The organism is Rhodoplanes sp. P11 (assembly GCF_964266735.1).
In the GTDB taxonomy this organism is placed as follows: domain Bacteria; phylum Pseudomonadota; class Alphaproteobacteria; order Rhizobiales; family Xanthobacteraceae; genus Rhodoplanes; species Rhodoplanes serenus.
Genome location: NZ_CAXWGY010000001.1, coordinates 506914 through 733935 on the forward strand (window position 1 = coordinate 506914; position 227022 = coordinate 733935).

Annotated in this window: 194 protein-coding genes, 2 tRNA genes, 1 pseudogene and 1 riboswitch (2 of these 198 cut by a window edge); of the genes and pseudogenes, 96 read left to right on the forward strand and 101 right to left on the reverse strand. The window is 70.9% G+C overall.

Going from position 1 to position 227022, the window contains the following annotated elements:
• The 3 genes from ACFQUV_RS02320 to ACFQUV_RS02330 all read left to right on the forward strand — a co-directional run.
• Nucleotides 1-246 carry the end of a tripartite tricarboxylate transporter substrate binding protein gene (locus ACFQUV_RS02320; protein WP_129609410.1) on the forward strand. It extends 756 nt beyond the left edge of the window, so only the last 246 of its 1002 coding nucleotides appear in the window; the start codon falls outside the window, past its left edge; the stop codon is at nt 244-246.
• 255 nt (nt 247-501) lie between these two features.
• A complete protein-coding gene (locus ACFQUV_RS02325; protein WP_158859653.1) occupies nt 502-948 on the forward strand; it encodes a tripartite tricarboxylate transporter TctB family protein in 447 nt (148 codons plus the stop codon).
• A gap of 7 nt (nt 949-955) precedes the next feature.
• The gene (locus ACFQUV_RS02330; RefSeq protein WP_129609411.1) at nt 956-2464 is read left to right on the forward strand and encodes a tripartite tricarboxylate transporter permease; all 1509 of its coding nucleotides are present in this window, start codon (nt 956-958) and stop codon (nt 2462-2464) included.
• Nucleotides 2465-2533: 69 nt separating this feature from the next.
• Here the strand turns inward: ACFQUV_RS02330 and ACFQUV_RS02335 are convergent, their stop codons facing one another.
• Nucleotides 2534-3838, reverse strand: coding sequence for a glycosyltransferase family 4 protein (locus tag ACFQUV_RS02335; RefSeq protein ID WP_129609412.1), 1305 nt, complete (start codon nt 3836-3838; stop codon nt 2534-2536).
• Between the two features lie 229 nt (nt 3839-4067).
• On the opposite strand from ACFQUV_RS02335, the gene ACFQUV_RS02340 reads away from it, so the two are divergent.
• The gene (locus ACFQUV_RS02340) at nt 4068-5168 is read left to right on the forward strand and encodes a glycosyltransferase family 2 protein (RefSeq protein ID WP_165363926.1); all 1101 of its coding nucleotides are present in this window, start codon (nt 4068-4070) and stop codon (nt 5166-5168) included.
• A 23-nt stretch (nt 5169-5191) separates the two neighbouring features.
• Here ACFQUV_RS02340 and tldD read toward each other — a convergent pair whose 3' ends face one another.
• From tldD to ACFQUV_RS02390, 10 genes are all read right to left on the reverse strand, one after another.
• Nucleotides 5192-6610: a metalloprotease TldD gene (gene tldD, locus ACFQUV_RS02345; protein WP_129609414.1), complete on the reverse strand. Its 1419-nt coding sequence runs from the start codon at nt 6608-6610 to the stop codon at nt 5192-5194.
• Nucleotides 6607-7803 (reverse strand): acyltransferase, encoded by a 1197-nt coding sequence (locus ACFQUV_RS02350; protein ID WP_129609415.1) that lies wholly within the window; start codon nt 7801-7803, stop codon nt 6607-6609. The genes tldD and ACFQUV_RS02350 overlap by 4 nt, the downstream gene beginning before the upstream one ends.
• Nucleotides 7800-8924 (reverse strand): ABC transporter ATP-binding protein, encoded by a 1125-nt coding sequence (locus tag ACFQUV_RS02355; RefSeq protein ID WP_129609416.1) that lies wholly within the window; start codon nt 8922-8924, stop codon nt 7800-7802. The genes ACFQUV_RS02350 and ACFQUV_RS02355 overlap by 4 nt, the downstream gene beginning before the upstream one ends.
• The gene (locus tag ACFQUV_RS02360) at nt 8921-10675 is read right to left on the reverse strand and encodes an iron ABC transporter permease (RefSeq protein WP_129609417.1); all 1755 of its coding nucleotides are present in this window, start codon (nt 10673-10675) and stop codon (nt 8921-8923) included. Before ACFQUV_RS02360 ends, ACFQUV_RS02355 begins: the two co-directional genes overlap by 4 nt.
• Nucleotides 10676-11039: 364 nt before the next feature.
• A complete protein-coding gene (locus ACFQUV_RS02365) occupies nt 11040-12371 on the reverse strand; it encodes an ABC transporter substrate-binding protein (RefSeq protein ID WP_129609418.1) in 1332 nt (443 codons plus the stop codon).
• A gap of 187 nt (nt 12372-12558) precedes the next feature.
• The gene (locus tag ACFQUV_RS02370; RefSeq protein ID WP_129609419.1) at nt 12559-12771 is read right to left on the reverse strand and encodes a YbdD/YjiX family protein; all 213 of its coding nucleotides are present in this window, start codon (nt 12769-12771) and stop codon (nt 12559-12561) included.
• Nucleotides 12764-14935, reverse strand: a complete 2172-nt coding sequence (locus tag ACFQUV_RS02375) for a carbon starvation CstA family protein (RefSeq protein ID WP_129609420.1) — start codon at nt 14933-14935, stop codon at nt 12764-12766. The genes ACFQUV_RS02370 and ACFQUV_RS02375 overlap by 8 nt, the downstream gene beginning before the upstream one ends.
• Nucleotides 14936-15327: 392 nt before the next feature.
• A complete protein-coding gene (locus tag ACFQUV_RS02380; protein WP_165363928.1) occupies nt 15328-16056 on the reverse strand; it encodes a fumarylacetoacetate hydrolase family protein in 729 nt (242 codons plus the stop codon).
• A gap of 13 nt (nt 16057-16069) precedes the next feature.
• Nucleotides 16070-16474, reverse strand: coding sequence for a cupin domain-containing protein (locus ACFQUV_RS02385; RefSeq protein WP_111387227.1), 405 nt, complete (start codon nt 16472-16474; stop codon nt 16070-16072).
• A gap of 5 nt (nt 16475-16479) precedes the next feature.
• A complete protein-coding gene (locus ACFQUV_RS02390) occupies nt 16480-17361 on the reverse strand; it encodes an NAD(P)-dependent oxidoreductase (protein ID WP_129609423.1) in 882 nt (293 codons plus the stop codon).
• A gap of 445 nt (nt 17362-17806) precedes the next feature.
• Between ACFQUV_RS02390 and ACFQUV_RS02395 the strand changes: the two genes are divergently transcribed.
• From ACFQUV_RS02395 to ACFQUV_RS02425, 7 genes are all read left to right on the forward strand, one after another.
• Nucleotides 17807-18259 carry a cupin domain-containing protein gene (locus ACFQUV_RS02395; protein ID WP_129609424.1) on the forward strand — a complete coding sequence of 151 codons (453 nt, stop codon included), beginning with the start codon at nt 17807-17809 and terminating at the stop codon, nt 18257-18259.
• 143 nt (nt 18260-18402) lie between these two features.
• A complete protein-coding gene (locus ACFQUV_RS02400; RefSeq protein WP_129609425.1) occupies nt 18403-19401 on the forward strand; it encodes a tripartite tricarboxylate transporter substrate binding protein in 999 nt (332 codons plus the stop codon).
• 258 nt (nt 19402-19659) lie between these two features.
• A complete protein-coding gene (locus ACFQUV_RS02405) occupies nt 19660-21357 on the forward strand; it encodes a CocE/NonD family hydrolase (RefSeq protein ID WP_165363929.1) in 1698 nt (565 codons plus the stop codon).
• A 7-nt stretch (nt 21358-21364) separates the two neighbouring features.
• Nucleotides 21365-21859: a tripartite tricarboxylate transporter TctB family protein gene (locus ACFQUV_RS02410; RefSeq protein ID WP_129609427.1), complete on the forward strand. Its 495-nt coding sequence runs from the start codon at nt 21365-21367 to the stop codon at nt 21857-21859.
• A gap of 7 nt (nt 21860-21866) precedes the next feature.
• On the forward strand, nt 21867-23369 hold the full coding sequence (locus tag ACFQUV_RS02415) for a tripartite tricarboxylate transporter permease (RefSeq protein ID WP_129609428.1): 1503 nt from the start codon (nt 21867-21869) through the stop codon (nt 23367-23369).
• A gap of 51 nt (nt 23370-23420) precedes the next feature.
• Entirely contained in the window at nt 23421-24254 is an 834-nt protein-coding gene (locus ACFQUV_RS02420; RefSeq protein ID WP_129609429.1) for a cupin domain-containing protein, read from the forward strand.
• Between the two features lie 241 nt (nt 24255-24495).
• The gene (locus tag ACFQUV_RS02425) at nt 24496-25305 is read left to right on the forward strand and encodes an IS110 family transposase (RefSeq protein WP_378394083.1); all 810 of its coding nucleotides are present in this window, start codon (nt 24496-24498) and stop codon (nt 25303-25305) included.
• A 498-nt stretch (nt 25306-25803) separates the two neighbouring features.
• On the opposite strand, the gene ACFQUV_RS02430 is transcribed toward ACFQUV_RS02425, so the two are convergent.
• Nucleotides 25804-26949, reverse strand: coding sequence for an asparaginase (locus tag ACFQUV_RS02430; RefSeq protein ID WP_244601644.1), 1146 nt, complete (start codon nt 26947-26949; stop codon nt 25804-25806).
• 292 nt (nt 26950-27241) lie between these two features.
• On the opposite strand from ACFQUV_RS02430, the gene ACFQUV_RS02435 reads away from it, so the two are divergent.
• Entirely contained in the window at nt 27242-28105 is an 864-nt protein-coding gene (locus tag ACFQUV_RS02435; protein ID WP_129610145.1) for an aminoglycoside phosphotransferase family protein, read from the forward strand.
• Between the two features lie 128 nt (nt 28106-28233).
• On the opposite strand, the gene ACFQUV_RS02440 is transcribed toward ACFQUV_RS02435, so the two are convergent.
• The 6 genes from ACFQUV_RS02440 to ACFQUV_RS02465 form a co-directional block, all read right to left on the reverse strand.
• Nucleotides 28234-28719 (reverse strand): response regulator, encoded by a 486-nt coding sequence (locus ACFQUV_RS02440; protein WP_129610144.1) that lies wholly within the window; start codon nt 28717-28719, stop codon nt 28234-28236.
• Complete coding sequence (locus tag ACFQUV_RS02445) at nt 28700-29764, reverse strand: sensor histidine kinase (RefSeq protein ID WP_129610142.1); 1065 nt, start codon at nt 29762-29764, stop codon at nt 28700-28702. The genes ACFQUV_RS02440 and ACFQUV_RS02445 overlap by 20 nt, the downstream gene beginning before the upstream one ends.
• Nucleotides 29748-30278, reverse strand: coding sequence for a methanogen output domain 1-containing protein (locus ACFQUV_RS02450; protein WP_111385688.1), 531 nt, complete (start codon nt 30276-30278; stop codon nt 29748-29750). The genes ACFQUV_RS02445 and ACFQUV_RS02450 overlap by 17 nt, the downstream gene beginning before the upstream one ends.
• 237 nt (nt 30279-30515) lie before the next feature.
• Complete coding sequence (locus tag ACFQUV_RS02455) at nt 30516-33680, reverse strand: ATP-binding protein (RefSeq protein ID WP_129610140.1); 3165 nt, start codon at nt 33678-33680, stop codon at nt 30516-30518.
• The gene (locus ACFQUV_RS02460) at nt 33677-34357 is read right to left on the reverse strand and encodes a hypothetical protein (RefSeq protein WP_129610138.1); all 681 of its coding nucleotides are present in this window, start codon (nt 34355-34357) and stop codon (nt 33677-33679) included. Before ACFQUV_RS02460 ends, ACFQUV_RS02455 begins: the two co-directional genes overlap by 4 nt.
• Nucleotides 34354-35481, reverse strand: coding sequence for an endonuclease domain-containing protein (locus tag ACFQUV_RS02465; RefSeq protein WP_129610136.1), 1128 nt, complete (start codon nt 35479-35481; stop codon nt 34354-34356). Before ACFQUV_RS02465 ends, ACFQUV_RS02460 begins: the two co-directional genes overlap by 4 nt.
• A gap of 183 nt (nt 35482-35664) precedes the next feature.
• On the opposite strand from ACFQUV_RS02465, the gene ACFQUV_RS02470 reads away from it, so the two are divergent.
• Entirely contained in the window at nt 35665-38004 is a 2340-nt protein-coding gene (locus tag ACFQUV_RS02470) for a transglycosylase domain-containing protein (RefSeq protein ID WP_129610134.1), read from the forward strand.
• Nucleotides 38005-38038: 34 nt separating this feature from the next.
• Here the strand turns inward: ACFQUV_RS02470 and ACFQUV_RS02475 are convergent, their stop codons facing one another.
• Together ACFQUV_RS02475 and ACFQUV_RS02480 are read right to left on the reverse strand one after the other, a co-directional pair.
• Nucleotides 38039-39238 carry a multidrug effflux MFS transporter gene (locus ACFQUV_RS02475; RefSeq protein ID WP_165364040.1) on the reverse strand — a complete coding sequence of 400 codons (1200 nt, stop codon included), beginning with the start codon at nt 39236-39238 and terminating at the stop codon, nt 38039-38041.
• A 318-nt stretch (nt 39239-39556) separates the two neighbouring features.
• Complete coding sequence (locus tag ACFQUV_RS02480; RefSeq protein WP_111386957.1) at nt 39557-40348, reverse strand: M48 family metallopeptidase; 792 nt, start codon at nt 40346-40348, stop codon at nt 39557-39559.
• 631 nt (nt 40349-40979) lie between these two features.
• On the opposite strand from ACFQUV_RS02480, the gene ACFQUV_RS02485 reads away from it, so the two are divergent.
• Both ACFQUV_RS02485 and ACFQUV_RS02490 read left to right on the forward strand, forming a co-directional pair.
• Nucleotides 40980-41330 (forward strand): PilZ domain-containing protein, encoded by a 351-nt coding sequence (locus ACFQUV_RS02485; RefSeq protein WP_129610130.1) that lies wholly within the window; start codon nt 40980-40982, stop codon nt 41328-41330.
• A 100-nt stretch (nt 41331-41430) separates the two neighbouring features.
• The gene (locus ACFQUV_RS02490) at nt 41431-41832 is read left to right on the forward strand and encodes a hypothetical protein (protein ID WP_111386962.1); all 402 of its coding nucleotides are present in this window, start codon (nt 41431-41433) and stop codon (nt 41830-41832) included.
• Between the two features lie 38 nt (nt 41833-41870).
• On the opposite strand, the gene ACFQUV_RS02495 is transcribed toward ACFQUV_RS02490, so the two are convergent.
• From ACFQUV_RS02495 to ACFQUV_RS02510, 4 genes are all read right to left on the reverse strand, one after another.
• The gene (locus ACFQUV_RS02495) at nt 41871-43169 is read right to left on the reverse strand and encodes a RuBisCO large subunit C-terminal-like domain-containing protein (RefSeq protein WP_129610128.1); all 1299 of its coding nucleotides are present in this window, start codon (nt 43167-43169) and stop codon (nt 41871-41873) included.
• A 4-nt stretch (nt 43170-43173) separates the two neighbouring features.
• Nucleotides 43174-43602: a secondary thiamine-phosphate synthase enzyme YjbQ gene (locus ACFQUV_RS02500; RefSeq protein WP_129610126.1), complete on the reverse strand. Its 429-nt coding sequence runs from the start codon at nt 43600-43602 to the stop codon at nt 43174-43176.
• Nucleotides 43603-43707: 105 nt separating this feature from the next.
• Nucleotides 43708-44622: a LysR substrate-binding domain-containing protein gene (locus ACFQUV_RS02505; protein ID WP_129610124.1), complete on the reverse strand. Its 915-nt coding sequence runs from the start codon at nt 44620-44622 to the stop codon at nt 43708-43710.
• Between the two features lie 168 nt (nt 44623-44790).
• On the reverse strand, nt 44791-44985 hold the full coding sequence (locus tag ACFQUV_RS02510; protein WP_129610123.1) for a hypothetical protein: 195 nt from the start codon (nt 44983-44985) through the stop codon (nt 44791-44793).
• 266 nt (nt 44986-45251) lie between these two features.
• Between ACFQUV_RS02510 and ACFQUV_RS02515 the strand changes: the two genes are divergently transcribed.
• Together ACFQUV_RS02515 and ACFQUV_RS02520 are read left to right on the forward strand one after the other, a co-directional pair.
• The gene (locus tag ACFQUV_RS02515) at nt 45252-46511 is read left to right on the forward strand and encodes a putative DNA modification/repair radical SAM protein (RefSeq protein ID WP_129610121.1); all 1260 of its coding nucleotides are present in this window, start codon (nt 45252-45254) and stop codon (nt 46509-46511) included.
• A 2-nt stretch (nt 46512-46513) separates the two neighbouring features.
• Entirely contained in the window at nt 46514-47947 is a 1434-nt protein-coding gene (locus ACFQUV_RS02520; RefSeq protein ID WP_129610119.1) for a UdgX family uracil-DNA binding protein, read from the forward strand.
• 45 nt (nt 47948-47992) lie between these two features.
• On the opposite strand, the gene ACFQUV_RS02525 is transcribed toward ACFQUV_RS02520, so the two are convergent.
• The 3 genes from ACFQUV_RS02525 to acnA are packed head-to-tail and all read right to left on the reverse strand — an operon-like array spanning nt 47993 to nt 52916.
• On the reverse strand, nt 47993-48724 hold the full coding sequence (locus ACFQUV_RS02525; RefSeq protein ID WP_129610116.1) for an isochorismatase family protein: 732 nt from the start codon (nt 48722-48724) through the stop codon (nt 47993-47995).
• 47 nt (nt 48725-48771) lie between these two features.
• Nucleotides 48772-50130 (reverse strand): dihydroorotase family protein, encoded by a 1359-nt coding sequence (locus tag ACFQUV_RS02530; RefSeq protein WP_129610114.1) that lies wholly within the window; start codon nt 50128-50130, stop codon nt 48772-48774.
• A gap of 5 nt (nt 50131-50135) precedes the next feature.
• On the reverse strand, nt 50136-52916 hold the full coding sequence (gene acnA / locus ACFQUV_RS02535) for an aconitate hydratase AcnA (protein WP_129610112.1): 2781 nt from the start codon (nt 52914-52916) through the stop codon (nt 50136-50138).
• 264 nt (nt 52917-53180) lie between these two features.
• Here acnA and ACFQUV_RS02540 point away from each other — a divergent pair, with 264 nt between their 5' ends.
• Genes ACFQUV_RS02540 through ACFQUV_RS02570 form a run of 7 tightly spaced genes read left to right on the forward strand, consistent with a single transcriptional unit; the run spans nt 53181 to nt 59810 of the window.
• Nucleotides 53181-53906: a GntR family transcriptional regulator gene (locus ACFQUV_RS02540; protein ID WP_111385499.1), complete on the forward strand. Its 726-nt coding sequence runs from the start codon at nt 53181-53183 to the stop codon at nt 53904-53906.
• A gap of 19 nt (nt 53907-53925) precedes the next feature.
• A complete protein-coding gene (locus ACFQUV_RS02545) occupies nt 53926-54858 on the forward strand; it encodes an oxaloacetate decarboxylase (RefSeq protein WP_111385500.1) in 933 nt (310 codons plus the stop codon).
• Nucleotides 54859-54877: 19 nt separating this feature from the next.
• On the forward strand, nt 54878-56335 hold the full coding sequence (locus ACFQUV_RS02550) for an FAD-binding protein (protein ID WP_129610110.1): 1458 nt from the start codon (nt 54878-54880) through the stop codon (nt 56333-56335).
• Between the two features lie 23 nt (nt 56336-56358).
• Entirely contained in the window at nt 56359-57324 is a 966-nt protein-coding gene (locus ACFQUV_RS02555) for a tripartite tricarboxylate transporter substrate binding protein (protein ID WP_165364038.1), read from the forward strand.
• Nucleotides 57321-57797: a tripartite tricarboxylate transporter TctB family protein gene (locus tag ACFQUV_RS02560; RefSeq protein WP_129610106.1), complete on the forward strand. Its 477-nt coding sequence runs from the start codon at nt 57321-57323 to the stop codon at nt 57795-57797. Before ACFQUV_RS02555 ends, ACFQUV_RS02560 begins: the two co-directional genes overlap by 4 nt.
• A 5-nt stretch (nt 57798-57802) precedes the next feature.
• A complete protein-coding gene (locus tag ACFQUV_RS02565) occupies nt 57803-59302 on the forward strand; it encodes a tripartite tricarboxylate transporter permease (protein ID WP_111385504.1) in 1500 nt (499 codons plus the stop codon).
• A gap of 1 nt (nt 59303) precedes the next feature.
• A complete protein-coding gene (locus ACFQUV_RS02570; protein ID WP_129610104.1) occupies nt 59304-59810 on the forward strand; it encodes a nuclear transport factor 2 family protein in 507 nt (168 codons plus the stop codon).
• Nucleotides 59811-59955: 145 nt separating this feature from the next.
• Here ACFQUV_RS02570 and ACFQUV_RS02575 read toward each other — a convergent pair whose 3' ends face one another.
• The 4 genes from ACFQUV_RS02575 to ACFQUV_RS02590 form a co-directional block, all read right to left on the reverse strand.
• Complete coding sequence (locus tag ACFQUV_RS02575; RefSeq protein WP_129610102.1) at nt 59956-60426, reverse strand: hypothetical protein; 471 nt, start codon at nt 60424-60426, stop codon at nt 59956-59958.
• 284 nt (nt 60427-60710) lie between these two features.
• Nucleotides 60711-62063: a TRAP transporter large permease gene (locus ACFQUV_RS02580; protein ID WP_207211529.1), complete on the reverse strand. Its 1353-nt coding sequence runs from the start codon at nt 62061-62063 to the stop codon at nt 60711-60713.
• Nucleotides 62064-62135: 72 nt separating this feature from the next.
• A complete protein-coding gene (locus ACFQUV_RS02585) occupies nt 62136-62633 on the reverse strand; it encodes a TRAP transporter small permease subunit (protein ID WP_165364036.1) in 498 nt (165 codons plus the stop codon).
• 83 nt (nt 62634-62716) lie between these two features.
• Nucleotides 62717-63784, reverse strand: a complete 1068-nt coding sequence (locus tag ACFQUV_RS02590; RefSeq protein ID WP_129610097.1) for a C4-dicarboxylate TRAP transporter substrate-binding protein — start codon at nt 63782-63784, stop codon at nt 62717-62719.
• 385 nt (nt 63785-64169) lie between these two features.
• Between ACFQUV_RS02590 and ACFQUV_RS02595 the strand changes: the two genes are divergently transcribed.
• The gene (locus ACFQUV_RS02595; RefSeq protein ID WP_129610095.1) at nt 64170-64625 is read left to right on the forward strand and encodes a hypothetical protein; all 456 of its coding nucleotides are present in this window, start codon (nt 64170-64172) and stop codon (nt 64623-64625) included.
• 21 nt (nt 64626-64646) lie between these two features.
• Here ACFQUV_RS02595 and ACFQUV_RS02600 read toward each other — a convergent pair whose 3' ends face one another.
• Nucleotides 64647-65273, reverse strand: a complete 627-nt coding sequence (locus ACFQUV_RS02600; RefSeq protein ID WP_111388018.1) for a sigma-70 family RNA polymerase sigma factor — start codon at nt 65271-65273, stop codon at nt 64647-64649.
• 96 nt (nt 65274-65369) lie between these two features.
• Nucleotides 65370-66287 (reverse strand): MBL fold metallo-hydrolase, encoded by a 918-nt coding sequence (locus tag ACFQUV_RS02605; RefSeq protein ID WP_378394097.1) that lies wholly within the window; start codon nt 66285-66287, stop codon nt 65370-65372.
• A gap of 352 nt (nt 66288-66639) precedes the next feature.
• Between ACFQUV_RS02605 and ACFQUV_RS02610 the strand changes: the two genes are divergently transcribed.
• The 3 genes from ACFQUV_RS02610 (at nt 66640) to ACFQUV_RS02620 (ending at nt 69621) form a co-directional block, all read left to right on the forward strand.
• Nucleotides 66640-67431, forward strand: coding sequence for an ABC transporter ATP-binding protein (locus ACFQUV_RS02610; RefSeq protein ID WP_371851739.1), 792 nt, complete (start codon nt 66640-66642; stop codon nt 67429-67431).
• A gap of 139 nt (nt 67432-67570) precedes the next feature.
• Entirely contained in the window at nt 67571-68359 is a 789-nt protein-coding gene (locus ACFQUV_RS02615; RefSeq protein WP_111388016.1) for an ABC transporter permease, read from the forward strand.
• 50 nt (nt 68360-68409) lie between these two features.
• Nucleotides 68410-69621 carry an extensin family protein gene (locus ACFQUV_RS02620; RefSeq protein ID WP_165364153.1) on the forward strand — a complete coding sequence of 404 codons (1212 nt, stop codon included), beginning with the start codon at nt 68410-68412 and terminating at the stop codon, nt 69619-69621.
• A 111-nt stretch (nt 69622-69732) separates the two neighbouring features.
• Here ACFQUV_RS02620 and ACFQUV_RS02625 read toward each other — a convergent pair whose 3' ends face one another.
• On the reverse strand, nt 69733-70761 hold the full coding sequence (locus tag ACFQUV_RS02625; RefSeq protein ID WP_129611081.1) for a zinc-dependent alcohol dehydrogenase: 1029 nt from the start codon (nt 70759-70761) through the stop codon (nt 69733-69735).
• 169 nt (nt 70762-70930) lie between these two features.
• On the reverse strand, nt 70931-72442 hold the full coding sequence (adh, locus tag ACFQUV_RS02630) for an aldehyde dehydrogenase (protein WP_371851738.1): 1512 nt from the start codon (nt 72440-72442) through the stop codon (nt 70931-70933).
• A gap of 376 nt (nt 72443-72818) precedes the next feature.
• Between adh and ACFQUV_RS02635 the strand changes: the two genes are divergently transcribed.
• Complete coding sequence (locus ACFQUV_RS02635) at nt 72819-74927, forward strand: sigma-54-dependent Fis family transcriptional regulator (RefSeq protein ID WP_244601726.1); 2109 nt, start codon at nt 72819-72821, stop codon at nt 74925-74927.
• A 34-nt stretch (nt 74928-74961) separates the two neighbouring features.
• On the opposite strand, the gene ACFQUV_RS02640 is transcribed toward ACFQUV_RS02635, so the two are convergent.
• The 5 genes from ACFQUV_RS02640 to ACFQUV_RS02660 form a co-directional block, all read right to left on the reverse strand.
• Entirely contained in the window at nt 74962-75339 is a 378-nt protein-coding gene (locus ACFQUV_RS02640; RefSeq protein ID WP_129611078.1) for a VOC family protein, read from the reverse strand.
• Between the two features lie 362 nt (nt 75340-75701).
• Nucleotides 75702-76190, reverse strand: a complete 489-nt coding sequence (gene cynS, locus ACFQUV_RS02645) for a cyanase (protein ID WP_111384243.1) — start codon at nt 76188-76190, stop codon at nt 75702-75704.
• 72 nt (nt 76191-76262) lie between these two features.
• Nucleotides 76263-77192 carry an ABC transporter ATP-binding protein gene (locus ACFQUV_RS02650; protein ID WP_129611077.1) on the reverse strand — a complete coding sequence of 310 codons (930 nt, stop codon included), beginning with the start codon at nt 77190-77192 and terminating at the stop codon, nt 76263-76265.
• 142 nt (nt 77193-77334) lie between these two features.
• Nucleotides 77335-78174 (reverse strand): nitrate ABC transporter permease, encoded by an 840-nt coding sequence (gene ntrB, locus ACFQUV_RS02655; RefSeq protein ID WP_129611076.1) that lies wholly within the window; start codon nt 78172-78174, stop codon nt 77335-77337.
• 119 nt (nt 78175-78293) lie between these two features.
• Nucleotides 78294-79709, reverse strand: a complete 1416-nt coding sequence (locus ACFQUV_RS02660; RefSeq protein ID WP_129611075.1) for a CmpA/NrtA family ABC transporter substrate-binding protein — start codon at nt 79707-79709, stop codon at nt 78294-78296.
• Nucleotides 79710-80293: 584 nt separating this feature from the next.
• Here ACFQUV_RS02660 and ACFQUV_RS02665 point away from each other — a divergent pair.
• From ACFQUV_RS02665 to ACFQUV_RS02680, 4 genes are all read left to right on the forward strand, one after another.
• The gene (locus ACFQUV_RS02665; RefSeq protein WP_111384247.1) at nt 80294-82024 is read left to right on the forward strand and encodes a cation:proton antiporter; all 1731 of its coding nucleotides are present in this window, start codon (nt 80294-80296) and stop codon (nt 82022-82024) included.
• A gap of 191 nt (nt 82025-82215) precedes the next feature.
• Nucleotides 82216-82509: a FeoA family protein gene (locus ACFQUV_RS02670; RefSeq protein WP_111384258.1), complete on the forward strand. Its 294-nt coding sequence runs from the start codon at nt 82216-82218 to the stop codon at nt 82507-82509.
• A 12-nt stretch (nt 82510-82521) separates the two neighbouring features.
• The gene (locus ACFQUV_RS02675; protein ID WP_129611074.1) at nt 82522-84423 is read left to right on the forward strand and encodes a ferrous iron transporter B; all 1902 of its coding nucleotides are present in this window, start codon (nt 82522-82524) and stop codon (nt 84421-84423) included.
• A gap of 82 nt (nt 84424-84505) precedes the next feature.
• Nucleotides 84506-86314: a glucan ABC transporter ATP-binding protein/ permease gene (locus ACFQUV_RS02680; protein WP_129611073.1), complete on the forward strand. Its 1809-nt coding sequence runs from the start codon at nt 84506-84508 to the stop codon at nt 86312-86314.
• Nucleotides 86315-86383: 69 nt separating this feature from the next.
• Here the strand turns inward: ACFQUV_RS02680 and ACFQUV_RS02685 are convergent, their stop codons facing one another.
• Nucleotides 86384-87394, reverse strand: coding sequence for a TRAP transporter substrate-binding protein (locus ACFQUV_RS02685; protein ID WP_129611072.1), 1011 nt, complete (start codon nt 87392-87394; stop codon nt 86384-86386).
• A gap of 204 nt (nt 87395-87598) precedes the next feature.
• Between ACFQUV_RS02685 and ureE the strand changes: the two genes are divergently transcribed.
• From ureE to ureG, 3 genes are read left to right on the forward strand one after another with little or no spacing between them, the layout of a single operon-like run.
• Entirely contained in the window at nt 87599-88141 is a 543-nt protein-coding gene (ureE, locus tag ACFQUV_RS02690) for an urease accessory protein UreE (protein ID WP_244601724.1), read from the forward strand.
• Entirely contained in the window at nt 88122-88868 is a 747-nt protein-coding gene (locus tag ACFQUV_RS02695) for an urease accessory protein UreF (protein WP_371851737.1), read from the forward strand. Before ureE ends, ACFQUV_RS02695 begins: the two co-directional genes overlap by 20 nt.
• A 26-nt stretch (nt 88869-88894) precedes the next feature.
• Nucleotides 88895-89509 (forward strand): urease accessory protein UreG, encoded by a 615-nt coding sequence (gene ureG / locus ACFQUV_RS02700; RefSeq protein ID WP_129611071.1) that lies wholly within the window; start codon nt 88895-88897, stop codon nt 89507-89509.
• 189 nt (nt 89510-89698) lie between these two features.
• On the opposite strand, the gene hydA is transcribed toward ureG, so the two are convergent.
• From hydA to ACFQUV_RS02715, 3 genes are all read right to left on the reverse strand, one after another.
• Nucleotides 89699-91111, reverse strand: coding sequence for a dihydropyrimidinase (gene hydA / locus ACFQUV_RS02705; RefSeq protein WP_129611070.1), 1413 nt, complete (start codon nt 91109-91111; stop codon nt 89699-89701).
• Between the two features lie 187 nt (nt 91112-91298).
• Complete coding sequence (locus ACFQUV_RS02710) at nt 91299-92369, reverse strand: Gfo/Idh/MocA family protein (protein WP_111384253.1); 1071 nt, start codon at nt 92367-92369, stop codon at nt 91299-91301.
• Nucleotides 92370-92570: 201 nt separating this feature from the next.
• Nucleotides 92571-94010 carry an AmpG family muropeptide MFS transporter gene (locus ACFQUV_RS02715; RefSeq protein WP_378394106.1) on the reverse strand — a complete coding sequence of 480 codons (1440 nt, stop codon included), beginning with the start codon at nt 94008-94010 and terminating at the stop codon, nt 92571-92573.
• A gap of 236 nt (nt 94011-94246) precedes the next feature.
• Here ACFQUV_RS02715 and ACFQUV_RS02720 point away from each other — a divergent pair, with 236 nt between their 5' ends.
• The 4 genes from ACFQUV_RS02720 to ACFQUV_RS02735 all read left to right on the forward strand — a co-directional run bounded on the left by ACFQUV_RS02720 (nt 94247) and on the right by ACFQUV_RS02735 (nt 98421).
• The gene (locus ACFQUV_RS02720; protein WP_129607934.1) at nt 94247-94762 is read left to right on the forward strand and encodes a TIGR02281 family clan AA aspartic protease; all 516 of its coding nucleotides are present in this window, start codon (nt 94247-94249) and stop codon (nt 94760-94762) included.
• A 116-nt stretch (nt 94763-94878) separates the two neighbouring features.
• Nucleotides 94879-96543, forward strand: coding sequence for a phosphoglucomutase (alpha-D-glucose-1,6-bisphosphate-dependent) (pgm, locus tag ACFQUV_RS02725; RefSeq protein WP_129607935.1), 1665 nt, complete (start codon nt 94879-94881; stop codon nt 96541-96543).
• A gap of 92 nt (nt 96544-96635) precedes the next feature.
• Complete coding sequence (locus ACFQUV_RS02730) at nt 96636-98135, forward strand: phosphomannomutase/phosphoglucomutase (RefSeq protein WP_129607936.1); 1500 nt, start codon at nt 96636-96638, stop codon at nt 98133-98135.
• A 151-nt stretch (nt 98136-98286) separates the two neighbouring features.
• Nucleotides 98287-98421 (forward strand): DUF559 domain-containing protein, encoded by a 135-nt coding sequence (locus ACFQUV_RS02735; RefSeq protein WP_129607937.1) that lies wholly within the window; start codon nt 98287-98289, stop codon nt 98419-98421.
• A 53-nt stretch (nt 98422-98474) separates the two neighbouring features.
• Here ACFQUV_RS02735 and ACFQUV_RS02740 read toward each other — a convergent pair whose 3' ends face one another.
• Together ACFQUV_RS02740 and ACFQUV_RS02745 are read right to left on the reverse strand one after the other, a co-directional pair.
• A complete protein-coding gene (locus ACFQUV_RS02740) occupies nt 98475-99695 on the reverse strand; it encodes an IS4 family transposase (protein ID WP_378394109.1) in 1221 nt (406 codons plus the stop codon).
• Between the two features lie 304 nt (nt 99696-99999).
• Entirely contained in the window at nt 100000-100737 is a 738-nt protein-coding gene (locus ACFQUV_RS02745; protein WP_378394111.1) for a DUF429 domain-containing protein, read from the reverse strand.
• Nucleotides 100738-100989: 252 nt separating this feature from the next.
• On the opposite strand from ACFQUV_RS02745, the gene ACFQUV_RS02750 reads away from it, so the two are divergent.
• Nucleotides 100990-101865, forward strand: coding sequence for a CoA ester lyase (locus tag ACFQUV_RS02750; protein WP_129611523.1), 876 nt, complete (start codon nt 100990-100992; stop codon nt 101863-101865).
• A 52-nt stretch (nt 101866-101917) separates the two neighbouring features.
• Here ACFQUV_RS02750 and ACFQUV_RS02755 read toward each other — a convergent pair whose 3' ends face one another.
• The 4 genes from ACFQUV_RS02755 to ACFQUV_RS02770 all read right to left on the reverse strand — a co-directional run bounded on the left by ACFQUV_RS02755 (nt 101918) and on the right by ACFQUV_RS02770 (nt 106003).
• Nucleotides 101918-102898 carry an NADPH:quinone oxidoreductase family protein gene (locus ACFQUV_RS02755; protein ID WP_165364176.1) on the reverse strand — a complete coding sequence of 327 codons (981 nt, stop codon included), beginning with the start codon at nt 102896-102898 and terminating at the stop codon, nt 101918-101920.
• 232 nt (nt 102899-103130) lie between these two features.
• Nucleotides 103131-103556 carry a response regulator transcription factor gene (locus ACFQUV_RS02760; protein ID WP_111388768.1) on the reverse strand — a complete coding sequence of 142 codons (426 nt, stop codon included), beginning with the start codon at nt 103554-103556 and terminating at the stop codon, nt 103131-103133.
• A gap of 169 nt (nt 103557-103725) precedes the next feature.
• The gene (fixJ, locus tag ACFQUV_RS02765) at nt 103726-104361 is read right to left on the reverse strand and encodes a response regulator FixJ (protein WP_111386136.1); all 636 of its coding nucleotides are present in this window, start codon (nt 104359-104361) and stop codon (nt 103726-103728) included.
• The gene (locus ACFQUV_RS02770) at nt 104351-106003 is read right to left on the reverse strand and encodes a sensor histidine kinase (RefSeq protein WP_129611525.1); all 1653 of its coding nucleotides are present in this window, start codon (nt 106001-106003) and stop codon (nt 104351-104353) included. Before ACFQUV_RS02770 ends, fixJ begins: the two co-directional genes overlap by 11 nt.
• Before the next feature lie 125 nt (nt 106004-106128).
• Between ACFQUV_RS02770 and ACFQUV_RS02775 the strand changes: the two genes are divergently transcribed.
• The 5 genes from ACFQUV_RS02775 (at nt 106129) to ACFQUV_RS02795 (ending at nt 109600) form a co-directional block, all read left to right on the forward strand.
• Nucleotides 106129-106815, forward strand: a complete 687-nt coding sequence (locus ACFQUV_RS02775; RefSeq protein WP_129611526.1) for a helix-turn-helix domain-containing protein — start codon at nt 106129-106131, stop codon at nt 106813-106815.
• A 47-nt stretch (nt 106816-106862) separates the two neighbouring features.
• Nucleotides 106863-107321, forward strand: a complete 459-nt coding sequence (locus tag ACFQUV_RS02780) for a phasin family protein (protein ID WP_129611527.1) — start codon at nt 106863-106865, stop codon at nt 107319-107321.
• A gap of 69 nt (nt 107322-107390) precedes the next feature.
• Nucleotides 107391-108215: a universal stress protein gene (locus tag ACFQUV_RS02785; RefSeq protein WP_129611528.1), complete on the forward strand. Its 825-nt coding sequence runs from the start codon at nt 107391-107393 to the stop codon at nt 108213-108215.
• A gap of 54 nt (nt 108216-108269) precedes the next feature.
• Entirely contained in the window at nt 108270-108899 is a 630-nt protein-coding gene (gene pncA, locus ACFQUV_RS02790; RefSeq protein WP_129611529.1) for a bifunctional nicotinamidase/pyrazinamidase, read from the forward strand.
• A gap of 59 nt (nt 108900-108958) precedes the next feature.
• Nucleotides 108959-109600, forward strand: coding sequence for a phosphoribosyltransferase (locus tag ACFQUV_RS02795; RefSeq protein WP_129611530.1), 642 nt, complete (start codon nt 108959-108961; stop codon nt 109598-109600).
• Between the two features lie 15 nt (nt 109601-109615).
• On the opposite strand, the gene ACFQUV_RS02800 is transcribed toward ACFQUV_RS02795, so the two are convergent.
• The 7 genes from ACFQUV_RS02800 to ACFQUV_RS02830 form a co-directional block, all read right to left on the reverse strand.
• On the reverse strand, nt 109616-110593 hold the full coding sequence (locus ACFQUV_RS02800) for a S1C family serine protease (RefSeq protein WP_129611531.1): 978 nt from the start codon (nt 110591-110593) through the stop codon (nt 109616-109618).
• Nucleotides 110594-110806: 213 nt separating this feature from the next.
• The gene (locus ACFQUV_RS02805) at nt 110807-111847 is read right to left on the reverse strand and encodes a hypothetical protein (protein ID WP_129611532.1); all 1041 of its coding nucleotides are present in this window, start codon (nt 111845-111847) and stop codon (nt 110807-110809) included.
• 5 nt (nt 111848-111852) lie between these two features.
• Nucleotides 111853-114972: a penicillin-binding protein 1A gene (locus tag ACFQUV_RS02810; protein ID WP_129611533.1), complete on the reverse strand. Its 3120-nt coding sequence runs from the start codon at nt 114970-114972 to the stop codon at nt 111853-111855.
• A 268-nt stretch (nt 114973-115240) separates the two neighbouring features.
• A complete protein-coding gene (locus ACFQUV_RS02815; RefSeq protein WP_207211615.1) occupies nt 115241-116602 on the reverse strand; it encodes a nicotinate phosphoribosyltransferase in 1362 nt (453 codons plus the stop codon).
• A gap of 103 nt (nt 116603-116705) precedes the next feature.
• Nucleotides 116706-118418, reverse strand: a complete 1713-nt coding sequence (locus ACFQUV_RS02820; RefSeq protein ID WP_129611534.1) for a serpin family protein — start codon at nt 118416-118418, stop codon at nt 116706-116708.
• Between the two features lie 295 nt (nt 118419-118713).
• Nucleotides 118714-119979, reverse strand: a complete 1266-nt coding sequence (locus ACFQUV_RS02825) for a Zn-dependent hydrolase (RefSeq protein ID WP_129611535.1) — start codon at nt 119977-119979, stop codon at nt 118714-118716.
• Nucleotides 119980-120181: 202 nt separating this feature from the next.
• Complete coding sequence (locus ACFQUV_RS02830) at nt 120182-120313, reverse strand: hypothetical protein (RefSeq protein WP_280176773.1); 132 nt, start codon at nt 120311-120313, stop codon at nt 120182-120184.
• 289 nt (nt 120314-120602) lie between these two features.
• On the opposite strand from ACFQUV_RS02830, the gene ACFQUV_RS02835 reads away from it, so the two are divergent.
• Nucleotides 120603-121082, forward strand: a complete 480-nt coding sequence (locus ACFQUV_RS02835; RefSeq protein WP_244601765.1) for a DUF123 domain-containing protein — start codon at nt 120603-120605, stop codon at nt 121080-121082.
• 41 nt (nt 121083-121123) lie between these two features.
• On the opposite strand, the gene ACFQUV_RS02840 is transcribed toward ACFQUV_RS02835, so the two are convergent.
• Nucleotides 121124-123073, reverse strand: a complete 1950-nt coding sequence (locus tag ACFQUV_RS02840) for a multicopper oxidase family protein (RefSeq protein ID WP_129611537.1) — start codon at nt 123071-123073, stop codon at nt 121124-121126.
• A gap of 240 nt (nt 123074-123313) precedes the next feature.
• On the opposite strand from ACFQUV_RS02840, the pseudogene ACFQUV_RS02845 reads away from it, so the two are divergent.
• Nucleotides 123314-124287: pseudogene (locus ACFQUV_RS02845) on the forward strand (IS110 family transposase).
• Between the two features lie 685 nt (nt 124288-124972).
• Here the strand turns inward: ACFQUV_RS02845 and ctrA are convergent.
• Entirely contained in the window at nt 124973-125674 is a 702-nt protein-coding gene (ctrA, locus tag ACFQUV_RS02850; protein WP_111385888.1) for a response regulator transcription factor CtrA, read from the reverse strand.
• Nucleotides 125675-126158: 484 nt separating this feature from the next.
• On the opposite strand from ctrA, the gene fliI reads away from it, so the two are divergent.
• From fliI to ACFQUV_RS02870, 4 genes are all read left to right on the forward strand, one after another.
• A complete protein-coding gene (fliI, locus tag ACFQUV_RS02855) occupies nt 126159-127481 on the forward strand; it encodes a flagellar protein export ATPase FliI (protein ID WP_129607709.1) in 1323 nt (440 codons plus the stop codon).
• Between the two features lie 90 nt (nt 127482-127571).
• Nucleotides 127572-127988, forward strand: a complete 417-nt coding sequence (gene fliJ, locus ACFQUV_RS02860) for a flagellar export protein FliJ (RefSeq protein ID WP_111385890.1) — start codon at nt 127572-127574, stop codon at nt 127986-127988.
• Between the two features lie 235 nt (nt 127989-128223).
• Nucleotides 128224-128865: an RNA polymerase sigma factor gene (locus ACFQUV_RS02865; RefSeq protein WP_129607708.1), complete on the forward strand. Its 642-nt coding sequence runs from the start codon at nt 128224-128226 to the stop codon at nt 128863-128865.
• Nucleotides 128862-129989 (forward strand): anti-sigma factor domain-containing protein, encoded by a 1128-nt coding sequence (locus ACFQUV_RS02870; protein ID WP_129607707.1) that lies wholly within the window; start codon nt 128862-128864, stop codon nt 129987-129989. The genes ACFQUV_RS02865 and ACFQUV_RS02870 overlap by 4 nt, the downstream gene beginning before the upstream one ends.
• Before the next feature lie 149 nt (nt 129990-130138).
• Here ACFQUV_RS02870 and ACFQUV_RS02875 read toward each other — a convergent pair whose 3' ends face one another.
• Nucleotides 130139-130348, reverse strand: a complete 210-nt coding sequence (locus tag ACFQUV_RS02875) for a hypothetical protein (RefSeq protein ID WP_129607706.1) — start codon at nt 130346-130348, stop codon at nt 130139-130141.
• A gap of 328 nt (nt 130349-130676) precedes the next feature.
• Nucleotides 130677-132797, reverse strand: a complete 2121-nt coding sequence (flhA, locus tag ACFQUV_RS02880) for a flagellar biosynthesis protein FlhA (protein WP_129607705.1) — start codon at nt 132795-132797, stop codon at nt 130677-130679.
• A gap of 349 nt (nt 132798-133146) precedes the next feature.
• On the opposite strand from flhA, the gene ACFQUV_RS02885 reads away from it, so the two are divergent.
• The 4 genes from ACFQUV_RS02885 to ACFQUV_RS02900 all read left to right on the forward strand — a co-directional run bounded on the left by ACFQUV_RS02885 (nt 133147) and on the right by ACFQUV_RS02900 (nt 134972).
• A complete protein-coding gene (locus tag ACFQUV_RS02885; RefSeq protein ID WP_129607704.1) occupies nt 133147-133989 on the forward strand; it encodes a Spy/CpxP family protein refolding chaperone in 843 nt (280 codons plus the stop codon).
• A 382-nt stretch (nt 133990-134371) separates the two neighbouring features.
• Nucleotides 134372-134447, forward strand: a tRNA-Lys gene (locus ACFQUV_RS02890).
• A gap of 76 nt (nt 134448-134523) precedes the next feature.
• The gene (locus ACFQUV_RS02895) at nt 134524-134751 is read left to right on the forward strand and encodes a hypothetical protein (RefSeq protein WP_129607703.1); all 228 of its coding nucleotides are present in this window, start codon (nt 134524-134526) and stop codon (nt 134749-134751) included.
• A complete protein-coding gene (locus ACFQUV_RS02900) occupies nt 134748-134972 on the forward strand; it encodes a type II toxin-antitoxin system RelE/ParE family toxin (protein ID WP_129607702.1) in 225 nt (74 codons plus the stop codon). The genes ACFQUV_RS02895 and ACFQUV_RS02900 overlap by 4 nt, the downstream gene beginning before the upstream one ends.
• Before the next feature lie 139 nt (nt 134973-135111).
• Here ACFQUV_RS02900 and ACFQUV_RS02905 read toward each other — a convergent pair whose 3' ends face one another.
• Nucleotides 135112-135375, reverse strand: coding sequence for a hypothetical protein (locus ACFQUV_RS02905; protein ID WP_129607701.1), 264 nt, complete (start codon nt 135373-135375; stop codon nt 135112-135114).
• Nucleotides 135376-136003: 628 nt separating this feature from the next.
• Here ACFQUV_RS02905 and ACFQUV_RS02910 point away from each other — a divergent pair.
• The 6 genes from ACFQUV_RS02910 (at nt 136004) to ACFQUV_RS02935 (ending at nt 142357) form a co-directional block, all read left to right on the forward strand.
• On the forward strand, nt 136004-137209 hold the full coding sequence (locus tag ACFQUV_RS02910) for an NAD(P)/FAD-dependent oxidoreductase (protein ID WP_129607700.1): 1206 nt from the start codon (nt 136004-136006) through the stop codon (nt 137207-137209).
• A 96-nt stretch (nt 137210-137305) separates the two neighbouring features.
• Nucleotides 137306-138094 (forward strand): hypothetical protein, encoded by a 789-nt coding sequence (locus tag ACFQUV_RS02915; protein ID WP_129607699.1) that lies wholly within the window; start codon nt 137306-137308, stop codon nt 138092-138094.
• Between the two features lie 33 nt (nt 138095-138127).
• A complete protein-coding gene (locus ACFQUV_RS02920; protein ID WP_129607698.1) occupies nt 138128-138916 on the forward strand; it encodes a GntR family transcriptional regulator in 789 nt (262 codons plus the stop codon).
• A gap of 96 nt (nt 138917-139012) precedes the next feature.
• A complete protein-coding gene (locus tag ACFQUV_RS02925) occupies nt 139013-139981 on the forward strand; it encodes a tripartite tricarboxylate transporter substrate binding protein (protein WP_129607697.1) in 969 nt (322 codons plus the stop codon).
• Nucleotides 139982-140266: 285 nt separating this feature from the next.
• Entirely contained in the window at nt 140267-141298 is a 1032-nt protein-coding gene (locus ACFQUV_RS02930) for a tripartite tricarboxylate transporter substrate binding protein (RefSeq protein WP_129607696.1), read from the forward strand.
• A 15-nt stretch (nt 141299-141313) separates the two neighbouring features.
• Nucleotides 141314-142357: a tRNA-dihydrouridine synthase gene (locus ACFQUV_RS02935; RefSeq protein ID WP_129607695.1), complete on the forward strand. Its 1044-nt coding sequence runs from the start codon at nt 141314-141316 to the stop codon at nt 142355-142357.
• 14 nt (nt 142358-142371) lie between these two features.
• Here ACFQUV_RS02935 and ACFQUV_RS02940 read toward each other — a convergent pair whose 3' ends face one another.
• Both ACFQUV_RS02940 and ACFQUV_RS02945 read right to left on the reverse strand, forming a co-directional pair.
• Nucleotides 142372-143274 (reverse strand): IclR family transcriptional regulator, encoded by a 903-nt coding sequence (locus ACFQUV_RS02940; protein WP_165363765.1) that lies wholly within the window; start codon nt 143272-143274, stop codon nt 142372-142374.
• Nucleotides 143275-143398: 124 nt separating this feature from the next.
• A complete protein-coding gene (locus ACFQUV_RS02945) occupies nt 143399-144775 on the reverse strand; it encodes an MFS transporter (protein WP_129607693.1) in 1377 nt (458 codons plus the stop codon).
• Between the two features lie 598 nt (nt 144776-145373).
• On the opposite strand from ACFQUV_RS02945, the gene ACFQUV_RS02950 reads away from it, so the two are divergent.
• The 3 genes from ACFQUV_RS02950 (at nt 145374) to ACFQUV_RS02960 (ending at nt 148051) form a co-directional block, all read left to right on the forward strand.
• Nucleotides 145374-146117: an HpcH/HpaI aldolase/citrate lyase family protein gene (locus ACFQUV_RS02950; protein WP_207211358.1), complete on the forward strand. Its 744-nt coding sequence runs from the start codon at nt 145374-145376 to the stop codon at nt 146115-146117.
• A 57-nt stretch (nt 146118-146174) separates the two neighbouring features.
• Nucleotides 146175-147011, forward strand: coding sequence for a hypothetical protein (locus ACFQUV_RS02955; RefSeq protein WP_129607692.1), 837 nt, complete (start codon nt 146175-146177; stop codon nt 147009-147011).
• A 65-nt stretch (nt 147012-147076) separates the two neighbouring features.
• On the forward strand, nt 147077-148051 hold the full coding sequence (locus tag ACFQUV_RS02960; RefSeq protein ID WP_129607691.1) for a DUF6282 family protein: 975 nt from the start codon (nt 147077-147079) through the stop codon (nt 148049-148051).
• A gap of 159 nt (nt 148052-148210) precedes the next feature.
• Here ACFQUV_RS02960 and cbiB read toward each other — a convergent pair whose 3' ends face one another.
• The gene (gene cbiB / locus ACFQUV_RS02965; RefSeq protein ID WP_129607690.1) at nt 148211-149191 is read right to left on the reverse strand and encodes an adenosylcobinamide-phosphate synthase CbiB; all 981 of its coding nucleotides are present in this window, start codon (nt 149189-149191) and stop codon (nt 148211-148213) included.
• Nucleotides 149192-149334: 143 nt separating this feature from the next.
• Nucleotides 149335-149547, forward strand: a riboswitch (cobalamin riboswitch).
• 110 nt (nt 149548-149657) lie between these two features.
• Here cbiB and ACFQUV_RS02970 point away from each other — a divergent pair.
• From ACFQUV_RS02970 to ACFQUV_RS02980, 3 genes are read left to right on the forward strand one after another with little or no spacing between them, the layout of a single operon-like run.
• Nucleotides 149658-150671: an iron ABC transporter permease gene (locus tag ACFQUV_RS02970; protein ID WP_129607714.1), complete on the forward strand. Its 1014-nt coding sequence runs from the start codon at nt 149658-149660 to the stop codon at nt 150669-150671.
• On the forward strand, nt 150668-151450 hold the full coding sequence (locus ACFQUV_RS02975; protein WP_129607689.1) for an ABC transporter ATP-binding protein: 783 nt from the start codon (nt 150668-150670) through the stop codon (nt 151448-151450). The genes ACFQUV_RS02970 and ACFQUV_RS02975 overlap by 4 nt, the downstream gene beginning before the upstream one ends.
• Entirely contained in the window at nt 151435-152319 is an 885-nt protein-coding gene (locus ACFQUV_RS02980) for an ABC transporter substrate-binding protein (RefSeq protein WP_371851659.1), read from the forward strand. The genes ACFQUV_RS02975 and ACFQUV_RS02980 overlap by 16 nt, the downstream gene beginning before the upstream one ends.
• A gap of 33 nt (nt 152320-152352) precedes the next feature.
• Here the strand turns inward: ACFQUV_RS02980 and ACFQUV_RS02985 are convergent, their stop codons facing one another.
• The 6 genes from ACFQUV_RS02985 to ACFQUV_RS03010 are packed head-to-tail and all read right to left on the reverse strand — an operon-like array spanning nt 152353 to nt 158295.
• Nucleotides 152353-152754: a Na+/H+ antiporter subunit G gene (locus tag ACFQUV_RS02985; protein ID WP_129607688.1), complete on the reverse strand. Its 402-nt coding sequence runs from the start codon at nt 152752-152754 to the stop codon at nt 152353-152355.
• 7 nt (nt 152755-152761) lie between these two features.
• The gene (locus ACFQUV_RS02990) at nt 152762-153031 is read right to left on the reverse strand and encodes a K+/H+ antiporter subunit F (RefSeq protein WP_111384921.1); all 270 of its coding nucleotides are present in this window, start codon (nt 153029-153031) and stop codon (nt 152762-152764) included.
• The gene (locus tag ACFQUV_RS02995) at nt 153028-153516 is read right to left on the reverse strand and encodes a Na+/H+ antiporter subunit E (protein WP_129607687.1); all 489 of its coding nucleotides are present in this window, start codon (nt 153514-153516) and stop codon (nt 153028-153030) included. Before ACFQUV_RS02995 ends, ACFQUV_RS02990 begins: the two co-directional genes overlap by 4 nt.
• Nucleotides 153513-155069, reverse strand: a complete 1557-nt coding sequence (locus ACFQUV_RS03000) for a monovalent cation/H+ antiporter subunit D (RefSeq protein WP_378394130.1) — start codon at nt 155067-155069, stop codon at nt 153513-153515. Before ACFQUV_RS03000 ends, ACFQUV_RS02995 begins: the two co-directional genes overlap by 4 nt.
• On the reverse strand, nt 155066-155437 hold the full coding sequence (locus ACFQUV_RS03005; protein WP_111384924.1) for a Na+/H+ antiporter subunit C: 372 nt from the start codon (nt 155435-155437) through the stop codon (nt 155066-155068). The genes ACFQUV_RS03000 and ACFQUV_RS03005 overlap by 4 nt, the downstream gene beginning before the upstream one ends.
• A gap of 2 nt (nt 155438-155439) precedes the next feature.
• Nucleotides 155440-158295, reverse strand: coding sequence for a monovalent cation/H+ antiporter subunit A (locus ACFQUV_RS03010; protein ID WP_129607685.1), 2856 nt, complete (start codon nt 158293-158295; stop codon nt 155440-155442).
• Nucleotides 158296-158904: 609 nt separating this feature from the next.
• Here ACFQUV_RS03010 and ACFQUV_RS03015 point away from each other — a divergent pair.
• The 3 genes from ACFQUV_RS03015 to ACFQUV_RS03025 all read left to right on the forward strand — a co-directional run bounded on the left by ACFQUV_RS03015 (nt 158905) and on the right by ACFQUV_RS03025 (nt 162321).
• On the forward strand, nt 158905-161100 hold the full coding sequence (locus ACFQUV_RS03015; RefSeq protein WP_129607684.1) for a hypothetical protein: 2196 nt from the start codon (nt 158905-158907) through the stop codon (nt 161098-161100).
• A 250-nt stretch (nt 161101-161350) separates the two neighbouring features.
• Nucleotides 161351-162061 (forward strand): ParA family protein, encoded by a 711-nt coding sequence (locus ACFQUV_RS03020; RefSeq protein ID WP_129607683.1) that lies wholly within the window; start codon nt 161351-161353, stop codon nt 162059-162061.
• A gap of 183 nt (nt 162062-162244) precedes the next feature.
• Nucleotides 162245-162321 (forward strand) — tRNA-His (locus ACFQUV_RS03025).
• Nucleotides 162322-162396: 75 nt separating this feature from the next.
• On the opposite strand, the gene ACFQUV_RS03030 is transcribed toward ACFQUV_RS03025, so the two are convergent.
• The 8 genes from ACFQUV_RS03030 to ACFQUV_RS03065 all read right to left on the reverse strand — a co-directional run bounded on the left by ACFQUV_RS03030 (nt 162397) and on the right by ACFQUV_RS03065 (nt 172040).
• Nucleotides 162397-163038 (reverse strand): NrsF family protein, encoded by a 642-nt coding sequence (locus ACFQUV_RS03030; protein ID WP_129607682.1) that lies wholly within the window; start codon nt 163036-163038, stop codon nt 162397-162399.
• Nucleotides 163035-163592: a sigma-70 family RNA polymerase sigma factor gene (locus ACFQUV_RS03035; protein ID WP_129607681.1), complete on the reverse strand. Its 558-nt coding sequence runs from the start codon at nt 163590-163592 to the stop codon at nt 163035-163037. Before ACFQUV_RS03035 ends, ACFQUV_RS03030 begins: the two co-directional genes overlap by 4 nt.
• A gap of 14 nt (nt 163593-163606) precedes the next feature.
• Nucleotides 163607-166795, reverse strand: coding sequence for an efflux RND transporter permease subunit (locus ACFQUV_RS03040; protein WP_207211357.1), 3189 nt, complete (start codon nt 166793-166795; stop codon nt 163607-163609).
• Entirely contained in the window at nt 166792-168210 is a 1419-nt protein-coding gene (locus ACFQUV_RS03045; RefSeq protein WP_129607680.1) for an efflux RND transporter periplasmic adaptor subunit, read from the reverse strand. Before ACFQUV_RS03045 ends, ACFQUV_RS03040 begins: the two co-directional genes overlap by 4 nt.
• 73 nt (nt 168211-168283) lie before the next feature.
• Nucleotides 168284-168691 (reverse strand): FixH family protein, encoded by a 408-nt coding sequence (locus ACFQUV_RS03050; RefSeq protein WP_129607712.1) that lies wholly within the window; start codon nt 168689-168691, stop codon nt 168284-168286.
• Between the two features lie 498 nt (nt 168692-169189).
• Nucleotides 169190-169792, reverse strand: coding sequence for a HupE/UreJ family protein (locus ACFQUV_RS03055; RefSeq protein ID WP_244601441.1), 603 nt, complete (start codon nt 169790-169792; stop codon nt 169190-169192).
• 124 nt (nt 169793-169916) lie between these two features.
• The gene (locus ACFQUV_RS03060; RefSeq protein ID WP_129607679.1) at nt 169917-170444 is read right to left on the reverse strand and encodes a CoxG family protein; all 528 of its coding nucleotides are present in this window, start codon (nt 170442-170444) and stop codon (nt 169917-169919) included.
• Between the two features lie 93 nt (nt 170445-170537).
• A complete protein-coding gene (locus ACFQUV_RS03065; RefSeq protein ID WP_129607678.1) occupies nt 170538-172040 on the reverse strand; it encodes an aldehyde dehydrogenase family protein in 1503 nt (500 codons plus the stop codon).
• A 142-nt stretch (nt 172041-172182) separates the two neighbouring features.
• Between ACFQUV_RS03065 and ACFQUV_RS03070 the strand changes: the two genes are divergently transcribed.
• The 4 genes from ACFQUV_RS03070 to ACFQUV_RS03085 all read left to right on the forward strand — a co-directional run bounded on the left by ACFQUV_RS03070 (nt 172183) and on the right by ACFQUV_RS03085 (nt 176311).
• On the forward strand, nt 172183-172971 hold the full coding sequence (locus ACFQUV_RS03070; protein ID WP_111385240.1) for an SDR family oxidoreductase: 789 nt from the start codon (nt 172183-172185) through the stop codon (nt 172969-172971).
• Nucleotides 172961-174628, forward strand: coding sequence for a thiamine pyrophosphate-binding protein (locus ACFQUV_RS03075; protein WP_129607677.1), 1668 nt, complete (start codon nt 172961-172963; stop codon nt 174626-174628). The genes ACFQUV_RS03070 and ACFQUV_RS03075 overlap by 11 nt, the downstream gene beginning before the upstream one ends.
• Nucleotides 174629-174662: 34 nt before the next feature.
• The gene (locus tag ACFQUV_RS03080) at nt 174663-174995 is read left to right on the forward strand and encodes a cupin domain-containing protein (protein WP_111385242.1); all 333 of its coding nucleotides are present in this window, start codon (nt 174663-174665) and stop codon (nt 174993-174995) included.
• Between the two features lie 128 nt (nt 174996-175123).
• A complete protein-coding gene (locus ACFQUV_RS03085) occupies nt 175124-176311 on the forward strand; it encodes a diaminopropionate ammonia-lyase (RefSeq protein ID WP_129607676.1) in 1188 nt (395 codons plus the stop codon).
• A 245-nt stretch (nt 176312-176556) separates the two neighbouring features.
• Here the strand turns inward: ACFQUV_RS03085 and ACFQUV_RS03090 are convergent, their stop codons facing one another.
• The 3 genes from ACFQUV_RS03090 to ACFQUV_RS03100 are packed head-to-tail and all read right to left on the reverse strand — an operon-like array spanning nt 176557 to nt 180349.
• Complete coding sequence (locus ACFQUV_RS03090) at nt 176557-178989, reverse strand: xanthine dehydrogenase family protein molybdopterin-binding subunit (protein WP_129607675.1); 2433 nt, start codon at nt 178987-178989, stop codon at nt 176557-176559.
• Complete coding sequence (locus ACFQUV_RS03095; RefSeq protein ID WP_207211356.1) at nt 178986-179486, reverse strand: (2Fe-2S)-binding protein; 501 nt, start codon at nt 179484-179486, stop codon at nt 178986-178988. The genes ACFQUV_RS03090 and ACFQUV_RS03095 overlap by 4 nt, the downstream gene beginning before the upstream one ends.
• Nucleotides 179483-180349 (reverse strand): xanthine dehydrogenase family protein subunit M, encoded by an 867-nt coding sequence (locus tag ACFQUV_RS03100; RefSeq protein WP_129607674.1) that lies wholly within the window; start codon nt 180347-180349, stop codon nt 179483-179485. The genes ACFQUV_RS03095 and ACFQUV_RS03100 overlap by 4 nt, the downstream gene beginning before the upstream one ends.
• Before the next feature lie 254 nt (nt 180350-180603).
• Between ACFQUV_RS03100 and ACFQUV_RS03105 the strand changes: the two genes are divergently transcribed.
• From ACFQUV_RS03105 to ACFQUV_RS03130, 6 genes are all read left to right on the forward strand, one after another.
• Nucleotides 180604-181623 carry a TRAP transporter substrate-binding protein gene (locus ACFQUV_RS03105; protein WP_165363764.1) on the forward strand — a complete coding sequence of 340 codons (1020 nt, stop codon included), beginning with the start codon at nt 180604-180606 and terminating at the stop codon, nt 181621-181623.
• 83 nt (nt 181624-181706) lie between these two features.
• Nucleotides 181707-182708, forward strand: a complete 1002-nt coding sequence (locus ACFQUV_RS03110; protein WP_129607672.1) for a TRAP transporter substrate-binding protein — start codon at nt 181707-181709, stop codon at nt 182706-182708.
• Between the two features lie 2 nt (nt 182709-182710).
• Nucleotides 182711-183292, forward strand: coding sequence for a TRAP transporter small permease (locus tag ACFQUV_RS03115; protein WP_129607671.1), 582 nt, complete (start codon nt 182711-182713; stop codon nt 183290-183292).
• A gap of 5 nt (nt 183293-183297) precedes the next feature.
• On the forward strand, nt 183298-184611 hold the full coding sequence (locus ACFQUV_RS03120) for a TRAP transporter large permease subunit (protein ID WP_111385249.1): 1314 nt from the start codon (nt 183298-183300) through the stop codon (nt 184609-184611).
• Nucleotides 184612-184691: 80 nt separating this feature from the next.
• Nucleotides 184692-185963, forward strand: coding sequence for an ArgE/DapE family deacylase (locus tag ACFQUV_RS03125; protein WP_129607670.1), 1272 nt, complete (start codon nt 184692-184694; stop codon nt 185961-185963).
• A gap of 87 nt (nt 185964-186050) precedes the next feature.
• Entirely contained in the window at nt 186051-186947 is an 897-nt protein-coding gene (locus ACFQUV_RS03130; RefSeq protein WP_129607669.1) for a GntR family transcriptional regulator, read from the forward strand.
• 61 nt (nt 186948-187008) lie between these two features.
• On the opposite strand, the gene ACFQUV_RS03135 is transcribed toward ACFQUV_RS03130, so the two are convergent.
• The 3 genes from ACFQUV_RS03135 to ACFQUV_RS03145 all read right to left on the reverse strand — a co-directional run bounded on the left by ACFQUV_RS03135 (nt 187009) and on the right by ACFQUV_RS03145 (nt 190853).
• Entirely contained in the window at nt 187009-188439 is a 1431-nt protein-coding gene (locus ACFQUV_RS03135) for an amidohydrolase family protein (RefSeq protein WP_129607668.1), read from the reverse strand.
• A gap of 153 nt (nt 188440-188592) precedes the next feature.
• A complete protein-coding gene (locus ACFQUV_RS03140) occupies nt 188593-189819 on the reverse strand; it encodes an NRAMP family divalent metal transporter (protein ID WP_129607667.1) in 1227 nt (408 codons plus the stop codon).
• A gap of 536 nt (nt 189820-190355) precedes the next feature.
• The gene (locus tag ACFQUV_RS03145) at nt 190356-190853 is read right to left on the reverse strand and encodes a hypothetical protein (RefSeq protein ID WP_129607666.1); all 498 of its coding nucleotides are present in this window, start codon (nt 190851-190853) and stop codon (nt 190356-190358) included.
• A gap of 269 nt (nt 190854-191122) precedes the next feature.
• Here ACFQUV_RS03145 and ACFQUV_RS03150 point away from each other — a divergent pair, with 269 nt between their 5' ends.
• On the forward strand, nt 191123-191875 hold the full coding sequence (locus tag ACFQUV_RS03150) for an SDR family NAD(P)-dependent oxidoreductase (RefSeq protein ID WP_129607665.1): 753 nt from the start codon (nt 191123-191125) through the stop codon (nt 191873-191875).
• A gap of 264 nt (nt 191876-192139) precedes the next feature.
• Nucleotides 192140-194614 (forward strand): Tex family protein, encoded by a 2475-nt coding sequence (locus ACFQUV_RS03155; protein ID WP_129607664.1) that lies wholly within the window; start codon nt 192140-192142, stop codon nt 194612-194614.
• Between the two features lie 69 nt (nt 194615-194683).
• On the opposite strand, the gene ACFQUV_RS03160 is transcribed toward ACFQUV_RS03155, so the two are convergent.
• Both ACFQUV_RS03160 and ACFQUV_RS03165 read right to left on the reverse strand, forming a co-directional pair.
• The gene (locus tag ACFQUV_RS03160) at nt 194684-195232 is read right to left on the reverse strand and encodes a hypothetical protein (protein WP_129607663.1); all 549 of its coding nucleotides are present in this window, start codon (nt 195230-195232) and stop codon (nt 194684-194686) included.
• Between the two features lie 11 nt (nt 195233-195243).
• On the reverse strand, nt 195244-196413 hold the full coding sequence (locus ACFQUV_RS03165; RefSeq protein WP_129607662.1) for a zinc-dependent alcohol dehydrogenase: 1170 nt from the start codon (nt 196411-196413) through the stop codon (nt 195244-195246).
• A gap of 238 nt (nt 196414-196651) precedes the next feature.
• Here ACFQUV_RS03165 and ACFQUV_RS03170 point away from each other — a divergent pair, with 238 nt between their 5' ends.
• Nucleotides 196652-196930 (forward strand): DUF6894 family protein, encoded by a 279-nt coding sequence (locus tag ACFQUV_RS03170; RefSeq protein ID WP_129607661.1) that lies wholly within the window; start codon nt 196652-196654, stop codon nt 196928-196930.
• Between the two features lie 211 nt (nt 196931-197141).
• Here the strand turns inward: ACFQUV_RS03170 and ACFQUV_RS03175 are convergent, their stop codons facing one another.
• Entirely contained in the window at nt 197142-197552 is a 411-nt protein-coding gene (locus ACFQUV_RS03175) for a hypothetical protein (RefSeq protein WP_129607660.1), read from the reverse strand.
• 746 nt (nt 197553-198298) lie between these two features.
• On the opposite strand from ACFQUV_RS03175, the gene ACFQUV_RS03180 reads away from it, so the two are divergent.
• Complete coding sequence (locus ACFQUV_RS03180) at nt 198299-198829, forward strand: Lrp/AsnC family transcriptional regulator (RefSeq protein WP_207211355.1); 531 nt, start codon at nt 198299-198301, stop codon at nt 198827-198829.
• Here the strand turns inward: ACFQUV_RS03180 and ACFQUV_RS03185 are convergent, their stop codons facing one another.
• From ACFQUV_RS03185 to ACFQUV_RS03225, 9 genes are all read right to left on the reverse strand, one after another.
• Nucleotides 198830-199873, reverse strand: coding sequence for a sulfate/molybdate ABC transporter ATP-binding protein (locus ACFQUV_RS03185; protein ID WP_129607659.1), 1044 nt, complete (start codon nt 199871-199873; stop codon nt 198830-198832).
• 4 nt (nt 199874-199877) lie between these two features.
• Nucleotides 199878-200780 carry a sulfate ABC transporter permease subunit CysW gene (gene cysW, locus ACFQUV_RS03190; protein WP_129607658.1) on the reverse strand — a complete coding sequence of 301 codons (903 nt, stop codon included), beginning with the start codon at nt 200778-200780 and terminating at the stop codon, nt 199878-199880.
• Nucleotides 200773-201651 (reverse strand): sulfate ABC transporter permease subunit CysT, encoded by an 879-nt coding sequence (gene cysT / locus ACFQUV_RS03195; RefSeq protein ID WP_129607657.1) that lies wholly within the window; start codon nt 201649-201651, stop codon nt 200773-200775. Before cysT ends, cysW begins: the two co-directional genes overlap by 8 nt.
• Nucleotides 201648-202724 (reverse strand): sulfate ABC transporter substrate-binding protein, encoded by a 1077-nt coding sequence (locus ACFQUV_RS03200; protein WP_371851660.1) that lies wholly within the window; start codon nt 202722-202724, stop codon nt 201648-201650. The genes cysT and ACFQUV_RS03200 overlap by 4 nt, the downstream gene beginning before the upstream one ends.
• Nucleotides 202725-203113: 389 nt before the next feature.
• A complete protein-coding gene (locus tag ACFQUV_RS03205; RefSeq protein ID WP_129607655.1) occupies nt 203114-204094 on the reverse strand; it encodes a hypothetical protein in 981 nt (326 codons plus the stop codon).
• Between the two features lie 119 nt (nt 204095-204213).
• Nucleotides 204214-205377: a chromate efflux transporter gene (gene chrA / locus ACFQUV_RS03210; protein WP_244601442.1), complete on the reverse strand. Its 1164-nt coding sequence runs from the start codon at nt 205375-205377 to the stop codon at nt 204214-204216.
• 67 nt (nt 205378-205444) lie between these two features.
• Entirely contained in the window at nt 205445-206383 is a 939-nt protein-coding gene (locus ACFQUV_RS03215) for a fumarylacetoacetate hydrolase family protein (protein ID WP_111388364.1), read from the reverse strand.
• 168 nt (nt 206384-206551) lie between these two features.
• Entirely contained in the window at nt 206552-208681 is a 2130-nt protein-coding gene (locus ACFQUV_RS03220) for a molybdopterin cofactor-binding domain-containing protein (RefSeq protein ID WP_129607653.1), read from the reverse strand.
• A complete protein-coding gene (locus tag ACFQUV_RS03225) occupies nt 208678-209187 on the reverse strand; it encodes a (2Fe-2S)-binding protein (protein ID WP_378394147.1) in 510 nt (169 codons plus the stop codon). The genes ACFQUV_RS03220 and ACFQUV_RS03225 overlap by 4 nt, the downstream gene beginning before the upstream one ends.
• 237 nt (nt 209188-209424) lie before the next feature.
• On the opposite strand from ACFQUV_RS03225, the gene ACFQUV_RS03230 reads away from it, so the two are divergent.
• On the forward strand, nt 209425-209784 hold the full coding sequence (locus tag ACFQUV_RS03230) for a hypothetical protein (protein ID WP_207211367.1): 360 nt from the start codon (nt 209425-209427) through the stop codon (nt 209782-209784).
• 266 nt (nt 209785-210050) lie between these two features.
• Here the strand turns inward: ACFQUV_RS03230 and ACFQUV_RS03235 are convergent, their stop codons facing one another.
• On the reverse strand, nt 210051-211094 hold the full coding sequence (locus ACFQUV_RS03235; protein ID WP_129607773.1) for a GntR family transcriptional regulator: 1044 nt from the start codon (nt 211092-211094) through the stop codon (nt 210051-210053).
• A gap of 155 nt (nt 211095-211249) precedes the next feature.
• Entirely contained in the window at nt 211250-212101 is an 852-nt protein-coding gene (locus ACFQUV_RS03240) for an EamA family transporter (protein ID WP_129607774.1), read from the reverse strand.
• Between the two features lie 279 nt (nt 212102-212380).
• Between ACFQUV_RS03240 and ACFQUV_RS03245 the strand changes: the two genes are divergently transcribed.
• The 6 genes from ACFQUV_RS03245 to ACFQUV_RS03270 all read left to right on the forward strand — a co-directional run bounded on the left by ACFQUV_RS03245 (nt 212381) and on the right by ACFQUV_RS03270 (nt 218776).
• On the forward strand, nt 212381-213622 hold the full coding sequence (locus ACFQUV_RS03245) for an ABC transporter substrate-binding protein (RefSeq protein WP_244601456.1): 1242 nt from the start codon (nt 212381-212383) through the stop codon (nt 213620-213622).
• Nucleotides 213623-213845: 223 nt separating this feature from the next.
• A complete protein-coding gene (locus ACFQUV_RS03250; protein WP_111386981.1) occupies nt 213846-214706 on the forward strand; it encodes a branched-chain amino acid ABC transporter permease in 861 nt (286 codons plus the stop codon).
• Nucleotides 214703-215725: a branched-chain amino acid ABC transporter permease gene (locus tag ACFQUV_RS03255; RefSeq protein ID WP_244601457.1), complete on the forward strand. Its 1023-nt coding sequence runs from the start codon at nt 214703-214705 to the stop codon at nt 215723-215725. Before ACFQUV_RS03250 ends, ACFQUV_RS03255 begins: the two co-directional genes overlap by 4 nt.
• Nucleotides 215722-216459: an ABC transporter ATP-binding protein gene (locus ACFQUV_RS03260; RefSeq protein ID WP_111386986.1), complete on the forward strand. Its 738-nt coding sequence runs from the start codon at nt 215722-215724 to the stop codon at nt 216457-216459. The genes ACFQUV_RS03255 and ACFQUV_RS03260 overlap by 4 nt, the downstream gene beginning before the upstream one ends.
• Nucleotides 216449-217168 (forward strand): ABC transporter ATP-binding protein, encoded by a 720-nt coding sequence (locus ACFQUV_RS03265; RefSeq protein WP_155481020.1) that lies wholly within the window; start codon nt 216449-216451, stop codon nt 217166-217168. The genes ACFQUV_RS03260 and ACFQUV_RS03265 overlap by 11 nt, the downstream gene beginning before the upstream one ends.
• A gap of 585 nt (nt 217169-217753) precedes the next feature.
• The gene (locus ACFQUV_RS03270) at nt 217754-218776 is read left to right on the forward strand and encodes an ABC transporter substrate-binding protein (protein WP_165363773.1); all 1023 of its coding nucleotides are present in this window, start codon (nt 217754-217756) and stop codon (nt 218774-218776) included.
• A 148-nt stretch (nt 218777-218924) separates the two neighbouring features.
• On the opposite strand, the gene ACFQUV_RS03275 is transcribed toward ACFQUV_RS03270, so the two are convergent.
• Nucleotides 218925-219842 (reverse strand): LysR family transcriptional regulator, encoded by a 918-nt coding sequence (locus ACFQUV_RS03275; protein WP_129607777.1) that lies wholly within the window; start codon nt 219840-219842, stop codon nt 218925-218927.
• A 386-nt stretch (nt 219843-220228) separates the two neighbouring features.
• On the opposite strand from ACFQUV_RS03275, the gene ACFQUV_RS03280 reads away from it, so the two are divergent.
• The 4 genes from ACFQUV_RS03280 (at nt 220229) to ACFQUV_RS03295 (ending at nt 224518) form a co-directional block, all read left to right on the forward strand.
• Complete coding sequence (locus ACFQUV_RS03280; RefSeq protein ID WP_129607778.1) at nt 220229-221851, forward strand: D-alanyl-D-alanine carboxypeptidase family protein; 1623 nt, start codon at nt 220229-220231, stop codon at nt 221849-221851.
• Nucleotides 221848-223050, forward strand: a complete 1203-nt coding sequence (locus ACFQUV_RS03285) for a GTP-binding protein (RefSeq protein WP_129607779.1) — start codon at nt 221848-221850, stop codon at nt 223048-223050. The genes ACFQUV_RS03280 and ACFQUV_RS03285 overlap by 4 nt, the downstream gene beginning before the upstream one ends.
• Nucleotides 223051-223058: 8 nt before the next feature.
• The gene (locus tag ACFQUV_RS03290; protein ID WP_129607780.1) at nt 223059-223631 is read left to right on the forward strand and encodes a DUF924 family protein; all 573 of its coding nucleotides are present in this window, start codon (nt 223059-223061) and stop codon (nt 223629-223631) included.
• A 179-nt stretch (nt 223632-223810) separates the two neighbouring features.
• The gene (locus tag ACFQUV_RS03295) at nt 223811-224518 is read left to right on the forward strand and encodes a DUF2147 domain-containing protein (RefSeq protein ID WP_244601458.1); all 708 of its coding nucleotides are present in this window, start codon (nt 223811-223813) and stop codon (nt 224516-224518) included.
• Nucleotides 224519-224653: 135 nt separating this feature from the next.
• Here the strand turns inward: ACFQUV_RS03295 and ACFQUV_RS03300 are convergent, their stop codons facing one another.
• On the reverse strand, nt 224654-227022 hold the 3' portion of the coding sequence (locus ACFQUV_RS03300) for an MMPL family transporter (protein ID WP_129607781.1). It continues 289 nt past the right edge of the window; 2369 of the gene's 2658 nt are visible here — the last part of the coding sequence; its start codon lies beyond the right edge, outside the window; it ends in the stop codon at nt 224654-224656.

The following is a 227022-nucleotide window of genomic DNA, read 5'->3' on the forward strand; positions in this document are numbered from 1 at the left end:
CCGGACATCGTCGCCACCTCCTGGCAGGGCTTCCTGGTGCCGGCCGGCACGCCGCGGCCGATCGTCGACAAGCTGTTCCAGGCGATCGTCAAGGCGACCGCCGCCCCGAAGGTGAAGGAGCGGATGCTGGAGGGCGGCGTCACCGCGGTGGCGAGCGACTCGCCCGAGCAGTTCAAGACCTTCATCGACAAGGAGACGGCGCGCTGGGCGGTGGTCATCAAGGAGTCCGGCGCGATCGCGGACTGAGGACAACCGAGCGCCGGCCGCCCGGGCCTCGCGGCCCGCAGCCGAGGCGATCCCGATGCCGACGAAGCACGCCCCGAATCCGCTCGTCCCCGCGCCGGCGGGGACCCAGGACCACACGGCAAGCGCCGCCTGGAGTCCCGCTTTCGCGGGACTGAGCGGAGCGTGGGGCGAGGCGTCATGTGACCACCCGCCGGTGTCATCCGCCACGCGGGGCGCGCACCACCGACGCCACCATTCCAAGCGATGGAGATCCCCGTGCGCCTTCGCGTCTCGACCGACCTGGTCACCGGCCTCCTGTTCCTCGCGCTCGGCCTGTTCGCCATCGCGTATGGCTGGACGTATCCGCTCGGCACGCCGGCCCGCATCGGCCCCGGCTACTTCCCGCTGCTGATCGCCTCCGGGCTGGCGCTGCTCGGCCTCGTCCTCGTGGTGCGTGGCCTGGTGGCTCCCGGCGAGCGCATCGGCGCCATCGCGGCACGGCCGCTGGTGTTCGTGCTGGCCGGCACGTTTCTGTTCGGGCTGCTGGTCGAGCGCGCCGGCTTCATCCTCGCGGCCGTGTTGGTGGTGGTGCTCGCGCGCCTCGCCGACCGCGACTTCCGGCCCGTCGAGGTGGCGATCCTCGCCGTCGTGCTGGTGTCGTTCATCGGCGCCCTGTTCTGGCTCGGGCTGAGCCTGCCGCTGCATCCGCTGCCGACGTGGTGAGGTTCCCATGGACGTCCTGAGCAATCTCGGCCTCGGCTTCGCGGTCGCGCTCGATCCGCTCAACCTGCTCTATGGATTTCTCGGCGTGCTGCTCGGCACCGCCATCGGGGTGCTGCCGGGCCTCGGCCCGGTCGCCACCATCTCGATCCTGCTGCCGGTCACCTTCACGCTGCAACCGCAGTCGGCCATCATCATGCTGGCCGGCATCTATTACGGCGCCGCCTATGGCGGCTCGACGACCGCCATCCTGGTCAACCTGCCGGGCGAATCCTCCTCGGTGGTGACGACGCTCGACGGCTACCAGATGGCGCGCCAGGGCAAGGCCGGGCTGGCGCTCGCCACGGCAGCGCTGTCGTCGTTCATGGCCGGCACCATCGCGACCTTCATCATCGCCTTCGCGGCCCCGACCGTCGCCGAGTTCGCCCTCGACTTCGGGCCCGCCGACTACTGCTCGCTGATGGTGTTCGGCCTGGTCGCCGCCGTCATCCTGGCGCACGGCTCGGTGATCAAGGCGATCGGCATGATCCTCACCGGCATCCTGCTCGGCACCATGGGCATCGACGTCAACTCCAGCCTGCCGCGCTTCACCTTCGGGGTGCCGCAGTTCGGCGACGGCATCGATTTCGCGGTCATCGCCATGGGCATCTTCGGCATCGGCGAGACCATCACGAACCTGGCCCGCGGCACCGAGGCGCGCGAATACGTCAAGAACTATCGCGGCCTGTGGCCCTCGCCGCACGACCTGAAGGCGATCGTCCGGCCGGCGCTGCGCGGCACCGGGCTCGGCGCCGCCCTCGGCATCCTGCCGGGCGGCGGCCCGGTGCTCGCCTCGTTCTCGGCCTATGCGCTGGAGAAGAAGATCGCGGCTGAACCCGACCGTTTCGGCCGTGGGGCCATCGAGGGCGTCGCCGCCCCGGAGGCCGCCAACAATGCCGCCTCGCAGACCGCGTTCATCCCGCTGCTGACGCTGGGCCTGCCGGCGAGCCCCGTGATGGCGCTGATGATCGGCGCCCTGATGATGCACGGTCTCTATGCCGGCCCGCAGCTCATCGCCCAGAAGCCCGAGCTGTTCTGGGGGCTGGTCGCCAGCATGTGGATCGGCAACCTGATGTTGGTGGTGCTCAACCTGCCGCTGGTCGGCATGTGGGCGAAGCTGCTCACCGTGCCGTACCGGCTGCTCTATCCGTCGATCCTGCTGATCTGCTGCATCGGCGTCTACTCGATCCGCAACGACGCCCTAGATGTGATCGTGGCGAGCGTGTTCGGCCTCGTCGGCTACGTGATGACCCGCCTGCAATGCGAGCCGGCGCCGCTGCTGCTCGGCTTCATCCTGGGGCCGCTGATCGAGGAGAATCTCCGCCGCGCGCTGCTGATCTCGCACGGCAGCCCGAGCGTGTTCTTCACCCGGCCGATCAGCCTGACCTTCCTGATCCTGACCGCCATCGTGGTGGCGATCCTGGTGCTGCCGGTGATCCGCTCGGGCCGCGCGCGGGTGTTCGCCGAGGAGACGAACTGACGGCGTGGCCCGCCGCGAAGCCGACCGTTGCGCTTGTCGGGCCAAGTTCGTCTGCGTGTCGGACGGAGGTCAGCCCGGCGTCCCCGCCGAGGCCGGCGTCGGGGATGAGATGGCGAGATCGGCCAGCACCGCATCCCAACGGGCGAAATAGCGCGCGTTCGAGAACAGCTCGCCATACAGTGCCCGCGCCGACCCGGCGCGTGTCGACCGCTGCCGCCGCACCTCCTCCATGGCATCGGCGAAGCCCGCGGCGTCGTCGACCACGGCGACACCGCCACGCCCGGGCTCGATCGGCAGGCCGCGCAGCGCCAACGACGTGGCGATCACCGGGCGGTCCGCCGCCAGGGCCTCGATGGTCTTGATCGAGATGCCGGTGCCGAAGCGGGTCGGGAGGATCACCGCAGCCGAGCGACGATACACATCGGCGATGTCGTCGACATCGCCGAGACACCACGGCCACCAGCGGGCGTGGAGGTCCGGCCGGATCGTCCGCAGCCGGCTGGCGATCGGGCCCACGATGGCGACCCGGATGTCCGGCGCGAGGCGCGGCGCCACCTCGTCGAGAAACCAGGTCAGGCTGATCTCGTTGCCGGGATTGACGTTACCGACATAGAGAAAGTCGAACAGCGGCGGCTCTTCGGGCAGTGTCAGCAACCTGTGCTCGGTGGTGGGCGCGAGGGTTGCAAGGGTCAGGTGATGGCGCCCCGGCGCGTGAGCCCGAAAGTAGTCGAGATCGTGCGCCGTGACATGGGTCAGCGCATCGGCGCCGGCGACCAGGCGCAGCTCGTCGCGGGCGAGCACCTCGCGGGCATCGGGTCCACCGCGAAAGCTGTTGTGGATCTTGCCGACCGCATACAGCTCCGCCTGCACGTCCTGGGTCTCCAGCACGACGCGCGGGCGCGGCCGGCCGCGACGGGCGAGATGGTGCAGCACGGTCTCGACTGTGCCCATCTGAAAGCAGTGGCTGGCGATGATGAGCCGCAAGTCATGCGCATCGAGGACTGCGACCAGCTCCGGCGGCAGGGTGGCGGCGCGGGCGTAGCGCGCCATCACGGCGAGCTGCGAGTCGCGGCCATGGGCGAGCCAGCGATAAAATCCGGCGGAGCGCCACCGCCGCAGCCCCTGATCGGTGAGGCCGGCAGCGATCAGATCCGGTCCCACGTCGTCGGGATGGCTGCGGCAGTCGCGCTCGACGGCGGCGAGCGTGTCGCGCCAGAACGCAGCGTTTCGGCTCCGGTGAATCGGAAGATGCGGTGCCAGCAGCATCGCGGTGCGGAAGCCGCGCGCCGCCAGATAGCGGGCCTGGGCGGCGAACAGATTGGTGCTGCCGGTCCGCGGCCATGGCGATGCGACGACGAGGGCGGAATCGGACATGCGATGGACGCGGGCGGTGGACGCCGGGATGCCGTGATCGGCTCGACAGGCCTCGTACCATGCGCTCGAGCTGACGGAAACCCTCAACTTGCGATGATGACATTATCGCCTCTCGCGCGGATGTCGGCGCGGGAGTCTCGACCCCTGATGGACTGGCGGCAGACAGGTCACCATGCGACAAGACTGGTCCATCGCCACGGACCGAGCAGGCAGCGAGGAACCGAAACGCATGATGGCACTGCCGCGGGTGAGCGTGGTCGTCACCAGCTACAATTATGCCAGCTATCTGCGGGAGGCGGTCGCCTCGGTCCGGGCCCAGACCTACGAGCCGATCGAGTGCATCGTGGTGGACGACGCCTCGACCGACGGCAGCGACGCCGTGCTCGACACCATCGCGGCCGAATGGCCGGACATTCGTGCGATCCGGCACGCCGAGAATCGCGGCCAGACCGCCGCATGCATGACCGGCTTGGCGGCTAGCAGCGGCCACTATGTCGTGTTTCTCGACTCCGACGATGCACTGTGCCCGGACTTCGTCGCCACCCATGTCTATGTGCATCTGTCGTCGCGGATGCACCCGGGCCTGACGTCGAGCGACATCTTCCAGGTGGTCGAGAACGAGGTCGTGCTATCGACGTTCCAGCCCTTCAACGATCGCGTCACGGATCGTCAGCCGACCGGCAAGTCAGTCTTCCGGCCGATCGCACCGGCGCCCGACGGACCGTGGGCTCTCGCGGCTCCGGCCCCCGACCTGCTCGAGTCCGCCGTGTACGTGCCGCCCGGGCAGGTCGCCTGGTGCTGGTCGCCCGGCAGCGCCAACATGTACCGACGAGACGCGATCGCGCTGTTCGCCGATGCGCCCGAACTCACCACGATGCGGCTGAACACCGACGCGATGCTGTGCATGGCGATCGGCCATCGTTGCGGCAGCGTGCTGATCGACCGGCCTCTCTCCCTGTATCGCCTGCACGGCGGCAACGGAGCATCACGGCAGGCGCAGCTCGCCAATGTGCGGGTCATTTCTCCCGAGAAGGAGCCGTCGCTCCAGGCGGTCGTCGATCTGATCGAAATCTACACCCGCGAGGCGGTCGCGATGGTGGCGAGCTTCTGGTCCGCCGAGACCTATCTGCATCTGCTCGAGCGACTGGACGCGCATCTCGCGACCGGCGGCCGCGCCGGCGTGCTCGACGCGGCGATCGCCCGCCATCACGCGGCGCTGGTGGCGGCGATCGGCCCGGCGCGCCTCGCTGCCTGGACGGCGGCGCGAGCACGGCGCAGCCGCCGGCAGCGCTGGCGGGCACTCCGGCGGCGCTGGCTGCGCCGACGCTGATCGACGCCCGGAGGACGCCGCTCTCAGGCGGTGCCGCCGACCGTGATGCGATCCATCCGCAGGGTCGGCTGGCCGACCCCGACCGGCACGCCTTGGCCGTTCTTGCCGCAGGTGCCGATGCCGTGATCGAGGGCGAGATCGTTGCCCACCATGGTGATGCGGTGCAGGTCGGTCGGCCCGTTGCCGATCAGCATGGCGCCCTTCACCGGCGCCCCCACCCGGCCATCCTCGATGCGATACGCCTCGGTGCATTGGAACACGTACTTGCCCGAGGTGATGTCGACCTGGCCGCCGCCGAAACTCACGGCGTAGAGCCCATTCTTGACCGAGGCGAGGATCTCGGCCGGGTCGCGGTCGCCGGCCAGCATCATGGTGTTGGTCATGCGCGGCATCGGCACATGGGCGAAGCTCTCGCGCCGGCCGTTGCCGGTCGGGGCCATGCCCATCAGGCGGGCGTTCTGGCGGTCCTGCATGTAGCCGACCAGGATGCCATCCTCGATCAGCACGGTGCGGTTGGTCGGCGTGCCCTCGTCGTCGATCGACAGTGAGCCGCGACGCGACGCGATCGTGCCATCGTCCACCACGGTGACGCCCCTGGCCGCCACCTGCTGGCCCATCAGGCCGGCGAAAGCCGATGTCTTCTTGCGGTTGAAGTCGCCTTCGAGCCCGTGGCCCACCGCCTCGTGCAGCATCACCCCGGGCCAGCCGGGGCCGAGCACCACGTCCATCTCGCCGGCCGGCGCCGGCACCGAGTCGAGATTGACGAGAGCCTGCCGCACGGCATCGTCGGCCGCCCCGCGCCACGCCGCCTCGGCGACGAACTGATCGATGGTGGCGCGGCCGCCATAGCCGTGGCTGCCGGTCTCCTGGCGGTCGCCGTCGCCGACCACCACCGAGACATTGAGCCGCACCATCGGGCGCACGTCGCGATAGGTCTCGCCGTCCGAGCGAACGATCTCGACCATCTGCCAGGACGCCGCGATGCTGGCCGTCACCTGGCGCACCCGCGGGTCCTTGGCCCGCGTATAGGCGTCGATCGCCTCCAGCAGCTTCACCTTCTCGGCGAAGGCGACGCCGGCGAGCGGGTTGGCGTCGGTGTAGAGCTTGGCATTGGTACGTGGGGGCGGCGCGGCGAGAACTCCCGAATAGCCGCCCTTGACGGCCCGCACCGCATCGGCGGCGCGGCCGATCGCCGCCTCGGACAGGTCGGACGCATGGGCGTAGCCGACCGCCTCGTCCTTCACGGCGCGCAGCCCGAAGCCCTGAGTGGTGTCGTAGGTCGCCTGCTTCAGCCGGCCGTTGTCGAACAGCAGCATCTCGGACTGGCGGTACTCGAGAAACAGCTCGCCGTCGTCGGCGCCGTCGAGCCCGCAGGCCAGCAGGCTGGTGACCTTCGGCCGGTCGAGGCCGGCGCGGTCGATCAGGGAGGTGGTGGCGGTCATGGGGGCTCCGTGGTCTGCCTGGTCCCGACCAGATAATGCCTCGACCGGGCCGGCGCGAGGGGAAAGGCCGTGGCCGCCGCGGTCGGCCGGCTGCCGCCGCGCCCGCGCCAGCGGCGCGACAGGGCGACCGCCGGCAGCTCGACGAAGCGCCAGCTCAGCCACGCGAGCGGCGTGACGGCGAGCGCCGAGGCGACGCCGAGGACGAGCGCGAGCACCGGACCCGGCACCCCGGCGGCAAGCGCCGCCGACAGCGGTCCGGGGATCGACCACACCACCAGCAGGGTCAGCGGATGCAGCAGATAGAAGCTGTAGGAGATGCGGCCGTAGAAGCGGGCCACCGGGCTGTTGAGCACGCGATCGAAGCCCGGGCACGCTCCGCCGGCAATCGCCCCGATCAGGCCGGCTGCCGCCAGTGCCTCGACCACCACGGACCAGTGTGACGCGAAGCCCAGCAGCGGCCGGGCGGCGCAGAAGGCGGCCACGGAGACGAGCGCGAGGCCGAAGCGGCCGCGATCGCCGCCGCGGCCGGCGGCGGTGCGGACCACAACCTGCACCAGCACGCCGACCAGAAAGCAGAACACCAGCCCGAAGCCGTCGACCCCGGGCAGCCGCCAGCCCTTGGCGAAGGACAGCCCGAGCAACAGCAGCGTCAGGGCCGCGAGCGCCGCCACGCCGAACCGCCGCAGGACCGCGACGGCGAGGAGGATGAACGGGCCGGCGAGCAGCTCGACCTGGAGACTCCACATCACACCGTTGAGATCGACGGCGACGAGCAGCATGTTGCGGACGATCTGCCCGAACCCGACATCGCGACCCGCCAACCACAAGGCCAGCGCGAACAACGGCACGGCCGCGAACACCGCCGGATAGAGCCGCAGCACGCGACCGAGCAGGAAGCCCGCCGCCGAGCGGACGGTCAGCGCCCCCTCGCGCGACAGCGACAGGGCCAGCACGAAACCGCTCAGCACGAAGAACACGATGACGGCGCCGTGGCCGTTGCAGAACACCGCGACATAGAGGCGCCACACCGCCCCCCATCCGGCCGCATCCCAGTCCGGCGCACCACCGAGCAGCGGACGCCCCGGCGCATAGCCGGCCTGTGCGGCATGGAACAGCGCCACCAGCCAGGCGGCGATCCCGCGGATGGACTCCAGCCGCGGAATGAACGTCGGGTTCGGCGCCGCAGCCGTCATGCCCCCAGCACCAGGACGCGGTCGAGCGCGACATCGACGCCGACCGCGGCGCCGGGCGTGAGGCCCTCCGGAGCGCTGCCCTGGGGGACGTCGACCAGCACCTCGGTGCCCGCCTCGGCGCCGGCGACCTCGACCCCGAAGCGCTCGACGGCGCCCAGGAACTCCCGGTAGCGGAGCGTGCCGGGCAGGCGCACACGACCGGGCGCCGGGGCCGCGCCGGGTGCCGCCAGGACCGCGTGATGAGGACGGAACACCAGCCGGGCGCCGGGGGCCGGCTCGCCGTCGGGAAGCGCCGCCGGCGGCAGCGGCACGGTGCCGGCCGCGGTCACGAAGGCAGGCGCGGCGCCATCCCGATGGATGTCGCCGGCGAGCAGATTGGTGCGGCCGAGAAAGCCGGCGACGAACAGGTTCGCGGGCCGGTCGTAGAGCTCGGCCGGGGCGCCGACCTGCTGCACGGTGCCGTCCTTCAGCACGGCGATGCGGTCGCAGATGGTGTTGGCCTCCTCTTGGTCGTGGGTGACGAAGATGGCGGTGAGGCCGAGCCGCTGCTGAAGCTCGCGTAGCTCGCGCCGCACTTCTCCGCGCAACTTCGCATCGAGGTTGGACAGCGGCTCGTCGAGCAGCAGCACCTTGGGCTCGACCACGATGGTGCGGGCGAGCGCGACGCGCTGCTGCTGGCCGCCGGAGAGCTGGGCCGGGCGCCTGGCGGCGAACGGCCCGAGGCCGACGAGATCGAGCGCCGCCGCCACCCTGCGGGTGATCTCGGCACGCGGCAGCCGCCGCTCCTCCAGCCCGAAGGCGACGTTCTGGGCGACCGTCATGTGGGGCCACAGGGCGTAGGACTGGAACACCATGCCGACGTCGCGCTTCCACGGCGGCAGATCGGAGACGTCGCGGCCGCCGATCAGCACCCGCCCGTGATCGGCCTGGTTGAACCCGGCGATCAGCCGCAGCAGCGTGGTCTTGCCGCAGCCCGACGGCCCTAGGAAGGCGAAGAACTCGCCCGGCCGGATCGCCAGGTCGACGTCGCGCAGCACATGGTTGTCGCCGTACCACAGGTCGACATGCTCGATGGCGACGTCGACCGAGGGAGTGGTGCGGGCCTCGTTCACGAGGGTCATCCGGTCGCTCCGGGGATCGTCGGGGCGGCGACGTCGCGGCTCTGCCGCCGGTGCTGACGCTCGACCACGAGGTGGGACAGGAAGGTGCAGACCGCCACCAGCACCACCGCGATGACGCCCAAGGCGGCGCCCGGGCCGCGGCCGGCCGGCGACTGCATGAACACATAGAGCCCGTAGGCGAGCGGCGCATCGGAATTCGACTGCACCAGCATCAGGGTGGCGGCGAGCTCGACCGACGCGGTGGCAAACGAGGAGATGAAGCCCGCCAGCATGCCGCCCGAGATCAGCGGCACCACCACGCGGCGCAGCGTGCGCGCCTTGGTGGCGCCGAGATTCTCGGCCGCCTCCTCGAGCGACACCGAGATCTGCTGGAGCGCCGCGTAGCAGGCGCGCAGCGCATAGGGCAGCCGACGCACCGCAAGCGCCAGCACGATGACGATCCACAGCGTGGCGAGCGGCACGCCGCCGACATCGATGCCGTAGAAGGCGCGCAGATAACCGATGCCGATCACCACGCCCGGCACCGCGACCGCCGCCATGGCGGTCCAGTCGAGCCACTGGCGACCCGGCAGCTTGGCGCGCAGCACCAGATACGCGATGGCGGTGCCGAGCACGACGTCGATCAGTCCGGCCAGCGAGGCGTAGAGCAGCGTGTTGGTGATGTAGAGCGACGAGTCGCCGAACACGCGCGCGTAATGGGCGAGCGTGAAGCCGTCCGGCAGCGGGCTGTAGGACCACACGGTGGCGAGCGAGAGGAGCAGCAGTGCCGCATGCGGCGCCAGCACCAGCGCCAGGATGGCCAGCACCACCGCCCAGGCGATCAGCCGCTCGCCGCGTCGCAGCGGCCGCGTGTCGAGCCCGCCGCCGCCACGCTGCACGGTGGCGTAGTCACGCCCCCGCATCGCCAGCATCGACAGCACCACGGCACCGACCGACAGGAGAACCAGCACGACCGCGATCACGTAACCCATCGGGTCGGCGATGCCGATCGAGGTGATGCGCAGATAGGCCTGCGGCGCCAGCATGTCCTTGACGTTGAGGAGCAGCGGCGTGGCGAGATCGTCGAACACCTTGACGAACACCAGCGAGGCCCCTGCCACATAGCCCGGCATGGCGAGTGGAAAGACGATGCGGCGGAACAGCCGCAGCCCCGAGCTGCCGAGATTCTGGGCCGCCTCCTCCATGCTGCGGTCGATAGTCCGCAGCGCCGTCGAGAGATTGAGCAGGATGAACGGGAAGTAGTGGACCCCCTCGACGAAGATGACGCCGTTCAGCCCCTCCATGAACGGGATCGAGATGTCGAACCACTCGCCGAGCAGCAGGTTGATGGTGCCGTTGCGGCCGAAGAAGAGCTGCATGGCGACGGCGCCGACGAAGGGCGGCATGATCAGCGGCAGGAAGCCGAGCGTCTGCACCAGCGCGGCGCCACGGAACCGATAGCGCGTCGTCACCACGGCGAGCGGCAGCGCCAGCACGGTCGCCAGCACCACCGTCATGGCGGCGGCCCAGACCGAGTTCCAGGTGGCGCGGACGAACAGGTCGGTGCGGGCGAAGTCGACGAAGTTGACCAGCGTGAAGGCGCCGGTGCCCTTCTCGGTGAACGCCACGTAGACGACGGTCGACACCGGGATGACCAGGGCGACCAGCAGGAACGCCATGATGGCGAGCGCCACCACCCATTGGCCGGGCGTCGCGGCCGCGGCTCCGGCGCGCTTCTCGCGGGGCGCTGTCGTCGGCAAAGCGAGAGTCATTCACCTCTCCGCGACGGGAGCCCCAGGATCGGTGGACGATCGTCGTGTCGCGTGTGGAGCCGGCGACGGTCCCGTTTCACTGACCCGACGCAGAGCGTCGGCTGGCCTTCTCCCCGCTCGCGGGGAGAAGGTGGCTCGCCGCGAAGCGGCGGGCCGGATGAGGGGCTCCACCATGAGGCGGACACTCGCGGCAGATCCCCCTCACCCGGATCGCTGCGCGATCCGACCTCTCCCCGCGAGCGGGGAGAGGTGAACCGAGCGGCCAGGACAATGTTCCGGGGCTGGCGATACCCCAGGACGCCGGTGCTCCCTCTCCCGCGACCGGAGAAAGGTGAAGGCCGCGCCGGGACGACGTCGCTCCGCATCACTTCGCCAGCCGCACCGCGTCGTCCGCCTTGGCCTTCGCCTGGGCGTAGTGATCACGCGCAAAAGCGGCCCAGCGGTTCTCCAGCTCGGCCTGCCGCGCCCCCTTCTCCTTGGCGCCCGTGAAGGCGCCCGCGATCTCGGGCGAGGCCGCCTCGGCGGCCGTCACCGGCATCGTGGCGACGAGGTCGCGCGCCTCCTTCACCAGCGCCCGCGCCGGCGCGCTGTCCTTGCGGGCGAGCGCCGCCTCGGCCTCATGGATCGCCTTGGTGGCCGCCTTCAGGCCGTCGAGCTGGAAGGTGATCAGTTGGTCGAACAGTGCATCCACCACGGCGGTGCGCTTCTCGGACACCTCGGGGTCGAACTTCACCTTGGCGCCGAGGGACGGGTCCTTGAACGGGTTCGGGTAGTCGGCCGGTGCCTTGGCGTAGGTCGCCGGGTTCACCGGCAGGCGACGGATGGTCGGCTCCAGCAGCACCTCCTGGCCCTTGTCGGAGAGCAGGAAGTCGATGAAGGCCGCGGCGCCGGCGCGATTCGGCGCGTCGGTCACGATGCCCACATTGGCCGGCACGATGGTGGTGACGCTCGGATAGACGAACTTGACCGGGAAGCCGGCCGCCTGAGCCGAGAAGCCGAAGAAATCGATGACGACGCCGACGCCGATCTGGCCCGAGTTCACCGCCTCCGGCACCCCGAAGGAGCGCTCGGTGACCTGGCGGAAGTTGCCGGCCATCGCCTTGATGGTGCGCCAGCCGTTGTCCCAACCCTCGCCCTGAAGGATGGTCTCGATGGTGAGATGGGTGGTGCCGGAGCGCGACGGCGCCGCGATGGCGACGTGATCGAAGAACACCGGCGCCGCGAGGTCGCTCCATTCCTTCGGATCGGGTAGCTTGTTGGCCCGCGCGTAGCGGGTGTTCCACATGATGCCGTAGCCCGAGGCGGCGAAGCCGAAATAGAAGCCGTCCGGATCGTTGATCGGGAAGGCGCCGATCCGGTCCGGGATGCCGGTCGCCTTCGGCTGGTGGCGAGCCAGCAGGCCCTTGCTCTTGAGCACCTCGAAGGCATCCGGCGCCGAAGCCCAGAACAGATCGACCAGGTTCTTGGCCCGGGTCTCCTCGAGATACTTCACGCCGGCATTGGTGTTGCGGTTCTGCACCTCCAGCGTGAAGCCGGGCGCCGCCTGCTCAAACGCCTTCTTGATCGGGTCGGTGACGTCCTTGGAGAAGGAGGTGACGACGGTGACGCGGGCGGGCGTCTGCGCGGCGGCGGGGTCGGCGGCTTGGCCGAGGACGCCCGCGGCGGCGAGGCCGAGAACGGCGAGCAATCGGAGCATGGCGGATGGCACCCTGAATGGTCCGGCGGAGCTGGCCGCAGCATACCGATCCACGGCCGCGCGGTCACGCGGCGCCGATCCCCTTCCACCACTGGCCCCGCAGACCGGCGGCCCGCAGACGGCGGCCCGACGACAAAGGGGCGGCCTGTGGGCCGCCCCTCCTCTCCTCGTCTCCGGAAGCGCGGGCTCAGCAGCAGCGGAAGCGGCCGCCTTTGCCGAACGCATAGCGCGCGTCCTGGCGCTCCCGGAAGAACTCCGCATAAGTCATCACCGGCTCGCCCGGATGGGTCACCTTGCGGTGCTCCACATAGGTCTCGTAGTCGGGCACCCCGACCATCAGGCGGGCCGTGCGGACGGCCCACCCGGCGAGGCCGAGCGTGCTGGTGCCCGGCTCAGGCATGGGCCGCCCGTGCGCTGCCGACGCTGCCGCCGACCTCCGCCGTGGTGACGCGCGAGGTCGCCAGCGCCTTGCGGATGCTGACGATGCCGAACACCAGCATGGCGAGGACCACGGCCACGAACGCCGCCGAGAGCGCCGTGTTGATGTAGTCGTTGAAGACGATCCGGCTCATCTCGTCAAATGACTTGGCCGGCGCCATGACCTGTTTCTGGGCAAGCTCAAACTTTGCCTGAGCAAGAGCCATTTCACCTTGGGCGATCAGGCTCTGTCCTTCAGCAAGCAATGCTCGGCCACGGGCCAGCGCATCGCCGAACACCTGGGCGTGCGCCAGGAAGCCGATCCGCGGGCTGGGGTGGAAGATCTTCTGCATGCCGGCCGTCAGCGTGCAGGCGAGCAGCCAGGTGGTCGGCAGGAGCGTGACCCAGGCGTACCGCTCGTGCTTCATCTTGAACAGCACGGTCGTGCACAGGATCAGCGCGATGCCGGCCAGCATCTGGTTGGAGATGCCGAACAGCGGCCACAGCGTGTTGATGCCGCCGAGCGGGTCGACGACGCCCTGGTACAGGAAGTAGCCCCAGCACGTCACCGAGAGGGCCGAGCCGATCAGGTTGTTGACCCACGACTCGGTGTTCTTGAACGGCGGAATCACGCTGCCGATCAGGTCCTGGATCATGAAGCGGGCGACCCGGGTTCCGGCGTCGACCGTCGTCAGGATGAACAGGGCCTCGAACAGGATGGCGAAGTGGTACCACAGGCCCATCATCGCCTTGCCGCCGATCAGGCCGGACAGGATGTGGGCCATGCCGACCGCGAGGGTGGGCGCGCCGCCGGCCCGTGACAGGATCGTGTGCTCGCCCACGTCGGAGGCCATCTGGCTGAGCATCTCGGGCGTCACCAGGAAGCCCCAGGTGGAGATGACCTGCGAGGCCTTGTCGACCGTGGTGCCGATCACGCCGGCCGGGCTGTTCATGGCGAAGTAGACGCCGGGCTCGATCACGGTCGCGGCGATCAGCGCCATGATGGCGACGAACGACTCCATCAGCATGCCGCCGTAGCCGATCAGGCGGATCTGATCCTCGTTCTCGATCATCTTGGGCGTGGTGCCGGACGAGATCAGCGAGTGGAAGCCCGAGACCGCGCCGCACGCGATGGTGATGAACAGGAACGGGAACAGGCTGCCGGCCCACACCGGCCCGGTGCCGTCGACGAACTTGGTGATGGCCGGCATCTTCAGCTCGGGCTGAACCACGATGATGCCGATCGCCAGCAGGCAGATGGTACCGATCTTGAGGAAGGTCGACAGATAGTCGCGCGGCGCCAGCAGCAGCCAAACGGGCAGCACCGACGCGACGAAGCCGTAGCCGATGATGGCCAGCGCCAGCGTCTCGCCTTTCCAGTCGAACAGGACGGCGAGCGACGGGGTCTCGGAGACGGTGCGGCCGAACAGCAGGGCGGTCATCAGCAGGACGAAGCCGATGATCGACATCTCCATGATGCGGCCGACCCGGATGAAGCGGGTGTAGATGCCCATCAGCATGGCGATCGGGATGGTCGCGACCACCGCGAAGGTGCCCCATGGGCTGCCGACCAGCGCCTTGACGACGACCAGCGCCAGCACGGCGAGCAGGATGATCATGATCAGCAGCACGCCGACCAGCGCGATGCCGCCCGCCACCGGACCCATCTCGGCGCGGATCATGTCGCCGAGCGAGCGGCCGTCGCGCCGCGTCGACATGAAGAGGACGATCATGTCCTGCACGGCGCCGGCGAACACCACGCCCGCGAGAATCCACAGCGTGCCGGGCAGATAGCCCATCTGGGCGGCGAGCACCGGGCCGACCAGCGGGCCGGCGCCCGCGATGGCGGCGAAGTGGTGACCGAACAGCACGTACTTGTTGGTCGGGACGTAGTCGAGACCATCGTTGTGCCGTTGCGCCGGGGTGGGGCGCGCAGGATCGACGCGCAGCACCTTCTCGGCGATGAACAGAGCATAGAAGCGGTAGGCGATCAGGTAGGTGCAGACCGCGGCGACGACGAGCCACGCCGCGTTGATGCTCTCACCACGATTGAGCGCCACGACACCGAGCGATACGGTGCCCAGTATCACCACCAGAACCCAAAGGGCCCAGTGCCCTTTCGGGTTGCTTCGGACTAGAGCCGTCATGAGATTCTCCTAACCGGCCGGGTCCGCGAGGCACACGGACCACCTGCTCGCGGCGGGCGCCGCGACACGCGCGAATTACGGTCGACGTCGCCGAAGTATCAAGAAAGGTGAAAAACACCTAGTCGGAGGAGTCCTTACGAAGGTAGCGCAATCTGTCTTTCACAACGTTACTCACGCAACTTTGTGAGAGGCACCCGGAGCGAAGGACAGCAAAGAACCGGACGTGTCGAGCGTGCGGTTTCATGACACCTCTGTCCGCAGCATCGACCCGCAGCACCGACGGGCAGCACCGACCGGCAACGCAAGCGCGCCGTCCGCCGATGCGCCACGCCAGGTTGCCGTCGGCGAGCCCGCGCCGTTCGACGGGCTCGCCGACGGCGGGTGCCCGACGCTCAGGCGAACCGCACCGAGACCTCGCCGATCGGATCGAGGGCATGGACGAGCATGCGGTCCTCGGCCGTGAGAGCGAGCGGTGCCGTGATCGATCCCGCGATGATGAGGTCGCCGGCCCGCAGCGTCAGACCGAGCGCCGCCACCGTGTCGGCGACGTGACGCACCAGCATGGCGAGGCCGCCCGTGTTGGCGGTGACGTCGGCCGGTGTCGCCACCGTCGTGGCGTTGCGCAGCACGCGGGAGACGAGATCCGCGGTGACGCCGCCGGGCCGCGATGCCCGCGGGCCGAGCACGACGTGGCGGTGATAGATGTCGCCCGCCAGGATCGCCTCCGGATCATCGCTCGGCGTGACGTCGACCAGCTCGATCGCCGGACCGAGCGCCACGATGGCGGCGCGCGCCGCCGCCTCGTCGCCGCCGCCCGGCAGATCGGTGCCGATCTCGACGACGATCTCCGGCTCCGCCACCGGCGCACCGCTGAAGCGCGACAACGCCACCGTGGCGCCCGCGGCGAGCACCTTGCGGTCGAGCATGAAGCCCACCAGCGGCGCCTTGGTGCCGAGCTTGGCGAGAGCGGCCGGGGTGGAGAAGCCGACCTTCCAGCCGATCGGCCGGGCGCCCTCGGCGATGGCGCGATCGCGCAGCGTCATCTGAGCCGCCATGCCGCGGGCGAGGCGCGGATCGGCGAGTGGCGAGGTCGCCGGGCTGGTAGTGCTCGTCATGGTCATCGTCGTGGTTCCTTCATGGCCCGCCCTCCTCGGAGCGTCCGGGTGTTTCATAACCCGAGTCGGCGATGGAGCCCGCGCCCATCCAGCCCCAGACCAGAACCACGTCGCGATCCGACGTGTTGTCGAAGCCGTGCCAGCAACCGCGCGGCGAATAGACGACATCGCCCTTGCGGGAGGGCTCCAGGCCCGTGTCGGTGATGATGTGACCCTCGCCTTCCAGCACGATGAAGAACTCGTCGCAGTTGCGGTGCCGGTGGCACTCGTGGCTGGCGCCGGGCCTGAGCACCGTCCAGCCGACCACATGGTCGGCACCCGCGGTCTTCTTGTCGATCAGGAACTGGACCTGCATGTCGACCCAGCCGTCGGCACGCTTCAGCCCCTGGACGTGCGGCACGTCGGCCAAGGTGGTGCGGTACATCCGGCTCACGCTTGTCCTCCCAGCCGCCGATAGACCTGGTGAGCGGCGACAAAATCGCGGTGGTCGATGCCGAGCCCCCGGCAGGCGTTCATCATCTCGTTGGCGGCGGCGGCGAGCGGCACCGGGCTTCCCAGCCGGCGGCCGAGATCGAGGGCGAGCAGCATGTCCTTCTGCTGGAGCGTCACGTCGGCCAGCGGCTTCGCCGGCATCTTGCCTTCGAGGATGAAGGGACCGCGATAACCGAGCACCGGCGAGGCGGCGACGCTCCGAAGGATCGCGTCGACCGCGGTCTCGCGCGCAACCCCGCCCTTCTCGGCGAGCGCCACCGCCTCGCCGAAGCAGATCACCTCGACCATCAGCAGCAAATTCACGGCGATCTTCATCTGGCAGGCGAGGCCGTTGCCGCCGACGCGCATCACCTTAGGGCCGATCGCTTGCAGCACCGGCACGATGTGCTCATAGGCCCCCTCGTCGCCGCCCACCATCACGGAGGCTTGTCCGGCCTGCACGGTCACCGGGCTGCCGGAGATCGGCGCATCCAGCATGAACCGGCCGCCGGCGGCGAACCGCTCGGCGACGCCGCGGCTGACATGCGGTGCGATGGTGCTCATGTCGGCGTAGATGCCGCCCTCGCGCAGCCCGGCCAGGATGCCGTCGGGCGCCAGCGCCACCTGCTCCACGGCGGCCCCGTCGGTGACGATCGAGAAGACGAGCTCGGCATTCGCTGCCGCGGCACGCGGGCTGTCCGCGAACATCATGCCGGCCGCAATCAGCGGCTCGGCCTTCCCTCGGGTGCGGTTCCAGCCGGTGACCCGGTGCCCGGCCGCCATCAGGCGCGGCACGATCAGCGATCCCATGTCGCCGAGGCCGACGAATCCGATCTTCACCTGTGTGCTCTCCTGATTCTGGGGGGCCGACGCGGAATAGGTCCGCTCGCCCGCGACGGACACGACGCGGTCTGAAGCCGGCGGACGCAAGGCGAGAAGGACGACGAAGGAAGGCGACAGGCGACGAGGACGACGGACGGCATGCTGCCTCGTCGCCACGGCCGGCGCAAGCCGGCCGGGTCACCCGCCGCCCGAGGCGCCGCTACGCCGGCGCGGCCTGCCGCACCGCGAAGAGCGCGTGGCGATCTCGGTTTCGACGTTCCCCGCCTTCTATACAAGGTGTGCATGGCCGACCTTGCAGCCATGCGTATGGCGCAGATGCTCGGTGCGGGCGCTTCGCCCGGTCGCATCACTCGGCGATTGACAAACGGGCCACCCACCGCCGAACCTCGCGGTGCCGCATGACGGCAGACAAGAACAAGCAACAAGGGAACGGGAGACGCCCATGAGCGAGCCTGCATCCAGCGGGTCGAGTGGCGCCGCGTCGCGCAGAGCCCCGTCGAGCAGCCCCGCAGCGGCCCGCACGCCCGGCGCCAAGCGGGCGGGACCAGGCGAGTACCTGTTCGAGCTCGCGAAGGTGAATCACATTCTCGGTGGCCCCGACTACTCCACCGCCGCCGGAGCCTGCGTCGAGGGCGACCGGATGATCGTCGGCCTGATGCGGATGGCAGCGGGTACCGGCGCCGCGCCGCACTCGCACCCGAACGAGCAGTGGATCTACATCCTCGAAGGCACCTTCCGGGCGACGATCGGCGGCGTGCCGGTCGAGGCCGGGCCGGGTTCGCTGGTCTACATCCCGGCCGGAACACTGCATTCGGGCGGCGCGACGGCGGACGGCGACGTGCTGTTCTTCACCGTCAAGGACGCCTCGCACTCGCTGCACGGCATCAAGGCGTGAGACGCCACGGCCCGGCTGTGCCGGATCGATGCGGGTGCGATGCACACGGGTGACGACGAGCTTCGGACAACAGAGCTTCGGACCACAACGGCGATCCGCCCCCGCACTCCGTGGCCAAAGGCGGACCACACCAGGAGGAAACCATGCGACGATCCCTGACGGCCCTGCTGGCGGCCGCCTGCCTGGCGGTGACGAGCCTCGGCACCGCGGCGCTGGCGCAGGACAAGTACCCGTCCAAGCCGGTGAAGATCATCGTGCCCTACGCGCCCGGCGGCGCCACCGACATCGTCGCCCGTCTGGTCGGCGAGCACATGCGCCAGGACCTCGGACAGTCCTTCGTGGTCGAGAACAAGCCGGGCGCCTTCGGCATCATCGCCATCGAGGAGATGGCCCGCGCCAAGCCGGACGGCTACACCGTGATGATCGGCAACGTGTCGACCAACGCCATCACGCCGGTGCTGTTTCCGCAGAAGTTCAAGATCGCCTACGACAAGGACGTCGTCCCGGTCACGCGCCTCGTCGACATCCCCGAGTTCATGGTGGCCACCACCAAGGACTTTCCGCCGAAGACCGTCAAGGAGCTGATCGACCACGCCAAGAAGAACCCCGGCAAGGTGCGCTACGGCTCGGTCGGCGTCGGCAGCTATCCGCACTACGACGCGGCGCTGTTCGCCAAGCGCGCCGGCGATCTCGACATGGTGGCGATCCACAACAAGGCCGGCGCCTCCGGCGTCATCAACGATCTCGTCAGCGGCGACAGCCAGTTCGCCTTCCTCAACGTCGCCAGCACCGCCGCGATGATCAAGGCCGGCAACCTGCGGCCGCTGGCGCTGGTCAACCATGCCCGTCTGCCCGACTATCCCGACGTCGCCACCATGCAGGAGCTCGGCTATCCGGGTGTCGGCACCATCGCCTGGCAGGGCCTGTTCGCGCCGGCCGGCACGCCCCCCGAGGTGCTCCAGATCCTGTTCGACGCCGCCGGCAAGGCCATGCAGGCACCGGCCGTGCAGGAGGCGTTCAAGAAGCAGAATTTCAACATCGTGCCGAGCAAGTCGCTCGCCGAGGCGAAGACCTGGCTCGCCGACGAGATGGCGACCTGGAAGAAGATCACGTCCGAGGTGAAGATCGAGCTGAGCGAATGAGGATGGCGCTTCGCGGCGTCATGGTCGGCATGCATGCAGAGTGGGCTCGCATTCGGCGTCTGCTCTCCCTCTCCCCGCGTGCGGGGAGAGGGTCGGGGTGAGGGGCGCCTCCGTAGCCACGCGAAGCCCCCTCACCCGGATTTCGCTCCTGCGGCGCGAAATCCGACCTCTCCCCGCTCGCGGGGAGAGGTGAAAGCGCCGGCTTCTCTCGAATCCGATCCGCCTTTCTCCATATCAACACGACACGGAGCTTCCTCGGTGCTGGACGTGAAGAGCGAAATGCCCGGCGGTGCCGGTGGGGCGAGCAACGGCATCGTGGTCGAGCGCGACGTCGACGTGCCGGTGCGCGACGGCTGCCGGCTCAAGGCCGACGTGCTGCGTCCCGATGGTGGCGAGCCGGTGCCGGCGCTGCTCAATCTCGGGCCGTACCAGAAGGACAAGGTGTGGATTCCGCCCGAAAACCTCGAGGAGAAGCCGAATCCGCTGATGAACTGGGAGACGGTCAATCCCGAATGGTGGGTGCCGCGCGGCTATGCCTGCGTGCGCATCGACGCGCGCGGCACCGGCAAGTCGCCCGGCCGCACCGAGCCGTGGTCGCTCCAGGAATCGCTCGACTACTGCGACGCCATCGCGTGGGCGGCGGCACAGCCCTGGTGCAACGGCAAGGTCGGCCTGATCGGCATCTCCTACTTCGCCATCAACCAGTGGTTCGTCGCCAATCATCAGCCGCCGGCGCTCGCCGCCATCGTGCCGTGGGAAGGCTTCGCGGATCTCTATCGCGATGCACTGTTCCACGGCGGCATCCTCAACCAGTTCATGACCAACTGGTTCGTCACCCACCTGTGCCATCACCTGATCGGCCGCGCCTATCGCGACAATCCCGATACCTTCACGGCCGACACGCTGTGGCGCTGGGTGCGCCACAACCTCGATACCGGCGCCTTCGCGGGCGAGCAGGCGCAATGGGACAAGATCACGGTGCCGCTGTTCTCGGTCGGCAACTGGTCCGGCATGGGGCTGCATCTGCGCGGCAACACCGAAGGCTTCATGCGCGCCGCCTCCAAGCACAAGAAGCTGCGCATGCATTCGGGCACCCATGTGCATCCGTTCTATACCGAGGAGGCGCGGCAGCAGCAGCTTCGCTTTCTCGATCACTGGCTCAAGGGCGTCGACAACGGTGTCATGGACGAGCCGCCGGTGCGGCTGTTCATCCGCCACGGCAACGGCCGAGGCGAATGGCGCGACGAGCACGAATGGCCGCTCGCCCGCACGCGCTGGACCAAGCTGCATCTCGACCTGTCGCCGCCACCGCAAGGCGCCGCGGCGAACAGCGGCCGCCTGGTCGACGGCAATCCGGCCGAGACCGCGTCGCGCACCTATTTCGCCAGCGGCCTGTCGAAGGGCGGCTCGTCGTCGGCGTCGTCGACGTTCCTCGCCTCGGGCGCCATGCAGGCCGGCATGGGGGTCTCGCTCGACACTGCGCCGTTCGCGCACGACACCGAGATCACCGGGCCGGTCGCCGCCACCCTGTGGGTGTCGAGCAGCAGCGAGGACATGGACCTGTTCCTCACGATCCGTGACATCGATGCGGACGGCAACGACGTGTGGGAGATCGGCCAGCAGGGCCAGCCGGTGCCGATCGCCAAGGGCTGGCTGCGCGTCTCGCATCGCGAGCTCGATCCGGAGCTGACGCGGCCGTGGCGGCCCTATCACCGCCACGCCCGGCGGCTCTATCTCACGCCCGGCGAGGTCGTGAAGGTCGAGGTGGAGATCTGGCCGACCTCCATGGTATTCCGCAAAGGCCACCGGCTGCGGCTCGACATCCAGCCGCGCGACGGCATCGGCAGCGTCCACTACACGCACTATCACGCCGACTACAACACCGGCACCAACACCATCTGGGCGGGCGGCGAGCGCGAGTCGTTCCTGCTCGTCCCGGTCATCCCACCGCGATGAGGCCGCCATGACCGATCGATCCGGCGTCCTGGTGCCGCGCCCGTGGCGTCGCCTTCTCCACCGCGATGTGCTCGCCGGGCTGATGTTCATCCTGGTCGCCGGGCTCGGCCTGTGGGTGTCGCGCGACTATCCGGTCGGCACCGCGTTGCGCATGGGCACCGGCTACATGCCGCGGCTGCTGTGCTGGTTGCTGCTCGGTCTCGGCGCCGTCATCGCGCTGCGCGGCCTGCGCGATCCGCACGGCGTCGGCGACGGCCCGATCCAAGGGACGGCATGGCGGCCCGCGATCCTCGTCGCCACGGCGCTCATGGTGTTCGGCCTCGCCCTGGAGCGGCTCGGGCTGATCGTCGCGATCCTGCTGCTGATCGGCCTCGGCGCCCTCGCCGGCCGCAACCTACGGCCGGCCGAGACCGTGGTGGCGGCCGCCGTGCTGGTCGCGCTCGCATGGGCCGTGTTCATCGCCGGGCTGGGGCTGACGATCCCGGTCTGGCCGGAGTGGTAGCGCCGCGATGGATCTGCTCGCCAATCTGGGGCTGGGCTTTTCGGTAGCGCTGACACCGTGGAACCTGCTGTTCGCCTTCATCGGCGCGATGATCGGCACCCTGATCGGCGTGCTGCCCGGCATCGGGCCGATCGCCACCATCGCGATGCTGCTGCCGCTCACCTTTCATCTGGAGCCGACCGCCGGGCTGATCATGCTGGCCGGCATCTTCTACGGCGCCCAGTACGGCGGCTCCACCAGCGCCATCCTGATCAACCTGCCGGGCGAGACCTCCTCGGTGGTGACCACCCTCGATGGACATCAGATGGCCGTGCAGGGCCGCGCCGGCGCGGCCCTGGCGGTGGCGGCGCTCGCCTCGTTCTTCGCCGGCTGTGTCGCCACCGCGCTGATCGCCGGCTTCGCGCCGCCGCTCGCCCGGCTCGGCCAGTCGTTCGGGTCGCCCGAGTACTTCTCGCTGATGCTGCTCGGGCTGATCGCCGCCGTGGTGCTGGCGCACGGCTCGGTGATCAAGGCCGTCGCCATGATCGTGCTCGGGCTGCTGCTCGGTCTCGTCGGCACCGACGGCAATACCGGCGGCCAGCGCTTCACCTTCGGGCTCAACGAGCTCGCCGACGGCCTCGATGTCGCGACCCTCGCCATCGGCCTGTTCGGCATCAGCGAGATCATCGCCAACCTGGCGAACCGCGAGGCCCATCGCGACGTGGTGACCAAGCGCATCACCCGCCTGTGGCCGACGCCGGACGATTTCCGCCGTGCCTGGCCGGCGGTGCTGCGCGGCACCTCGCTCGGCGCCGTGCTCGGCGTGCTGCCGGGCGGCGGTGCGACGCTCTCGGCCTTCGCGGCCTATGCGCTGGAGAAGCGAGTCTCCGACCGCCCGGCGATGTTCGGGCGCGGTGCCGTCGAGGGCGTGGCGGCACCCGAGGCCGCCAACAATGCCGGCGCGCAAAGCTCCTTCATCCCGATGCTGACCCTGGGCATCCCCGGCAATCCGGTGATGGCGCTGATGATCGGCGCCCTGATGATCCACGGCATCCAGCCCGGGCCGCAGATCATGACCGACCGGCCGCAGATGTTCTGGGGCATGGTGGCCTCGATGTGGATCGGCAACCTGATGCTGGTCGTCATCAACCTGCCGCTGATCGGCTTCTGGGTGCAGCTCCTCAAGGTGCCCTACCGCTTCCTCTATCTCGCCATCCTGATGTTCTGTGCGATCGGCGTCTACTCGGTGAACAACAGCACCGCCGCGGTGCTGATCGCCGCGCTGTTCGGGGTCGCCGGCTTCGTGTTCCAGCGCCTCGCCTGCGAGCCGGCCCCGCTCATCCTCGGCTTCGTGCTGGGGCCGCTGATGGAGGAGAACCTGCGCCGGGCGCTGCGGGTATCGGGCGGCGACCCGACCATCTTCCTCACCCGGCCGATCTCGCTCGGCCTCCTGATCGCCGCCGCAATTCTCCTCTTGATTGTCGCGCTTCCGGCGATCCGCTCCACCCGCGAGCAGGCGTTCCAGGAGTAGCGATCATCGTTGTGCGCCGCCGAGCCGCGGCGCCGTCACGGAGTGTGCAGCATGGCAATCCATTTCAACGCGCGCGATGTCCCGGCGGTGTCGCTCGGCGACGGCGTCACCCGGCAGACGCTGCTCGACCCGACGCGGGTGCCGGACGTGCGCTTCACCCTCGACCGGCTGACGCTGGCGCCGGGCACCAGCGTTCGTCTCGCGGTCGACGACGATGCCCTGGCCTGGTTTCAGATGCTGGACGGCCGCGCGACGCTGAGCTTCGGCGACGACACCGCCGCGGTGGAGACCACCCATATCGGGCTGCTGCCACCCGGATTCGACGGCATGCTGGCGAGCGAGGGCGGCGCGACGCTGCTGCGCGCCGTGGTGCCGGATGCCGCGACCCTCGATCCCGCGGTGGTCGCCAACCCGCCCCCGTTCCGTCTCGTCGACTGGCGCGAGGAGCCGCTGCTCAAGTCCGAGCACGACGCCCGTCAGCGCATCTACATCGTCACGCCGAAGATGTTCGGGGTGCGGGCGATCCGCGGCGAGATGATCATCTATCCGCCGGGCACCGAATGCCCCGTGCATCACCACGAGGGCGGCGCCCATTTCATGTACTTCCTCACCGGCAACGGCACCTGCTGGGCGGGCGCCGACCAGGTGATGGCGGTGGAGCCCGGCGATCTCGTCTACTACCACGACCGCGAGCCGCATTGGGTGAAGGGTGGCGACGCCGGCGACATGATCTTCTCGGAGTTCTTCGTGCCGAGCGCGGTCGCCACCGTATGGGCCGATCCGTCGAAGATCTGCACCTGGGTGCCGCTCGGCGTGAACCACCGCGGCGGCGCTCCGTCACGCACCATCGAGCGCCACGCCCACGGCCCGACCGCCGAGGTGTGAACTGCCGCGGTATGATACGAGATCCGGCTGGTCCATTCGTAGTCATTCCGGAAGCCGCGAAGCGGCTGTCCGAATCCAGCCGAGAGTTCCGAGCTCGCCGCTGCATTCCGGGCTCGCGGCGGAGCCTGCGCCCGGACAGCCGCTTCGCGGCTTCCGGAATGATGGGGTGGACGGCCCCTGGCGGCATCTCTGTGCCAATCTGGCCGGTGATGAACTCGTTCCGGAAGCGGAGCCGTCCACGATGAGCATTCCCATGATTGGGTTGGACCTTGCGAAGACGATCTTCCACGTGCACGGGATCGATGCATCCGGGACGGTGGTGCTCCGGCGGTCGTTGAGGCGGGGCCAGGTGGAGCGCTTCTTCGCCGCGCTGTCGCCGTGCGTGGTCGAGATGGAAGGCGTGTGGCGGATCGCACCATTGGGGCGGCTGTTGCAGCGGCTCGGGCACGCGGTGCGGATGATGCCGGCGCACTACGTGAAGCCCTCCGTCAAGCGCAACAAGACCGACGGGCGCGACGCCGAGGCGATCTGCGAGGCGGCGAGCCGGCCGACCATGCGGTTCGTAGCGATCAAGAGCGAGGACGCGCAGACGGTTTTGGCGCTGCATCGCAACCGGGCGCTGCTGGTGCGCCAGCGGACCATGACGGCGAACGCGATGCGGGCCGGGCTGGCCGAGTTCGGCATCGTCGCCGCCCAGGGCAAAGCCGGACTGGATGCGCTGCTGAAGGAACTCGCGGCCGGCCCGCAGGGCCTCCCGGAGGCGGCGCGTGCGGCGCTGTCGCTGCTGGCTGTTCAATGGGAGACCGTGGATGCGCTGGTGCGCAAGCTCGAGGCGCAGATTGCGCGGCTCGCCCGGGCGGACGCGGCGGCGCGTCGACTGATGGAGATACCAGGCGTCGGGCCGATCACGGCCAGCATGGTGGTCGCCAAGGTGCCCGATGCGGGCCTGTTCGACAGTGCCCCCGCGACTTCGCCGCCTGGATCGGCCTCACGCCGCGCCAGGACAGCACCGGCGCAAGCAGCGCTCGGTCGGCATCTCCAAGCAGGGTGACCGCACCCTGCGGCAGTTGCTTGTGCTGGGCGCCACCTCGCAACTTCGCCAGGCGCGTGCCAAGGGCATCCGCGACCCCTGGCTGCGCGATCTTCTGGCACGGCGCCCCGCCAAGGTGGTGGCCGTCGCGCTCGCCGCCAAGACGGCGCGCANGCCTTCCCGCGGCCGCCTGAACCAGACGTCGAAGGATCGCTGTCCGGCCCCGAACAGGCCGGTCGGCGGAGCAAGGGAGCCGAAGGCACGACGGTAAACGGTCAGGAACCGGGATCGGGACACTCCTCGTCGTCATCGCACCGCGAATGCGTCGGAATGTTCGGAGCCCGATCCGCGAAGTCCCTCAGGGCCAGCGGTCATCGACCGCATCCAAAGGCCGGATACATGACCGCTCCCGATCCGCCCCGCCAAGCCCACAAAGCACCCTTGCCAACCAGGGGCCGTCCATACATGACCACCCATGGATCAGCCGGATTCTCGTTTTGAGACCCGCCGCATGGCGGCTCAGCGGCTGAATGCCGCCTGCACCGCCTTGGCCTCGCTGACGCCGTTCTGAAGCAGCAGCATCAGCAGGATGCGGGCCTTCTGGGGCGACAGGTCGTCGGCCATGATGGCGCCGGCATCCGCCAGCGTCTTGCCGCCGCCCTCGAAGCCGTAGACCGGCATCACCCGGCCGGTGGGCACGCGGGTGGAGATCACCACCGGCACGCCCTTGCCGATCGCCTCCTTGATGGCCGCGAACATCGGCGGATTGACGTTGCCCCAGCCGAGCGCCTCGATCACGATGCCCTTGGCGCCCTGGTCGACCGCCGCCTTGACCAGCCGGCCGTCGGCGCCGCCATACATCGAGACGATCTCGACCAGCGGCATGGTGTCGGCCTTCAGCGGCACGTGCTGGCGGCGTGCCGGTGAGCGCGCGAAGATCACGCGGTCGGGATCGACGACGCCGAGGAAGCCGAAGTCACCGGAGCGGAACGTCTCCACCGCCGAGGTGTGCACCTTGGTGACGTCGCGCGCCGCGTTGATCTGGTCGTTGAGGGCGATCATGGCACCCTTGCCCTTGGCCTGCGCGTCGACGCAGATGCGCACCGCGTTGGTGAGATTGCGCGGCCCGTCGAAGTCCTTTTCGGAGGCGTTGCGCTGCGCCCCGATGAGGATGATCGGCTTGTCGGACTGGACCGTGAGGTCGAGCCACCAGGCCGTCTCCTCCAGCGTGTCGGTGCCGTGCGAGACGATGACGCCCGACACCTCCGGGCGCTCCAGCGCCGCCGTCACCTCCTTGGTGAGCGCCACCCAGCGCGGCGGGTCCATATAGCCGGACGGAACGTTGGAGATGTTCTTCACCTCCATGCGGGCGTACTTGCCGACCTCTGGCACGGTGGCGAGGAGATCGTCGCCGGAGATCGCCGGCACCGGCGCCTGCTTCACCGGATCGATCTTCATGGCGATGGTGCCGCCGGTGGCGACCAGAGTGCAGACCGGCTGGTTGCTGCCCGGCGCACTTGCTGGCGCGCTCTGCGCGCCGGCGCGATCGACCGGCAGCGCGGTCATGAGCGTCGCGGCCGCGAGCGCGGCGCCGAGCGGCAGGGTGCCGAGGCGCGTGGTGGGACGTCGGGCGGGGCGCGGCGGGAGCGATCTGATCGCTGTCATGGGCATGCGTCTCTCCGAGGGTTGAGTCGTCCGGTGGGTCGTGCCGGGCGCGGCGCTGGATCGCAGGCAGAAGGCCGTAGAGTGCGGATCTCTGGGGTGCGTGCGTCGACGACGCCGGGGGCACGTCCCCGAAAGGGCTGGACGAAGGACCGCGATTGTGCGGTGGTCGCGGCGTCACCGCAAGAGTACGCGGCACGGTGCCGCGCCACCGTCGGATGCGGCCGAGCTCGATGAGCGCCGTCGTCGTGGCATTCGTCTTCCTGCTGCCGAATTCAGGCGCCACGCCGGGACCATGCGTGATGACGACGATGCTCGCTTCGAGCCCTGGCTCGGCCGCTGGTCGCTGGTGCCCGACGGTGCCGCGATCATCACCCCGACGAGCCGGCTGTTGCCGGTGCGGTGGAGCGGCGCCCCCGCCATGCTGAAGGTGACGCACGATCCGGAGGAGCGCATCGGCGCCGCCGTGATGGCGTGGTGGGACGGCGACGGCGCCGCCCGCGTGCTCGCCCGCGACGAGGAGGCGGTGCTGATGGAGCGGGCGGCCGATCCGGACGCCCTCGTCACCCTGTCGCGATCCGGCGACGACGATGCGGCCTGCCGTATTCTCTGCGATGTCGTGGCTCGCCTGCATGTCCCGCGGCCGCATCCGCCGAGCGGCCTGACGCCGCTGTCGCGCCTGTTCGTCGATCTGGAGCAGGCGGTGGCGCCCGGCGGCCTCGCCGACGCCCTGCCGGATGCCGATTGCCGCGATCTTCTGAGGCATGGCGCCGCCACGGCGCGCCGGCTCCTCGCGGCGCCGCGCGACATCGTGGTGCTGCACGGCGACCTGCACCACGGCAACGTGCTCGATTTCGGGCCGCGGGGCATCCTCGCCATCGACCCCAAGAGCCGGATCGGCGAGCGCGGCTTCGACTACGCCAACATCTTCACCAACCCGGATCTCGATTATCCGGAGCCGCCAGTGGCGGTGGTGCCGGAGCGGTTCCGCCGGCGCCTGGCGATCGTCACGGCGGCGGCCGGCCTCGATCGCGTGCGATTGCTGGAATGGATTCTGACCTGGACCGGGCTTTCGGCGGTTTGGTATCTCGCCGACGGCGATCCCGCCCGGGTCGATCTCACGGTTGCGGCCCTCGCCGCCGCCGAGCTGGAGAGCTGACGCCTGCGAAAGAACCTGCGGCGAGACTAGAGCATTGTCCGGCGAAGTGGACGCCGGTTCGCCGTCGAAAATGCGATCGTGCAAGGACTTCTGGAGCGGAATACGATCCAGTCGGATCGGACTGCGCTCTAGGTCACGTCCTCGCCGCCGTCGTCGGCGGCCAGCGCGGCTTTCACGATCCCCACCAGCGTCGCCGGCGTGAACGGCTTGGTGACCCAGCCGAGCGGTTGCGCCGGGTCGGCCCGGGCGCGTGTGCCCGCGTCCGCATGGGCGGTGACGAAGACGCAGCGCAGGCCGTAGCGTCGCCGCAGCTCGATCGCCGTCTCGACGCCGTCGCTGCCGCGGGCGAGCCGGATGTCCATCAGTACCAGGTCCGGGGTCGTGCGGCCGGCGAGCGCGATCGCCTCGCGGCGGTCCGGCGCGATGCCGACGATCTCGTAACCGGCCGCCGCGAGGGCGTCCTCGATCTGCATGCCGATGAAGTAGTCGTCCTCGACGATCTGGATGCGATGCGGCCGGCCGGTGCCCATGGCGCCGCCGCCGTGGTCGGGAGCGAGCAGGCGCGCACTCGCCCGGGCCGGATACGCGAGGCGGTCAGGCGCGAGACGGATCATCCGGGGCGTCCTCGTCCGGGTAGGTTCTCAGATGGATCGTGCAGGTGGCGCCGTCACGGTTCGCCACCTCGATCCGTCCGCCGATCTGTCGCAACAGCCCGCGCACCAACCCGAGGCCGGAGGCGCGCTTGCGGGTGTGGGTGAGGTCGAAGCCCGGCCCGTCGTCAGCGATGGACAGGATCGTCTCGCCGTCGGTCTTCGCCAAGCCGATATGGATCGCGACCGGCGCGCCGTCGCGGCGGCCGTGCTTGGCGGCGTTGGTGACGAGCTCGTTGAGGATGAGAGCGAGCGGCGCCGCCGCCTCGATGGGCAGCGCCACCTCGGCGAGCGACAGCGTCGGCCGGCACCCCTCCAGGGTGCCGCCGGCGCGCAGCGACTCGATCAGTCGCTCGACGATCTTGTCGGCCCGCACCGTGTCGGCCTGCTCGTGGGCATAGAGCACATGCTGCACGGTGGCGATCGCACCGACCCGGGCGGCGGCGTCGCGCAGCGCCACCCGCGCATCCTCGGAGCTGGTCTCGGCGCAGGCCGCCGCCAGCAGCCCGGAAACGACCTGGAGGTTGTTCTTCACCCGGTGATGCAGCTCGCGCATCAGAAGATCGCGCTCGCGCAGCGACTCTTCCAGCACCGCCTGAATGTGCCGCCGTCGGCGCACCTCGGCATTGAGCTCGCGGACGCGGTCGGCGAGTGCCGCGAAACGCTCCTCGATGGCGACGCACTGGATCAGGACGTTGCGCGCGTCGTCCGTCGCGGCCGATGCGAGACGCTGGCCGTGGCAGCGCAGGACCCGCACGGACCCGTCCGGTGCCTTCGGCCGCAGGCGACCCAGGATGGGCTGCGTGGAGCCCGAGGCGCGCCACACGAAGGTGCGCACCCCGGCAGGATCGTCGGGGTCGAGCACCGCCACGTCGTCGCCGGCCGGGTCGCGGCCGAGCAGCGCCACGGCGGCGCGATTGGCGGCCGCGATGCGGCCTCGCGCGGAGACCAGGAAGGCCGGACCCGAGATCGCGTCGAACAGCGATCGGACGTCAGCCGAGCATGTCATCGCGTTGGAAGTATTCGCGCAGGGCCGGGGAAGGGTGAGGGGCCGGCTTGAGCGACACCACCACCCGGCAGGTCGGATGCCCGGCCGCGATGGTCTGCTGCAAGTCGACCGCCGCATAGCCGAGATTCTGGGCCGCGATGAAGCCGAACACGTTGGAGGTCATCATGCAGAGGGACGGACGATCGCGCACCGCGTCGCCGAACGGGCAACGGCGGTTGCCGAGCACGATGCGGTCCTCGCTCTCTTCGATGACGAAGAAGTCGCCGTCGATGCGGCGCTTGAGATCGACGAGAACCGCGGTGACCTGCTCGCGGCTGAGGCGGTCGACGGCGAGCGCCAGCCGGTATTGCTGGTCGATGTGCTCGCCCATCACGGCGCCGACCGTGCTGATGTAGCCGGACGCCTCCTCGAGACCAACGACGTCCTGCAACGTCCCGGTCAGCTCGCGGATCAGCCGCCGCAGGAAGGCGTCATGGGTCAGAGGTTCGTGCGGAGCGACGTCGGGGGTGGGCATCGCGGTCTCGGGACAAGGACAAGCCTCCGAACTTAAGCGGCGGTGGATCGGCCGGCAACTCCCGCCGCGCGAACGTCCGCGGCGCGATTGTCGCATGCGGAGCACCGCCGCGCGATCGCGCCGGGCACCGCCTGTGTTCGACAGCGAGGCGTGAGGCTACCTCCGTCGCCTGCGCGGTCGATCGATCACCGCGCCGCGGAGCCTTCGCCGATCACGGCGCCTGCTCACGGCGCGTGCTCACGGGGCGTGCGTGCGCGCCATCGTCAGGATGTCCTCCGCAGTGGGTGGGTTCGCCGGGTGATGACTGAGACAGAGCGGCGTGCGGACCTTGACGGGCCGTCGCAGCCCCTCGGTCGAGAACCAGAACTCGCCGCGCCCGAGCCGCCCGATGTCGTCGGCGTCGCCGCCCTTGGCGGCCATCAGCTCGCGCGTCGCCTCGATGGTCGCCGGCGACGCCATGCGGCCGTAGAAGTGCGTCGTGCAGTTCGACACGATGCGGTTGTCGATGCCCTTCGGGGTCTGGGTCGCCAGCACCATGCCGAGGCCGTACTTGCGGGCCTGGGCGGCGAGCGACAGGGCGCTCGCCTTGCAGGCGGTGCCGGCCTGCGAGGGCACGAAGTTCTGCGCCTCGTCGAGCACGTAGAGGCGGCCGCTCGCGCTCGGGTGGCGCTTGATCCAGGTGAACAGCGCCATCTGGAGCTGGTTGACGAAGGCGTCGCGGGCGTCGTCGCTGGCCAGGCCCGCCAGGTTGACGATCGAGATGCGGGTGCGGCCGCGCGGGCTGGCGAACAGCAGCGCCGGATCGAGGCTGGTGGCGCCGGCGCGCAGCAGCGGGTTGCTCTCGGTGGCGGCGTGAAGCTGGTCGGCCATGTCGGCCGCGAGCTTGCCGGCCTTGCTGACCTGGCTGATGCCGTCGGGCAGATCTTCCAGCAGCCGCACCAGATCCGCGAGGGAGCCGCCGCCCCGCTCGGCGAAGCGGCGCAGCGCGGCGCTGAGCACGCCCGTCTTGAGGCGGGCGCTCGTGCCGGTCGCGGCGACGAACGGCTCCAGCGTCGCCCGCGCCATCTCGACCGCCTGGTCGATCTCGTCGCGGTCGTCGCCGATGGCGGCGAAGTCGGGCAGCAGGGCGAGCGAGACCGGATTGCCGGCGCTGCGCCCCGGCGTCCAGATCACCACCTCGGTGGTCCCGATGTAGCGCGCCGCCTTCGCCTCGTCGTCCGCCGTGAAGCCGTCGGGCGTCACTGGCCACGGCTCGCCGAGACGCGACAGGTCGTTGTTGGGATCGAGCACGATCGCCGGAATGCCGAGCAGGGCCGCCTCCTCCACCAGCCGGCGCAGCAGGACCGTCTTGCCGGAGCCGGAGCCGGCCAGGATGGCGACGTGGCGCGGCAAGAGATCGGCTTCGAGCGACACGGCCTCGCCGTCGACGCCGCGCTCGTGACGGCGGCCGATCGGGATCGTCCGCGCCTCCGTCCCGGCGGGCTGCGGGGCCGGCTTCGGCGGGACTGCGGCGCGGGTATCCTCGGGTGAGACTGCGGCCGGCGTCGGTGGCGCCGGTCGGGCGGGCGGCGGTTGGTCCAGGAACGGCGGCGGACACAGGCCGGCCGCCTTGAAGAACGTGGTGTCGAACAGCGGCCGGCGCTGGCGCAGCCACGCCTCGAAGCCGGGCGGCATGCGCTGCGCCATGTCGCGCAGCGCCAGGAAGGCGCACAGGTCGTCGTCGGTCGGCGCGATGAACGTGCCGCCGGCGGCCGCGAACTGGTCGAGCAGCGTCCGGGTGCGGGCGCCGCTCGGCGGCGGGTCGCGGCGCAGCACGAACAGGTGGCGGAACCGCAACGCGGTGTCGATGCCCGAGGCGGTGATGGCCGAGCGCAGGCGAGTCTGGAACGCGATGGCGTTGCTGTGGCCGATGACGCGGAAGCAATAGTGCTGCTCGCGGTCGGCCTCGGCCCTGAAGGTGAACGACAGGCGCCCGTGCAGCGAAGGCCGCCGCTGGTCGGGATCGCGCTGCACCGTCACGTCGATGTCGGCGGGCAGGTCGAGATGTTTGGCATAGAGGCCCAGGATGGTGTCGAGAAGATCGCGCAGATGGTCCTCGCCGTCGGGGCCGAGCAGCCCGTCCGCCGAGGCGAGCGCCAGGGCGAGCCCGAACTCGGCATCGAGGCCGTTCGATCGGCCGTTGCCCGGCTTCACTGGCGCCGGCCCGTCGAACGACGCGCAGACACTCACGGTGCCGTCGGCGAGGCAGCGGGTGCGGTGCTCGTCGCACAGCTTCAGCAGCTCGCGCGGCGTCAGGTTGCGGGCGCTCTCGAACGCCTCCGACGCGAACGGCCAGGTCTCGTGCGGCGGCGTGAAGCTGCTGCGCGCATAGCCGTCGGCCAGCCGTGCGGCGATCAGGGCGCGCGCCGCCTCGGCGCTGGTGATCGGCTTGAGCACCAGCGGCGCCGTGTAGCGGTCGGTGACGGCGCTGGTGGCTCGCGCCCGCAGCACCTCCCAGGTGGCTTCGAGGCAGGAGATCACCGTCACGGCCCGCACCTTCTGCTCGTGCAGATCCATCAGGCCGCCGGCGAGCGCCTCGATGATCGACTGGGCCTTCTGCTGCTCCTCGTCGAGCGTCGTGGTGGGGATCAGCGCCCGCAGATTGTTCTCGCTGACGATGGCGTCGATCTGGTCGATGGCGATCATGGTCGGCCCGGTCAGGCTCAGAATCCAGGAGAGGCCACGGACGATCTCGATGGCGGGCTTGCGCGCGGTGCGGAAGCCGAACTCGCGGGCGGCCTCCGTATCGATCTCCATGCCCTGGAGCCAGCCGTGCGCCACGCTGGCGCAGTCCAGCTCGTCGGAGATCAGCAGCACCAGGGCGCGGATGACGTCGGCGTGCTGCATCGTCTCCTCCCGGAAGCGCTTGCCGAGCGCCCCGACGAAGGCGCGCACCAGCTCGCCGATGATCTCGCGCGGGCGGCCGTGATAGCGCTTGGCGATCGCCGAGAGCTGGGCGTGCAGCTCCAGCGTCGAGGCGAGCTTGAGCACCAGGCGGTAGTATTGCGTCTGCCCGTCGCCGCGCTTGACCTGGAGCGAGTTGAGGAAGCCGAGCGCCACCGACGACCAGAAGTCGCGGATGCCGATGAAGTTCAGAAGGACGAACCAGGCGTCGTCCGCCCAGGCGCGGCGGCGCAGCTCGCCGATCAGGTGGGTCTTGCCGCGGCCGGCGGGGCCGACCACGATGCGGCCGCTGCGGTTCGCGGCCGGGTCACGGGTCGCGGCGAGGAAGTAGGCCATCACGTCGTCGGCGGCGCCGGCGTTGAGGGTGGCCACGTGGAAGGGTGGATCGCGCCACACGCTGTCGAGCGATCGCACCCAGTCGAAGTCGACGGCACGCAGGGCAGTAAGCGCGTCGGTCATCGCACCACCCACACGATGTGGCGCGGCTCGCGGCCGACATGGAGCGCCGCCGCGCGGTCCGCCTCGCCGATCTCGATGCGGTTGTCGAGCGGCATCAGCGACACCTCGTCGTCCTGCTCCATCCGCTTGAGTGCCGCGTCGAGCGTGGCGCGGTCGATGTCGGGCAGCTTGGCCCGCAGGTCGCGCAGCAGCACGCGGGTGTTGAGCGCGCCGCCGGCGAGGTCGAGGCAGGCGGCCCGGATTCGGGCGCGCGACCCCTGATCGGCGGGATCGGCGGACGGCGGCGCAACCGCGGGCGTCTCGGCGGGCGTCTCGTCGTCGCTGCGACGGGGCCGCTGCGGCCCGAGAATGTCGGCGAGCGCCACGTTCTGGGCCCGCATGTAGGCGTCGAGCCGGGTGAGCCATCCCTGGAGAATCGCGGTGCCGGCGTTGGTGTTGATCGTCAGCGCCTTGCCGAGGTTGTCGGCGGCCCAGCTCCAGGCGTGATCGGTCAGCGCGATCGGGATTCCCTGCCGGGTCCGCTTGCCGACCGTGATCAGGCGGGCGGCCTCCAGCGCCCTGCGGTCGGCCGGTGACGGCTCGGGGCGGATGTCCTTCTGGAACTGCACGCCACCGTCACGGACCAGGAGGCCCCACACGATCAGCGTCTGTCTCGGGCTGAGCGTCGTCTTCGTCACGTCGTCCCCTCCGTTCCCCGGCGCGACCGGCACAAGCCCACCAGATCGCGGATCTTCTCGATGGCGCGGCCGAAATCCTGCTCGATCTCGGCATTGGCGAGCCGCAGCACCGTGAAGCCGCTGAGCATCAGCTCGTAGTCGCGGTGGCGGTCGTCGATGAACTTGCGCCGCAGCGCGTGGTCGTCGCCGTCGAGCTCGACGGCGAGCCGTCCCTCGATCCAGACGAGATCGACCCGATAGGTCGAGCCGCGCACCGTCCGGATCGGCTGGTTGAAGCGGAACAGCGACGACAGCTCGCGGTCGGCGGCCAGTAGCGCGGCGATGCGCTGCTCGATCTCGCTCAGCGGGTGCGGCATGCCGCAGACCGGCGCCAGCCAGGATGCTGGGGCGTCCCGGGCGGGCTCGCGGGTGGACAGCACGGTGTCGGCGCCGCCGGCTCCCGCAGCGGTCTCGGAGGCCAGCGTCCGGGCGTCGTGCAGCAGGCGGTCGAGCGGCGGGCGGCTGGCGGGAAGCTCCGGGAACAGGGTCAGCACGGCCAGGTCGGCCGTCTCGGCGATCCATTCGAGCGCCCGCACCAGGCGGTCATCGGCCAGCCCGGGGGACGCCGCATCCACCACCAGCACCAGCCCGTCGGGGCCACTCACGCGGGCGAGCTGCGCGATCTCGGTCGCTTTCGGGGTGCCGTCGACCCGGGGAGGATGGCCGCTGAGGGCGAGCCGCACCGCCCGCTCGGCCCACGGTCGCAGCAGTCCCGGCGTCCGGCCGGCGGCGGCGCCGATGCGGGCGGCTGCCGCCGCTCGACCGAGCCCGTCCCGGCCGCAATCGGCGAAGTCGATGGTGCCGAACCAGACGGGCCACAGGCGCTGCGCCATCGCGGCGAGATGATCGGCGATCTGCTCGACCAGGGCGGTGGCGGGACCAGGCCGCATCAGCGGCACGAACAGGGCCCGGCGGCCGGTCGGCGGCGCGGTGTCGTCGAGCAGAACCCGCAGGGAGCCCGGATCGAGCCCGCCCAGCGCACGAACCGAGCCGGCCGGAATCCCATGGACGAAGGCGGCGACGTCGGCCGCCCGCAGGGCGGGTGGCGGCAGCGATGCGGTCGTGCCCCGAGCCTCCGAATCCATGGCGGGCTAACCATCGCGACTCGCGCGATGATGTTCAAGTCCTGACATTAATCATCCCCGGGTTGTGGCCGACTTAACCCCGGCTTAAACGCCGCGCCGCTACGCTCGCGCCGGGACAGGCCGGCGCCGCGGGGGCGACGCCGGCGAGACGGGATCGCGCCTGCGGTCCGGCCGGGGAGGGACATGGCGCCGCCGAAACGACCGCGCGATTCCGGCCCGGCCGCCCAGAAGGGCGGTGACAGCCGTGGCGGCGATGGCCGCGCCGGCGAGCGCCGCGCCCCCGAGGTGCGGCCGCCGGAGCGTGGCGAACCGCGCCGCGGCAAGCCCCCCGTCATCATCGTCGACGAGGACGCCCAGGTCGGGATTCCGCGGCCGGCGAAGCGACGGCGCGACGACGACATCGACGGGGGCACGCCGATGCCGCAGGCATCCGAGACCAAGCGGGGCGGCGGCGGTGGGGGCCGGAGCACGGCCGCCCGCAAGGGCGGCGCGGCGCGCCCGCGGAAGGGCGGCAAGGCCAAGGCCCGCAAGGGCTCGCTGCTCGGCCGCGGCGTCTACTGGATGGCGGTCGCCGGCCTGTGGGCCGTGGTGGCGGCTGGCGGCCTGTTCGCCTGGGTGGCGCTGCATCTGCCGCCGGTCCACACCCTGGAGGTGCCGAAGCGGCCGCCGACCGTGCAGATCGTCGGCATGGACGGCACCCTCATGGCCAGCCGCGGCGACATGGGTGGCTCCGCCATCGCCCTCAAGGAGATGCCGGCGCATCTGCCGAACGCCTTCATCGCCATCGAGGACCGGCGCTTCTACACGCATTTCGGGCTCGACGTGATCGGCCTCGCCCGCGCCGCCTGGGCCAATGTCACCCGCCGCGGCATCGCCCAGGGCGGCTCGTCGATCACCCAGCAGCTCGCCAAGAACCTGTTCCTGCGCCCCGAGCGCACGCTGATGCGCAAGCTCGAGGAGGCGATGCTGGCGGTGTGGCTGGAGCAGAAGTTCTCCAAGCGCGAGATCCTCGAGCTCTACCTGAACCGCGTCTATTTCGGCTCGGGGGCCTACGGGGTCGAGGCGGCGGCGCAGCGCTACTTCGGCAAGTCGGCCCGCGAGGTCTCGGTCGGCGAGGCGGCGCTGCTCGCCGGCCTGGTCAAGTCGCCGTCGCGGCTGGCGCCGACCCGCAACTACGGCGGCGCCGAGCGCCGCGCCCAGCTCGTGCTCGCCGCCATGGCCGAGGAGGGCATGGTGCCGGACGCGACCATCAAGGCCGCGATGGCGGACCCGCCGCGGGTGGTGAAGCCGGGCGGCGGCTCGGCCGGCTATGTCGCCGACTGGGTGATGGACGTGGTCAACGACATCGTCGGCCAGGTCGAGGACGATCTGGTGGTGGAGACGACCGTCGACCCGGCCCTCCAGATTCTCGCCGAGCGCGCCCTGATCGACACCCTGGCGCAGCGCGGCGAGCGCTTCGGGGTCCAGCAGGGGGCGCTCGTCGCCATGACGCCCGAGGGCGCCGTGCGGGCGCTGGTCGGTGGCCGGAACTATCAGGAGAGTCAGTTCAACCGCGCGGTGGCGGCCAAGCGGCAGCCCGGCTCGGCGTTCAAGCCGTTCATCTATCTCACCGCCATCGAGCGCGGCCTGCGGCCCGACACGCTGCGCGACGACAAGCCGATCGCCGTCAAGGGCTGGAAGCCGGAGAACTACACGCGCGAGTACCACGGCCCGGTGACGCTGACCCAGGCGCTCGCCCATTCGCTCAACACGGTCTCGGTGCGGCTGACCCTGGAGTTCGGGCCGACCGCGGTGATGAAGACCGCCTATCGGCTCGGCATCGCCTCCAAGCTGGAGCCCAACGCCTCGCTGGCGCTCGGCACCTCGGAGACCTCGCTGCTGGAGCTGGTCGACGCCTACACGCCGTTCGCCAATGGCGGCCTCGCCACGGTGCCGCACGTCGTCGAGCGGGTGCGCAGCCCCAAGGGCAAAGTGATCTATGCACGGCCCTCGTCGACGCTCGGCCGGGTGATCGAGCCGGCCTCTGTGGCGATGATGAACCAAATGATGCGCGAGACCATCCGGGTCGGCACGGCCCGCAACGCCGCCCTGCCGGGCTGGCCGGTGGCGGGCAAGACCGGCACCAGCCAGGATTTCCGCGACGGCTGGTTCGTCGGCTACACCGGCTATCTGGTCACCGGCGTGTGGCTCGGCAACGACGACTCCTCCCCCACCCGCAAGATGACCGGCGGCGGCCCGCCCGTGGAGGCATGGAGCCGGTTCATGCGCAGCGCCCATTCGGGCGTCCCGGTCGTGGACCTGCCCGGGCTGTCCGGGCCGATCCCGAGTCCGCCGGTGCCTGCCGGGACGCCGCTCGCCGGTGCGCCCGGCGGCGCCACGATGCCGGCGTCGAGCGCCGGTCCGCCGCCCGCGATGGCACCGCCGCCGAGCGGTCCGGTCGGATCGATCGGCGGCGCGCCGGTGCGCCCGGCCGCGGCGGCCGGGCTCGACGGCTGGTTCCTCGATCGGCTCGGCGGGCGCTGATGCGCCTGCGTCGCGGCGGCGCGCTGCTGCTGGTTCAGCGCCGCGCCGCGCCGGCGCGGACGCGCCGGGTGGTCGCCCAGATCACGAAGCTCGCCACGCCGGTCGCCGCGATGGCGATGACCATCGGCCAGGCGGTCCGGCCGATCGCCAGGCCGACCACGGCGCCCACCGCGGCGCCGCCGGACTGCTGCACGGCGCCGACCAGCGAGGAGGCGGCGCCGGCGCGCTCCGGAAAGGGCTGGAGGGTGCCGGCGAGCGCCTGCGGCATCGCGGCCCCGAACCCGGCCAGGAATATCGTGAGGGCCACCGCGAGCGCGAGCAGCGACGTCGGCGCGACCGCCACCGCCACGATCGTGCCGAGGCCGCCGGCCAAAAGCCCGACGGCCCCGAGCGCGACGACGCGCTCCTGGCCGATCCGCATGACGAGATGGGCCGCCATCAGGGTGCCGCCGATGAAGCCGAGGCTGGTGACGCCGTAGAACACGCCGAAGCCGGTCGGTGTCAGCCCATAGACGTCCTGCATCACGAAGGGCGAGCCGGAGATGTAGGCGAACAGGCCCGCGAAGCTCGCGGTCGCGATGCCGAGATTGGCCAGGAACGCCCGGTTGCGGCCGATCACCGCGAAGGAGGCGAGCGACTCGCGCAGCAGGTTCCGGCCGGGGGCCGAGGGGCGCACCGTCTCCGGCAGCAGCCGGCGCACCACCCCCATGGCGGCGACCCCGGCCGCGAGGATCAGCACGAAGCCGGCGCGCCAGCCGAGCCACTCCTCCAGCACGCCGCCGACCAACGGCGCCAGGATCGGCACGATACCCATGATGGCCGCCATCAGCGACATCTCGCGGGCGGCGCGCGTCCCGTCGTAGAGATCGCGCACCACGGCGCGGGCCAGCACGATGACGCCGGACGCGCCGGCCCCTTGCAGGGTGCGGGCCGCGATCAGCGTGCCGATCGACGGGGCGACCGCGCAGGCGAGGGTGCCGAGGCAGAACACCACGAGCGCGAAGGAGAGCACCGGCTTGCGGCCGTGGCGATCCGACACCGGACCGAAGAACAGCTGCCCGACCGCGAAGCCGATCATGTAGCAGGAGATGGTGAGCTGCACCTGCGACGGCGTCGTCCCGAAGGTCGTGGCGATCGCTGGGAAGGACGGCAGGTAGAGATCCATGGCGAGCGGGCCGAGCGCAGTCAGCACGGCCAGCAGGGTGGTGAGGGCGAACGTGTAGGGGCGAAGCATAGGTATAGCCGTTCGTCTTTTCGGGACGACGGGCGCGCGAGCCCGACCGGAGCGGCGGCGGCGTGCGATGCGCTTTGCGGGGCGCGCAGCGAAGGTCGTCCGGCGCCGTGGGCGCGAACGACGCGACGGGCGGCCCCGACTCGCGTTGGTGGGGCCGCAGACCGGGCGGGTCGCCGAAGGCGCCGGCTTCACCCGCAGCATCGTGCCGAGCGGGGATGTAGCCTGCGTGACGTGGTCTGTCGAGGCCGCGGCGGAGCCGAGACGGCGTCCGGCGTCGTCACGCTTCGGGAGCGGACCGTGACGCTTCTGGCGGGGGTGTCACGCTTCCGGCGGACGGCGGCGCGTGGCGGGCTCGTCCTTGCGGGCGCCGTAGCGGTGCAGGTCGGCGCCATGGACGTCGAGCCACACCTTGGCACGCCGCATGTCGGGGCACAGCCTGAGCAGCAGCCGCCAGAATCGCGACGAGTGGTTCATCTCGACCAGATGCGCCACCTCGTGGGCGGCCAGATAGTCGAGCACGTAGCGCGGCGCCAGCACCAGCCGCCACGAGAACGACAGCGCTCCGGTGGTCGAGCACGAGCCCCAGCGGCTGGTCTGGTCGCGGATGGCGATGCGCTTGATCTTGACGCCGATCTGCTCGGCGTAGTGGCGGGCCGCCACCTCGACGTCGCGCTTGGCCTCGCGGCGCAGGAAGTCGGTGACGCGGCGCTCCAGATGCTCCGGCTCGCCGGCGACGCAGAGAAGCTTGTCGCCATGGCCGTCGGTCTCGGTCCACACGGTGCCGCGGACGCCGCGGCGATGGACGATTCTGTGCGGCGTGCCGCGCAGCGGCAGCACGGTGCCGGGTGCGAACGGAGCCGGCTTCGGCAGCCGCCCCATGCGGGCGGCGATCCAGCCGCTGTGCCGCTCGGCGAAGTCGCGCGCCTCCTTGACGGTGCCGCGCGGCGGCATCGTCAGCACCACGTCCCGGGTGGCGGCCTGGACCCGCAGGGTGTAGCGGCGCGCCTGCCGATGCCGCCGCAGGCGGATCAGGTAGATCGAGCGATCGACCACCACCTCGATGGCGTGGGGCTCGCTGGGGCGACGATAGAGCATGGCGCGCAGGGTCATCGTGGTCCGTTCCGCCCCCCTCTCTGGAGGCGAAGTGTGCCATATTCGTGGTCCCGTGAAGCCCCTCCGGAATGGCGCCGGTGGAGGGGCCAGATGTTGTGATCCCCGAAATCGAAACACCGAAATCCGGGGTGCGAAGAAATGAATTGTGGTTCGGAGATTGGCCGGCTGCCACGACTCGAACGCATGGCCAAAGGGCGAGGATGATCAACGGTTTGCCGGAGCGGTCCGTGACCATCCCAAAATCGTTGCAAAAGCCGAAGCGTCGTGTCTAGGCGGTGCTGCCGCCGGCCCTCTCCTGCGCCCCGGGAGGCGCCCCGCGGAAGACGTTATGATATTGAATCGATGAGGCATTCAGCGGCACCCCCGCGGACCTGCGCGGCGGGGGTGATCTGCGGGCCGTTTCGGCGGCGACGGAGCCGGCCGTCTGGACCGGGACGCCCGGCCGTCAGCCCCGGGACCTTCGTCGTGGCCGGTGGCCGCAGGCCCCGACCCGGCCCTTCCATCCCAGGAACAAGATGGACGCGCGGCCCTGTGCCCGACATTAACCATTCGATTACCATGGACTTGCAACCACGCCGTGCGGGTCTAGGTTCGTCCGGTATTAGAGTCGAGATCTGGGGGGATCACGATGGAGCGTCGGAGAGAGCCGCGGTGGCCCTCGTATTACAGGGGCCGCATCAGCTTCGCGAACCGCTTCTCGACGGTCGACTGCATCGTCCGCAATGCCTCGGCGGGCGGTTTCCGGCTTGCCGTCCATAACGGCGCCTTCCTGCCCGACGAGTTCGATCTCGCGATCCCGCGAAAGTCGATCGAGATGCGGGTGCGGTCGCGCTGGCGCAGCCCCGTGGCCATGGGGGTCGAGGTGGTGCGGGCGGCCGCGGTTCCCGAGCCGCCGATCTCGCTTGCCATGGCGCGTCGCATCCGTGAGCTGGAGCAAGCCAACGTTTCGCTGCGCCGCCGCCTGGACGAGCGCGACTGAGTTCGTCCCGGCCGCGCCAGCGGCATTAAGGTTCATGACAAGCTTCGATTGCAGGACACCGGACGCACGCCCACACTGGCCCTTCCTCGGGAGGTGCGCCATGACGGAGCAGGATGCGGGTCAGCGACCGGAGCAAGCACCGGAGCAGGGGGCCGACCGCCGGAAGACGACCCGGGAGCCCTCCTATCTGGGCGGCCGGCTCACCTTCTCGCAACAGCGGCTCAGCGCCGACTGCATCGTGCGCGACCGCTCCGACACCGGCGCGCTGCTGTTCGTCGATGGCGCCGCGCGCGTGCCGGACAGCTTCGATCTCGCCATCGCCAAGACCGGCGAAACCTGCCGGGTGCGCACCCGCTGGCGCCGCGACACCGCGCTCGGGGTCGAGATCGTCATGCGCCATGCGCCGCCGCCGGCTCGCTCGGAGTTTCCGGAGGAGCGCCTGCGCCGCCTGAAGGCCGAGAACGAGCGCCTGAAGCGCCGCCTCCAAGATCTTGAAGGCTGACGCCCGCGACGGCCGACGGCGCAACGCGCGCGGTCGCCTCAGCGGCGCGGCCCGAACGCCGCGAGCGCGGCGGCCAGCTCGGCATGGTGCGTCGCGTGCTCCGCCACCGGAATGCCACCGGCGATCGCCTCCCACGCCTGGCGCAGGCTGCGCGCCCCGGCGGCCGGGCCGCCCGGATGGCCGAACACGCCGCGGCCCGGCACGAAGCCGAAATCGGTGCTACCGATCTTGCGATGCACGGTCTCCAGCGTGGCGGCCGAGTCGCTGCCGCCCGGCACCGGCAGGCACGGCTTGATCGGGCCCATCGGCTCCAGGCAGGCGCGCACGCAGTCCAGCACCTCGGCTTCCGGCGTCATCATCCGCGGCCCGAAGCCCGGCATGATGACGACGTCGTAGCCGGCGAGGCGTTGCAGGCGGGTGATCACCCGCGAGTGGACACCATAAGCCGCCAGGCGGCCGAACGCCGCGATGAACGGGAAGTGCGCCACCAGCGGGACGCGGGCGTGCCGGCGCAGCATCCGCACGGCGCTCAGCCCGGTCGGCATGGTGTTGACCATCACGGCGCCGGCGCCCGCTGCCACCGCGGTGTCGTGCAGCGCGACGAGGCGGTCGACCTCGTCGGTGATGTTGGCGAGATAGATCTTCGGCTCGCCGGTCTCCTCGGCGGCGCGTCGACAGGCGGCGCCGAGCAGCGCGGCGCGCTCGGCGAGCGGGCACCACGGCGCGTCCGCCAGCATCTCGTCGTCCTTGGCGATGTCGAGCCCGCCGCGCCAGCCCTGATAGCCGAGCTCCGCGAAGGGCTCCGCCGGCAGCCCGATATTGGGCTTGATGACGCCGAAGAAGATCGGCCGGTCGTAGGCCCGCAGCCGCTCGCGCAGGCCGGCGACGCCGAAGCGCGGCCCCTCGAAGGCGGCCAGGAACGAGGAGGGAAAGCGGATGTCCTGGAGCCGGATGAGCGGGATGCCGGGCGCGAAGAACACGCCCTCGCCGCACACCGCCGACAGGAGGTTCGGGATGCGCGGGCCGAAATTGCCGTGCGGATGGGCGATCACGGCGCGGCAGGCGTGGACGTTCGTCTCCGGCACGCCGTCGACCGGGATGCTGAAGCGCGGCCGCGGCGTCGCGTCGAGCTCCAGCACCTTGGCGGCGAAGCGCGGCCGGAAGTCCTCGTCGATGCCGACGCGCGACCACTGGGCGGTCGACTGCTCGCTGCACAGATGCGCGGCGGCGGCGCGCGGATCGCCGCTGCATTCGAAGTCGAAGACGAGCTCGAGATAGGCTTCGGGATCGAGGTCCCGGCGCGTGGCGAAGAAGCCCGCGATGTCGTCCGGCGTCACGGCGTCAGTCGCTTCCGATGAGCTGGAGCTCGAGGGCGCGCGTGTCGCGCGGGCCGTCGAGCTCGACGAAGAAGATGGATTGCCACTCGCCCATCACCAGGGCGCCGTCGGCGACCGGGATGGTCTCGGCGGCGTTGACGAACAGGCCGAGCAGGTGGGAATGGGCGTTGTCGCGCCCGTCGACGGTCGATAGATTGTGCAGCCAGTCGCCGTCGCGCGGCACCAGGCGCTTCAGGAACGTCACCATGTCGCGCTGGAGCTGCGGCTCCCGCTCGTTGACGTTGACGCGCGCCGTGGTGTGCAGCGACGTCACCGTCAGGAGGCCGTCGCGGACGCCGCTCGCCGTCACGAAGGCGCGCACCGACTCGGTCACGTCGACGATCTCGATGGGGGCCGTGGTCGCGAGCACGATCCGGTGGCGAAGGACTCTCATGCGGCACCTGCGGGCCGGGCGCGACGCCCGGCGAACGGCAGGACGTTACCGTGCGCCTCGGTGGCGTGCAAATCGGCACGCGGCCGACGCGCCGTTCGTCCGCGATCAGCGGCGGCCGGGCAGGGCGCTCGCGGCTGCCCGCGCCTCGGCGACGAGCCAGATGCGGAAGCTGCGCGCCGCGGGCCGCTCGGCGGCGGCGCCGCCGTCCACCAGCCAATAGGCGGTGGGAGCCGGCACGCGCGGAGCCGGCAGCGCCATCAGGCGTCCTTCCGCCAGATGATGATCGACCAGCGGATGACGGCCGAGCGCGATGCCGAGACCGCGCGCCGCAGCCTCGAACGCCATCTGGATCGAATCGACCCGCAGGCCGGCCCCGAGCCGCCCGCGCGGTGTTCCGGTCGCCGCCAGGTAGGCGTCCCAATCGGCCGAGGTGGTGGTGACGTGCAGCAGCGGTGCCCGCCGCAGCAGGTCGGGCCACCCGGTCTCGCCGAGCGACGTCGCGAGCGCCGGCGCGCAGACCGGCACCAGCGTCTCGCCCATCAGCCGGGTCCAGCGTCCCCGCGTCGTCCGCGCCTCGCTCAGCCGGATGGCGAGATCGATGCCTTCACGCGCCAGGTCGACCACCTGCCGCGAGGTGTCGAGCGCGATCGCGATGTCGGGGCGGCGCGCCGCGAAGCGGGCGAGCCGCGGCACCAGCCAGTGCGACGCGAAGGTCGGCGCGACGGTGATCGACACCGCGCCGCCGGGCCGGCGGCCGGTCGCCTGGTCGGTGGCCTGCGCGAGCGCCGCCAGCGCCGCGCTGACCTGCGGCAGGTAGGCGCCACCGGCTGCCGACAGCCGCAGGCCGTGCTGGTCGCGGTGGAACAGCCGCAGACCGAGCCGGACCTCCAGGCCCTGCACCGCATGACTGACGGCGCTCGGCGTCACGCCGAGATCCTCGGCGGCGCGCTTGAAGCTCAGCCGCCGCGCGGCGGCCTCGAACATCTCCAGCGCGCTGAGTGGCGGCAGGTTGCGAACCATGGACCCGAGTCGCCGCGGCGGAGGCCGAGGCCGTCGCGCCGCACCGGACTCGCCGAGGGCGCGCGGCCCCGACTCTGCCGTCGGGGCCGAACCGCGTCCATTCACTGATCAGTATACCAAGGCGTCCGCCTCGTCCCCGCTTCGGCCGCAGTGGACGGCGGGCGGTCATCACGGCGGCGGCCCGTGCCAGCATCGTGGAGCTGTGGCCAGCACGTCGCGCTCGATCTCGCGCTCGAAAGCGTCGTCGAAGCGGAAGCCGCGCCGCTCCAGCAGGACGCCGATGCGTCGATCGACGGCCTCGCTGCTCGGGCGGGCCAGCCAGGCCAGCCAGGCCAGGAGAAGGCGACTCCATCGACGGAGCATCTCGCATCCCTCGCGGGCCGGCGCAGGCCGACCGGGGGTGCATCCGACACCGCCCGAAGCCCGCCGGCAAACGCGGGACATTCGTCTCCGGATGAGCGGCGCTCATCGGGAAACAGACGCGCCATCAAGCCGATACGAGGTGGTTGACAGCGTTCCGCCCGGGCCGCTGGCCTGGCGCGCCAACCGGCCGGAGAGCTGCACCCCGGGCTTGCGCGCCCGGCCTGCTCGCCATACAAAGAACATAACAAGAACACACGGTGCCGGTGATGCCGCGGACACTCCTGCAAAAGCTCGAAATCCTGGCCGATGCGGCCAAGTACGATGCCTCTTGCGCCTCCTCGGGCGGGACGCGGCGGACGTCGCGGAGCGGCGGGCTGGGCTCCACCGACGGAATGGGCCTCTGCCACGCCTACACGCCGGACGGCCGCTGCGTGTCGCTGCTGAAGATCCTGCTCACCAATTTCTGCCGCTACGATTGCGCCTATTGCGTCAGCCGCCGCTCCAGCACGGTCGAGCGCGCCCGCTTCTCGGTCGACGAGGTGGTGCGGCTCACCCTCGATCTCTACCGCCGCAACTGCATCGAGGGGCTGTTCCTGTCGTCCGGCATCGCCCGCAGCGAGGACGACACCATGGCGGACATGGTGCGGGTGGCGAAGACGCTGCGCACCGCGCACGGCTTTCGCGGCTACATCCATCTCAAGACCATCCCGGGGGCGAGCGCGACGCTGCTGACCGAGGCCGGCCGCTGGGCCGACCGGCTGTCGCTCAATGTCGAGCTGCCGAGCGATGCGTCGCTCGCCGCCTATGCGCCCGAGAAGAGCGCCGGCCGCATCAAGGCGGGGCTCGCCACCACCCGCACGCTGATCGAGGATGCCGCGACGGCGCGCCGCCGCGGGCCAGGCGTGATCGGCAAGGCGCCGCCGCCGCGCTTCGCGCCGGCCGGCCAGTCGACCCAGATCATCGTCGGGGCCGACCGCGCCGACGATCTCACGATCCTCGGCACCGCCACGTCGCTCTACGCCTCCTATGCGCTCAAGCGCGTGTACTACGCGGCGTTCAGCCCCACCGGCCATCCCTCGGCCGGGCTGCCGCAGGCGGCGACGCCGCTCGTGCGCGAGCACCGGCTCTACCAGGCCGACTGGCTGCTGCGCTTCTACGGCTTCGCGCTGCCGGAGCTCGCCGCCGCCGCGCCTGCCGGCATGCTGGACACCGCCATCGATCCGAAGCTCGCCTGGGCGCTGGCGGAGCGCGGCCGCTTCCCGGTCGACGTCAACCGGGCGCCGCGCGAGCTGCTGCTGCGGGTGCCGGGGCTCGGTGTCCGCGCGGTCGAGCGCATCCTGGCGGCGCGGCGCAGCGGTGGGCTGCGGCTCGCCGACGTGGCGCGGCTGTCGGGCGGCGGCGTGACGCGGGCGCGGCCCTTCATCGTCACCGCCGACTGGCGGCCGACCGCGCTGCTCGACGAGGCGCATCTGCGCCGCCGGCTCGTCCCGGCGGCGCGGCCGGTGCAGCTCGACCTGTTCGGCTGACCATGTACGCCGTGCGGCTCGCGCCCGATGCCGACGAGGCCGCCTTTCGCGAGGCGGCCCGTGGCTGCCTCGCCGCGGTGCTGGCGCCGCGCGACGTCGCCTTCGTGCCGCCCGACGCACCCTCGCTGTTCCCGCCGCCGCCCGCCGCGGAAGCGCTCCCCGAGATCGCGGTGCCGCGCGCCTATGCGGAGCTTCTGCACGACGCGATCTGCCACCGCGCCGCCGATCGCTTCGCGCTCCTCTACGACGTGCTGTGGCGGATCGTGCAGGGCGCCCGCGGCCTCGCCGCCAATCCGGCCGACCCGGTGGTGGCGCGCCTCGCCGGCTATGCCCACGCGGTCCGCCGCGACATCCACAAGATGCATGCCTTCCTGCGCTTCCGGCCCTGCGAGAGGGACGGGCGCAGCGTCTCGGTCGCCTGGTTCGAGCCGCAGCATTACGTTCTGCGGCGCGCGGCGCCGTTCTTCGTCGATCGCTTCGCCGGCATGGACTGGCTGATCGCGACGCCGATCGGCACCGCCGCCTGGCACGACGGCGTGCTGCGCTTCGGTCCGCCGGTCGAGAAGCCGCCGCAGACCGCCGACGCGGTGCTCGACGAGCTGTGGCTTGCCTATTACCGCGCGACCTTCAACCCGGCCCGCCTCCGCCTCGCCGCCATGCGGAGCGAGATGCCGCGGCACTTCTGGGTCACCATGCCGGAGACGACGCAGATCCCCGCCATGGTGGCGGAGGCCGGCCGGCGCGTCGCCGCCATGCGGGCCGCGGCGCCCGATCCGCCGCCGCGCTTCGCGCAGGCCGTGGCGGCCAGGCACGACGCGATGGCGTCGCCGCCGGCCACCGCGGTGCCGCCCGGCCCATCGCTCGACGTCCTGCGGGCCGAGATCGCGGCGTGCCGGCGCTGCCCGCTGCACGGGCCGGCCACGCAGGCGGTGTGCGGGACGGGGCCGGAGCATGCGGCGGTGGTGCTGGTCGGCGAGCAGCCGGGCGACCAGGAAGACCTCGCCGGCCTGCCCTTCGTCGGCCCGGCCGGCCAGCTTCTCGATCGCGCGCTCGCGGAAGCGGGGCTCGATCGGGGCGCCCTCTATCTCACCAACGCGGTGAAGCACTTCAAGTACGAGCCGCGGGGCAAGCGCCGCCTCCACAAGACGCCGAACACGGCCGAGGTGACGGCGTGCCGCTGGTGGCTCGATCGCGAGCTGGCGGCGCTGGCGCCCCGTCTCGTGGTGGCGCTCGGGGCGACGGCCGCGACGGCGCTCGCCGGCCGGCCAGTGTCGGTGCTGCGCGAGCGCGGTCCGGTGCGGTTCGGCACCCGGCCCGGCTACGTCACGGTGCATCCGTCCTATCTGCTGCGTCTGCCGGAGGCGGCGCGCCAGGCCGAGGCTTATGCGGCCTTCGTCGCCGATCTGCGCCGCATCCGTGATCTCGCCGCCGCGTAACCGCACGAGGCGGTGACGCGGCGTCCGCGCCGTGATCGGGCGAGATCAGCCCGCCGCCACCGTGAACGGGGCGCGGACCGGCAGCGTGCCGAGATAGTCGGCGACCTCGGCGCTTGGGATCACGTCGGCGTACTTGCAGTTCAGGTCGAACAGGTTGACGGCGTGGCTCGCCTCGAAGCGATCGAACGCGCACTCCTCCGGGATGACGACCTTGAAGTTGTACGAGTAGGCGTCGACCGCGGTGGCGCGCAGGCAGCCCGACGTCGTGCAGCCCGTCAGGATGAGCGTGTCGATGTCGAGGAAGTTCAGGTGGCTCATGAAGATCGTGCCGAAGAAGCTGGACGGCTTGCGCTTGCCGATCAGGATGTCCTGCGGCTGCGGCGCCAGCGGCTCGACCGTGCGGGTCGCGTGGGTGCCTTCGGTGGACGTCTTCTCGGTGCCGCGGTGGTTCTTGCCGACCTGCACGCCGGAATCGAGCATGTCCTTGCGGCGGGCGCTCTCGGTGTAGAACACCGGCAGGTTCTTCTCGCGGGCGAGATGCAGCAGCGGCTCGATATGGGCGACCGCATCCCACGCCTCGCGGCCGCAATGGGTGCGGTACTGCTTCAAGCCCTCGAGGATGTCCTCGGGCTTGTCGCCGCAGAAATTGTACTGCACGTCGATGATGAACAGCGCCGGCCGGGTGCCGAAGCCGCCGCGCTTGCCGTAGCCGGCCGCCGCCAGCACTTTCTTGTCGCGCTCGGTGAGGAACTTGTCCCAAATCCGGGTCTGGCTCATGTCGGACCTTTCGTGTCGCCTCGTGTCGCGGGGGTGTCGTCGAAGCGTCAGCCGCGCCGCAGGTAGCGGCCGGCGGGCGCGGTCAGGGCCGCCTCGGTGAGATGGCCGTCGGCCAGCAGGTGCCGGCCGCGCGAGAGCGTGTGGACCGGCCAGCCACGCAGCATGCGCCCCTGCACGGGCGTGTAGTCCGAATGCGAGGCCAGCTCGGCGTGGTCGACCATGCGGATGGTGTGCGGATCGACGACGACCAGGTCGGCGTCGTTGCCGACCGCGATCGCGCCCTTGCCGCGCAGCCCGTAGAGCTTCGCCACGTTGAGGCTGGTCACCGCCGCGATGCGCTCCAGCGGAATGCCGCGGTCGTAATAGCCATCCTCGATCAAGAGCGGCAGCAGGGTGGCGAGACCGGGGAAGCCGGCGCTGGCGCCCCACAGGTCGGGACCCTTGGTGGCGCGCTTGCGTGGCACATGGTCGGAGCCGACCGTGACGATCGCGCCGTCGCGCACACCCTCCCACAGCGCGTCGCAATCGGCCTTGCGGCGCAGCGGCGGGTTGACCTTGGCGACGATGCCGGCAGGATCGTCGCGGGTCATGCAGAGATAGTGCGCGCAGGTCTCGATGGTGACCGGGTTGCGGTGGAACAGCCGGTGGCGGCGGACGATCTCCAGCCCCTCGGCGCTCGACAGATGCACGATGTTGACCGGGCACTCCGCCTTGGCGCCGAAATAGATCACCCGGCTGACGTTCTCGGCCTCCAGGAAGTCGGGGCTCTGCTCGTCCCACGCCGCGAGGTCGTCGCGGCCGGCCTCCTTCAGCGGGCCGCGGAAGACCGGGATCACCTCGACGTTCTCGCAGTGGACGCCGACCACGCCGCCGGGCACCTGCCGGGCTTGCAGCAGCGTGCGATAGAGCAGGCCGTCGTCGATCTCGGTGAAGCCCTTGGCGGCGCCGGCGGCGCCCTTGTACATCAGATAGACCTTGAACGAGGTGACGCCGAAGCGTTGCGCCGTCTCGACCAGGGTGTCGATGTGCAGCTTGCTGGTCAGGCCGAAATGCAGGCCGAAATCGATGCAGCTTCGCGTCTCGCCCTCGGCGATCCACTCGGGCGTCGATTGGCGCAGGTCGGGCGAGCGGTGGAAGGTGAGCAGCGACGTGACGCCGCCGATCGCCGCCGATCGCGCCTCGGTCTCGAAGTCGAGCTCCTTGGCGCCGAAGCCGATATGGGTGTGCGGGTCGATCAGGCCCGGCATCACCCACTTGTCGCGGCAGTCGATGGTCTCGGCCGCGGTCAGCGTCTCGCCGGCCTCGGCGATGGCGGCGATGCGGCCGTCCTTGATGCCGACGGAGCCGCGCACCACCCCGGTATCGGGCAGAACCAGCTCGCCGCCGGCGAGCACCAGATCGAGCATGGCGGTCACTCCTGAGGCTGGGACGCCGGGGCGTCGTGCGGCGCTGCGGCGTCGCCCGTCGCGCGGGTCGAGAAGTCGCGAACCATCTGGGCGAGCAGACCACCGGCTTCGAGCTGGCGGCGCTCGCTCTCGGTGGAGACCTGCGCCGTCACCGTGAAGACGATCCGGCGGCCGTCGGCGGCCTCGGCCGTCACCCGGATCGGCGCGCCGCTGCGCACGCCATCGCGCAGGTTCTCGATGGTGTAGGTCTCGCGGCCGTCGAGGCCGAGGCTCGCCCACCCCTCGCCGGGCGCGAAGGCGAGCGGCACCACGCCCATGCCGACCAGGTTGGCGCGATGGATGCGCTCGTAGGATTCGGCGATGACGGCGCGCAGGCCGAGCAGCGCCGAGCCCTTGGCGGCCCAGTCGCGGCTCGATCCGGTGCCGTACTCGCGGCCGGCCAGCACGATCACCGGGGTGCCCGCCGCCGCGTAGCAGGCCGCCGCCTCGTGGAAGCTCGTCGGCTCGCCGCTGTCGTGGTGGATGGTGTGCCAGCCCTCGCGGTCGGGCAGCAGCAGGTTCTTGATGCGCAAGTTGGCGAAGGTGGCCCGCACCATGACATGGTGGTTGCAGCGGCGCGCCACATAGGTGTTGAAGTCGCGCGGCGCGATGCCCTTGGCCTGGAGATACTGTCCGGCCGGGCTGTCGGGCGGGATCTCGCCGCCCGGCGAGATGTGGTCGGTGGTGAGGCTGTCGCCGAACAGGCCGAGCACGCGGGCGCCGCTGATGCGGTCGGCGAGCGGCTTCGGCGGCGCGTCGAAGAAAGGCGGCTTCACCAGGTAGGTCGACGCCGGGTCCCAGGCGTAGCGCTCGCCCGTCGGCGCGGCAAGCTCGTCCCACAGGGCGCCGGCGGATTCGCCGCCGCCATAGACCTCGGCGAACAGCGCCGGGTCGAGGGCGCGCGGCATCACGGCGTCGATCTCCGCGGCAGCCGGCCACAGGTCGGCGAGCATCACCGGGGTGCCGTCGGGGCGCCGCGTCAGCGGCTCGCGGGTGGGGTCGATGTCGATCCGCCCGGCGAGCGCATAGGCGACCACCAGCGGCGGCGACATGATGTAGTTGGCGCGCACCTGGCGATGGATGCGGCCCTCGAAGTTGCGATTGCCGGACAGCACCGCGGCCGCCACCACGCCGTCGCGCTCGATCGCGGCGGCGACCGGCGCCGGCAGCGGCCCGGACTTGCCGCCGCAGGTGGTGCAGCCGTAGCCGATCAGGCCGAAGCCGAGCGCGTCGAGCTCGGCCAGCAGGCCGGCCCGTTCAAGGTACTTGGTGACGACGCGCGAGCCGGGCGCGAGCGACGTCTTGACGTGAGCCGGCACCGTGAGGCCGAGGGCCCGCGCCTTGCGCGCGAGGAGGCCGGCCGCGATCATCACGGCGGGGTTCGAGGTGTTGGTGCAGGACGTGATGGCGGCGATGACGACCGCGCCGTGATCGAGGCGCAGCTCCGCCGCGGCATCACCCGCGGGCGTCGTCGCCGCTGGTGGTGCATTCGGCACCGGCTGCGTCGCGAAGCCGCCGTCCTTGAGCGGCCGGGCGAGCCGCGCCCGGAAGTCGGCCGCCACGGCGTCGATCTCCAGCCGGTCCTGCGGGCGGCGCGGTCCGGCGACCGAGACGCCGACGGCGCCGAGGTCGATCTCGACCGTGCGGGCGTAGCGCGGCTCCGGCGCGCGGGGCTCGCGATAGAGGCCGGTTCGGCGGGCGTAGTCCTCGACCAGCGCGGCGTGCTGCGGGTCGGCGCGGGTGAGGCGCAGATACTCGATGGTGCGGGCATCGATCGGGAAGAAGCCTGCCGTCGCCCCATACTCGGGGGCCATGTTGGCGATGGTGGCGCGCTCCGGAATGGTCATCGCGGCGACCGCCTCGCCACCGTACTCGACCACGCAGTTCACCACGCCCTCACGGCGCAGCCGCTGTGTCACCGCGAGCGCGATGTCGGTGGTGGTCACACCGGCGCGCCGCCGGCCCGTGAGTCGCACGTTCACGACCTCGGGGCAGGGGAACACGTAGGTGGCGCCGAGCATCGCGGATTCCGCATCGATGCCGCCGACGCCCCAGCCCAGCACACCGAGGCCGTTGACCATCGGGGTGTGCGAGTCGCCGCCGATGACGAAGTCCGGCACCGCGAACCAGCGGTCGCCATGCCGCCGGCGGCGCACCACCGTGGCGATGAACTCCAGGTTCACCTGGTGGATGATGCCGGTGCCGGGCGGGAACACCCGCAGCGACTTGAAGGCGCCGGCCGCCCATTTGAGGAAGCGGTAGCGCTCGCCGTTGCGCTCGTACTCGCGGCGCATGTTGGCGATCATCGCGTCGGGCGTGCCGAAGCGATCGACCTGGAGCGAATGGTCGACGATCAGGTCGACCGGCACCACCGGCTCGACCGCATGTGGATCGCCGCCGCGGGCCGCGACCGCGTCGCGCAGCGCCGCGAGATCGACCAGCACCGGCAGGCCGCTCGAATCCGGCAGGATGACGCGCTCGACATGCAGCGGGAGGCCGGTGCCGCGATGGCGTTCCCAATGCACGGCGGTCGCCACGTCGTCGTTCCCGACGAGTCCGAGCGGACCGACCAGGCGGTGGCGTTCGAGGTTCTCGACGAGCACGCGGATCGCGAAGGGCAGCTCGGCGAGCGCCCGGCCGTGGCGCGCGGCCGCCGCGGCGATGTCGACGACGGCAAGGGGCTCGGCCCCGCTCGCCAGGCTGCCGATCCCGTCTGCGGACGCGCGGCGTCGCTCGTCAGGGGCCATGAGGGTCGCTCCGGTCGCTCGCGGTGGTGCCTGCCAGGAAAAGCCATCGGGCTATAATTGTCAACACTTCAGCCCCCTGCGGCGGAGAACCGGCGGGTCAGAGCGCGGGCTTCCAGTCCGCTGTCCTCGCGCCACTACGCTGATTATCGGAAAAATAAGCTCTGGACGTGGGGGCGGCCAGCCGATCGGCGAAGTCCGACGCTTGACACCGGGGCAAACGTCGGCAAAAGTGTCGACACTATCAGCCGTCCCGGAGCGCGCCCGATGCACAAGGCCACCCTTGGCGACGACGTCTTCGGGCGCCTGCTCGATCTCATCTACAGCGGCGAGCTGCCGCCCGGCGCCGAGCTGAACGAGGTGGCGCTGGCCGAGCGCTTCGCGGTCAGCCGTGGCCCGGTCCGCGAGGCGGTCCGCCGTCTCCAGGGTGTCCAGCTCGTGTCGCGAGCGCCGTTCCTGCGGGCGCGGGTCATCACCCTCGAGCCCACCGCGGTGCGCGAGCTGTTCGAGGTGCGCGAGGCGCTGGAGGGCTATGCCTGCCGGCTCGCCGCCGAGCTGATGACCGACGACGAGATCGCCGCCCTGATGGAGGGCCTGGAGGCGAACAATGTCGCGGCCGGCTCGCAGGCTCGCATCTCGGTCGCCGCCGCCTTCGACTTCCACGAGCGGGTCGTCCGCGCCAGCCGCAACCGCCGCATCATCGATGCGCTGTGCGGCGATCTCTACCACCTGCTCCGTCTCTATCGCCGCTGGTCGGGCGCCGCCGGCGAGCGCAAGGCGATCGCCTACACGGAGCATCGGCAGATCCTACTGGCGATCCGCGCCCGCGACGCCGATCTCGCCGAATCGCTGATGCGCTCGCATATCAGCCGCGCCGCCGAGAACCTCGTCGACCATCTTCCGCCCCCCGCGGCCCCGGCCGCGGACGACCGTTCGGCCGCGAGTGGGCGCCGAAGGCGTGCCGCCCGCCCCGATCTCCACGAGTGCCACTGACCCCATGCCAGCAGGACCCATGACCAAAGCCGAGCAATACCGCGCCTATCTCGCGTCGGACGAGCTCATCGTCGCGCCCGGCGTCTACGACGGCTACAGCGCGCGCCTGGTCGAGAAGGCGGGCTTCAAGTCGGCCGCCACCAGCGGTGCCGCGATCTCCAACGCGATCCTCGGCATCGACGACATCGGCGTCATGGGGCTGCGTGAGAACGTCGAGCACTGCCGCCACATCGCTCGCTCGGTGTCGATCCCGATCACCGCCGATGCCGATACCGGCTACGGCAATCCGATGAACGTGCACTACACGGTGCAGATGTTCGAGGAGGCGGGCGTCGCCGGCGTCAACATCGAGGACCAGGTGGCGCCCAAGCGCTGCGGCCACATGCCCGGCAAGGAGGTGGTGCCGCTCGCCGAGATGGTGAAGAAGATCGAGGCCGCCTGCCTGGCGCGCCGCAACGATGCCTTCGTCATCGTGGCCCGCACCGATGCGATCGCGCGCGAAGGCATCGAGGGCGCGGCCCGCCGCGTCCGCGCCTATGCGGAGGCCGGCGCCGACATGATCTTCCCCGACGCCGTCAAGGGCGAGGACGACATCGCCCGCATCGTCGAGGCGGCGCGCGTGCCGGTGAGCATCAACATGGGCTTCGGCATCCGCCAGCGGCCGACCACGCCGATCGTGCCGCTGCCGCGTCTCAAGCAGCTCGGCGTCCGCCGCGTCAGCCTGCCGCGCATGCTGGCCGGTGCCGCCATCCGCGGCATGAGCAACGCGCTCGCGGTGATGAAGGAGGTGATGGAGACTGGCGTGCCGGTCGACCGTCCCGACCTGGTCGCCGGCATCGACGAGATCATGGCCCTCATGGACTACGACGCCATGCGGGCGCTGGAAGCCAAGCTCCTCGTCACCGAGGTGCTGGAAAGCAAGTACGGCGCCGGCAAGCCGGCCGCCGAGTGATCGGGAGCGAACTGTCGTCATGGTGACCACCCCCGCCCGCGACGACTTCGATATCACGGTCGACGTGCTGGTGATCGGCGCGGGCGCCTGCGGCTTCACGGCCGCGCTGGCCGCCAAGGCCGCGGGTGCCGACGTCGCCGTGGTCGAGAAGCTCGACCGGCTCGCCGGCAACACCATGCTGTCGTCGGGCTCGATCCCGGCGGCCGGCACACGGCTTCAGGCGGCGGCCGGAATCGCCGACGATCCGGCCCGCTTCGCGGCGGATCTGCGGCGGGTGGCCGGCCCCCACGACGCCGACCATCTGGTCGACCGCCTCGCCGCGGTGTCGGCCGAGATGGTGCACTTCCTGATCGACGAGGCGGCGGTCGATCTCACTCTCGTGACCGCCTATCGCCATGTCGGCCACACCGTTCATCGTCTGCATGCGCCGCCCTCGCGCAAGGGCGCCGACCTGATGCGCGATCTCGAGCGGGCCGTGGCGGCGCGCGATATCCCGGTCGCCTTCGGCAATCCGGCCACCCGCCTGATCGTCATCGATGGAGCCGTGGTCGGAGCCGAGACGCGGGCCGCGACCGGCGAGACGGCGCGCATCGGCGCCGCCGCCACGGTGCTGGCCTGCAACGGCTTCGGGCACAGCCCGGCGCTGCGCGCGCGCTTCTGCCCGGAGCTCGCGGCGCTGTCGCATTTCGGCGCGGTCGGCAGCGAGGGCGAGGCGGTGATCTGGGGCGAGGCGCTCGGCGCCCGCCTCGGCAACATGGGGTCGTTCCAGGCGCATGCCGCCATCGCCCAACCGCACGGCGCGCTCGTCACCTGGACGGTGATCGAAAAGGGCGGCGTGATCGTCGACGACGGCGGCCGTCGCTTTGCCGACGAGACCCTCGGCTACTCGGCCTTCGCCGAGCGGGTGGCGGCCCATGGTCGCCCGACGGTTGCGATCTACGACAAGCAGGTTCGCGACGTCACCGCGGCCGGCCAGCCGGAGTTCGGCGAGCTGGTCGAGCATGGTGGAGCGCGCGAGTTCCACGACGTCGACGCGCTCGCGGCGTTCGTCGGCTGCGATCCGGCGGTTCTCGCCGAAACGCTCGCGGCGGCTGCCGCCGCTGGTACCGGCGCGGCGACCGACCCGCTCGGCCGCACCGCCTGGGGTCTCGGTCCGCTGACGTCGCCCTATGTGGCGACCCGGATCGCGCCGGCGCTGTTCCACACCCAGGGTGGCCCGGTGGTCGATGCCGACGCCCGCGTGCTGCGGGCCGACGGCACGCCCATTCCGGGCCTCTATGCCGGTGGCGGCGCCGCCTGTGGGGTCAGCGGCCGGCGCGGCAGCACCGGCTATGTCTCCGGTAATGGCCTCCTCGCCGCGGTCGGCCTCGGCTATGTGGCCGGCCGCGCCGCGGCTGGCCGCGCGGCGGCGCATCGCGCCGCACATCCCGATGATTCCTTCCACTCCGACCTTCAACCCGAAAGACTTCGATCATGAGTGAGATCGTGACGACAGGTGGGATGACGAGACGCAAGCTGCTCGGCGTGGCGGCCGGTGCCGCCGCGGCGAGCGTGCTCGCTCCGCACGTCGCGCGCGCGGCGTTCCCGAGCGAGCCGATCACGGTGATCGTGCCCTACGCGCCCGGCACCACCGATCAGCTGGTTCGCATCCTCGGCCAGCAGATGGAGAAGATCCTCGGCAAGCCGGTGGTGGTAGAGACCAAGCCGGGCGCCGGCGGCACCGTCGGTGCCACGTTGGTGGCCAAGAACGCCAAGCCGGACGGCCATACGCTGCTGTTCGCCGTCACCTCGGTGCTCTCCGTGGCGCCGCACGAGAACAAGCTGCCCTACGGCTTCGCCGATCTGCGCGGCGTGGCGCAGATCACCTCCGGCCCCAACATGGTGGGGGCCAACCCGAACGCGCCGTTCAAGGACCTCCGCAGCCTCGTCGCCTACGCCAAGGCCAATCCCGAGAAGGTGGTCTATGGCAGCGCCGGCACCGGCAGCTCGACCCATCTGGCCGGCGAGGCGTTCGCCCGCGCGGCCGGCATCAAGATGACCCACATCCCGTTCCAGGGCGTCACCCCGTCGGTGACGGCGGCGGTCGGCGGCACCGTGCAATTGGTCTTCGGCTTCGCTCAGGCGATCTGGCCGCAGGTGGAGGGCAAGCGCCTGCTCGCCATCGCCCAGTTCGGCGAGAAGCGCGCCAAGGTGATCCCCGACGTGCCGACCTTCCGCGAGGGCGGCGTGAACTTCGCGATGCCGCCGCGCGTCGGCTTCCTGGCGCCGGCCAAGACGCCGGACGACGTGGTCGAGAAGATCGCGGCGGCCGCCAAGGAGGCGATCGGCGCTCCGGACTTCGTCGCATTCGCCGAGCGCGCCCTGGCCGAGGTCGACTATGTCGGCCCGGCCGCGTTCCAGCGCGGCCTCGTCGAAGAGGACAAGACCTTCTCGACGCTTCTGCGCGAGATCGGGCTGGCGAAATGAGCGCGCGCCCGGTCCTCTCTCGCGCGCTCGTCGGCGGCGTGATGTTCCTCGCCGTCGGCGTGCTGGCCCTGGTGCTGTCTTCGGATCTGAGCCCGGGCACGCTGCGCGTGGTCGGGCCGGGTGCGCTCCCCATGGCGGTCGGGCTCGGCCTCGTGCTGCTCTCGGTGGTGCTGATCGTGAAGGCGATCCGCGAGCCGGACGCCTGGGTGACGAGCGAGGACGACGCGCCCGAGCCTTGGGGCCGGCTGCGCGTCGCCGCCGTCGTGGCGCTGATCGTCGCCTACATCGCGGCCCTGCCGCATGCAGGCTTCCTGCTGGCGAGCTTCGTGCTGATGTCGGCGCTGTTCGCCATCGGGGCCAAGAAGCCGCTCAGCCCGATGCCGCTCGTCGCCGGCGCGCTGGCGTCCGGCACCGCCTGGGCGCTCTTCGTGCTCATCCTCGATGTTCGCCTTCCGAAGGGACTGTTGGGATAACGCGCATGGACGGTCTCATCGGTGGTTTCATCACGGTCTTGCAACCGTACAACGTGCTGTTCTGCTTCGTCGGCGTGCTGATCGGCACGCTGATCGGCGTGCTGCCGGGCCTCGGCCCGAGCGCCTCGATCGCGATGCTGCTGCCGTTGACGATCGGGCTCGATCCGGTCACCGCGATCATCATGATCGCCGGCATCTATTACGGGGCGAGCTACGGCGGCTCGACGACCGCGATCCTGGTCAACATACCGGGCGAGGCGCAGAGCGTCGTATCGTGTTTCGACGGCTATCGGATGGCGCAGCAGGGCCGCGCCGGGCCGGCGATCGGCATCGCGGCGATCGGCTCGTTCATCGCCGGCACGCTCGGTGCGCTCGCCATCGCACTGATCTCGATGCCGCTGGTCGAGTTCGCCATCCGGTTCGGGCCGCCCGAGTACTTCGCCCTCATGCTGCTGGGCTTCGTGGTGCTGCTGGTGCTCGCCAAGGGATCGGTGGTGAAGTCGACCATCATGATCCTGGCCGGGCTTCTGCTCAGCATGATCGGCCAGGACGTCGTCACCGGCGAGCCGCGCTTCACCTTCGGGATACCGGAGCTCAACGACGGCATCGGCGTCGTCGTCATCGCCATGGGGATCTACGGGCTCGGCGAGATTCTGGTCAATCTCGAACGGCTGTCCCAGCGCAGCGTCACCACGGTGCCGATCAAGCACCTGATGCCGTCGCGCGACGACTGGAAGCGCAGTGCCGGCCCGATCGCCCGCGGCTCGGTGCTCGGCTTCCTCATCGGCCTTCTGCCGGGCGGCGGCGCGACGCTCGCCTCCTTCGTCTCCTACTCGCTGGAGAAGCGCATCTCGTCGACCCCCGAGCGGTTCGGCAAGGGCGCCATCGAGGGCGTGGCCGGCCCCGAATCGGCCAACAATGCCGGCGCCGCGGGCTCGTTCATCCCGCTCCTCACGCTCGGCCTGCCCGGCAATCCGGTGACCGCGATCCTGCTCGGCGCGTTCGTCATGTACGGGGTGGCGCCGGGGCCGCTGATGATCCAGAGCAAGCCCGAGGTGTTCTGGGGCGTGGTGGCGTCGATGTATGTCGGCAACGTCATGCTGCTGCTGCTCAACCTGCCGCTGATCGGCCTCTGGGTCCAGCTCCTGCGGGTGCCGTATCGCATCCTCTATGCGCCGCTCATCCTGTTCATCCTGGTCGGAGCCTACTCGCTCAACAACAGCGTCTTCGACCTCGGGCTGCTGCTCGCCTTCGGGCTGCTCGGCTACGTGCTGCGCAAGCTCGACTTCGACACCGCGCCGCTGATCCTCGCCTTCGTGCTGGGTGGCGCCATCGAGCTGAACCTGCGGCAGTCGCTGATGCTCGGGCGCGGCTCGTGGGAGATCCTGATCGAGCGGCCGATCGCCCTCACCATTCTCGTGGTCACGCTTCTGGTCGCGGTCGCCCCGATGCTGTCGGTGGTGCGCCGCGTCCTCGGCCAGGCCCGCGCCGTCAACGAGCTCTGAGATGATCATTCGCGACGCCACCAACCCGGGAACCGCCACCCTGTCCATCGACACCGCCGAGGATGCGTTGCGGCTGGCCCGGATCTATCTCGCCGCCATCGAGCGCCGCGACGTCGAGGCGGCGACGCGCTGCTTGGCGTCCGACGCGGTGCTGACCTTCCCGGGCGGCATCCGCCGCAAGGGCGCGGCCGGCATCGCCTCGGGCTCGGCCTCGCGCTACCGGCGCATCGGCAAGGTGGTGGAGGCCTGGGAGGTGTACGGCGAGCCGGGCGCGTTCGTGGTCTACTGCCGCGGCACGCTGCACGGCGAGTGGCTGGACGGTGCGCCGTTCACCGGCATCCGGTTCGTCGATCGCTTCGAGATCGATGCGCGGGCGATCCGCCGGCAGGACGTGTGGAACGATGCCGGCGAGCATCGTCTGGCGCGCCGCGCCGTTCAGGACGCCATGTCTGAGGTCGTGAGCGAGGTCGGTCATCACGTCGGCGGCGCTCCGCGGTCGCTCGACTGAGCCGCTGGAGAAGGGGGAGCGCGCCGTGCCCGGGAGGGGACGCGACGCGCTCCGGTGTTCGGCCGTCCATGCGAAGGAACGGCCGTCGTGTGTCGCCGCTCCGGGCCGGGGGGCTCGGGGGGCCCGGACGCGGCGGCACCCGCGGTCACCACACGTTACGTTCGGACCGCAGCTTCGCCCGGATGCGCGGGTCCGGATCGGTGCTGTACTCGGCCGTCACGCCGGCCCGATAGGCCGGGCCCGCCGACAGGGAGCGGGGCGTCGCCGCGGCGCGCGCCGAATAGGCCTCGACGGCGTCGCTGTGCGACAGCGCGAGATGCTCCTGATCGAGCCGGTTGTAGATGAACGGGTCCGGATCGGTGGCGTAGCGCGGCGATCCGATCACGCGCGGAGCCGGTTGGCGAACCTTGGCGGCGCTGCGGTTCACACTACTGCGCGGCGTGACGGCGTCGTTGTGCGAGAGAGCGAGATGCTCCTGATTGAGCCGGTTGTAGACGAACGGGTCAGGATCGGTGGCATAACGCGGCGACCCGATGACACCCTGCGCGAAGGCGGACGTGGTGCCGAAGAGGGCGAGGGCGGCGCCGAGGGCGAGGCCGGTGGTCAGGCGGGGCATGACAAATCTCCTGTTCGTCTCGTGCGATCTGTAGAAAGCGCTTCGTCTCTTGCTTTCGAAGGAGATTACGAACCCCCGCCGCGGTCGGTTACAGGGCGGCGCATATGTTTCCGGTGCGGCGAGGTGCCGCGATCGCGATCATGGCGGCAATCGGGCGTCGAGCCCGCAACAGCGGGCTTTTTCACGCGACGGTCGTCGCGCGCGTCGAAACGGTTACAGGCGGACCAAAGAATTTTAGGGGAAGACGACGCGACCCAAAGCGATATCGCGCTACGCCTGCGGGTTCAGAGATTGGGCAGGAAGGTGGCGAGCTGGGGAAACAGCGCGACCGCCACAACCACGGTCAGCAGAACGATCCAGTAGGAAATTGCACCGCGAAAGATTTCCGCAAGCTCGACGGAACGATCCGGCACCGCCGCCTTGACGGTGAACACCAGGATGCCGAACGGCGGGGTGAGCAGGCCGGTCTCGATCGCCAGGATGCCGATGATCGCGAAGGCGAGCGGATCGAAGCCGAGATGCGCCGCGATCGGCGCGAAGATCGGCACGGTGAGCAGGATGATCGAGATCGAGTCGATCAGGCAGCCGAGCACGAACCAGATCGCCACCATCACGACCAGGATGCCCCAGGCGTCGAGCCCGGTGGCGAGCAGGAACGACTTCGCCACCTCGGTGAACCCGGTCATCGACAGGACGCGCGAGTAGAGCTGCGCACAAAACAGCAGCAGCAGCAGCGGCCCGGAGGTGCGGCCGACATCGAGCACCACCTCGCGGATCTCGCGCGGCCGGATGCCCTTGATCAACGCCAGCACCAGGGCGCCGACGGCACCGACCCCGGCGCCCTCGGTCGGCGTGCACAGGCCGAGCCAGATGGCGGCGAGCACGCCCATGACGAGGAGCACGACCAGCCCGGTCGAGCGCAGCAGCGGCCCGATCGGCGCTTCGGTTGGCAGGCCGGTGGGCGGATCAGCGATCGTCACGGCGGCCGAGGTCGCGGCCGGCCGCGCGACGCCGCCCGCGAGGGCCGGGTTCAGCGTGGCGGCGACGACGACGTAGACGATCATGCCGCCGGCGGCGAGGAAGCCGGGGATCACGCCGGCGAGGAACAGCTTGCCGATCGACACCTCGGTGAGCACCGCCCACACGATCATCAGCACAGAAGGCGGGATCAGCATGCCCAGGCAGGCGCTGCCGGCGACGCAGCCGAGCGCGAACGGCCGGCGGTAGCCGTACCGCATCATCTCCGGATAGGCGATGCGCGAGAACGCCGCCGCGGCCGCGATGCTGACCCCGGTGACGAAGCCGAACAGCGCGTTGCTGACGATGGTGGCGGCGGCGAGCTGGGCGGGCAGCCATTTGCTGAAGCGGTGGCCGAGCGCGTAGAGATCGCGCGCCGCGCCGCACTTGGCGAGCAGGTCGCCCATCAGCATGAACAGCGGGATCACCGCGAACACGTAGTCGCGCAGGGCCTCGTAAGCCGTGTTGGCCACGAAGGTGCGGACCACGTCGAGGTCGCCGACCATCAGCCAGATGCCGAACGCCGCGGTGATGCCGAGCGCCACCGCGATGTGGACGCCGGCGAACACCAGCGCCAGCACCACGCCGATGACGATGATCATGTCGCTGTGGCCGAACACGGACGGACCTCTCGGGAAACGAGCCGGCCGGCGCGGCGGCCGTGGGCGGCGGGAACGGTGAGGGCGGGCGGCTCAAACGCCGGCGCGGCCGAGCAGGGTGCGGGCGGCACGGATCGCCCGGCCGAGATAGATGACGACCACGAGGGCGGCGCCGAACACCACGACGGCGCGGGCTGGCCACGCCGGCACCCGCAAGGCACCCTCGCCCTCGAACTCGCCCGTGGTCCAGGCGGTCAGGGCCGGCATCGCGCCGCCCCATACGATCAGGCCGAAGAACAGCACGCCGAGCAGGCCGGAGACGAGTTCCGAGAACGCCTGTCCACGCGCCCCGAAGGCGCCGACCAGCACGTCCGCCTTCAGCATGCCGCCGCTCTGCACCGCATGCCCGGCGAGCAGGAAGCAGATCACCACGATCGACATCGAGACCAGCTCGGGCGTGCCTTTGACCGGGCTGTTGAAGAGCGCGCGGCCGAGCACGTCGGCGACCACCAGGAAGCCGAGCAGGAAGATCAGCAGCGCCGCGAGCGCGAGCAGCAGATGAACCACGGGGGTGATCAGGCGGTCGGGCACGGCGACGTCTCCGGGCGGCACGCGACGGGTGGCGACGGACGAGCGCGACGGACGAGCGGCGGCCCGTCCGGCGCGCGGTGGCGCTACTTCACCACGTAGCGGACCGGCCACTTGTGGCCGTGCTTCTCGGCGGCGGCGAGCGTCAGCTCCAGCACCTGGGTGGCCGGCAGCCCCTGGGCATCGAGCTCCTTGGCCTTCTGGCGCGGCCAGTCGGCGAGTGACTTCGCCCACTCCTCGCGCACCTGCTCCGGCACCTTGCGGACATCGACGCCGAGCCGGCGCAGCTCGTCGAGCTGCTTCGGATAGTTCTCCTCGTTGACGGTGCCGGTCTTCGCCTCGTACTCGCGGCCGACCTCGATCAGGATGTCCTGGACCTCCTTGGGCAGCTTGGCGAAGGTCGCGGTGTTGATGGTGAGGCCGTGCCAGGTGATGGCGCCGAAGCCGGTCTCGGCATAGTGCTTGCCGATCTCGTAGAGCTTGAACTGAATCCAGCCCGACGCGAACATGATCCAGCCGTTGTAGACGCCGGTCTGCATCGCCGTGTAGGCTTCCGGCAGCGACGACTGCACCGGCGTCGCGCCCGCATATTCGAGCCACTTCAGGTTCAGGCCGGCACCGGCGATCTTCTGGCCCTTGAGATCCGCGACCGTGCTCCACGGAAAGGTGGTGCCGAGATTGTAGCCGTTGTCGGCGATCAGCCCGAGCAGCTTCTGCTTGTACTTGTCCTCCAGCACCTTGGAGAGATACGGCACCTGATCGTAGACCTCGCGGGCGAGCTTGACGCTGGCGACCGGGCTCATGGTGCCGAACGGCAGCATCACCTGGAAGGCGTGCAGCGGCAGATTCGAGGGCTCGAAGCAGAAGCAATAGCCGCCGATGTCGATGATGCCCGACTGCACGCCCTCCAGCGTATCGGCGACCTTCACCATCGAGCCGCCGTAGCCTTCGACGAACTGCACCTTGTGCTTGGTGCGCTCGGCTACCCGCTTGGTCACCTCGGGCACGAAGAAGGTGGTGATCAGGTTGACATAGGTCTGCACCGGCGGATGCCCGGAGGCGATCCGCAGCCGGAACGTCTCCTGCGCCGCCGCAGATGTCACGGCACAGCCGAGCAGGCCGGCCGCGAGGGCGGCCGTCATCACACGTCGCATGGCGATGTCCTCCCGGTGCCCGCGGGGGATGCGGGCGTTCTTGTCGTTACTTTGTATAGAGAGCTTGAAATTATACCGCCCCGGCTGTCAACACCTGCGCAGGGTGACGTCGCCGCAGGGTGACTCGCCGCAGAAGGCGGAGCCCCGACGGAGAGGGGCGCGGCTGCGAGCACCGGCGATGCGGCATCAAATTGCCGCGAGGTTGCGCAGGGTCGACGACAGCATCGGCGGGCTGTGGTCGGGTTTTGGCGCGTGGTCCAAGGGCGCACTGCCGCCGCGCACTGCCGCCCGCCTCGTTCACGTTCGAATCGCAGAATCCGTTGTCCCCGTCCCGCCGCAGCGTGGCCGCGCCGGCCTGCGGTGTGGGCTTGCAGGAGCCGTCGCCATGAAGACCCCGTTCGCCACCCTTCTGGCCGTCACCCTCGTGGGTCTGGCGGCCGCCGAAGCCGCCCCGCTGCGGAGTGGGGCCGAGGCCCTCGAGGCGCTTGCGGATGGTGTCGAGGCGAGCGTGCTGGTCCGGCGCGGCGGCGGCGCGGTCGTGGTCCGCGGCGGTGCCGTCGGCTATCGGGGCGGCGTCGCAGTGCGGCGCACCACGGTGGTGCGGCCGGTCGGTCCGGTGGTTCGCCCCGGTCCGGTGGTTCGCCCCGGCGCCGTGGTGGTGCGGCCGGTGCGGCCCTGGGTGGCGCGTCCCTACTATGGGCGGATCATTGGCGGGGTGGCGCTCGGCGCCGTGATCACGGCCGCCGCCATCGGGGTGGCGCCCGCCGCGCCGGCCCCCGGCCTGTGCTGGTACTGGAGCGATCCAGACCAGACGCGCGGCTATTGGGATTACTGCCGCTGAGGCTGCTCACGGCCGGTCGCGTCACAGCCAGTCGCGATCGACCCCGGCCTCGCGCAGCAGCGTGGCGAGCTTCTTGCGGGCGTAGAACAGCCGCGTCTTGACGGTATTCTCCGGGATGCCGAACACCACCGCGACCTCGGCCACTGACTTCTCGTGGTAATAGACGAGGTCGACGATCTCGCGATGGGTGGACGGCAGCGCGGCCAGGCAGCGCCGGACGATCTGGGCGCGGTCGGTCCGCTCCAGGCTGGCGTCGGGGCGCTCGGCCGTGTCCTCGATGCGGCCCGCATGGTCGTCATCGATCGGCTCGGTCGGCCGGCGGCGCAGCACCGCATAGGCCTTGTGGCGCGCGATGGCGAGCAGCCAGGTCGACACCGCGGAGCGGCCTTCGAACTGGGCGGCCTGCCGCCAGGCGTCGATGAACACCTCGCTGATCACGTCCTCGGCCTGGGTGCGGTCGCCGAGGATGCGCAGCACGAAGCGGAACACCCGGACGTGATGGCGCGTGTAGAACGCCTGGAGGGCGGCGCGGTCGCCCTCCGCCATGCGGGCCAGGAGGCCGGCGTCGGTGGGGGCCTTGGCGCTCGTCGTGGCCGGCCGGCGATCGGTCCCGCTCACCCGCGGCAGTGCTAGAACGGTGGTGGACATCGGCACCTCCACGAACTGTGTGCCGAATCCATAGGCCCGCCCGACGGGCTTTCATGTGAGGCGGATCACACAAGCGCCGGGGAGCTGCCGCGGGCCTCACACCAGGCGGGGCGGGTCGGCCGGGGGCGTCTCGGCCGGGCGGGCCGCCGGGGCGGCCGGCAGCCGCAGCGTCAGGCCCTCGGCGGCCACCAGGGTGCCGGGCCGCATCGCCTCGGCGTCGCGGGCGATGCGATCGAGCATCGGATCGTCGTGCGAGGGATCGTGGTGGAAGATCGCCAGCCGTTTCGCCCCGGCCGCCTCGGCCAGTCGGACGCCGTGCTGCCAGGTCGAGTGGCCGCGGCCCGCGTGAGCCGGATACTCGGCGTCCGTGTAGGTGCAATCGTAGATCAGGAGATCGGCGCCGGCCGCGAGGTCGAGCACCACGGGATCGAAGCCGCCCGGCCGGTGCTCGGTGTCGGTCACATAGGCGAGGGCGACGCCGTCATGCTCGAGTCGATATCCGGTGCCGCCGCCCGGATGCTGGAGCGGGCCGGTGCGCAGCGTCATCCCGGCATGGGGGGTGAGCGTGTCGCCGCAGCGGAAATCCCGGAACGCGATGTCGGCGCGAAAGAAGTCGCCACCGCCGGGGAACAGCGGATGGCCGATCAGGCGGGCGATCGCCTCGGCCAGCGTGTGGTCGGGCATGAGGTGGCCGGCCCACAGCCGCAGCCGCGTTCCGGGCGCATAGGCGGGCTGGAAGAACGGCAGCCCCCAGACATGATCGAGATGGCAGTGGCTCAGGAAGATGTCGGCGTCCACCGGCGCGGCAGACGGCGCCGTGCCGTCGGCCTTCGACGCAGGGGCCGCGAGGGCGAGACCGAGCGGGCGCAGGCCGGACCCGGCGTCGAAGATCAGCAGGCGGCCGCCGCATCGCACCTCGACGCAGGCGGTGTTACCGCCGTAGCGGACGGTCGCCGGCCCCGGGGTGGTGACGCTGCCCCGGACGCCCCAGAAACGCACCAGCATGTCGGCCATCGCGGTCGTCCGATTGTGTCGACGGCGTTCCGCGTCCGCGGCGCTCGCGCCGGGTGTCCGCCGCTTGCGCCGGGCGGCCGCCGCTCGCGTGGCGCGTGGAAGCAACGCGATACGCCTGCCGCCAGTAAGCCACGGCCGGCCGCGGTCGCCAAGTCGCACCGCGGTGCGGGGGCGATCGTCGTTCGATCTATGGACCTTTGTGCCGGCGCGCGTTATTCGCGACCGGGAGCCCGACCGGGCTTTCGGGCACGCGACGCCAGGGATGGCCGCGCGGCCCGGTGTAGATTCGCGTGCGGGAGGGCGGGACGTCGTGGAAGAGGCCGTAGCCAACGGGCCGGCGCCGCCCTGCGCCGTGCATCTCGCCGACCTCGACATCGCCTTCCGGCTCGCCGACCGTTCGGTCTTCACCGCCGTGCGGGGCGCCACGCTGCGGGTGGCCGATGGCGAGTTCGTCGCCATCGTGGGCCCCACCGGGTGCGGCAAGTCGACCCTGCTCAACGCCGCCGCCGGCCTGCTGACCCCGAGCCGCGGCACCGTCGAGATCTTCGGCACGCCGCTCGCCGGCCTCAACCGCATGGCCGGCTACCTGTTCCAGGCCGATGCCCTGTTCCCGTGGAAGACCGCCATCGAGAACGTCGCCATCGGGCTGGAGATCGCCGGCACCCCGCGGGGGGAGGCGCGCGATGAGGCGGCGCAGTGGCTCGCCCGCGTCGGCCTCGGCAGCTTCGGCGATCGCTACCCGCACATGCTGTCCGGCGGCCAGCGCAAGCGCGTCGGCCTCGCCCAGGTGCTGATCCGCCACCCTAAGATCCTGCTGATGGACGAGCCGTTCGGGCCGCTCGACGCGCAGACCCGGCAGATCATGGGCAATCTGCTGCTGGAGCTGTGGAGCGCCGACCGCAAGGGGGTGATGTTCGTCACCCACGATCTCGAGGAGGCGATCGCGCTCGCCGATCGCGTCGTCATCATGTCGGCGGGGCCGGCGGCCCGCATCATCGGCGACTTCACCATTCCGCTCGCTCGTCCGCGCGACATCGCCGAGATCAAGCTCGACAAGGCGTTCCACGATGTCCACCGCGAGATCTGGTCGATGCTGCGCGACGAGGTGATGAAGGGCTACGTCCAGGCGGAGGCGGTGGGATGACCATGCGGCCCATGCACTCGGAGTTGCCGCGCGTACTGTGCCCTCTTCAGAGGGGAGAGGTGAAACACAGCAGCGGAGGCGTGGAGGGCCGGGCCGCGCCCGGCCATGACGACGTCGTGCCGTCGCACGGAGCTTGAGAATGTCCCGCCTGACCCTGCTGGCCCTCCAGATCCTCGTCGCCGTCGCGGTGATCGGCCTGTGGCATGGGCTCACCACCGTGCCGGTGTTCGGCACCGTGCTGCTGCCGCCGTTCTTCTTCTCGCGGCCCGCCGATGTCGGGGCCCGCATCGTCCAGTGGTTCGCCGACGGCTCGATCTGGATGCATCTCGGCATCACGCTGACCGAGTCGGTGCTGGCCTTCGTGATCGGCTCGCTCGGGGGCGCGCTGGTCGGCTTCTGGTTCGCCAGGAAGCCGGTGGTCGCCGCCGTGTTCGACCCCTATGTCAAGATGGCGAACGCGCTGCCGCGGGTGGTGCTGGCGCCGATCTTCGCGCTGTGGCTGGGGCTCGGCATCTGGTCCAAGGTGGCGCTCGGCATCACGCTCGTCTTCTTCGTGGTGTTCTTCAACGTCTATCAGGGCGTCAAGGAGGTGAGCCCGACGGTGCTCGCCAACGCCCGCATGCTGGGCATGAGCGAGCGCCAGCTGATGCGGCACGTCTACTGGCCCTCCGCTCTGTCCTGGATGTTCTCGTCGCTGCACACCTCGGTCGGCTTCGCGGTGGTGGGCGCCGTCGTCGGCGAGTATCTCGGCTCGGCAGCCGGGCTCGGCTATCTGATCCAGCAGGCCGAGGGCGTGTTCGACGTCGCCGGCGTGTTCGCCGGCATGACGGTGCTGGCCGCCTTCGTGATCCTGATCGACATGCTGGTCAGCGTGGTCGAGCGCCGCCTGCTGGTGTGGCGCCCGGTCTCTCACGACACCCGCGGGTGAGACGGCTCGCGCGCCGCCCGTCGATGCTCGCACCACGAGGCCGAGACCTGATGGAATCGTGGGTCGCGCCGCCGCTGCTGCTGATCGCCGCGCTCGCCTGGCTGGGGCCGGCACCCGCCAGCGCGCGTGAGGCGACGCCGGGAGCGGCGCGCGCCGCCCGCATCGAGCCGGTGCCGCTGCCACGACCACGACCCGCCTCGGCGCCGGTGCTGGCGCGGCCGCTCGGGCCGGGCATCGCCGCCGAGCCGCCGGTGCTCGCCGACGTGCCGCTGCCGCGCCCGCGGCCGGGCACCGAGCCGGCGGCCCCCGATCCCGCCGTGATGGAACGATACGCCGCCTGCCTCGATCGTCTCGCCGCCGTCGCCGAGCTGACCCCGGAGGCTCCGGCGGTCGGCAATCCGGCCTGCGAGGCGCACGATCTCGTGCGCTTCACGGCGCTGCGCCTCGCCGGCGGCGAGCGGGTGGCGCTTCAGCCCGCCGCCACCATCCGCTGCGCGCTCGCCGAGGCGATCGTCGGCTGGGTGCGGGAGGACGTGGCGGCCGCCGCCCGGGTGCGGGGCACGCGCCCGGCCAGCCTCACCGTCGACACCTCCTACGAGTGCCGCCCGCGCAATCGGATCGCCGGCGCCAAGATGAGCGAGCATGGCCGCGGCAATGCCGTCGACCTGCGTGCCGTAACGCTCGCCGACGGTCGCGTCGTCGGCCTCACCGATCCGGCCGCCGACAAGGCGTTCCGCACCGCGGTGGCGCAGGCGTCCTGCGCCCGCTTCACCACGGTGCTCGGCCCCGGCTCGGACGGCTATCACGAGAGCCACATTCATCTCGACATCGCCGAGCGGCGTGGCGGCTATCGGCTGTGCCAGTGGGAGGTGCGCGAGCCCGTCAAGCCGCCGCCGGCAAGGCCCGATGCGAAGCCACCCGATGCCAAGCCGCCCGGCGAGACCCGCGATCCGCCCGACGCGGAGACGCCGGAGGACGAGGCCGCGGCGCCCGACGCTGCGGACGCCGCCACCGAGGCGAAGCCCGCGCCGGTCGCGCCGCCGCCCACCAAGGCTACCCCGAAGCGGCCCGCCGACAAGACGTCCAAGGATAGAAAGTCCGCCGACAAGACGTCCGACGGGAAGAAGTCCGACGGCAAGGCCGCAGCCGGCAAGGCGGCGCGCGGCAAGCCGGCCGCGGCGCCCCCGCCACCGGCCCCGGAGCCGGACGGGGCCGAGGAGCTGGCGCCGGCGCCGGTGGCGCCGTCCGCGGATCAGCCCTGAGCCCGACGACCGCGCGGTTCCGACGATCACGCGGGCGCCGTCTCGTCGCGGCCGGATCGTCGGCGAGGCACCGATGCGGTGCCTCGCCTGCACCGCGCCGCGCGTCGGCCCTCACGCGGCGAGGTCGAGCACCACGCGGCCGTTGATCTCGCCGCGACGCATGCGGTCGAACACGCCGTTGATGTTCTCCAGCCGGTCGGTAGTGACGGTGGCCTTGACCTTGCCGGCATGGGCGAAGTCGAGCGCCTCCTGGAGATCGATGCGGGTGCCGACGATCGAGCCACGGACCGTGATGCCGTTGAGCACCATGTCGAACACCGGCAGCGGGAAGCTGCCGGGCGGCAAGCCGTTGAGCACCACCGTGCCGCCGCGGCGCACCATGCCGAGCGCCTGCTCGAACGGTTTCAGCGCCACCGCGGTGACCAGCACGCCGCGGGCGCCGCCGATCTCCTTGCGGATCACCGCCGCCGGATCGCTGGTCGCCGCGTTGATGGTCAGCTCGGCGCCGAGCCGGCGGGCGAGATCGAGCTTGTCGTCGGCGATGTCGACGGCGGCGACGTTGAGGCCCATGGCGACGGCGTACTGCACCGCCATGTGGCCGAGCCCGCCGACCCCCGAGATCACCACCCAGTCGCCCGGCCGCGTGTCGGTCACCTTCAGGCCCTTGTAGACGGTGACGCCGGCGCACAGCACCGGGGCGATCTCGACGAAGTCGACCTGAGCGGGCAGCCGGCCGACGAAATCGGGATCGGCCACCACATACTCGGCGAAGCCGCCGTTGACGCCATAGCCGGTGTTGACCTGCTGCTCGCACAGCGTCTCCCAGCTCGACAGGCAGTGCAGGCAGTGGCCGCAGGCGGAATGCAGCCACGGCACCCCGACGCGGTCGCCTTCCTTCACGGTCTTGACGCCGGCGCCGACCCCCGACACGTAGCCGACCCCCTCGTGGCCGGGCACGAAGGGCGGATTCGGCTTGATCGGCCAGTCGCCTTCGGCGGCGTGCAGATCGGTGTGGCAGACCCCGGAGGCGGCGATCTTCACCTGGATCTGCCCGGGACCCGGCTCCGGCACCGGGATCTCCTCGCAGACGAGCGGCTGGCCGAGGGTGCGGACGACGGCGGCGCGCATGGTCTTGGACATGGGACGAGCTCCGATCGAGGCGCCGGTCGCGGCGATGGCGAGCACGGCGCGGCAAATGACACGGGTTTCGGCACGGCGCCGAAGGGCGGCGCCGCGATGCTCTGGGTCGGGTCGGGACGCGCCGGTCGCGGTGCCGCCGCGCGGCGGCCGCGCCGACCGTCGCCGATAGTCAGAAGAAGCCGACCGCGTCGCGGCTGTAGCTCACCAGCACGTTCTTGGTCTGCTGATAGTGGTCGAGCATCATCTTGTGGGTCTCGCGCCCGATGCCCGACTGCTTGTAGCCGCCGAACGCCGCGTGCGCCGGATAGGCGTGATAGCAGTTGACCCACACGCGCCCAGCCGCGATGCCGCGACCGAAGCGGTAGGCGCGGGTGCCGTCGCGGGTCCACACGCCGGCGCCGAGCCCGTAACGGGTGTCGTTGGCGATGGCGAGGGCATCGGCCTCGTCCTCGAAGGTGGTCACCGACACCACCGGGCCGAAGATCTCCTCCTGGAACACCCGCATGGAATTGTGCCCGCGGAACACCGTGGGGGTGACGTAGTAGCCGCCGGCGAGCGGCCCCGGCAGCGTGGCGCGGGTGCCGCCGGCCAGCACCTCGGCGCCCTCCTGGCGACCAATCTCGATGTAGGAGAGAATCTTGTCGAGCTGCTCCTGGGACGACTGGGCGCCGATCATGGTGGCGGGATCGAGCGGATCACCCTGGCGGATGGCGGCGACGCGGGCGAGCGCCCGCTCCATGAAGCGGTCGTAGATCGACGTCTGCACCAGCGCCCGGCTCGGGCAGGTGCACACCTCGCCCTGGTTGAGCGCGAACATCACGAAGCCTTCGACGGCCTTGTCGAAGAAGGCGTCGTCGGCGGCCGCCACGTCGGCGAAGAAGATGTTGGGCGACTTGCCGCCGAGCTCCAGCGTCACCGGGACGAGATTGCGGCTCGCATACTCCATCACCAGCCGCCCGGTGCTGGTCTCGCCCGTGAAGGCGATCTTGGCGATGCGCGGGCTCGACGCCAGCGGCTTGCCGGCCTCGAGGCCGAACCCGTTGACGATGTTGAGAACACCGGGCGGCAGCAGGTCCGCCACCAGCTCGGCCCAGACCAGGATCGAGGCGGGCGTCTGCTCGGCCGGCTTGAGCACCACGCAATTGCCGGCGGCGAGCGCCGGCGCCAGCTTCCAGGTCGCCATCAGCAGCGGGAAGTTCCACGGGATGATCTGCCCGACGACGCCGAGCGGCTCGTGGAAATGGAACGCCACTGTGTCGCGGTCGATCTCGGAGATCGAGCCCTCTTGGGCGCGCAGCGCCCCGGCGAAGTAGCGGAAGTGATCGATGGCGAGCGGCAGATCGGCGAGCCGCGTCTCGCGGATCGGCTTGCCGTTGTCCCATGTCTCGGCGGTGGCGAGGCGGTCGAGATTCTCCTCCATCCGGTTGGCGATCCGGTTCAGCAGCAGCGCGCGTTCGGTGGCGCTCGTGTGGCCCCACGCCTCGCGCGCCGCATGGGCGGCATCGAGGGCGAGCTCGACGTCCTCCGCCTGCGAGCGCGCCACCTCGGTGAGCTTGGCGCCGGTGATCGGCGTGATGACATCGAAATATCGCCCGGCCACCGGATCGACCCAGCGGCCGCCGATGAAGTTGCCGTAGCGTGGCTTGAAGATCGTTGCGGTCTCGAACTCCCGCATGACCATTCTGTTCATCGTTTCCTCCCTTTGACGGAAATCAGCTCCGTCGACGTCCACGCGCCGATGCGAGGCCCGCATCGACGGTGCCGCCACCATCAGCAGAGGACGTGCCAAGTGCCCCGATGGTGGTCCGCATGTCGCATGTCGATTCGGTCGCAGGGCCGCAGAGGTCTGAAAGTCGGAGCAAATCACGTCGGGTCGCAGGGCCGGACCGGGCGCTCTATGGACAGTGCTCGCGCCTGCATGCGATACTCGTGAAAGTTGGACGCAACAGGTGTCGGCGCGACAGTGTTGCAGAATCCAACACCTCCGGGAGACGCCTATGTCGGACGCATCGGTGCCACACGCATCGGTGTCAGATGCATCGGTGTCAGATGCATCGGTGCCGAGCGCATCGACGCAAGATGCCGTGGACGTGGCGCGCCGCCGCTTCTTGAACGAAGGGCGGGTGCCGCACGGCGTACTGGCTGCCTCGATCCTGCGGTCGTGGCAGCGCTGCGTTCGGCACGGCCTCGACGCCTGCCGCCGCCCGGTGGTCGATCCGCCCGGCGCCGCCGAGCTTCGCCATCTGCACGGGCAGCACGAGCGGCTCCGCCGCCTGTCGCGGCCCGAGCTGGAGGTGCTGTACGGCGACGCGCGCCGCTGCGGCAGTGTCGTCATCCTCACCGGGCCGGACGGCACGGTGCTGGATCTGGTGGGAGACCCCAGCTTCGCCGGTCGTGCGGCGCGCGTCGATCTTCGCCCCGGGGTGTCGTGGAGCGAGACCGCGACCGGCACCAACGCGATCGGCACCGCCCTGGTGGAGCGTCGGCCGGTGGCGGTGCACGGCCGCGAGCACTGGTTCGATCATCACCGCATCCTGGCTTGTGCGGCGGCACCGCTCGTCGATCCGCGCGGCCGGCTCGCCGGCGTACTCGACCTCTCCGGCCCGGCGACGGATCGCCATCGCCACGCGCTCGCCCTGGTGCGGCTGGTGGCTCGCCAGATCGAGCACCGCTTCTTCGCCGACGGTTTCGCGCATTGCACCGTGCTGCGCCTGCATCGCGATGCCGCGCTCATCGGCACCGTGCACGAAGGCATCCTGGTGTTCGACGACGGCTGCCTGGTGGCGGCCGATCGCACCGGCCTCGCGCTGGTCGGGCATGATTGGGCGGCGCTCGACCGGCTCTGCCTCGACGATCTGACAGGAGGGACACCGGACCCTGCGGCATCGTCCGACGATGGCCCGCGGCGATTGCGGGGCATCGACGGCTCGGTGCTGTTCGGACGGGTGTCGCCGCCGCACCGACGTCCCGTCGGCCGCGCCGCCCGACGGGACACGGTGGTGGCCGGGGAAACGGCTCAGGAAGCGAGTGCGGCGCCCGCGCGGCGTCACGGTCGCGCCGGCGACGCGGTGACGACGGCGACCACGATGGCGTCGGCGGCGGCGTCGGTGCCGCACCGTCGCGCCGTCGATCCCTCGGCGGGGCGGGTGGTCGAGCCGGTTCTGGGGGACGAGATGCGGGCCGCGCTCGCCCGCACGGTGCGGCTGGTCGATGCCGGCATTCCGGTTCTGCTGCTCGGCGAGACCGGCTCGGGCAAGGAGGTGTTCGCGCGCCGCGTCCACGCCGAGAGCGGGCGCAGCGGCAAACCGTTCGTCGCCGTCAATTGCGCGGCGCTGCCGGAGGGGCTGATCGAAGCCGAGCTGTTCGGCTACGAGGCGGGGGCCTTCACGGGCGCGCGTCGCGACGGCGCCAAGGGGCTGCTGCGGCGGGCCGACGGCGGCATTCTCTTCCTCGACGAGATCGGCGACATGCCGCTCGTCATGCAGAGCCGCCTGCTGCGGGTGCTCCAGGACAAGGAGGTGTCGCCGCTCGGCGGTGGCCGGCCGGTGCCGGTCGACTTCGCGCTGATCTGTGCGACGCACCAGCCACTCGGGGCGCTGCTGGCCGCCGGCGAGTTTCGCCAGGATCTCTACTTCCGGATCGCGCAATACGTGGTGGAGCAGCCGCCGGTGCGCCGCCACCCCGATCGGCGCAGCTTGGTGCGCACGCTGTGGCGGCGGCTCGGTGGTGACGATGCCGGCCTCGTTCTCGCGCCGGAGACCGAGCGGCTTCTCGCCGCCTACGAGTGGCCGGGTAATTTCCGCCAGCTCGTCTGCGTGCTGCGCACCCTGATGGTGCTGAGCGACGCCGACGGTGTGGTGATGCCGGACCTGCTGCCCGCCGATCTGCGGGCGACCGCGGCCGGAGCTGCTGCGCCGTCCACCCTCACCGCGTTCGCCGCCCCAGAGCCGCCGCACGACAGCGTGCCGGCCCCGCGACCGACCGGCGACGGCGAGGCCGACCCCCAGAGCGGCGGGCTCGCCGACCAGATGCGCCGGGCGATGCACCGGGCGCTGGAGGAGAGCGGTGGCAATGTCTCGCGCGCCGCCCGCCGGCTCGGCATCGATCGCAGCACCTATTATCGGCGGCTGCGGCGCGACGACCGCGGCCGGCCCGGCCGCGCCTGACCTGGGAGGTGGTCGCGCCGCCGCGCTGTGGCCGTCATCGCGCCGCGAAGGTGACGGCCTCGATCTTGTTGCCGTCGGGATCGCGCACGAAGGCGCCGTAGTAATGGGCGTCGTATTGCGGGCGCAGGCCCGGCGGTCCGTCGTCACGGCCGCCGCGCGCCACCGCCTCCGCGTGGAACTGATCCACCATGGCGCGGTCCCGCGCCGGGAAGGCGACATGGACGCCGTTGCCGGGCGTCGCGGGCCGGCCGTCGACCGGCACCTCCAGGCTGAACACGGTGTCGCCGCTGCCGTAGCCGATCGAATGCTCGTCGGCGTAGACCAGCCGCAGACCGAGCACCGCCAGCACCGGATCGTAGAAGGCGCGGGCGCGGGCGATGTCGGTGGTGCCGAACGAGACGTGATGGATCATGACGGCCTCCTCTCCACCGGAGAGAAGGCGCGTCACGCGGACACGGTTGCATCGTGGCCACCGGGCTGCGCCCCGATGCCGCAGCGGCAGCCCGGAACCGTGCCGCGGGCCGCGATCGGTCGCCGGCGCCCTCGCGGAGCGAGCAGCCGACCGCACAGGGCGTCAGACGAGATCCGGCGGATCAATGCGGTGGTCATTCCGGAAGCCGCGAAGCGGCTGTCCGGAATCCAGCCGAGAGTCCAGAGTTTGCCGCGGGATGACGTGTCTCGCTGGGTTCCGGGTTCGCGGCACCGGATGGCGCAAAGCGCCGATCCGGGTGCCGCGCCCCGGAACGACGGCGAACTGATCACCCGGAAACAGGATCACTCCTCCTTGTAGCCGTAGGCCGGGGTGTTGCCGGTGGCTCCGTAATACTTGAACGGCAGGAACTTGCCCGACATGGTGATCTTCACCCGGTCGCCACGCGGATCGGGCAGGCGCTCCATCTGCATGTCGAAGTCGATCGCCGACATGATGCCGTCGCCGAACTCCTCCTCGATCAGCGCCTTCCAGGCCGGGCCGTTGATCATCACCAGCTCGTAGAAGCGGTAGATCAGCGGATCGGTCGGCGGCATCACGGCGTCGGCGCCGCGCATCGGCACCTCGTTGAGCATGGCAGTCTCGGCCGCCGACAGGCCGAACAGCGCGCCGGCCTTTTCGGCCTGCGGCTTGGTCAGCTTCATCTGGCCGAGCAGCGCGCCGACGATCAGCACCGGCGAGAAGCCGCCGATCGCGTCGCAGATATGCTTCCAGGTCCAGCCCTTCTCGCGCTTGATGTCGAGAATCTTCTCGGTGAGGTCGGCGCGGATCATGAGGATCTCCTTCGATGCGATGGTTCGAAACGATGGTTGCGGTGCGCCTCCGGGAGGCGGCGTGCGACGCCGTCAGCCGGCTTGCGAGACGGGGGGCCGGGCGATGTCCGACCGTGGCGGAACGGGGTGCGCGTCGCCGAGCATCACCGGCTCCGGCGCGCCGGGCCGCACCACCGGCGGCCGGCGGCGGTCGAGCGCCGCCTTGTCGGCGTCGCCGAAGCTCTTGCTGCGCGACACCAGGAAGTCGACGACATGATTACGCACCGCGTAGTAGAGCGGATGCTTATGGACATCGTGGCGCTTGCGATCGGCCGGCAGCGGGTTCTCGACGATCTCGGCCAGCACCGCCTGCGGGCCGTTGGTCATCAGCACGATGCGATCGGCCAGGTAGATCGCCTCGTCGACATCGTGGGTGATCATGACCACGGTCTGGCCGGTCTCGCGGCAGATGCGACGCACCTCGTCCTGGAGGGTGCCGCGGGTGAGCGCGTCGAGGGCCGAGAACGGCTCGTCCATCAGCAGGATCTTCGGCTCGATCGACAGCGCCCGGGCGATGCCGACCCGCTGCTTCATGCCGCCGGACAGCTCGGCCGGCCGTTTGTGCTCGGCGCCCGCGAGCCCGACCAGCGCGATGAAGCGGCGCGCGTGCTCCTCCACCTCGAGGCGCGACCAGCGTCGCCATTTCGACGACACCGCGAAGGCGACGTTGCCGAGCACGGTGCGCCAGGGCAGCAGCGCATGGCTCTGGAAGATCACCGCACGATCGAGGCTGGGGCCTTCGATCGCCTGATTGTCGACGATGACGGTGCCGTCGCTCGGGGTGTCTAGCCCGGCCAGCACGTTGAGCACCGTGGTCTTGCCGCAGCCGGAGTGGCCGATCACGCAGGTGAAGGTGCCGCGCTCCATGGCGAGCCACAGATCCTCGAACACCGTGGTGGTGCCGCCGCCCGCCGCCGGGAACCGCTTGGCGATGCCTTCGATGGAGATGAATTTCTGGGTCATGAGCTGGCTGAATTCTCTGCCGTCATGCCCGCGCTCGTCGCGGGCATCCACGTCTTGCTGCGGGTGCCGAAAGGAAGGCGTGGATGGCCGGGACGAGCCCGGCCATGACGTGCAAAAGCAGGATTGCTGAGCCTCATTCCACTCACTCCGGGAAGGTGACGGCGCGGGTGAGCCGCGCGAGGAGCTGATCGAGGATCATGCCGACCACGCCGATCACCAGAATGGCGGTGATCACGTTGGTGATCGACAGGTTGTTCCACTCGTTCCAGACGAAGTAGCCGATGCCGGTGCCGCCGACGAGCATCTCGGCCGCCACGATGACGAGCCAGGCGATGCCGATGGAGATGCGCATGCCGGTTAAGATGGTGGGCGCCGCCGCCGGCAGCAGCACCGTGAAGATCCGCCGCAGCGTGCCGACCTCCAAGGTGCGGGCGACGTTGATCCATTCGCGCCGCACCGACGCGATGCCGAACGCGGTGTTCGCGAGCATCGGCCACAGCGAGCAGATGAAGATGACGAACACGGCGGAGAGGCCGGAGTCCTTGATGGTGTAGAGCGCGAGCGGCATCCAGGCGAGCGGCGAGATTGGCTTGAGCACCTGGACGAACGGATCGAGGGCGCGGCTCATCAGCGGCGACATGCCGATCAGCACGCCGATCGGGATCGCCACCAGGACGGCGAGCAGATAGCCGGCGGCGACGCGGGCGATCGACCAGCCGAGCTGGATGCCGAGGCCCTTGTCGTTGGTGCCGCGATCGTAGAACGGGTCCTTGAGATGACTCCAGACGGTGGCGGCGACGTCGAGCGGCCCCGGCATCGCGGACTTGCCTTGCGTCGCGGTGGCGCCCATCAGCTTGGCGTACTCGGGGTCCATGGCGGCGGTCGGCCCGCCGCCGCGGGTGGCGAGGTGCCAGGCGAGCAGGAAGGCCGCCAGCAGGGCGAGCGACACCACGGCGGCACGGAACGTGAGGGAGCGGGTCATCGTGGCTCCGGAGTGATCAGGTCGAACGTTGTTCCTCGTCACCTCTCCCCGCACGCGGGGAGAGGTGACTCGGCGCTTTGCTTGTCGCGCACGAGTTCGCGCACGAGATCGAGCGCGCCTCACGCGCGCCTGATCGCGAAGCTGGCGACATACTCGTCGGGCTTGGCCGGATCGAAGGTCTTGCCCATCACCACGAGGCTCTTGGTGCTCGCCTCGGGCGGGGTCAGGCCGACCTCCTTCATCAGCCGCGCCGTGTCGGTGGCGAGGAACACCTGGCGGGCGACGCCGGCATAATCGACGTCGCCCTTGATCTGCCCCCAGCGCTTCATTTGCGTGAGAATCCACACGCCGAACGATTCCCACGGGAACGGATCGAAGGCGATGCGGTCCGGGTCCTTCCTCACGCTGCCGAGGCCGTCCGCATAGGTGCCGGTCAGCACCTGCTCGACCACCGTGACGGGCTGGTTGAGATAGTTGGCGGGCGCGATGGCGGCGGCGATCTCCTTGCGGTTCTCCGCCTTGGTGGCATAGGCGGTGGCGTCGATGATCGCCTTGAGCAGCGCCGCATAGGTGTTGGGGGCGGAGGTGACGAACTCCTTCGAGGCCGCGAAGGCGCAGCACGGGTGGCCGTCCCACAGCTCCTTGGAGAGCAGGTGGATGAAGCCGACGCCGTCGTAGACGGCGCGCTGGTTGACCGGATCGGGAGCGAGGAAGCCGTCGATGTTGTCGGCGCGCAGATTGGCCACCATCTCGGGCGGCGGCACGGCGCGGATCTGGATGTCGGTGTCGGGATCGAGGCCGTGCTCCGCCACGTAGTAGCGCAGCAGATAGTTGTGCATCGAGTAGTCGAACGGCACCGCGAACTTGAAGCCTTTCCACGACTTCGGGTCGCGCCGGTCCTTGTGCTTCATGGCCAGGGTGATGGCCTGGCCGTTGATGTTCTCGATCGCCGGCGCCGTGTAGGGGAGCGGGCTCGCGCCGGCCCCCACCGTGATGGCGAGCGGCATCGGCGACAGCATGTGGGCGGCGTCGTACTCCTTGTTCAGCGTCTTGTCGCGGATCACCGCCCAGCCGGCGGTCTTCACCACCTCCACGTCGAGCCCGTGCTTGGCGTAGAAGCCCATCGGGTGCGCCATGATGATCGGCGTCGCGCAGGTGATCGGGATGAAGCCGACCTTGAGGCTCTTCTTCTCGATGGCGCCGGCGCCTTGGGCGAACAGCTCGGTCGCGGTGCCGAGCGGGAACACCTGGGCGAGCGCCGCGAGTGCCGTCGAGGCGCCGACGGATTTCAGGAAGGTGCGACGCGCCGCATCCTGCGGGAACATCGCCCGCATCACCGCCGAGGCGACGACGCCGGTGTAGCGGTCCTCCTCACTGGCCGGCAGGGCCGCGTGGGGCGCCACGCCTACCACCTCGGCCCGCATAGTGGAGTTGTGTGCAGCGGTGTCGTGCTCGGCCTGGCTCGCATGGCGGCCGCAGGTGCAGCCCGCCGATAGTCGGCGGTCGCTGCGGAAGGGATCGTCGAACAGGGACATGGCGGGCTCCGTCTCGTCACCCCGGGTCGGTGGGTCGGAGCAGAAATTTGCAATCCATGTGCCAGGGCCGCGGTGCCGGAATCGGCGGTCCTGCGGCGGTCGGACTGTATGCAATGCATAGAATCCGGGCAGGGCTGCTGTCTGCCTCGGCATTGAGCAGATTCCATGTATAGGTCTGCTGCTTCCACGTGCAAGCACGGCCGCCGTCGTGCTCGTCATGGAGCGTGTCGCGCCGATCCTGCAACTTTAGGCGGCGACGGCAGCATGCCGAGGTGGTAGCGGCGCGGAGCGCGACGGCACGCCGGGATGCAACGAAGCGCGAACGAAGTTCCCTGAGCGATTTCCGTGCTTTGTTCCCTTCGTAGTGTCCCGGAGGGGATGCCGGGCCGCAGCGGCTCGACAGCCCGGCAGCGGCAGAACGCCGCGGTTCGCGACGGAATGCCGTGCTGCAAAAAAACGGATGACGGCCGTGGCACGCGGCGATTCCGCCTTATTGTGGGTCGACGCGCGGGCCGTCCGGCGCTGCCGGGACGGGCGCGTCGGGACTGCCGCGAGAAGCGCCGATCGGCGCCAGCAGGAGGCGTATGGACGCGCAAGGCTTGGGACTGCTGCCGACCCTCGTGGTCAGCCTCACCATCGCGTTCGCGGGCGGCGTGCTGGCCCGCGCCGTGCGGCTGCCGCCGATCCTCGGCTATCTCGGCGCCGGGATCGTGGTCGGCCCGTTCACGCCCGGCTTCATCGCCGACCAGACGATCGCCAACGAGCTCGCCGAGATCGGCGTCGCGCTGCTCCTGTTTGGGGTCGGCCTTCACTTCTCGTTCACCGATCTCCTGGCGGTGCGGCGGGTCGCCGTGCCGGGCGCGCTCCTCCAGATCGCCGTCACCACCGCGATCGGCCTCACGGTCGGCCAGGTGGTGCTGGGGCTCGATCCGGTCGCCGCCACCATCGTGGGCTTGTCGCTCGCCATCGCGTCGACCGCGGTGGCGACCCGGGCGCTCGAGGAGCGCGGCCAGCTCACCGCGCCGGCCGGCCGCATCGCGCTCGGCTGGCTGGTGGTGCAGGACCTGGTGGTCATCCTGGCGCTGGTGCTGATCCCGGCGCTCGGCACCGGCGCCGCGTCGGCGGCCGATTTCGCCACCCAGCTCGGCCGCGCCGTGCTCCAGCTCGTCGGCTTCGTCGCCATCATCCTGCTGGTCGGCCGGCGTGCCATTCCGTCGCTGCTCGGTTATGTGGCGCGGCTCGGCTCGCGCGAGCTGTTCACGCTGGCGGTCGCCGTGGTGGCGCTCGGGGTCGCCTACGGGTCGTCGCTGCTGTTCGGCATCTCGCTGGCGCTCGCCGCCTTCTTCGCCGGCGTCGTGCTCGGCGAGAGCGACCTCAACCATCACGCCGCCGCCGAGGCGATGCCGATGCAGCACGTCTTCGCGGTGCTGTTCTTCGTCTCCGCCGGGATGCTGTTCGATCCCACGACGCTCGTCCGCATGCCGCTGGAGATCGCCGCCGTGGTGGTCGCCATCGTGGTCGGCACCGGGTTGGCGACGCTCCTGATCCTGCTCGGCCTGCGCGCCTCGCCCGAGACCGCCGGGGTGGTCGGGGCGACCTTCGCGCAGATCGGCGAGTTCTCCTTCATCCTCACCGATCTCGCGGTGCGGCGCGGGATGTTGCCGACCTCCGGCCGCGACCTGGTGCTGGCCGCCGCGCTGATCGCCATCATCGTCAACCCGCTGGTGTTCCCGCTGCTCGCGCGTCTGGCAGTCTGGCTCGGCCATCTGCCGATGGTGGAGCGCTGGCGCGGTCGCGGCGGGCCGCCGCTGCCCCACCGGGCGCCGCGGGTGAGCAACCACGCCATCCTGATCGGCCACGGCCGCGTCGGCGCCACGGTGGCGACCGCGCTCGCCCGCCATGGCCTGCCCTATGTGGTGGTGGAGGCCGACCGCCGCCTCGCCGAGCGGCTGCGCGAGCGCGGCGGCCATGTCGTCTACGGCGATGCCACCCGCGAGGAGGTGCTGGCCGCGGCCCTGCCGCAGGCGGCCCGCCTGATCGTGGTGGCGCTGCCGGACGCCTTCCAGGCCCGCCGGGTCATCTCGCTCGCCCGCACCCTCAACCCCAAGATCGAGACCGCGGTGCGCACCCATTCGGATGCCGAAGCCCACTATCTCGCCGATCTCGGGGTCGGCCTCGCCGTGATGGGCGAGCGCGAGATCGCCTTCGGCATGTCGGACTTCGCCCTCCAGCGGCTCGGCGTGTCGGCCGAGGACGCCCAGGAGACGGTCAACCGGCTACGGGCCCGCAAGCGCCCCGTCGCCAGTGCGGCCTGACCTCCATACCTCCGGGATTCTGCGTACGACAAACGACGAAGTCTTCGCCGGTTACTCTGTAAATTTTCTAAGTTGCTGACTTGACGATCATTTTGACTTGACTCCCGAGGCTCCGTCCCGGACAAGCAAGGGCACGATCTGACAGTCGTTCGCATTTGCGCAGGACCCTTCGAGGCGTCGCCATGGCCCGTATGCTCTCCGAGTTCGCAATCGACGAGCTGTGCGGGGCGCCGTCCTCGGTGCGGCTGGGGCAGGCGCGGCGCGGCTTCCGGGGCCAGATCGCGGCGATCGCGCCGCACGGGCATGCGACCAGCCTGTCGCCGGCCGAGCTGGAGAGCCGGCTGGTCGAGCTCGGCTTCGTCGAGGGCGCCCGGGTCGAGATCCTGCACGAAGGTGCCTTCGGTCACGATCCCATCGCGGTGCGGGTCGACGGCGCCACCATCGCGCTGCGCCGGCGCGAGGCGATGGCCATCCTGGTGAGCTGACCGGGTCGTGTCATGAGTGCCGTCGAACCGGCCGGCGGCTTTCGTCTCGCCCTGGTCGGCAATCCCAACTGCGGCAAGACGGCGCTGTTCAACGCCCTCACCGGCAGCCGCCAGAAGGTGGCGAACTATCCGGGCGTCACCGTCGAGCGCAAGACCGGCACCTTCCAGACACCCGCCGGCCGCGCCGTCCGCCTGCTCGATCTTCCCGGGACCTACTCGCTGCGCGCCCGCAGCCCCGACGAGGTGGTGACGCGCGACGCGGTGCTGGGCCGCATCGCCGGCGAGCCGCCGCCGGACCTGCTGCTGTGCGTCGCCGATGCCACCAATCTGCGCATCGCGCTGCGCCTGGTGCTGGAGCTCAAGCGGGTCGGCCGGCCCCTGATGCTCGCCCTCAACATGATCGACATCGCCCGCCGGCGCGGCTTCGCGTTCGATCTCGACCGGCTGTCGGCCGAGCTCGGCATCCCGGTGGTCACCTCCACGGCGGTGCGCCGCGGCGGCGTCGAGGCGCTGCTCGCCCGCGTCGATGGGGTGCTGGCCGCGTCACCTGCCGCCGAGGCCGGCGGGCCGGCGCCGGCCAACACCTGGGCGCCGCCCTCGTCGGCCGAGCTGCGCGCCACCCAGCGCGAGGCCGATCGCATCCTGGCCGCCGCCGTCGAGGCGCCGGGGCGGCCCGACACCCTGACCGGACGGCTCGACGCCGTGCTGCTGCATCCCGTCGCCGGCCTGGTGATCCTGCTCGCCGTGCTGTTCGTGATGTTCCAGGCGGTGTTCTCGGGCGCCCGTCCGGTGATGGACCTGATCACTGCCGGCTTCGAGGCGCTCGGCGCGCTCGCCGAGGCCCACATCCCCGACGGCCTGTTGCAGAGCTTCGTCAAGGACGGCGTCATCGCCGGCATCGGCAGCGTCGTCGCCTTCCTGCCGCAGATCCTCATCCTGTTCTTCTTCATCCTGGTGCTGGAGGATCTCGGCTACCTGGCGCGCGCCGCCTTCCTGATGGACCGCATCATGGGCAGCGCCGGCCTGCACGGCCGTGCCTTCATCCCGCTCCTGTCGAGCTTCGCCTGTGCGATCCCGGGCATCATGGCGGCGCGGGTGATCGACAGCCGGCGCGACCGGCTGACCACCATCCTGGTGGCGCCGCTGATGACCTGCTCGGCCCGCATTCCGGTCTATGTGCTGATCGTCTCGGCCTTCGTGCCCGACCGGCCGGTGCTCGGCCTGCTGTCGCTCCAGGGGCTGGTGATGTTCGGCCTCTATGCGGCCGGCATCGCCAGCGCGCTGACGGTGTCGTTCGTGGCCAAGCGGGTGTTCTGGCGCGACCATCCGGCCGAGCCGTTCATGCTGGAGCTGCCCGACTACAAGCTGCCGCGGCCGCAGAACGTGCTGCTCGGCCTCGTCACCCGCGCCCGGATGTTCCTGGAGCGGGCCGGAACCACCATCTTCGCCATGATGGTGCTGATCTGGTTTCTCGCCTCGTTCCCGCGGCCGCCCGAAGGCGCCACCGAGCCAGACATCAACTACAGCCTCGCGGCCATCATCGGCCGTGCCCTGGAGCCGATCACGGCGCCGATCGGCTTCGACTGGCACATCAACATCGCACTGGTGCCGGGCCTGGCGGCCCGCGAGGTGGCGGTGGCGGCACTCGCCACCGTCTACGCCATCGAGGGCGGCAAGGAGGCGACCGAGCAGATCGGCCAGGCGCTGGCCCAGAGCTGGAGCCTCGCCACCGCGCTGGCGCTGCTCGCCTGGTACGTGTTCGCGCCGCAATGCGCCTCGACGCTGGCGGTGATCCGCCGCGAAACCGGCGGCTGGCGCTGGATGGCGGTGTCGTTCGCCTACATGATGGCGCTCGCCTACGCGGCCGCGTTCGTCACCTACAACGTGGCCCGGATGCTGGGAGCGGGCTCTTAGCCCTTTCGCGGGAACGCCGCCGATCCGCCCCGGCTCCCGATTTGCTATAACGGCGCGTCGCTCCCGATTCCGGCAGGCCGCGATGACCATGATCCGTCTCTATTTGCGTGCGCTGGCGCTGCTCGCGCCGGTCAAGCGCCTCGCCTGGACGCTGGCGGTCGCCAACCTGGCGCTCGCCGCCGCCCAGTTCGCCGAGCCGGTGCTGTTCGGCCGCGTCATCGACACCCTGTCCGGCGCACCGGCTGCGCCCGACGCCTTCCCGTGGTCGACGCTGATCGGCCTACTCGCGCTGTGGGCGGTGTTCGGCCTGTTCACCATCGGCTGCGGCACCCTGGTGGCGCTCTATGCCGACCGGCTCGCCCATCAGCAGCGCCAGGCGGTGCTACAGGACTATTTCGAGCACGTTCTCGGCCTGCCGCTCTCCTATCACGGCGCCACCCATTCGGGCCGGCTGATGAAGGTGATGCTGCAAGGCACCGATGCGCTGTTCGGCCTGTGGCTCGCCTTCTTCCGCGACAATCTCGCGGCCTTCGTGTCGTTCTTCGTGCTGCTGCCGCTGGCGCTGGTGCTCAACTGGCGGCTCGGCCTGCTGCTGCTCGCGCTGTGCGCCGTGTTCGCAGTGCTGACCGCCTTCGTGATGCGGCGGACCGAGGAGCTCCAGCGTCTCGTCGAGAGCAACTATTCGGAATTGGCCGAGCGCGCCTCCGACACCCTCGGCAATGTGGCGCTGGTGCACAGCTTCGCCCGCGTCGACGCCGAGGTGACCGGCCTTAAGACCGTCATCGACCGGCTGCTCGCGGCGCAGATCCCGGTGCTGTCGTGGTGGGCCATGGTGGCGGTGCTGACCCGCGCCTCCACCACCCTGACCCTGCTGGCGATCGTCGTTCTCGGCACTCTCCTGCATGTGCGCGGTCTCACCTCGGTGGGCGAGATCGTCACCTTCATGGGCTTCGCCACCATGCTGATCGCGCGGCTCCAGGACGCCGTGTGGTTCGTCAACCGGGTGTTCGCCGAGGCGCCGCGGCTGGCCGAGTTCTTCGAGGTGGCCGGCACCGTGCCGGCGATTCGCGACCGCCCCGACGCGATCGATCCCGGCCGGCTGACCGGCCTCGTCGAGTTCGACGACGTGTCGTTCTCCTACGACGGCAAGCGCCCGGCGGTGGCCGGCCTCACCGTGACGGCGCGGCCGGGCGAGACCATCGCGTTCGTCGGCTCGACCGGCGCCGGCAAGACCACGGCGCTGGCGCTTCTCCACCGCGCCTTCGATCCGCAGTCCGGATCGATCCGCATCGACGGCATCGACATCCGCACCATGAAGCTCGCGGCGCTGCGCCGGAACATCGGGGTCGTGTTCCAGGAGGGGCTGCTGTTCAACCGCTCGATCGCCGAGAACCTGCGCATCGGCAAGCCGGACGCGACCGAGGCCGAGCTGCGCGAGGCGGCGGCGCGCGCCCAGGCGCTCGACTTCATCGCCCGCACGCCGGGCGGCTTCGATGCCCGCGTCGGCGAGCGCGGCCGCAGCCTGTCGGGCGGCGAGCGTCAGCGTCTGTCGATCGCCCGGGCGCTGCTCAAGGAGCCGCCGATCCTGATCCTCGACGAGCCGACCTCGGCGCTCGACGCCCGGACCGAGACCAAGCTGATGGCGGCGCTCGACGAGGTGATGGCGGGCCGCACCACCTTCGTGATCGCCCACCGGCTCGCCACGGTGCGGCGGGCCGACCGCATCCTCCTGTTCGAGCAGGGGCGCGTCGTCGAGCAGGGCAGCTTCGACGAACTGATGGCCAAGGGCGGCCGCTTCGCCGAGCTGGCCCGCGACCAGTTCATCGCCGGTGCCACCGGATCGGCCGCCGAGACGGACGCCACCGCGGCGGCGGCCGGCCATCCGGGCTGAGACGGCGGCGCGCCAAGTACGTCGCGGCCGACGGGCCGGTGTGCGTCGGCCCGTCGGCGCCGTGGGGTGCTACACCAGCTTGCCCACATGGGCCTCCAGCAGCGCCCACGCCTTGGCGCCATAGATGCCCTTCCACTTGGCATAGAAGGCGCCGAGCGGCTTCTTGAAGCCGCTGACGTCGCACTGGTTGACGACCATGCCCTTGCTCTCGAGGATGCCGATCGCCGCGGCGGTCGCCCGCGCCACGTCCTCCCGCTGCGCCAGTGCGCTGATCCGCACGTTGCGCTCGACCACGGCCTTGAGATCGTCCGGCAGGCTTTTCCAGGCCGCCGCATTGGCCGTGAAGGTGAAGCCCGACCACCAGTGATTGGTCAGGCTGAGATAGGTCTGCACCTCGTAGAGCTTCATCAGCACGATCAGGAACAGCGGATCGGTCTGGGCGTCGCAGACCTTGTCCTTGAGCACCTGGTAGAGCTGGCTGAGCGGGAACTTCTTCGGGACGGCGCCGAGCGCCGCGAAGAAGTCGACCGTCATCTCCTGCACCGGCGTCCGCATGGTCATGCCGGCCAGATCCTCGACGGTGCGGATCGGCTTGGTGCTGGTGGTGAGATGATGGAAGCCGTTGTCGCCGCCCCAGCGGAATGCGTAGATGCCCTTGGCCAGAAGCTCGGCCCGGATATAGTCGCCGAGATCGCCGTCGAGCGCCTTGAACACCTCGGCCGGGCTCTTGAAGGTGAACGGCAGGCCCGGCATCTCGGTGACCGGCACGATGGGGCCGAGCACGTTGCCGGCATTGTACATCTCGATCTCGCCGCTTTGCAGCATGCCGAGCATCTTGGTGTCGGAGCCGAGCACCCCGCCGCCATGCATCGAGATGTCCAGGCGGCCGTTGGTCTCGGTCCGGACGCGGTCGGTCATCTCCTTGAGTCGGATGAAGTTCGGACTGTCGACCGGCTGGCTGAGGCCGAGCCGCCAACGGATATCGGCGGCGCGGGCGCGAGTGCCGATGAACACGGTCGCGGCGGTGCCGGCCAGAACGGCACGGCGGGACGGGCGGGTGGACGTGACGAGGTCGGTCATGGCATTCCCCGGTGGCTGGTGGTGGCGCGAGATCAGGGATGCGTCGGCGGGGGCGTCGGCGAGGTTTAGGACGGTGCGACGCGCCCGAAACGGTATCATGGCCCGTGATCGCCGAGCGATCCGGCGAAAACGCGGGTCTGGCCGGCGACCCTGGTATGAAGAGTGGTCCGGCGGAAGTGGTCGATCGCGCGGGAGGGAGCCAGGATGCCGAGAGCCATCGCGGTGCTGCCGGCCGGTGACGTCGCCGACGGCATGGTCGTCGATCGTGTCGTGCTGGATGCCGACGACCGTCACCGCCGCCGCGTGGCGATGACGGGCGAGGGGGGCACCGCCTTCTTGCTCGATCTGCCGCGCGCCGTGGCGCTGCGCGACGGCGACGGCCTGCGTCTCGAAGACGGTCGCATCGTGCGCGTGGTGGCGCGGCCGGAGCCGCTGGTCGAGATCACGGCGGAGAGCCCCGATGGGCTCGCCCGCCTCGCCTGGCACATCGGCAACCGCCATACCGCCATGCAGGTCGCGGGCGGGCGGTTGCGCATCCGCCGCGACCATGTGCTGGAGGCGATGCTGCGCGGCCTCGGCGCTACGCTCGCGGCCATCGAGGCGCCGTTCGATCCCGAGGCGGGCGCCTACGACCACGCGCCGTCCGAGCACGCGCATGCGGCGCATGGTCACCGTCATGCGGATCATCATCACGCCGATGATGATCACCCGCATGGCCAACCTCGGCATGGCCATCCGCATGACTGAGCCGCCCGCCGCAGACCCTGCCGCCGGCTCCGAGTCCGGCGCGGCCCTGTCCTCGGCCGGGCTGGTGCGGCTGCTCGCCTGGCTGTCGCCGTCGTTCCCGGTCGGATCGTTCGCTTACTCGGGCGGTCTCGAATGGGCCGTCGAGGCCGGCGACATCCGCGATGCCGAGACGCTGCGGCGCTGGCTCGTCGCGCTCCTCGCCGATGGCGGCGTGTTTTGCGATGCGGCGCTGTTCGCTCATGCGCATGCGGCGGAGTGCCGCGGCGATGCGGCGGCGCTCCATGCGGTCGCCGAGCTGGCGGCCGCGCTGGCGCCGTCGCGCGAGCGCTTCCTGGAGACGGTGACGCAGGGGCGCGCCTTCGTCACCGCGGTGCGGGCCGCCTGGCCGTGCGCGGCGCTCGATCGCCTCGCCGACTGGCCCGATGCGGCGATCGCCTATCCGGTCGCGGTCGCGGTGGCGGCGGCCGGGCACGGTGTCGCGGTCGGGCCGGCGCTGCACGGTTTCCTGCACGCCCTCGTCGCCAACCTGGTGTCGGCCGCGGTACGGCTGGTGCCGCTCGGCCAGACCGACGGCCTGCGGGTGCTGGCGGCGCTGGAGCCCGAGATCGCCGCGACGGCGGCGCGGGCGCTGGCGACGCCGCTCGATGCCATCGGCAGTGCCACGGTGCGGGCCGACATCGCCAGCATGCGGCACGAGACCCAGTACACGCGGCTGTTCCGGTCGTGATCGGCCCGACAGAGGAAAGGATCGACATGCGCAGTCCCAACGGACCCTTGCGGGTCGGCGTCGGCGGGCCGGTCGGCTCGGGCAAGACCGCGCTGATGGACACCCTGTGCAAGCGGCTGCGGGACAAGTTCGACATCGCCGCCATCACCAACGACATCTACACCAAGTGGGATGCCGAGTATCTGGTGCGGTCGGGGGCGCTGGCGCCGGAGCGCATCGCCGGGGTCGAGACCGGCGGCTGCCCGCACACGGCGATCCGCGAGGATGCCTCGATGAACCTCGCCGCCATCGCCGAGATGCGGGCGAAGTTCCCGGACCTCGATCTGGTGTTGGTCGAATCGGGTGGCGACAATCTCGCCGCCACCTTCTCGCCGGAGCTGGCCGACCTGACGATCTACGTGATCGATGTCGCGGCCGGCGAGAAGATTCCGTCCAAGGGTGGGCCCGGCATCACCCGCTCGGACCTGCTGGTGATCAACAAGATCGACCTCGCGCCCCATGTCGGTGCCTCGCTCGCCAACATGGAGCGGGATGCGCGGCGGATGCGCGGGGCGCGCCCCTTCGTGTTCACCAATCTGAAGACCGGCGAGGGCGTCGACACCATCGAGCGGTTCGTGATCGAGACCGGCGGGCTGGCCTGATTCCGGTCCAGCCGCAACGAGCGCCGCTCACCGCGACGACGCGCGCTCCGCTCATGCCCGCGTCAGCGGGCATCCAGTTCTCACGAGCCGAGGCCGTGCGCCTCGGCTCCTGGGTCCCCGCTGTCGCGGGGAGGCGCGGAGGAGAGGATGTCGGCGGACCAGAACGGCCGCATCACTTCGCGGCGTAAATCACCTCGCGGCGTAAGGCGAGATGCCGCGCTTGAGGAAGCCGCCGTCGCCCGGCTCGCCGAGGATCTTGCCCTCCTCGCACACCGGCTTGCCGCGCAGGATCGTCATCACCGGCCAGCCCGTCACCGCCAGGCCCTCGTAGGGCGTGTAGTCGCAGGCGCCGTGCATCAGCTCCTGCCGGATGGTCTCCTTGCGGTTGGGGTCCCACAGCACGATGTCGGCGTCGAAGCCGGGGGCGATCGAGCCCTTCTGCGGATAGAGGCCGTACATCTTGGCGTGGTTGGTCGAGGTCAGCGCCACGAACTCGTTCATGCCGATGCGGCCCTTGTCGACCCCGAGGCCCCACAGGATGGCCATCCGGGTCTCGACTCCGGGAATGCCGTTCGGCACCCACTTGAACGAGGTCCTCGCCTTCGGGCTGCGCTTGCCGTCGACGCCGTCCATGAACGGGCAGTGGTCGGACGAGAAGGTCTGGAACACGCCCTGCTGAAGGCCCTGCCAGATCGCCTCCTGGCTGGCATGGTCGCGCGGCGGCGGCGAGCAGACATACTTGCCGCCGCTCTCGTCCATGTTCAGGCCCTTCATGTCGTCGGCCGTGAGCGCGATGTATTGCGGGCAGGTCTCGCCGTAGATCTTGAGGCCGCGGGTCTGCGCCCAGCGGATCTGCTCCATCGCCTCGCGGCCGGAGACGTGGACGATCATGATCGGCACGTCGATCAGCTCCGCGTGGCTGATCGCCCGGTGGGCCGCCTCGCGCTCGACGATCTCGGGGCGCGACACGCCATGGTAGTAGGGGGCGGTCTTGCCGGCGCGCTCCAGCCGCTCGGTCATGAACTGGATGGCGTCGTAGCCTTCGGCATGGACCATCACCAGGGCGCGGCAGCCGCGGGCGCAGTCGAACACCTCGAGCAGCTCGCGGTCGTTCAGCACCATGTCCGCATAGGTCATGAAGACCTTGAAGGAGGTGTAGCCGTCGCCCACCATCGCCGGCAGCTCCTGGCCCAGCACCGACGGTGACGGATCGGTGATGATCAGGTGGAAGCCGTAGTCGGCGAAGCACTTGCCGTCGGCCTCCTTGTGGTAATCAGAGACGACAGCGCGCAGGCTGGCGCCGCGCGGCTGGGTGGCGAAGGGGATCACCGTGGTGGTGCCGCCGGCGATCGCCGAGCGGGTGCCGGTGAGGAAGTCGTCAGACATCTTGGGGCCGCCGAAGGTCGGCTGCGCCAGATGGACGTGGCTGTCGATGCCGCCCGGCATCACCAGGAGGCCGGAGGCGTCGATGCTGCGGGCGGCGCCCTCGATGCGGTCGGCGACCGCGGCGATGCGGCCGTTCCGGATGCCGACATCGGCCCGCACCGTGTCGCTCGCCGTCACCACGGTGCCGCCGCGGATGGAAAGGTCGAAATCGGGCATGGGAATCTCCGGATGCGGGACGAGAGCCGCGGCCGGCGTGCTGAAGGCGGCCGCGTGGACCGGCCGCGAGGCTTACTCCGATCCCCCTTCGGGTGCAACGAAGGGTGGCTCTGCGCCGGGAGCGGATCTTACCGTCGCCCCGTCGCCGCCGTCGCCCTCGCCGCCCAGGCGCGGCCCCCCCGATCCCCTACCGCCGGTCCCACTCGGCGATGCGGGCCAGCGCCTCGTTGTTGAGCGGCATGTCGACCGGCTCGTTGCGCTCCGCCGAGAGATCCGCCGCCGTGTAGGTCTCCATGACGAGCCGGGCATGCACCGGCTCCACCATCACGGGCCGATCGAGCAGGCAGCATTCCAGGAAATGGATGGTCTCCGGCCCGAGCTGGCCCGCATACATGTGGTCGACCTGCTCGCCCGGCATGGTCGACATCGGATAGCGGGTGCCGCCCTCCACCGTGTTGAGCCAGTTGTCCCGATAGGTGCTGTCGAGGATCAGGGCGCCCTCGGTGCCGGTGATCTCGATCCAGGTCGACGAGTAGTTCGGATAGCCGGGCGGCAGGTTCCAGCCGCCGCCCACCACCACCACGGCGCCGGTGTCCATGGTGATGGTGTTCCACATGCAGTCGTAGGAGCCGTTGAGCGGCTTCATCACCCCGTAGGCGCCCTGCGAGTAGACCCGCACGGGCTTGGCCGGCTCCAGCATCCAGAACACGAAGTCGAGGTCGTGGGTCGATTCCATCGCGGCCGGCGACAGCTTGGTGCGGCCGGCGATCTTCTTGCCGAGACTGCGGGTCAGATGCCGGCTCACCATCACGGACACGATGGTGCCCAGCCTGCCTTCGGCGATCTGCTTGCGCGCATAGGCGATCTTGGGATTGAACCGCTGCGAGTAGCCGATCGTGAACTTGACGCCGTTGCGCTTGGCCAGCGTGATCAGCTCGTCGGCCTCCCAGAACTCCAGCGAGATCGGCTTTTCCAGGAGCACATGCTTGCCGGCCTTGAGACAGTCGCGGGCGATCGGGAAGTGCGTCGGCTCCGGCGCCGTGCAGACATAGACGATGCGGATGTCGGGATTGCGGACGATGTCCTGATAGTCGAGGGTGGCGGTCGCCGGGCGGGTGAGCTGCCTCATCTCGGCGAGCCGGTCGGGCCGGATCTCGCAAATGTGCAGCCGGTCCACCAGGGCGGAGCGCGACAGCGTCTCGGCACGCATGCCGCCGATCCAGCCGGTGCCGATGACGGCGACGTCGACCTGCTTCATGGCGCATTTCCCCCGATTGTTTGTTCCGGCGGCGGGCAGGCCGAGAACGCTCGGAGCCGGACCGTCGGCGTGATTGGGCCGAGGCGCGCGGCCGAGCGCCGTCGCGGACGGACGGCGGGCCAAGCGTGGCGTCCCGGATCATCCACGAAGGTCGGAGGCTTGGGAAGGCGCGGGCAGGCCGTCGACGCCTGCCGCAAACGCCTAGGTGTCCTGCACGGAACGCTTGGCCGCGGCGCTCTCGGCGAGCGCCCGGAAATGACCCGTGCGCTGGAGCCAGGCGAGCAGCACCAGGCTCGGGATGGCGGCCACCGCGCTGAGCAGGAAGAACGTCACCCAGCCGGATGCCTCCGCCACGTAGCCGGCCCCGGCCGACAGATAGGTGCGGCCGATGGCGGCGAGCGCGGTCAGCAGGGCATATTGTGTCGCGGTGTGCAACGGGCTGTGGCACAGCGCCGACAAATAGGCGACGAACACCACGGTGCCGATGGCGGCGGTGAAGTTCTCGACGATGATCGACACCGTCAGCGCCCACAGCTTGACGCCCACCACCGCCTGCCAGGCGAACACCAGGTTGGAGCCGCTCTGGAGCAGCGCCCCGATCCACATCGCCGTGACCAGCGGATAGGCGCGCGCCAGCGTGCCGCCGACGAAGCCGCCGACCAGCGTGGCGGCCAGCCCGACGCCTTTGACGATCGCGGCATAGTCGTTGCGCGAGAAGCCGAGATCGATCACGAAGGGCGCCGTCATGGCGCCCGCGAAGGCGTCGCAGAACTTGAAGAAGACCACGAAGGCGAGGATCAGCGCGGCGTTCTCGCGGGTCAGGAACTCCGAGAAGGCGCCGACCGCGGCGGCCGTCACGCGCCGCAGCGGGCTGCCGACCGCATGCGCCGGATCATGCATGGCCCGTGCCGAGGCGGCGGGCTCGGTGGCGACGAGCGTCGTCACGATGCCGATGGCGACGAGGCCCGCCATGGTGACGTAGCCCCAGGTCCAGGCGGCGGCCTTGCCCAGCCCGGCCGCCTCGAAGCCCGAGACCAGGAACAGCGCGCCTGCCGTCGAGGCCAGCATGCCGATCCGGTAGGCCGCCACATAGGAGGCCATGCCGGCCGCCTGCTCGTTCTCGGGCAGGCTCTCGACCCGGAAGGCGTCGATGACGATGTCCTGGGTGGCCGAGGCGGCGGCGACCAGCAGCGCCCCGAGGGCGACCAGCCCGGGCGCCTTGGCCGGATCGCACAGCGCCAGCCCCACGATGGCGGCGATCAGCAGAAGCTGGGTGAGCACCAGCCAGCCGCGGCGGCGGCCGAGCAGGCGCGACAGCACCGGCACGTCGAGGGCATCGACCACCGGCGCCCAGGCGAATTTCAGCGTGTAGGGGGTGCCGACCAGGGCGAACAGCCCGATGGTGCCGAGATCGACGCCGGTCTCCCGCATCCACACCAGGAGGGTCGAGCCCGACAGGGCGAGCGGCAGCCCGGCCGAGAAGCCGAGGAACATGACGATCAGCACCCGCGGCCGCAGATAAACCGTGATGGTCTCGACGAAGGACGGGCGGGACGGCGCCGCGCCGGCGGGGCCGGCGAGGGGGGCCGGCCCGGCGGATTCGGCGGGGGTGGCGGACGTGGCGGGGGTGGGTGGCGTCATGGTCCCCGTATGGGTGATCGGCGGATTCGGCACAAGCGCGGGGGCGAGACTGGTGGTCGATCGGGTCATTTTCGGGCCGGCGGACCCTGGCGTCGCCGAGAGAATTCCGAAAATCGTCGCGATGCCCGACAGGCCCGGTTGATCCTTCAGGAAAAACCAGCCGCTCGGCCGACGCGCGTTAGCGGAGCGGTCACCAGGGTGTGCTGCACTCCGGCATTCTCATCGGGGTGACCGTCATGCGCAGCATCCTGGTTTTCGCGCTCTTGGCCCTCGGCCTCGCCGCCCTCGTGCCGCGGCTTTATCTCGACACGGCGCCGCGCCCGCAGCCGGCCGCCGCGGCCGTCCCGGCCGCCGCCCCCGTCGCGGCGCCGGCCGCCTCGGCCTATCGTACCCTGGTGCTCAAGCGCGACGAGCGCGGCCATTTCCAGGTCGACGGCCGGCTCGACGGCCGCCGCATGTCGTTCCTGGTCGACACCGGCGCCTCGGTGATCGCGCTGCGCGCCAGCGAGGCCGCCCGCCTCGGCATCCGGCCGGCGGGGCGCGACTTCACCGCGAAGGTGTCCACCGCCAACGGCAGCGTGATGGCGGCCCCGGCCGAGATCGGCCGGGTCGAGATCGGTGACATCGTGGTCAGCCGGGTCGCCGCCCTGGTGCTGCCCGACGAGGCGCTGGGCCAGAACCTGCTCGGCATGTCGTTCCTGTCGCGCATCCGCTTCGAGCACCGCAACGGCCGGCTGATCCTGGAGCAATAGGCGGACCCGCCCGGCCGGCGCAGGAAAAATCCCCCGCGTGCCAAACCGGAACGGGGGCGGTAGATTGGCCGCCATTTCCGCCGGACCCGCGTCCGCCCCGATCCAGGAACCGCCGCATGACGACGTCTCCCCTCGCCGGCAAGCCCGCTCCCGCGGAGCTGCTGGTCGACCTCGCCCGTCTCGAACGCGCCTATTACGAGACGCGGCCCGATCTCGACGACCCGAGCCAGAAGGTCGCCTTCGGCACCTCGGGCCACCGCGGCTCTTCGCTCGCCGGCTCCTTCAACGAGGCCCACATCGTGGCGGTGACGCAGGCGATCTGCGAGTACCGCGCCGCGCAAGGGACCGACGGCCCGCTCTATCTCGGCAAGGACACCCACGCGCTGTCCGGCCCGGCCGAGCGCAGCGCCCTCGAGGTGCTGGCCGCCAACGGCGTCACCGCGGTGATCCAGGAGCGCGACGGCTACACCCCGACCCCGGTGATCTCGCGCGCCATCCTGGTCCACAACCGCGGCCGGCGCGAGCACCTCGCCGACGGCATCGTGGTGACGCCCTCGCACAATCCGCCCGAGGACGGCGGCTTCAAGTACAACCCGCCGCACGGTGGCCCGGCCGACACCGACGCCACCAAATGGATCGAGGCGCGCGCCAACGCGCTCTTGCGCGACGGCAACCGCGACGTGAAGCGTATGCCGCTCGACCGCGCCATGAAGGCCGAGACCACCCGGCCGCAGGACTTCGTGCGGCCCTATGTGGACGACCTCGACAGTGTCGTCGACATGGCGGCCATCAAGGCGGCGGGACTCAAGCTCGCGGTCGATCCGCTCGGCGGCGCCGGCCTGCCCTACTGGGAGCCGATCAACGCCCGCTGGGGCGTCGGCATCGACATCGTCAACAAGGCGGTCGATTTCCAGTTCGCCTTCATGACGGTCGACCACGACGGCAAGATCCGGATGGACTGCTCCAGCCCGCACGCCATGGCGAGCCTGGTCGGCCTGAAGGACAAGTATCAGGTGGCGTTCGCCAACGACACCGACGCCGACCGCCACGGCATCGTGGTGCCCTCGGTCGGGCTGATGAACCCGAACCACTACCTCGCGGTGGCGATCCGCTATCTCTTGACCCACCGGCCCGGCTGGCCGGCCGGTGCGGCGGTGGGCAAGACGCTGGTGTCGTCCAGCATGATCGACCGCGTGGTCGGCAAGCTCGGCCGCCGGCTGGCCGAGGTGCCGGTCGGCTTCAAGTGGTTCGTTGCCGGGCTCGTCGACGGCTCGTACTGCTTCGGCGGCGAGGAGAGCGCCGGGGCGAGCTTCCTGCGCCGCGACGGCACCACCTGGACCACCGACAAGGACGGGCTGATCATGGATCTGCTCGCGGCCGAGATCACCGCCGTCACCGGCCGGGACCCGGGCGAGCACTACAAGGCGCTGACCGAGGAGTTCGGCGCGCCGCTCTACACCCGTATCGATGCCGCCGCGACGCCCGACGAGAAGGCCCAGCTCGGCAAGCTGTCGCCCGCCGCCGTGACGGCCAGCACGCTCGCCGGCGACGCCATCACGGCCAAGCTCACCAACGCGCCCGGCAACGGCGCCGCCATCGGCGGCCTCAAGGTCGAGACGGCGAGCGGCTGGTTCGCGGCGCGTCCCTCCGGCACCGAGAACATCTACAAGATCTACGCCGAGAGTTTTCGCGATCAGGCGCATCTCGCGGCCATCGTCGGCGAGGCGAAGGCGATCGTCGGCGCCGCGCTGGCGGGCGGAAGCACGGCCTCTGTCGGCTGATACGGCGCCCGTGTCCCGGGCGCGGCGCAGCACGGCGCTGAGCGTCGCGCTGCGCCTGCGTCCGCGACGCGATTCTCGTTCATGAGGTGATCATGTTTCCCACGCCCGTCGCGGCTCTGTCGCCGAACACCTACGCCTACGAGTCGCAGCCGCTGGTGAAGCCGACCGGCTTCCGCGAGTACGATGCGCGCTGGCTGTTCGAGCGCGAGATCAACCTGATGGGCGTGCAGGCCCTCGGCATGGGCCTCGGCACGCTGATCCGCCGGGCGGGTGTTCCCCCCGCCATCGTCACCGGGCACGACTTCCGCAGCTACTCGGCGTCGATCAAGATGGCGCTCGTCTCCGGCCTGATGGCGAGCGGCTGTACCGTCCACGACATCGGCCTCGCCATCACGCCGATGGCCTATTTCGCCCAGTTCGATCTCGACGTGCCGTGCGTCGCCATGGTGACGGCCTCGCACAACGACAATGGCTGGACCGGCGTCAAGATGGGGATGGCGCGGCCGCTCACCTTCGGTCCCGACGAGATGGCGCGGCTGAAGGAGATCGTGCTGGCCGCCGATTTTGATCTCGCTGGCGGCGGCAGCTATCGCTTCGTCGAGAATTTTCCGGCACGCTACATCGCGGATCTCACGAACCGCGCGCCGCTGACGCGCAACCTCAAGGTGGTGTGCGCCTGCGGCAACGGCACGGCGGGCGCCTTCGCGCCGGCGATCCTGACGAAGATCGGCTGCGAGGTGGTGCCGCTCGACACCGATCTCGACTTCACCTTCCCGCGCTACAATCCGAACCCCGAAGATTTGGAGATGCTGCACGCCATCCGCGACGCCGTGCTGGCGAGCGGCGCCGATCTCGGCTTCGGCTTCGACGGCGACGGCGACCGCTGCGGCGTGATCGACGACACTGGAGAAGAGATCTTCGCCGACAAGGTCGGCGTCATGCTGGCGCGCGACATCTCGGCCCGCCACGCGAACGCGCGCTTCGTGGTCGACGTCAAGTCCACCGGCCTGTTCGCCACCGACCCGGTGCTGATCGAGAATGGCGCCGTGACGGAATATTGGAAGACCGGCCACTCCTACATGAAGCGGCGCACCCACGAGCTCGGCGCGCTGGTCGGGTTCGAGAAGTCCGGGCACTTCTTCTTCAACACGCCGTTCGGCCGCGGCTACGACGACGGTTTGGTGTCGGCGATCGCCATCTGCGACATGCTCGACCGCAATCCGGACAAGCGCATGTCGGAGCTGAAGGACGCGCTGCCGAAGACGTGGTCGTCGCCGACCATGTCGCCGCATTGCGCCGACGAGACCAAGTACGGCGTCGTCGACGCGGTGGTGAAGCACTTCACCGAGGCGCAGGCGACGGGAGCGCCGGTGGCGGGCCAGACGATCCGCGACCTCGTCACCGTCAACGGCATTCGCGTCACCGTCGCGGACGGCACCTGGGGGCTGGTGCGCGCCTCCTCCAACAAGCCCGAGCTGGTGGTGGTGGTGGAGAGCCCGGTGTCGGAGACCCGCATGCGCGAGATGTTCGCCGCGGTCGACGCGGTGCTGCGCACCCATCCGGAGGTCGGCGCCTACAACCAGACGATCTGATACGCGCAGTTGCGGCGTTTGTCTCTGAAGGAAACGCCCCTCACCCGGATCGCTTCGCGCTCCGACCTCTCCCCGCTGGCGGGGAGAGGTGATCCGGGGCGCTGCAGCATCCTTCACCTCTCCCCGCACGCGGGGAGAGGTCGGTTCGACAATGCTCGGCATTGTCGAACCGGGTGAGGGGGTTCGCGTGCTGCGGTTCTGGAATAAAGACCTTCTCGGTAACACCACCGGCGTGCTGGAGCGGATTGTCACCACGTTGCGCGACGACGGCAGGAGCACGACGTGAGGCGACTCCCCCTCACCCGGATCGCTTCGCGCTCCGACCTCTCCCCGCTGGCGCTAGGGCATGTACAGATTTCCGGTTGCGGCTGCGGCGGCGTGGATTTTGAACTGTTCGAGGCCGTGGCGGAACGTGATGGGGCCGGGCGGGCGGGAGGATGGATAGCCGTCCCAGCCGCCCAGCCGAGCGATGATCCAGGCGGCCCAAGGGAGGCTGCGAGGTGGGTGCGGATTTCTCTGGAGCGCGGTCCTCCCGCGATAGGCGGCATCGAGTGCATCGAGCACGTCGAGCTCGTGTGGCGTGAAGGCCGTGCCGGCGGGCTCGGCGCCGGTGCCGTCGCGTGCCTGCAGGAGGGCGAGCGTGACGGCGGCCGCCTTGGTGGCGACGGCGGCGAGCTTTTGCAGGCGGTCGGCGGTCTCGATCTGGCTGTCCTCGAGGCGCAAGCCTTGCGTCTTCATCAGGCGGAACAGCTGCTCGATGGTCCAGCGCCGCCGATACCAGTCGACGATCCGCCACGCCGCCGCGGCGTCGTCGACCGGATGGGTGGTGAGCAGCCGCCAGTGCAGCGGCACGACGCCGGCGGGCGGGCCATGCTCGACCACCTCGACCAGCGTGAGCGGCACGCTCTCGGGCAGATGGCGATGGTGGCTCCCCCTCGGCCGGCGCAGCACGACGGGGCCGAACCGCAGGGTCAGCGTCGCGCTGCGGGCCGGGCGCTGCGGCGATCGGGCCGGCAGGTCGAGCGTCCCGGTCGCGACGGCGGCGAGCCGTTCTCCGGCCCCGTAGAGGCTGCTGCCGTCGGCCAGGCCGCGATCATGCATCACCCGTCCGATCAGATGGAATCCGGGCCTCGGCAACGTCGCCCAGAAGGCGAAGAGGTCGCTCTCGCGGTCGCCCATCACGGTGACGGAGGCGGCCGCGGCCAGCACGCGCCCGGCCTGCTCACCGGTCTCGATCCAGCGCTTCGACTCGCGCTCGGACAGCGGGCGCTTGGCGTGCACGACGCTCTGCCGGCCCTGGCGCGTCCAGATCGCGCCGCCGACCAGGCCGAGGCTCGCGCCGGTGTCGGCGTCGAGCGCCAGCATGGCGTGCACCAAAAGGCCGTGCCCCGTGCCCTTGCCGATCTCGCCAAGCCCGCGCCGCCGCCCCGGCCGGGTCGAAATGGTGATCTCGCTGGTGTCCTGGATGGCCAGCACATGCCGCCCGGCCGCCGCCGGCCCGGTCTCGCTGCTCCACCCCTCGATCAGACGCGCGACCGTGACCTTCTCGTTCCCCAGCAAGCGATGAAACCGGACCTCCGAGGACCGTCGGCCGCCGCTCAGACGGCGCAGACACACGCTCTGGCGCGTGACCATGCGTTCGAGCAGCGCCGCCCCCCTTTATCGAGGCGACGATCCCCGAACCGGCCCAACGACAATCCGCTGCTCCCCATCGCGACACTCCGATCAGCCCGAAGTGTCCGACATGGAATCATGCGAAGCCCCCACTACGGAAGAGCTGCCGACACCCCCGAGTCACTCCGCCGCACCACGATGTGTGCATGCCCTAGCCCGCAAGCGGGGAGAGGTGACAGGCACAACGTCCTCACGCCCAGATCGCCATCGGCAGGCCGTGGCGGTCGCGCGGCGGCGGGTCGGGGAGTGGGCGGGCGAGGCCGGCGCGGATGCGCCGCGCCGTGACGGAACAGGCGAGCGCATCGAGAAGATCGTCCGCACCGGCACCGCGCGGCGGCGCTGCCTCGACCACCGCGACCGGCAGCCCGGCGGCGACCAGCAGGCGGCGGCGCAGATCGAGACCCGGGCCATACGGCCGGCCCTTCACCTTCTTGGGCTCGGCGAGCGGCGCCTCCCCGTTCATTTGCCAGAACGCCAGCTCCGGATGGCTTTCGAAAACACGCGCGGCGAGCACCGGATCGCCGACGAGCGCGGCATCGACCTCGCGGATCTTCGGCACGAGATTGAACAACTGACGCGACACCTTCCTGGGCGGCTCGGAGGAGGCGAGCGCCGCCGCGCACGCCGCGCCATAGTCGGCCGCGTAGACGGCGGCGCGCGACGGCACCGAGAACACCGACGACTGCCGCGCCCCGAGCCGCGGCCGCACCAGGGTCTCGGCCACGCGGCCGCCGGGGCCGACCCGGTCGGGCAGGCCGATGGGCATGTCGACGGCGATCACGGCCGGTGCCTCGGGCGCCGCCACGATCTCGGCGAAGGTCCGCTCCATCCGCAGCCGCACCGCCTCGCCGGCTCCGGGCGGTGCCACGAAGGCCACCACCCAGCCGCCCGGACAGCCGTCGACACCGGCCAGCCATTCATGGCTCATAACCATCTCCCATGGCCCAGGGCGGTCCGCGACGCCCCGCCGGTGTTCTACGACGGGATGGTTCCCTCGGCGCCGGAAAATGCTCTGGAGCGGTATCCGATCCAACTGGATCGGACCCCGCTCCAATCGTCCTTGTTTGATCGCATTTTCGACGGCGAACCGGGTCCCACTTCGCCGGAAAATGCTCTAGGGTCGCGCCGTCGCTCGGCGCCGCGACGGCCGCGCGAGCCCACGCCATTCCGGAGACAGGACATGACGATTCGCCCGCGCCGCAGCGTGCTCTACATGCCGGGATCGAACACCCGCGCCATGGAGAAGGCCAAGACCCTGCCGATCGACGCCGTCATCCTCGACCTCGAGGACTCGGTCGCGCCCGACGCCAAGGCCGAGGCACGCCGGCTGGTCGCCGAGACCGTCAAGGCCGGCGGCTTCGGCCGCCGCGAGGTGTTCGTGCGCGTCAACGGCCTCGACACGCCGTGGTTCGCCGACGATCTCGCGGCCGCGGCGGCGGCGCGCCCCGACGTGATCCTGGTGCCCAAGGTCTCGACCGCGCAAATGCTGGAGACCATCGGCCAGCGCCTGCTCGACAGGCATGCCGACGCGCGTGTCCGCGTCTGGATCATGATCGAGACGCCGCATGCCATCTTCAACATCCGCGAGCTAGCGGCGGCCGCCGCCGACACCGAGACCCGGCTCGGCGGCTTCGTGATGGGCACCAACGATCTCGCCAAGGAGAGCCGGGTCCGCATCGTGCCGGGCCGCGCCCCGATGACCGGCTGGCTCGCCGACTGCGTGCTGGCCGCCCACGCCTACGGGCTCGACATCGTCGACGGCGTCTACAACAACCTCTCGGATCTCGACGGCTTCCAGCGCGAATGCCTGGAGGGCCGCGATCTCGGCTTCGACGGCAAGACGCTGATTCACCCCAACCAGGTCGAGCCTTGCAACGCGGTGTTCTCGCCCTCCGCCGACGAGGTCGCGATGGCCCGCAAGATGATCGCGGCGTTCGATCAGCCGGAGAACCGCGACAAGGGCGTGGTGCAGATCGACGGCCGCATGGTCGAGCGGCTGCATGCCGAGATGGCGCGCCGCACCGTCGCCATCGCCGAGGCGATCGGCATGGCGTGACGGCCGGCGGGACTCCGGAGCCGCGCCGCGCGCCGCGTCGCCGGCGCGCCGCTCAGGCGTCGGTGACCCGCAGGATCACCTTGCCGGTGGTGGCGCGGTCGCGCAGCGCCACCAGCGCGTCGGGCAGCGCCTCGAAGGCGTGCGTCGCCCCCACATGGGGCGACACGGCACCCGCCGCGGCGAGCCGCGACAGCCGGTCGCCGACGCGCGCCAGCATGGCGCCGTCGTGGTCCGGGTGGAAGTACACGCCGATTGCCGACAGGCGCCGCAGCAGCAGCCGGTTCGCCGGAATCTGCGGGATGGCACCGCCGGCGAAGCCGGTGATCAGCCAGCGGCCACCCCAGGCGAGCAGGCGCAGCAGATCCTTTGCTTCGCCGCCGACCGCGTCGACGATCACGTCGACGCCGCGGCCTTCGGTCAGACGCGCCACCGCGTCGCCGAGATTGTCGCTGCGATAGTCGATCGCGGCGTCGGCGCCGTGGCTGCGGGCGAGCGCGCATTTGTCGGCGCCGCCGGCCGCCGCGATCACGAAGGCGCCGAGATGGTGGGCGATCTCCACCGCCGCGAGGCCGACGCCGCCGGCCGCCGCCGTCACCAGCACGCGCTCGCCGGGGGTCACCACGGTGCTCTCGGTCAGCGCCACCAGCGCGGTGGTGTAGACGATCGGCAGAGCCGCCGCGGTCGCGGCCGACAGCCCGTCCGGCACCGCCATGGCGAGGTCCTGGCGCAGCACCGCATAGTCCGCGAAGGCGCCGGTCTCGACCTTGCCGGCGACCCGCAGGCCGGGCGCGAAGGTGGCGCCCGAACCCGCCGCCACCACGGTGCCGGCCAGCTCCTGCCCCATGGTGAAGGGACGCTGCGGTCGCACCTGATAGCGGTCGTCGGCCATCAGCAGATCGGCGAAGTTCAGCGCCGCCGCCTCGACGCGGACCAGCAGCTCGTGCGGTCCCGGCTCCGGCGGCGCGATGGTGTCGAGCGCGAGGCCGTCGAGGCCCGGCGCCAGCGAGCGCCAGGCCCGCATGGTCGTGGTCATGTCGTCGTTCCTGCTCGGCACCGTTCCTGCTCGGCACCGTGTTCCTGCTCGGGACCGTGGTCCTGCTCGGGATCGTCGCGCGCGATGTGGTCCGATCCGTCTCGGGGCCGCGACCGGAATGCCGGCGGCCCGAGGCGGGCGACTGTGGCGCAGGACGACGGACCGAGCAAGCGGCGGCGGCGCGACACGGCGGCGCGCCGCCGTGGACCTCGGCGAGGACATCTGCGACGCCTCAGGCGCGTCGTCCCTGCGGCCGCGGGTCGGCTCCCGAGAGGGCGGCCAGCACGGCGACGACGCCGTCGACGACGCTGTCGCCGGCCAGCGGTTGCTCGATCACGGTGACGCCGGCGGCGTCCGCCTCGCGGCGCAGGCGCCGGGTCGGATTGCTGCTGATCAGGATCGCCGGCAGCCGGTCGCCGCGGCGGCGCAGCCGCGCCACGAGATCGAGCCCGCTCATGTCGGGCAGCCGCGCATCGGTGACCAGGCAGGCGAGTGCCGGCGGCTCGCTGAGGTCGAGCAGATCATGTCCGGTCGCGAAGGTGCGCACCGCGAAGCCCTCGACCCCGAGCGCGAACCCGAGCGCGTGCCGCAGGCCGGAGTCGTCGTTGACGACACCGATCAGTGGCCGCACAGGATCGTCGAGACCGTCGCGCGCCATGGTCGTGTGCGTTCTGGGCTAGGCCGTGGCGGCCTTCGTCGCCGTGCCGCGACCGGAGCCGGGCGGACGTCGTCGGCGACGTCCGGCAGCGAGGAGACCCCAAACGGGAGGCGCCGCCTTGACGCCGCTCAAAAAAGCGGCGGGCGCGCGGCCCGCGCCCGGCAGCGCCTCATTCGGCGCCGGGCGGCAGCTCGTCGGCGAGATCGGCCGTGAGGGTCATCCGCACCAGCTCCGACAGGCTGACGGCCCGCATCTTGGTCATCACATTGGCGCGGTAGATCTCGACGGTGCGCGGGCTGATGCCGAGCTCCCACGCGATGGTCTTGTTGGCCTTGCCGGCGACCAGCCCGTCGAGCACCTCGCGCTCGCGCCGCGACAGGACCGCGATGCGCTGCCGCAGCTCGCGCCGGGCCGCCTCGCGCTCGGCGGCGTCCTCGGCGGCGGCGAGCGCGGTGCGCACCGAGGTCAGCAGCGCCTCGTCGTCGAACGGCTTCTCCAGAAAATCGACGGCGCCGCTCTTCATCGCCTCCACCGCCATCGGCACGTCGGCATGTCCGGTGATCACCACCACCGGCAGGCGCACATCCATGGCGCGCAGCTTCTTCAGGAGATCGACGCCGTCGAGCTCGGGCATCTTCACGTCGGTGACGATGCAGCCGGGCGCGACGTCGGGCAGCGCCTGCATGAAGGCGACACCGCTGTCGTAGGTGCGGGTGCGATGGCCGGCGGCGCGCAGCAGGAAGTCGAGCGACCGGCGCACCGATTCGTCGTCGTCGATGACATGCACGACCGGATCAGCCGACATCGCCGAGGTCCTCGCTCACGACGGCCGGGAGTGTAAACCGGAACGACGCGCCGCCGCCAGGGGCGGGCTCCGCCCAGATGCGGCCGTCGTGCCCTTCGACGATGGTGCGCGAGATGGCGAGCCCGATTCCCATGCCGTAGGTCTTGGTGGTGGCGAAGGGCTGGAAGAGCTGGCCGGCCATCTCGGGCGCGATGCCGGACCCGGTGTCGGCGACCTCGACCATGACGGAGCGGTCGGGCCGGCGCGACGTCGCCACCGTCAGCACCCGCTCGGGCGAGCCCTCCATCGCCTCGATGGCGTTGCGCATCAGGTTGAGCAGCACCTGCTGGATCTGCACCTTGTCGACGAACACGCGGTCGGCCTGCGGATCGAGCTTCAGCCGCACCCGCACGCCGATCTCGCGGGTGCCGACCAGCGCCAGCGCGCTGGTCTCCTCGATCAGCGTATCGATGCTCTCGATCCGCTTCTCGGGCTCGCGGTTGGCGACGAAGTCGCGCAGCCGCCGGATGATCTCGCCGGCGCGCAGCGACTGGGCGACCGCCTCGTCGATCGCCTCGCGCACCATCGACAGCCGCTCCGGATCGGGGCCGCCGTCCTGGGCCAGCAGGCGCCGCGAGCCGGAGAGATAATTGGCGATCGCCGACAGTGGCTGATTCAGCTCGTGGGCGAGCGCCGAGGCCATCTCGCCCATGGCGGTGAGGCGAGAGACGTGCACCAGCTCGGATTGCAGGCGCTGCAACCGCGCCTCGGTCTCCTGCCGCTCGGTGAGGTCGCGCACGAAGCCGGTGAAGAAGCGCCGCCCGTCGGAGCGCATCTCGCCGACCGTCAGGGCGATCGGGAAGGTCGAGCCGTCCTTGCGCTCGCCCACCGCCACCCGTCCGGTGCCGATGATGTGGCGCTCGCCGGTCGCGAGATAGCGGGCGATATGGCCGCGATGCGCCTCGGCATAGGGCGGCGGCATCAGCACGGCGAGGTCGCGGCCGACCACCTCGGCGGCCGTGTAGCCGAACAACCGCTCGGCGGCGGCGCTGAACAGCTCGACGGTGCCGTTCTCGTCGGCGATCACCACGGCGTCCGGAACGTTGGCGAGGATCGACTGGAGATGGGCTTCGCGCGCCGCCAGCCGGCGGGTGCGGGCGGCCGTCTCGGCCCGCACACGACGCATCCGCTCGCCGAGCAGTGCGGCGCCGGTGCCCACCAGCGCCAGCACGATGCCGGTGACGATGATGCCGGTCGATGACCCGCCGGGCTCGCCGAACAGCGGGAGATGCAGGACGAGCGACAGCGCGGTGGCGACGAGCCCGGGCCCGAGGCCCCCGAAGGCGCCGACCACCAGCACCGGCGGCACCAGCACGAGATCGGCCCCCGCGGCGGACAGGTCGACCACCGCCCGGTGCAGCAAGGCGGCGATCGCCGGCAGGCCGATCGCCGTCCAGTACCACGACGCCCGGTCCGACGACGAGGCCGTCGCCGACGCCACCGTCGCCGGCGCGGCTGCCGCCGACGGTGGATCGCTCGCCGGTGAGACGCTCGAGGCCTCGGCGGCGGCTGCGTGGCGTCCGGGCGCACCGCCGGCGTGATCCGCTCGCGGCTCGATCGCGACGGGGCGCGCCCCGCCCGGACGACCGCCGATCTGCGCCATGGTCCGCTCCGCGCCCGGCCGCCCCGCCTCCGGGACGGCCCTTAGGGACACTACCCGAATTTCGGCGCGGCGTCCGCTTGCCTACCGTGCGAGGGCCGCAGTCCGTTCTTATCGAAGCTCGCGCCATGCTGATGCAGAACGCCCAGACCCTCAGCGCCACGCATCCGGCCAAGCCGCTGGACCGCTGGGCCGCGGCGCCCCTCGGCGACGCTGCTGCCGTCCTCGACACGCTGGGCGTCCGCATGAGCTATGGCCGCAACGCCGAGATCTTCGGCGAGGGCGAGCCCACCGCCTACGTCTATCGGGTGGTGTCGGGTGCGGCCCGCACCTACAAGGTCCTCGACGACGGTCGCCGCCAGATCAGCGCCTTCTATCTCCCCGGCGAGGTGTTCGGGCTCGACGCCGCCGAGACGCATCACTGCTCGGCCGAGACGGTGGCCCGCTCGGTGCTGCTGGTGGTCAAGCGCAGCGCCATCCTGTCGCTCGCCGAGACCGAGCACCGCACCGCGCATCTCCTGTGGGCGCTCACGGCGCGCGAGCTGCAACGGGTGCAGACCCATATGCTGGTGCTGATCCGCAGCGCCCAGGAGCGCGTCGCCTGCTTCCTGCTGGAGATGGCGGAGCGCATGGGGGTGGTGGACCAGGTCGAGCTGCCGATGTCCCGCCAGGACATCGCGGATTATCTCGGGCTCACCATCGAGACGATCTCGCGCACGCTCACCCAGCTCGAGAGCACGGGGGCCATCCTGGTGCCGACCTGCCGGCGGATCGTCCTGCGCGACCGCCGCGCGCTGAAGCGGCTCCACGCCTGATCCGGCCTTCGGCGACGGCCGAGGGCGCTGGTCCCGAGGAGGTTGCCATGTCGACGGATTGCCCGGAACTCCCACCTCTCGATCTGGAACTGCCTGCGCGTCCGCTGCTCGATCTGCCGGCCGACGTCCGCACCGTCGCGGTCGACGGGCTGGAGCAGATGAAGGACGGCTGCGAGAGCCTCGCCCACACGGCCGAGGAGGCCGGCGAGGTGATCGAGCGCAGCTGTGCGGGCGCCGTCCACGGCGGCGCCGCCCTCGGCCTCGAGATGATCGCGGTCATGCAGGCCAACATGAATGCCGGCTTCGCCTTCGCGGCCGAGCTCGCCGAGGCGCGGACGCTGCCCGACATGATCGAGCTGTCGAGCACCTTCGCGGCCCGCCGGCTGGAGGCCGCGGTGGCGCAGGGCAAGGCCCTGTGGGCGTCCGGCCAGCGCCTGATGAGCGACGCGGCGCGGCCGTTCGCCGACAGCCTGTCGGCCCATCTCGACCGGCCGGCCTCGAGCTGACGGCGGCGCGCCCGGCGCGGGGAGAGGGGACGCGGCAGACCTGGAACGCACCCAGCGAAGGAGCGTGTCATGTCCTATGCCACCATCATGGTCCATGTCGGGATCGACGACGGCTGCGACGCCCGGATTCGCGTGGCGAGCGGTCTCGGCGAGCGCTTCCATGCCACCCTGATCGGGATCGCCGCCTGGGGGCCGCGGCCACCCTTCGCGGCGGAGGGCATGGTGGTCGATTTCGGCCCGTCCGAGAGCGAGACGGCGGCCATGCAGGCGGAGCTCGGCCGCCTCGGCGCCCGCTTCCGGGCCACCCTGGGCGCCACCAACCGGCCGGTCGAATGGCGGGCCGCGCTCGACTTTCCGGTCGAGGTGGTGGCCCGGGCCGCCCGTGCGGCCGACCTCGTCGTGGTCGGCGCGGGGCCGCAGCCCGACGACTCGTTCCGGGCGCTCGACCCGGGCAGCGTGGTGCTGCGCGCCGGCCGTCCGGTGCTGACCGTTCCGGCCGGGGTCGACGCCCTGGTGCCGAGCCGCGTCATGATCGCCTGGAAGGACACCCGCGAGGCGCGGCGGGCGCTCGCCGACGCCCTGCCGTTCCTGCACGAGGCCGACCGGGTGATCGCCGTCGAGGTCTGCCCGGACGGCGGCGAGGATGCCGCCCAGGAGAATCTGGACGATCTGGCACGGCATCTCGCCCGCCACCGGATCGCGCTCGCGGCCGGCATCACCATGCATGCCGACGGCGCCGCCGGGGATGCGCTGATCCGCGTCGCCGGCGAGGAGCGCATCGATCTCGTGGTCGCCGGCGGCTACGGCCACAGCCGGCTGGGTGAATGGATCTTCGGCGGCGCCACGCGCGACCTGCTGGCTCGCGCCCCGGTCTGTTGCCTGCTCTCGCATTGAGCCATAATCCGGGGGCGGCGGCGCCGCCGAGGCGCCGCCATCCCGGAGGAACGGATGGGCGCGGGCCCGACCATCGACGATCGCGACGTCCTCCTGGTGGTGGACGTGCAGACCGACTTCTGCCCGGGCGGCGCCCTGCCGGTCGCCGAGGGCGACGCGGTGGTGCCGGTGGTGACGCGGCTCGCCGAGCGCTTCCGCCACGTCGTGCTGACCCAGGACTGGCACCCGCCGGATCATCGCTCGTTCGCCTCGGTGCATGCCGGGCGGGCGCCGTTCGAGGCGGTGACGTTCGACTACGGCCCGCAGGTCCTGTGGCCCGATCACTGCGTGCAGGACACGCCGGGCGCCGCCTTCCATCCGGGCCTCGTCATCCCGCATGCGGCGCTGGTGTTGCGCAAGGGCTTCCGGCGCGACATCGATTCCTACTCGGCGTTCTTCGAGAACGACCGCCGCACCCCGACCGGGCTCGGCGGCTATCTGCGCGAGCGCGGCTTCGACCGGGTGGTCGTGGTCGGGCTCGCCTTCGATTTCTGCGTCCGCTGGTCGGCCGAGGATGGCCGTGCGGCGGGCTTCGACGTGGTCGTCGTCGAGGAAGGCTGCCGCGGCATCGACCTCGACGGCTCGGTGGCGGCCACCCGCGATGCCCTGGTGAGCCAGGGCGTGCGGCTGATCGACACCTGGTGAAGCAGGTCGGCGGTGCGAGGGGCGTGCCGCGCGCACCATCGACGGGGAAGGCTGCCTTCGTGTTCATCGACCGCGCCGACGCCGGGCGGCGTCTCGCCTCGGCGCTCCAAGACTACCGCGGGACACGGCCGGTCGTGCTGGCACTGCCGCGCGGCGGCGTGCCGGTGGCGGCCGAGATCGCCGCCGCGCTCGACGCGCCCCTTCACTTGGTGATCGCCCGCAAGATCGGCACTCCCGGCGAGCCGGAGCTGGCGATGGGGGCGGTGGTCGACGACGATCCGCCGGTGGTGCTGCGCAACGAGGCGGTGATCGCCGCCTACGGCGTGACCGAGGCCGCCTTCGCGGCGGCCTGCACGGCCGCCTGCGCCGAGATTGCCCGGCGCCGCGCCCGCTATGTCGGCGACCGCCCCTATCCGGATCTCCTCGGCCGCACCGTGATCGTGGTCGACGACGGCCTCGCCACCGGGGCGACCGCCCGGGCGGCGCTCGCGGCGGTGCGGCGGCAGCGGCCGGCCCGGCTGGTGCTCGCGGTGCCGGTCGGCGCGCCCGACACCCTCGACGCCATGGCGGCGGAGGCCGACGAGATCGTCTGCCTGGAGCAGCCCGCGCATCTCACGGCGATCGGCGCCTGCTACCGTGATTTCCACCAGCTCGACGACGAGGCCGTCACCGACATCCTCGGCTTGTTCCCGGCCGCCTGATCCCGCCGCGGCGCCTCAGTGCATACGCGGGGTGTGCAGGAAGCGCATGCGGTCGCCGGAGGTGATGCGCAGGGCCAGCATGCGGCCGTCGCGCATCACCGTCAGCGGCACCTCGACGCCGGCCGGGCCGAGCGCCCAGACGTGGCGGAACAGCTCGGCCAGGCTGGCGACCGGAGTGTCGGCGACATTGAGCAGCACGTCGCCGGGGCGCAGGTCGGCGCGCTGCGCCGGGCTGCCGCGGGCGACGCCGACCACCACCAGCCGGTCCTCCAGCTCGGTGGCGTAGAGGCCGAGCCACGGCCGCGGCGGCCGGGTCGGACGGCCGTGCGCCAGCAGATCGTCGAGCACCGGCGGCAGCAGGTCGATCGGCACCACCAGGTTGACGTGAAACACCGTCTCCGGATCGCGGCGCTGCTCCAGATGCAGCGAGCCGATGCCGACCAGCTCGCCGGCCGCGTTGATCAGGGCGGTGCCGCCCCAGTTGGGATGCGCCGGCGCCGTGAACAGGGCGTCCTCCAGCAGGTACTCCCAGTAGCCGGCGAACTCCTGGCGGGCGACGATGCGGGCCGCCACGGCCCGCTGGCGGCCGCCGGCGGCGGCCAGCACGACGTGCTCGCCGACCAAGAGGTCGGCCGAGCGGCCGAGCGGCACGGCCGGCAGGTCGAGGCGGGCGAGCGCCTGCACCAGGCCGAAGCCGGTCTCGTGGTCGTAGGCGAGCGCATGGCCGGGCACGACGCGGCCATCGGCCGGCCGCAGCCACACCGTCTCGGCCTCGGTGATGAGATAGCCGATGGTGAGCACCAGCCCGCTGTCGCGGATGACGACGCCGTGGCCGGCCCGCTCGGTGCCCAGCGTTTCGGCCGTGGTGGCGTGCGCCGGCACCTCGGCTCGCAGCGCCACCACCGAGCCGAGGGTGCGATCGAGATCGAACTTGTAGCCTTCCGCCTTCGGCTGGGCGGCCGGCGGTATCTTCCACTCCCCGGAGGACGGCATCGGCATTTTCCCTGCGCGATCCGCACGCGATGCCCTCGCGGCAGCGGCGGGACGCGCCGAGCTCTGATGTAGAGGCGAACGGCGGAGAGGACAACAAGGCGGCCACAGGGGCGCTGCTCCCGCGGCATCACGTCCGCGGCGGCCCTCCCGCCCGGCGGCCCGCCGCGGCCCGCCGCTCGGCCCGCGGGTCGCGCCGACGAGGATCAGGGACGATCAGCGGGCGCCGAGAATGCCGGCGATCGCCTCGATCTGGCTGCGGGCGTAGCGCGGCAGGCCGGCGCTGATCGAGGTGCCGGTGTTGAACGAGGAGTTGCCGGCGAGCACCTGGGCCGGCACCATGTTGCGCAGCACCGGCACGCCCTCCAGCTCCTTGCGCTTCTCGAACAGGTCGCTCTCCACCGCGAGCGCCACGAAGGCGCTGGCGATGGTGCGGTTCGGATCGGCCGGGCTCGGTTGCAGCACCGCCAGCACCTTGCCGAACTGCATCACCTGGTTGACGTGGACGATCGACTGCTCGAGCGCCGCCGCCACCGGCGTCTCGATCCCGGTCAGCCCGGCGATGGCGGCCTGGTCGATCTCGGCGGCCGGCACCAGGCGCAGCTCGCTCTGGAACTCGATGTGGTCGGCGATCTGCTTGCCGCTCTCGCGCAGCTTGTTGACCAGCATGATGGCGGCCGGAAGCTTGCCCTCGAACTGATAGCGTGATTGCAGGCAGAGCACCGGGCCGGCGTTCTCGCACCAGCGCCGTGCCGGATTGTGGGCGGAGAGCCGCGGGTCCTTGTTGGGGGCGACGTCCGCCGCCGTGATGGTGCGGTGCTTGATGGCCGGGTCCATCTTCTCGACGGTGGCGAGCGACAGGAAGCGGGCGAGGTCGACCTGGGCGGGCGGCTTGGCGATCTCGACGCGCGCCTCGGCCACATAGAGATGCAGCTTGCGCTTCACCGACTTGGCGACGCCGTTGGTGGTCACCGTGACGCTCGGCTCGTCATAGCCGGGGTGGAGCGCCAGGAGCTGCTTCTGGAGCGGCCGCGCCCGCGCCCAGTCGGAGAAGCGGATCAGCCCGGTCTTGGGATCGACCAGCTCGCCGTTGCGGTGGTCCGTGAAGGCGACCACCCCGGGGGCGAGCGAGCCGGGCGCCACCTTGGTGATGTCGGCGACCTCCTGGATGCGGATCTGGGCGACAGCCGGGGGAGCGGCGATCGACAGGAGGGCCAGGACCGCCAGGGCGGCCGCGGCACGACGTTTCGCAGTCATCGGGTTCACCAATAGCGATCGCGGTCGGCGTAAGGATATTGCGGGTCGACCCGCTGCGGATAGCTTTCGCTGCGGTACTCGCGCGTGCGCGGATCGACCGGCTGGCCGCGGCCGAGCTGGCCGAACAGCCCGCCCTGGCCCTGGTTCGGCGGTGTCTGCCAGGAGCGTCCGTAGGGCGACGGCGGCGGGTACTGGCCTTGGTTCGGGTAGCCCTGACTCGGGTAGCCCTGGTTCGGATACACCTGCCGGGGCTGGAACGGATTCTGGAAGCCGAACGGGAACCCGCCGCCCTGGAACGGCCAGCCGCCGGACCCGCCATAGCCGGAGGTGCCGCCGCCATAGCCATTGCCGTATCCGTAACCGTACAGCTCGCCATCGGCCGGATCGCGGTAGCCGTGGCTCGCCACCTCGACGGCGGAGACGAGATCGTGCTGGGTGTCGGCGAGCTGGCCCGAGCGGTCGAGGCGGAAATACTCGGTGAAGGCCCCGGGCGTCCGTTCCGGCACCCGGCTGCCGGAGCGCAGATCGATTGGCATGGCGACGAGGAGGCGCTGCGCCTGCGGCGACGGCGGCGCCAGCGGCGCCTTCTTGGACACCGTGCTCCACGCCGCATCCATGATCGAGGCGAAGATCGGCAGCGCCACGTTGCCGCCGGTGCGGCCGCTGCCCAGCGTGCGGCGCTTGCCGTCGGCATTGTCGTAGCCGACCCACACCGCGATGGTGACGTCGTTGGAGAAGCCGACGAACCAGGCGTCGTTCTCGTCGTCGGAGGTGCCGGTCTTGCCGGCCACGTAGGGGGCGAGGCTCGCATGGGCGCGCGCGGTGCCGCGCGACAGCACGCCCTGAAGCATGCTGCGGAGCTGCACGAAGGCGACGCGATCGCCGCCTGCGAGCGCGCGCGTCTCGGGCGTGCGGCGGAACACCGGCTGGCCCTGCTCCTCGACCGACTCGACCGCGTAGGGCTCCGGCCGGTTCCCCTCGTTGGCGACGGCGGCGTAGAAGGCGGCGAGATCGATCATCCGCACCGGCTGGGCGCCGAGCACGAACGGGTAGTAGCCGACGCAGTCGCGATAGACCTGCGCCTCCAGCGCCAGCTCGCACACCTTGCCGAGGCTCTGCACCGGATCGCTGGTGATGCCGCCGTCGAGGAGCTGCGCCGTCACCATGTTCTTCGAGTATTCGAGCCCGAGCCGCAGGGTGACGATGCCGGAGGACCCGCCCGAGTAGTTCTTCGGCGTCCAGTAGTCGCGGTCGCGCGCCGCCGCGCCGCTGCCGCCGACCGGCGGCAACGTGATCGGTTCGTCGCGCACCAGCGTGTTGGGCTGGAGCCCCTTGTGCAGCGCCGCCAGGTAGGTGAACGGCTTGAACGCCGAGCCGGGCTGTCGCTGCGTCTGGGTCACCCGGTTGATCTGGCTCAGCGGGTAGGAGAAGCCGCCGGCCATCGCGAGAATGCGGCCGGTCTTGTTCTCCAGCACCACGGTGGCGCCCTGCACGGTGGGGCGCACCCGCAGGTCGGCGCGGGCGCCCTTCTTGCCCTCGCTCGCCTTGACGTAGACGACATCGTAGAGGGCGAGCGCCCGGCGGATCGCCGGCGTGGTGCCGGCGAGCGGCAGCACCCGGCCGTCGGCGAGCCCGACCTTCATGCCGTCGCCCTTGTCGGCCTTCTGGACCACCACGGCGGGCGTCCACTGGACGTCGTAGAGCGGCAGGCGGGCGGCCTTGAGGGCCTCCTGCCAGGGGGCCGTCGTCGCCGCCCTGATCGCCTTGGCGGCGGGGCTACCCGTCCCCGCGCCGCCCGCCGGTCCGGTCGCTCCGGTGGTGGCGGGGCTGCCGCCCGCCTCGGCCTGAAGCTTCTGCACGGCGGCCGCGAGGCTCAGCTCGGGACCGGAGAACTGCACCCGCCCGGTCGACGCCTCGTAGCGGGCGAGCCCCTCCTGGAGCGCCGCCTCGGCGGCCTTCTGCAAGTCGGGATGGATGGTCGAGCGCACCGTCGAGGAGGCCGCCGTCAGCGGCGACACGCCGGGCAGCGAGCGGGCCTCGCGCGAGATGTGGTCGAGCACGTAGAAGCCGGTGGTGCGGGCGAGCCGTTCCCACGGCACGTAGCGCACGCCGGCGGCGCGCGCCGCCGCCACCTGCTCGGCCGAGACGGCGCCGTCCTCCTGGAGCCGGGTGAGCACGTAGCCGAAGCGCTCCTGGGCGCGCTCGGGGTGGCGGTCGGGATTGTAGAAGCTCGGCCCCTTGGTGAGCCCGGCGAGGGCGGCGCCCTCGGCCAGCGTCAGCGCCGAGGCGGGCTTGCCGAAATAGGCGCGGGCGGCCAGCTCGATTCCCCACGAGCCACGGCCCAGATAGATCGAGTTGAGATACAGCTCCAGGATCTCGGCCTTTGTGAGTGTCTGCTCCACCCGCGCCGCGACGATCATCTCGCGGATCTTGCGCTCGTAGGTGAGATCGTCGCCGACCAAGAGATTCTTCACCACCTGCTGGGTGATGGTGGAGCCGCCCTGCGGCCGGCCGGGCCGCGCCAAGTTGCCCACCATGGCGCGGATCAGGCCGCGCTCGTCGATGCCTTTGTGCTGGAAGAAGCGCTTGTCCTCGGCCGCCACGAACGCCTTCTGGACCGCGTCCGGGATCTCGGCGAGCGGCACGAAGACGCGGCGGTTGTCGGGCTCGTAGACCTCGGCGAAGCGGTTGCCCTTGGCGTCCAGCACCGTCGAGGTGCCGGCGAGCTTCAGCCCCTTCAGGCGGCGATGATCGGGCAGATCGGCGACCGCCTTGTTGTACCAGGTGATCACGGCCGCGATGTCGGCCGGCGAATCGGCGACGTCCTCGTTCTTGCAGAACTGGCGGTAGAGCGGCGGCAGCGCCTTGAAGTCGAGCCCCTTGAACGCCTTGATCTCGCCCGTGAACGCCTGCGGGTCGTCGAGCGCGGTGGTGATCAGGCCGTCGAGATCGATGGACTCGATGTCGAACGCCTTGCGCATGTGGGCGCAGCCGTCGCGCAGGATCTGCACGACCGCCGCCTGGTCGCGGCTCGGATCGAACTCCGTTCTGATCGCCTCCGGCCGGATCGCGACCTGGCCGAGGGCCAGGAACGCCGCGAGCAGCTTCACCAGGATCACGTCCATGCCACCGGCCACAGTTCGAAGATGAGAGCGCCGACTATAGGCGACCTACAACGGCGAATTTGCGATGCCGTTCCATCCGGCCGCGCACTTTTGTGGCATCGGCGCGGCGGCGCGCCGCCGGCGGCGCGGCGCGCCCGTCCGGGGTACCGCTGCGGGCCGCAGCCCGGACAGGGTGACCAACCCCGACAGGGTGACGAAGGGTGGTTAAGAGAGGCTTGCGGTCCGGATCGTCGAAGCCGGTGCGAGCGCCGAGGGGACGTCGGAGGCCTCACCCGTGGGTCGCGATGCGGCGGTCGACCTCGGCGGTGAGCGCGCGCAGCGCCGGCGCGATCGTCACCGGATAGGCGCCCGCCACCGTGACGTCGCGCAGGGCCGGCGGCAGTGCCGCCAGCTCGGCGGCGGCGCGCGCGCGGATCTCGGCGAGGCTCGGGGCGGGCTGCACCCGCTGTCCTGCCCGCATCACCGGCGCGAGCAGCGGCGTGCCGTCCTGCCGGTCGCCGTCGAGCGACACGACATCGCCCGCCAGCGTGCCGTCGGCCGCGTGGCGGCGCCACACCTGCTTGCGGCCCGGCCAGGTCTGCTTGTCGGCGGAGCGCTTGCGCCGGGCGACGCCGTCGTACTCCTGGAGCTTGTAGACGATGTCGAGCACCGGCTGGTCCTGCGAGGTGGTGAGTGCGGTGCCGACCCCGAAGCCCGCGATCGGCGCGCCCGCCTTGACGATGGCGTCGATCGAGACCTCGTCGAGCCCGCCGCTGACGAAGATGCGCACGTCGCGGCAGCCGCCGTCGTCGAGCACCTGCCGGACCTGGCGCGACAGCGCCACGAGGTCGCCCGAGTCGATGCGCACCGCCTGCACCGTGATGCCGTCACGCGCGAGCTTCGGCGCCAGTGCCACAACCTTGCGGGCCGCGGCGACCGGATCGTAGGTGTCGATCAGCAGCGTGAGATTGTCGGGCCGGGCGCGCGCGAAGCTCTCGAAGGCGACGATCTCGTCCTCGTGGGCCTGCACGTAGGAATGCGCCATGGTGCCGTAGCACGGGATGCCCCACAGCATCTCGGCCAGCACCGTGGCGGTGCCGGCGAAGCCGGCGATGTAGCTGGCGCGCGCCGCCATCAGCCCCGCCTCGGCGCCGTGTGCGCGGCGGAAGCCGAAGTCGACCAGCGCCTTGCCGGGCGCCGCCAGCATCACCCGCGCCGCCTTGGTGGCGATCAGGCTCTGGAACTGGACCAGGTTGATCAGCCGCGATTCGAGCAGCTGGGCGAGCGGCAGCGGCGCCGTGATGCGCAGGAGCGGCTCGTCGGGGAAGAACACCGTGCCCTCCGGCATGGCGTCGACGTCGCCGGTGAAGCGCAGGCCGGCGAGGTGATCGAGCATCGCCCGGTCGAAGCGGCCGCTCCTCTCCAGATAGGCGAGCTCGGCGGGCGAGAAGCGCAGGCCCTCCAGCCAGGCGACCGCCTGCTCCAGCCCGGCCGCCATCATGAACGAGCGTCCCGGCGGCAGCCGCCGCACGAACATCTCGAACGAGGCGGTCGCGGTCAGGCCGGTCCGCAGATAGGCCTGCATCATGTTGAGCTGGTAGAGGTCCGTCAGCAGCGGGCTGTCGCCGATGTCCCTGTCGCCGATATCCATCGTGGCTTCCGTCCGGAGGTGCGGCGGGCGCGGCCGGCCGGGCGGCGCCACGGCCGGCGGTGTAGCACGGGGCGCCGCGACGGGGGAGACGGCCCGCGGCCGCTCAGCGCGGTGCCTCGGCGGGAGGCGGCGCGGGCTCGGACGGCGGTTCGGTGCTCGGCGGTGCGGCCTGCTCGGACGGCGCCGCCGCGGCGGGCGGTTGCGGCGGCGGCTCGGCCGCCGGCGCGGCAGTGGCCGGCGGAACCGCCGGGGTCTCCGGCGAAGCGGCGGCGGTCGCCACCGCGCGGCCGGCGTCGCCCACATAGCCGGCGAGCAGCACCAGGCCGGTGACCTTGTCGCGCAGCGCGAACCAGAACGGCTTGTCGAAGGCGAGCCGAGGATGCGACGGCCGCGTCGCCGATCGCACCGTGACGACCGCGGTCGCCGCCGCCGCCTCGGTGCCGCTCTCGTCGATCTTCAGCACCGTCTTCTGGATCACCTCGGCGATGCGCTGGCCGGGCGCGAAGCCGGCGAGCGCGGTCGGCGAGGCGCGCCCCGCCTTCAGGCCGAGGGCGTCGAGGGCGGGCAACAGCTCCGCCCGCTCGGCCAGCGCCAGGCGCGGCAGCGCCACGTCGGCCGGGCCGGCCGCAAAGCCGTCGCCCGACAGCCAGCCGGCGACCGGCGCGAAGGCCGCGGCCGGCTGCGGCGCGTCGCGGCTGGTCAGCAGCACGAGGGCGAAGCGCTCGTGCGCATAGCCGAGCTCGGCGGCGACGAAGCGCTCGTCGCTGCGCATCGGCACCGCCTCGAAGGTGGCGGTCATCAGCGGCACCTCGACGGTCGAGCCGTCCAGGCGGGTGAACGGCGCCGGCCGGGTGCGGGCCTCGGCGAAGGCGGTGCGCCAGCGGTCCTTGAAGGCGAGCGCGTTGACGGCGACGAGACCGGCGTCGGCCGGCACCCGGTCCAGGATGGTCGGGATCAGGCCGCGGGTCTTCTCGCCCACCCAGCCGTTGATGCGGGCGAGCGTGGCGGGATCGCCGAGGCGCTCGCGGAACACCGTGCCGCCCGCGGCCGCGACCGCCGCCAGCGTCGGCTCCTTGGGGTTGGCGGCCGGGTCCATCCACAGCGCATCGGCGACCGAGAGCACCTCGGCGGCGGTCGGATCGGACCGCAGCGCCTGCGCGAGCCGGCGCACGGCGGCGAGATCGGCCGGTGGCGGCGCGGCCGTGCGGTCGCCCTTGCGCGCCGATGCCTTGCGGTCGGCCGCCGTCCCGGTCGGCGCCGCGGCATCGTCGACGAAGGCGAGGGTGCGGGCGAGCGCCGCCCGCAGGCGGTCGTCGGCGCCGAGATCGATCAGCGCCATCACCATGGCGAGGCTGCCGGGCGACACCACCAGATTGGCGGCGTCGGGAGTCTCCTGGCGCAGCGCCTCGACCAGCCGGACCGCGAGCCGCGACTGTGCCGCCAGCATCACGGCCGGGTCGGGGGTGGCCGATGTCGGCGCGGCGGTGGCCGATGTCGCGGCGGCCGCGCCGGCTGCTGCGGCGCCGGCTCCCGCGGCGGTCGCCGGCTTGGTGGCGCGCGACTTGGCACCCGGGGCGACGGACCGTTTGGCCGGCACGCCCTTGGCGGCCGCGGGGGCGCCGGGCGGGCGATCCGCCGTCTTCTTCCGTGCCGCGGGGGCGGCCTTTCCGGCCGGCTTCGCGGCGATCGTGGCCGCCGACGGATCGGCCTGGGCGGCGGCCGGACCGGCGGGGCCAGCGACCAGGAGAGCGGAGACGAGAATCGAGACCAGGATGGACAGGCAGGCGGACGGAACGGCGATCACCCGTGCGGACATCGCACTCTCCTGAGCCGGAACGACACCGGCCGATGGACCAGCAGGCCGGTGGCCGCCGCAACCCGCGGCCACGGTGGTCGGCAATTCCCGCCAGAGGGCCAGCCGATACCGGCCAAATCAAGTCGGTGCGGCCATCCGCGCGGCCACACCGCGGCGCTCCTTGCGGAGGTGTCGCGAGCCGGCCGGCCGGTTCACGCCGGCCGCGGCGACGCGAGCGCCGGCGCAGCCGATGCGCCCGGAGACCGCGTGCGTCGCCTCTGGTCGCGAACGCGACGATGTCGCGCCGCGCGGCGGGTCAGCCGGCGGCCGCGCCGGCGTCGAAGCGCAGCACCGCTTCCAGCATGGTGGCGGCGCCGGCCGCGATGGCGGCGGGCTCGGCCCACTCCTCGGGGGTGTGGCTGCGGCCCTCGCGGCACGGCACGAACACCATGGCGGCGGGCGCGATGCGCGACAGGAAGGCGGCGTCGTGGCCGGCCCCCGACGGCAGCGACAGGCTGGAGAGGCCGCGCGCCGCCGCCCCCTCGGCGAGCAGCGTCCGCAGCCTGGGGTCGCAGGCCGCCGGCGTCGCCCGCGACAGCGTGGCGCAGCGCTCGACCACCGTGGCGGTCGCCTCGGCGATGCATCTCGCCTCCGCCTCGATCTCGGCCACGAAGGCGTCGAGGAGCGCGGCGTCCTCGGCCCGGACGTCCACCACGACGCGGCCGCGCTGCGGCACCACGTTGATGGCATTGGGGGCCACCTCGATCACCCCGGTGGTGGCGACCACATAGCCGCGGCCGAGCTGGGCGAGCGCCTGGGCGCGCTCCGAGACGAACCCGACCAGCCGGGCGGCGGCGACACCGGCGTCGCGCCGCATCGCCATCGGCATCGTGCCGGCATGCGCGGCCTCGCCGAGAAACACCAGCTCCAGCCGGACGATGCCGACGATGCCGGTGACGATGCCGATGTCGGTGCGGCTGCGCTCCAGCACCACGCCCTGCTCGATATGAAGCTCCAGGAAGGCGGCCACGTCGCTTCGGCGGGCGGTGGCGAGCCGCGCCGTGTCGCCGCCGACCCGGTCGATCGCATCGCCGAGCCGCTCGCCGCCGGGGCCGCGATAGTCCAGCATCTCGGGCGCCAGCAGGCCCGCCATGGCGCGGCTGCCAATGCAGGACAGGCCGAAGTCGCTCGGCTCCTCGGCCAGGCAGTCGACCACCTCGACGGGATGGCGCAGCGTGCGGCCGCTCTCCCGCAGGGCGCGGGCGACCTCGAGGGCGGCGATCACCCCGGCCGGGCCGTCGAAGCGGCCGCCCGATGGCACCGAGTCCGAATGCGAGCCGAGCATCACCACCGGGCGGCCGGGCTCGCTGCCCTCCAGACGGCCGAACAGGTTGGCGGCGGCATCGAGGCGCACCGCGAGGCCCGCCTCGGCGAAGCGGCGGCGCAGCCAGTCGCGGCCCTGGTCGAACAGCGGCGTGAACGAGCGGCGGGTCCATGGCCGCGCCGCGTCGGTGATCTCGGCGAGCGCCATCAGGTCCGACCACAGGCGGCGCTCGTCGATGGCGGGAGTGCGGTCGGTCATGCGGCGGTCCTTCGGCGCGTCCAGCCGCCGCGGGGCGGCGCGGGGCGCGGATCAGCATAGCGGAGCGATCGGGGATGAGGATTGCCGGGCCGGAATGACGGCTCCACCCGCTCGTGGCGATCGCCGTCGCGGGACGCGGGGCACGAGCCGAAGGTGGCGACGCGCCAGGCGAGGATCGGAACAGAGAGCCGGGAGAGGCGGTTCAGGCCGCCTGGGCGGCGTCGTGGCGGCAGAAGCTGGTGCAGATCACCTCGGCGCCGCACTGGTCGCAGGCATAGGTGGTGTCCAGGATGCGTGGTTCGGCCTTGGTGGTGCGGGCACTGCGGAACGACATGCGCTTGGCGCAGCGGGGGCACGGAATGATCAGAGAGGGCAAAGCGCTTTCGGTCGTGATGGAGCGGCGGCCCATGCGATGTTCCCCCAAAAGTGCAGTCGGCTCATTCCGCATGAGCGTTTGTACGGAGACTAGTCCAGCGCCTCGGCGGCGTACGAGTCAATACAAATTTGTGCTATGCACAATAAGCGCGCGCGGTGGTGCCCTGCATTCATTCTGGCGTTGCACACAGGTCTGCATGCCCAAACGATCGGACGGAGCAGATGCCCACACCGACGACGCCCCGACTGTGGCCCGTCGTCGGGGCCGGACAGGCGCCGCCCATGCGGCCCCGGCACGGCCCGCCCGGGCGAGCCGTCTGCCCGACTGCGGCGGCGCCTATGTGCTCGCCATCGCGCTGCCGGCCGCTCTCCGCATGACGATCTCGCGCCGGGCCGATCGCGGCGCCGCGGTGCTGTCGGCCGGCCGGTATCTCTACTGCGGCTCGGCCCGCGGCCCCGGCGGGCTGCGCGCCCGCATCGCCCGCCACCTGCGCCGGCGCAAGATCCTCCGTTGGCATGTCGATCGGCTGACCACGCGGGGGCGGGTGATCGCCGTGTGGGCGATCCCGGACGGCGACGAATGCGCCCTGGTGGCGTCGCTCGCCGGCCTGCCGGTGCCGCTGCCGGGCTTCGGCAGCAGCGACTGCCGCGGCTGCGCCAGCCATCTCCTGGCCTGGCCGGACGGCGCCGACCTGCCGCTCGGGCCGCCGACCCTGCGGCTCGTCTGAACCGGCGCCGGCCGGGTGCCGCCGAGGCTCAGCGCGGGGTGTCAGCGCGGAGCGCCGTGGTCCTGCGGCTCGCCGTCCTGCTCGGGACCGACCCGGAACGGCCGCATCATCTCGTTGTCCTCGTGCTCCACCATGTGGCAGTGCCAGACGAAGCGGCCCGCCTTGGCGAACCGCATCCGCACCCGGGTGACCTGCCCGGGCGGCGCGATCACGGTGTCCTTCCAGCCGGTCTCCTCGGGCCGCGGCGGCCGGGCCCGGCCCTTGGGGCGCCCGTTCTTCTCGTCGAGCTCCTGGCGGTCGACCACCTGGAACAGCACGTCGTGGACATGCATCGGGTGGGCGTCGGCGGTGAAGTTGTGGAACGCCCAGGTCTCGGTGTCGCCGGGGGCCGGGTTCTCGCTGATCGGATCGCCCCAATGGGTGACCGTCACGCCGTCGGGGCGGCCGCGGGCCGGGTCGAAGGTGGCGAGCGCCACCTCGTGCGGCACCTCGTCCTTGCCGGACGGCGTCATCGCCTCGACCAGCGCCAGCGCCCGCTCGCGCCCGGCCGCAAGCGGCGCGATGGCCGGCATGACCAGCCGGGCCGGCGGCGTGGTCGGATCGGGGCTGGTCGGGCGCACCACCCGGAACTGCATCACCTGCCCGGTCGAGCGCGGATCGGCGCGCGCCTCGTCGTCCTCGGCGTCGCCCTTGTAGGGGGCGTCCGGCCCGCGATTGCGCAGGACCACCCGGGCGCCCGGCGCGACGCGCGAGAAGTCGACCACGAGGTCGGCCCGCTCGGCCGGCGCCAGCACCACGTCGCGCAGCTTCACCGGCGCCACCAGGTAGCCGCCCTCGCTGCCGATCTGCCAGACCTCGACGGCGGGATCGGCGAAGCGCAGCACCAGGACGCGCGAGTTGCAGGCATTGAGGATGCGCAGGCGATAGCGCCGCGCCTCGACGGTGCAGTACGGCCAGGTGCGGCCGTTCACCACCATGCAGTCGCCAAAGAACTCCGGCACCCAGATCGGCGGCACCGCGCTCGCCGGGATGTAGGGGCCGGCGTAATCGTCGAACAGCTTGCGGCTGTCGGGATAGTAGAGCGAGCCGTCGGTGTTGAAGGCGCGGTCCTGGATGGCAAGCGGAATGTCGTGCGTGTCCGCCGGCAGCACGGCGGCTGCGCCGCTGCCGGCGACGGTCGGGTGGTCGGCCGGATCGTCGCTGCGGATCAGCCAGAAGCCGGCCAGCCCGGCATAGACGTTGAGCCGGGTGATGCCGAGCGTGTGGTCGTGGAACCACAGGGTCGAGGGGCGCTGGCTGTTGGGATAGCGGAACGTCATCCGTCCGGGTCCCCAGTCGCCGCCGCCCGCCTTGGTCCAGAAGAAGTCGTACCAGGTGCCGACCGGGGCGAAGCCCTCCGGCAGATCGGCGGCGTCGGGCAGCACCCAGGCTTCCGGATAGCCGTCGCTCCAGTCCTCCACCTCGGCCATGCCGTGGACATGCGGCACCAGCGGCACCGGCCCGGTGTAGGGACCGGGCGTCTTGTCGAAGGTCGGGCGGGTGTCGCGGCGGCCGCCCGGATTGGCCCAGTGGAGGGTCGGATCGACCGGCAGGAGATGCGGGCGGAAGCGGCGGTCCGGCCCCACAAGGTCGTTGATCCAGGTGACCTCGACCGGGGTGCCGCGGGTCGCCTCGATGGTGCAGGCGGGCGAGACGAAGCGCGCCGGGTCGCCCTCCGGCCCGTAGCTCCACACCCGGGTCGGCCGGAACGGCGGCGGCAGTATCTGCTGCATGTGCTCGCGCGCGGCGATCCGGTAGGCGTTCGGCCCGGAGCGCGGCATCGCCGCCGGGATGGCGAGCGGCAGGACGAACTTGTCGATGCGGGAGGGCTTCAGGGTGCCGCCGATCACCGGGCCGGCGACCGCCTCGCGGCGGCCCGACGGCCCGAGCACGAACAGGCCGAGCGACGCCCCCGCTCCGGCGGCGATGAAGACCCGGCGATTCACTGGCATTCCGTACGCTCCCTTCGGCCGATCGGACCGACTGTACGGACAAGCCGGGCCGTTCGGCCAGCCGGATCGGCGGCAGGCGCCCCGGCCGGTTCGCGTCATGCTTGTTTCCGGGTGATCAGTTCCCGTCATTCCGGGGCGCCGCTTCGCGGCTTCCGGAATGATGGGGTGGACGGCCCCTGGCGGCATCTCTGTGCCAATCTGGCCGGTGATGAACTCGTTCCGGAAGCGGAGCCGTCCACGATGAGCATTCCCATGATTGGGTTGGACCTTGCGAAGACGATCTTCCACGTGCACGGGATCGATGCATCCGGGACGGTGGTGCTCCGGCGGTCGTTGAGGCGGGGCCAGGTGGAGCGCTTCTTCGCCGCGCTGTCGCCGTGCGTGGTCGAGATGGAAGGCGTGTGGCGGATCGCACCATTGGGGCGGCTGTTGCAGCGGCTCGGGCACGCGGTGCGGATGATGCCGGCGCACTACGTGAAGCCCTCCGTCAAGCGCAACAAGACCGACGGGCGCGACGCCGAGGCGATCTGCGAGGCGGCGAGCCGGCCGACCATACGGCGAACGCGATGCGGGCCGGGCTCGCCGAGTTCGGCATCGTCGCCGCCCAGGGCCAAGCCGGACTGGATGCGCTGCTGAAGGAACTCGCGGCCGGCCCGCAGGGCCTTCCGGAGGCGGCGCGTCCGGCGCTGTCGCTGCTGGCTGTCCAATGGGAGACCGTGGATGCGCTGGTGCGCAAGCTCGAGGCGCAGATTGCGCGGCTCGCCCGGGCGGACGCGGCGGCGCGTCGACTGATGGAGATACCAGGCGTCGGGCCGATCACGGCCAGCATGGTGGTCGCCAAGGTGCCCGATGCGGGCCTGTTCGACGGTGCCCGCGACTTCGCCGCCTGGATCGGCCTCACGCCGCGCCAGGACAGCACCGGCGGCAAGCAGCGCTCGGTCGGCATCTCCAAGCAGGGTGACCGCACCCTGCGGCAGTTGCTCGTGCTGGGTGCCACCTCGCAGCTTCGCCAGGCGCGTGCCAAGGGCATCCGCGACCCCTGGCTGCGCGATCTTCTGGCGCGGCGCCCCGCCAAGGTGGTGGCCGTCGCGCTCGCCGCCAAGACGGCGCGCATCATCTGGGCGCTGCTCGAGACGGGCGAGCGTTATCGCGCCAAGGACCTCCCCGAGAACCTCCCCGAGGGGCGCCACCAGAGCCTTCCCGCGGCCGCCTGAACCAGACGTCGAAGGATCGCTGTCCGGCCCCGAACAGGCCGGTCGGCGGAGCAAGGGAGCCGAAGGCACGACGGTAAACGGTCAGGAACCGGGATCGGGACACTCCTCGTCGTCATCGCACCGCGAATGCGTCGGAATGATCGGAGCCCGATCCGCGAAGTCCCTCAGGGCCAGCGGTCATCGACCGCATCCAAAGGCCGGATACATGACCGCTCCCGATCCGCCCCGCCGAAAAAGCACCCTTGCCAACCAGGGGCCGTCCATACATGACCACCCAATGGATCAGCCGGATCTCGTTTTGAGGCGACGGCGGGGCTCGGTGCCGAGCCCCGCAGGCCGCCGCAGGTCTCCCGCAGGTCGCCGCCGATCGTAGCCCGGGAGCGAGCCGCGCGACACTCCGCACGCTTGCCGTGCTCCGCACCGTCAGCCCCGGCGTCGACCTGGAGCGGAATCCGATCCAACTGGATCGTGCTCCGCTCCAGACGTCCTTGCATGATCGCATTTTCGACGGCGAACCGGCGTCCACTTCGCCGGACAATGCTCTAAAACAAAAACCCCGCCATTCACGGCGGGGTTCGGAAGTGTCCGAGTTCGGGAGGAGAGCCCACGGCTCCGCGGAAAACTCCGAAACTCTCGGGGCGAGGGGCCGGCCAAGCCGACGCGATCAGATCCGGCGCCGTCGCGATCAGATGGCGATGCGCGCCTCGTCGTCGGAGGGCTCGCGCAAGACGTAGCCGCGGCCCCACACCGTCTCGATATAGTTGCGGCCCTGCGATGCGTTGGCGAGCTTCTTGCGCAGCTTGCAGATGAAGACGTCGATGATCTTCAGCTCGGGCTCGTCCATGCCGCCGTAGAGATGATTGAGGAACATCTCCTTGGTCAGCGTCGTGCCCTTGCGCAGGCTGAGGAGCTCCAGCATCTGGTACTCCTTGCCGGTGAGATGCACCCGCTGGCCGCCGACCTCGACCGTCTTGGTGTCGAGATTGACGACGAGATCGCCGGTCTGGATGACCGACTGGGCGTGTCCTTTGGAGCGCCGCACGATGGCGTGGATGCGGGCCACCAGCTCGTCCTTGTGGAACGGCTTGGTCATGTAGTCGTCGGCGCCGAAGCCGAGACCCTTCACCTTGTCCTCGATGCCGGCGAGGCCGGAGAGGATCAGGATCGGCGTCTTGACCTTGGAGACCCGCAGGGCCCGCAGCACCTCGAAGCCCGACATGTCCGGCAGGTTCAGATCCAGCAGGATGATGTCGTAGTCGTAGAGCTTGCCGAGATCGACGCCCTCTTCGCCGAGATCGGTCGTGTAGACGTTGAAGCTCTCCGACTTCAGCATCAACTCGATGGATTGCGCCGTCGCGCTGTCGTCTTCGATCAGGAGAACGCGCATGCCAGTCCCCTTCCATGCCGCGTCGGATTGAGGGCGGCCCGCCGTACTGGAGGCCAACTCTGACGCCTCGGGACCCAACTGATTCGAAAGGTTAACGAGCAACCATTAACAAAGTCTGATTCCGGTGCGCAAGACGGTGCTGGGCAGGCCCGCCAGAATCGGCCTAAAATGTTGCGACAGGTCGGTTTTCTCTGCACGGTCTGTCTCACATTCCACTTTAGGATCTGGCCGTAACCGACTCAATTGACTCACCTCCGGCGGCCATGAGCCGCACGCCGGACAGGGACCCCGAGGACGGTGATTCAATGATTAACGCTCCGGGTAAACACGGAGTTAAGGCGATGTCCTCATCCGCCCGAATGGCGGCCCTGGTGGCCTGCACGCGGCGCGGGAGGTGGCGCCATACCAATGTCGCGGGTCCGATCCGTGCCGAAGTGGCCGCCCGTCTCTCGGCCGAAGCCGGCCCGCCGGCTGGAGCCGGCCCGTGAGGCAGCTCGCCGACCAGATCGCCGAGATCGACGAGGTCGAGGTCTACGGCCGGGTGGTCGGGGTGCGCGGCCTGATGGTCGAGGTCGCCGGGCCGCTGCATGCCATGTCGGTCGGCGCGCGGGTCGGCGTCGAGACCGCCGGCCGGGCGATTCCCTGCGAGGTGGTCGGCTTCTCGGGCGACCATGCGCTCCTGATGCCGTTCGCGGCCCTCGAAGGGGTGCGGCGCGGCTGCCGCGCCCTGGTGATGTCGTCGCATGCGACGGTGCGGCCGTCGGTCGGCTGGCTCGGCCGGGTGGTCAACGCGCTGGGCGAGCCGGTGGATGGGCTAGGGCCCCTGCCGCCGGGGCCGACGCCCTGCCGCTTCCGCAACAGCCCGCCCTCGGCGCATGCCCGTCAACGGGTCGGCGGCCCCATCGATCTCGGGGTGCGCGCCCTCAACACCTTCATCACCTGCTGCCGCGGCCAGCGCATGGGCATCTTCGCCGGCTCCGGCGTCGGCAAGTCGGTGCTGCTGTCGATGCTGGCCCGCAACGTCGATGCCGACGTCTCGGTGATCGGGCTGGTCGGCGAGCGCGGCCGCGAGGTGCAGGAGTTCCTCCAGGACGATCTCGGGCCCGAGGGCCTCGCCCGCTCGGTCGTGGTGGTGGCCACCTCGGACGAGCCGGCGCTGATGCGCCGCCAGGCCGCCTATCTGACCCTCGCCATCGCCGAGTATTTCCGCGACGAGGGAAAAAGCGTCCTGGTGCTGATGGATTCGGTCACCCGCTTCGCCATGGCGCAACGCGAGATCGGCCTTTCGGCCGGCGAGCCGCCGACCTCCAAGGGGTACACGCCGACGGTGTTCACCGAGCTGCCGCGCCTTCTGGAGCGGGCCGGCCCGGGGGCAGGGGCGGGGGCGATCACCGGCATCTTCACGGTGCTGGTGGACGGCGACGACCACAACGAGCCGGTGGCGGATGCGGTGCGCGGCATCCTGGACGGCCATATCGTGATGGAGCGCGCCATCGCGGAGCGTGGCCGCTACCCGGCCATCAACGTGCTCAAGTCCGTGTCGCGAACCATGCCCCGGTCGTGCGATCCGGAGTATCTGCCGGTGGTGATGCGGGCGCGGCGCGTGATGGCGACCTATGCGGACATGGAGGAGCTGATCCGGCTCGGCGCCTACCGGCCGGGATCGAGTGCCGAGGTGGACGAGGCGATCCGCCTCAACGATCCGCTGCAAGCCTTTCTGTCCCAGGCCAAGACGGACGCCACCTCGCTGGCGGAAGGCTATCGGAGGCTCGAGCAAATCCTCTCGGACGCGGAAACCGAAAACTAAGATTGTGCCCCGACAATGGCGCCGTGTTGGAGCGGCTCTCGGCCCTGGCGATCGAGGCTGCGCGCTCGGGCTTCTGGGGAGTAACAGTCGATGAAGTCGCGCGATACACTCATTCGGCTCAAGAAGTTTCAGGTGGACGAGAACCGCCGCAAGGTCGCGCAGATCGAGACCATGATCGCCGAGTTCCTGCGCATGGCGGGTGATCTCGACCGCGAGATCCAGGTCGAGCAGGACCGGGCCGGCGTCCACGATCCGGCCCACTTCGCCTACCCGACCTATGCCAAGGCCGCCATGCAGCGGCGCGAGAACCTCAAGCGATCCGCCGACGAACTGTCCGGCCAGCTCGAGGAGGCGCGGGCGGCGCTCCAGGAATCCTTCGAGGAGCTGAAGAAGGTCGAGCTGCTCGACGAGCGCGACCAGCTCCGCGATCGCCATGCCGAGGCCGCCCGCGAGCAGGCGGAGCTCGATTCGATTGCGGGCTTGCGCGCCGCGCGCGCCGCCGGCTGAGCGGTTGTCCGAGCCCACCAACCCGGTCTTCCACGGCCCGGGCGGCCCTGCCGCTCGGGCCGTGGAGCATTTTCCGGCGAAGTGGGATCCGGTTCGCCGTCCAAAATGCGATCACGCAAGGACTCTAGAGCGGAATCCGATCCAGTTGGATCGGATTCCGCTCTAGTTTGCGGGACGACGCGGTTCGCGCATAATCCGTCCATCGCGTCGCCGACGGTGCGGGGGGCTCGACCGCATGCTGACATCGGCCGAACTGGTCTGGCTGCTCGCCGCGACCGCCAAGGGCGATGTCGCGGCGTTCGAGCGTCTCTATGGCGCGACCCGGGCCAAGCTCTACGGCATCGTGCTGCGCATCCTCGATCGGCCCGACCGGGCCGGCGAGGCCCTCCAGGACGCCTTTCTCACCATCTGGTCGCAGGCCGCCGGATTTGCCCCGGGTCGGGACGATCCGCTGGTCTGGATGGTGGCGATCGCCCGCCGCCACGCGCTCGACCTGGCCCGCCGGCCGGTGTCCGACAGGCCGGTGCCCGACACCGCAGCCGCGCCGAAGGGGGACGGCCAGCCGGACGCCGCCGAGGCCATCGGGGCGGACGGCCCCGGGGGCGGCCGCGATGCCGATCCGGACCCCGAACCCGAGTCCGCGCCGGCGAGCACCGGCGAGCCGCCGCCGTCGCGCCCGCCGGTGGGGCCGGCGCTGGAGCGCCTGCTCGGCAGCCTCGGACGCCTGCCGCCGGACCGCCAGCGGATGATCCTGCTCGCCTATTTCGGTGGGCTCGACCGCGACGCTCTGGCGCGCGCCTTCGACCGATCGCCCGAGGCGGTGCGCCGCGACGTCCGGCTGGCGCTCGCCGAGATCCGCGACGGGTTCGGGCCATGACGGACCGCGATCCCGACCAGCCGCGAGACCCTGCTGGGGTGCCCGACGGGGCGGCCGGCCACGACCGGGCCGGGCTCGCCGCCGAGTACGCGCTCGGCACCCTCGACGCCGGCGAGCGGGCCGCGGCGGCCGCCCTGCTGGCGACCGACCCGGCCTTCGCGGCCCAGGTGGCGGCATGGGAGCGACGCCTCGGCGAGCTTCACGCCATGGTCGAGCCGGTGCCGCCGCCGGCGGCGCTGTGGGGCGGGCTCGCGGCGCGCCTCCCGCCCGCCACGCCCGTGGCGGGCCTCGCGCCTGCGGTGGGCTTGGCGCCCGCGGTGGGACTTGCGCCCGCCGATCGGCCGCCGGCCATTCCACCCCCGCCGTCGATCGCCCCTCCTGCTGTCGCGCCTCCTGCCGCGCCGGGATCGTCTGCCCTCGACCCCTCGTTCATCGAGCCGCCGCCCGAGCCGTCGCACGATCCGTCAGTCGGTGGATCGCTGCCGTCCCTGGCGCGGGAACGGGCGCTGGTGGTTCATGCCGAGCGGCCGCCCGACGACGACGCGGCGGTGGCGCGGCTGGCGCGCCGCGTCCAGGGCTGGCGCAGCGCCGCCGCGGGTCTCGCCGCCTTCTCGCTCGCGCTCGCCACGCTCACGGTGCTGGCGGCGCTGTCGCCGGACCTGCTGCCGATGGGGTTGCGGCCGTCGCCACGGCTCGTCGAGGTGCCGCGCGAGGTGGTGCGCTCCGTCGAGGTGCCCGGGCTGGCGCCCGGCCGCCATATCGCGGTGCTGCAACCGGCCGGGACCGCGCCGGCTTTCGTCGTCACCCTCGATTCTGACCGCAAGAGCCTGATGGTGCGTCGCCTGTCTCCCGAGGACGAGGGCGACAAGCGTTACGAGCTGTGGCTGGTGTCGGACCGGCTGCCGGCGCCGCGCTCGCTCGGGCTGCTGGGGCCGGAGACCTTCACGATCGTGCCGGCGATCGCCGCCTTCGACCGGGAGATCGTCGAGACTGCCGTCTACGCGGTGTCGCTGGAGCCGTCGGCGGGATCGCCGATCGACGGGCCGAGCGGGCCGGTGAGCTATTCGGGCCGCGCCGTGGAGGCGGTGCCGGTGCTGCCGGCCGAGCCGCCGGGCGGGGGCTGAGAGAAGTCACAACGCGGCTGCGCCGCCCGGAAACGCCGATGGCCGGGCGCAGGGCCCGGCCATCGGGAGATCCGTCTCGCAAGGGGGATTGCGACGAGCCGGTCCGCCGGGGGGCTGGCGAAGCGCGGCGCGGGGGGCGGCGGACCCAGTCAGCGAACGAAAGTGGGGGTCTCGCTGGTCGACATCATCACGGCCTTGCCGGCCTTCACGGGGGTCGACGCGACCCCATAGGCGCGGCTGTCGTCCACCGCATGGGCGGTGATGCCGATCACCATGATGGCGATCGAGGCGACCAGGGCGAGAACGACGACCTTCAGGTGAGTGATCCGATCGGCGGTGGCGAGCGAAGCGTTGTTCATTGGGACCCCTCCCGAGTGCTTGTCCGTTGGTCGCCGCGTTCCGTCCCGAGGTTCATGCCGCCGGTTGGCCCGGCCGGTTCGCCTGTCGGAGCGTGGTGTGCGCGACCATCCCGTTCGCGCCGATAACCCGCGTAGAGGGGAATGGTTTCCTCTCCGGGTTGTCACGATTCCGTGATGCGCGACCCGGAAAAAGGATAAAAGCTTCAGTTCAAGAACGACTTACAGATTTCGTTCGAATTCGATCCATGGTCTCTGCCGCCGGCGGCCGGGACGCGGCGCCGCACGGACGGCGCGCGCCGTCCGTGCCGGTCGACCCCGGAGACCGGCCTCAGATGCTGCCGACCGTCCGCAACCGGGCCCGCGGATGGATCTCGGACTGGGACAGCACCGGCGTCTGGGCGCGGAAGCGCTCGACGATCGAGCGGACGAACGGCCGGATGCCCGGCGAGGTGACCAGCACGGGGGCCTCGCCCATGCGGGCCGCCTCCTCGAACCGCTCGCGCACCAGCGTGATGAACTCGGACAGGCGCGACGGCTGCATGGCGAGCTGGCGGTCGTCGCCCTGGCCGACGATCGACTCGGCGAACGCCTGCTCCCACCGCGCCGTGAGGGCGATCAGCGGCAGCAGGCCCTGGGGCGAGGTGTGCTGGGCGCAGATCTGGCGGGCGAGGCGGGTGCGGACGTGCTCGACCAGGATGGCGGGGCTGCGGGTGAAGCCGAGGCCGTCGGCGATTCCCTCCAGGATGGTGCCGAGGTCGCGGATCGAGATGCGCTCGGTGAGCAGGAGCTGGAGCACCCGCTGGATGCCCGTGATGGTGATCTGCGACGGCACGATGTCCTTCACCAGCTCGCCCTGCTCCTTGGGCAGCTCGCGCAGCAGCTTCTGCACCTCGGCATAGGACAAGAGCTCGGAGATGTTGGCCTTGAGCTGCTCGGTGAGGTGGGTGGCCAGCACCGTGGCGGCGTCCACCACCGTGTAGCCGCGCACCGCGGCCTCCTCCTTGAGGGCGGCGTCGATCCAGGTGGCCGGCAGCCCGAAGGTCGGCTCGGTGGTGTGCATGCCGGGCAGGTTCACCTGGCCGCCCATCGGGTCCATGGCCATATACTGGTTCGGCCACACCCGCCCGCTGCCGGCCTCCACCTCCTTGATCTTGATCATGTAGGTGTTGGCGTCGAGCTGCACGTTGTCGAGGATGCGCACCGACGGCATCACGAAGCCCATCTCCATCGCGAGCGAGCGACGCAGTGCCTTGATCTGCTCGGTGAGCCGGTCGCTGCCGTTCGGCGAGTTGACCAGCGGCAGCAGGGCGTAGCCGAGTTCGATCTTGAGCTCGTCGATGCGCAGCGCGGCACTGATCGGCTCCTCGGCGGGGGCCGCCTGGGCAGCCGCCTCGACGCTCGCCGCCGCCACCTGCACCTCGGTCTTGGCTTTGCGATCGATCATCCAGGCGAGGGCGCCGGCGCCGCCGCCGAGCAGCAGGAAGGGCAGCATCGGGATGCCGGGCAGCATGCCGATCACCAGCATGACGGCCGACGACATGCCGAGCGCCTTGGGATAGCCGGAGAGCTGCCGCAGCAGCGCCTGGTCGGCGGCTTCCGACAGGCCCGCCTTGGAGACCAGGAGGCCCGCCGCCGTCGACACGATCAGGGCCGGGATCTGGGTGACGAGGCCGTCGCCGACGGTCAGCACCGTGTAGCTGCGGCCGGCCTCGGCGAACGAGATGCCCTGCTGGGCGATGCCGATGACGATGCCGCCGATGATGTTGATGAAGACGATCAGCAGGCCCGCGATGGCGTCGCCGCGGACGAACTTGGAGGCGCCGTCCATGGCGCCGTAGAAGGAGCTTTCGTCCTCCAGCTCCTTGCGGCGGGTGCGCGCCTCCTTCTCGTCGATGAGGCCGGCCGAGAGATCGGCGTCGATCGCCATTTGCTTGCCCGGCATCGCGTCCAGGTTGAAGCGTGCGGCGACCTCGGCGATGCGGCCCGAGCCCTTGGTGATCACCACGAAGTTCACGATCACCAGGATCGTGAACACGATGATGCCGATAACGAAGTTGCCGCCCATCACGAAGTTGCCGAACGCCTCGATGACGTGGCCGGCGGCGGCGGTGCCCTCGTGCCCGTGCGACAGGATCAGCCGCGTCGACGCCAGGTTGAGGGCGAGGCGCAGCATGGTCGACATCAGGAGCACGGTCGGGAAGGTGGAGAACTCCAGCGGGCGGTGGATGAACAGCGAGGTCATCAGGATCAGCACCGAGGTGATGATCGAGACCGCCAGGGCGAAGTCGAGCAGGAGAGGCGGCAGCGGCAGGATGAGGACGACCAGGATGGTCATCACGCCGACCGCGAGCGCGATGTCGCCGCTCCTCAGCGTGTCGCCGATCTCGCGCAGGCTCGGCAGGCCGAAGCCCTTCGCCGCGCCGCCGCGTCCTGCCGTCACGTCGGACATCGAAACGATTCCACCCCGGCGCCACCGGCGGCGCCTCCCCGGCAAAATTTGCCGGGTGGATGGTTACGAGACCGTTAACGCGCCCCGAAAGCACCGATATTCGAGAGGTTTCGGCCGGTTCGGGCGAGCCAGGATGGGGGGCCGGCGGCCATGCCTCGGCGAGAGCGCCGGCGGAGGCGCGCCCGTCCGGTGAGTTTCGTCATCCGAGTGCCGTGCCGCGCACGTATTCGTGACACAGTCGCGGCGACGCCATGGCCGACATTACAAGGCGGTAATGCTGTCCGAAGTTTAACTTGAGGGCAGGCTCGGACGAATACTACCCTCGTCTCGTATTCAACGGGAGGGTCGCATGTGGAAATCGCTTCTCGCCGGCACCGCGCTTCTCGCGCTGGCGGGATCGGGACTGGTGCTGGCGCAGCAGAACTCGCCCGAGCCCCGCTCCCCGGGGGCGTCCATGCCGTCGACCGGCGCGTCGTCCTCGGACCGCGCCGCCACCGATCGCCAGGCATATCTCGAGGCGCGAATCGCGGCGCTGCGGGCCGGCCTCCAGCTCGGCCCCGAGCAGGAGAAGGCGTGGCCGGCGTTCGAGCGGGCCTATCGCGCCTTCGTGGCCATGCGGGCCGAGATGCGCGACGCCATGCGGAACCGCCGGGACATGGGTGAGGGTGACCCGATGGAGCGGCTGGAGCGCTTCGCCGATCGCGCGAGCCGGCGAGCGACGGCACTGAAGGATCTCGCCGACGCCACCGGGCCGCTGGTCCGCAGCCTGGACGACAGCCAGAAGCGCCGCTTCTGGGCGCTGGCGCGGCCGCTCGGTCCGCGCTTCGCCGATGCCGGCCAGGATCGCGGTCCCGGTGGCTGGCACCACGACGGCCACCATCATGGCCATGGCCATGGCGATCGTGACGGCGGCTATGGCCGGTACGGTCATCACCATTATGGCTACGGCCAGGGCTGGAGCGATCGTTTCGACCGACACGGCGACGATGGCTATCGCCGCGACGGCGACCGACGCGACGGCTACGGCCGGGGTTATGGACGCGGCCCCGACGGTGGCCGCAGTGATGACGGACCGCCGTGGCGCGAAGGCCGACGCTTCGATGACGACCGCCGCGGCGGACACGGATCGGGCCCGCCGCCCCGGCGCGACGACGACCGCCGCCGCCCGTCCACCGGAGAGGAGCGGCTGTAGCGGCAAGCGACCGCCTCTGTTCCTCACTTCGGACGTCGCTCGCCAGAACGATCTGTCGGCGGCGTCCGTCTTGAGACGTCCTCTACAGGCCCGGACGTCGCACCCGATGCCTCCCCCCAGCCCCCCAGCGACGATCGGGCCTAGAGGCCGCCGGACTTCGGTCCGGCGGCCTCGGTGTTTCCGGAGGGTCCTCGTGCCGGCTGGGCCGTCCCGTCCCGTCCGGCCGGTGCCGGCGGCGGCGGCCGGCGGCGGCGATCGGCAGCCTGTGGGCCGGTGCGAGGCCGCCATGCACGCGGCTCGACCGTGACGGTGGAAAAATCCGGCGCGGCGTGGTGGACACGGCCGGCCACGTTTGCTACAGACGCGCGCCGCCAAGGCGTGCGGGCGCATAGCTCAGTTGGTAGAGCAGCTGACTCTTAATCAGCGGGTCCAAGGTTCGAGTCCTTGTGCGCCCACCACTAAAATCTAAAGCTGCGGACTTCTGCGGCTGTGGGTCGGTTGTCCGGGGCGACGTGGTCGCCTATGATCACGGACATGACCAAGTTGCTCGAACGAGCCTTCGAAGCAGCGCGCGCGCTACCGCCCGAAGCGCAAGACGAGATCGCGCGCCTCATGCTCCATATCGCTGCCGACGGTGGCGAGCCCGAAGCGATCGAACCCGCGCACCTTCCGGATGTGCTCGCGAGTCTCGCTCGAGCCAAGTGCCGCGAGTTCGCCACGGATGCCGAGGTCGAAGCGGCGTTCCGACGCTTCGAAGGATGAAGCTTCATTACACCCCCGAAGCGGTCGCCGACCTCGTTCGTATTGCCGATGACATCCGGGTGCACAATCCCGCAGCCGCACTGCGGGTCCGTGCCGCCATTCTCGACAGTATCCAAACCTTGATTTTGTTTCCGGGCGCCGGACGGCGGCAAGCTGCCGGCGAGGCCGTGATCCTCAACATCAAGCACCCCGCGCAGCGGCGCGAGCACGAGGACGCGTGAATCCTTGATGTCCGCCGCCGCGGTGTGATCCGCGACGGCGCAGGCTGGCACCCTGACGGCGCGGCACAGCGTCGGCGTCCGCCTGCTGGCGAACGAGCCGCCACGGCCGGGGCGGCTCGTGGCTTCTGCCGGGCGCCGGTCAGTTTGCGCGGCGCTGCCCGGCGCCCCGCAGGGCCTTGGCGCGGTCGTGGCGCAGCGCCTGCGCGGCCTTCTGGGCCGCAGCCGCGCTGGCGAACCGCCGATGGTCGAGCGGATAGTAGGCCGAGGCGGCCGCATGGAACGTGTAGCCGTCGCTGTCGCGGACCACGATGCCGACCGCATCGTCGTCGACCTCGATCACATAGGCTTGCGGGGCGGGCGGCGGCTGGCGCGTGAGCGCGGGCCGAGCGGATTGAAGAGACATCGGTGAAGACCTTCCCGGGCACTGCGGCGGTGAGGCGCGCAGACGCGGTTTCGAGCGTGAGATGAAGTGGAGCGAAGCGAAATGATCAGGCGTCGCTGCGACACATCCCGCAGGCCGCCACGAAGCGGCGGCTCGAACCGGGGAGGGTGGCGAAGGTCGTGAGGAAGGTGGTCCTGCTGCGCATCGCGAGTCGTTCCTTGTCCGGGCCTGATGGCCGGGTTGGAGCCCACGATCGCCGTTCGGCGTTCAGCGTGGCGCTTTAGCTTTGGTGACGCGGTGCAAGCTGCTCCGTCAAATCCCGCGGTCGGACCAGGCGCACGCCACCCGACGTCTCCAGATTGCCGCGAAGGCTCTCCCGATACAAGGCGGCGGAATTTCTTTCTTCCGGCCATCCGGGAGCAAAAGTGACTTCGCGGCCTTCGACGCCTGCGGGGCACCCGCGCGCTCGCGCCTCCACGGCGATTGCGGGCGGCTCCGTGTGCGGCCGCCGGCCTGTCTGGTCGCCGCCCGATCGAGGCGCGGAGTGTCACGGTGCCGCTCCGTGCCGTTGCATCGCGCGGCTTTGACGGGCCGGAGCAGTTGTCTTATCTTTAATACAACAACAAAACGCAGGGGATCGGGGGGAAGCATGTCGGGCGAGACTGCCTGCGAGGTGGTGATCTCCGGCGGCGGGCCGGTGGGGCTCTGCACGGCGCTGCTGCTGGCGCGCGCCGGGATCTCGGTCGCGCTGTTCGAGGCCGAGGCCGGCATCGCCGAGGACCTTCGGGCCTCCACGTTCCATCCGCCGACTCTCGACATGCTGGAGCCGCTCGGCATCACGGCGGTGCTGCTCGATCAGGGCCTGATCTGCCCGCACTGGCAGATCAGGCTGCATCCGGCCGGCGATCGGGCGGTCTTCGACCTGTCGGTGCTGGCCGGGCATACAAGGCATCCCTACCGGCTCCAGGTCGAGCAATGGAAGCTGTCGCGGGTGCTGCATGCGGCCCTGGCGAAGGAGCCGACCGCGCGGATCTCCTTCGGCACCACGGTGGTCGGAGTGCGGCAGGACCACGATGGCGTCGTCACCGAGATCGAGCGGGCCGGCACGCGCGCGACGGTGCGGTCGCGGTTCGCGGTCGGCGCCGACGGGTCGCGCAGCGCAGTGCGCAAGGCCATCGGCATGCCGTTCGAGGGCGAGACCTATCCGGAGACGACGCTGCTGGTCACCACCCGGTTCCCGTTCGAGGATCATCTCGAAGGGCTGTCGAACGTGACCTACTGCTGGAAGCAGGGCGGCAATTTCAGCTTGCTGAAGGTGCCGGGACGGTGGCGGGTGTCGATCTATCCGCGCGAGGACCTGACTCCGGAGGAGCAGCTCGCCGACGCGCTGATCCAGGCCAGCATGAACGACATCGTGCCGCGCCGCGAGCCCTGGGAACTCGGCGAGATGCGCGCCTATCGGGTCCATCAGCGCATCGTCCCGGCTTATTGCCGGGGGCGCGTGGCGCTCGCTGGAGACGCCGCCCACCTCAACAGCCCGTCGGGCGGCATGGGGCTCAACGGTGGCCTGCACGATGCATTCGAGCTCGCCGGCGCGCTGGTGGACATGCTGCGGCGCGGCGCACCCGTCGAGCGGCTGTCGCTCTACGACCGCCGCCGGCGGCCGGTCGCGCGCGATCAGATCATCGCTCAGGCGGACCGCAACCGCGCCCGCATGCGCGAGAAGGACCACGACAAGCGCGCCGGCATGCTGGCCGAGCTGAAGGCGATCTGTGCGGATCGCGAGCGGCTCCGGTCCTATCTGCTGACGTCGTCGATGATCGACGGGCTGCGGCAGGCTGCGGCCATCACCTGATCCGCCGGCGGGCGGCTTGACGGGCCTGGATCAACTTGTACCATTCATAATACAATTCGATCGCGGCGCCGGCTCGCCGGCTTTCGGAGAGACGGCATGCGGGTCGAATATGCGCCGAAGGGCCTCATTGGTGTGTTGACACCGCAAGCCAACACGACCGTCGAGCCCGAATACGCCATCCTCACGCCGCCCGGCTATGCCTGGATCAATGCGCGGCTGGTCAGCTCCTGCGCCACCATCGAGGAGCGTCTGACCGACTACTACACCAACGCGCGCCGCTATGCGCCGCAGTTCGCCAACGCACCGATCGACTGCGTGTCCTTCGCCTGCACCGGCACATCCTACCTGTCGGGGAAGGAGGAGGAGGAACGGGCGCTCGCCGATGTCGGCCGGTTGCTGAACGTACCGGCGATGAGTGCCGCCACCGCGGTGTGCCAGGCGCTCGGCGCGCTCGGCGCCAAGCGGATCGGCCTGGTGTCGCCCTATCCGGAGGGCGAGGCGCTCGACAGGGCGTGCGCACCGTACTGGACGTCGTGCGGGTTCGAGATCGGCGCCAAGATCAGCGCCAAAACCAGCGCTAAGACCAGCGCGTCGCGTGCGGGCGAGAGCTTCCATCCGATCTACAGCCTGCCGGGAGAGGCCGCCGCGCAGGCGCTCGCCGCAGTGGGGACTGCCAAGGTCGACGCCATCGTGATGCTCGGCACCGGCATGCCGACGCTGGCGGCAATCGCGCGCTCGCCCTATCACGACGGCATCCCGGTGTTCTCCTGCATGTTCGCGCTGGTGTGGGCCAATATCGTGGCGATCGATCGTCGCGAGCCCACGTCGGATGATTTTCATACATGGCTCCGGGGGCGCTGGTGGCGCGACCGCATGGGCGTCTGACACGGGCGTTGTGGTGGATCGAGCACGAGGCCGATGGCAGGAGCGGAACTCTCCAAGACACGGCAGGTCTATCTGGCCCTGCGTGACCGGATCGCCAGAGGCGTGTTCGCCCGCGACGGCGGGCTGCCGGGCGAGCAGACGCTGGCGGTCGAGTTCGGCGTGTCGCGGGTGACGCTGCGGCGGGCGCTCGCCGCGCTGGAGGACGAGGGCCTGATCTGCCGCCGCCGCGGCGCCGGCACGTTCCTCACCGAGCGCGGCAGGCCGGGGCCGATCCGGGTCGACATGGCGGATTTCATGTCTCAGCTCGTCGCCATGGGGCAGACGACCGAGGTCAAGCTGCTGGAGTTCGGCTATGCTCCGGCGCTGCCGGAGGTGAGCGAGGCGCTCGGCCTTGCGGACGGCGCGCTGGTGCAGCGATCGGTGCGCACCCGCCGCATCGCTCGGGCGCCCTTCTCGTATCTGATCACCTGCGTGCCGGAGAGCATCGGCCGGACCTTCACGCGCAAGGAGCTGGCCGCTCAGCCCCTGCTGACACTGCTGGAGCGGGCGGGTGTCGCCGCCGACCATGCGACCCAGGACATCTCGGCCGAGCTCGCGACTCCCGAGGTGGCCCGGGTGCTCGGCGTCGAGGTCGGCTCGCCCCTGATCGCCATGGTGCGCACCGTCTTCGACGACAGCGGCCGCGGCATCGAGCATCTGCGCGCCCTCTACCGGCCGGATCGTTACTCCGTCCGCATGACCATGGTGCGCCGGGGCCAACCGAGCGATCGCCGCTGGGAGCCGGTGCGGCAGCGCGTGATGGTGCTGGAGGATCTGGCGTGACCGGAAAGCTCGCGGGACCTGCGCGGGACGGCGCGTGTTCGCGGACCGCTCCCTTCGTCGAAGCACTCTGCTGACCGACACACACGGAAGGTGATCATGATCAAGCTCGGGCGGCTCGCGGCGGCACTCGTCTGTCTCGCCACACTCGGCTCCGCGGTGGCCGCGCAGAGCTTCCCCGAGCGTCCGGTGCGGATCATCGTGCCGTTTCCGCCGGGCGGCGCGACCGACGTCGCCGGCCGCATCATCGCCGAGCGGCTGTCGAAGGTCTGGGGTCAGCCCGTCGTGGTCGAGAACCGCAGCGGCGCCAGTGGCGTCATCGGCACCGACATGGTGGCGCGCGCCAAGCCGGATGGCCACACGATTCTGGTCGGCACCTTCGCGGCCAACGTGATGGCGCATCTGGTGCAGCCGAACGTGCCGTATGGACGCGACGCCTTCGCGCCCGTCATCCTGCTCACCTCGGCGCCCAACATGCTGCTGGCGAACAGCAACCTGCCGGTGAAGACACTCGGCGAGCTGGTCGCCTATGCCAAGGCCAATCCCGACAAGATCAGCTATGCGTCGTCGGGCACCGGCCTGTCCGGTCATCTCGGCGTCGAGCTGTTCGCCGATGCGGCCGGAATCAGCATGGTGCATGTGCCGTATCGCGGCAGCGCCCCGACCGGCCAGGCGATGGTGACCGGCGAGGTCGACATGACGCTCGCCCTCGTCGCTCAGGCGGTCCCGACCATCGCGATGAAGCCGGACATTCGCGCGCTCGCCATCGCGTCGGCGCAGCGCTCGCCCCAGTTTCCCGACGTGCCGACCTTCGCGGAACTCGGCTACCCCACCGTGCAGGTCTACGCCATTAATGGCCTGATGGTGCCCAAGGACACGCCGCGGCCGATCATCGACAAGATCTATCGGGATGCGCACGAGGCCCTCCAGGACCCGGAGCTGCGGGCCAAGATGCAGCAGGTGGGCGTCGATGTCGCAGGTTCCTCGCCCGAGGAGTTCGGCAAGCTGCTGGACGACGAGTTCGCCCGCTGGGAGCCACTGATCCGCAGCCGGAGGGTCAAGTTTTAGGCGCCGCACCGCGCGAGCTGCCGGGGAGCCGGGGCGCGCCGCCGCCGTCCCGTCCGATGCGTGGGGCGCAACCCGGCCCGACGGTTTGCCCGGGCGGTGGCGCGTGATACCGATAGGGCGTGCCGGCCGCCCGAGCGGCGCCGGCCGCAGCCCCTCGCATCCAGAGGAGACTCGACGTGTGCGTCCCGAGTGGCGCCGGCTCGTCTGTCGACGCGCCGGTGCGTCCGATCGCCCTCATGGCCCGGCCGCGGCCAGTCCGGTCCCGGCTCGTCCGGCCGCCCTGTCATGACTGACCGGCCGTCCGAGCCGCCGTCCGGCCGCGGCCTGCGGCCGGAGACGACGCGGCGCGCCGTGGTGGCCGGCGGTCTGGCGCTCGGCGCCGCCGCCGTGATCGGGGCCGCCGTGCGGGCGAGCGGCCCGACCGTCTGGCCCGACCGGCCGGTGCGGCTGATCGTGCCCTATCCGGCCGGCGGCTCGGTCGATCTGCTCACCCGCATCCTGGCCGAGAAGCTGGAGGCGCGGTTCGGCCAGCCCTTCGTGATCGAGAACAAGCCGGGTGCGGCCGGCAATATCGGGGTGGCGGCGCTGGCCGCGAGCCCGGCGGACGGCTACTCGGTGGCCGCCGCGACGGTCGGCCACTTCGCCATCAACCCGTTCATCGCCGCCCAGGCGGCGCCCGATCCGGAGCGCGACTTCGCGCCGGTGTCGCTGGTCTGGGAGCTGCCCAACGTCTTCGCGGTGCCGGGCCGGCTGCCGGTGGAGACGCTGGCCGATTTCGTCGGCTGGGCGAAGCGGCAGGGGCGGCTCGCCTTCGGCAGCTCCGGGGTCGGCACCTCGACTCACCTGTTCCCGACGCTGTTCGCCGCCCGCGCCGGGCTCGACGCGGCGCATGTGCCGTTCCGCGGTGCCGCCCAGACCATTCCGGCCATGCTGGCCGGCGACGTCGCCTTCACCATCGACAATCTCACCTCCTACATGTCCTACATCGAGGGGGGCCAGGTCCGCCCGCTGGCGGTGACGGGCACGCAGCGGTGGCCGGGGCTGCCCGACGTGCCCACCATGGCGGAGTGCGGGTGGCCGGATTTCGCCATGACGTCGTGGGCCGCCTTCGTGGTGCCGATGGGCACGCCGCCGGCGATCGTCGGCCGGCTCGCCGCGGCGCTGCGTGACATCGCGGCCGATCCGGCGGTGCGCGACCGCTTCGCGACCGTCGGCGCGCGGGCCTTGGCCTCGACGCCCGAGGAGGTCGCGGCGCGTGCCGCGCAGGAGCGGCCGATCTGGCGCGAGACGGTGCGGCTCGCCGGCCTCGCCGGCTGAGCGGGGAGGGGCGGAATGGCCAGCCACATGGGCACGACGATCGGCCGGGTGACGCTGAAGAACCCGGTCATCGCCGGCGCCGCCGAGCACCTGATCGATGCCGACGGGGTGCGGCGGGCGCTGGCCGCCGGGGCCGGCGCCGTGGTGGTGAAGTCGACCAACGAGTCGGAGGCGGCGCGCCGCCAGCTCCAGGCGGCCGAGTATCTGCTGCTCGACGCGGAGTGGCGGCCGCTGCCGTGGTCGAAGGACGCCCCCGCCGCCGCCATGCTGGCCTGTCGCTCGGGGCTGACGCCGCTGCCCTTCGCGGCGTGGCTGGAGCAGACCGCGAGGCTCGACCGCGAGGCGCGTGCCCACGACTCCTATGCGGTGGCGAGCCTGATCCTGGCCCGGCTGGAGCCCTGCGTCGCCATGGCGCGGCAGGTCGAGGAGGCCGGCATCCGCGTGCTGGAGCTGAACATCGGCACCCCCTATGCGAGCCAGGCGAAGGGCGCGGTGGCGACCGAGCTCGATCCGGCCCGGGTGGCCGAGATCGTCGCCGCCGTGCGGGCCGCGGTGTCGATCCCGCTGTGGGTGAAGATCAGCGGCCAGAGCGAGCGGGTGCCGGATCTCGCGGCGGCGGCCTTCGAGGCCGGCGGCGAGGCGGTGGTGATGGCGGGCCGCGCGCTCGGGCTCGTTCCCGACGTCGAGACCTTCGCGCCGATGCTCGACACCATGCTGGGTTTCGGTGGCGCCTGGAACCTGCCGCTCACCTGCCGGTGGCTCGCCGAGTCCCGCAGCCGGCTCGGCCCAGACAGGCCGCTGATCGGCACCAACGGGGCGCAGAGCGGCCTCGACGTCGCCCGCATGATGCTGGCCGGCGCGTGTGCGGTCGAGATGGCGTCGGCCGTGATGGTGCGCGGGTTCTCGGTGCTCGCCGCGGCGGTCGCCGAGCTCGACGAGTATCTCGCCCGCAAGGGCGTGACGGCGCGCGACCTGATCGGCCGCGCCGCCGACCGCCGCAAGACCTTCGCGGATCTGCCGCCGCGTCCCGACGGCTGGCGCCGCCACATCCCGTCCTGAGCGCCGTGGTGCGCTCAGCCGCCGCCGCGCGGGCGGCCGCGGCGGCGTGGCGGCGGCTCCTCGGGGCCCGGCTGGAGCCGGCGATAGGCGAGGCCGTTGAGCGATTCCGACAGCATGCGGGCGTGGCGGTGCAGCACCTCGAGCTGGCGCGGATCGGGATCGCCGGGCACGCTGCGGCTCAGGCCGATGATCGAGAACACCCCGGCGATCTCGTCGCCGTCGCGCAGGATCGGCACCGACAGGGTGTTGACGCCCTCGATGATCTCGGAGTCGGCCGTATCCCACATGCGCTCGCGGATCGCCGCGAGCCGCTCGCGCAGCAGCACCTTGTCGGTGATGGTGTAGGGGGTGAGCCGCAGGAGCTCGCGCGACAGCGCGCGATCGACGAGGTCGGGTGCCGAGAAGGCCAGCACCACCCGGCCCTGGGCGGCGGCGTGCGGCAGCGGCCGGTTGCCGGGCTTGATCGAGATGAACACCCGCGCATGGATGTTGTCGGCGACGCTGATCACCTGGGTCTCCCAGCCGACCGGCACGGCGAGCAGCGCGGTCTCGCGCGTCTCGTCGCGGATGGCGGTGAGGTGGGGAGCGGCGATCTCGCGCAGATTGAACTGCTCGGCCACCGACTCGCCGAGCTGCATCAGCTTCCAGCCGAGCCGGTAGCGTTCGGTGCCGCCGTCCTGCTCGATGACGCCGAGCTGGCGCAGCGTGGTCAGGTGGCGGTGCACCTTCGCCTTGGTCTCGTCGAGCGCGGTGGCGATCTCGGTGAGGCGCAGCGGCCGGCCGGCGGCGGCGAGCTCGTCGAGAATGCGAAACGAGGTGGCGACCGACTGCACCGAGAACTCGTCGGCCTCGGTCGGCCGCGCCGGTGCACCGCCCTGCGGGGCCGGGCCTTCATGTCTCGCGGAGTCGTTGGTCATCGGGTTCTCGGCGCGGCTGTCGCGGTGTCGCCGGGCCGGGCCGGCGCCGCTGCGGCGGAGGCACGCCCGGGGGCGTGCCTCGCGATCGAACCCGTCTTGTAGGTCGGCCGGCAAGTCGGAGCAATCAGAGCGTCGAGGCGACCGGGCCCGGCTGCTCGGCGGGCTCGGCCGAGGTGGCGGCGGAGCCGGCATTCTGCCGCAGCTTGGGGATGATCAGCATGACCAGCCCGCCGATCACCATCATGGCCGCCATGGCATAGAGGCCGAACTCGACCTGGCGGGTGAGCTGCTTCACCCAGCCGAGAATGAACGGCATGGTGTAGCCGCCGAGATTGCCGATGGTCGCCATCAGGGCGATGCCGGCGGCAGCCGCCGCGCCGGTCAGGATGGTGGCGGGCAAGGCCCACATCACCGCGAGGCCGGCGAGGGCGCCCGACACCGCGACCGACAGGCCGAACAGCGAGATGTAGGGATTGTGGCCGAACATGCCGCTGAGCACCAGGCCGGCGGCACCGACGAACGCACAGATCGCGGTGTGCCACTTGCGCTCGGCGTGACGGTCGGAGTGCTTGCCGACGACGATCATGGCGATGCTGCCGGCGGTGAACGGGATGGCGGTCAGGAGACCGTTGATCAGCAGGTTGTTGACGCCGAGATCCTTGACGATCTGCGGCATCCAGAACGACAGCCCGTAGGTGCCGCCGAGCAGCGAGAAGTTGGTGATGGCGAGCAGCCAGACATTGACGTCCTTGATGGCGTCGAGGAAGCGGTGGCCGTAGCCGGCCGCCTTCTTCTGAAGGTCCTCGGCGACCAGCGCATCGACCACCAGGCGGCGCTCGTCGTCGTTCAGCCACTTCGCCTTGGCGGGGCCGTCGTCGAGATAGAAGAACGCCACGATGCCGCCGATGGTGGCCGGCAGTCCTTCGATGAGGAACATCCACTGCCAGCCGTGCAGGCCCTGCACGCCCGAGAAGGTGTGCATGATCCAGCCCGACAGCGGGCCGCCGATGACGCCCGAGAAGGCGATGCCGAGAAAGAAGATGGCGCAGATCTGCGAGCGCAGCCGGGCCGGGAACCAGTAGGTGAGATACAGGATGATGCCCGGATAGAAGCCCGCCTCGGCGACGCCGAGCAGGAAGCGCATCACGTAGAACTGCGTCTCGGTGGTGACGAACATCATCCCGGCCGAGATCAGCCCCCACACGATCATGATGCGGGCGATCCAGATCTTGGCGCCGAAGCGTTGCAGCGCGAGATTGCTCGGGATCTCGCAGACGCAGTAGCCGAGGAAGAACACGCCCGCCCCGAACCCGAACGCCGCGTCGCTGAGGCCGATGTCGACCGACATCTGGAGCTTGGCGAAGCCGACGTTCACCCGGTCGAGGAACGAGATGACGTAGAGCACCAGCAGGAACGGCAGCAGGCGCGCCGCGATCCTGTTGTAGACGCGCCATTGCGGCTCCTGGTTGGCCGCGAAGTTCGAGCGTGGCAGGTAGATCATCCGGACCTCCCCGGGTCGGTGTCGGTGTCACGTCGGCCGGTCTCGGGACGATCGGCCGGGCCCGGTCGGGTGACCGGAGCGATGTGGGCCGGGTGCGGACGGCCGGGGCCGGACGGCCGCGCCCGCGAGCGCCGACGGGGGCGGCGCGTGGCGAAAGCGGGGTGCGCGAGAGCGGGCGCACCCGCCAGGTGTCGTAGGCGTGATCATCTTTGGTCACGCTATACGAGACAATTTTTTGTTCTGAGATATTCCTAGAGCCCGTTTGTCGGTACCGTCAAGCGGCTCGCTGCCGCGCGGCGGCCATGAGCGAGGCTGCTCTCCTAATGGAGATCCGGCGGCGTGGGCAGGGTCCGGAGCCTTTCGCCCCACCGATGGAGATCAGTTAAATCTCGGAGTAAGAATAGAAAATACGTTTCCTCGGGAACCGTGGCGGAGCCCGGACGACGGCGGGCGAATTCCGCTCTGTACCGGCGAGACAGATTGCGGCTCCGCATTCTCACGTATATCTTACAGCAGAAAAAATTATCGTAATACGGACCAAGGCGGTCGCCCAAGGTGGCCGCCTCCTTCGTCCTCCTTACACCTGCCGAGGACCACCATGCCCTTGACCCTGCCGACGATGCCGCGCGACGGCCTGCGGATCGGCACCTTCGTGAAGACCGCGTCGCCGCAGGTCGTCGAGATCCTCGGCCTGAGCCGACTCGACTTCGCGGTAATCGACGCCGAGCACGCGCCGTTCGACCGGACGACGCTCGACCTGATGATGATGGCGAGCTGCGCGGTCGGCCTGCCGCTCGCGGTCCGCATCCCGGAGGTGCGGTCCGCGACCGTGCTCTCGACGCTCGACATCGGCGCCGCCGGCCTGCTCGTCCCGCATGTGGACACGCCGGCGATCGCCCGCGACGTCGTGGCGATGACACGCCATCGCGGCGGCGTCCGCGGCTTCTCCGGCTCGCCGCGCTTCGCCCGCTACGGCACCCTGTCGATGACGCAGTCGCTCGATGCCGGCGCCGGCGCCTTCGTGATGTGCCAGATCGAGAGCGCCGAGGCGGTGGCGAACGCCGCCGCCATCGCGGCGGTCGACGGCGTCGACGGCCTGTTCATCGGCTATGCCGACCTCGCCCTCTCGATGGGGCTGGAGAGCCCGCAGGCGCCCGCCGTGACCGAGGCGGCCGAGAAGGTGATCGCCATCGGCCGCGCCGCCGGCAAGACGGTCGGCATGTTCGTCGCCAACGCGGCCGAGCGCGATCGCTTCGCGGCGCGTGGTGTCGAATGGATCGTCCTCGGCTCCGACCAGAGCCTGCTGCGCCAGGCCGCCGATGCCCTGGTGCCCACGTCCTGATCACGCCGCGCCTGCCTGGTGCGGGCGCCGCCGTCCATCCTCTTGCGGAGATCCCCGATGTCCACCGGAAACCGCCCGCTGCCGCCCGTGCTGGCCCGCTTCTACGACACGCCGCCGAGCGAGACGGCACCGGGTGTCGAGACCTGGATCTGCCGCGGCGCCAACTTCGTCGTGACGGTCTCCAAAGTGGCGGAAGGCGCCGTGCTGACCCGGCAGAACCCCGACGAATACGTGCTGCTGGCCAACGATCTCGCCGCCACCGTCACGGCCGGCACCGAGACCGTCGAGGCGGCGCCCGACACCCTCACCATCGTGCCGCCCGGCGACAGCCGGGTCGTGGCGCGGCGCGCCGGCACGCTCGCCCGCATCTTCTCGGCCGAGGCCGCCGATCTCGCGGCGCGCGCCGTCAACGCGGCCGATTACGCGGCCGGCGCCCCGCTGGTCGCTCCGCTCGGCCGCGGCCCGGCCCCGAAGGACGGCTATCGGCTGCGCAACTACGTGCTCGCCGATCACGTCACCGACGGCTCGTTCCTGCGCGTCTTCCGCACCGCCAACCTGATGGTCAATCCGCTGGTGCCGTGGACGGCGCCGCGCAATGTCCACAAGCTCAGCCCGCATTCGCACGCCGACTTCGAGCAGGCGTCGCTGGCGCTGGAGAGCACCTGGGTTCACCATCTGCGCACGCCGTGGACGCCCGACATGGACGACTGGGTGGACGATCTGCACGCCGAGATCGGCAGCCCGTCCGTTACCGTGATCCCGCCGACCGTGATCCACACCAGCCGCAACATCGCGCCCATGGGCCGCCTCGTCGACGTGTTCGCGCCGCCGCGGCTCGACTTCCTCCGCCAGGGCGTGGTGCGCAACGCCGACGACTATCCGATGCCGGCCTGAGGGCGCGGCTTCGCCGCGCTGCACGGCCCGGCCGCGTCGCGCGGCGATGAACCAGAGAGACCAGCATGACCAGCACCGCCACCCCCTTGGTCGACGAGGCGCGCATCGCGCGGCTGCTCGTCGGCGCCATCGATCCGCATGTCCATTCCGGCCCGTCGATCGCGCCGCGCGGCCTCGACCATCTGGCGCTGGTGCGGCAGATGTCGGAGGCCGGCTTCGCCGCGGTGATCACCAAGGACCACGACTATGCGGGCGTCGCCACCGCGGCGCTGATCACGGCCAACTTCCCCGAGCTGCGGACCCGCATCTACTCGGGCATCGCCCTCAACAACGTGGTCGGCGGCCTCAATCCGTGGGCGGTCGAGCACACCGCCGCGATGGGCGGCAAGGTAGTGTTCATGCCGACGCTGGCGGCCGAGCATCACCTGCGCTGGGAGAAGACCTCGTCCTGGGTGCATCCGGCCTCGACCCAGAAGGTGCGGCCGGCGGTCGGCGTGCCGGTGCTCGATCCCGACGGCACCGTGCGCGACGACACCAAGGCGATCCTCGACATCGTCGCCAAGACCGGGATGGTGCTGGCGAGCGGCCACCTGCATATCCGCGAGACCTGGGTGGTGTTCGAGGAGGCGAAGCGCCGCGGCGTCTCCCGCCTGGTGCTGACCCATCCGGAGGACATCGTGGAGGCGACGCTCGACGACGTGCGCGGCCTGGTGCGACTCGGCGCCCATGTCGAGCACTCGCTGTGCATGTTCCTCGAAGGCTCGAAGTTCAAGACGCGCAGCGCCGAGGACCTGCGGGCGCTGATCGACGCGGCCGGCGTCGACCGCACCATCCTGTGCTCCGATCTGGGTCAGACCGGCGTGTTCTCGCCGCTCGAAGGATTCCGCCGCGGGGTCCGGCTCTGCCTCGATCTCGGCTACGACGACGCGGCGATCCGGGCGATGGTGTCGACCAATGCGGCGCGCGTCTTCGGCCTCGAGGCCGACGTCGCCGCGGTGACGGGCGCTCTCTCGGCGCCGGCTCAGACTGTTTCCGGGTGATTAGTTCGCCGTCGTTCCGGGGCGCGGGCGACCAGCCCGCGAACCCGGAACCCAGCGAAACACGTCATCGCGCGGCAGACTCTGGACTCTCGGCTGGATTCCGGACAGCCGCTTCGCCGCTTCCGGAATGACCATCCAACGGATCAGCCGGATCTCGTATCAGACGACGAGCAGCAGCGCCGCCGCGGCGACGAGCGCGACAGCACCCGTGTAGGCCACCCGGTAGAGCCGCAGCGCCCGGACGATGTCGTCGGCGGTCGCCTCGGCGCGGCCGTCGCCCATCCAGGCGGCGTCGACGCCGATGCCGCCATAGATCCGCGGACCGGCGAGCCGCAGGCCCAGCGCCCCCGCCATGGCGGCCTCCGGCCAGCCGGCATTGGGCGAGGTGTGGCGGCGGGCGTCACGCCGCATCGCCCGCCAGGCCCCGGCCGCCGAGGCGCCCGGCACCACCGCGGCGGCGGCGACCAGCATCAGCCCGGTCAGCCGCGACGCCGGCAGGTTGACGAGGTCGTCGAGGCGCGCCGCCGCGAAGCCGAAGGCGCGGTGGCGCGGCGTCTTGTGGCCGATCATGCTGTCGGCCGTGTTGACCGCCTTGTAGGCCAGCATGCCGGGCAGGCCGCCGACCAGGAACCAGAAGGCCGGCGCGGTGACGCCGTCGGAGGCGTTCTCGGCCAGGCTCTCGATGGCGGCGCGGGCGACGCTGGCGGCGTCGAGGGTGGCGGGATCGCGGCCGACGATGCGGGCGACCGCGCGGCGACCCCCGGCGAGGCCGTCCTGGTCGAGCGCCCGGGCGACCGCGGCGACATGGCGATCGAGGCTGCCGGTGGCGATCAGGCTGGTCGCGGCGAGCACCGCCAGCACGGCGCCGAGCGGTGCCGTCGCCACCGCGATCGCCTCGATCACCAGCCCGGCCGCGATCGCCAGCCCGAGCAGCAGGACCACGGTGGCGACGCCGGCGGCCCGCCGCCTCGCGTCCGCGATGTCGGGGCGGTTGAGCCGCCGATCGAGGGTGGCGATCACGGCGCCGAGCCACGTCACCGGATGGCCGATCGCCCGGAACAGCGGGTCCGGATAGGCGACCGCCGCCTCCAGGCAGGCGGCGACGACGAGGACGAGGCTGCGGTCGGCGAAGTCGAGCATCGGGATTGGCTGCGGGCTCGGTCGGTTGCGTCGCCCGCGCGGCGGCCCGGCCGCGACGGAATCACCGCCATCATACCGCGCCGGCTGCGGATTCCAGGGGCGGCCGGGCCGGCTCGCGTCCTTGTGCGGCCGCGGCCCGCATGGTTATATGGCTCGTCGCCGGTGCCTCTCGACCGAGAGGTGAAACGGGAACGCGGTGCGGGCTCGTCCTTTGGACTGCGCCCAAGTCCGCGGCTGCCCCCGCAACTGTGAGCGGAGCCTATCGTCCCGATGCCACTGGTCCCCACCCCGGGGGCCGGGAAGGCGGACGACCCGATCCGCGAGCCAGGAGACCGGCCGGCGACGGCAGGCCCGCGCGTCCGCTCGCGCTCCACGCCTGCCCGGTTTTGCGCTCGTTCGACGGCGGGTCGACGGAGGAAGCGTCTTGGACGGCACCGATGCGGCAACGACGGCCGGCACCACCGGGGTGCGGCTGCGCGTCCTCGAACGGCTTCCGGTGCTGCTGCTGGGCAGCCTGGTCGTCCTCCTGCTGCTGCTGTCGCTCGGCATCGGCCCGGTGAGAGTGTCGCCCGGCGCCGTGCTGGCGGCGCTCGCCGGCGGCGGCACCGAGGAGACCCGCATCATCGTCCAGGAGATCCGGCTGCCGCGGGCCATCCTGGCGGCCGCGGTGGGCGCCTCGCTCGGCCTGTCGGGAGCGGCGCTCCAGGGGCTGTTGCGCAACCCGCTGGCGGCGCCCGAGCTGTTCGGCGCCCCGCAGGCGGCGGCGCTGGGCGCCGTGCTGGTGATCGCCACCGGGCTTGCCGACGTCCTGTCCTTCGTGCTGCCGATCGCCGCCATCGCGGCCGCCTTCGTGTCGGTCTTCGCCCTGCTCGTGGTCGCCGGCCGCAACGCCTCGCTGCTGCTCCTCATCCTGTCCGGTCTCGCGCTGTCGAGCCTCGCCGGCGCCGGCACGGCGCTGACCATGAATCTGGCGCCCAATCCGTTCGCGGCCCTGGAGATCTCGTTCTGGCTGCTGGGCTCGCTGGAGGATCGCAGCCTGCGCCATGTGGTGCTGGCCCTGCCGTTCATCGTGGCGGGCGCCGCCGTGCTGGCGTCGCAGCGCCACGCCTTCCGGCCACTCGGCCTCGGCGAGGAGGCGGCGGCGAGCCTCGGGGTCGACGTCGCCCGCACCCGTCTCCTCGTCATTCTCGGGGTGGCGCTCGGCGTCGGCGGCTCGGTCGCGGTGTCCGGCACCATCGGCTTCATCGGGCTGATCGGGCCGCATCTGGTGCGGCCGCTGGTCGGCTACGATCCGGCGCGGCTGATGCTGCCGAGCGCCCTGGGCGGCGCCGCGCTGCTGTTGTCCGCCGACATCGCGGTGCGGCTGCTGCCGGCCACCACCAGCGTCCGGGTCGGCGTGCTGACGGCGCTGATCGGCGTCCCCTTCTTCCTGTGGCTGATCATGCGGGAGCGCCGCGCCCTCGGGGGCGGGCTCGGATGAGCGCCGCACCCTATCTGGTCGCCGACGGTCTGCGGGTCGCCCTCGGCGGCCGCCCGGTGGTTCACGACGTCTCGCTGGCGCTGCCGCGCGGCCACCTCGCGGCGCTGGTCGGTCCCAACGGGGCCGGCAAGACCTCGCTGCTCCGGGCACTAGCCGGGCTGGTGCCGGCGCAGGGCCGGGTGATGCTCGGCGGCGACGACATGGGCGGGCTCTCGGCCCGCGAGCGCGCCCGCCGCTTCGCCTATCTGCCGCAGGGCCATGTGGTGCACTGGCCGCTGCCGGTGCGCGACATCGTGGCGCTCGGCCGCTATCCGCACGGCGCCACCGATCCGGCCCGGCTCGGCCGCCGCGACGCCGAGGCGGTCGACCGCGCCATGCGGGCCGCCGACGTGGTCGCCTTCGCGGACCGTCGCGTCACGGCGCTGTCGGGCGGCGAGCGCAGCCGCGTCGCGCTCGCCCGCATGCTCGCCGTCGAGGCGCCGGTGGTGCTCGCCGACGAGCCGGTGGCGTCGCTCGACCCCTATCACCAGATCGAGGTGCTGGCGCTGCTCCAGCGCACCGCCCGCGCCGGCGCCGTGGTGATCGTCGTCACCCACGACCTCGGCCTGGCGGCACGCTTCGCCGACCGCGTGCTGGTGCTGGAGGCGGGCCGCCTGGTGGGCGACGACGTGCCCGGCGTGGCGCTCGGCCCGGCGCCGCTCGCCGAGGTGTTCCGGGTCGGTGCCTACCGCAGCGGCCACGAGGGCCAGCCGGTGATCGTGCCGTGGTCGGCGGTCTGATCGACCGCCTGGTGGCTGCTGCGGCGACGATTCTCACGGTCGCCGCCCTGATCGCGCCGGCGGCCGTGCTGGCCGCCGAGCCGGCTTCGGAGCCGGCCGCCGCGCCGCGCCGCATCGCCTCGCTCAACCTGTGCACCGATCAGCTGCTGCTGTCGCTCGCCGACCCGGAGCAGATCATCGGGCTCAGTCCTTATGCGCGGGACCCGACGCTGTCCTGGGCGGCGGCCGACGCGGCGCGTCACCCGCTTCTGTCGGGCGGCGCCGAGGATGTCATGGTGCTGAAGCCCGACCTCGTGGTCGCCGGCCGCTTCGAGCGCCGCGCCACCCGCGAGATGCTGGCGCGCCGCGGCCTGCGGGTGGTCGACTTCGACATCGTCCGCTCGATCGAGGAGGCCAAGCAGCAGATCACCCGCATGGGCGCGCTGGTCGGCCATCCGGAGCGGGCGGCGGCCCGCAACGCCGCGATCGACGCGGCGCTCGCCCGTGCCCGGACAGCGGCGTCGCGCTCCGGCCTGCGGGTGCTCGCGGTGTCGCGGCGGGGCTGGGTGCCGGGCGCCGACAGCTTGATCAGCTCGCTCTTGGCTGCCGTCGGCCTCGTCAATGCGGCGGCCGAGCTCGGCTTCGCGGCGGGCGGCTTCGCCTCGCTGGAGGAGATCGTCGCCACCCGCCCCGATCTGGTGCTGGTCGCCGCGGCGGCTCCGGTGGCCGAGGATCAGGGCCAGGCGTTCCTGCTGCATCCGGCGCTCGATCGCCTCTATCCGCCGGAGCGCCGCCTCGTCGTTCCCGAGATGCTGACGGTGTGCGGCGGGCCGATGCTGGCCGAGGCGCTCGACCGGCTGACCGCCGCACTCGGCCGGGTGGAGCGCTGAGGCGGAGCGCCGAGGCCGAGCGCCGAGGCGCCGTCAGGGGGCCGGCGGCATCTCGCCGGTGCGCGGCGTCTCCGGGTCGACCGGCGCGGGCGCCAGCGTCGCCCAGCCGGTGCCGGGGAGCGAGGGGAGCTGCTGTTGCAGGGCGGGGTGGCGCAGCATGTGGGCCTTAGCGATCATGTGGGCCGTCACCGGCGCGGTGAGGAACAGGAACACGGCGATCAGCAGCTCGTGCACCGAGAGCGACCCGGTGGCCGCCGTGAAGGCGATCATCGAGGCGACGAGCGTCGCCCCGATGCCGAGCGTCGTCGCCTTGGTGGGAGCGTGCAGGCGCCGCATCAGATCGGGCAGCTTGGCGAGCCCGAGCGAGCCGACCAGCAGGAAGAACGCCCCGATCACGATCAGGGCCGCCACCACGATCTCGACCACCGTCGCCATCACCGTCTCACTCGATCACGTTGCCGCGCAGCAGATACTTGCAGAACGCCACGGTGGACAGGAAGCCCACCATGGCGAACAGCAGCCCCGCCTCGAAATAGACCGGCGACGCGAACCAGATGCCGGCCACCACCACGAGCGCGATGGCATTGATCACCAGCGTGTCGAGCGCCAGCACGCGGTCGAGCACGTCGGGCCCGGCCGCCAGCCGGTACAGGTTGAGCAGCGCCGCGGCGCTGATCGCCACGATGGCGATCATGCAGGCGGTCTCGATCATGCGAAGATCTCCTTCAGGCGTCGCTCGTAGCGGTCCTTGATCTGGTGCACCACGGCGTCGGGGTCGTCGGCGTCGAGGCAGTGGACCAGGACGGCGCGGCCGTCCGCCGCGACATCGGCGCTGACCGTGCCGGGTGTCATCGTGATGGTGCCGGTCAGCACCGTGATGGCGGTCGGATGCGGCAGGTCGATCGGCACCGTGATCAGCACCGAGTGCAGCCGCGGGCCGGAGCGGAACAGCACCAGCCACGCCACCTGGACGTTGGACATCAGGATGTCCCAGGCCACCACCGCGATGTAGTCGACGATCCGCAGCGGCCGGCGGATCACCACCTGGTCGGGCCAGTAGCGGTTGCTGTAGTGGGGGATCGCCAGGCCGAGCACGGCGGCGAGCAGCACATGGCCGGGCGCCGCACTGTTGACCAGCGCCAGCCACACGATAGCGATCACGACGCTCAGAACCGGATGCGGAACGAGCCGCCTCATGGCTGCGCTCCCGGATCGACGGCGCCGGTGTCGCTCTGCAAGGTGGTCCGCATCGGGCGCACGGCGCTGCGGTACGCCTCGGTGTCGAGCACCTGCCGGGTGGTGGCGGCGAGCTCGTCGGTGACCGGGCCCGCGAAGGCGGCGAGCAGCGCCGTGGCGGCGACCAGCCCGGCGCACACCGCGATCGCCACGCCGATCGGGGTCGGCGGCCCCACCTGCGGGGCGGGACCCGGTACCGTCTTCCAGAACAGCGTGCTGCCGGCGCGGGCGAAGCCGACGATCACCACGAGGCTGGTGGCCAGCAGCATCGCCCAGATCCATGGCGCGGCCGGTGCCGTTCCGGTCGCCGCCAGCACCAGGAGCTTGCCGAGGAAGCCGGACAGTGGCGGCAGCCCGGTGACCGCGATGGCGGCGACGAAGAACAGCACCGCGAGGGAGCCCAGGCGCGGCAGCGCCGGTGCCGGCACGAGCTGGTCCGCATAGGAGCCACGGGCGCGGCCGACCAGGTCGGCGACCAGGAACAGGGCGGCGCCCGACAGCGTGCTGTGGATCAGGTAATAGAGCCCCGCCGCGATGCCACCGGCATCGAGCATGCCGAACGCCGCGGTGAGCGAGCCCATCGACCACACCACCGAGAAGCCGGCGAGCGCCACCAGGCTGCGGCTCGCCAGCACGCCGACCGCGCCGAGCGCCAGGCTCGCCAGCGCCACCGGCATCAGCCAGGGCGCGGCGAGATCCGAGAACGCACCGGCCTGCGGCCCGAACACCAGGGTGGAGAGGCGCAGGATCGCGTAGGCGCCCACCTTGGTCATCACCATGAACAGCGCCGCGACCGGACCGGGCGCCGCCCCATAGGAGCCCGGCAGCCACCAGTGCAGCGGCACCAGCGCCGCCTTGAGGGCGAACACCACGAGGAGCAGCAGCGCGCCGGTGCGCAGCAGTGCCGCGTCGGCGGTCGGCACCGTGGCGACCTTGGCGGCCAGATCCGCCATGTTGAGCGTGCCGGTGACGGCGTAGATGAGGCCGACCGCGAACAGGAACAGGGTCGAGCCGACGAGATTGACGGCGACGTAGCGCAGCCCCGCGTTGAGCCGGCGGGCGCCGCCGCCGTGCAGCAGCAGGCCGTAGGAGGCGATCAGCATCACCTCGAAGAAGACGAACAGGTTGAACACGTCGCCGGTCAGGAAGGCGCCGGCGAGCCCCATGAGCTGGAACTGGAACAGCGGGTGGAAGTGGCGGCCGCGGCGGTCCCAGCCGGCGAGCGCGTAGGCGAGCACGGCGGCGCCGAGCAGCGCGGTGACGAGCACCAGCGTCGCTGACAGCCGGTCGAGCACCAGGGTGATGCCGAAGGGGGCGGGCCAGTCGCCGAGATCGTAGGACAGCGGCGGGCCGCTGCGCGCGGTCGCGTAGAGGAGCGCGGCGACGACGACCAGCAGGCCGGTCGACACGGTCGAGACGATCCGCTGCGCGTCCAGGCGGTGGCGCAGCGCCAGCACCAGGAGCGCCGCCGTGAGGGCGGGCAGCACGATGGGAGCGACGATCAGCGCTCTCATGCCGGGCCTCCGGCGCGGTCAGCCCCCGGGGCCTCGGGCTCGTGCGGCGGGCCGCCGTCGAGGCGGTCGGAGCCGGTCTCCAGGAAGCCGCGCAGCGCCAGAACGACGATCAGGGCCGTCATCCCGAACGAGATGACGATGGCGGTGAGCACCAGTGCCTGCGGCAGCGGGTCGGTGTAGCCGGGCGCGGCCGGATCGACCAGCGGCGGCCGGTCGAGCGTCAGCCGCCCCATGGCGAACAGGAACAGGTTCACCGCGTAGGAGAGGAACGCGGTGCCGACGATCATCGGATAGCTGTGCCGGCGCAGCACCAGGTAGACGCCCGCCATGGTGAGGAAGCCGATCGAGGCGGCGATCAGGATCTCCATCGTCACGCCTCCCCGGCGCCGCTGCGCGCGGCGCCATTGTGCGCAGCAGTGCTGCTGCGGACGGCCGTGCCGCGCTCGACGCGCTGCTCCACCCGGGCGATGCGGGCGAGCGACAGCACCACGGTGCCGACCACGGTGAGGAACACGCCGGCATCGAACAGCATCGCGGTGGCGAGCTCGACGTCGCCGACGAGCGGCAGGTCGAGATGCCCGAACGCGCTGGTGAGGAACGGTCGGCCGAACAGGAGCGCGCCGAGGCCGGTGGCGCCGGCGAGCAGCACCCCGGCGCCGAGCAGCACATGGGCGTCGAAGCGGCGGCGGTCGGCCGCCCAGCCGTAGCCGCTGGCGATGTACTGCATGATCAGGGCGATCGCCACCACCAGGCCGGCGACGAAGCCACCGCCCGGCTGGTTGTGGCCGCGCAGGAAGATGTAGACGCCGACCGTCAGAGCGAGTGGTAGCAGCAAGCGGGTGACCACCACCAGCACCAGCGGATGCACGTCGGCGGCGAGCGGGCTGCGCCTGAGCTGATCGAGCCGGCGGGCCGCGGCGCCGCGCAGCGCGGTCTCCAGCATGGCGACGATGACGAGTGCGGCGATGCACAGCACGATGATCTCGCCGAAGGTGTCGAAGCCGCGGAAGTCGACCAGGGTGACGTTGACGACGTTGGTGCCGCCGCCGCCGGGCTTGGCCTGCGCGATGTGGAAGTCCGATATGGTGTCGGCGAGGTCGCGCGTCATCACCGCGTAGGCGAGGCCGGCGGTGCCGAGTCCCGCCGCGCCGGCGATCACCGCGTCGCGCAGCCGCCGCAACCGCCCGGTCTCCGGCGGGGTGCGCTTGGGCAGAAGATTCAGGGCGAGCAGCATCAGGATGGTGGTCACCACCTCGACGGTGATCTGGGTGAGGGCGAGATCCGGCGCCGACAGCTTGAGGAAGGCCAGCGACACCATCAGGCCGACCACGCCGGTGAGCACCAGGGTGAGCAACCGACGGCCATGCACCACGACCACCGCGAGGCTCGCGGCGGCGAGTGCCAGGAAGGCGACCAGGCTAGGCGGCCCCACCGGCAGCAGCGCCCGCGTGCCGGGCGCGTAGGTTCCCGACAGGAAGCCGGCGGTGCCCACCGCCACGGTGGTGGCGAGGATCACGGCGAGATAGCGCGGCAGCGACTCGGTGTGCAGCGCCCCGATGGTGGCGCGCGCCGCTGCCACGGTGGCGTCGATCCCGCGGTCGAACAGTGCCTTCGCATCCGGCGCGCCGATGCGCGCCCGCAGCCGGTCGAGCCCCGCCCAGATGGCGAGCAGCGCGACGCCGCCGACGAGCGCCGTCACGCTCATCAGCAGAGCCGGATTGACGCCGTGCCAGAGCGCGAGATCGACCGGGATGGCCGAGCCGGCCGCGATGGTCGAGCCGGCCGCGACCGCCACGAGGGGGCCGGCGAGAAGCTGTGGGGCGACGCCGATGGCGATCACCGGCACCACCAGCACGGCGACCGGCGCCCACATCGCGGCGGGCGGATCGTGCGCCGGTGTCGCCGCCGGCTCGCGCCGCCGGCCGAGAAACACGCCGAACCCATACCGCGCCGCATAGGCGACCGACAGCAGCGATGCGAGCGTGGCGCCCGCCGGCACCAGCCAGGGAAGGTCGGCCCAGCGCGTATCGTAGGCGGCGGCCAGCATCATCTCCTTGGAGACGAAGCCGTTGAGCAGCGGCACCCCGGCCATGGCGGCGGCGGCGACGAGCGACAACGCCGCCGTGACCGGCATCAGCCGCACGAGACCGCCGAGCCGGCGGATGTCGCGGGTGCCGGTCTCGTGGTCGACGATGCCGGCGCCCATGAACAGGGCCGCCTTGAAGGTCGCATGATTGAGGGTGTGGAACAGGCAGGCGACCGCCGCCTCCGGGGTGCCGAAGCCGAGCAGCATGGTCATCAGGCCGAGCTGGCTCACCGTCGAGTAGGCGAGGATCGCCTTCAGGTCGGTCTTGAACAGCGCGATCCAGGCGCCCACCAGCATGGTGACGAGGCCCGTCGTGCTGACGACGAGGAACCATGCCTCGGTGCCGGACAGCACCGGCCACAGGCGCGCCAGCAGGAACACGCCGGCCTTCACCATGGTGGCGGAGTGCAGGTAGGCCGACACCGGAGTCGGCGCCGCCATGGCGTGCGGCAGCCAGAAATGGAACGGGAACTGCGCCGACTTGGTGAAGGCGCCGCCGAGCACCAGCAGCAGGATCGGGATGTACAGCGGCGAGGCGCGCACGATGTCGCCGCGGGTGAGGATGACCGACAGCTCGTAGGAGCCGGCGGCTTGGCCCAGCAGCAGCATGCCGGCCATCAAGAGGAGCCCGCCGCCGCCGGTGACGATCAGCGCCATGCGGGCGCCCTGGCGACCTTCCGGAGCTTGGCTCCACCAGCCGATCAGCAGGAACGACGAGAGGCTGGTCAGCTCCCAGAAGACGACGAGCAGCAGCACGTTGTCGCTGATCACGATGCCCGTCATGGCGCCCTGGAACAGGAGCAGATAGGCGAAGAAGCGCCCGGCCGGCTCGCTGCGCGCCAAGTAGGAGCGGGCATAGACGATGATCAGCAGGCCGATGCCGAGGATCAGGCCGGCGAAGAACAGGCCGAGGCCGTCGAGCATGAAGCGGAACGACAGGCCGAGCTGCGGCACCCAGTCGGTGCCGGTCCGCACCGTCTCGCCCCGCAGAACGGCGGGCGCCGCCGCGGCCAGCACCGCGAGGGCCGCGAGCGTGACGCCGGCGGTGACGACGGTGCAGACATTGCGGCCGGCGCGCATCGCGAGCGGCGGCAGCAGGGCGCCGAGCAGTGGAACCAGAGCGATCAGGGCGAGCTGCATTCACGTCACCGGACGCACGGGCGGCGGGCGAGAGCGTGCGCGGCATCGGCCGGCGCCGCCTCCGCGACGCGGGCAACGACGTTCAGCGCGATAACGCAGTGGGTCCAAGCCATGCGGCTCAACGAGCAGAGCGAGCGGATCATCGGGGGGTGCAGGTCTGTTCGATGGGCTTTTGCGTCATGCGAAACGATATCGGCTCGGCTGCTCGGTGGGTCGTGACGTCGTCAGGGGACGTCGGCGGATCGGGTCGGCGGATCGGGGGCGGCGGATCGAGCGTCGGTCGATCGGGACGCCGCGTCGCGACGGTTGCCCACTCTTTATGGCGTGGTCAGGTCGAATGCGGAAGTCGTTTGCGACGATCGGTCCGACCTTTTCGTCCGGCCGCTTGACCGGGCCACGGGGCTCCGGCAGCGTCGCGCCGCGATGCCCAATCGCACCACCGCAAGCCCAGAGATCGCGGAACCGATGCATCCCTCTGCGCCCGAACTCTCCGCGCCGGAGCTGCGGCGGCCCGGCGCGGCTCCGCGATGCGGGAACCCGGGACGATCGGGTGACGCACGGGCGGGCACAGGACCGACCGACGGCACGGCCCGCGCCCCGCTGTGGCCGATGATCGCCGCGGTCGTCGCCGTCTGGGGCGCTGCGGTGGCGCGCACCGTCGCGGCCGGCACCGTGGTGCCGTGGGATTCCAAGAACCAGGTCTACGCCTTCTTCCGCTTTCTCGCCGCCGCGATCGAGGCGGGCGCGACGCCGTTCTGGAATCCCTTCCACTACGGCGGCCATCCGAGCATCGCGGACCCGCAGTCGCTCGTCTTCGCGCCGCTGTTCGTTCTCTGGGCGCTGATCGATCCGGCCCCCTCGCTGCGAACCTTCGATCTGTTGGTGTCGTCGCATCTGCTCGCCGGCGGCCTCGCGCTGGCACTGATCGGGCGGCGCGCCGGCTGGCCGGCCGCCGCCTGCGTGCTGGCCGCCGCCGTGTTCATGCTGGGCGGCGTCGCCGCCGGGCGGCTCCAGCACACCGGCATGATCGTCAGCTACGCGCTCCTGCCGGCCGTGCTGCTGCTCGTCGATGTCGCGCTCGATCATCGCTCCACCGCGGCCGCGTTGGCGGCCGGCGTGGCGGCGGCCCTGCTGGTGCTCGGCCGCAACCAGGTGGCGCTGCTGCTGTGCGTCGTGGTGGCGGTGGCCGCCATCGTCCGGCTGGTCGCGGCGCCGCGGCCGGGGCGGTTCCTGACGAGCCGGCTCGGCGTGCTCGCCGTCATGGCGATGGTCGCGCTCGGTGTCGCCGTCGTGCCGATGCTGCTGACGCTGCAATTCGCCGCGCTGTCCAACCGTCCGGCTGTGACGCTCGCCGATGCGCTCGCCGGCTCGCTGCATCCGGCCAATCTCGCCACCCTGTGGGCGGCCGACGTGTTCGGTACCCACGGCACTTACTTCGGTCCCGGCGGGCCGGCCTCGCCCGATCTCGCCAACACCGACGACTCGTTCAACTACCTGTTCGTCGGTGCGGTGCCGGTGCTGCTGATCGCCTGGCTCGGTCTGGCAGGCGGCGGCGTCGTGCGCCGGGGCTGCCGCCTGTGGGCGGCGGTGGCGGCGCTGGCGCTGGTCTACATGCTGGGCCGCTACACGCCGGTGTTTCCGCTCGCGTTCGCGCATCTGCCGGGGGTCGACCTGTTCCGCCGGCCGGTGGACGGCGCCTTCGTGCTCGTCGCCGCGCTGGCGCCGCTCGCCGGCGCGCTGCTCGCCGCCTATGTGCGAGACGGGCTGCCGCAAAACCGGATGCTGCCGGCGCTGCTGGCGGCCGCCGTGGTGACGGGGCCGGCAGCTGCGGCCGTGGCGTTCGCCGCGGCGAGCGGGCAGGCGGGCCACGCCGCGATGGCGCTCGCGATCAGCGCGGCGGTCACCGCGGTCGCCGGGGTCGTGCTGGTCGCCGGGGCGCGCACCGGGCGGCGCGGGCTCGCGGCCGCCGTGGTCGCGGCGATGGCGGCGGCCGAGCTGGTCGGCTGGAACGGCGCGTTTCGCCTCAACGCCGAGCCGCGTGCCCTCTATGCGGCCCTCGAGGCACCGGACCCGGCCGATGCCGCGGTCCTGGTGGTGGTGGAGCGGGCGGTGGCCGAAGCGCAGGCGGCCGGCGAGCGGCCGCGCGTCGAGGTGATCGGGATGGGCGGCCCGTGGCAGAACCTCGCCATGGTGCGCGGCCTGGAGGCGACCAACGGCTACAATCCGCTGCGCATCGGCGCCTATGATCGCCTGGTCGCCCCCGGCGAGGAGAACTGGCGCTTCGGCTTCCGCCGCTTTCCGCCGTCGTTCTCCGGCTTCGATGCGCCGCTCGCCCGCGCCCTCGGCCTGTCCATCCTGGTGCTCGGCGCGCCGATCGAGACGATGCCGAACCTGCCGCAGGTGCCGGACGCCGAGCTCCTGCTCGCCGGCCCGCGTGCCTGGGTCTACCGGCTGCCGGGCGCCCGGCCGCGGGTGGAGCTGCGGGCTCGAGGGAGCGGCACGACGTCGGCCGAAGCGGCGATCGGGCCGGGTGGGGCGCTGGGCGCGGCGCGCCTGGTGGCCTGGCGTCCGGACCGGATCGAGATCGAGACCGCGGCGGCCGAGGCCGCCACCCTGGTGCTGCACGACCTGTTCTATCCGGGCTGGATCGCCGCGGTGGACGGCGCCCCCGTGCCGATCCGCCCGGCCGACATCCTGTTTCGCGCCATCGACGTTCCTGCCGGCCCCCATCGGGTGGTGGTCCGCTTTGCGCCGCTCGCTTCCGCCAATCTCCTGGCGGCGCTCCGCGGGCTCGCCGGCCACTGAGCGATTCGCCGTCTCCGGATTCGTTGCGCCGGCCGCCGAGCCGGGCACACGCTTCAGTGGCGTCCGGCATGGCCGGCGCCACCGCGGGTGGCGAGCGCGAATGCGGCAAGACTTTGATATTTGCGGCAATTTCGCGGCGGCGCGCTCCGGCGGGCTGGCGCGGTGCGCGAAAAATCCCTGCGGTTCAGCCGTTTACCACCCGTTAACCATGATGGCCTCAGGCTCGCGGAAGGCAGCCGAGGAGACACCCATGAACGTCATTACGCTTGCTTCGCGCAAGGGCGGCGCGGGTAAGAGCACCCTCACCGCACACCTGGCCGCGACCGCGCATCTCGCCGGCCACCGCTGCCTGCTCATCGATGCCGACCCGCAGGGCTCGCTGACCCTCTGGCAGTCGCTGCGCCGCGACGGCAAGCCGGTGGTGAAGAGCGCCGCCCGCGGGGTCGACGGGCTGCTCGCCGTCGCCATGCTGGAGGGCTACGACTACGTCTTCATCGACACGCCGCCGACCATGTGGGTGGTGGTGAGCGAGGCGATCCGCGCCTCGACCCTGGTGGTGATCCCGGCGCGCCCCGGCCTGTTCGATCTGCATGCCGTGCGGGAGACCGTGAAGACCGCCCAGGAGCGCGACAAGCCCTACGCGGTGGTGATGAACGCGGCGCCGGCCCGCCGCGACGACCGCGACTCCCCGGTCGTCGTCCATGCCCGCTCCCATCTCGACAAGCTCGGCATTCCGGTGTGGTCGGGCCAGATCACCCAGCGGGCCGGCTTCGCCCTGTCGCTGGCGGCCGGGGCCAGCGCGCCGGAGATCGACCCGTCCTCGGCGGCGGCGGCCGAGATCGTCGGCCTGTGGCGGGCGATCTCACGCTCCGTGGAGGCGGTGAACGCCGCCCGCGCCCGGCCGCCCGCCGGCGTTCCGCTCGCGGGCCGCGGTGCCCCGGCGGCGAGCCGCGCCGCCTGAGCGGCTTCACGGCCGGATCGCCGGTCTCCTCGGCGGCCCGGCCCCCGGGCTTTGCGCCGGTCGCCGGGTCCATCCGGAACAGCACGGCCGGGTGCGACAGCGGCTTGCCAAACCGCTCGTCTCCGCCTAGGTTCCGCGCGCTTGCCGGGCCGCGTGCCCGGCCGCGGTGCCCATCGCGCCCGTGCAGCTGTAGCTCAGTTGGTTAGAGCGCCTGACTGTGGATCAGGAGGTCGGTGGTTCGAGTCCACCCAGCTGTACCAATAGGGCCGCGGACTCCGGCGTCCGGCTCCGGTGCGCAGCCGCACCCCTCACCACCCGCCGTCAACCCCCGCGCCTCACCACCTGAGAAGCTTCGGTCCGAGCAGCGCGCCTGCCGCCGCGCACAGGACGATCGTGGCCCCATACCAGACGGCCACGAACGGCACCGAATCGTCCATGCAGTGGAGCGCGTAGCCGGTGGCGCTGAGGCCACCGGCCAGCAGACCGGCGAGCGCGCCGGCCCGTCGCAGATCGGTCGGCATGTGCTGCCGCACCGCCCACATCGTCGCGGCGAACGGGACCACGGCGATCAGCGGGATGGAGACGAGGCACTCCAGCCACCGATCGCCCATCACCGCGTCGTCCCAGTGGCTTGGCGGCGCCATCATCAGCGCGATTCCGGCGAGTGCCATGATGCCGATGAACGGCAACGCGACCACCAGCAGCGAAATACGGCGTTCGCCGCCCGGGCGAGCCAGCCGCCCGAGATACACGGACGACAGGGCGACCACCGCCACCGAGAACGCCAGCTTCGCCCCGATATACGCATGCGCATCCGCATGACCGAGGTCCTGGCGGGCGCCGAACACGAGGAAGACGAGCGCCACCGCCGCCACCGCGCCGAGGCCCACGGCGACCAGGATGGAGCGCGAGACCTTGTGCCGGTCGACGGGGTCGACATGCGTGCTGAGGAGATCGATCAGGTCGTCGGTCCTCATGGTGTCCTCTCCCGGGAGATCGCTGCGGAGAGGGCTTTCAGCCCTCGGTGAATGTTGACCTTGATGGCCGATTCCGAGGCGCCCGACCGGGTGGCCGCCTCGGCGACGCTCAGGCCGTCGATCTTGACCATCTGGATCGCCTCCCGCATCCGTGCGGGCAGCATCGTCAAGAGGCGGCCGAGATCGAGGGCACTTTCCGTGCTGGCGCTGTCATCGACGGCGACGACCTCCTCGGCGTAGTCGAGAGCGACATTGGTCGCCGAGACGCGGGTGCGACGCAGAAAGTCCAGCAGCTTGTACCGGGCGATCGCATGCACCCACGGCGTCAGCAGCTCGGCGGTATCGTAGGTGTGACGCCCGACATGAATCGCCATCAGAGCCTCTTGCACCAAATCCTCGGCCTCCGAGACACCACGTCCCATCCGGGTCAGCCGGCCGCGATAGTAGCCCCGCAGATAGCCGCTCAGCTTGCGGAGGAGGTCCCGGTGCGCGCGCGCGTCACCGGCCAGGCTCGCCACCATCAGGGCCTTGAGCTCGGACTCGATCGGATGCATCGGGTCTCTATACGTCAGCTCGCCGTCGTCAGGGCGGAATTGTGTGCATCATGCTGGTCGGCCGTGCCGGTCGGCGAAGGGTGTTCGGCGGCCGGCGGCAGCCCGCGGCTCTTCACCACGGCGTAGATCGCCGGGATGACGATCAGCGTCAGCACGGTCGACGACACCATGCCGCCGATCATCGGAACCGCGATCCGCTGCATCACCTCGGCGCCGGTGCCGTGACTCCACATGATCGGCAGAAGACCGGCCATGATGGCCGCGACGGTCATCATCTTGGGCCGCACCCGCTCCACCGCGCCCGTCATGATCGCGGCGCGGAGGTCGTCGCGCGTGAACGGTCGCCCCTGGGCGAGGCGCTCGGCCTGAAGCTCCTTCAACGCATGATCGAGATAGATCAGCATGACGACGCCCGTTTCGGCCGCGACGCCGGCGAGCGCGATGAACCCCACCGCCACCGCGACCGACAGGTTGAAGCCCAGCCACCACATCATCCACAGCCCGCCGACGAGCGCGAAAGGCACCGACAGCATGACGATCAGGCTCTCGGTGACCCGGCGGAAGTTGAGGTACAGCAGGAGGAAGATGATGAGGATCGTCACCGGAACCACGATCTGGAGGCGGGCCTTGGCGCGCTCCATGTACTCGAACTGACCGCTCCAGCCGATGTAGTAGCCGGGTGGGAACTGCACCTGCTCGCGCACCGCCCGCTGGGCATCGGCGACGTAGCCGCCGACGTCCCGGTCCCGAATGTCGACATAGATATAGACGGCGAGTTGGGCGTTTTCGGTGCGGATCGTCGACGGGCCGCGCTCGAGCGCCACCCGGGCGAGCTGGCCGAGCGGCACCGTCGCACCCTCGGCAGTCGGGATGAGGAGCTGCGACGCGATCGCGTCGGGGTGGCTGCGCAGATCGCGCGGGTAACGCACGCTCACCGAATAGCGCTCACGGCCCTCGACCGTCGTCGTCACCGGCTCGGCGCCGAGCGCCGACGCGACCATCGTCTGGAGGTCGTCGATGGTGATTCCGTACCGCGCGATCTGGGCGCGATCGGGATCGATGTTGAGGTAATAGCCGCCGATCACCCGCTCGGCGAAGGCGCTGGTGGTGCCGGGCACCATGCGGACCGCCGACTCGATGGCACGGGCGAGCCGTTCCAGCTCGGCGAGATCGGAGCCGTAGACCTTGATGCCGATCGGCGTGCGAATGCCGGTGGACAGCATGTCGGTGCGCGCCTTGATGGGCATCGTCCAGGCATTGGAGACGCCCGGGAACTGGAGCGCGCCATCCATCTCGGCGATCAGCTTGTCGATCGTCATCCCGGGCCGCCACTCGGCCTCCGGCTTGAGGTTGATGACGGTCTCGAACATCTCGGTCGGGGCCGGGTCGGTGGCGGTGGAGGCCCGGCCGGCCTTGCCCCACACCGACGCCACCTCGGGGAAGCTCTTGATGATCTTGTTCTGGGTTTGCAGCAGCTCGGCCGCCTTGGTGACCGACAGGCCCGGGAAGGCGGTCGGCATGTAGAATAGTGTCCCTTCGTTCAGGGTCGGCATGAACTCCGAGCCGAGCCTCATGGCGGGCCACACCGTCGCGGCCAGGATCAGAAGCGCTGCGAGGATCGTGGTTCCTTTGAAACGCAGCGCCGCGACGATGAAGGGCCGATACGCCCAGATGAGGAATCGGTTCACCGGGTTTTTGTGCTCCGGCATGATGCGGCCGCGAACGAACAGGAGCATCAAGGCCGGGACCAGGGTGACCGACAGGAAGGCCGCGGCGCCCATCGCGAAGGTCTTGGTGTAGGCGAGCGGCTTGAACATCCGGCCTTCCTGCGCCTCCAGCGCGAAGATCGGCAGGAACGAGACGGTGATGATCAGGAGGCTGAAGAACAGGGCCGGCCCGACCTCGACCGCCGCCTCGATCAGCGACTCGCTGCGCGGCTTGCCGGGCGGCGCCCGCTCGAGATGCTTGTGGGCGTTCTCAATCATGACGATGGAGGCGTCCACCATGGCGCCCACCGCGATGGCGATGCCGCCGAGGCTCATGATGTTCGACGAGAGGCCGAGCAGGTCCATCAGCAGATAGGCGATCAGCACCCCGACCGGCAGCGTCACGATGGCCACGAAGGCGCTACGGACATGCAGCAGGAACAGGACGCAGACGGCCGCGACGATGAGGCTCTCCTCGATCAGAGTCGCCTTCAGGGTGTCGATCGCCCGATAGATCAAGTCGGAGCGATCGTAGACCGGCAGGATCTCGACGCCCGCAGGCAGGCTCGAGGCGATCTCGGCCAATCGCTTCTTGACGTTGTCGATGACGGTCAGCGCGTTCTCGCCGGAGCGTTGCAGGGCGATCCCGGTGACCGCCTCACCTTCGCCGTCCACCTCCGTGATGCCGCGCCGTTCGTCGGGCGCGATCTCCACCCGGGCGACGTCGCGCAGGAAGACCGGGACTCCTTGGCCGCTTTTGACCACGACGTTCTGCAAGTCTTCGAGGCTCTTGATGTAGCCCCGCCCGCGAATGGCAAACTCGGTTTCCGACAGCTCGACGGTGCGGCCGCCGACATCACGGTTGCTGGCCTTGATGGCGGCATTCACGCGATCGAGCCGGATGCCCAGCGCTTGCAGACGACGGGGATCGACCACGACGCTGTACTGCTTGACGAAGCCGCCGACGCTCGCCGCCTCGGCGACACCGTCTGCCTTCGCCACCGCGTAGCGGATCTGGAAGTCCTGCATGCTGCGCAGCTCGGCCAGCGTGTGCTGGGTGCTGCGCACGATGTACTGATAGACCCAGCCGACGCCGGTCGCGTCCGGACCGAGCGACGGGGTGACGCCGGTCGGCAGTCTCCGCTGTGCGGCGCTCAGGTACTCCAGCACGCGCGAGCGGGCCCAATAGAGATCGGTCCCGTCCTCGAAGATGACGTACACGAAGGACACGCCGAAGAACGAGAAGGCCCGCACCGTCTTCGATTTCGGCACGCTCAGCATGGAGGTCGCGAGCGGATAGGTGACCTGGTCCTCGACCACCTGCGGGGCCTGGCCGGGGTACTCGGTGTAGACGATCACCTGGACGTCGGAGAGATCCGGAATGGCATCGAGCGGGACGCGATAGACGGCGTAGATGCCGGCGAGGGTGACGAACAGGGTGGCCAGGCCGACCAGGAAGATATTGCGTGCCGACCAGCGGATGATGGCCGCGATCATGGCGTCTGCTCCGGCACGACGAACGATTTCAGCGCCGCATTCAGGTTGCTTTCCGAGTCGATCAGGAAGGTCGCGGTGGTCACCACGGCCTCGCCTTCGGCGACACCGTCACGGATCTCGACATAGCCCTGGCCCTGCCGGCCGAGCCTGACGTCGCGCGGCTCGAAGCGACCATCCTCCTTGGAGACGAACACCACCTTGCGCGAGCCGGAGTCCATCACGGCGCTTTCCGGGACCGTGACGGCCGGCTCCGCATCCGCTCCGGCATGGAACACCACGTCGGCGTACATGTCGTTGCGGAGGCGGCCGTCCGGGTTGTCCAGCTCGATGCGCACCCGTGCGGTCCGCGTCTCCGGCCGCAGGTCGGGATAGATGAACGTCACGGTCCCCTCGCGCGGCTCGGTGGGATAGGCCCGCAGGGTAACCGAGGCATGCATGCCCTCCGCGATCGAGGGAAGATCCAGCTCCGAGACTTCGGCGATCACCCACATCCGGGAGAGGTCGGCGATGCGATAGAGCTCGTCGCCCGGCATCAGCCGCTGGCCGTTCACGATCTTCTTTTCGATCACCACGCCGTCGCCCGCCGACACCCAGTTCACGGTGCGCGGGTTGATGCCCTTGGTGCGGACCTCCTCGATATGCCGCTCTGGCACCCCGAGATTGCGCAGCTTCTGCATCGCGCCGTCGACGGGTTGCGGGCCCAGCCCGCCGACCCCACGGCTCTGGGCCGAGATCGCCACGTTGAGGTCCACCTGGGCGAGCTGGATGTCCCGGCTGTAGATCCGGAACAGCGGCTGGCCAGCCCGCACCCGGGCGCCCGTCGTGTTCACGAACAGGTCCTCGACATAGGACTCGGAGCGGACCGTGACGGCGGTCAGGCGACTCTCGTCGTACTTCACCGTGCCGACGCCGCGCACCGGCCGGATCAGCACGCGCGTGCTCGCGGGCTCGGTGCGCACCCCACTGCGCTGAATCTTTGCCAAGCTGACCTTGATGGCGCCGCCGGTCGGCTCCTCGCCGTCATAGACCGGGACGTAGTCCATCCCCATCGGGTCCTTCTTGGGCGTCGGCGACACGTCGGGCAGGCCCATGGGATTGCGGTAGTACAGGATCTTGCGGGAGGCATCGGCCACCGCCGGCTTGGGGACGCCGGCGAGCGGCGGCTCGTCGGCATCGTAGACCGGGAGATAGGGACGTCCGCTGGCGTCCTGGGTCGGGCTCGCCGACCAGGATGGCCGCCCGCTCGGATCGCGCCAGTAGAGAATCGGCTGCGTTCTGGCGCCGCGGTCGTGCGCGCCGGCGTGGGTCTCGGCCTGTGCGGGCAGGAGACGGTTTACCACGAAAGGCACCGACAGGGACGCGGCCCCCGCCAGCAGTGTGGCGATCACCAGACCGCGAACGACTGATTTACCCATGGTCGACCCCCCTTCGGGACATTCCGGACGGCCTGTTCTGCCGCTGGCTCTCGCCGCCCTTACCGGCTTTGCGTTACTTGGTCGCTTTCAGAATCACCTTGCTCTGCACCGTGTCCGGTTCGCCCTGCACCTTCGCGGCGAGGAGGAACTGGTACCGACCTGCCATCGGGAGGTCGGTCTTGAACGCATAGGTGCCGGGCTCTTTCGACGGCACGGCCTCGACCGGCGAGACCATGTCGGCCATCCCGTCCGGCCCCATGTCGATCCGGGTGCGGAAGATGACCGCGTCGGAGACCGGCTTGCCCGTCGGCTTGTGGACGAGGCGCAGCGTCACCACCACATCGTCGCCCTTCTTGATCTCGGGGGCGGTCGGTTCGAATGCATAGTCGCTCCCGCCCGCCCGGGCGCCCGCCGCAGCGGCGACGGCGAGAACGGCGGCGAGGCCGAAGGTGAAGACCGCAGATCGAATGTTGGACACCATGGTGCTCCCTCCCGTGTCGGGCCGACGAGGCCCGGTGATCTCGACCCGTAGTTCGGGAGGGCTGCGGTTCAGGTTACAGATGGACAGGCCGGCGCGAACGCTGTCGAGCGGCTGAACCAACACGGTTTTTTGGTCAGAGGCGAGGCGGGGCACGCCTGATGCGTAGTTCGCCGGACCCGAGCGGCGCGCCCGATCAGGCCCGCCAGCGAAACGGCTCGTCGCGCGCGCTGCGTGCCAGGTCGAGCACGACGTCACGTCAGGCATCTTCCATGACCAGGCCGGAGCCTGGCCGAGTCCGGGTGATCAGGCTCGCGGCGATCTCGAACAGGCCGAACGGCACGGGGCTCCCTGCAACAGACGGCAGGGCAACACCTGGGCTTTTTGGCGCAGTCCCGGTGCGGGCGTCGCGGGATCGTCGGGCGCCGCACGTCTGACGCGATCGTCACGACGACGCGCTCGTCACGGCGGCGGGCCGAGCCGCCGCCGCAACTCGCGACCTCAGCCGAGCACGGCGAGGACGATGCCGAACGCAGTGACGCCGGCGCCCGCGAGGCGCGTCGCCGATCGGCTCGCGGTGCGCCCGAGCGCGAGGCCGATCGCGATGCCGGTCCCATGCAGCAGCGCCGTGGCGGTGACGAAGCCGAGCCCGTAGGCGAGCGGCGCCGCCGCGGCCGGCATCTCGGTGCCGTGGGCGCAGCCGTGGAACAGGCCGAACAGCCCGACCACGAGGGCCGCCGGCAACGGCGGCAGCCGCACCGTGAGCGCGACCAGCAGCCCGAGCACGATCACCGAGGCGGTGATCACCGGCTCCACCGCCGGCAGCGCCACGCCGCCGGCGCCGAGGAGGGCGCCGCCGATCAGCAGGGCCACGAAGGCGGCCGGCACCGCCGCGACGGCGAGGCCGCCGAGCGTCGCCGACCACAGGCCGACCGCCACCATGGCGGCGAGGTGGTCGGGGCCGAACAGCGGATGCACGAACCCGTCCGCGAACCCATGCAGGTGGGGCTCTGTGCCGACGTGGGCGAGCGCGCTCCCGGCGGTTGCGATCAGGGCGACGGCCGCAGCCGCCAGGGGAGCGATGTCACGACGAGGCATCCTCATTCCGGTCTCCACATCCGAATCCGTCACCCGGCGAATCCGGAGTGTGCCACAGGAGGGCCGCTCGCCACGACCTCGCCGGCGCCGTCCGTGAGGACGGCGGCGGCCGGTTTGGTCGGATGGCGTTCTAGCTGGACGAGCCCACAGGTGCTGTCCGAGGTGCCGGATCGGATGCCGTCGTGTCACCCGCGGGCGCGTCCGGCGTCGCGGGCGCCAGCGCCCTGCTCAAATTGCCGAAGAACTCGTCCGCGTACTTCTTGGCGACGCCGTTGACGAGGCGGCCGCCGAGCTGCGCCAGCTTGCCGCCAATCTGCGCCTCGACGTCGTAGTCGAGCCGCGTGCCACCGTCGGGCGCGTCGTCGAGCCGCACCCGGGCGCCGCCCTTGGCGAAGCCGGCGACGCCGCCCTGGCCCTCGCCGACGATGCGGCAGCCGGTCGGCGCCTCGATGTCGGTGAGCTGCACGCGGCCCTTGAAGGTCGCCTTCACCGGACCGACCGCGACCTTGACGGTCGCGGTGAACTCGGTGTCGCTCACCTTCGCGAAGTCCTGGCAGCCCGGGATCGACTGCCTCAGGATGTCGGGATCGTTGATCGCCGCCCACACGGTGGCGCGATCGGTCGGCAGCACCACCTGCCCGGTCATCGTCATGGCCACGGGAGAAGTCCTTCTGGTTGGGGGTGCGCCGCGCGGAACGCCGTCGGCGGGGGAGGCGGGTCGCGCCGGGGCACGACGCGAGCCGCCGCGACGTCAGTCGGCGGAGACGACGCCGTCCGGCCGTCCGGCGGGCGCCGGCGGCATCGGGTGATGGATGCAGACGTTCTTGATCTGCTGATAGGCGGCGAGCGCCTCCAGCCCCTTCTCGCGGCCGAAGCCCGAGAGCTTGTAGCCGCCGAACGGGAACTCGACGTCGAGCCCGACCCCGAACGCATTGATCCACACCTGGCCGACGCGCAGCGCCTCGGCGGCGGCGAGCGCCGCCGAGATGTTGGTGGTGTGGACGCCGGCGACGAGACCGAACGGCGAATCGTTCGCCATGTCGACGGCCTCCTGGGCGGAGCGGAACGGAATCACGGTCAGCACCGGGCCGAAGATCTCCTCGCGGGCGATACGCGAGCGGTTGCCGGCGCCGACCACCAAAGCGGGCCGCACGAAGGCGCCGCCGGCGAGCTTGGGATCGGACGGCGTCTCGGCGCCGAGCAGCAGCTCGCCTTCCTGGCGCGCCACGTCGTAGTAGCGCTCGACGCTCGCCTGATGCGACTTGCTGATCAGCGGCCCCATGTCGGGGTCGTCGAGCCCGGCGCCGAGCCGCATGCCCTTGGTCCGCTCGTGCAGACGGGCCACCACCTCGTCGTGGATCGCGTGCTCGACCAGAAGGCGGGTGCCGGCGTTGCAGACCTGGCCGCAGTGGGTGAACACGCCGTTGGCGACGATCGGCAGCGCCCGGTCGAGGTCGGCGTCGGCGAACAGCAGCTGCGCCGACTTGCCGCCGAGCTCCATGTTGCACGGCACCGCATGCGAGGCGGCCGCCACCATCACGCGCTCGCCGGTCTCCACCGAGCCCGTGAAGGTGATCTGGTCGACACCCTTGTGGCGGGCGAGCAGATCGCCGGCCACCGAGCCGCGGCCGTTGACCAGGTTGACGAGTCCGTCCGGCAGGCCCGCCTCCTGGCACGCCTTGACGAACTCCCAGGCGGTGCAGGGCGTGTCGGCCGACGGCTTGATGATCACGGCGCAGCCGGCGGCGAGCGCCGGGGCGACGCCGCGGGCGATGAGCTGGAACGGGTAGTTCCACGGAATGATGTGCAGGCTGACGCCGATCGGCTCCTTGACGGTCCAGTCGCTCCAGTTCGGGCCGAGCGGGATCGAGTTGCCATGCAGCTTGTCGACGGCGCCGCCGTAGAACTCGAAGAAGCGCGCCGCGCAGTCCACCTCCCAGTAGGCGTCGCGCAGCGGCTTGCCGCTGTCCTGGCTCTCCAGCCGGGCGATGTCGTCGCGCCGCGCCAGGATGATCTCGCCCACCCGCTGGAGCATCCGCGCCCGCTCGAACGGCCGCATCTTCCGCCACGGTCCGGTGTCGAAGGCGGCGCGTGCCGCCGCGACCGCCAGCTCCACCTCGGCAGCGCCGGCGCGGGCGAACACGGCGATCACCTCGCCGGTGGCCGGATCGACGCTGTGACCGACACCGTCGGAGCCATCGTTCAGAATCTGCCGGCCGCAGACGAGGGGAATGCGCAGGGGCGTGCTCTTCATCGGGATCTCCATCCTGGGCGCGGCCGCCGCCAGCGGGTCGGCACGATGCAGAACGTATACAATCTCAGAATGATTGTCGACATAGTTTGACAGGTCGTGTGCGAGGTGTTACGCCGAGTCACCATGGAGGCGGGCGACACGCATGGATCTGGGACTGACGGGTAAGCGGGCTCTGGTCACCGCGGCATCGCGCGGCCTCGGCCGCGCATCGGCGCTGGCGCTGGCGGCCGAAGGGGCGAGCGTGGCGGTCGCGGGGCGTAACCCGGACGCCATGCAGGGCTTGGTGGCCGAGCTGCGGGCCGCCGGCGCCGCCGAGGCGATCGCGGTGCGCATGGATCTCGCTCGCGGCGAGACGTTGGCGCCTGCCGTCGACGAGGTGGCGGCGCGCCTCGGCGGGCTCGACATCTTCGTCGGCAACACCGGCGGGCCGGCATCCGGTCCGTTCCTGGATTTCCCGCGCGCCGCCTGGCAGCAGTCGCTGGACGAGACGCTGCTCGCCATGGTCGACCTCTGCCACGCCGTGCTGCCGCACATGCGCTCGCGCCGCTGGGGCCGCATCATCTTCGTCACCACCGTCGGCGTGAAGGTGGTGCAGCCCAACATGGTGCTGTCGGACTCGCTGCGGCTCGCCATCGTGGGGCTCGCCAAGTCGCTGTCGATCGAGTTCGCGCACGAGGGCATCCTGGTGAACTGCCTATGTCCGGGCCCGTTCGCCACCGACCGCATGAAGGATCTCGTCAGCGCCACCGAGGCGCGCGACGGTCGCGGGCGCGCCGCCGCCGAGACGGTGTGGCTGGAGGAGGTGCCGGTCGGGCATTTCGGCCGCCCGGAGGACTTCGGCGCCATGGTGGCGATGCTGGCGTCGGAGCGGTCCGGATTCACCACCGGGGTGGCGATCGCCCTCGACGGAGGCAAGTCCCGTGCGTACTGATCAGATCCAAGAGGCGGCCGGTGCCGGCACGGCGCCGTTCGATGGCGGCGCCGCGGTGGTCGACTGGCTGAAGACCGCGGGTGTCGCCCATGTGTTCTCGGTGTCGGGCGGGCCGATCAATGCCATCTATCGGGCCTGCACTCATCGCGGCCTGCCGCTCGTCCACGCTCGCCACGAGGCGGCCGCCTGCTTCATGGCCGAGGCGTCGTCGCGCGTCACCGGCCGGCCGGGCGCCGCAGTGGTGACGCTCGGGCCCGGCGTCACCAATGCGGTCACGCCGGCGCTGGTCGCCATGATGGCGGGCACGCCGCTGATCATCGTCGGCGCTCATGCGGCGACGACGACGCTCGAGCGCGGCGCCGGCATGTCCTACGAGGTGCTGCCGGCGATGCAGACGGTGACCAAGTGGGCCGCGCGGGTGACCGATCCGGCCCGCATTCCCGAGTATCTCGATATCGCCTGGCGCGAGATGTGGGCGGGCCGCCCCGGCCCGGTGTTCCTGGAGATCCCGACCGACATCCTCAACGCGACGGTCGATCCCGCGGTTCGTCGTCCGCGGCCGGCCGCGGTCGGTGCCGCCGCCGTCTCGGCCGCCGACACCGCCGCGCTGCATGCCCTGCTGGCACAGGCGAAGCGTCCGCTGCTGCTGCTCGGCGACGAGACCTTCTGGGACCGCTCGGACCGCCTCGTCGCGGCGATCGAGCGGCACGGCTTGCCATTCGCCACCCTGCGCCTCGCCCGCGGCATCGTCGACGAGCATCATGCCCAGTGGGTCGGTCCCGGTTACGCGCCGTGCAACGGCACGCTGCGCCGGGCGCTCGCCGAGGCCGACTGCATCCTGATGGTCGGTCATCACTTCGAGTTCGATCTGGAGTTCGGTGATACCGTCGGAGCGGACGCCCGCATCGTGCAGGTGTGCTCCGACCGCGCGCTGCTGCACAAGAATCGCCGCGCCGATCTGGCGATCCCGGCCTCCGCGTCGCAGTTCGTCGCGACGCTCGCCGAGGCGCCCGCGATGGCGACCGATCGCGCCTGGGCGTCGGGGCTCGCAGCCGCGTGGACAGAGGAGCGCGACGCCCAGCGGGGCGAGAGCGACAATCAGGGGCTGCATCCGATTGCCGCGGTCGATGCGGTGACGGCGGCCGCGCCGGCCCACACCATCTACGTGTCGTCGCACGGCAATGTCGACTTCTGGGCGGACGCACGGCTGCGCCTGCGGGCGCCCGGCCGCTACCTGCGGGCCGGCCAGTCCGGCGCGCTCGGTGCCGAGGTGCCATACGGGGCCGGCGCCAGCTTCGCGGACCCGGATGCGCCGGTCGTCGTGTTCGTCGGCGACGGCGGCGTCGGCTTCCACGTCGCCGAGCTCGACACGGCGGAACGCTATGGCCGCGCCTTCATCGTCGTGGTGCTCGACGACGAGTGCTGGGGCGCCATCGCGCTGCCGCAGGCCGGCGCCTTCGGCGAGACCTACGAGATGGCGCTGCCGCGCCGCGACTGGGGCAAGGTCGCCGAGGGCCTCGGCGGCAAGGGCTATCTCTGCACCGACCCGGCGGCGATCGATGCCGCGGTGCGCGATGCTGTCGCGAGCCGCAAGCCGGCGATCATCCAGGTGCCGGTGCGCAGTGTGATCAGCCCCTATATGGACTATATATCGTGAGGTCCGCTCCGGACCCCCGACGAGGAGCGTTGGAATGAAGATCTGGAAGAACGGGAACGACGAGGGCGTGACGCCGCCGAACCACTTCGGCGGCTTGAAGGTCCTGGACGTGGTTCCCTTCGCGGGCCGCAACTTCTGCGTCCAGGTCTCCAAGGCACCGCCGGGCGGCGGCGGCGAGCTGCACCACCACGACGATTGGGCGCAGGTGTTCTACGTCGCCGAGGGCGAGCTGACGTTCGAGACCGGGCGCGAGACCTTCACGTTGACCAAGGGCCAGGCCGTGCTGTTCGAGCCGGGCGATCCCCACTACACGATCAACAAGAGCAACACCGACAGCCTCAGCCTGGTGTTCACGATCAAGCAGTAGAAACGGCGTTTCCGCCGTCGTCGCCGGCGGCGCGGCACCCGGCCGCGCGTCCACGACGATGCTCTGCTCACCCCCGAGACGGCGCGCCGCTTTGCGGCGCGTCGTCGTGCGTTCAGGAAAGGTGCCGCATGACGCTGATCGAAAACAGGTCGCCGAACCGCAACAGTCCGCTCGGCGCCGACGAGGCGGCGATCGTCGGCGTGTCGGCGGTCGACGAGGCCCGGCGCTATCTCCCCGCATTCCCGGACTACCGACCGACGCCGCTGGTGGCGCTGCCGAGCCTCGCGCGCAGCCTCGGCCTCGGCGCCGTCGCGCTCAAGGACGAGAGCGGCCGTTACGGTCTCGGCAGCTTCAAGGCGCTCGGCGGCGCCTATGCGGTGGCCAAGCTGGTGCAGCGGCACGCCGCCGCGGCGCTCGGCCGTCCCGTCGCGCCCGCCGAGCTGACCTCTCCCGCGGTGCGGGCGGTGGCCGCCGGCCTCACGGTGAGCTGCGCCACCGACGGCAATCACGGCCGCTCGGTCGCGGCCGGCGCCGAGAAGTTCGGATGCCGCTGCGTCGTCTTCCTGCACGCCGGCGTTTCGGCCGGACGCGAGGCGGCGATCGCGCGGTTCGGCGCCGAGATCCGCCGCACCGCCGGCAACTACGACGAGTCGCTGGCGGAGGCCGACGCGGCGGCGGCGCGCGAAGGCTGGATTACCGTCTCGGACTTCGCCCGCGAGGGCTACGAGGAGATTCCGGGGCTCGTGATGCAGGGCTACACGCTGATGCTCGACGAGATCGTGCAGCAGTCGGAGAGCGATCCCACGCATGTCTTCGTGCAGGGCGGTGTCGGTGGCCTCGCCGCCGTGGTGGCCGGCTATTTCCTCGACCGGCTGAACGGGGCGCGGCCCCGCCTCGTCGTGGTCGAGCCGGCGCGGGCGGCGTGCCTTCAGGCGAGCGCCGCGGCCGGGCGCCGCATCGCCATCGACAGTGGCGAGCCGACCGTGATGGCGATGCTGGAATGCTACGAGCCGTCGCTGACCGCCTGGCGCATTCTGGAGAAGGGGGCGGACGGCTATCTCGACGTCGGCGACGACGCGGCGATCGCGGCACTGCGCCGCCTGGCGCGACCCGAGGCGGGCGACCCGGCGCTGACCATCGGCGAGTCGGGTGCAGCCGGCCTCGCCGGGCTGATCGCGGCGGCGAGCGACCCGCAGATGCGGGCGCGGCTCGGCCTGGATGCGGGCTCCCGGGTGCTCTTGTTCGGCACCGAGGGCGCGACCGATCCGGACGTCTACCGAGCGCTGCTCGACGGCGAGCCCGTGCGCGGCCACTGATACGAGAGCCAGCTGATCGATTCGGTGATCATTCCGGAAGCCGCGAAGCGGCTATCCGGAACCCCGCCGAAAGCTCCAAGTTTGCCGCTGGATTCCGGGCTCGCCGCTGCGCGGCGCCCCGGAATGACGGTGCACTGATCACCCGAAATCAGTATGAGCCCAGAAGAGCTTGGTCCGTCCTTTGATGGATGGCCGGGTCGCGGCCCGGCCATGACGAAGAGGGGCGAGAGCGGCGACGGCCAGCATCAGTCGCCGCGGTCCGTCTCCGCCGCTGCCCGGATGTCGGCCGCCAGCGTCCAGAGGGCGTTGGCGTTGAGCGGCGTCGCGCTCACCGGAACGCCGAGCGCATCGGCGACCGCGTTGGCGATGGCAGCCGGCGGCCCGATGGCGCCGCCTTCGCCGAGCCCCTTGGCACCGAGCGGCGTGCGCGGCGTCGGCGTCTCGATGTGATGCACCTCGATGTTCGGGATCTCGGGCGCCAGCGGCATCAGATAGTCGGCGAAGCTGGTGGTCAGCGGCTGGCCATCCTCGTCATAAACGAAGTGCTCGAGGATCGCCGAGCCGATGCCCTGGACGACGCCGCCGCGCACCTGGCCGTCGACGATCAGCGGGTTGAGGATGGTGCCGCAGTCCTCCACCACGACGAAGCGGCGCAGCCGCAGCTTGCCGGTGGCGATGTCGATCTCCACCACGGCGGCGTGCACGGCGTTGGAATACGTCCCGTCGGCCGGGCCGTCGAGGCTGCATTGCGCCTCGAGTCCCGGCTCCATGCCGGCCGGCATCTGATCGACATTGCGCAACGCGATGCGGGCGAGCCGCCGGATCTCGACGTAGCTGCCTTCGTTGCCGATCACGACGGCGCGGCCGCCGTGGAGCGCAATGCAGCTCGCGTCCGTCTGGAGCAGGTGGGCGGCGATCGCCTTCAGCTTGGCGGCGATCTTCAGCGCCGCCTCGTGCACGGCGCCGCCGCCGAGCGGGCCGCCGCGGCTGCCCCAGGTGCCGACCGAGTAGGGGGTCGTCAGCGTGTCGCCCTGGCGCACATGGACGTTCTCGGGGGCGACGCCGAGCGCATCGGCGGCGACCTGGGCCATCACGGTCTCGTGGCCCTGGCCGTGGTTCTGGAGACCGATATCGACGGTCACCTCGCCGTCGGGCTCCATCGTGACGCGCGCCGCGATGTAGCCGGTCTCGATCGGCACCCGGCGCCGCGTGAAGTCGGGCGTGCCGTGCGACGACTGCTCGATGAAGCAGGCGACGCCGACGCCGATCCGCGTGGTGGCCGACGCCCGCGAGGCGCGCGCCGCGGCGCGGTCCTCCGCGACGAGGTCGCGGACCCTCTCCAGCGCTTGCGCGTAAGAGCCCTCGTCGTAGGAGAAGCCGAGCGCGTTCTTGTAGGGAAAGGTGCGGACGACGTTGCGCAGCCGCAGCGCGATCGGGTCCATCCCGATTTCCGCCGCGATGTCGTCCATCAGCCGCTCCTGCGAGAACACCGCGGAGGGACGGGCGACGCCCCGGTAGGTGCCGAGCGGGCACTTGTTGGTGGCGAGCGCCCGGAAGGTCGCCGCGTAGGCCGGAATGTCGTAGGGGCCGGGCAGCACCTTGGCGGCCATACCGGGATCGCCGCCGGCGGTGAACGGGAAGGTCGAGTAGGCGCCGACATCGACCGTGATGTCGGCTTCGAGGCCGAGCAGCCGGCCGTCGGCCGCCACATAGGCGGTGAGCGTATGCAGGTGGTCGCGCGCATGAATGCTGGCGACCAGGTGCTCGCGCCGGTCCTCCACCCATTTCACCGGGCGGCCCGTCTTCAGCGCCAGCCAGGCGACCAGCACCTCCTCGACGAACACCTGGCCCTTGACCCCGAAGCCGCCGCCGACCTCCGGCGCGACGACGCGCAGGCGCGACTCGGGGAAGCCCAGCTCCTCGGCCAGATAGGTGCGCACGAGATGCGGGATCTGGGTCGACGACCACACGGTGAGGACGCGGTCGGCCGGATCGTAGGCCGCGATGACGCCGCGGCCCTCCATCGGCACGCCGGCCTGGCGCTGGTTGTAGTAGGTGCGGCGGATCACATGGGCGGCGGCGGCGCGTGCCGCGGCGAGATCGCCGCCCGCCATCTGCCGCTCGATATAGACGTTGCTGGTCCAGCCCTCGAACAGCGGCGGGATCGACGGGTCCTGCGCCTGCGCCATGGTGGCGACGACGGGCAGCGCCTCGTAGGCGACCGCGATCCGCTCGGCGGCGTCCTCGGCCACATAGGCGTCTTCGGCCAGCACGGCGGCGATCGGCTCGCCGACGAAGCGCACCACGCCGTCGGCCAGCAGCGGCTGCTCGGAGTCCTGCATGCGCCAGTAGCCTTGATGGCCGTCCGGCAGTGCGGCGCTCTTCGGGTCGTGCCCGGCGGGCGCCTTGATGGACAGGCCGCTTGTGTCTTGGCCGGTGAACACCCGGATCTCGGCGCCGAGATCCGAGAGCGCGCTGGTGTCGATGTCGGTGATCCGCGCATGCGCCGCCTGGGCGCGCACGAAGCCGAGATGCAGCATGCCGGGCCGGCGGATGTCGTCGAGATAGCGCGCCGCGCCGGAGAGCAGGCGGCGGTCCTCGACCCGTCTGACCCGCGCGCCGACGTGACGCGGACGATCAGCTCCGCCGATCTGGTGCCGGCGATCCGCAATCGTCATGGCTGAGCGCTCCCCGTCTCGATCTGCTCGGTGACGGCCCGGCGGACCGCCGCCACGATGCCGTGATAGCCGGTGCAGCGGCAGATGTTGCCGCTCATCGCCTCGCGGATCTCCGCGTCCTCCGGCACGCGGCGCTCGGCCACCATGGCATCGACGAACGGCGCCAGCGTCATCAGGAAGCCCGGTGTGCAGTAGCCGCATTGCAGGCCGTGCTCGATCGAGAACGCCTGCTGGAGCGGGTGCGTCGCGTCGACACCGCCGAGGCTCTCCACCGTGTGGATCGCCTTGCCGTCGCATTGAACCGCGAAGGTGAGGCAGGCGAGGCGCGGCGCTCCGTCGACATGGACGGTGCAGCAGCCGCAGGCGCCGTGGGCGCAGCCGACATGGACGCCGGAGAGCGCGAAGTCGTGGCGGAGCACATCGGCGAGCAGCCGGCGCGTCTCCACCCGCACCGTCCTGGCGGTGCCGTTCACCGTGAGGGTGATGTCGATCGTCATCGGCTCGCAGCCCTCGCGCAAGCGGTGTCGATGGCCCGTGCGGTCAGCTCGCCGATCAGGGCCTTGCGGTAGTCCGCGGTGGTGAGAAACGTGCCGACCGGGTCGATCGCGGCGGCGAGCCGGCGTCCCGCGGCGCGCGACTGCGGATCGGTGAGCGGCCGGCCGGACAGCATCATCTCGACCTCTGGCGCCCGGATCGGTCGCGGCTCGGCGCCCGAGCAGGCGATCGCCGCGGTGGCAATGCGTCCGTCGGCGACGGTGATCGACACGCCGACCGCCGCGATGGCGAAATCGCCACGCCGTTCGGCGAACTCGACGAAGGCGCCGGCGGAGCCGGCGGGCGGTAGCGGGAACTCGGCCGCGACCAGCATCTCGCCGGGTTGCAGCGCGGTCACGTAGGCGTCCTCGAAGAAATCGGCCGCCGCGATGCGCCGCTCGCCCGCGGTGCTGCGCACGATCATCACCGCATCATAGAGCATCGCCGCCAGCGCCAGCTCGGCGGTGGGATCGGCGTGCGACAGGCTGCCGCCGGTGGTGCCGTTCTGGCGGATGGTCGGATGGCCGATCCAGGTGACCGCCTCGTGCAGCGCCGGGAAATGGTGGGCCACGCGCGGCTCGGCGAGGTACTGCCGGTGGCGCACCAGGGCGCCGACCCGCATCGCCGTGTCGGTGAAGGCGATGTCGGCGAGCGGCAGGCCGCCGATGTCGACGAGATGCTCGGGCGCCGCCAGCCGCAGGTTCATCATCGGCACGAGGCTCTGGCCGCCGGCGAGCGGACGGCCGTCCTCGCCGAAGCGAGCCAGCAGCTCCAGCGCGTGATCCACGCTCTCTGCCTTGTGATAGCGGAAGCTGGATGGTCTCATCGGCGGCCCTCACCCGACGGCCGGCGGCGCAACGATGCAGCGGCGCGCACGGCTTTCCGACGATCGCAATGAACGATCATGCGGGAGCCTAGCGAAGCCAGAATTTGTATGCAACGTGAAAAGAATTGTAGACAGCATTGCATGCGAACCGTATCGTGCGGAAAACGGCCGGATGCCCGCCTGGGTGTCCGCGACCTCTAACAACAGCCGCGCCACGTCGCGGCATGGCAGGAAAACGCAGGGAGGTTGCCGCGATGGCGAGCAGGCGAGGTGTCACGAAACTCGGTTTGGCCGGGCTGGCGCTCGGTCTCGCGGTGCTGGCCGGTCCGCCGTCGGCGGAGGCGCAGCAGCGCGTCACGTTGCGCATGGTGGGCGCCTGGGCGCCGGGCGTGTCGCCCTATGCGGATGTCGGGCACAAGTTCAAGGATCTGGTCGGCGAGCTGTCGAAGGGTCGGCTGACCATTCGCTATGTCGGCGCCGAGGACGTGGTGCCGGTGTTCGATCAGCCCGAGGCGCTGGTCAACGGCGTGTTCGACGTTTGGTACGGCGCACCGAACTACTGGGCCGGCGTCATTCCGGGCGGCTACGTCACCGAGCTGTCGAGCTTCGAGGTCCCCGATCAGGGGCCGGGCAGCGCGCTGTTCGACTTCATGGGCGAGATGTACAAGCGGCGCGGCGTCCGCTACCTCGGCCACTACACCGGCGTGCCCGGCATCGGCTCGCACTTCCTGCACGCCCAGAAGGAGATCAAGGCGGTCGCCGATCTCAAGGGCCTCAAGGTCCGGGTGCCGCCGCTCACCCGCTATTTCGTGCAGGGGGTCGGCGCCGAGTCGGTGACGCTGCCGCCGAGCGAAATCTTCCTCGCCATGGATCGTGGCACCGTGCAGGGCTTCACCTGGCCGGTCGCCGACGGCTTCGCCAATTACGGCTGGCAGAACGTCACCAAGTTCATGATCGACCATCCGATGTACCGCAGCGGCACCGGCATCGCGATGAACCTGAAGAAGTGGGACGCGCTGCCGCCCGATCTCCAGGCCGTGGTGATGGACGCGGTGAAGCAGACCCAGGCGTGGACGCGCGACTGGTTCGCCGAGCAGCAAGGCAAGCAGATCGACAAGATGAAGGCCGGCGGCATGCGCATTCTGTCGATCTCGGACGAGGAGAAGCGCCGCTGGACCGAGGCCGCGCAGGAATCGCTCTGGAAGTATCTTCAGACTGTGATGACACCCGACGACTTCTCCAAGGCCGAGACGCTGCTGGAGCGCAAGCGCTGACGCCGCCGCCTGTGCGGGCTGCTGCCGTCGCGGCAGCGGCCCCGATTGCCTGCAACAACACGTCGCCGTCGAGGAGTCGTCTCGTGAATCGAAGGGTGTGTCTCGGGCTGATGGTCGCGCTCGGTGCGGCGACCTTGGCCCCATTGGAAACTGCCGCGCAGACCGTCACGCTGCGCATGGTCGGATCGTGGGCGCCGGGCTTCTCGCCGTCTGCCGATGTCGGCCACAAGTTCAAGGACCTCGTGAACCAGCACGGCGCCGGCAAGGTCGCCATTCGCTACATCGGCGCCGAGGACGTGGTGCCGCCGTTCGATCAGCCGGAGGCGCTGGTCAACGGCGTGTTCGATGTGTGGTACGGGGCGCCCAACTACTGGGCCGGCGTGGTGCCGGGCGGCGACATCACCGAGCTGTCGCCCTTCCTGGCGCCCGACGGCGGCCCGGGCAGCGCGCTGCATCAGTTCATGGTCAAGCTCTACGAGCGGCGCGGCGTGCGCTTCCTCGGCCATGCGGCCGGCGACCTCGGGGTTGGCACCCATTACATCACCACCCGCAAGCGTGTCGCCCGCATCGAGGATCTCAAGGGCATGAAGATCCGGGTGGCGCCGGTGACCCGCCACTTCGTCCAGGCCGCGGGGGCCGAGTCGATCACCCTGCCGCCGGCCGAGATCTTCCTTGCTATGGACCGCGGCACCGTCGACGGGTTCAGCTGGCCGGTGGCCGATGCGTTCACCCGTTACGGCTGGCAGAACGTCAGCAAATTCCTGATCGATCAGCCGATGTATCGCAGCGGCGTCAGCATCGTGGTCAATCAGCGGGCATGGAGCCGGCTGAGCAAGGATGCGCAGGACGTGCTGATGCGCGCCGTGGCCGAGACGCAGACCTGGACCCGCGGCTGGTTCGCCGAGAATCTCGACAAGCAGAAGGCGGCCATGCGGGCGGCCGGGATGGAGATCGTCACCCTGTCGGAGGCCGATCGTGACCGCTGGACCAAGGTCGCCAACGAGGCGCTCTGGAAATACTACGAAGGGGTGATGCCGAAGGATGTCTTCGCCGAGGCCGCCACCCTGCTGGAGCGGAACAGGTAGCCATGGCGACCGCATCGAACGAGCGAGACGGCATGACGCCCCCGCCGCCCCCGCCGCGCCGACGCATCGAGAGCGGGCTCGGGCGCGCCTTCGACATGCTGCTCAACGCCTTCGCGCTCGTCTCCGGCGCGCTGTTGGTCGCCATGATGCTGGCCACCGTGCTGCGCGTGGCGCTGCGGACCGTCTTCAACTACGGCATCCTGGGCGTCGATCAGGTCAGTGGCATCTTCATGGTCTACTGCGCCTTTCTGGGGGCTGCCTGGGTGTTGCGCCGCGACGGCCACGTCACCGTCGACATTCTGGTGGCGACGCTGCCGCCGCGGGTGCGGCGGTTCTTCGAGATCCTGGCCTCGGTGATCGGCGCCGTCGCCTGTCTCACCATCGCGTACTTCTCGGTGGTGGCGGTGCAGCTCTCGCTCCAGCGCGGCATCGTGGTGGCGGCGGAGCTGGAGATCCCGCGCGCCGTCAACCTGCTCGCCATCCCGGTCGGCTGCTTCCTGTTGGGGATCGAGTTCATCAGACGGGGCCTGCGTCTGTACCGCGGCGAGCTCGGCCCGCGCGACGCGCCGCGAATGGAGGCGTGAGCGCCATGGAGTGGTACACCTACCTGATCCTGTTCTTCGCCGGCCTCGGCGTCCTGATGATGATCGGGCTGCCGGTCGCCATCGCGTTCCTGGTCGTCAACATGACCGGCGTCTATTTCCTGTGGGGCGGCTTCTCGGGCTTCAACCAGCTCGTCCTCAGCCTCGACAGCTCGATCTCGACCTTCGTGCTGGTGCCGGTGCCGATGTTCATCCTCATGGGCGCCATGATGTTCCATTCCGGCATCGCCAGCCGGATGATCGAGGTCATCGACCAGTGGCTCGGCTTCATCGCCGGGCGGCTCGCCGTGCTGGCGATCGGCGCCGGCGCGCTACTCGGCACCCTCACGGGCGTCGCCATGGGCAGCGTCGCCATGCTGGGCTCGACCCTGACGCCGGAGATGGAGCGCCGCGGCTACGCCAAGTCCATGTCGATCGGGCCGATCCTGGCGAGCGGCGGCCTCGCCATCCTGATCCCGCCGAGCACGCTCGCCATCGTGCTGTCGAGCCTCGGCGGCTTCTCGGTCGCCAAGATCCTCATCGGCATCATCGTGCCGGGTGTGCTTCTGGCGCTGATGACGGTCACCTACATCGTCATCCGGGCGACCTTGCAGCCGCATCTCGCGCCGCCCTACGCGGTGGTGCGGGTGCCGCTGCGGCAGCGGCTGCGCGATGCGCTGGTCTATCTCTTGCCGCCGGTGTCGGTGATCGTCATGGTCATCGGCTTCATCTTCTTCGGCACCGCGACGCCGACCGAGGCGGCCGGCATCGGCACCTTCCTCACCTTCGTGCTGGCGGCCGCCTACGGCAAGCTGAACGTCGGGGTGCTGCGGCGCGGCATCGGCTCGGCGACCGAGCTGTCGGTGATGATCCTCGTCATCCTCACCGGATCGGCCGCCTTCAGCCAGCTCCTCAGCTTCTCGGGCGCCACCAGCGCCATCACCGAGCTGGCGATCGATCTGCCGGTTCATCCCATGGTGGTGATGATCCTGATGCAGCTCGTGGTGATGTTCCTCGGGCTGTTCATCGAGCAGACCTCCATCGTGCTCGTCACCATCCCGATCTTCATGCCGATCGTGAAGGCGCTCGGCTGGGACCCGGTGTGGTTCGGCATCATCATGATGGTGAACCTGGAGATGGCCACCATCACGCCACCCTTCGGCCTGTCGCTGTTCGTGATGAAGGGCATCGCGCCCAAGGGCACCACCATGGGGGATATCTACAAGGCCGCCGTCCCTTTCATCTTGATCAACGTGCTGCTGATGGGTCTGATGATGGCGGTGCCCGACGTGGTCCTCTGGCTGCCCAGCTTCATGCCGTGAGCGACGCGACGCCAGGCCCGCGTCGGATACCCCTCCGCCTCGACCCCCGTCATTGTCGATCCCGCCATTGGAGCATCAGTGTGAGCGCCGAGACCCGCCAGACGATCCTCGACCACATCGACCGCAACCGCGACAAGGCCGTCGCCTTCCTCCAGCAGATGATCCGCATCCCGAGCGTGACCGGCGACGAGGCGGCGATCCAGCGGTTCCTGGCCGATCACATGACCCGTGTCGGGCTCTCGGTCGACATGTGGGAGACCGATTGGGAGGCGCTGAAGGCGCATCCGGGCTATCGGCCGGTCGATCGCGGTTACGAGGGCCGCCCCAACCTGGTGGCGACCCTGAAGGGCAGCGGCGGCGGCCGCTCGCTGCTCCTCAACGGCCATACCGACGTCATCCCGGTCGGCAACGGCGAGGGCTGGAGCGACGATCCGTGGTCGGCCTCGATCAAGGACGGCCGCATCTACGGGCGCGGCTCGGCCGACATGAAGAGCGGCGTCGCCAGCCACATCCTGGCGGTCGAGTTCCTGAAGGAGCTGGGCATCCGGCTGCGGGGCGACGTTCACATCAATGTCGTCATCGACGAGGAGGTGTCGGGCCACGGCACGCTCGACACGGTGATCCGCGGCTACCGCGCCGATGCCGGCATCTCGGGCGAGACCAGCGATCTCGCGGTGCAGCCCGCCTGCATCGGCCGCATCTGGTTCGAGATCGCGGTCGAGGGCAAGCCGGCCGGCATCCAGAAGCGCTATGAGGGCGTCAGCGCCATCGATCTCGGCTACAAGCTGGTGCAGGCCGTCAAGGCGCTGGAGGATCAGCGGGTCGCGACCGTCAGGCATCCGCTCTATCCGCACGCCCTCGATTCGCTGCCCTGCATGATCGGCAGCTTCCAGGCCGGCAACTACCCCAGCGCTTTCCCGGCCACCGGCGTGCTCAAGGGCAGCATGGCGACGGTGCCGGGCGAGGACCACGAGGGCGTCAAGAAGAGCCTGGTCGAGCAGATCGCCAAGGCGGCGGCGGCCGACCCGTGGATGAAGGACCATCCGCCCGTGGTGCGGTTCGTCGGCTACGACGCGCAGGCGTCCGAGATCCCGCAGGACCATCCGATCGTCGACCTGGTCTGCCGGACCTATACCGAGATCACCGGGCGGCAGCCGCAGATCAGCGGACGCCAGGGCGCCGCCGACACCCGGTTCCTCAACCAGTACGGCGACACGCCGACGGTGATCTTCGGCCCCGGCTCGACCGCCGTGATGCACGCCAATGACGAGTATGTCGCCATCGACGACTATTTGACGGCGATCAAGGTGATGGCTCTGTGCATCTACGATTGGTGCGGCGCCGAGGCGTGAGGTCGGCAGGCCGGCGCGTCGCCTCGTCGAGATCGCCTCGCGAGATCGGCGCGCCGGACATGACCAACCAGACAGGACGGGCGTCGCATGCCGCGTGAGGCAGGGATCAAGGACGGAACCGGCAAGCCGGCGGCGCGCAGCAATGCGGACGGCGGCCGGGCAGCGCGCGCGCAGCCCGGCTCCAAGCGGCCCGGCTCCAAGCCGGCGGGCTCGAAACAGGCGGCCGCCAAGAAGCCGCGGACGCGCTCGGAGAACCTGGCCCAGCTTCTGGAGAGCGAGATTCTGAGCGGCGCCATCGCGCCGGGTGTGCGGCTCGACGAGCAGAGCCTGGCCACACGGTTCGGCGTGTCGCGCACGCCGGTGCGGGAGGCGCTGCGGCATCTCGCCTCCAGCGGCCTCGTCCAGATTCGCGCCCACCAGGGCGCCATCGTCAAGCAGCTCACGCTGACCGAGCTCTTGGAGATCTTCCAGGTGATCGCCGAGCTCGAAGGGCTCGCGGCCCGGCTCGCGGCACGCCGGATGAGCGAGGACGACAAGAACCGGCTCAAGCATATCCACGAGGTGTCGCTGCGCCACGCCCATGGCCGCGAGGAGCGGGCGTTCTTCGAGGAGAACAACCGGCTGCACGACCTCATCCTCGACGCCTCCGGCAACAAGTTCCTCATCGCCCGGGTGCACGAGCTGCGCTGCCGGGTGGAGCCCTATCGCCGCTACGTCACCCGGGTGGCCGGCGTGATGGAGAAGTCGGTCGAGGACCATGCGGCCATCATCGCCGCCATCGACAATCGCGACGGCGCGGCGGCGCATGACTGCATGCGCTCGCATCTGACCATGCTGGGGGCGGATGCCGGCGACTTTGTCGCGGTGCTGAGCATGATGGATCAGACCCGCGAGCTGTTCTCCGAGCAGGGGAAGGCGCCGGCGCGCAGCCCGCGGGCGCCGCGGCGCCCGCGCGCCACCCGGCCGGCCGACGCGGGCTCCTGAGCCCGCGGCGGTGAGCCGGCCGCCGGAGGGCGGCCGGACGTCGGTGTCGGGCGAGGCTGCGTCAGCAGCAGCCGAGGCGGGCCCCGTAGTAGCGCGCTACCGAGGCTTCGAGCGCCGGCAGGGCGGCGCGCAGGCCGCTTCGCTGGGCCAGCCCGGCCCGATAGGCGGCGGCCAGCTCCTTGTGGGCAGCCTCGAGGTCGACGCCGAGCAGCCGGCCGTCGCGCACCACAGTGCGGCCGGCGACGATCAGCCCCTTGACGTGGCGGCGGGTGGCGCGGGCGAACAACAGCTCGATCGGCGCCACCTCGTCGACCGGCGGCTCCTCCAGGGCAGCGCGATCGACGATCAGCAGATCGGCGGCGGCGCCTTCGGCGAGGCGGCCGCCCGCCGGCGCGCGGAGCGCCGGGCGGCCGTTCTCCAGCGCCAGCGTCAGCACCTGGGCCGGCGTCAGCTCGGTGTCGAAGCCCCAGCCGGCCTGGAGCGACCACAGGAGCCGGGCCTCGCGCAGCGCATCGTCATCCTCGTCGAAGGTCTGCCCGTCGAGCCCCATGGCCACCGTGCAGCCGCGGCGGACCATGTCGGCCACCGGGGCGATGCCGGAGCGCAGCATCAGATTGGACGAGGGATTGGTGGCGATGGTGCAGCCGGCCTCGGCCAGCAGGTCGAGCTCGTCGGGCCTGATCCACACGCAGTGGGCGACGGTGAGCCGCGGCGACAGGATGCCGATGTCCTTGAGCCAACGGACCAGCCCCTGCGGGAAGTTGCGATCGGCCCAGGCGCGCTGATAGCGGGTCTCGAACAGGTGGGTGGTGATGCGCCGGCCGGTGCGCGCCGATGCCTCCGCCAGCGCCTCCCACATCGCCTTCGAGCACCATTGCGGGCCGTTCGGCGCATACTGGACGTCGACCATCGGCGAGGCGATCCGCTCCGCCACGGCGTCGACCACGGCGATCTGCTCGGCGATCGGCTTCATCGGCCCGAGGAATCGCCCCTCGATCTCGGCTCGCGTCACCGGGTCGAGATCGGCCAGCACCGGGGCGGGATCGCCGTAGACCAGCGGGTTCTGGTCGCGCAGCGCCACCCCGAAGGCGATGCGGAGGCCGACATCCTTGGCGGCGCGGGCGATCTCGGCGGCTTCCGTCGGCAGATCGGTCAGGCCCATCGGGCGGGTGTGATGCACCATGGCGGCCGCCTGGCCGCCCAGCGCGGCCCGCGCGAACGGTGCGAGGGTCGCCAGATAGGGGTCGACCGCCGTGAACATCGCCAGCCGGTTGAGCCACAGCTCCAGCGGCTTGCCGAAGGCGCCGACGGCGCTTGGCGGCATCGGCCGCGCGTGGTCGTGCGCATTGGCGAAGGCCGGCATCACGATGACGTCGTCGGCCGGCGCGGTCGCCGGGTGAATGCGCGCGATGGTCTCGCCCTCGATCTCGATGGCGATGTCGCGCCGGCAGCCGCCGGCGTCCAAGGCGTGAGCCGCGATGATGGATGACATGTCGATCTCCTCGTGGGTTTTCGGGTGTGGGGGGCGGGGGGTGGCGGCGGAGGCCGCGGTGGGAAGGAAGGGCCGCTCGCGCAGGCGGACCTGCGCGAGCGCGACGACGAGGGCACCGACGGCCGCCCGGTGGGCGGTCGCCGGCGGGTCCGCCTACTTCCACATCGTCAGAAGCGCCGGCAGGGCGACGATCGCGGCGAACGCGGTGATCAGCACGGCGGCGATGCCGAAGGCGATCAGCCAGGTCGGGTGGTGGTAGTCGGCGCCGATGATCTTCTTGTTGCGGGCCGCCGCCAGGATGGAGGCGAGGATCACCGGCAGAACGATGCCGTTCAGCGTGCCGACCAGGACCATCACGGCGACCGGCCGGCCGATGGCGATGAACACCGCCGTCGACAGCACGATGAAGCCCATGATGGTGTAGGAGTTGTAGCGGTCGGCGGTCTTCCAGATCGAGCGCAGGAACGACACGCTGGTGTAGGCATTGCCGACCACCGAGGTGATGGCGGCCGACCACAGCACGACCCCGAAGGCATAGAGGCCGAACCGCCCGGCGGCCGACTCGAAGGCAGTCGCCATCGGATTCGACTTGTCGAGCACGACGCCCTGGGTGACGACGCCGAGCACCGCGAGGAACAGGATGGTGCGCATGAAGCCGGCGATCAGGATACCGAGCGTAGCGCTGTCGCTGACCTTCTTGACGTTCTCGACACCCGAGATGCCGGCGTCGAGCAGGCGGTGGGCGCCGGAGAACGACGTGTAGCCGCCGACCACGCCGCCGATCAGGGTGATCATCGGCATCATCAGGATCATGTAGTTGTCGGGCAGGACCGACTTCACCGCCACCTCGCCCAGAGGCGGCTGGGTGATGATCACCATGAACAGCACCAGGGCGATCATCAAGAAGCCCAGCGCGGTGGCGAGGCGGTCCATCGCGCGACCGATCTCCTTGGACGCGAAGATCACGAGCGCGACGCCGCACGAGATCATGGCGCCCCAGGCTTCCGGCAGCCCGAACAGCACGTTCAGGGCGAGGCCGGTGCCGGCGAGGTTGCCGATGTTGAAGGCGAGACCGCCCATCACGATCAGCACCGTGATGAACACGCCGAGCCCGGGCAGCACCGCATTGGCGATGTCCTGTCCGCGCATCCGCGACACGGCGACGATCCGCCAGATGTTGAGCTGCACGCCGATGTCGACGACGATCGAGAGCAGGATCGCGAACGCGAAGCTCGCCCGGAACTTGTCGGTGAAGACGGTGGTCTGGGTGAGAAAGCCGGGGCCGATGGCGGACGTCGCCATCAGGAAGGCGGCGCCGATCAGCGGCGATGTGAGGTTGAGCCGGAATTTCGGAAGTGGGGTGGTGCTGCTGCTGGTCATGGTGACGACAGTCCCCGTGGCGGTTGCCGCCACAACTGGGCGGGAGCCGATGTGCCGAGGCCGGCGATCGCCCTGGCGGCCGAACGGCGGCCGCCAGGGAGGCGGTCGGTGCCCTGGCGTCGGTCGCGGCCCCTGCCGCGGCGAGGCGCTCGGGCTGCCGATCGCTTCCGTCGGAGTGGTGACGAGCGGTGCCGGCGGGGGGAAGGTCGGTCGATCATCGCGGCGAGTCAACAAAATTTCGAAAAAAACAGTATCATACGGTATAGTACGATACAGGTAATATTAGGTACCGTATCCGCTACTCTACCGGACGTGCGCTATCGCAGATGCCATGCGTCCGTCCGTCGCGCCGCCCCACCGGCCCGTGGTCGGCCGAACGGAGCCGGGCGGTCTCGATCGACCGCCGGTCCGAATTGTCACGGAAGTTCAGGGTTTATGGGGTCCGGGCTCCGGCCTGGACGCCAGCTCGCCGTCGGAAATGCGTTCACGCGAGGACGTTGGGACCGGAGTCCGATCCGGTTGGATCGGAGTCCGATCTAGGCGGCCGGCGGCAGCGGCACCTTGCGCCAGTGGCAATCGCGGAAGCAGCAGCCGGCGAAGCCCCTCTCGATGCGGCTGTCGATGCGCGCGAGGCGGCTCGCCAGGGTCGCCAGGGCGAGCGGCTTGGCGATCGGAAAGCAGGTGTTCAGCCCCAGATCGTAGGCGAAATCCGCGACGGCGCCGAGCCGGCTCGCATCGCCGGCGCCGGTGAGCAGCACCGGGGCCGTGTAGCCGATCTCGGCGAGGGTGCGCAGGAAATCCTCGACCGGCGCGTGAGCGATCGTGATGTCGGTCACGATGGAGCCGAAGTTCTCGACGCCGAGCAGGGTTTCGGCATCGACGAAGCTGGTCGCCGTGATGGCGGCCCAGCCGGCGCGATCCGCGATGGCACAGATGGTGCGCCGGACGGCGGCCTCGTCGTCAAGCACCAGCATGCCGCGGCGCCACGGCGACGGGATCGGTGTTGGTTGCAGCGGGCTCGAGGGGGGCAGCACCGCAAGGCTCCGGAAGACGAGGGATGTCACGAAAGGGCGAACCGGCGACGCCGGAACGAGGAGCGAACCGCGCTTCTCATGGGGAGCATGCTGCGACGGTGCCATAGGAATGCTGACGAGCTGTTAACGAATCGTCGGCGAGGTGCGGCGCACCGTCGCGGAGCGCAAGTCGGCTCCGCCCCTGCCGCGGGGCTGCTCCGCCGCTCGGCGCGGTGGTCCGGCACTCCGGCGGCCGTGTATGACAAGCGGTCCTGATCGGAGGAGCGACCATGGGGCGTCTAGCGGGCAAGGTGGCCGTCGTCACCGGGGCGGGGGGTGGCATCGGTGGCGCGATCTGTCGGCAGTTCGCGGCCGAAGGGGCCGCGGTGGTGGGGCTCGACATCGCCGCCGCACAGCTGGAGGCGGTCGCCGCCACCATCCGGGCGGCCGGGGGGCGGATTGTCACGATGGTCGCCGACGTCGCCGAGGAGGCGACCGCCGAAGCCGCGGTGGCGCAGGCGGTGGGCGCGTTCGGCCGGCTCGACGTGGTGGTCGCCAATGCGGTCTTCGACCTGCCGCTTGCGCCGCTGACCACCCTGTCGCTCGCCGACTGGCGGCGCACCTTCGCGGTCAACCTCGACAGCGCCTTCCTGCTCTCCAAGCACGCCATTCCGGTGATGGAGCAGGGCGGCGGCGGCAGCATCATCCTGGTCGCCTCCCAGCAGGCGCGGGTGGCGCGCCCCGGCCGGCCCTGGTACTGCGCCGCCAAGGGGGCGCTGGTGCAGCTCGCCAAGGCGATGGCGGTGGACCATTCGGCGCAGAACATCCGGGTCAACACGCTGTCGCCCGGTCCCGTCGAGACAGGTCGTTATCTGAAGAACTTCGAGACCGTCGAGGCGGCCCGCGCCAGTCATCACACGCTGCTCGGCCGGCTCGGCACGCCCGACGAGGTGGCCACCGGGGCGGTGTTCCTGGCGAGCGACGAATCCGCCTTCATGACCGGCTCGGATCTCCTCATCGACGGCGGCTACACGGCGGTGTGAGACGGCTGGCTGCTGCCGTTGGTGTGATCTGGTCGGAGATCACGTGTCCCGGGCGAAGGCGCGAGGCGCCGGAGACCCGGGACCCAGGGGCGGCGATCGCGGAGCGTGCCACGGAACGTGCGGCTCTGGGCCCCGGCTCGCGGCGCTGCGCGCCGCGTCCGGGGCACGAGGCCCTCACGACATGCTCTCTCATGAGGGCGGCGCCGCGCCGCCTGTCCAGAACGCCGTGCGAGTGGTGTCGCGCTCCGTGCAACTCACGGTATCATGGGGAGGGGTTGCGGAATCGTGCCGGCGTCCGGCATACCCCAGCCCCCGGCGCCACCTCGCGGCGCCGGCCAGGGCCAGGAGGGTAGCGTGACCGCATCGATCCATCGGCGCATCGCGGACGAGCTCGGGGCGCGGGAGGAGCAGGTCGCCGCCGCGGTGGGGCTGCTCGATGGCGGAGCCACCGTGCCGTTCGTGGCGCGCTACCGCAAGGAGGCGACCGGCGGGCTCGACGACGCCCAGCTCCGCACCCTCGAGGAGCGCCTGCGCTACCTGCGCGAGCTGGAGGAGCGCCGCGCCGCGATCCTCGAGTCGATCAAGAGCCAGGGCAAGCTCGACGACGCCCTCACGGCCCAGATCATGGCGGCCGACTCGAAGGCGCGCCTGGAAGACATCTATCTGCCGTTCAAGCCGAAGCGCCGCACCAAGGCGGAGATCGCCCGCGAGGCCGGCCTGGCGCCGCTCGCCGAGCGGCTGCTCGCCGATCCGCAGAACGATCCGCAGGTCGCCGCCGCCGACTTTGTCGATCCCGACAAGAACGTCGCCGATGTCGCCGCGGCGCTCGACGGCGCCCGCGCCATCCTGGTCGAGCGCTTCGCCGAGGACGCCGATCTCATCGGCGATCTGCGCGAGCGCCTGTGGACCGGCGGCCGGCTGGTCTCCAAGGTCCGCGACGGCAAGGCCGAGGCGGGCGCCAAGTTCGCCGACTACTTCGACTTCTCGGAGGCGCTCGCCAAGCTGCCGTCGCACCGCGTGCTGGCGGTGTTCCGCGGCGAGCGCGAGGAAATGCTGGATGTGAGGATCGAGGGCGAGGATGCCGGCGGCACCGGACCCGGCCCCTACGAGCTCGCTATCATGCACCGCTTCGGCATCGCCGATCGCGGCCGCCCCGCCGACCGCTGGCTCGCCGAGACGGCGCGCTGGGCGTGGCGCACCAAGATCTTCGTCCACCTCACCATCGATCTGCGGCTGCGGCTGTGGACCGCCGCTGAGGAGGAGGCGGTGCGGGTGTTCGCCGCCAACCTCCGCGACCTGCTGCTCGCCGCGCCCGCCGGCACCCGCGTCACCATGGGGCTCGATCCCGGCTATCGCACCGGCGTCAAGGTCGCGGTGGTGGATGCCACCGGCAAGGTGGTGGCGACCGACACCATCTACCCGCACGAGCCGCAGCGGCGGTGGGATGCGTCGATCGCGACGCTGGCGGCGCTCGCCCGCACCCACAAGGTCGAGCTGATCGCCATCGGCAACGGCACCGCCTCGCGCGAGACCGACAAGCTCGCGGCCGAGCTGATTCACAAGCACCCCGAGCTGAAGCTCGCCAAGATCGTCGTGTCGGAGGCCGGCGCCTCGGTCTACTCGGCGTCCGCCTATGCGTCCGAGGAGCTGCCCGGCCTCGACGTGTCGTTGCGCGGCGCCGTGTCGATCGCCCGCCGGCTCCAGGACCCGCTGGCCGAGCTGGTGAAGATCGATCCGAAGTCGATCGGCGTCGGCCAGTATCAGCACGATCTCGGCGAGTCGAAGCTGTCGCGCTCGCTCGACGCGGTGGTCGAGGATTGCGTGAACGCCGTCGGGGTCGACGTCAACACCGCCTCGGTGCCGCTGCTGTCGCGCGTCTCCGGCATCGGCCCCGGGCTCGCCCAGAACATCGTGATGCACCGCGACGCCAAGGGACCGTTCGCGTCCCGCAAGGCGCTCAAGGAGGTGCCGCGGCTGGGGCCGAAGGCGTTCGAGCAGTGCGCCGGCTTCCTGCGCATCCGCGATGGTGACGATCCGCTCGATGCGTCGGGCGTGCACCCGGAGGCCTATCCGGTGGTGCGCCGCATCCTCCAGGCCACCAAGAGCGACATCAAGGCGCTGATCGGCAACACCGCGGCGCTGCGCAGCCTCTCCCCCAAGAGCTTCGTGGACGAGACGTTCGGGCTGCCGACCGTGTCGGACATCCTGCGCGAGCTGGAGAAGCCGGGCCGCGATCCGCGTCCGGCCTTCAAGACCGCGACCTTCAAGGAAGGGGTCGAGACCCTCGACGATCTCGTGCCCGGCATGATCCTGGAAGGCGTGGTCACCAACGTGGCGGCGTTCGGCGCCTTCGTCGACATCGGCGTCCATCAGGACGGGCTCGTTCACGTCTCGGCGATGTCGCGGACCTTCGTGAAGGACCCGCGCGAGGTGGTGAAGCCCGGCGACGTCGTGCGCGTGAAGGTGCTCGACGTGGACAAGCCGCGCAAGCGGATCTCGCTGACGCTGCGGCTCGACGATCAGCCCGGCCAGGATGCGCCCGGTGCCGGCGCCGGCGGGCGGGACGCCCGCGGGACTCGCGATGGTCGCGGGAGTGGCGGTGGTGGCCGCGGCCCGCGTCCGCCGGAGCGCGACACCGGCAACAACGCGCTCGCCGAGGCGCTGCGGCGCGCCGGCCTCGGCGGTGGTGCGGCGGGTGGCGAGGACGGCGGCAAGGGCCGGCCGGGCGGCCGCCGCTGACCGTCTTCGACGGCGGCTTTCTTTCTGGCGCCGACCTCTCCGACGCTGACTCGCGTCGGCGCCGGCCGGTCAGCTCCCGTAGGGGCGCAGCAGCTTCGGGATGCGCATGTCCTCCGGGATGCGGGCATCACGGGCGGCGCCGCGCATCCGTTCGGGCAGGTCGCGAAACCCGCGACGGCCGCCGTAACCGTAGCTGCGCGGCGTCGACATCCTGCCCCGTGAGGTGGCTCGCCCTGGCGTGCCGCTCAGCGTCGCCGCGCACAGCACATCCAGGACCGTGATGCCGAGCACCGCCGCCATGGCGATGCCGCGCGCCTCGCGCTGGCGGCGCGATCCGCCGGCGGCCGTCAGCGTCGCGAGATCGAGCACGTCGCCGCCGACGCGCCCCCACAGCCACGGCGCCGGCTGCCGCGTGCCGAGCAGGCCGATGCCGGTGGCGATCTCGCGCACCCCGTACGCCTGGACCAGGCCCTCCTGGCCACGCAGGCCGAGCGAGCGGGTGATGGCGCGCGGCGCCACCAGCTCGGCGAGGCCGAGCGCGATGCTGAACCAGCCGAGGCCGCGGGCGAGGCCGCTGGCCGTCTCGGGCCGCGGCGAGCGACGAGTCATGTCGAGCATGGCGGGTCTCCTCACGGCTGCAACACCACCTTGATGCAGCCGTCCTGCTTGTCGCGGAACGTCTTGTAGAGGGCAGGGCCGTCCTCGAGCTTGGCCCGATGAGTGATGACGAAGCTCGGATCGATCTCGCCCTCGGCGATCCGCCGCAGCAGGTCGTCGGTCCAGCGGTTCACATGCGTCTGCCCGGTGCGGATGGTGAGGCCCTTGTTCATCACCATGCCGAACGGAATCTTGTCGAGCACGCCGCCATAGACGCCGGGCACCGACAGGATGCCGGCGGGCCGGCACACATACATCATCTCGCGCAGCACATGCGGACGGTCGGTCTCCAGCATGACGGCCTGCTTGGCGCGGTCGTACAGAGAGTCGAGGCTGCCGGTGGCGTGCGCCTCCAGGCCGACCGCATCGATGCACTTCTCCGGACCCTTGCCGTGGGTCAGCTCGTTCAGCCGCTCGACCACGCTCTCGTTCTCGAAATCGATGGTGACGGCGCCGCCGGCGCGGGCCATCTCCAGGCGCTCGGAGACGCGATCGATGCAGATCACCTGCCGGGCACCGAGCAGCACGGCGCTGCGGACGCAGAACTGGCCGACCGGCCCGGCGCCCCAGATCGCCACCGTGTCGGTCGGCTGGATGTCGCACTGAACGGCCGCCTGCCAGCCGGTCGGGAAGATGTCGCCGAGAAACAGCACCTGTTCGTCGGTGAGCCCGTCCGGCACCTTCACGGGCGCGACGTCGGCGAACGGCACGCGCACGAACTCGGCCTGGCCGCCCGGATAGCCGCCGGTCAGATGAGTGTAGCCGAACAGGCCGGCCGGCGAATGCCCGAACACCTTGTCGGCCACCGACTTGTTGCGATTGCTGCGCTCGCAGACCGAGAAGTAGCCGCGGCGACACTGATCACACTCGCCACAGCAGATGGTGAACGGCACCACGACGCGGTCGCCGACCTTCAGCTTCTTGTTCTCGGCGCCGACCTCCACCACCTCGCCCATGAACTCGTGGCCCATGATGTCGCCGGATTCCATCCCGGGCATGAAGCCGTCGTAGAGATGCAGGTCGGAGCCGCAGATGGCGCAGCTCGTCACCTTCACGATGGCGTCGCGCGGATGCTCGATGGCCGGGTCCGGCACCTCGTCACAGCGGATGTCCTGCTTGCCGTGCCAGCGAAGTGCCTTCATACCGATGTCTCCTGGGCGTTGATCGACGGCCGACGGGCGGTGAAAGCCGCGGCGCGCGCGGGCGTCGACCGCGGTTGCGCCGCCGCCGGGTCAACGTCGCCCGGTTGGGTGCGTTCCGGTCGCCGCGGCCGCAGTGGCGCGCCGTGTCGGCGCGCCGACAAGTGACGAGCCGGCCGAACGTGGCGGGAACAAATGCAGGCCCGGTGCCTTGATACGGAAGGGCCGCAACGAGTTCGCCATGCCGCGTTACACCATCAGGATCAGCAATCCGGACATCGCCTACGAGGCGTCCGACATCGTGCTGCCGGACGGCGACCGGGCCCGCGAGCTGGCCGTGCGGCTGGTGGCCGATCTGTTCTCGTCCGGCCCGCAGGCGTTCGAGACAGGGTGGTCTAGCTGCTCGATCCACGTCGTGGCCGAGGACGGCGAGGCGGTGTTCGTGGCGAGCGCCGCCGAGGCGGCCCTGATCGAGCGCGACCTGGTGAGATCCGCGTCGGCGTCCCTGGCCGACAACTGACCGACGGCCGGTGCTGTGGTCCGACCACGACGCAAAAACCGCAGCCGCCGGACGAGCCGACGCTGCGGTTCCTGGTCTCGAATCCAAATGACAACACTCCGACGCCACGCGATCCTGCGCCGGATGGCGGCCTGATCCTCAGGCGCGCCCCATCTTCGGTGAAGCCGAGGCTGATCTTTCGGCGAAGCCGAAGCTCGGCCTCGGCCGCCGATCAGCGACGGGAGTCGAGCGACACGCCGAGCGAATAAGCCTTCTGACGGGTGGCACCCTCGGTGCGCTTCAGAGCGCGAGCGATCTTGGCGGTCGGCAGCTTCTGCTTGGCCAGGCTCTTCAGCTCCTTGACATCGTCCTTCGTCCAGGAGCGGCGCTTGCTGGCGCCGGCGCGCTTGGCCGTCGCGGCGGTCTTGCCGACGGCGGCGGCCTTGCTGGGAGCGGCCGTCTTGCTCTTGCTGGCCGTCTTGGGCGTGGCGGTCGACTTGGTCTTGCTCACGGCCTTCGTCTTGCTCGCCGCATTGGTCTTGGCGGGAGCCGCCGACTTGGTCTTGCTCGCGGTCGCGCCGCGCGTCGCGGACGCTGTCTTCTTGGGGGCGCTCGCACGCTTGGCTGTGGTCGCTCGTGCCATCGATCACTCCTCGACGAGGCTGATGAAAAATCGAGATTCTGCGGGGAGCCCCGCATCTCGTCGCGACGAGCCGTACTGTCCGCCGCAGGGTCAAAGGAATGCTTCGGTTATCTCATCACGATGCGGATGTAAACCTTTGAAGCACGCGACGTGCGTCGTCGACATGCCGAATGTGTGGTCTCAGGACCGACGATAGCGCACGCCATGCATCGAAATGCACCGGAGGGTGTGGATGGCGCGCGCTCGTTCGGGTCGATCGCCGCCGTGCAGGATCGGCGTGATAACGTTTTGTTAAGGCCGCGATCTGCCTCGTGATCACGTCCGTCCTGCAAGCTCGCGGCGGCGCCGCGCTGGCCGTCCGGGACGACGTCACGTCGGTCGTGGCCGGACGCGCCGAGGGACGTCGGGCGACGTTCGGAACGTGATCAGCAGCAGGCCGGGGCGTTCCGCTCGCGTGGACCGGACCATCCATTCGCGTTCGAGATAGCCCGCCGGCCGGACCTCGCGTCGTGAGGATGCATCGGGGCAGGGACGGAGCCAGCAGCTTCGCCGGTCCAAACGTCAACGCCGTTCCGATCGGGCGCGGCGGCGCGTCCGTGCCTGGATGGTGGCGAGGTGGCGGCGAGCGGCGCAGCGGCGAGATGGCGCGGCCCTCAATCAGGCGCTTGCCATCAGGTAGAACATTTTTCTATGATGATCCGGAAGAGACACGGTTCGTAGAAATTAATTCCAGAAAGTCGCCCGTCATGAGTGAAGACACGTTATCCTCGCGCCTCCCGAAGGTGGATGCCGTCGATCGGCGGATTCTCGCCGTGCTCCAGCGCGACGCCGGCATCACGTTGGCGGCGCTCGCCAAGCAGGTTCATCTCTCGCAGACGCCGTGCTGGAAGCGCATCCAGCGGCTGGAGGCCGAGGGCGTGATCACCGGACGGGTCGCGCTGGTGTCGCCCGAGAAGATCGGTCTCGGCCTCACCGTGTTCGTCTCGATCGAGGCGCGCGACCATTCCAAGGACTGGCTCGACGCCTTCGCGGCGGCGGTCTCGGCCATGCCGGAGGTGATGGACCTCTACCGTATGGCGGGCGATGTCGACTACATGCTGCGTGTGGTGGTGGCCGACATGACGGCTTACGACGCCTTCTACAAGCGTCTGATCGCCGCGGTGCCGCTCAAGAACGTGACCTCGCGCTTCGCCATGGAGCGGATCAAGTCGAGCACGGCCTATCCGGTGCCGGCCTTGCCGAGCGAGGGGCGCGCGCCGCCGCGTCGCGGCGGCTGATCAGGCGGAGAACAGCCGCACGGTGCGGAACTGCACCGCCAGCACGTCGCCGCGCGCCACCGAGATGTCGGCGGGCAGCTCGATCTCGATGCCGGGCAGCCCGTCGCCGAGCATCAGCTCGGCCCGCCGCGCCGGCCCGGCCCGGCGCACCCCGGTGACCCGCGCCGGAAGCCCCGCCGCGCGGGTCGCGGCCGGCACCAGATCGCGCGGGCGGACGAACAGGCTCGCCGGTCCGGGCGCCACCGTGGTGGCGATCGATAGAACATGCTGGCCGATATGGAGGCCGTCGCCCGTCACGGTGACCGGCAGCCGCACCGACTCCCCGATGAAGCCCGCCACGAAGGCGGTCGCCGGCCCGTCGTAGATCGCGTCGGGCGTGCCGACCTGCTCGATGCGGCCGCGATCCAGGATGGCGACGCGGTCGGCCAGCTCCAGCGCCTCGTCCTGGTCGTGGGTGACGAACAGCGTGGTGTGGCCGGTGCGCTCGTGCAGCTCGCGCAGCCAGCCGCGCAGGTCGCGCCGCACCTGGGCGTCGAGGGCGCCGAACGGCTCGTCGAGCAGCAGCACCTTGGGCTCCACCGCCAGCGCCCGGGCGAGGGCGACGCGCTGGCGCTGGCCGCCGGAGAGCTGCGAGGGAAAGCGGCGCTCGAGGCCACCGAGCTGGACGAGATCGAGAAGGTCGGCGACGCGCCGTCGGATCTCGGCGCGGCTCGGGCGCAGCCGCCGGGGCCGCACCCGTAGCCCGTAGGCGATGTTCTCGGCCACGTCGAGATGCTTGAACAGGGCGTAGCTCTGGAACACGAAGCCGACCCGGCGCGCCTGCACCGGCACGAAGGTCGCGTCCTCGCCGCCGAAGAACACGCGGCCGGCGGTCGGTTGCTCGAGGCCGGCCACGATGCGCAGCAGCGTCGTCTTGCCGGAGCCCGACGGGCCGAGCAGCGCCACCAGCTCGCCGGGCTCGACCGACAGGTCGACGCCGGTGAGCGCGGGCGTGCTCCCGAAACGTTTCTCCAGCCCTTCGGCCCGAATGGCAACGGTATCCACGAGGTCAGTATAGCCGGCTGCGGCCGAGCGCGTCACCGTAGCGCCACTCCAGCAGCGACTTGGCCACCAGGGTGACGAGCGCGAGCCCGGCCAGGATCGAGGCGACCGCGAAGGCGGCCACGAAGTTGTATTCGTTGTAGAGGATCTCGACGTGCAGCGGCATCGTGTTGGTGAGGCCGCGGACATGGCCCGACACCACCGAGACGGCGCCGAACTCGCCCATGGCGCGCGCGTTGCACAGGAGCACACCATAGAGCAACGCCCATTTCACGTTGGGCAGCGTCACGGTGAGAAAGGTGCGCAGACCCGAGGCACCGAGCGTCAGCGCCGCCTCTTCCTCGCTCACGCCCTGCTCCTGCATCAGCGGGATCAGCTCGCGGGCCACATAGGGCACCGTGACGAACACGGTGGCGAGCACGATGCCTGGGACCGCGAAGACGATCTGGAGGTCGTGGGCCGCGAGCCACGGCCCGAGCACGCCCTGGGCTCCGAACAGCAGCACGAAGACCAGGCCCGACACCACCGGCGACACCGAGAACGGGATATCGATGAGGGTGATCAGCAGGCTCTTGCCGGGAAAGTCGAACTTGGCCACCGCCCAGGCGGCCGAGAGGCCGAACACGAGATTGAGCGGCACCGCGATGGCCGCGACCGTCAGGGTCAGCCGGATGGCGGCCTGGGTGTCGGGGTCGGCGAAGGTCTCCAGATAATGCCCGATGCCGCGGCGCAGCGCCTCGACGAAGACCGCCACCAGCGGCAGCACGACGAACAGGCCCAGAAAGCCGATGGCCGTGGCGATCAGGAGGGCGCGCGTCGCCGCCGTCTCGGCCACCGCGGGCCGCGGACGGAGCCGGCGCGGGCCACCGGCCGGCGTGCCGGAGATGTCGTCGGCGGCCTGCTCAGACATGGCCGAATCTCCGGCGGCTCCACGCCTGGAGCAGATTGATGGCGAGCAGCGACACGAAGGCGATCGCCAGCATGATGGCGGCGATCGCAGTGGCGCCGGCGTAGTTGAACTCCTCCAATTGGATGACGATGAGAAGCGGGACGATCTCGGAGCGGAACGGCATGTTGCCGGCGATGAAGATCACCGAGCCGTACTCGCCGACGGCACGCCCGAAGGCCAGCGCGAAGCCGGTCAGCACCGCCGGCAGCAGGCTCGGCAGCACCACGCGCAGCACGGTCTGCCGGCGGGTCGCGCCGAGCGTCGCCGATGCCTCCTCGATCTCGCGATCGAGATCGGCCAGCAGCGGCTGCACGGTGCGCACCACGAAGGGCAGGCCGATGAACACGAGCGCCACGAAGATGCCGAGCGGCGTGAAGGCGACCTTGATGCCGAAGGGTGCGAGCAGGCTTCCGATCCAGCCGTTCGGGGCGTAGATGGCGGCGAGCGCGATGCCGGCCACCGCGGTCGGCAGCGCGAAGGGCAGGTCGACCATGGCATCCAGCAGCCGCCGTCCGGGAAAGCGATAGCGCGTCAGCACCCAGGCGACCACCAGGCCGAACACCGCGTTGACGGCGGCGGCGGCGAACGACAGGCCGAAGCTGACCTGAAGGGCGGCGAGCACCCGCGGCATGGTGGCGATCCGCCAGATGCCATCGAGGCCGAGACCGCTCGCCCGCAGCACCAGCGCCGCGAGCGGGATCAGCACGATCAACGACAGATAGAGTGCCGCGAAGCCGAAGGTGAGGCCGAAGCCGGGCAGGGCGCTCGGCCGGCGGAAGCGGACGCCTCCCGGCCAGGCCGGCCCGCGCGGCGCGGTCGCGGCGTCGCTCATCGGGTGGCCGCGCCCGGCCGCGCTGCTGGCGACCCATGCGGCGCGCCCCGCGCGCCCTGCGGCGCGCCAGGCTGGTAGATGCGATCGAACACGCCGCCGTCGGCGAAGTGCTCGGCCTGCGCCTTGGCCCAGCCCCCGAACACCTGATCGATGGTGACGAGGCGCGGCGATCCGAAGCGGGCGAGATCGGCGGGATCGGCATGCTCGGGCCGCGCCGGACGATAGAAGTGCGCCGCCATGAGGCGCTGCGCGACGGGAGCGTAGAGGAACTGGAGATACGCCTCGGCGACCGCGCGGGTGCCGCGCTTGTCCACCACCTGATCGACCAGCGCGACCGGCGGCTCGGTGACGATCGACAGCGACGGATAGACGATGTCGAAGGCGCCGGCGCCGAACTCCTTCTCGGCCAGGAACGCCTCGTTCTCCCAGGTGATCAGCACGTCGCCGATGCCACGCTGCACGAAGGTGGTGGTGGCGCCGCGGGCGCCGGTGTCGAGCACCGGCACGTTGCGGAAGATGGCGCCGACCAGCGCCTCGGCCTTGCCGGCGTCGCCGCCGCTGCGGTCCAGCTCGAAGGCCCAGGCCGCGAGATAGTTCCAGCGCGCGCCGCCGGAGGTCTTCGGGTTCGGTGTGATCACCGCGATGCCGGGCCGGGCGAGATCGTCCCAGTTCCTGATGCCCTTCGGGTTGCCCTTGCGGACCAGGAACGCGATCGTCGAGGTGTAGGGTGACGAGTTGCTCGGCAGGCGCGCCTGCCAGCCGGCCGGCAGCTTCCGCGATTCGCGCGCGATGGCATCGATGTCGCCGGCGAGCGCCAGCGTCACCACATCGGCGTCGAGCCCGTCGATCACGGCACGCGCTTGGCGGCCGGAGCCGCCGTGCGAGGTGCGCACCGTGACGCTCTGCCCGGTGCGGGCCCGCCACTCCTTGGCGAAGGCGTCGTTGATGGCGCGATAGAGCTCGCGGGTCGGATCGTAGGAGACGTTGACGAGGGTGGCGCTCTGCGCCTGCACGGCCGGCACGCCGCCGCCTGCCGTCATGGCGAGGCCGAGGGCGAGCACGAGCAAGAGCATCGTCATCCGACGCGGGCGCTCGACCCGGCGGCAGTCTCCGGACATCATCGGAATCACCTCGTCACCATCGTGGCCGCTGTCGCCGTGGCCGCTGTCGTCGTGGCCGCTGTCCGGCGACTGTCCATCCGGATGGGGCGGCGCGCCACCGACCGTTGCGGCTCTGCTGCTCGCTCCGGCGCAAACCGACCATCACGACGGCGAGCAGTATCGGCCCGGCACGTCTCCGCTCGACGCCGGCCGTGCTGGGGACCATCTCCGGCCGCGTCGTCTCCCCCTGCCGTCATCCCCGTGGTCATGCGTCGGCATGCTGCAAGACGCAGGCGGTTCGGTCAATGCGGGAGACATGACGCTTCGACGATGCCGCGGGGCACCGCCGAATCGCGCCGCTCTCAAGAGTCGGGCGCCACACCGATGTCGCGCAGCGCCGCGCCGACATCGAGATGATACGGCAAGCTGCGGTTGAGATGGTGCCAGGCGTTCGGCACTGTCCGGTGCGGGAGCTGGAGCGACGAGTTCATGCCGCCGAACCAGTCGAGCTCGCCGATGAGCTGGTGAACGTGTGGGAACTCGGATGGCATCCCGACCACGGCCCCGAGGGTGACGATGCGCAGCCGCTCGAACAGCGGATGCGGATCGCCGTCGAGCTGGTCCACGAAGGTGCGCAGCACCGTCTCGATCATCAGGTTGCCCTTGCTGTGGCCGACCAGCAGGTCGAGCCCGGGTGGCGCCGCGATCAGGAGATCCAGCAGGGTGTCGATGTCGGCAGCGCCGGGCAGCTCCCACGGCCGCGCCGGCCGCGGCAGGAACGACGGCTCGCCCGTGGCGAGGCGGCCGGCGGCATCCGGCCTGGCGGGGGCGGGCGCCACGTCGGCGCTTGCATCGGCTTCGGCGGTCGGCGCCGCCTCGGAGAGCGGCGTGGTGGCACGGCGCACCAGCGCCTCCCACTGCAACCGCAGGCGATCGGCCGCGCCGAACACGAACCAGCCGCCGAGCGCTTCGGTGACGAGGTCGCTCACGCCATAGCCGGTGACGACTCCGGCCGCGTCGGCGCCGATCGCGTCGGCGACGTTGCGGGCCAGCGCCGCGGTGCCGACCACCGAGCTGCCGACCCCGGCGAGCACGAAGGCCCGCACGGTGCCGCCTTCGCGGTTCATGAAGCGTAGCGCGGTGCGGTAGCGGCGGATCGGGCGGCCGCTCGCGGCGGGCGGCACCACCACGATGCTGCCCTCGTGATCGATCAGCGGCGACAGCCGGCCGAGTTCCTCCGGCGTCAGGGCCTTGGTGTCGTAGAACAGCGAGTCGATGGCCGCGTTGCGCTGCTTGAACGGGACGAAGGGCAGCTCGGTGACGAGGTCGGTCGCATTCGCCATGGTCGCCTCCGGAAAGCGCCGCTGCGAGGCGGGCCGCGGCGCGGCATCATGGTGCCACGGCTGTCCGGGCTCGACAACTTGTGGTCGAGTATGGCGAGGAGTGCGTGTCGCCGCGGCGCTCAGCCCGCCGGCAGCAGGGCGCCGGCGGCGGCGCAGAGCAGCACCACCAGCCAGGGCGGCGTCTGCCAGGCGACCAGCAGCAGGAAGGCGACGGCGGCGAGGGCGACGTCGAGGCCGTGGCCGATCGCCGAGGTCCATACCGGATCGTAGAGCGCCGCCAGCAACAGCCCGACCACCGCGGCGTTCACGCCGCGCAGCACCGCCTGCGCGTCGGCGCGGGCGCGCAGCGCCTGCCAGAACGGCAGCGCTCCCACCACCAGCAGGAACGACGGCAGGAAGATGGCGACGAGGCAGACGAGGGCGCCCGTCCAGCCGTTGGGGGAAGGCGTCGCCGCAGCGCCCAGATAGGCCGCGAAGGTGAACAGCGGCCCCGGCACCGCCTGGGCGGCGCCGTAACCGGCCAGGAACGCATCGGTCGACACCCAACCGGGCGGCACCACGGCGGCCTGGAGGAGCGGCAGCACCACATGGCCGCCGCCGAACACCAGCGCACCGGCGCGATAGAACGCTTCCACCAGCGCCAGCGTGTGATCGCCCGTGGCGGCGGCGACGAGCGGCAACGCCACCAGCAGGACCGCGAACAGCGCGAGCGACAGGAGGCCGGCGCCGCGTCCGACCGGCACCCGTAGGGCCGACGGCTCGGCCGCCGTCGTGTCGCGTGGCAGCAGCAGCCCGGCGAGGCCGCCGAGCACGATGGCGCCGATCTGCGCGAAGCTGCCGGGCAGTGCCAGCACCAGCGCGGCGGCGGCCACCGCCAGGGTGGCGCGGGCGCGATCGGGCGCCAGCGTCCGCAGCATGCCGAGCACCGCCTGTGCCACCACCGCGACGGCGGCGATCTTCAGCCCATGCAGCCAGCCGGCGGCGGCGATGTCGCCGAGCGCCCGCACCCCGTAGGCGAACAGGACGAGCGCGATGGCCGACGGCAGCGTGAAGCCGGCCCAGGCGGCGAGCGCGCCCGCGAAGCCGGCCTGCGACAGGCCGATGGCGATGCCGACCTGGCTCGAGGCCGGGCCGGGCAGGAACTGGCACAGCGCCACCAGATCCGCATAGGCGCGATCGTCGAGCCAGCGGCGACGCACCACGAAGGTGTCGCGGAAATAACCCAGATGCGCGATGGGGCCGCCGAACGAGGTGAGGCCGAGACGGAGGAACACGGCGAACACCTCGGCGACGGACGCCGGTGTGCGCCGCGGCTGCGGCTCTCCGGTCGGCGGCGGCTGGCTCACGGGGTCACGGCTTGATCAGCCGGTTGCGCAGCACGCCGATCTTCTCGATCTCCAGCTCGATCACGGTGCCGGGCGACAGCGTGCGCCCGAGCTCGTGGGCCGAGCCGGTGCCGACCGTGCCGGAGCCGATGATCTCCCCCGCATAGAGTGTCTCGCCGCGCGACACATGGGCGATGAGATCCCAGAACGTCCAGTGCATGGCGCTCGAATGGCCGCCGCCCCAGCGCTCGCCGTCGACGCGGACCTCCATGGCCAGCGCGTGCGGATCGCCGAGTTCGTCGGGTGTCACGATCCACGGGCCGAACACGTTGCCGGTGTCGAAGTCCTTGCCCTTGGCCGGGCCGAGGCCGGCCCGCATCTCCTCGAACTGCACGTCGCGGGCGCTGAAGTCGTTGTAGATGGTGAAGCCGAACACATGGGCGGGCGCGTTCGCGGCCGTGATGTCCCGGCCGGTCCGGCCGATCACGCAGGCGAGCTCCAGCTCGTAGTCCATCCATTCGGAGAAGGACGGCCACACCACATCGGCCTCGTGACCGACGACGTTGAAGCGGTTGCACTTGTAGTAGACGGGACGGTCGTACCAGACCTCCGGAATTTTCTGTGGACGGCCGGTGCGCTGCTCCACCTGCTTGCGGCTGTTGCGGACATGCTCCTCGAACGCCATGGCGTCGCGAAGCTGGCGCGGGATCGGGATCGGCGCCAGCAGCGTGACGCCGTCGAGATCGTCGACCGCTTCGCTCGGCCACTCGCGCACCAGCTCGTCGACGCGCGCGAGCCCGGGCCCGGCGGAGTCGATCAACGCCAGCATGTCGGAAAAGCTCGGGTCGGGTCGCCTGTGGACGGCTTCGGCCGCAGCCGCGAGGTCGAGCACGGCGCGCTGCTCGAGATCGACGACGCCGAGACGCGGGCGCTTGTGGAGGCCGATATAGGTGGCGAGCTTCATGGATCAGTCCGCTGGAGGCCGATCGTCGGGGGTGACGACAGCGGAGCGGCAGGCTAGCACGTCACTAGCCGGCACCCAAGCGAGCGGCGCCCCCCTCGCGGCCGCCCGCGTCGGCAACCGCAAAGCAGCGTAAACGCATCCGCGATCGCGCCTGTGGCTGGCGCCGTCTCACGCCAGCAGCGCCGCCATGATGCGATCGCGGCTCAGCGGCAGGCTGCGGATGCGGGTGCCGAGGGCGCGCGCCACCGCGTTGCCGATCGCCGCCGCGGTCGGCCCCATGGCGGCCTCGCCGACGCCGAGCGGCGGATCGCCGGGATCGCCGACGAGGCGCACGGAGATCTCCGGGATCTCGGAGAAGCGCAGGATCGGGTAGTCGTCGAAGCTCGCCGTGGCGACGCGACCGTCGGCGAAGCGCAGTTCCTCCTTCAACGTCCAGCTCGCCGCCTGCACGATGCCACCTTCGAGCTGGTTGACGGCGCCGTCCGGGTTGACGACCAGGCCGCAGTCGGCGGCGCCCCAGACATGAGTCAGCCGCACCGTCTCGTCCACCTCGACGGCGGCGGCGACCGCCATGTAGGCGGCGCGGTTCTTGTAGCGCGAGAAGCCGATGCCGAGGCCGCGGCCCTCGCCCCTGGGCGCGTCGCCCGGCCAGCCGCACATCGCGGCGACCGCCTCGATCACGGCGCGCGCCCGGCGGTCGGACAGCAGCGACAGCCGGTAGGCGACCGCGTCCACCCCGGCGGCGTCGGCCAGCTCGTCGACGAAGGACTCGATCGCGAACACGTTGGCGAAGGCGCCCAGGCCGCGCAGCGACGAGGTGCGCACCGGGAACGGATCGACGGTGCGGTGGATCAGCCGGTGAAACGGCAGGTCGTAGAGCGGCGTCGCGTTGCGGCTGCCGCCGCCGACCGCGTCGGGACGGTCGTTGCGCTCCGCCGGCTGCGGGGGCGGATCGGGCAGCGCCTCGCGGCTGCGGAAGCCGTGATAGCCGTACGTCCCCGGACGGCTGCTGTGCACCGGGCTGGTGAGATCGATGGTCCACGCCGCCGGCCGCCCGTCGTGGCCGAGCACGGCCCGCATCCGCACCAGCATGGCGGGGCCGACGGGCGCAGCCAGGAACTCGTCCTCGCGGGTGAACAGCACCCGCACGGTGCGGCCGGGATGGCGCATCGCCAGATAGGCCGCGTCGAAGGCGGCGTCGTCGGCGGTGTTGTGGCCGTAGCAGCCGGCCGCCTGCCGGTGCAGCACCGTGACGGCGTCGACGGCGAGGCCGAGGCAGCGGGTCAGCTCGTCGCGCAGCGCGTAGGGGTTCTGGGTGTGCGACCACACGGTGAGCCGGCCCTCGGCGAGGCGCGCGAGCCCACAGGACGGCCCGATCGAGCCGTAGGTCTGGAACGGGCGCCAGTAGGTCGCCTCGACCACGCGACCGCTCGTCCGGCCGGCCTCGTCCGGCGCATCCCCGGTGTCGACGCTGCGCACGCGCGCCGGCTGGGCCGCCAGCCATTCGGGGGTGCCGATGTCGGCCGGGACGGGCGTGCCGCCGTCCCACACGGCCGCTGCGCGCGCCGCCAGCGCGGCGCGACCGACGATGTCCTCACGGGCCGCCGTGACGGCGACGAAGTCGCCTTCGCGCAGAATGTCGATCGGCCCGCGGGCGGCGCGGCGCACCGCCGCCAAGTCGAGCGAGACCAGCCGCGCGTCTCGCCACGGCCGGTGCAGCACGCGAGCGTGCAGCAGGTCGGGCGGTGCGAGATCGTGGATGAAGCCGCGGCCGGCGATCTTGTCGGGCAGGTCGACGCGCGGCAGGCTCGTCCCGACCACGCGATAGCGGGACGGCGAGCGCGTCGGCACGCTGCCGGTCGCCGGGCGGGCGAGGTCCATCTCGGCGGCGAGTGTCCAGTAGTCCTGCCCGGTGTCGCGGCCGTCGTGCAGCACGCGGCCGTCGTCGACGACAAGGCCCTCCGCCGCGACGCCGAGGCGCTCCGCCGCGCGGGCGAGCAGCAGGCCGCGCACCTCGGCGCAGGCGAGTCGCAGCGCCGCCCCCGACATCGCCACCGAGGTGCTGCCGGCGGTGACGCCCTCGTTCGGGCCCGCCGCGGTCTCGCCCGACACCGCGTGCAGCCGCTCCGGCGTCACCTCCAGCTCCTCGGCGGCGATCTGCACGAGCGCGGTGAGAATGCCCTGGCCGATCTCCACCTTGCCGGTGGAGATGCGGACCCGGCGCTCCGGCTCGAAGCCGACCCAGTCGGACAGCCGCGGATTGTCGATCAGCCCTTGCGGCAGCGTGTTGGGGATCATGCGCCGTCCCCTGTCCGGACGGTGGGCGGCTCCAGCACGGCGCCGGCCCGCTGGACGGCGCGGACCACGCGGTTGTGGACGCCGCAGCGGCAGAGATGGCGGTCGAGCGCCGCGACGATCTCGTCGCGGCTCGGGCGGGTGGTGCGGGCCAGCAGGGCGACGCCCGCGATGGTGATCCCCGACAAGCAGTAGCCGCATTGGCCGGCCTGCTCGTCGAGCAGCGCTTGCTGGAGCGGATGCAGCGCCCCGTCGCGCCCGAGCCCTTCGACGGTGACGACCGAGCGGCCCGCCAGGGTGCCGATCTCGCGGGTGCACGAATACGAGGGCGTGCCGTCGATCAGCACCACGCAGGCGCCGCACTGCTCCAGCCCGCAGCCGAATCGGGTTCCGGTGAGGCCGAGCTGCTCGCGCAGGACCGACAGGAGCGGGCGGGCCGGATCGGTGACGAGGCGGACGGTGGTGCCGTTGACGGTGAGCGCGACGGGGACGTCGGTCGGTTCGGGCATGGGGGCGGGGGCTCGGGGTGGCGAGGCGGGCGTCGGGGCGGCCGATTATAGGGGGGCCGATTCGCCGGGCAATCCCGGGCTCTCGCCGCGGCGGTGGCTTGGCAGGGGTGGTAAGACTTTCGTGCGGCTCGTTCTTCTGCTACCGAGGAACCCTCGTCGCAGGACGGCGGGATATGGGTTGGAGTGATCGATCGAAGCTTTCGACGCTTCGATGTCGGCACGACGGAGTTCCGTTCGATGCGAGCACGAGTGGCCGGGGCCTTGGCGCTGCTGCTGATGGTGGGGGGATGCGGGCTGCTCGAACAGCCGGTCCAGAAGGGCGACAAGGGTGACCCCGGTCCGCCTGGTCCGGCCGGCCCCGCCGGGCCGCCCGGCCCGCCGGGGGCTCCGGGCCGCGGCATCGGGTTGCGCTTCGCCGAGTTCAGCTGCCAGCAGAACGCCTGCTCGGCGGCCTGCGAGCCCAACGAGCGGCTGGTCAACGCCTTCGCGATCAACCCCGCCGGCACCTTCTCCTACGAAGACGAGCGCAGCGTCATCTACACGCCGCCGCGCCGCGGCCCGTCGGGCAAGATTGTTCTGGTTTGCATCGCGCCGTGATCGGCGCTTGCGCCGCGGACCGTCCGGCCGGGAGCGACGGGACGAGGCCGCGGGCCGTCAGGCGCGCGATGGGCCGTGGCTCGTCCGCCCGCTCATCCTGTTTCCGGGTGATCGGTTCGCCGTCGTTCGGGCGCGCCGCGAAGCGGCGAGCCCGGAACCCAGCCAAACACGTCATCCCGCGGCAGACTTTTGACTCTCGGCTGGATTCCGGACAGCCGCTTCGCGGCTTCCGGAATGACCACCGAGTGGATCAACCGGATCTGGTCTCAGGCGCGCGGCAGCGGCGGCGAGCCGCGGCGCGCGGTGGGCTGGCTCGTCGCGGACGTGCCTTCGGCCGACTTGTTGTCGGCTGATTTGCTGTCGACGGATTTGCTGTCGACGGATTTGCGGCCTGCCGGCTTGCGCGCGACGGACCTGCCGCGCGACGCGCGATCGCCGTCCGGCCCGACCGGCGATGGTCCGACCTGCGCCGGCCCGACCTGCGCCGGCACGACCTGCGCCGGCACGATCGCCGGCATGGCCTCCTCGATCTCGCGGCGGAGCCGCGCGATCCGGCCATCGGCATCCGCGCGCGTGGCCGGGTCCTGCACCAGCAGGGTGCGGATCGTCTCCATCAGATGGTCTTCCGTGAGGCGGATGGCGGCGACGGCGTCGCGGTCCAGCACCGCCTCCATGATGGCCCGGTGCTCGGCGTCGATGTCGCGGCTGTTCGGCTTGTAGATGACGGCGAGCCGGAAGTAGCGATCGGTCATCTCGAACAGGGCGGCGCGGAACTCGAGCAGATAACGCGAGCCGGCCGCCGCCACCAGGGCGGCATGAAACCGGCTGTGCCGCTTCACCCAATCGTCGTCCAGATAGGTGACGCGATTGGCCGCCTCGCCGGTGCCGACGCCGAGCCGCTGCGCAGCGGCGACGATCTCGGCCTGCCAGGTGCGGTCGCCGCGCGCGATGGCGGCCGACAGCGCCTGTGCTTCGACCCACACCCGCGCCTTGACGAGGTCGACCAGATCGTCGGTCGACATCGGTGCGACCCGAAAGCCGCGCTGGCCCTCGGCGATGACGAGCCCGGTGGAGCTGAGACGCGACAGTGCCTCGCGCAGGGGCGCGAGCCCGGTGCCGTAGATCTCGCGCAGCGACTCGAGCAGCAGCTTCTCGCCGGGCCGGAACCGGCACTTCAGAATGTCCTGACGAAGCTTGCGGAACACCGCCTCGGCCAACGTCTTCGCGCCGGGCTCGTTGGTGCCGGGCTGGTTGGCGCCGGGCTCGCGGATCGGGCCGGCGGCGCGCGCCTCACTGCGGATCGACGCCATGACCACGATCCGTCCGGAGTTCGATCATCGGCGACGTCGGATCATCTCCGGTCCGGGGGGCCGCTGATCTCGGGTTCACGGGGGCCTCGCTCATGTCGGTGCCGCCGGCCGGCGGCCCATCAGTGTACCCGAAAAACCGCTGTCGCCATCCCCCGTCACGACCACGCGAGCAGCGCCAGCGCCGCCACGGCGGTGATGAGGCCGGCCGCCTTGCGCAGCGTCACCGGCTCGCCCCCGATCATGATACCGAGCAGCGCGGCGGGCACGAAGCCCATCTGGGCGACCGGCACCACGACGCTCGCCTGGCCGATCTCCAGCGCATGGACGAACAGGAGGAATGCAGCGGCGAGCACCACGGCGGCCGGCAGCGAATGCCGCCATGTCGAGGACGGTACCCGCAGTGTTCCCTCCAGGGTCGCGGTGGTGACGACCGCGAGGCTGGCGAACACCATGGCCTGCGCGGCCACCATGGTGGCCGGCGCGGCACCGCCGATCAGTCCCAGCTTGTGGCAGAAGTAGCCGGCACCCGCGAGCACGGTGGCGAGCGTCACGTCGACGAGCGAGCGGCCAATGGTCGCAGACGAGGAGGTCGATCGCCCGCCGCCGAGCAGCAGCCAGACGGCGACGAGAGCCGCCGTCAGGCCTGCCGCCCGCGCCATCCCGAACGGCTCGTCCAGCACCACGACGGCGAGCACCACCGTGACCACGAAGGCGAGCCGGAAGATCGGCCCGTAGACACTGACCGGCCCGCCGCGCAGGCTGCGGGCGAACAGGAAGAAGGAGAGAAACAGCACGAGGCCGGCGAGATTGCCCCACAGGGCGGGGCCGCCGACCGTCAGGTGCCCGGTCGCCGCCGCATAGGCGAGGACGGTCGGGCAGAACAGACAGGCCTGGCCGACCAGGAAGTGATGCGGCCGCACCCCGGCGCGGGCGGCCCGCCGGTAGGTCCAGTCGCCGAGCCCGAAGCAGACCATCGCGGCGAGCGCGAGCGCGAGTCCCGCCGTCATCGGCGGCTGCCCCCCGCACACTTTGCAGGCAAAGCATACAGACCCTGCGACGGGGCGCCGTCGCGGCGGCGCCACGTCAGCGTCGCGGCAGCCGGCTTCTCTTTGCAATCTGGCCGTGAGCCCTCCATGATGGAGGGGCGACGTCGAGACGTGGCGCCGATGTCGCGTCCGCGTCGCTCGCGCCGGTTGACTCCGCTTGAACGCACCATTGCGCCTCTCTAAAAAGGACGACGGGAGACTGAGTTCCTGCCGCAATAACAAGAGAAGGAACGAAACGCCATGCCGAGACCGTCTCGCCGTGCCTTCGTGGCCGGCACCGCCGCCGGCGCCGCCGCGGCCGCCTTCGGAATGCCAGCGATCGCCCAGAACGCCCCGTTCAAGATCGGCCTTCTCACCGTCAAGACCGGCCCGCTCGCCCAGGGCGGCATCCAGATGGAGCAGGGCATCGTCACCCTGCTCAAGCAGCGGAACAACACCTTCGCGGGCCGCAAGGTCGAGCTGATCTCGGCCGATACCGGCGGCAACCCGGCCGGCGCCAAGACCAAGGCATCCGAGCTGATCGAGCGCGACCGCGTCGACGTCGTGCTCGGCCCGCTCGCCGCCTTCGAGATGCTGGCCATCAACGACTACATCCGCCAGCAGGGGACGCCGGTGATGAGCCTGGCGGGCGCCGAGGACATCACCCAGCGGCTGGCCAATCCGTGGGTGATGCGCGGCTCGGCCAGCTCGGCTCAATGCTGCCATGCGCTCGGCGACTACGCCGCCAAGGAGCTGAAGTACAAGCGCGCCGCCACCATCTCGGAGGACTTCGCCTTCGGCTACGAGCAGATGTCGGGCTTCCAGCGCGTCTTCGAGGAAGAGGGCGGCAAGGTGGTCAAGAAGCTGTGGCCGCCGATGATTACCCCCGACTACACGCCCTACATCGCGCAGTTCGGCAATGTCGACTGCGTGGTCAACGGCTTCGCCGGCTCGAACCCGGTCAAGTTCATGCGCGCCTACGCGGATCTGGGCATGAAGCGGATTCCGCTGCTGGCCGGCTGGACCGCCATGGACGACGCCCTGCTCAAGAGCCTCGGCGACGAGGCGGTCGGGGTGGTCTCCGCGGCCTGGTACTCCGCCTCCCTCGACAACCCGGTCAACAAGCAGTTCGTCGCCGACATGGCCAAGGACTACAACGTCATCCCGGGCGGATACTCGGCCGGCATGTACGTCGCCGGCCAGGTGGTCGAGGCGGCGCTCGCCAAGACCGGCGGCAAGGCCGACGACAAGAAGGCGTTGAACGAGGCGCTGCGCGGGGTCTCCCTCACCGAGACGCCGCGCGGGCCGGTGAAGTTCGATGCATACGGCAACGTGGTGGGCGACGTGCAGATCCGCCGCTGCGAGCGCAAGGGCGGCCAGCTCGTCAACACCATCATCAAGACCTACTCGGACGTCAGCCAGTTCTGGACGTATGGCGACAAGGCGTTCCTGGCCAATCCGGTGTACGCGCGCGACTACCCGCCGGCCAAGAACTTGGAGTGAAGAACTTGGCGTGAGGAACCTGGAGTGAAGCGGGCGGGGCGGCGGCCGCGTCGCACCGAGCCGTCCTCGGGCACGACGTCGGCGCTTCCTCTCCCCGCCTGCGAGGAGAGGGGTGGGGTGAGGGGCCGTCGCGCGCGGCCCGACCTCTCGCCCCGCGTGCGGGCAGAGGCGACAGCATCGACTTGCGCATGACCATCACCGTCGAGGTTGCTCGGAGTTCGTCATGAGTCTCTGGTTGACGCTCGCGGTGAACAGCGTCGCGCTGGGCGGGCTCCTGTTCCTTCTGTCGGCGGGCTTCTCGCTGATCTTCGGGCTGATGCGCATCCCCAACCTCATGCACGGCTCGTTCTTCATGCTGGGGGCCTATCTCGGCGTCACCTTCCTGGATCGCGGCGTCAACTTCTGGCTCGCCGCGCTCGGCGCCGGCCTGCTCACCGGGCTCGTCGGCGGCCTGATCGAGCGCTTTCTGTTGCGCCGCCTGGAAGGCCAGGTGCTGCCTCAGGTGCTGCTCACCCTCGGCTTCGCCTTCATCATCGGCGACGTCTGCCTGATGGTGTGGACCGGCGACCCCTGGCAGCCGGCCACGCCGGCCCAGTTGCAAGGCGCCGTGCAGGTCGCCGGGCTGTTCTTTCCGCTCTACCGGCTGGTGATCCTGGCGGTCGCCGTGGTGGTGGCGATCGCCCTGTGGGTGATGGTCGACTGGACGCGGCTCGGCGCCATGATCCGGGCCGGCGTCGACGATCCGCCGATCGCCCGCGTGGTCGGCATCAAGGTGTCGCAACTCTTCACCCTGGTGTTCGCGCTCGGGGCGGCGCTCGCCGCCTTCGCGGGCGTGATGGGAGCGCCCTATCTCTCGGTCTATCCGGGCCTCGATTTCGAGATGCTGCCGCTCGCCCTGATCGTCGTCATCCTGGGCGGCACCGGCAGCCTGCTGGGCGCGCTGGTCGGCAGCTTCCTGATCGGCTTCCTCTATAATTTCGGACAGGCGATGGTGCCGGACCTCGCCTATGTGATCCTGTTCCTTCCCATGCTGCTGGTGCTGGTGCTGCGGCCGCAGGGCCTGTTCGGCAAGGTCGGCGCATGAGGGCCGTGATGGAGGTGTCGACCCCGCGGGTGATCGCCATCGTGGTGGCGCTGCTGCTGCTCGTCACGCTGCCGGCCTGGGTGGGCAATCCCTACTACATCAACGTCGCCAGCCAGATCCTGTTCTTTGCGGTGTTCGCCCTCGCGCTCAACGTGCTGGTCGGCTATGGCGGCCTCGTCTCGCTCGGCCATGCCGGCCTGTTCGCCGTGGCGGGCTACACGGCGGCCCTGCTGCTCGCCCGTGGCCATGGCCATCTGGTGGCCGATACGGTGGCGCTCGCCGTGACGGTGCTGACGGCGGCGATCTATGCGGTGCTGTCGCTGCGGGCGACCGGCATCGGCTTCCTGATGATCACGCTCGCCATCGGGCAGATCCTGTGGGGCGTCGCCTATCGCTGGGCGAGCCTGACCAACGGCGACAACGGCATCAATGTCGCCGCGCGGCCGGCGCCGTTCGGGCTGAGCCTCGCCGGGGCGGATGGCTTCTACTATCTCTGCCTGGTGGTGTTCCTCGCCTGCCTGGCCAGCATGAGGGTGGTGGTGCGCTCGCCGTTCGGCGCCAGCCTGCGCGGCACCCGCGACCAGGAGCGCCGGATGGCGGCGCTCGGCTACGACGTGTGGACGATCCGCTTCTGGGCGTTCTTGCTGTCGGGCTTCTGGTCGGGTGTCGCCGGGCTGCTGTTCCTCTACTACAACCAGTTCATCAGCCCGCAGATCGTGGCATTGACGACCTCGGCCGAGGCGCTGCTGATGGTGATCTCGGGTGGCACCGCCACGCTGCTCGGCCCGGTGGTCGGCGCCGCCCTGGTGGTGATCATGAAGAACGTGGTCAGCGCCTACATCGTCCGCTGGAACATGGTGCTCGGCATCATCTTCATCCTGATCGTCAGCTTCATGCCGGAGGGCTTGGTCCCGGGCTCGGCGCGGCTGTGGGCGTGGGCGCGTCACCGCCTGCGGCGGGGCAAGTCGGGCGTGGCCGCCGCCACGCCACCCGCCGCGGCCGGGGAGGGCGGCCCATGATCGCGCTGCGGGTCGAGGGCCTGGAGAAGGCGTTCGACGGGCTGCGGGTGACGCGCCGGGTCGATCTCGCGGTGGCGGCCGGCGAGCGGCGCCTGATCATCGGCCCCAACGGGGCCGGCAAGACCACCCTGTTCAACCTCATCACCGGCGAGATCGCTCCCGACGCCGGCACCATCGCGCTGTTCGACACCGACATCACCCGCAAGCCGGTGCGGGCCCGCGCCCATCTCGGCATGGCCCGCACCTACCAGATCATCACCCTGTTCGGGCGCGACACCCTGCGCCACAACGTCGTGCTGGCGCTGCTCGGCCTGTCGCGGCGGCGCTGGAACCCGCTGATCGATCTCGCCCGCCAGCACGATCTGGCCGAGCAGGCGGATGCCGCGCTGGCCCGCGTCGGGCTTCGCCATCTCGCCCACCGGCCGCTCGCCGAGACCTCCTATGGCGAGCGGCGGCGGGTCGAGATCGCCATGGCGCTCGCCCAGAACCCGCGCGTGCTGCTGCTCGACGAGCCGTTCGCGGGCCTGTCGATCGACGAGCGGCAGGACGTCAACCGGCTGCTGCTGTCGATCCCGCGCGACGTCACCGTGGTGATGATCGAGCACAACATGGACGTGGCGCTCGCCTTCGCGGACAAGATCACGCTGCTGCATTTCGGCCAGGTGATCGTCGAAGGCACGCGCGCCGAGGTAGTGGCCGATCCGCGCACCAGAGAGGTCTATCTTGGCCACTAGCGCGCTCGAGCTCAGCGACGTGGACGCTTATTACGGCGACAGCCATGTCCTCCAGGGGGTGACGCTCCGGCTCGGCCAGGGGCGGCTGCTCGGCCTGCTCGGTCGCAACGGCGCCGGCAAGACTACCTGCATGAACGTCACGGTCGGGCTGCTGCCGCCGCGCCGCGGCGGTGTTCTCGTGTTCGGCGAGGAGGTGGCGCGGCTACGGCCCGAGCAGATCGCGCTGCGCGGGGTGGCGCTGGTGCCCCAGGGCCGGCGCGTGTTCCGCAGCCTGACGGTGCGCGAGAACCTGATGGTCGCCGCTCGCAGGCCGGTGAATGGCGGCGCCGCGGCGTGGACGCTCGACACCGTCTACGCCATGTTCCCGCGGCTGGAGGAGCGCAAGGCCCAGATGGCAGCCTATCTGTCGGGCGGCGAGCAGCAGATGCTGGCGATCGGCCGCGCCCTGATGTCGAACCCGCGGGTGCTGCTGATGGACGAGCCGTCCGAGGGGCTCGCCCCGCAGATCGTCGCCGACGTGATGGCCACCATCCGCAAGCTCAAGGCGAGCGGCCTGTCGATCGTGCTGGTCGAGCAGAACCCGCAGCTCGTCTTCGAGATCGCCGACGATATCGTCATCCTCAACACCGGCCGGGTGGCGGTGGCGGCGCCGGCCGCCGAGGTCGCCGGCGGGGCGGTCGATCTCGGCCAGCATCTCGGCGTGTTCTGAGAGCCCGTTTGGACACTCGGACGGAGGTTGCGTCGCGGTGCGAACAGCCGGAGGCCAGGAGAGAAGCGATGCCGATATCGGGGATATCGGCGAGCTTCTCGACGCCGCGGCCGGCGTTCGCACCGCGACCCCCCGCAAGTCGGGCCTGCCCGACTTGCGTCGCATGACGAGCTGAACTCGGGTGAGCCCGAGTTCAGGGGCCGGGCCGCTTTCGGCCGCCCTGTGCGTCGCCGATCTCGACCGTACTCCCTGGTACGCCCTTCGATCGGCTTCTGCCGGATCGGCCGAAATCGGCTCCGGCGCAGCCCCGTCGGAGTTCCCAAACGGGCTCTGAGCGACACGTCCGCACGCTCGTCGGCGGTCATCGTCCCAGGGCCGCACTTTCCGGCTTGAACGCCCCCCTGTTCGGCTGCGACATAGGACCGGCGGTTCTCGCACGGCCGTCGATCCGCGGCGCGATGCCGTCGCGGTATCGTGGGCCGACCGCGAGGTGATCGGCGGGTTCGGGAGTGGGCCCGGCGAACAAGGGCAAGAACAATGATCCTCTGCGGGCTCCTGCGGTCCCTTCGTCCGCCCGGCGGGGCGGTGGCCCGGCTCATCCCGGCCGGGATCGCCACCGTGCTCGCGGTGCTGCTGGTCGCGGCCGCCGCGGCGCCGGCCGCCGCCCAGCCGTTCCTCAAGTTCTCGCTCGAGACGAGGGTCGACAGCCAGGCGGTGCCGATCCTGCTGGCGCTCGACCGCGGCTACCTGAAGGCCGAGGGGCTGGACGTCACCATCGATCCGGCCACCGGCGCCCAGGAGGTGCTCAGCCGGGTGGCGTCCGGCACCTACGATTTCGGGCTCGTCGACATCAACGCCCTGATCCGCTGGCGCGACCAGAATCCCGGCGTCGCCATGCCGGCGGTGTTCGTGATCTACAACCGGGCACCCTTCGCGGTGCTGGCCCGCCGCAGCCGCGAGATCGCGGCCCCGAAGGACCTCGACGGCAAGCGCATCGGCGCCTCGGTGGCGGATGGATCACTGGCCAATCTGCGGCTGTTCGCCCGCCTGAACGAGGTGGACCCGGCGCGTCTGCGGGTGGACGCGGTGGCGCTGCCGGTGCGCGAGCCGATGCTCGCCTCCGGCCAGGTCGATGCCATCAGCGCCACCACCTTCACGGCGGTCGATCTCGCCGCGCGCGGCGTGCCGGCGGCCGACATCGTGGTGCTGCCGATGGCCGATTACGGGGTGGTGCTGTATGGGCAGGCCATCGTGGCCGGGCCGCGGCTGGTGGCGGAGCGCGGCGATACCGTGCGGGCGGTGCTGCGGGGCGTGCTGCGGGGCTTGCGCGACATGGTGGCGGACCCGGCCCGGGCCATCGAGGCGGTCGCCCGGCGGATCGATCCCCAGCAGACGGCTCGCGAGCTGGAGCGGCTGCGGATGGCGGTTCGGGACAACATCGTGACGGCGGAGGTGCGGGAGAACGGTTTCGGCGCCGTCGACATGGAGCGGCTGGCGCGGTCGATCGACCAGCTCGCGCTGGGCCAGGAGTTCCGCACCAAGCCGCGGCCCGCCGACGTGTTCGACCCGGCCTTCCTGCCGCCGCGGGCCGATCGCCTGCCGCGCTGATCGGTCACCGCGCTGATCGGTTACCGCGCTGATCGGTCGTCGGGTGGACGGCGCTTTTCGCGCGCAGTGGCCGCTCGCACGCAGCTCTCCGCACACAGCTCGACGTCTGGCGCGTGGCCGGGCGCCTGCGCCGCACGGTCGCCGTGTCTCAGGCGACCGACTGCATGGTGGCCCGCGGGGCGGGGCGCGGCTCGGCGACCGGCGGCTTGCCGGCCGAGCGCGGCGTCAGCGTCTCGGTCAGGAGGCCGACCAGATCGTCGCGCACCGCCGGGTCGGTGTCGGCGGCGACGCAGATGCCGCAGAGGACCTCGGCGAGCTTCGGCAGGCCGGCATCGCCGCACATCAGGGCCGGATCGACCAGCGAGCGGGTCAGCGCCGTGAAGCCGAGGCCGGCGGCCGCCGCCCGGCTGAGCTCGTCGACATGGCCGGCGGTGAACACGATCTCGAAGCTGCGGCCGGCCGCCTCCAGGGCCGCCACCATGTGGCGGTGGAAGATGCAGCCCTCGCCGCGGCTGATCAGCGGCAGCGGCTGGCCGAGGTCGAGCGGCGCCATCGGGCCGCGCACCCACACCAGCTCCTCGCGCCAGTGATGGCTCGCCATGTCGTGCGGATGCGGGCTCGTCATCGCCACCACGACGTCGAGATCGCCCTGCTCCAGCTCGTGCAGGAGCGTGCTGCTGCAACACGTCTTCATGTGGAGCCGCACCTCGGGCCAGCGGGCCCGGAAGCGGGCGAGCGCCTGCCACAGGGGCAGCCCGACGAAGTCGCCCGGCAGGCCGAGGCGCAGCACCCGGCCGTGCCCGGACTCGCGAGCGAGCGACACGATCTGGTCGTTGATCGCCAGCAGCCGGCGGGCCTGGCTGACCACCGCGCCGCCCTTCTCGGTCAGGCTCACGCCGGGGGCGCTCTTGTCGAGCAGGTCGAAGCCCAGCAGGAACTGCAACCGCTTGATCTGGGCGCTGACGGCGGGCTGGGTGACGCCGAGCTTCTGGGCCGCCTTGGTGAAGCTGCGCAGGTCGACCACCGTGAGCAAGGTGCGCAACAGCTCGGTCGGGATATTGGTCATGTGCAACCTGCTTTCCCTGTGCAGCGGAAATCCCCGCGTCGCTGCCGGGTCGATCAGAGAAGCGTGCCAAATCCGGAGAGGTGTCAATTTGATCTAGGTCAGTTCACGCGCTGCGCTGCGGGAATTTCACCTCCGTCTTTGGTCTGGTGCGTGGTGGTGCCGCAGGGCGTGTCCAGGCGGGCGGGCATCGACCGGAGCCCATGGCCGGCGCGCCGTCGCTGTCGCACTTTGGTCGCTTTCCTGGGTCTTGGCTGGAGGCCCGGCGCCCGGGCGCCCGAGGGCGGCCCCTGGACCCTCTTTTGCCTTTGCCGACCGGATCGGCTTACATGAAGCCTCGCCCGTGACCCGCGTCCGGGCGCGATCCTTGCCAACGGAGCTGGAACCCGATGCGCGTGTGCTCCCCGCTCGTCGCCCTGCCGGCCGCCGTCGGCCTCGTGCTGACGCTGATCTCCGGCGAGGCGCGGGCCGCCGGTGAGGCGCTGCTGCTGATCGAGGCCGACAGCGGCCGGGTCATCAAGGCGGAGAACGCCACCCATCCGTGGTATCCGGCGTCGGTCACCAAGTTGATGACCGCCTATGTGACGCTCCGGGCCGTCAAGGAGGGGCGGATCGGGCTCGATACCGTCTTCACGGTGTCGCCCAATGCGGTGGCCCAGCAGCCGACCAAGATGGGCTTCGGCACCGGCACCCAGGTGACGGTCGACAACGCCCTCAAGATGATGATGGTCAAGTCGGCCAACGACATCGCGGTGGTGCTGGCCGAAGGCGTGTCGGGCTCGGTGGAGAGCTTCGCCGAGGAGATGAACGCCGCCTCCCGCCGTCTCGGCATGACGCAGTCGACCTGGGTCAATCCCAACGGCCTGCCGGACGACGGCCAGGTCACCTCGGCGCGCGACATGGCGATCCTGGCGCGGGCGCTGCTGCACGAGTTCCCCGAATACGAAGGCTACTGGGGCATCGCGGCGATCCGGCTCGGCAAGCGGGTCATGCGCAACACCAACTCGCTGATCGTCCGTTATCCCGGCGCCGACGGCATGAAGACCGGGTTCATCTGCGCCTCCGGCTTCAACGTCGTGGCGAGCGCGACGCGCGACAATCGACGTCTCATCGCGGTGGTGTTCGGGGCGCGCTCGCCGGCGGTGCGCGCCGCCAAGGCCGCCTTCCTGTTCGAGAACGCCTTCAACAATACCGGCATGAACTGGCTGATGCCGTCCTACGGCACCGTGCAGGCGCTCGCGCCGGTGGAGGCGGAGCCGCCCAACCTGCGCGAGGAGATGTGCGGCAAGCATCGCCGCCGGCCCGCCGCCGAGGAGGCCGACGACCTCGAGGTGGCCGGCCCCGGCGAGCCGGGCAGCGTGCAGGCGCTGTTCTTCAACGGCGCCAAGGGCAACGGCACCAAGGCCTCGAGCCTGGTGGCACAGACCATCGCGGCCGCGCCGCCGATCCCGGTGTATGTCGGTGCGGCCCGCAACGTGGCGCCGGCGCTCGCCTCGACCGGCCCGGCCCGCATCGTTCCGGCTGCCGCCAAGACCGACCCGGCCTCGGCCTCCGTGGCCAAGAAGCCGGCCCCGACCGGCCTGGTGGCGCTGCCCTCGCGCGGCCCGACCGCGGGGGCCGTGCCGGCGCCGCTGCGGCGGCCCGCCGCCGCGGGTCCCGCCAAGCCGGCGGTCACCGGCGTGACGCCGGCGGGTGCCGGCAAGCCGTCTGTCAAGCCGCCCGCCAAGCCGACCGGGACCGCGGTGCGCACGACGCCAGCGGCGGGCGCGAGCGGAGCCGCGAAGCCGGCCGCCACGGCGCCCGCGGGGGCCAAGCCCGCCGCAGGCGCAACCAAGCCTGCCGCAGGCGCACCGAAACCTGCCGTCGCAGGCGCGGCCAAGCCGGCCACCGGCGCCGCCAAGCCCGCCGCCGAAACCGCCCCCAAGCCGGCGGCCGCCCGGGCTACCGCGACGGCCGCCAAGCCGGAGCCCAAGCCGGACGCCGGGAGCAAGCCGGCGCCGCGCACGCAATGAGCGAGGCGTTCGATTCGCGCGCCCGCCGGCCGCTCGCGCTGCTGCCGCTGACGGTGCTCACCGGCTTTCTCGGTGCCGGCAAGACGACGCTCCTCAACCGTCTGGTGCGCGATCCGGCGCTCGCCGGTGCGGCCGTGCTGATCAACGAGTTCGGCGAGATCGGGCTCGACCATCTGCTGGTCGAGCCGGTGCGCGACGGCGTCGTCATGCTGTCTACCGGCTGCCTGTGCTGCACGGTGCGGGGCGATCTCGTCACGGCGCTGGAAAGCCTGCTCCGCGACCTCGACAACGGACGCCTGACCTTCGACCGCGTGGTGGTGGAGACCACCGGGCTCGCCGATCCGGCCCCCATTCTCCACACCGCCATGGTGCATTCGTATCTGGTCATGCGCTTTCGTCTCGACGGCGTGGTGACCGTGGTGGACGCCGTCAACGGCGCCGCGACCCTCGACGCCCACCCCGAGGCGGTGAAGCAGGCGGCGGTCGCCGACCGGCTGGTGCTGGCTAAGACCGACCTCGCCGACACGCCGGAGCGGCGCGCCGCCCTGAGCGATCTACGGGAACGGCTGAGCGTGCTGAACCCGGCGGCGCCGCAGATCGACGCCGCTGCCGCGACGGCGGACCGGCTGCTCGGCTGCGGCCTCTACGATCCGGCCACCAAGAGCCTCGATGTCCGCCGCTGGCTCGCCGAAGAGTCCTACGCGGCCTCCGGTCATCGGCACGGACAGCACGATGGCCACCATCACCGCGGCCACCATCACCACGGCCACGACCATGACGGCGGCGCGAGCCACGCGAGCCGGCACGACGTGGACCGGCACGACGATCACATCCGCGCCTTCACGCTGGCCACCGACGCAGCGGTGCCGGCCGCCGCCTTCGACATGTTCCTTGAGCTTCTGCGCTCGGTGCACGGGCCGGATCTTCTGCGCCTGAAGGGGGTCGTGAAGCTCGCCGAGGAGCCCGGCGCGCCCTTGGTGATCCACGGCGTCCAGCACGTCTTCCATCCGCCCGCGCGGCTTCCCGCCTGGCCGGACGACGACCGGCGCACCCGCCTGGTGCTGATCGTGCGCGACATCGCCGAGACCCGGGTGCGCGAGCTGTTCGCGGCGTTCCTCTCGGCGGTCGGTCCGGACCGTCCGGATCGCACGGCCCTGATCGACAACCCTCTGGTGCCGTTCGGCGGCATCGACCGATAGGAACCGCCATGAGCACCACCCCCGACCGTCCGGAAGCCGGGCCGCCGACGCCGGCCGACATCGTCGGCTGGTGGCTGGCGCTCGGTGCCGAGCGCTGGTTCGTCAAGGATACGGGGATCGACGAAGCGATCCGGGGGCGGTTCGGTGGTGCCTACGAGGCGGCGGCGGCCGGGCGTCTCGACGGCTGGGAGGAGACCCCAGAGGGGGCGCTCGCGCTCGTCCTGCTGCTCGACCAGTTCCCGCGCAACATGTTCCGCGGCGACCCGCGGGCCTTCGCGACCGATGCGCTCGCCCGCGCGGTGGCGGGCCGTGCGGTGGCGCGCAAGTTCGATGCCGTCTACGACAACCCGGTGCGGCGCTTCTTCTACCTGCCGTGGATGCACTCCGAGGCGATCGACGATCAGGAGCTGTGCGTCACCCTGTGCCGGGCGGCCGGGGATGCCGAGGGCCTCCATCACGCCGAGGTTCACGCCGACATCATCCGGCGGTTCGGGCGTTTTCCTCACCGCAACGTCATTCTGGGGCGCGACACCACGGCGGCCGAGCGGGCGTTCCTGGAGGCTGGCGGTTTCGCCGGCTGATACCGACGGCATTCCCGGCGGATACCGGCGCTCCTCGCCGGCCGTCATCGACGCCGGGGAGGCGGTGCCGATCGTTTCGCCTGGCGTCCGATCGCGGTTGTTGCCCCTGTTTCGACGATTTTGGCGTGTTGAAAGCCCGTTCAACCGACCATGTCAGGCACGATCGTTTGGAGCGAACCATGATCGACAAGACGTGTACGGGTCGCGGCGGATGGGTCGCTCTCGCGGCGGTGCTGCTGGCCATGCCGGCGGCGCCGGCCATCGCGGCGGAGCCCACCGGCGAATGGCTCGTCGCCGACGGCGTCGCGCGGGTGCGCATCGAGTCCTGCGCCAATCGGCTGTGGGGCCTGATCTCCTGGGAGAAGGAGCCGGGCGGCACCGACAAGGAGAATCCCGATCCGGCCAAGCGGGTGCGGCCGACGCTGGGCATGCCCATCCTGCTCGGCATGCAGCCGACCAATCCGAACCGCTGGGAGGGCGAGATCTACAACGCCCAGAACGGCAAGACCTACACGGCCAATATCAGCCTCGCGAGCCCCGACCAGCTCCAGGTGCAGGGCTGCGTGCTCGGCTTCCTGTGCGGCGGCCAGACCTGGACCCGCACGGCCGCCGGCCTGCCGGCCCAGAAGCCGGCGGCCGCGAAGCCGCCGGCCTCGTCGGCCCGCGGGGCTGCCACACCCGGCGCGACCACGCCCGGCGCGACCACCGGGGCGGCTGCCTCGGCCCCGGGCGTCGGGGCGACGAAGCCGTTCGATACGGTGCGTGACGTGTGCATGGCGGTGGCCGATGCCACCGGGCTGCCGGTCGTCGCCGAGCAGCCGCAGACCACGCCGCGCGGTGGCGCCGCCGCCCGCCAGGGCGCTCCGGCGCCGGCCGCGCCGCGCTGAACCGGCGGTCTCGCTGCCGCGCCGGGGTTGCCGGCTGCATCAGACGAGCCGAACGAAAAATGCCCGCCGCGAGGCGGGCATTTTGCTTTGGCGTTTCGTCTCTCCACCTCCGGCCGAGGGGAGCATCGAAGCCGGTCAGTCGGCCGACACCCGGTCGGCCGGCCGTGCCGTCGCCACGTCGGGTTCCTCCGGCGTCACCGGCTCCTCCTTCTCGATCACCCGCGGCGGCCCCATCAGGGCCGGCTGGAACAGCACCGCGAAGCACATCGTGGTGACGAGCGAGAGCGCCAAGAGCTCGCCCATGCTGGAGGTGCCGGGGTGGCTCGACATCCACAGGCTGCCGAAGGCGGTCGCCGTGGTGAGTGCGCTCCAGATCACCGCGCGGGTGAGGCTCGATTGCAGGAGCCCCGTCTGCCCCGCCCGCCACGCCATGATGTAGTAGATCTTGAACGCGACGCCGACCCCGAGCAGCAGCGGCAGCGCGATGATGTTGGCGAAGTTCATCGGCATGCCGATCAGCACGCAGAACTCCAGCGTCAGCACGCCGGCGAGCAGCAGCGGCACCAGGGTGAGCAGCACGTCGCCGAACCGCCGCAGCACGATCCACAGCAGCAGCGTGATCGACAGCAGCGCGTAGCTGCCCGCATGCACGAAGGCCGACACCACGGTCTCGCCGGACTTGAGGATCGAGATCGGCGCGCCGGTGGCGGCCGGATAGGCGGCCAGCATGGCGCGGGCGAAGCCCCGCAGCACCTCGGTGTCGTTGGGATCGCCCTTCGGCGTCACCTCGACACGGACGCGGCCGTCGGCCGTGACCCAGTCGCGCACGAACTCCGGCGGCAGCGACTCGCGGGTGATCGGCTGCGCCTCTAGGAGATCGCGCCATTGGTCGAGCACGGTCTTGAGCGGCACGATGAAGACGGCCTGCACCTTGTCGCGCATCGCCGGATCGGCCTCGGCGAGGCGGCCGAGCGCCGCCGACAGCCGCTGCGAGGCGGCGACCCCCGGGCCGCTGCGATCGACCACGATCTGGTTGAGCAGGCTTTGGCCGCGGCGCAGCGCCGCCACGTTGTCGGCATCGGTCGGCGGCGGCATCATGCGGGGTTGCAGGGCCGGCCCGAGCACCTTCTTGAGGCTCTCGATCTGGGCCAGCTTCTGCTCCTGATCGGATGGCACGAAGCTCGCGAGCGTCAGCACCCGGCCCGCCTCGGGCAGCGTGCGCAGCCGCTCCGCGATGGTGGCGGCCTCGGTGGCGTTGGGCGCCAGCACATCGATGGCGTTGGCGCCGACATTCGGGTCGGCCCGCAGATCCAGCAGCGTCGCCACCGACTCCACCGACTTGTTGCGCAGGTTGATCGGATTGAAGTTGAAGGTGAGCCAGAACAGCAGCGGCGCGCCGAGCAGCGCCACGAGCCCGGTGCCGCCGACCACCAGAACGCGGTGGCGCTCCAGGAAGCGATCGACCGGCGCGAGCTGGCGGTAGCCGATCTCGGCCGGCTCGCCCGGCGGGTTGAGCAGCGTCAGCAGCGCCGGCAGCAGCGTCACGCTGGTGACGAGCGCGATCAGCATGCCGACGCCGGCGATCTTGCCGAGTTCCGAGATGCCGCTGTAATCGGTCGGCGTGAACGACAGGAAGGCGGCCGCGACCGCGCTGGCGGCGAGCGTCAGCGGTGCCCCGATGCGGCGCGCGGTCGCGATCAGGGCGGTGCGCAGATCGTCGATCTCGTGGCGCTCGGCGCGGTAGCGCACGGCGAACTGGATACCGAAATCGACGCCGAGGCCGATGAACAGCACCGCGAAGGCGACCGAGATCGGGTTGAGGGCGTCCACCATCATGAGGCCGAGCGCCGCCGTGACGGCGAGGCCGACGAACATGTTGGCGTAGACCGCGAAGATAAGCCGGCCGGAGCGCAGCGCCAGCCACAGGATGCCGAGCACCACCACGACGGTGGCGAAGGCATCGCGCAGCGCGCCGGTCTGGAGCGTCGAGAACTCCTCGTCCGCCATGGCGATCGGGCCGGTGAGGCGGACCCGCGCCTGATACTGGCCGGGGAGATCGAGATCGCGGGCGGCGTCGCGGATCGCCGCGGAGGCGGCGGCACCCGGCTGGAGCGCCGAGAAGTCGAGCACCGGCCGCACGGTGATGAAGCGCCGCAGATCCTGCGGCTCCGGCTCCTTGCCGGTCATTAGGGACTGCCAGGAGAACGTCGCCGGGCGGCCCGCCATGGTGGCTTCGATGGCGCCGGCGGCGCGATCGAAAGCTGGCGCCGCGGCGTCGAGCGACACCATGTTGCCGCGCACGCCCGACAGCACCAGCGACATGCCTTGAACGAGGCCGCGCAGGGTCGGATCGCCGGCCAGCGTGCGCACCAGCGGTCCCGCCTGCGACAGGCCCTTGACGGTGGCGTCGAGTTCCTCGACCGACTGGAACAGGAGCCCGTTGCGGGCGAAGAACGGGCCACCGCCCGCTTCCTCGACGGAGCGGAACGCGGTGGTGTTCTGCT

Bases quoted from the DNA above. Each gene is read 5' to 3' on its own strand.
- ACFQUV_RS02330 (WP_129609411.1), top strand. From the start codon at position 956: ATGGACGTCCTGAGCAATCTCGGCCTCGGCTTCGCGGTCGCGCTCGAT.
- ACFQUV_RS02335 (WP_129609412.1), bottom strand. From the start codon at position 3,838: ATGTCCGATTCCGCCCTCGTCGTCGCATCGCCATGGCCGCGGACCGGC.
- ACFQUV_RS02340 (WP_165363926.1), top strand. From the start codon at position 4,068: ATGATGGCACTGCCGCGGGTGAGCGTGGTCGTCACCAGCTACAATTAT.
- tldD (WP_129609414.1), bottom strand. From the start codon at position 6,610: ATGACCGCCACCACCTCCCTGATCGACCGCGCCGGCCTCGACCGGCCG.
- ACFQUV_RS02350 (WP_129609415.1), bottom strand. From the start codon at position 7,803: ATGACGGCTGCGGCGCCGAACCCGACGTTCATTCCGCGGCTGGAGTCC.
- ACFQUV_RS02355 (WP_129609416.1), bottom strand. From the start codon at position 8,924: ATGACCCTCGTGAACGAGGCCCGCACCACTCCCTCGGTCGACGTCGCC.
- ACFQUV_RS02360 (WP_129609417.1), bottom strand. From the start codon at position 10,675: ATGACTCTCGCTTTGCCGACGACAGCGCCCCGCGAGAAGCGCGCCGGA.
- ACFQUV_RS02365 (WP_129609418.1), bottom strand. From the start codon at position 12,371: ATGCTCCGATTGCTCGCCGTTCTCGGCCTCGCCGCCGCGGGCGTCCTC.
- ACFQUV_RS02370 (WP_129609419.1), bottom strand. From the start codon at position 12,771: ATGCCTGAGCCGGGCACCAGCACGCTCGGCCTCGCCGGGTGGGCCGTC.
- ACFQUV_RS02375 (WP_129609420.1), bottom strand. From the start codon at position 14,935: ATGACGGCTCTAGTCCGAAGCAACCCGAAAGGGCACTGGGCCCTTTGG.
- ACFQUV_RS02380 (WP_165363928.1), bottom strand. From the start codon at position 16,056: ATGACCATGACGAGCACTACCAGCCCGGCGACCTCGCCACTCGCCGAT.
- ACFQUV_RS02385 (WP_111387227.1), bottom strand. From the start codon at position 16,474: ATGTACCGCACCACCTTGGCCGACGTGCCGCACGTCCAGGGGCTGAAG.
- ACFQUV_RS02395 (WP_129609424.1), top strand. From the start codon at position 17,807: ATGAGCGAGCCTGCATCCAGCGGGTCGAGTGGCGCCGCGTCGCGCAGA.
- ACFQUV_RS02400 (WP_129609425.1), top strand. From the start codon at position 18,403: ATGCGACGATCCCTGACGGCCCTGCTGGCGGCCGCCTGCCTGGCGGTG.
- ACFQUV_RS02410 (WP_129609427.1), top strand. From the start codon at position 21,365: ATGACCGATCGATCCGGCGTCCTGGTGCCGCGCCCGTGGCGTCGCCTT.
- ACFQUV_RS02415 (WP_129609428.1), top strand. From the start codon at position 21,867: ATGGATCTGCTCGCCAATCTGGGGCTGGGCTTTTCGGTAGCGCTGACA.
- ACFQUV_RS02420 (WP_129609429.1), top strand. From the start codon at position 23,421: ATGGCAATCCATTTCAACGCGCGCGATGTCCCGGCGGTGTCGCTCGGC.
- ACFQUV_RS02425 (WP_378394083.1), top strand. From the start codon at position 24,496: ATGAGCATTCCCATGATTGGGTTGGACCTTGCGAAGACGATCTTCCAC.
- ACFQUV_RS02430 (WP_244601644.1), bottom strand. From the start codon at position 26,949: ATGACAGCGATCAGATCGCTCCCGCCGCGCCCCGCCCGACGTCCCACC.
- ACFQUV_RS02435 (WP_129610145.1), top strand. From the start codon at position 27,242: ATGCGTGATGACGACGATGCTCGCTTCGAGCCCTGGCTCGGCCGCTGG.
- ACFQUV_RS02440 (WP_129610144.1), bottom strand. From the start codon at position 28,719: ATGATCCGTCTCGCGCCTGACCGCCTCGCGTATCCGGCCCGGGCGAGT.
- ACFQUV_RS02445 (WP_129610142.1), bottom strand. From the start codon at position 29,764: ATGACATGCTCGGCTGACGTCCGATCGCTGTTCGACGCGATCTCGGGT.
- ACFQUV_RS02450 (WP_111385688.1), bottom strand. From the start codon at position 30,278: ATGCCCACCCCCGACGTCGCTCCGCACGAACCTCTGACCCATGACGCC.
- ACFQUV_RS02455 (WP_129610140.1), bottom strand. From the start codon at position 33,680: ATGACCGACGCGCTTACTGCCCTGCGTGCCGTCGACTTCGACTGGGTG.
- ACFQUV_RS02465 (WP_129610136.1), bottom strand. From the start codon at position 35,481: ATGGATTCGGAGGCTCGGGGCACGACCGCATCGCTGCCGCCACCCGCC.
- ACFQUV_RS02470 (WP_129610134.1), top strand. From the start codon at position 35,665: ATGGCGCCGCCGAAACGACCGCGCGATTCCGGCCCGGCCGCCCAGAAG.
- ACFQUV_RS02475 (WP_165364040.1), bottom strand. From the start codon at position 39,238: ATGCTTCGCCCCTACACGTTCGCCCTCACCACCCTGCTGGCCGTGCTG.
- ACFQUV_RS02480 (WP_111386957.1), bottom strand. From the start codon at position 40,348: ATGACCCTGCGCGCCATGCTCTATCGTCGCCCCAGCGAGCCCCACGCC.
- ACFQUV_RS02485 (WP_129610130.1), top strand. From the start codon at position 40,980: ATGGAGCGTCGGAGAGAGCCGCGGTGGCCCTCGTATTACAGGGGCCGC.
- ACFQUV_RS02490 (WP_111386962.1), top strand. From the start codon at position 41,431: ATGACGGAGCAGGATGCGGGTCAGCGACCGGAGCAAGCACCGGAGCAG.
- ACFQUV_RS02500 (WP_129610126.1), bottom strand. From the start codon at position 43,602: ATGAGAGTCCTTCGCCACCGGATCGTGCTCGCGACCACGGCCCCCATC.
- ACFQUV_RS02505 (WP_129610124.1), bottom strand. From the start codon at position 44,622: ATGGTTCGCAACCTGCCGCCACTCAGCGCGCTGGAGATGTTCGAGGCC.
- ACFQUV_RS02510 (WP_129610123.1), bottom strand. From the start codon at position 44,985: ATGCTCCGTCGATGGAGTCGCCTTCTCCTGGCCTGGCTGGCCTGGCTG.
- ACFQUV_RS02515 (WP_129610121.1), top strand. From the start codon at position 45,252: ATGCCGCGGACACTCCTGCAAAAGCTCGAAATCCTGGCCGATGCGGCC.
- ACFQUV_RS02520 (WP_129610119.1), top strand. From the start codon at position 46,514: ATGTACGCCGTGCGGCTCGCGCCCGATGCCGACGAGGCCGCCTTTCGC.
- ACFQUV_RS02525 (WP_129610116.1), bottom strand. From the start codon at position 48,724: ATGAGCCAGACCCGGATTTGGGACAAGTTCCTCACCGAGCGCGACAAG.
- ACFQUV_RS02530 (WP_129610114.1), bottom strand. From the start codon at position 50,130: ATGCTCGATCTGGTGCTCGCCGGCGGCGAGCTGGTTCTGCCCGATACC.
- acnA (WP_129610112.1), bottom strand. From the start codon at position 52,916: ATGGCCCCTGACGAGCGACGCCGCGCGTCCGCAGACGGGATCGGCAGC.
- ACFQUV_RS02540 (WP_111385499.1), top strand. From the start codon at position 53,181: ATGCACAAGGCCACCCTTGGCGACGACGTCTTCGGGCGCCTGCTCGAT.
- ACFQUV_RS02545 (WP_111385500.1), top strand. From the start codon at position 53,926: ATGACCAAAGCCGAGCAATACCGCGCCTATCTCGCGTCGGACGAGCTC.
- ACFQUV_RS02550 (WP_129610110.1), top strand. From the start codon at position 54,878: ATGGTGACCACCCCCGCCCGCGACGACTTCGATATCACGGTCGACGTG.
- ACFQUV_RS02555 (WP_165364038.1), top strand. From the start codon at position 56,359: ATGACGAGACGCAAGCTGCTCGGCGTGGCGGCCGGTGCCGCCGCGGCG.
- ACFQUV_RS02560 (WP_129610106.1), top strand. From the start codon at position 57,321: ATGAGCGCGCGCCCGGTCCTCTCTCGCGCGCTCGTCGGCGGCGTGATG.
- ACFQUV_RS02565 (WP_111385504.1), top strand. From the start codon at position 57,803: ATGGACGGTCTCATCGGTGGTTTCATCACGGTCTTGCAACCGTACAAC.
- ACFQUV_RS02570 (WP_129610104.1), top strand. From the start codon at position 59,304: ATGATCATTCGCGACGCCACCAACCCGGGAACCGCCACCCTGTCCATC.
- ACFQUV_RS02575 (WP_129610102.1), bottom strand. From the start codon at position 60,426: ATGCCCCGCCTGACCACCGGCCTCGCCCTCGGCGCCGCCCTCGCCCTC.
- ACFQUV_RS02590 (WP_129610097.1), bottom strand. From the start codon at position 63,784: ATGCGACGTGTGATGACGGCCGCCCTCGCGGCCGGCCTGCTCGGCTGT.
- ACFQUV_RS02595 (WP_129610095.1), top strand. From the start codon at position 64,170: ATGAAGACCCCGTTCGCCACCCTTCTGGCCGTCACCCTCGTGGGTCTG.
- ACFQUV_RS02600 (WP_111388018.1), bottom strand. From the start codon at position 65,273: ATGTCCACCACCGTTCTAGCACTGCCGCGGGTGAGCGGGACCGATCGC.
- ACFQUV_RS02605 (WP_378394097.1), bottom strand. From the start codon at position 66,287: ATGGCCGACATGCTGGTGCGTTTCTGGGGCGTCCGGGGCAGCGTCACC.
- ACFQUV_RS02615 (WP_111388016.1), top strand. From the start codon at position 67,571: ATGTCCCGCCTGACCCTGCTGGCCCTCCAGATCCTCGTCGCCGTCGCG.
- ACFQUV_RS02620 (WP_165364153.1), top strand. From the start codon at position 68,410: ATGGAATCGTGGGTCGCGCCGCCGCTGCTGCTGATCGCCGCGCTCGCC.
- ACFQUV_RS02625 (WP_129611081.1), bottom strand. From the start codon at position 70,761: ATGTCCAAGACCATGCGCGCCGCCGTCGTCCGCACCCTCGGCCAGCCG.
- adh (WP_371851738.1), bottom strand. From the start codon at position 72,442: ATGGTCATGCGGGAGTTCGAGACCGCAACGATCTTCAAGCCACGCTAC.
- ACFQUV_RS02640 (WP_129611078.1), bottom strand. From the start codon at position 75,339: ATGATCCATCACGTCTCGTTCGGCACCACCGACATCGCCCGCGCCCGC.
- cynS (WP_111384243.1), bottom strand. From the start codon at position 76,190: ATGATCCGCGCCGACCTCACCGAGAAGATTCTCGACATCAAGCGCGAG.
- ACFQUV_RS02650 (WP_129611077.1), bottom strand. From the start codon at position 77,192: ATGACCCAGAAATTCATCTCCATCGAAGGCATCGCCAAGCGGTTCCCG.
- ntrB (WP_129611076.1), bottom strand. From the start codon at position 78,174: ATGACCCGCTCCCTCACGTTCCGTGCCGCCGTGGTGTCGCTCGCCCTG.
- ACFQUV_RS02660 (WP_129611075.1), bottom strand. From the start codon at position 79,709: ATGTCCCTGTTCGACGATCCCTTCCGCAGCGACCGCCGACTATCGGCG.
- ACFQUV_RS02665 (WP_111384247.1), top strand. From the start codon at position 80,294: ATGGACGCGCAAGGCTTGGGACTGCTGCCGACCCTCGTGGTCAGCCTC.
- ACFQUV_RS02670 (WP_111384258.1), top strand. From the start codon at position 82,216: ATGCTCTCCGAGTTCGCAATCGACGAGCTGTGCGGGGCGCCGTCCTCG.
- ACFQUV_RS02675 (WP_129611074.1), top strand. From the start codon at position 82,522: ATGAGTGCCGTCGAACCGGCCGGCGGCTTTCGTCTCGCCCTGGTCGGC.
- ACFQUV_RS02680 (WP_129611073.1), top strand. From the start codon at position 84,506: ATGACCATGATCCGTCTCTATTTGCGTGCGCTGGCGCTGCTCGCGCCG.
- ACFQUV_RS02685 (WP_129611072.1), bottom strand. From the start codon at position 87,394: ATGACCGACCTCGTCACGTCCACCCGCCCGTCCCGCCGTGCCGTTCTG.
- ureE (WP_244601724.1), top strand. From the start codon at position 87,599: ATGCCGAGAGCCATCGCGGTGCTGCCGGCCGGTGACGTCGCCGACGGC.
- ACFQUV_RS02695 (WP_371851737.1), top strand. From the start codon at position 88,122: ATGGCCATCCGCATGACTGAGCCGCCCGCCGCAGACCCTGCCGCCGGC.
- ureG (WP_129611071.1), top strand. From the start codon at position 88,895: ATGCGCAGTCCCAACGGACCCTTGCGGGTCGGCGTCGGCGGGCCGGTC.
- hydA (WP_129611070.1), bottom strand. From the start codon at position 91,111: ATGCCCGATTTCGACCTTTCCATCCGCGGCGGCACCGTGGTGACGGCG.
- ACFQUV_RS02710 (WP_111384253.1), bottom strand. From the start codon at position 92,369: ATGAAGCAGGTCGACGTCGCCGTCATCGGCACCGGCTGGATCGGCGGC.
- ACFQUV_RS02715 (WP_378394106.1), bottom strand. From the start codon at position 94,010: ATGACGCCACCCACCCCCGCCACGTCCGCCACCCCCGCCGAATCCGCC.
- ACFQUV_RS02720 (WP_129607934.1), top strand. From the start codon at position 94,247: ATGCGCAGCATCCTGGTTTTCGCGCTCTTGGCCCTCGGCCTCGCCGCC.
- pgm (WP_129607935.1), top strand. From the start codon at position 94,879: ATGACGACGTCTCCCCTCGCCGGCAAGCCCGCTCCCGCGGAGCTGCTG.
- ACFQUV_RS02730 (WP_129607936.1), top strand. From the start codon at position 96,636: ATGTTTCCCACGCCCGTCGCGGCTCTGTCGCCGAACACCTACGCCTAC.
- ACFQUV_RS02735 (WP_129607937.1), top strand. From the start codon at position 98,287: ATGCTCGGCATTGTCGAACCGGGTGAGGGGGTTCGCGTGCTGCGGTTC.
- ACFQUV_RS02745 (WP_378394111.1), bottom strand. From the start codon at position 100,737: ATGAGCCATGAATGGCTGGCCGGTGTCGACGGCTGTCCGGGCGGCTGG.
- ACFQUV_RS02750 (WP_129611523.1), top strand. From the start codon at position 100,990: ATGACGATTCGCCCGCGCCGCAGCGTGCTCTACATGCCGGGATCGAAC.
- ACFQUV_RS02755 (WP_165364176.1), bottom strand. From the start codon at position 102,898: ATGACCACGACCATGCGGGCCTGGCGCTCGCTGGCGCCGGGCCTCGAC.
- ACFQUV_RS02760 (WP_111388768.1), bottom strand. From the start codon at position 103,556: ATGGCGCGCGACGGTCTCGACGATCCTGTGCGGCCACTGATCGGTGTC.
- fixJ (WP_111386136.1), bottom strand. From the start codon at position 104,361: ATGTCGGCTGATCCGGTCGTGCATGTCATCGACGACGACGAATCGGTG.
- ACFQUV_RS02770 (WP_129611525.1), bottom strand. From the start codon at position 106,003: ATGGCGCAGATCGGCGGTCGTCCGGGCGGGGCGCGCCCCGTCGCGATC.
- ACFQUV_RS02775 (WP_129611526.1), top strand. From the start codon at position 106,129: ATGCTGATGCAGAACGCCCAGACCCTCAGCGCCACGCATCCGGCCAAG.
- ACFQUV_RS02780 (WP_129611527.1), top strand. From the start codon at position 106,863: ATGTCGACGGATTGCCCGGAACTCCCACCTCTCGATCTGGAACTGCCT.
- ACFQUV_RS02785 (WP_129611528.1), top strand. From the start codon at position 107,391: ATGTCCTATGCCACCATCATGGTCCATGTCGGGATCGACGACGGCTGC.
- pncA (WP_129611529.1), top strand. From the start codon at position 108,270: ATGGGCGCGGGCCCGACCATCGACGATCGCGACGTCCTCCTGGTGGTG.
- ACFQUV_RS02800 (WP_129611531.1), bottom strand. From the start codon at position 110,593: ATGCCGTCCTCCGGGGAGTGGAAGATACCGCCGGCCGCCCAGCCGAAG.
- ACFQUV_RS02805 (WP_129611532.1), bottom strand. From the start codon at position 111,847: ATGACTGCGAAACGTCGTGCCGCGGCCGCCCTGGCGGTCCTGGCCCTC.
- ACFQUV_RS02810 (WP_129611533.1), bottom strand. From the start codon at position 114,972: ATGGACGTGATCCTGGTGAAGCTGCTCGCGGCGTTCCTGGCCCTCGGC.
- ACFQUV_RS02815 (WP_207211615.1), bottom strand. From the start codon at position 116,602: ATGGATATCGGCGACAGGGACATCGGCGACAGCCCGCTGCTGACGGAC.
- ACFQUV_RS02820 (WP_129611534.1), bottom strand. From the start codon at position 118,418: ATGTCCGCACGGGTGATCGCCGTTCCGTCCGCCTGCCTGTCCATCCTG.
- ACFQUV_RS02825 (WP_129611535.1), bottom strand. From the start codon at position 119,979: ATGACCGACCGCACTCCCGCCATCGACGAGCGCCGCCTGTGGTCGGAC.
- ACFQUV_RS02830 (WP_280176773.1), bottom strand. From the start codon at position 120,313: ATGTCGTTCCGCAGTGCCCGCACCACCAAGGCCGAACCACGCATCCTG.
- ACFQUV_RS02840 (WP_129611537.1), bottom strand. From the start codon at position 123,073: ATGCCAGTGAATCGCCGGGTCTTCATCGCCGCCGGAGCGGGGGCGTCG.
- ctrA (WP_111385888.1), bottom strand. From the start codon at position 125,674: ATGCGCGTTCTCCTGATCGAAGACGACAGCGCGACGGCGCAATCCATC.
- fliJ (WP_111385890.1), top strand. From the start codon at position 127,572: ATGAAGTCGCGCGATACACTCATTCGGCTCAAGAAGTTTCAGGTGGAC.
- ACFQUV_RS02865 (WP_129607708.1), top strand. From the start codon at position 128,224: ATGCTGACATCGGCCGAACTGGTCTGGCTGCTCGCCGCGACCGCCAAG.
- ACFQUV_RS02870 (WP_129607707.1), top strand. From the start codon at position 128,862: ATGACGGACCGCGATCCCGACCAGCCGCGAGACCCTGCTGGGGTGCCC.
- ACFQUV_RS02875 (WP_129607706.1), bottom strand. From the start codon at position 130,348: ATGAACAACGCTTCGCTCGCCACCGCCGATCGGATCACTCACCTGAAG.
- flhA (WP_129607705.1), bottom strand. From the start codon at position 132,797: ATGTCCGACGTGACGGCAGGACGCGGCGGCGCGGCGAAGGGCTTCGGC.
- ACFQUV_RS02885 (WP_129607704.1), top strand. From the start codon at position 133,147: ATGTGGAAATCGCTTCTCGCCGGCACCGCGCTTCTCGCGCTGGCGGGA.
- ACFQUV_RS02895 (WP_129607703.1), top strand. From the start codon at position 134,524: ATGACCAAGTTGCTCGAACGAGCCTTCGAAGCAGCGCGCGCGCTACCG.
- ACFQUV_RS02900 (WP_129607702.1), top strand. From the start codon at position 134,748: ATGAAGCTTCATTACACCCCCGAAGCGGTCGCCGACCTCGTTCGTATT.
- ACFQUV_RS02905 (WP_129607701.1), bottom strand. From the start codon at position 135,375: ATGTCTCTTCAATCCGCTCGGCCCGCGCTCACGCGCCAGCCGCCGCCC.
- ACFQUV_RS02910 (WP_129607700.1), top strand. From the start codon at position 136,004: ATGTCGGGCGAGACTGCCTGCGAGGTGGTGATCTCCGGCGGCGGGCCG.
- ACFQUV_RS02915 (WP_129607699.1), top strand. From the start codon at position 137,306: ATGCGGGTCGAATATGCGCCGAAGGGCCTCATTGGTGTGTTGACACCG.
- ACFQUV_RS02920 (WP_129607698.1), top strand. From the start codon at position 138,128: ATGGCAGGAGCGGAACTCTCCAAGACACGGCAGGTCTATCTGGCCCTG.
- ACFQUV_RS02925 (WP_129607697.1), top strand. From the start codon at position 139,013: ATGATCAAGCTCGGGCGGCTCGCGGCGGCACTCGTCTGTCTCGCCACA.
- ACFQUV_RS02930 (WP_129607696.1), top strand. From the start codon at position 140,267: ATGACTGACCGGCCGTCCGAGCCGCCGTCCGGCCGCGGCCTGCGGCCG.
- ACFQUV_RS02935 (WP_129607695.1), top strand. From the start codon at position 141,314: ATGGCCAGCCACATGGGCACGACGATCGGCCGGGTGACGCTGAAGAAC.
- ACFQUV_RS02940 (WP_165363765.1), bottom strand. From the start codon at position 143,274: ATGACCAACGACTCCGCGAGACATGAAGGCCCGGCCCCGCAGGGCGGT.
- ACFQUV_RS02945 (WP_129607693.1), bottom strand. From the start codon at position 144,775: ATGATCTACCTGCCACGCTCGAACTTCGCGGCCAACCAGGAGCCGCAA.
- ACFQUV_RS02950 (WP_207211358.1), top strand. From the start codon at position 145,374: ATGCCCTTGACCCTGCCGACGATGCCGCGCGACGGCCTGCGGATCGGC.
- ACFQUV_RS02955 (WP_129607692.1), top strand. From the start codon at position 146,175: ATGTCCACCGGAAACCGCCCGCTGCCGCCCGTGCTGGCCCGCTTCTAC.
- ACFQUV_RS02960 (WP_129607691.1), top strand. From the start codon at position 147,077: ATGACCAGCACCGCCACCCCCTTGGTCGACGAGGCGCGCATCGCGCGG.
- cbiB (WP_129607690.1), bottom strand. From the start codon at position 149,191: ATGCTCGACTTCGCCGACCGCAGCCTCGTCCTCGTCGTCGCCGCCTGC.
- ACFQUV_RS02975 (WP_129607689.1), top strand. From the start codon at position 150,668: ATGAGCGCCGCACCCTATCTGGTCGCCGACGGTCTGCGGGTCGCCCTC.
- ACFQUV_RS02985 (WP_129607688.1), bottom strand. From the start codon at position 152,754: ATGGCGACGGTGGTCGAGATCGTGGTGGCGGCCCTGATCGTGATCGGG.
- ACFQUV_RS02990 (WP_111384921.1), bottom strand. From the start codon at position 153,031: ATGATCGAGACCGCCTGCATGATCGCCATCGTGGCGATCAGCGCCGCG.
- ACFQUV_RS02995 (WP_129607687.1), bottom strand. From the start codon at position 153,516: ATGAGGCGGCTCGTTCCGCATCCGGTTCTGAGCGTCGTGATCGCTATC.
- ACFQUV_RS03000 (WP_378394130.1), bottom strand. From the start codon at position 155,069: ATGAGAGCGCTGATCGTCGCTCCCATCGTGCTGCCCGCCCTCACGGCG.
- ACFQUV_RS03005 (WP_111384924.1), bottom strand. From the start codon at position 155,437: ATGGAGATCCTGATCGCCGCCTCGATCGGCTTCCTCACCATGGCGGGC.
- ACFQUV_RS03010 (WP_129607685.1), bottom strand. From the start codon at position 158,295: ATGCAGCTCGCCCTGATCGCTCTGGTTCCACTGCTCGGCGCCCTGCTG.
- ACFQUV_RS03015 (WP_129607684.1), top strand. From the start codon at position 158,905: ATGATCGCCGCGGTCGTCGCCGTCTGGGGCGCTGCGGTGGCGCGCACC.
- ACFQUV_RS03020 (WP_129607683.1), top strand. From the start codon at position 161,351: ATGAACGTCATTACGCTTGCTTCGCGCAAGGGCGGCGCGGGTAAGAGC.
- ACFQUV_RS03030 (WP_129607682.1), bottom strand. From the start codon at position 163,038: ATGAGGACCGACGACCTGATCGATCTCCTCAGCACGCATGTCGACCCC.
- ACFQUV_RS03035 (WP_129607681.1), bottom strand. From the start codon at position 163,592: ATGCATCCGATCGAGTCCGAGCTCAAGGCCCTGATGGTGGCGAGCCTG.
- ACFQUV_RS03040 (WP_207211357.1), bottom strand. From the start codon at position 166,795: ATGATCGCGGCCATCATCCGCTGGTCGGCACGCAATATCTTCCTGGTC.
- ACFQUV_RS03045 (WP_129607680.1), bottom strand. From the start codon at position 168,210: ATGGGTAAATCAGTCGTTCGCGGTCTGGTGATCGCCACACTGCTGGCG.
- ACFQUV_RS03050 (WP_129607712.1), bottom strand. From the start codon at position 168,691: ATGGTGTCCAACATTCGATCTGCGGTCTTCACCTTCGGCCTCGCCGCC.
- ACFQUV_RS03055 (WP_244601441.1), bottom strand. From the start codon at position 169,792: ATGAGGATGCCTCGTCGTGACATCGCTCCCCTGGCGGCTGCGGCCGTC.
- ACFQUV_RS03065 (WP_129607678.1), bottom strand. From the start codon at position 172,040: ATGAAGAGCACGCCCCTGCGCATTCCCCTCGTCTGCGGCCGGCAGATT.
- ACFQUV_RS03070 (WP_111385240.1), top strand. From the start codon at position 172,183: ATGGATCTGGGACTGACGGGTAAGCGGGCTCTGGTCACCGCGGCATCG.
- ACFQUV_RS03080 (WP_111385242.1), top strand. From the start codon at position 174,663: ATGAAGATCTGGAAGAACGGGAACGACGAGGGCGTGACGCCGCCGAAC.
- ACFQUV_RS03085 (WP_129607676.1), top strand. From the start codon at position 175,124: ATGACGCTGATCGAAAACAGGTCGCCGAACCGCAACAGTCCGCTCGGC.
- ACFQUV_RS03090 (WP_129607675.1), bottom strand. From the start codon at position 178,989: ATGACGATTGCGGATCGCCGGCACCAGATCGGCGGAGCTGATCGTCCG.
- ACFQUV_RS03095 (WP_207211356.1), bottom strand. From the start codon at position 179,486: ATGACGATCGACATCACCCTCACGGTGAACGGCACCGCCAGGACGGTG.
- ACFQUV_RS03100 (WP_129607674.1), bottom strand. From the start codon at position 180,349: ATGAGACCATCCAGCTTCCGCTATCACAAGGCAGAGAGCGTGGATCAC.
- ACFQUV_RS03105 (WP_165363764.1), top strand. From the start codon at position 180,604: ATGGCGAGCAGGCGAGGTGTCACGAAACTCGGTTTGGCCGGGCTGGCG.
- ACFQUV_RS03115 (WP_129607671.1), top strand. From the start codon at position 182,711: ATGGCGACCGCATCGAACGAGCGAGACGGCATGACGCCCCCGCCGCCC.
- ACFQUV_RS03120 (WP_111385249.1), top strand. From the start codon at position 183,298: ATGGAGTGGTACACCTACCTGATCCTGTTCTTCGCCGGCCTCGGCGTC.
- ACFQUV_RS03130 (WP_129607669.1), top strand. From the start codon at position 186,051: ATGCCGCGTGAGGCAGGGATCAAGGACGGAACCGGCAAGCCGGCGGCG.
- ACFQUV_RS03135 (WP_129607668.1), bottom strand. From the start codon at position 188,439: ATGTCATCCATCATCGCGGCTCACGCCTTGGACGCCGGCGGCTGCCGG.
- ACFQUV_RS03140 (WP_129607667.1), bottom strand. From the start codon at position 189,819: ATGACCAGCAGCAGCACCACCCCACTTCCGAAATTCCGGCTCAACCTC.
- ACFQUV_RS03150 (WP_129607665.1), top strand. From the start codon at position 191,123: ATGGGGCGTCTAGCGGGCAAGGTGGCCGTCGTCACCGGGGCGGGGGGT.
- ACFQUV_RS03155 (WP_129607664.1), top strand. From the start codon at position 192,140: ATGGGGAGGGGTTGCGGAATCGTGCCGGCGTCCGGCATACCCCAGCCC.
- ACFQUV_RS03160 (WP_129607663.1), bottom strand. From the start codon at position 195,232: ATGCTCGACATGACTCGTCGCTCGCCGCGGCCCGAGACGGCCAGCGGC.
- ACFQUV_RS03165 (WP_129607662.1), bottom strand. From the start codon at position 196,413: ATGAAGGCACTTCGCTGGCACGGCAAGCAGGACATCCGCTGTGACGAG.
- ACFQUV_RS03170 (WP_129607661.1), top strand. From the start codon at position 196,652: ATGCCGCGTTACACCATCAGGATCAGCAATCCGGACATCGCCTACGAG.
- ACFQUV_RS03175 (WP_129607660.1), bottom strand. From the start codon at position 197,552: ATGGCACGAGCGACCACAGCCAAGCGTGCGAGCGCCCCCAAGAAGACA.
- ACFQUV_RS03180 (WP_207211355.1), top strand. From the start codon at position 198,299: ATGAGTGAAGACACGTTATCCTCGCGCCTCCCGAAGGTGGATGCCGTC.
- cysW (WP_129607658.1), bottom strand. From the start codon at position 200,780: ATGTCTGAGCAGGCCGCCGACGACATCTCCGGCACGCCGGCCGGTGGC.
- cysT (WP_129607657.1), bottom strand. From the start codon at position 201,651: ATGAGCGACGCCGCGACCGCGCCGCGCGGGCCGGCCTGGCCGGGAGGC.
- ACFQUV_RS03200 (WP_371851660.1), bottom strand. From the start codon at position 202,724: ATGCTCTTGCTCGTGCTCGCCCTCGGCCTCGCCATGACGGCAGGCGGC.
- ACFQUV_RS03205 (WP_129607655.1), bottom strand. From the start codon at position 204,094: ATGGCGAATGCGACCGACCTCGTCACCGAGCTGCCCTTCGTCCCGTTC.
- ACFQUV_RS03215 (WP_111388364.1), bottom strand. From the start codon at position 206,383: ATGAAGCTCGCCACCTATATCGGCCTCCACAAGCGCCCGCGTCTCGGC.
- ACFQUV_RS03220 (WP_129607653.1), bottom strand. From the start codon at position 208,681: ATGATCCCCAACACGCTGCCGCAAGGGCTGATCGACAATCCGCGGCTG.
- ACFQUV_RS03225 (WP_378394147.1), bottom strand. From the start codon at position 209,187: ATGCCCGAACCGACCGACGTCCCCGTCGCGCTCACCGTCAACGGCACC.
- ACFQUV_RS03230 (WP_207211367.1), top strand. From the start codon at position 209,425: ATGCGAGCACGAGTGGCCGGGGCCTTGGCGCTGCTGCTGATGGTGGGG.
- ACFQUV_RS03235 (WP_129607773.1), bottom strand. From the start codon at position 211,094: ATGGCGTCGATCCGCAGTGAGGCGCGCGCCGCCGGCCCGATCCGCGAG.
- ACFQUV_RS03240 (WP_129607774.1), bottom strand. From the start codon at position 212,101: ATGACGGCGGGACTCGCGCTCGCGCTCGCCGCGATGGTCTGCTTCGGG.
- ACFQUV_RS03245 (WP_244601456.1), top strand. From the start codon at position 212,381: ATGCCGAGACCGTCTCGCCGTGCCTTCGTGGCCGGCACCGCCGCCGGC.
- ACFQUV_RS03250 (WP_111386981.1), top strand. From the start codon at position 213,846: ATGAGTCTCTGGTTGACGCTCGCGGTGAACAGCGTCGCGCTGGGCGGG.
- ACFQUV_RS03255 (WP_244601457.1), top strand. From the start codon at position 214,703: ATGAGGGCCGTGATGGAGGTGTCGACCCCGCGGGTGATCGCCATCGTG.
- ACFQUV_RS03260 (WP_111386986.1), top strand. From the start codon at position 215,722: ATGATCGCGCTGCGGGTCGAGGGCCTGGAGAAGGCGTTCGACGGGCTG.
- ACFQUV_RS03275 (WP_129607777.1), bottom strand. From the start codon at position 219,842: ATGACCAATATCCCGACCGAGCTGTTGCGCACCTTGCTCACGGTGGTC.
- ACFQUV_RS03280 (WP_129607778.1), top strand. From the start codon at position 220,229: ATGCGCGTGTGCTCCCCGCTCGTCGCCCTGCCGGCCGCCGTCGGCCTC.
- ACFQUV_RS03285 (WP_129607779.1), top strand. From the start codon at position 221,848: ATGAGCGAGGCGTTCGATTCGCGCGCCCGCCGGCCGCTCGCGCTGCTG.
- ACFQUV_RS03290 (WP_129607780.1), top strand. From the start codon at position 223,059: ATGAGCACCACCCCCGACCGTCCGGAAGCCGGGCCGCCGACGCCGGCC.
- ACFQUV_RS03295 (WP_244601458.1), top strand. From the start codon at position 223,811: ATGATCGACAAGACGTGTACGGGTCGCGGCGGATGGGTCGCTCTCGCG.